This is a genomic window from Marinoscillum sp. 108, assembly GCF_902506655.1.
Lineage (GTDB): Bacteria > Bacteroidota > Bacteroidia > Cytophagales > Cyclobacteriaceae > Marinoscillum > Marinoscillum luteum.
In genome coordinates this window covers 1,557,129-1,787,814 of sequence record NZ_LR734808.1, presented here as the reverse complement: position 1 = coordinate 1,787,814, position 230,686 = coordinate 1,557,129, and the positions used below count along the sequence as shown (strand labels likewise).

180 protein-coding genes and 4 tRNA genes (2 of these 184 only partly in view) are annotated in these 230,686 nt (G+C 45.5%); 98 read left to right on the top strand and 86 right to left on the bottom strand.

Going from position 1 to position 230,686, the window contains the following annotated elements; genetic code table 11:
• The 3 genes from dnaE to GV030_RS07375 form a co-directional block, all read right to left on the bottom strand.
• Positions 1 to 2,809: the 5' portion of a DNA polymerase III subunit alpha gene (dnaE, locus tag GV030_RS07385; protein ID WP_159581327.1), read on the bottom strand. The gene continues 1,421 nt to the left of window position 1, outside the view; only the first 2,809 of its 4,230 coding nucleotides appear in the window; its start codon is at positions 2,807 to 2,809; its stop codon lies off the left edge, out of view.
• Positions 2,810 to 3,005: 196 nt separating this feature from the next.
• Positions 3,006 to 3,698 (bottom strand): hypothetical protein, encoded by a 693-nt coding sequence (locus GV030_RS07380; RefSeq protein ID WP_159581325.1) that lies wholly within the window; start codon positions 3,696 to 3,698, stop codon positions 3,006 to 3,008.
• A complete protein-coding gene (locus GV030_RS07375) occupies positions 3,699 to 4,928 on the bottom strand; it encodes a M28 family peptidase (protein ID WP_255465204.1) in 1,230 nt (409 codons plus the stop codon).
• 46 nt (positions 4,929 to 4,974) lie between these two features.
• On the opposite strand from GV030_RS07375, the gene GV030_RS07370 reads away from it, so the two are divergent.
• Positions 4,975 to 6,063: a PD40 domain-containing protein gene (locus GV030_RS07370; RefSeq protein ID WP_159581321.1), complete on the top strand. Its 1,089-nt coding sequence runs from the start codon at positions 4,975 to 4,977 to the stop codon at positions 6,061 to 6,063.
• Between the two features lie 101 nt (positions 6,064 to 6,164).
• Here GV030_RS07370 and GV030_RS07365 read toward each other — a convergent pair whose 3' ends face one another.
• Together GV030_RS07365 and GV030_RS07360 are read right to left on the bottom strand one after the other, a co-directional pair.
• On the bottom strand, positions 6,165 to 6,953 hold the full coding sequence (locus tag GV030_RS07365) for a hypothetical protein (RefSeq protein WP_159581319.1): 789 nt from the start codon (positions 6,951 to 6,953) through the stop codon (positions 6,165 to 6,167).
• Positions 6,954 to 7,017: 64 nt separating this feature from the next.
• Complete coding sequence (locus GV030_RS07360; RefSeq protein WP_159581317.1) at positions 7,018 to 8,085, bottom strand: AI-2E family transporter; 1,068 nt, start codon at positions 8,083 to 8,085, stop codon at positions 7,018 to 7,020.
• 304 nt (positions 8,086 to 8,389) lie between these two features.
• Between GV030_RS07360 and GV030_RS07355 the strand changes: the two genes are divergently transcribed.
• From GV030_RS07355 to GV030_RS07345, 3 genes are read left to right on the top strand one after another with little or no spacing between them, the layout of a single operon-like run.
• Positions 8,390 to 9,064 (top strand): hypothetical protein, encoded by a 675-nt coding sequence (locus GV030_RS07355; protein WP_159581315.1) that lies wholly within the window; start codon positions 8,390 to 8,392, stop codon positions 9,062 to 9,064.
• Between the two features lie 17 nt (positions 9,065 to 9,081).
• Positions 9,082 to 16,914 carry a T9SS type A sorting domain-containing protein gene (locus tag GV030_RS07350; RefSeq protein ID WP_159581313.1) on the top strand — a complete coding sequence of 2,611 codons (7,833 nt, stop codon included), beginning with the start codon at positions 9,082 to 9,084 and terminating at the stop codon, positions 16,912 to 16,914.
• Positions 16,915 to 16,919: 5 nt separating this feature from the next.
• A complete protein-coding gene (locus GV030_RS07345) occupies positions 16,920 to 17,330 on the top strand; it encodes a hypothetical protein (protein WP_159581311.1) in 411 nt (136 codons plus the stop codon).
• A 131-nt stretch (positions 17,331 to 17,461) separates the two neighbouring features.
• Here GV030_RS07345 and acnA read toward each other — a convergent pair whose 3' ends face one another.
• Positions 17,462 to 20,197, bottom strand: coding sequence for an aconitate hydratase AcnA (gene acnA, locus GV030_RS07340; protein WP_159581309.1), 2,736 nt, complete (start codon positions 20,195 to 20,197; stop codon positions 17,462 to 17,464).
• A gap of 216 nt (positions 20,198 to 20,413) precedes the next feature.
• Between acnA and GV030_RS07335 the strand changes: the two genes are divergently transcribed.
• Together GV030_RS07335 and GV030_RS07330 are read left to right on the top strand one after the other, a co-directional pair.
• Entirely contained in the window at positions 20,414 to 22,681 is a 2,268-nt protein-coding gene (locus GV030_RS07335) for an aconitate hydratase (RefSeq protein ID WP_159581307.1), read from the top strand.
• A gap of 112 nt (positions 22,682 to 22,793) precedes the next feature.
• Positions 22,794 to 23,615 (top strand): pseudouridylate synthase, encoded by an 822-nt coding sequence (locus GV030_RS07330; protein WP_255465203.1) that lies wholly within the window; start codon positions 22,794 to 22,796, stop codon positions 23,613 to 23,615.
• On the opposite strand, the gene GV030_RS07325 is transcribed toward GV030_RS07330, so the two are convergent.
• Complete coding sequence (locus GV030_RS07325; RefSeq protein WP_159581305.1) at positions 23,612 to 24,025, bottom strand: putative toxin-antitoxin system toxin component, PIN family; 414 nt, start codon at positions 24,023 to 24,025, stop codon at positions 23,612 to 23,614. The two genes, GV030_RS07330 and GV030_RS07325, sit on opposite strands and share 4 nt — an antisense overlap.
• Before the next feature lie 255 nt (positions 24,026 to 24,280).
• A complete protein-coding gene (locus GV030_RS07320; protein WP_159581303.1) occupies positions 24,281 to 25,279 on the bottom strand; it encodes an acyl-CoA reductase in 999 nt (332 codons plus the stop codon).
• Between the two features lie 82 nt (positions 25,280 to 25,361).
• Here GV030_RS07320 and GV030_RS07315 point away from each other — a divergent pair, with 82 nt between their 5' ends.
• Both GV030_RS07315 and GV030_RS07310 read left to right on the top strand, forming a co-directional pair.
• The gene (locus GV030_RS07315) at positions 25,362 to 25,706 is read left to right on the top strand and encodes a 4Fe-4S dicluster domain-containing protein (protein WP_159581301.1); all 345 of its coding nucleotides are present in this window, start codon (positions 25,362 to 25,364) and stop codon (positions 25,704 to 25,706) included.
• Between the two features lie 165 nt (positions 25,707 to 25,871).
• The gene (locus GV030_RS07310) at positions 25,872 to 27,446 is read left to right on the top strand and encodes a DUF6377 domain-containing protein (protein ID WP_159581299.1); all 1,575 of its coding nucleotides are present in this window, start codon (positions 25,872 to 25,874) and stop codon (positions 27,444 to 27,446) included.
• Positions 27,447 to 27,449: 3 nt separating this feature from the next.
• On the opposite strand, the gene GV030_RS07305 is transcribed toward GV030_RS07310, so the two are convergent.
• Positions 27,450 to 28,394, bottom strand: a complete 945-nt coding sequence (locus GV030_RS07305; protein ID WP_159581297.1) for a LysR family transcriptional regulator — start codon at positions 28,392 to 28,394, stop codon at positions 27,450 to 27,452.
• 108 nt (positions 28,395 to 28,502) lie between these two features.
• Between GV030_RS07305 and GV030_RS07300 the strand changes: the two genes are divergently transcribed.
• From GV030_RS07300 to GV030_RS07275, 6 genes are all read left to right on the top strand, one after another.
• Positions 28,503 to 29,132: an HPP family protein gene (locus GV030_RS07300; protein WP_370519058.1), complete on the top strand. Its 630-nt coding sequence runs from the start codon at positions 28,503 to 28,505 to the stop codon at positions 29,130 to 29,132.
• A gap of 288 nt (positions 29,133 to 29,420) precedes the next feature.
• The gene (locus GV030_RS07295; protein WP_159581295.1) at positions 29,421 to 31,400 is read left to right on the top strand and encodes a glycoside hydrolase family 97 protein; all 1,980 of its coding nucleotides are present in this window, start codon (positions 29,421 to 29,423) and stop codon (positions 31,398 to 31,400) included.
• Between the two features lie 59 nt (positions 31,401 to 31,459).
• The gene (locus GV030_RS07290; RefSeq protein WP_221413298.1) at positions 31,460 to 34,429 is read left to right on the top strand and encodes a TonB-dependent receptor; all 2,970 of its coding nucleotides are present in this window, start codon (positions 31,460 to 31,462) and stop codon (positions 34,427 to 34,429) included.
• 11 nt (positions 34,430 to 34,440) lie between these two features.
• Positions 34,441 to 36,042 carry a RagB/SusD family nutrient uptake outer membrane protein gene (locus tag GV030_RS07285; protein ID WP_159581291.1) on the top strand — a complete coding sequence of 534 codons (1,602 nt, stop codon included), beginning with the start codon at positions 34,441 to 34,443 and terminating at the stop codon, positions 36,040 to 36,042.
• 38 nt (positions 36,043 to 36,080) lie between these two features.
• Positions 36,081 to 37,166, top strand: coding sequence for a SusE domain-containing protein (locus tag GV030_RS07280; protein ID WP_159581289.1), 1,086 nt, complete (start codon positions 36,081 to 36,083; stop codon positions 37,164 to 37,166).
• Positions 37,167 to 37,252: 86 nt separating this feature from the next.
• On the top strand, positions 37,253 to 38,617 hold the full coding sequence (locus tag GV030_RS07275) for an alpha-amylase family glycosyl hydrolase (protein ID WP_159581287.1): 1,365 nt from the start codon (positions 37,253 to 37,255) through the stop codon (positions 38,615 to 38,617).
• 29 nt (positions 38,618 to 38,646) lie between these two features.
• Here the strand turns inward: GV030_RS07275 and GV030_RS07270 are convergent, their stop codons facing one another.
• Entirely contained in the window at positions 38,647 to 39,549 is a 903-nt protein-coding gene (locus GV030_RS07270) for a DUF58 domain-containing protein (RefSeq protein WP_159581285.1), read from the bottom strand.
• Positions 39,550 to 39,721: 172 nt separating this feature from the next.
• Here GV030_RS07270 and GV030_RS07265 point away from each other — a divergent pair, with 172 nt between their 5' ends.
• The 4 genes from GV030_RS07265 to cas6 all read left to right on the top strand — a co-directional run bounded on the left by GV030_RS07265 (position 39,722) and on the right by cas6 (position 43,217).
• The gene (locus tag GV030_RS07265) at positions 39,722 to 40,075 is read left to right on the top strand and encodes a DUF3276 family protein (protein ID WP_159581283.1); all 354 of its coding nucleotides are present in this window, start codon (positions 39,722 to 39,724) and stop codon (positions 40,073 to 40,075) included.
• Between the two features lie 61 nt (positions 40,076 to 40,136).
• Positions 40,137 to 41,228 carry an AI-2E family transporter gene (locus GV030_RS07260; protein ID WP_159581281.1) on the top strand — a complete coding sequence of 364 codons (1,092 nt, stop codon included), beginning with the start codon at positions 40,137 to 40,139 and terminating at the stop codon, positions 41,226 to 41,228.
• A 3-nt stretch (positions 41,229 to 41,231) separates the two neighbouring features.
• Positions 41,232 to 42,329 (top strand): redox-regulated ATPase YchF, encoded by a 1,098-nt coding sequence (gene ychF / locus GV030_RS07255; protein WP_159581279.1) that lies wholly within the window; start codon positions 41,232 to 41,234, stop codon positions 42,327 to 42,329.
• Between the two features lie 81 nt (positions 42,330 to 42,410).
• On the top strand, positions 42,411 to 43,217 hold the full coding sequence (cas6, locus tag GV030_RS07250) for a CRISPR-associated endoribonuclease Cas6 (RefSeq protein WP_159581277.1): 807 nt from the start codon (positions 42,411 to 42,413) through the stop codon (positions 43,215 to 43,217).
• Here the strand turns inward: cas6 and GV030_RS07245 are convergent.
• Positions 43,203 to 44,483 carry a DUF5103 domain-containing protein gene (locus tag GV030_RS07245; RefSeq protein WP_159581275.1) on the bottom strand — a complete coding sequence of 427 codons (1,281 nt, stop codon included), beginning with the start codon at positions 44,481 to 44,483 and terminating at the stop codon, positions 43,203 to 43,205. The genes cas6 and GV030_RS07245 overlap by 15 nt on opposite strands.
• 66 nt (positions 44,484 to 44,549) lie before the next feature.
• Between GV030_RS07245 and GV030_RS07240 the strand changes: the two genes are divergently transcribed.
• The 3 genes from GV030_RS07240 to GV030_RS07230 all read left to right on the top strand — a co-directional run bounded on the left by GV030_RS07240 (position 44,550) and on the right by GV030_RS07230 (position 49,381).
• On the top strand, positions 44,550 to 45,110 hold the full coding sequence (locus GV030_RS07240; protein WP_159581273.1) for an RNA polymerase sigma factor: 561 nt from the start codon (positions 44,550 to 44,552) through the stop codon (positions 45,108 to 45,110).
• A complete protein-coding gene (locus GV030_RS07235) occupies positions 45,088 to 46,434 on the top strand; it encodes an outer membrane beta-barrel protein (protein WP_159581271.1) in 1,347 nt (448 codons plus the stop codon). Before GV030_RS07240 ends, GV030_RS07235 begins: the two co-directional genes overlap by 23 nt.
• A gap of 325 nt (positions 46,435 to 46,759) precedes the next feature.
• Positions 46,760 to 49,381: a DUF5916 domain-containing protein gene (locus tag GV030_RS07230; RefSeq protein WP_159581269.1), complete on the top strand. Its 2,622-nt coding sequence runs from the start codon at positions 46,760 to 46,762 to the stop codon at positions 49,379 to 49,381.
• 1 nt (position 49,382) lies between these two features.
• On the opposite strand, the gene GV030_RS07225 is transcribed toward GV030_RS07230, so the two are convergent.
• The gene (locus GV030_RS07225) at positions 49,383 to 50,531 is read right to left on the bottom strand and encodes a glycoside hydrolase family 88 protein (protein WP_159581267.1); all 1,149 of its coding nucleotides are present in this window, start codon (positions 50,529 to 50,531) and stop codon (positions 49,383 to 49,385) included.
• Positions 50,532 to 50,836: 305 nt separating this feature from the next.
• Between GV030_RS07225 and GV030_RS07220 the strand changes: the two genes are divergently transcribed.
• Positions 50,837 to 53,002, top strand: coding sequence for a glycoside hydrolase family 3 C-terminal domain-containing protein (locus GV030_RS07220; RefSeq protein ID WP_159581265.1), 2,166 nt, complete (start codon positions 50,837 to 50,839; stop codon positions 53,000 to 53,002).
• 61 nt (positions 53,003 to 53,063) lie between these two features.
• On the opposite strand, the gene GV030_RS07215 is transcribed toward GV030_RS07220, so the two are convergent.
• On the bottom strand, positions 53,064 to 54,548 hold the full coding sequence (locus tag GV030_RS07215; RefSeq protein ID WP_159581263.1) for an alpha-L-fucosidase: 1,485 nt from the start codon (positions 54,546 to 54,548) through the stop codon (positions 53,064 to 53,066).
• A gap of 181 nt (positions 54,549 to 54,729) precedes the next feature.
• On the opposite strand from GV030_RS07215, the gene GV030_RS07210 reads away from it, so the two are divergent.
• The 8 genes from GV030_RS07210 (at position 54,730) to GV030_RS07175 (ending at position 73,362) form a co-directional block, all read left to right on the top strand.
• Positions 54,730 to 58,800, top strand: a complete 4,071-nt coding sequence (locus GV030_RS07210; RefSeq protein WP_159581261.1) for a hybrid sensor histidine kinase/response regulator transcription factor — start codon at positions 54,730 to 54,732, stop codon at positions 58,798 to 58,800.
• A gap of 237 nt (positions 58,801 to 59,037) precedes the next feature.
• Positions 59,038 to 62,178 (top strand): TonB-dependent receptor, encoded by a 3,141-nt coding sequence (locus tag GV030_RS07205; RefSeq protein ID WP_221413297.1) that lies wholly within the window; start codon positions 59,038 to 59,040, stop codon positions 62,176 to 62,178.
• A 13-nt stretch (positions 62,179 to 62,191) separates the two neighbouring features.
• Positions 62,192 to 63,778, top strand: coding sequence for a RagB/SusD family nutrient uptake outer membrane protein (locus GV030_RS07200; protein WP_159581259.1), 1,587 nt, complete (start codon positions 62,192 to 62,194; stop codon positions 63,776 to 63,778).
• A gap of 25 nt (positions 63,779 to 63,803) precedes the next feature.
• A complete protein-coding gene (locus GV030_RS07195) occupies positions 63,804 to 65,771 on the top strand; it encodes a hypothetical protein (RefSeq protein ID WP_159581257.1) in 1,968 nt (655 codons plus the stop codon).
• 87 nt (positions 65,772 to 65,858) lie between these two features.
• Entirely contained in the window at positions 65,859 to 67,370 is a 1,512-nt protein-coding gene (locus GV030_RS07190; RefSeq protein ID WP_159581255.1) for a cellulase family glycosylhydrolase, read from the top strand.
• Positions 67,371 to 67,381: 11 nt separating this feature from the next.
• Positions 67,382 to 69,802 (top strand): beta-galactosidase GalB, encoded by a 2,421-nt coding sequence (gene galB, locus GV030_RS07185; RefSeq protein ID WP_159581253.1) that lies wholly within the window; start codon positions 67,382 to 67,384, stop codon positions 69,800 to 69,802.
• Between the two features lie 58 nt (positions 69,803 to 69,860).
• Positions 69,861 to 72,233, top strand: a complete 2,373-nt coding sequence (locus tag GV030_RS07180; RefSeq protein WP_159581251.1) for a TIM-barrel domain-containing protein — start codon at positions 69,861 to 69,863, stop codon at positions 72,231 to 72,233.
• A 154-nt stretch (positions 72,234 to 72,387) separates the two neighbouring features.
• On the top strand, positions 72,388 to 73,362 hold the full coding sequence (locus tag GV030_RS07175; protein ID WP_159581249.1) for a deoxyhypusine synthase family protein: 975 nt from the start codon (positions 72,388 to 72,390) through the stop codon (positions 73,360 to 73,362).
• On the opposite strand, the gene GV030_RS07170 is transcribed toward GV030_RS07175, so the two are convergent.
• Positions 73,363 to 73,941, bottom strand: a complete 579-nt coding sequence (locus tag GV030_RS07170) for a hypothetical protein (protein WP_159581247.1) — start codon at positions 73,939 to 73,941, stop codon at positions 73,363 to 73,365. It lies immediately after the preceding gene.
• A gap of 134 nt (positions 73,942 to 74,075) precedes the next feature.
• Between GV030_RS07170 and hppD the strand changes: the two genes are divergently transcribed.
• From hppD to GV030_RS07150, 4 genes are read left to right on the top strand one after another with little or no spacing between them, the layout of a single operon-like run.
• Positions 74,076 to 75,206, top strand: a complete 1,131-nt coding sequence (hppD, locus tag GV030_RS07165; RefSeq protein WP_159581245.1) for a 4-hydroxyphenylpyruvate dioxygenase — start codon at positions 74,076 to 74,078, stop codon at positions 75,204 to 75,206.
• Between the two features lie 49 nt (positions 75,207 to 75,255).
• Positions 75,256 to 75,624: a hypothetical protein gene (locus GV030_RS07160; protein WP_159581243.1), complete on the top strand. Its 369-nt coding sequence runs from the start codon at positions 75,256 to 75,258 to the stop codon at positions 75,622 to 75,624.
• Positions 75,625 to 75,637: 13 nt separating this feature from the next.
• Positions 75,638 to 76,288 carry a deoxyribose-phosphate aldolase gene (deoC, locus tag GV030_RS07155; protein WP_159581241.1) on the top strand — a complete coding sequence of 217 codons (651 nt, stop codon included), beginning with the start codon at positions 75,638 to 75,640 and terminating at the stop codon, positions 76,286 to 76,288.
• 3 nt (positions 76,289 to 76,291) lie between these two features.
• Positions 76,292 to 76,561 carry an acylphosphatase gene (locus tag GV030_RS07150; protein ID WP_159581239.1) on the top strand — a complete coding sequence of 90 codons (270 nt, stop codon included), beginning with the start codon at positions 76,292 to 76,294 and terminating at the stop codon, positions 76,559 to 76,561.
• Positions 76,562 to 76,563: 2 nt separating this feature from the next.
• On the opposite strand, the gene GV030_RS07145 is transcribed toward GV030_RS07150, so the two are convergent.
• The 7 genes from GV030_RS07145 to GV030_RS07115 form a co-directional block, all read right to left on the bottom strand.
• On the bottom strand, positions 76,564 to 77,061 hold the full coding sequence (locus tag GV030_RS07145) for a hypothetical protein (protein ID WP_159581237.1): 498 nt from the start codon (positions 77,059 to 77,061) through the stop codon (positions 76,564 to 76,566).
• Between the two features lie 54 nt (positions 77,062 to 77,115).
• Positions 77,116 to 77,487 carry a hypothetical protein gene (locus GV030_RS07140; RefSeq protein WP_159581235.1) on the bottom strand — a complete coding sequence of 124 codons (372 nt, stop codon included), beginning with the start codon at positions 77,485 to 77,487 and terminating at the stop codon, positions 77,116 to 77,118.
• Positions 77,488 to 77,750: 263 nt separating this feature from the next.
• Positions 77,751 to 78,350, bottom strand: a complete 600-nt coding sequence (locus GV030_RS07135; RefSeq protein WP_159581233.1) for an ABC transporter ATP-binding protein — start codon at positions 78,348 to 78,350, stop codon at positions 77,751 to 77,753.
• 3 nt (positions 78,351 to 78,353) lie between these two features.
• Positions 78,354 to 79,136, bottom strand: a complete 783-nt coding sequence (lpxA, locus tag GV030_RS07130) for an acyl-ACP--UDP-N-acetylglucosamine O-acyltransferase (protein ID WP_159581231.1) — start codon at positions 79,134 to 79,136, stop codon at positions 78,354 to 78,356.
• A complete protein-coding gene (locus GV030_RS07125; RefSeq protein ID WP_159581229.1) occupies positions 79,133 to 80,527 on the bottom strand; it encodes a bifunctional UDP-3-O-[3-hydroxymyristoyl] N-acetylglucosamine deacetylase/3-hydroxyacyl-ACP dehydratase in 1,395 nt (464 codons plus the stop codon). The genes lpxA and GV030_RS07125 overlap by 4 nt, the downstream gene beginning before the upstream one ends.
• Positions 80,524 to 81,570, bottom strand: a complete 1,047-nt coding sequence (lpxD, locus tag GV030_RS07120) for a UDP-3-O-(3-hydroxymyristoyl)glucosamine N-acyltransferase (protein ID WP_159581227.1) — start codon at positions 81,568 to 81,570, stop codon at positions 80,524 to 80,526. The genes GV030_RS07125 and lpxD overlap by 4 nt, the downstream gene beginning before the upstream one ends.
• A 23-nt stretch (positions 81,571 to 81,593) precedes the next feature.
• Positions 81,594 to 82,826, bottom strand: coding sequence for an HD domain-containing protein (locus GV030_RS07115; RefSeq protein WP_159581225.1), 1,233 nt, complete (start codon positions 82,824 to 82,826; stop codon positions 81,594 to 81,596).
• 48 nt (positions 82,827 to 82,874) lie between these two features.
• Between GV030_RS07115 and GV030_RS07110 the strand changes: the two genes are divergently transcribed.
• Genes GV030_RS07110 through GV030_RS07100 form a run of 3 tightly spaced genes read left to right on the top strand, consistent with a single transcriptional unit; the run spans position 82,875 to position 86,069 of the window.
• Complete coding sequence (locus GV030_RS07110; protein WP_159581223.1) at positions 82,875 to 84,428, top strand: bifunctional response regulator/alkaline phosphatase family protein; 1,554 nt, start codon at positions 82,875 to 82,877, stop codon at positions 84,426 to 84,428.
• Positions 84,425 to 84,853, top strand: coding sequence for a tRNA (adenosine(37)-N6)-threonylcarbamoyltransferase complex ATPase subunit type 1 TsaE (gene tsaE, locus GV030_RS07105; protein WP_159581221.1), 429 nt, complete (start codon positions 84,425 to 84,427; stop codon positions 84,851 to 84,853). The genes GV030_RS07110 and tsaE overlap by 4 nt, the downstream gene beginning before the upstream one ends.
• Positions 84,843 to 86,069: an alanine dehydrogenase gene (locus tag GV030_RS07100; RefSeq protein ID WP_255465194.1), complete on the top strand. Its 1,227-nt coding sequence runs from the start codon at positions 84,843 to 84,845 to the stop codon at positions 86,067 to 86,069. Before tsaE ends, GV030_RS07100 begins: the two co-directional genes overlap by 11 nt.
• Before the next feature lies 1 nt (position 86,070).
• Here GV030_RS07100 and GV030_RS07095 read toward each other — a convergent pair whose 3' ends face one another.
• The 3 genes from GV030_RS07095 to GV030_RS07085 form a co-directional block, all read right to left on the bottom strand.
• Positions 86,071 to 91,056: a T9SS type A sorting domain-containing protein gene (locus GV030_RS07095; protein ID WP_159581219.1), complete on the bottom strand. Its 4,986-nt coding sequence runs from the start codon at positions 91,054 to 91,056 to the stop codon at positions 86,071 to 86,073.
• Positions 91,057 to 91,171: 115 nt separating this feature from the next.
• Positions 91,172 to 93,334, bottom strand: a complete 2,163-nt coding sequence (locus GV030_RS07090; protein ID WP_159581217.1) for an ATP-binding protein — start codon at positions 93,332 to 93,334, stop codon at positions 91,172 to 91,174.
• Between the two features lie 137 nt (positions 93,335 to 93,471).
• A complete protein-coding gene (locus tag GV030_RS07085; RefSeq protein WP_159581215.1) occupies positions 93,472 to 96,153 on the bottom strand; it encodes a valine--tRNA ligase in 2,682 nt (893 codons plus the stop codon).
• A 200-nt stretch (positions 96,154 to 96,353) separates the two neighbouring features.
• On the opposite strand from GV030_RS07085, the gene GV030_RS07080 reads away from it, so the two are divergent.
• The 9 genes from GV030_RS07080 (at position 96,354) to GV030_RS07045 (ending at position 109,582) form a co-directional block, all read left to right on the top strand.
• Entirely contained in the window at positions 96,354 to 97,490 is a 1,137-nt protein-coding gene (locus tag GV030_RS07080; RefSeq protein WP_159581213.1) for a hypothetical protein, read from the top strand.
• A 71-nt stretch (positions 97,491 to 97,561) separates the two neighbouring features.
• Complete coding sequence (gene fahA, locus GV030_RS07075; protein WP_159581211.1) at positions 97,562 to 98,833, top strand: fumarylacetoacetase; 1,272 nt, start codon at positions 97,562 to 97,564, stop codon at positions 98,831 to 98,833.
• A gap of 4 nt (positions 98,834 to 98,837) precedes the next feature.
• The gene (locus GV030_RS07070) at positions 98,838 to 99,728 is read left to right on the top strand and encodes a flavin reductase family protein (protein ID WP_159581209.1); all 891 of its coding nucleotides are present in this window, start codon (positions 98,838 to 98,840) and stop codon (positions 99,726 to 99,728) included.
• A 237-nt stretch (positions 99,729 to 99,965) separates the two neighbouring features.
• Complete coding sequence (locus tag GV030_RS07065; RefSeq protein ID WP_159581207.1) at positions 99,966 to 100,976, top strand: PorP/SprF family type IX secretion system membrane protein; 1,011 nt, start codon at positions 99,966 to 99,968, stop codon at positions 100,974 to 100,976.
• A 14-nt stretch (positions 100,977 to 100,990) separates the two neighbouring features.
• The gene (locus tag GV030_RS07060) at positions 100,991 to 106,990 is read left to right on the top strand and encodes a gliding motility-associated C-terminal domain-containing protein (protein WP_159581205.1); all 6,000 of its coding nucleotides are present in this window, start codon (positions 100,991 to 100,993) and stop codon (positions 106,988 to 106,990) included.
• Between the two features lie 129 nt (positions 106,991 to 107,119).
• The gene (locus GV030_RS07055) at positions 107,120 to 107,317 is read left to right on the top strand and encodes a hypothetical protein (protein WP_159581203.1); all 198 of its coding nucleotides are present in this window, start codon (positions 107,120 to 107,122) and stop codon (positions 107,315 to 107,317) included.
• 6 nt (positions 107,318 to 107,323) lie between these two features.
• A complete protein-coding gene (locus GV030_RS21685; RefSeq protein WP_370519057.1) occupies positions 107,324 to 107,575 on the top strand; it encodes a type II toxin-antitoxin system RelE/ParE family toxin in 252 nt (83 codons plus the stop codon).
• A 495-nt stretch (positions 107,576 to 108,070) separates the two neighbouring features.
• Positions 108,071 to 108,445 carry a type II toxin-antitoxin system VapC family toxin gene (locus tag GV030_RS07050; protein ID WP_159581201.1) on the top strand — a complete coding sequence of 125 codons (375 nt, stop codon included), beginning with the start codon at positions 108,071 to 108,073 and terminating at the stop codon, positions 108,443 to 108,445.
• A gap of 216 nt (positions 108,446 to 108,661) precedes the next feature.
• Positions 108,662 to 109,582: a glutaminase gene (locus tag GV030_RS07045; RefSeq protein WP_159581199.1), complete on the top strand. Its 921-nt coding sequence runs from the start codon at positions 108,662 to 108,664 to the stop codon at positions 109,580 to 109,582.
• 201 nt (positions 109,583 to 109,783) lie between these two features.
• Here the strand turns inward: GV030_RS07045 and GV030_RS07040 are convergent, their stop codons facing one another.
• The 4 genes from GV030_RS07040 to GV030_RS07025 all read right to left on the bottom strand — a co-directional run bounded on the left by GV030_RS07040 (position 109,784) and on the right by GV030_RS07025 (position 113,132).
• Positions 109,784 to 110,251: a hypothetical protein gene (locus GV030_RS07040; protein ID WP_159581197.1), complete on the bottom strand. Its 468-nt coding sequence runs from the start codon at positions 110,249 to 110,251 to the stop codon at positions 109,784 to 109,786.
• A 463-nt stretch (positions 110,252 to 110,714) separates the two neighbouring features.
• On the bottom strand, positions 110,715 to 111,239 hold the full coding sequence (locus tag GV030_RS07035; protein WP_221413296.1) for a hypothetical protein: 525 nt from the start codon (positions 111,237 to 111,239) through the stop codon (positions 110,715 to 110,717).
• A 361-nt stretch (positions 111,240 to 111,600) separates the two neighbouring features.
• Positions 111,601 to 112,530: a hypothetical protein gene (locus GV030_RS07030; protein WP_159581194.1), complete on the bottom strand. Its 930-nt coding sequence runs from the start codon at positions 112,528 to 112,530 to the stop codon at positions 111,601 to 111,603.
• 215 nt (positions 112,531 to 112,745) lie between these two features.
• Complete coding sequence (locus tag GV030_RS07025) at positions 112,746 to 113,132, bottom strand: HU family DNA-binding protein (protein WP_159581192.1); 387 nt, start codon at positions 113,130 to 113,132, stop codon at positions 112,746 to 112,748.
• Positions 113,133 to 113,648: 516 nt separating this feature from the next.
• On the opposite strand from GV030_RS07025, the gene GV030_RS07020 reads away from it, so the two are divergent.
• From GV030_RS07020 to katG, 5 genes are all read left to right on the top strand, one after another.
• Positions 113,649 to 114,053 (top strand): hypothetical protein, encoded by a 405-nt coding sequence (locus GV030_RS07020; protein WP_159581190.1) that lies wholly within the window; start codon positions 113,649 to 113,651, stop codon positions 114,051 to 114,053.
• A 152-nt stretch (positions 114,054 to 114,205) separates the two neighbouring features.
• Entirely contained in the window at positions 114,206 to 115,288 is a 1,083-nt protein-coding gene (locus GV030_RS07015) for an efflux RND transporter periplasmic adaptor subunit (protein WP_159581188.1), read from the top strand.
• A gap of 24 nt (positions 115,289 to 115,312) precedes the next feature.
• On the top strand, positions 115,313 to 118,498 hold the full coding sequence (locus GV030_RS07010; protein ID WP_159581186.1) for an efflux RND transporter permease subunit: 3,186 nt from the start codon (positions 115,313 to 115,315) through the stop codon (positions 118,496 to 118,498).
• Positions 118,482 to 119,927, top strand: a complete 1,446-nt coding sequence (locus GV030_RS07005; protein WP_159581183.1) for a TolC family protein — start codon at positions 118,482 to 118,484, stop codon at positions 119,925 to 119,927. Before GV030_RS07010 ends, GV030_RS07005 begins: the two co-directional genes overlap by 17 nt.
• Positions 119,928 to 120,205: 278 nt before the next feature.
• Positions 120,206 to 122,440 (top strand): catalase/peroxidase HPI, encoded by a 2,235-nt coding sequence (katG, locus tag GV030_RS07000; protein ID WP_159581180.1) that lies wholly within the window; start codon positions 120,206 to 120,208, stop codon positions 122,438 to 122,440.
• A gap of 149 nt (positions 122,441 to 122,589) precedes the next feature.
• Here katG and GV030_RS06995 read toward each other — a convergent pair whose 3' ends face one another.
• The 3 genes from GV030_RS06995 to GV030_RS06985 form a co-directional block, all read right to left on the bottom strand.
• A complete protein-coding gene (locus GV030_RS06995) occupies positions 122,590 to 123,489 on the bottom strand; it encodes a cation diffusion facilitator family transporter (protein ID WP_255465190.1) in 900 nt (299 codons plus the stop codon).
• Between the two features lie 152 nt (positions 123,490 to 123,641).
• Positions 123,642 to 126,170: an ABC transporter permease gene (locus GV030_RS06990; RefSeq protein WP_159581177.1), complete on the bottom strand. Its 2,529-nt coding sequence runs from the start codon at positions 126,168 to 126,170 to the stop codon at positions 123,642 to 123,644.
• 808 nt (positions 126,171 to 126,978) lie between these two features.
• Positions 126,979 to 127,869, bottom strand: a complete 891-nt coding sequence (locus GV030_RS06985) for an ATP/GTP-binding protein (protein WP_159581174.1) — start codon at positions 127,867 to 127,869, stop codon at positions 126,979 to 126,981.
• A 169-nt stretch (positions 127,870 to 128,038) separates the two neighbouring features.
• Between GV030_RS06985 and GV030_RS06980 the strand changes: the two genes are divergently transcribed.
• On the top strand, positions 128,039 to 129,667 hold the full coding sequence (locus GV030_RS06980; RefSeq protein ID WP_159581172.1) for a M28 family metallopeptidase: 1,629 nt from the start codon (positions 128,039 to 128,041) through the stop codon (positions 129,665 to 129,667).
• A 4-nt stretch (positions 129,668 to 129,671) separates the two neighbouring features.
• On the opposite strand, the gene GV030_RS06975 is transcribed toward GV030_RS06980, so the two are convergent.
• Both GV030_RS06975 and GV030_RS06970 read right to left on the bottom strand, forming a co-directional pair.
• Complete coding sequence (locus GV030_RS06975) at positions 129,672 to 130,175, bottom strand: metallophosphoesterase (RefSeq protein WP_159581169.1); 504 nt, start codon at positions 130,173 to 130,175, stop codon at positions 129,672 to 129,674.
• Positions 130,176 to 130,289: 114 nt separating this feature from the next.
• Positions 130,290 to 130,916 carry a hypothetical protein gene (locus tag GV030_RS06970; protein WP_159581166.1) on the bottom strand — a complete coding sequence of 209 codons (627 nt, stop codon included), beginning with the start codon at positions 130,914 to 130,916 and terminating at the stop codon, positions 130,290 to 130,292.
• Between the two features lie 267 nt (positions 130,917 to 131,183).
• On the opposite strand from GV030_RS06970, the gene GV030_RS06965 reads away from it, so the two are divergent.
• From GV030_RS06965 to GV030_RS06950, 4 genes are read left to right on the top strand one after another with little or no spacing between them, the layout of a single operon-like run.
• A complete protein-coding gene (locus GV030_RS06965; protein WP_159581163.1) occupies positions 131,184 to 132,107 on the top strand; it encodes an ATP-binding cassette domain-containing protein in 924 nt (307 codons plus the stop codon).
• Between the two features lie 2 nt (positions 132,108 to 132,109).
• Positions 132,110 to 132,835, top strand: a complete 726-nt coding sequence (locus tag GV030_RS06960) for an ABC transporter permease (protein ID WP_159581160.1) — start codon at positions 132,110 to 132,112, stop codon at positions 132,833 to 132,835.
• Positions 132,836 to 132,847: 12 nt separating this feature from the next.
• Positions 132,848 to 134,353 carry a Gldg family protein gene (locus GV030_RS06955; RefSeq protein WP_159581157.1) on the top strand — a complete coding sequence of 502 codons (1,506 nt, stop codon included), beginning with the start codon at positions 132,848 to 132,850 and terminating at the stop codon, positions 134,351 to 134,353.
• Positions 134,354 to 134,389: 36 nt separating this feature from the next.
• Entirely contained in the window at positions 134,390 to 135,271 is an 882-nt protein-coding gene (locus GV030_RS06950; RefSeq protein WP_159581154.1) for a DUF4340 domain-containing protein, read from the top strand.
• A gap of 80 nt (positions 135,272 to 135,351) precedes the next feature.
• On the opposite strand, the gene GV030_RS06945 is transcribed toward GV030_RS06950, so the two are convergent.
• The 3 genes from GV030_RS06945 to GV030_RS06935 all read right to left on the bottom strand — a co-directional run bounded on the left by GV030_RS06945 (position 135,352) and on the right by GV030_RS06935 (position 140,344).
• Positions 135,352 to 136,395 (bottom strand): DUF4249 domain-containing protein, encoded by a 1,044-nt coding sequence (locus GV030_RS06945; protein ID WP_159581151.1) that lies wholly within the window; start codon positions 136,393 to 136,395, stop codon positions 135,352 to 135,354.
• A 14-nt stretch (positions 136,396 to 136,409) separates the two neighbouring features.
• The gene (locus GV030_RS06940; RefSeq protein WP_159581148.1) at positions 136,410 to 138,806 is read right to left on the bottom strand and encodes a TonB-dependent receptor domain-containing protein; all 2,397 of its coding nucleotides are present in this window, start codon (positions 138,804 to 138,806) and stop codon (positions 136,410 to 136,412) included.
• Positions 138,807 to 138,880: 74 nt separating this feature from the next.
• Positions 138,881 to 140,344 (bottom strand): IPT/TIG domain-containing protein, encoded by a 1,464-nt coding sequence (locus GV030_RS06935; RefSeq protein WP_159581145.1) that lies wholly within the window; start codon positions 140,342 to 140,344, stop codon positions 138,881 to 138,883.
• 359 nt (positions 140,345 to 140,703) lie between these two features.
• Between GV030_RS06935 and GV030_RS06930 the strand changes: the two genes are divergently transcribed.
• The 3 genes from GV030_RS06930 to GV030_RS06920 all read left to right on the top strand — a co-directional run bounded on the left by GV030_RS06930 (position 140,704) and on the right by GV030_RS06920 (position 143,085).
• Entirely contained in the window at positions 140,704 to 141,219 is a 516-nt protein-coding gene (locus GV030_RS06930; RefSeq protein WP_159583667.1) for a DUF255 domain-containing protein, read from the top strand.
• A gap of 51 nt (positions 141,220 to 141,270) precedes the next feature.
• Positions 141,271 to 142,002, top strand: coding sequence for a head GIN domain-containing protein (locus tag GV030_RS06925; protein ID WP_159581142.1), 732 nt, complete (start codon positions 141,271 to 141,273; stop codon positions 142,000 to 142,002).
• Positions 142,003 to 142,092: 90 nt separating this feature from the next.
• Complete coding sequence (locus GV030_RS06920) at positions 142,093 to 143,085, top strand: tetratricopeptide repeat protein (RefSeq protein WP_159581140.1); 993 nt, start codon at positions 142,093 to 142,095, stop codon at positions 143,083 to 143,085.
• 2 nt (positions 143,086 to 143,087) lie between these two features.
• Here the strand turns inward: GV030_RS06920 and GV030_RS06915 are convergent, their stop codons facing one another.
• The gene (locus tag GV030_RS06915) at positions 143,088 to 143,801 is read right to left on the bottom strand and encodes a hypothetical protein (RefSeq protein ID WP_159581139.1); all 714 of its coding nucleotides are present in this window, start codon (positions 143,799 to 143,801) and stop codon (positions 143,088 to 143,090) included.
• A 189-nt stretch (positions 143,802 to 143,990) separates the two neighbouring features.
• Between GV030_RS06915 and GV030_RS06910 the strand changes: the two genes are divergently transcribed.
• The 5 genes from GV030_RS06910 to GV030_RS06890 all read left to right on the top strand — a co-directional run bounded on the left by GV030_RS06910 (position 143,991) and on the right by GV030_RS06890 (position 148,585).
• Positions 143,991 to 144,617: a CoA pyrophosphatase gene (locus GV030_RS06910; RefSeq protein ID WP_159581137.1), complete on the top strand. Its 627-nt coding sequence runs from the start codon at positions 143,991 to 143,993 to the stop codon at positions 144,615 to 144,617.
• Entirely contained in the window at positions 144,614 to 145,858 is a 1,245-nt protein-coding gene (locus GV030_RS06905) for a DUF819 domain-containing protein (RefSeq protein WP_159581135.1), read from the top strand. The genes GV030_RS06910 and GV030_RS06905 overlap by 4 nt, the downstream gene beginning before the upstream one ends.
• Complete coding sequence (locus GV030_RS06900) at positions 145,855 to 146,493, top strand: alpha/beta hydrolase (RefSeq protein WP_159581134.1); 639 nt, start codon at positions 145,855 to 145,857, stop codon at positions 146,491 to 146,493. The genes GV030_RS06905 and GV030_RS06900 overlap by 4 nt, the downstream gene beginning before the upstream one ends.
• 133 nt (positions 146,494 to 146,626) lie before the next feature.
• Positions 146,627 to 147,289 (top strand): ABC transporter ATP-binding protein, encoded by a 663-nt coding sequence (locus tag GV030_RS06895; RefSeq protein ID WP_159581132.1) that lies wholly within the window; start codon positions 146,627 to 146,629, stop codon positions 147,287 to 147,289.
• A 57-nt stretch (positions 147,290 to 147,346) separates the two neighbouring features.
• Positions 147,347 to 148,585: a carbohydrate porin gene (locus tag GV030_RS06890; protein ID WP_159581129.1), complete on the top strand. Its 1,239-nt coding sequence runs from the start codon at positions 147,347 to 147,349 to the stop codon at positions 148,583 to 148,585.
• Between the two features lies 1 nt (position 148,586).
• On the opposite strand, the gene GV030_RS06885 is transcribed toward GV030_RS06890, so the two are convergent.
• From GV030_RS06885 to GV030_RS06835, 11 genes are all read right to left on the bottom strand, one after another.
• Positions 148,587 to 149,759 (bottom strand): GNAT family N-acetyltransferase, encoded by a 1,173-nt coding sequence (locus GV030_RS06885; RefSeq protein ID WP_159581126.1) that lies wholly within the window; start codon positions 149,757 to 149,759, stop codon positions 148,587 to 148,589.
• A 12-nt stretch (positions 149,760 to 149,771) separates the two neighbouring features.
• Complete coding sequence (locus GV030_RS06880; protein WP_159581123.1) at positions 149,772 to 150,860, bottom strand: acyl-CoA desaturase; 1,089 nt, start codon at positions 150,858 to 150,860, stop codon at positions 149,772 to 149,774.
• A gap of 185 nt (positions 150,861 to 151,045) precedes the next feature.
• Positions 151,046 to 152,038, bottom strand: a complete 993-nt coding sequence (locus tag GV030_RS06875) for a helix-turn-helix domain-containing protein (protein WP_159581121.1) — start codon at positions 152,036 to 152,038, stop codon at positions 151,046 to 151,048.
• Between the two features lie 44 nt (positions 152,039 to 152,082).
• The gene (locus GV030_RS06870) at positions 152,083 to 152,877 is read right to left on the bottom strand and encodes a queuosine precursor transporter (RefSeq protein WP_255465175.1); all 795 of its coding nucleotides are present in this window, start codon (positions 152,875 to 152,877) and stop codon (positions 152,083 to 152,085) included.
• A 3-nt stretch (positions 152,878 to 152,880) separates the two neighbouring features.
• The gene (locus GV030_RS06865) at positions 152,881 to 153,798 is read right to left on the bottom strand and encodes a ribonuclease Z (protein ID WP_159581118.1); all 918 of its coding nucleotides are present in this window, start codon (positions 153,796 to 153,798) and stop codon (positions 152,881 to 152,883) included.
• 6 nt (positions 153,799 to 153,804) lie between these two features.
• Positions 153,805 to 154,182 (bottom strand): STAS domain-containing protein, encoded by a 378-nt coding sequence (locus GV030_RS06860; protein ID WP_159581115.1) that lies wholly within the window; start codon positions 154,180 to 154,182, stop codon positions 153,805 to 153,807.
• Positions 154,179 to 155,123 (bottom strand): phosphoribosylaminoimidazolesuccinocarboxamide synthase, encoded by a 945-nt coding sequence (locus GV030_RS06855; protein WP_159581112.1) that lies wholly within the window; start codon positions 155,121 to 155,123, stop codon positions 154,179 to 154,181. Before GV030_RS06855 ends, GV030_RS06860 begins: the two co-directional genes overlap by 4 nt.
• 88 nt (positions 155,124 to 155,211) lie before the next feature.
• A complete protein-coding gene (locus tag GV030_RS06850) occupies positions 155,212 to 156,525 on the bottom strand; it encodes a toxin-antitoxin system YwqK family antitoxin (protein WP_159581109.1) in 1,314 nt (437 codons plus the stop codon).
• A gap of 58 nt (positions 156,526 to 156,583) precedes the next feature.
• Positions 156,584 to 157,762, bottom strand: coding sequence for an acetyl-CoA C-acyltransferase (locus tag GV030_RS06845; RefSeq protein ID WP_159581107.1), 1,179 nt, complete (start codon positions 157,760 to 157,762; stop codon positions 156,584 to 156,586).
• Between the two features lie 73 nt (positions 157,763 to 157,835).
• Positions 157,836 to 158,669 (bottom strand): hypothetical protein, encoded by an 834-nt coding sequence (locus tag GV030_RS06840; RefSeq protein WP_159581104.1) that lies wholly within the window; start codon positions 158,667 to 158,669, stop codon positions 157,836 to 157,838.
• Positions 158,666 to 159,634, bottom strand: a complete 969-nt coding sequence (locus tag GV030_RS06835) for a VWA domain-containing protein (RefSeq protein ID WP_159581101.1) — start codon at positions 159,632 to 159,634, stop codon at positions 158,666 to 158,668. The genes GV030_RS06840 and GV030_RS06835 overlap by 4 nt, the downstream gene beginning before the upstream one ends.
• A 168-nt stretch (positions 159,635 to 159,802) precedes the next feature.
• On the opposite strand from GV030_RS06835, the gene GV030_RS06830 reads away from it, so the two are divergent.
• From GV030_RS06830 to GV030_RS06795, 8 genes are all read left to right on the top strand, one after another.
• Positions 159,803 to 159,889, top strand: a tRNA-Ser gene (locus GV030_RS06830).
• Positions 159,890 to 159,942: 53 nt separating this feature from the next.
• A tRNA-Arg gene (locus GV030_RS06825) sits at positions 159,943 to 160,016 on the top strand.
• 897 nt (positions 160,017 to 160,913) lie between these two features.
• Positions 160,914 to 161,885, top strand: coding sequence for a hypothetical protein (locus GV030_RS06820; protein WP_159581098.1), 972 nt, complete (start codon positions 160,914 to 160,916; stop codon positions 161,883 to 161,885).
• Positions 161,886 to 161,979: 94 nt separating this feature from the next.
• The gene (locus tag GV030_RS06815; RefSeq protein ID WP_159581095.1) at positions 161,980 to 162,717 is read left to right on the top strand and encodes a DUF4145 domain-containing protein; all 738 of its coding nucleotides are present in this window, start codon (positions 161,980 to 161,982) and stop codon (positions 162,715 to 162,717) included.
• A gap of 267 nt (positions 162,718 to 162,984) precedes the next feature.
• Positions 162,985 to 163,749, top strand: coding sequence for a type I methionyl aminopeptidase (gene map / locus GV030_RS06810; protein ID WP_159583663.1), 765 nt, complete (start codon positions 162,985 to 162,987; stop codon positions 163,747 to 163,749).
• 217 nt (positions 163,750 to 163,966) lie between these two features.
• A complete protein-coding gene (locus GV030_RS06805) occupies positions 163,967 to 164,392 on the top strand; it encodes a hypothetical protein (protein WP_159581092.1) in 426 nt (141 codons plus the stop codon).
• An 874-nt stretch (positions 164,393 to 165,266) separates the two neighbouring features.
• Positions 165,267 to 166,151, top strand: a complete 885-nt coding sequence (locus GV030_RS06800) for a hypothetical protein (RefSeq protein ID WP_159581089.1) — start codon at positions 165,267 to 165,269, stop codon at positions 166,149 to 166,151.
• 233 nt (positions 166,152 to 166,384) lie between these two features.
• Positions 166,385 to 167,068 (top strand): SH3 domain-containing protein, encoded by a 684-nt coding sequence (locus tag GV030_RS06795; protein WP_159581086.1) that lies wholly within the window; start codon positions 166,385 to 166,387, stop codon positions 167,066 to 167,068.
• A gap of 115 nt (positions 167,069 to 167,183) precedes the next feature.
• On the opposite strand, the gene GV030_RS06790 is transcribed toward GV030_RS06795, so the two are convergent.
• From GV030_RS06790 to GV030_RS06780, 3 genes are all read right to left on the bottom strand, one after another.
• Positions 167,184 to 167,624, bottom strand: coding sequence for a hypothetical protein (locus tag GV030_RS06790; protein ID WP_159581083.1), 441 nt, complete (start codon positions 167,622 to 167,624; stop codon positions 167,184 to 167,186).
• A 237-nt stretch (positions 167,625 to 167,861) separates the two neighbouring features.
• Entirely contained in the window at positions 167,862 to 168,800 is a 939-nt protein-coding gene (locus tag GV030_RS06785) for an alpha/beta fold hydrolase (protein ID WP_159581080.1), read from the bottom strand.
• 35 nt (positions 168,801 to 168,835) lie between these two features.
• On the bottom strand, positions 168,836 to 169,426 hold the full coding sequence (locus GV030_RS06780) for a TetR/AcrR family transcriptional regulator (protein ID WP_159581077.1): 591 nt from the start codon (positions 169,424 to 169,426) through the stop codon (positions 168,836 to 168,838).
• Positions 169,427 to 169,564: 138 nt separating this feature from the next.
• Between GV030_RS06780 and GV030_RS06775 the strand changes: the two genes are divergently transcribed.
• The gene (locus GV030_RS06775; protein WP_159581074.1) at positions 169,565 to 170,299 is read left to right on the top strand and encodes an AAA family ATPase; all 735 of its coding nucleotides are present in this window, start codon (positions 169,565 to 169,567) and stop codon (positions 170,297 to 170,299) included.
• Here GV030_RS06775 and dinB read toward each other — a convergent pair.
• On the bottom strand, positions 170,278 to 171,321 hold the full coding sequence (gene dinB / locus GV030_RS06770) for a DNA polymerase IV (RefSeq protein WP_370519071.1): 1,044 nt from the start codon (positions 171,319 to 171,321) through the stop codon (positions 170,278 to 170,280). The genes GV030_RS06775 and dinB overlap by 22 nt on opposite strands.
• Before the next feature lie 191 nt (positions 171,322 to 171,512).
• Between dinB and tpx the strand changes: the two genes are divergently transcribed.
• On the top strand, positions 171,513 to 172,010 hold the full coding sequence (tpx, locus tag GV030_RS06765; RefSeq protein WP_159581071.1) for a thiol peroxidase: 498 nt from the start codon (positions 171,513 to 171,515) through the stop codon (positions 172,008 to 172,010).
• A gap of 60 nt (positions 172,011 to 172,070) precedes the next feature.
• Here the strand turns inward: tpx and GV030_RS06760 are convergent, their stop codons facing one another.
• The 5 genes from GV030_RS06760 to GV030_RS06740 all read right to left on the bottom strand — a co-directional run bounded on the left by GV030_RS06760 (position 172,071) and on the right by GV030_RS06740 (position 176,620).
• The gene (locus GV030_RS06760; protein ID WP_159581068.1) at positions 172,071 to 172,643 is read right to left on the bottom strand and encodes a c-type cytochrome; all 573 of its coding nucleotides are present in this window, start codon (positions 172,641 to 172,643) and stop codon (positions 172,071 to 172,073) included.
• An 89-nt stretch (positions 172,644 to 172,732) separates the two neighbouring features.
• Positions 172,733 to 173,584 carry an HAD-IIA family hydrolase gene (locus GV030_RS06755; protein WP_159581065.1) on the bottom strand — a complete coding sequence of 284 codons (852 nt, stop codon included), beginning with the start codon at positions 173,582 to 173,584 and terminating at the stop codon, positions 172,733 to 172,735.
• Between the two features lie 3 nt (positions 173,585 to 173,587).
• On the bottom strand, positions 173,588 to 174,634 hold the full coding sequence (locus GV030_RS06750) for a hypothetical protein (RefSeq protein ID WP_159581062.1): 1,047 nt from the start codon (positions 174,632 to 174,634) through the stop codon (positions 173,588 to 173,590).
• A gap of 3 nt (positions 174,635 to 174,637) precedes the next feature.
• A complete protein-coding gene (locus tag GV030_RS06745; protein WP_159581059.1) occupies positions 174,638 to 175,981 on the bottom strand; it encodes a glutamine synthetase family protein in 1,344 nt (447 codons plus the stop codon).
• 21 nt (positions 175,982 to 176,002) lie between these two features.
• Complete coding sequence (locus GV030_RS06740) at positions 176,003 to 176,620, bottom strand: hypothetical protein (protein WP_159581056.1); 618 nt, start codon at positions 176,618 to 176,620, stop codon at positions 176,003 to 176,005.
• 104 nt (positions 176,621 to 176,724) lie between these two features.
• On the opposite strand from GV030_RS06740, the gene GV030_RS06735 reads away from it, so the two are divergent.
• Complete coding sequence (locus GV030_RS06735) at positions 176,725 to 177,309, top strand: methyltransferase domain-containing protein (protein ID WP_159581053.1); 585 nt, start codon at positions 176,725 to 176,727, stop codon at positions 177,307 to 177,309.
• Positions 177,309 to 177,746 carry a DUF2214 family protein gene (locus GV030_RS06730; protein WP_159581050.1) on the top strand — a complete coding sequence of 146 codons (438 nt, stop codon included), beginning with the start codon at positions 177,309 to 177,311 and terminating at the stop codon, positions 177,744 to 177,746. The genes GV030_RS06735 and GV030_RS06730 overlap by 1 nt, the downstream gene beginning before the upstream one ends.
• Here the strand turns inward: GV030_RS06730 and GV030_RS06725 are convergent.
• The 8 genes from GV030_RS06725 to GV030_RS06690 form a co-directional block, all read right to left on the bottom strand.
• Entirely contained in the window at positions 177,740 to 178,261 is a 522-nt protein-coding gene (locus GV030_RS06725) for a 4'-phosphopantetheinyl transferase superfamily protein (protein ID WP_159581048.1), read from the bottom strand. The two genes, GV030_RS06730 and GV030_RS06725, sit on opposite strands and share 7 nt — an antisense overlap.
• Positions 178,261 to 178,722, bottom strand: a complete 462-nt coding sequence (locus GV030_RS06720; protein ID WP_159581045.1) for a hypothetical protein — start codon at positions 178,720 to 178,722, stop codon at positions 178,261 to 178,263. The genes GV030_RS06725 and GV030_RS06720 overlap by 1 nt, the downstream gene beginning before the upstream one ends.
• An 84-nt stretch (positions 178,723 to 178,806) precedes the next feature.
• Complete coding sequence (locus tag GV030_RS06715; RefSeq protein WP_159581042.1) at positions 178,807 to 179,058, bottom strand: acyl carrier protein; 252 nt, start codon at positions 179,056 to 179,058, stop codon at positions 178,807 to 178,809.
• A 5-nt stretch (positions 179,059 to 179,063) separates the two neighbouring features.
• Positions 179,064 to 180,338: a beta-ketoacyl synthase gene (locus GV030_RS06710; protein ID WP_159581039.1), complete on the bottom strand. Its 1,275-nt coding sequence runs from the start codon at positions 180,336 to 180,338 to the stop codon at positions 179,064 to 179,066.
• 113 nt (positions 180,339 to 180,451) lie between these two features.
• On the bottom strand, positions 180,452 to 181,576 hold the full coding sequence (locus GV030_RS06705; protein ID WP_159581036.1) for an N-acetyltransferase: 1,125 nt from the start codon (positions 181,574 to 181,576) through the stop codon (positions 180,452 to 180,454).
• Between the two features lie 4 nt (positions 181,577 to 181,580).
• Entirely contained in the window at positions 181,581 to 182,537 is a 957-nt protein-coding gene (locus GV030_RS06700; protein ID WP_159581033.1) for an NAD(P)-dependent oxidoreductase, read from the bottom strand.
• 6 nt (positions 182,538 to 182,543) lie between these two features.
• Positions 182,544 to 183,740, bottom strand: coding sequence for a pyridoxal phosphate-dependent aminotransferase family protein (locus GV030_RS06695; protein ID WP_159581030.1), 1,197 nt, complete (start codon positions 183,738 to 183,740; stop codon positions 182,544 to 182,546).
• Between the two features lie 229 nt (positions 183,741 to 183,969).
• The gene (locus GV030_RS06690; RefSeq protein ID WP_159581027.1) at positions 183,970 to 185,103 is read right to left on the bottom strand and encodes a glycosyltransferase family 4 protein; all 1,134 of its coding nucleotides are present in this window, start codon (positions 185,101 to 185,103) and stop codon (positions 183,970 to 183,972) included.
• Positions 185,104 to 185,233: 130 nt separating this feature from the next.
• On the opposite strand from GV030_RS06690, the gene GV030_RS06685 reads away from it, so the two are divergent.
• Entirely contained in the window at positions 185,234 to 186,391 is a 1,158-nt protein-coding gene (locus tag GV030_RS06685) for a glycosyltransferase family 1 protein (RefSeq protein WP_159581024.1), read from the top strand.
• Here GV030_RS06685 and GV030_RS06680 read toward each other — a convergent pair.
• Positions 186,374 to 187,108: a putative nucleotide-diphospho-sugar transferase gene (locus GV030_RS06680; protein ID WP_159581021.1), complete on the bottom strand. Its 735-nt coding sequence runs from the start codon at positions 187,106 to 187,108 to the stop codon at positions 186,374 to 186,376. The genes GV030_RS06685 and GV030_RS06680 overlap by 18 nt on opposite strands.
• 220 nt (positions 187,109 to 187,328) lie before the next feature.
• Between GV030_RS06680 and GV030_RS06675 the strand changes: the two genes are divergently transcribed.
• The gene (locus tag GV030_RS06675; protein ID WP_221413294.1) at positions 187,329 to 188,414 is read left to right on the top strand and encodes a glycosyltransferase; all 1,086 of its coding nucleotides are present in this window, start codon (positions 187,329 to 187,331) and stop codon (positions 188,412 to 188,414) included.
• Here GV030_RS06675 and GV030_RS06670 read toward each other — a convergent pair.
• Both GV030_RS06670 and GV030_RS06665 read right to left on the bottom strand, forming a co-directional pair.
• A complete protein-coding gene (locus GV030_RS06670) occupies positions 188,411 to 189,262 on the bottom strand; it encodes a hypothetical protein (RefSeq protein ID WP_159581017.1) in 852 nt (283 codons plus the stop codon). The two genes, GV030_RS06675 and GV030_RS06670, sit on opposite strands and share 4 nt — an antisense overlap.
• On the bottom strand, positions 189,262 to 190,173 hold the full coding sequence (locus GV030_RS06665) for an exostosin family protein (protein WP_159581015.1): 912 nt from the start codon (positions 190,171 to 190,173) through the stop codon (positions 189,262 to 189,264). The genes GV030_RS06670 and GV030_RS06665 overlap by 1 nt, the downstream gene beginning before the upstream one ends.
• Before the next feature lie 75 nt (positions 190,174 to 190,248).
• On the opposite strand from GV030_RS06665, the gene GV030_RS06660 reads away from it, so the two are divergent.
• The 3 genes from GV030_RS06660 to GV030_RS06650 are packed head-to-tail and all read left to right on the top strand — an operon-like array spanning position 190,249 to position 193,613.
• The gene (locus GV030_RS06660) at positions 190,249 to 191,319 is read left to right on the top strand and encodes a glycosyltransferase domain-containing protein (RefSeq protein WP_159581013.1); all 1,071 of its coding nucleotides are present in this window, start codon (positions 190,249 to 190,251) and stop codon (positions 191,317 to 191,319) included.
• A 12-nt stretch (positions 191,320 to 191,331) separates the two neighbouring features.
• The gene (locus GV030_RS06655) at positions 191,332 to 192,921 is read left to right on the top strand and encodes a capsule assembly Wzi family protein (RefSeq protein ID WP_159581011.1); all 1,590 of its coding nucleotides are present in this window, start codon (positions 191,332 to 191,334) and stop codon (positions 192,919 to 192,921) included.
• A 44-nt stretch (positions 192,922 to 192,965) separates the two neighbouring features.
• Complete coding sequence (locus GV030_RS06650; RefSeq protein WP_159581009.1) at positions 192,966 to 193,613, top strand: hypothetical protein; 648 nt, start codon at positions 192,966 to 192,968, stop codon at positions 193,611 to 193,613.
• A gap of 6 nt (positions 193,614 to 193,619) precedes the next feature.
• On the opposite strand, the gene GV030_RS06645 is transcribed toward GV030_RS06650, so the two are convergent.
• The gene (locus GV030_RS06645) at positions 193,620 to 195,278 is read right to left on the bottom strand and encodes a cyclic peptide export ABC transporter (protein WP_159581007.1); all 1,659 of its coding nucleotides are present in this window, start codon (positions 195,276 to 195,278) and stop codon (positions 193,620 to 193,622) included.
• A 147-nt stretch (positions 195,279 to 195,425) separates the two neighbouring features.
• On the opposite strand from GV030_RS06645, the gene GV030_RS06640 reads away from it, so the two are divergent.
• Positions 195,426 to 197,075, top strand: a complete 1,650-nt coding sequence (locus tag GV030_RS06640) for a hypothetical protein (RefSeq protein ID WP_159581005.1) — start codon at positions 195,426 to 195,428, stop codon at positions 197,073 to 197,075.
• Here GV030_RS06640 and GV030_RS06635 read toward each other — a convergent pair.
• The gene (locus tag GV030_RS06635) at positions 197,072 to 197,692 is read right to left on the bottom strand and encodes a hypothetical protein (protein ID WP_159581003.1); all 621 of its coding nucleotides are present in this window, start codon (positions 197,690 to 197,692) and stop codon (positions 197,072 to 197,074) included. The genes GV030_RS06640 and GV030_RS06635 overlap by 4 nt on opposite strands.
• Before the next feature lie 198 nt (positions 197,693 to 197,890).
• Here GV030_RS06635 and GV030_RS06630 point away from each other — a divergent pair, with 198 nt between their 5' ends.
• Together GV030_RS06630 and GV030_RS06625 are read left to right on the top strand one after the other, a co-directional pair.
• Complete coding sequence (locus tag GV030_RS06630) at positions 197,891 to 199,075, top strand: acyloxyacyl hydrolase (protein ID WP_159581001.1); 1,185 nt, start codon at positions 197,891 to 197,893, stop codon at positions 199,073 to 199,075.
• Between the two features lie 19 nt (positions 199,076 to 199,094).
• Complete coding sequence (locus GV030_RS06625) at positions 199,095 to 199,781, top strand: hypothetical protein (protein WP_159580999.1); 687 nt, start codon at positions 199,095 to 199,097, stop codon at positions 199,779 to 199,781.
• A gap of 69 nt (positions 199,782 to 199,850) precedes the next feature.
• On the opposite strand, the gene GV030_RS06620 is transcribed toward GV030_RS06625, so the two are convergent.
• Positions 199,851 to 199,924, bottom strand: a tRNA-Pro gene (locus GV030_RS06620).
• A 462-nt stretch (positions 199,925 to 200,386) separates the two neighbouring features.
• Here GV030_RS06620 and GV030_RS06615 point away from each other — a divergent pair.
• The 3 genes from GV030_RS06615 to GV030_RS06605 all read left to right on the top strand — a co-directional run bounded on the left by GV030_RS06615 (position 200,387) and on the right by GV030_RS06605 (position 203,859).
• Positions 200,387 to 200,803: a Fur family transcriptional regulator gene (locus tag GV030_RS06615; RefSeq protein WP_159580997.1), complete on the top strand. Its 417-nt coding sequence runs from the start codon at positions 200,387 to 200,389 to the stop codon at positions 200,801 to 200,803.
• Entirely contained in the window at positions 200,793 to 203,198 is a 2,406-nt protein-coding gene (locus GV030_RS06610) for a TonB-dependent receptor (protein WP_159580995.1), read from the top strand. Before GV030_RS06615 ends, GV030_RS06610 begins: the two co-directional genes overlap by 11 nt.
• Positions 203,199 to 203,268: 70 nt before the next feature.
• Entirely contained in the window at positions 203,269 to 203,859 is a 591-nt protein-coding gene (locus tag GV030_RS06605; protein WP_255465172.1) for a hypothetical protein, read from the top strand.
• Here the strand turns inward: GV030_RS06605 and GV030_RS06600 are convergent.
• Complete coding sequence (locus GV030_RS06600; RefSeq protein ID WP_159580993.1) at positions 203,850 to 204,728, bottom strand: diacylglycerol kinase family protein; 879 nt, start codon at positions 204,726 to 204,728, stop codon at positions 203,850 to 203,852. The two genes, GV030_RS06605 and GV030_RS06600, sit on opposite strands and share 10 nt — an antisense overlap.
• A 26-nt stretch (positions 204,729 to 204,754) precedes the next feature.
• Here GV030_RS06600 and GV030_RS06595 point away from each other — a divergent pair, with 26 nt between their 5' ends.
• The 5 genes from GV030_RS06595 to GV030_RS06575 are packed head-to-tail and all read left to right on the top strand — an operon-like array spanning position 204,755 to position 207,335.
• Positions 204,755 to 205,660 (top strand): phosphatase domain-containing protein, encoded by a 906-nt coding sequence (locus GV030_RS06595; protein WP_159580991.1) that lies wholly within the window; start codon positions 204,755 to 204,757, stop codon positions 205,658 to 205,660.
• 14 nt (positions 205,661 to 205,674) lie between these two features.
• Complete coding sequence (locus GV030_RS06590) at positions 205,675 to 206,310, top strand: pyridoxamine 5'-phosphate oxidase family protein (RefSeq protein ID WP_159580989.1); 636 nt, start codon at positions 205,675 to 205,677, stop codon at positions 206,308 to 206,310.
• Positions 206,311 to 206,312: 2 nt separating this feature from the next.
• Positions 206,313 to 206,591, top strand: a complete 279-nt coding sequence (locus GV030_RS06585) for a GNAT family N-acetyltransferase (protein WP_159580987.1) — start codon at positions 206,313 to 206,315, stop codon at positions 206,589 to 206,591.
• Positions 206,581 to 206,892 carry a GNAT family N-acetyltransferase gene (locus GV030_RS06580; RefSeq protein WP_159580985.1) on the top strand — a complete coding sequence of 104 codons (312 nt, stop codon included), beginning with the start codon at positions 206,581 to 206,583 and terminating at the stop codon, positions 206,890 to 206,892. Before GV030_RS06585 ends, GV030_RS06580 begins: the two co-directional genes overlap by 11 nt.
• 17 nt (positions 206,893 to 206,909) lie before the next feature.
• Positions 206,910 to 207,335, top strand: coding sequence for a (4Fe-4S)-binding protein (locus tag GV030_RS06575; protein ID WP_159580983.1), 426 nt, complete (start codon positions 206,910 to 206,912; stop codon positions 207,333 to 207,335).
• A gap of 3 nt (positions 207,336 to 207,338) precedes the next feature.
• Here GV030_RS06575 and GV030_RS06570 read toward each other — a convergent pair whose 3' ends face one another.
• Positions 207,339 to 211,400, bottom strand: a complete 4,062-nt coding sequence (locus GV030_RS06570; protein WP_159580981.1) for a hypothetical protein — start codon at positions 211,398 to 211,400, stop codon at positions 207,339 to 207,341.
• Positions 211,401 to 211,758: 358 nt separating this feature from the next.
• On the opposite strand from GV030_RS06570, the gene GV030_RS06565 reads away from it, so the two are divergent.
• Positions 211,759 to 212,214: a hypothetical protein gene (locus GV030_RS06565; protein ID WP_159580979.1), complete on the top strand. Its 456-nt coding sequence runs from the start codon at positions 211,759 to 211,761 to the stop codon at positions 212,212 to 212,214.
• On the opposite strand, the gene GV030_RS06560 is transcribed toward GV030_RS06565, so the two are convergent.
• Together GV030_RS06560 and GV030_RS06555 are read right to left on the bottom strand one after the other, a co-directional pair.
• Entirely contained in the window at positions 212,203 to 213,432 is a 1,230-nt protein-coding gene (locus tag GV030_RS06560) for a tetratricopeptide repeat protein (protein ID WP_159580977.1), read from the bottom strand. The two genes, GV030_RS06565 and GV030_RS06560, sit on opposite strands and share 12 nt — an antisense overlap.
• Positions 213,433 to 213,554: 122 nt before the next feature.
• Positions 213,555 to 213,731, bottom strand: coding sequence for a hypothetical protein (locus tag GV030_RS06555; protein WP_159580975.1), 177 nt, complete (start codon positions 213,729 to 213,731; stop codon positions 213,555 to 213,557).
• 111 nt (positions 213,732 to 213,842) lie between these two features.
• On the opposite strand from GV030_RS06555, the gene GV030_RS06550 reads away from it, so the two are divergent.
• Positions 213,843 to 214,346 carry a DUF4920 domain-containing protein gene (locus GV030_RS06550; protein WP_255465171.1) on the top strand — a complete coding sequence of 168 codons (504 nt, stop codon included), beginning with the start codon at positions 213,843 to 213,845 and terminating at the stop codon, positions 214,344 to 214,346.
• Here the strand turns inward: GV030_RS06550 and GV030_RS06545 are convergent.
• Complete coding sequence (locus GV030_RS06545; RefSeq protein WP_159580973.1) at positions 214,337 to 214,708, bottom strand: hypothetical protein; 372 nt, start codon at positions 214,706 to 214,708, stop codon at positions 214,337 to 214,339. The genes GV030_RS06550 and GV030_RS06545 overlap by 10 nt on opposite strands.
• Position 214,709: 1 nt before the next feature.
• Positions 214,710 to 217,127, bottom strand: a complete 2,418-nt coding sequence (locus GV030_RS06540; protein WP_159580971.1) for a penicillin acylase family protein — start codon at positions 217,125 to 217,127, stop codon at positions 214,710 to 214,712.
• Between the two features lie 186 nt (positions 217,128 to 217,313).
• Between GV030_RS06540 and GV030_RS06535 the strand changes: the two genes are divergently transcribed.
• Positions 217,314 to 217,898, top strand: coding sequence for a sugar transferase (locus GV030_RS06535; protein WP_159583655.1), 585 nt, complete (start codon positions 217,314 to 217,316; stop codon positions 217,896 to 217,898).
• Positions 217,895 to 219,070 carry a DegT/DnrJ/EryC1/StrS aminotransferase family protein gene (locus GV030_RS06530; RefSeq protein WP_159580969.1) on the top strand — a complete coding sequence of 392 codons (1,176 nt, stop codon included), beginning with the start codon at positions 217,895 to 217,897 and terminating at the stop codon, positions 219,068 to 219,070. Before GV030_RS06535 ends, GV030_RS06530 begins: the two co-directional genes overlap by 4 nt.
• Here the strand turns inward: GV030_RS06530 and GV030_RS06525 are convergent.
• The 9 genes from GV030_RS06525 to rpsA all read right to left on the bottom strand — a co-directional run bounded on the left by GV030_RS06525 (position 219,007) and on the right by rpsA (position 228,214).
• Positions 219,007 to 219,834, bottom strand: coding sequence for an outer membrane beta-barrel protein (locus GV030_RS06525; RefSeq protein ID WP_159580967.1), 828 nt, complete (start codon positions 219,832 to 219,834; stop codon positions 219,007 to 219,009). The two genes, GV030_RS06530 and GV030_RS06525, sit on opposite strands and share 64 nt — an antisense overlap.
• A gap of 154 nt (positions 219,835 to 219,988) precedes the next feature.
• Complete coding sequence (locus tag GV030_RS06520; RefSeq protein ID WP_159580965.1) at positions 219,989 to 221,506, bottom strand: amidohydrolase family protein; 1,518 nt, start codon at positions 221,504 to 221,506, stop codon at positions 219,989 to 219,991.
• A gap of 295 nt (positions 221,507 to 221,801) precedes the next feature.
• Complete coding sequence (locus GV030_RS06515) at positions 221,802 to 222,368, bottom strand: suppressor of fused domain protein (RefSeq protein ID WP_185155807.1); 567 nt, start codon at positions 222,366 to 222,368, stop codon at positions 221,802 to 221,804.
• A gap of 272 nt (positions 222,369 to 222,640) precedes the next feature.
• Complete coding sequence (locus GV030_RS06510) at positions 222,641 to 223,384, bottom strand: hypothetical protein (RefSeq protein WP_221413293.1); 744 nt, start codon at positions 223,382 to 223,384, stop codon at positions 222,641 to 222,643.
• 279 nt (positions 223,385 to 223,663) lie between these two features.
• Positions 223,664 to 224,035 (bottom strand): hypothetical protein, encoded by a 372-nt coding sequence (locus GV030_RS06505; RefSeq protein ID WP_159580961.1) that lies wholly within the window; start codon positions 224,033 to 224,035, stop codon positions 223,664 to 223,666.
• 9 nt (positions 224,036 to 224,044) lie between these two features.
• Complete coding sequence (locus GV030_RS06500) at positions 224,045 to 224,395, bottom strand: hypothetical protein (RefSeq protein WP_159580959.1); 351 nt, start codon at positions 224,393 to 224,395, stop codon at positions 224,045 to 224,047.
• Between the two features lie 254 nt (positions 224,396 to 224,649).
• Positions 224,650 to 225,267, bottom strand: a complete 618-nt coding sequence (locus tag GV030_RS06495) for a tetratricopeptide repeat protein (protein WP_221413292.1) — start codon at positions 225,265 to 225,267, stop codon at positions 224,650 to 224,652.
• A 701-nt stretch (positions 225,268 to 225,968) separates the two neighbouring features.
• Positions 225,969 to 226,039 (bottom strand) — tRNA-Cys (locus GV030_RS06490).
• Positions 226,040 to 226,108: 69 nt separating this feature from the next.
• Positions 226,109 to 228,214 carry a 30S ribosomal protein S1 gene (gene rpsA / locus GV030_RS06485; protein ID WP_159580955.1) on the bottom strand — a complete coding sequence of 702 codons (2,106 nt, stop codon included), beginning with the start codon at positions 228,212 to 228,214 and terminating at the stop codon, positions 226,109 to 226,111.
• Positions 228,215 to 228,400: 186 nt separating this feature from the next.
• Here rpsA and GV030_RS06480 point away from each other — a divergent pair, with 186 nt between their 5' ends.
• Both GV030_RS06480 and murB read left to right on the top strand, forming a co-directional pair.
• Positions 228,401 to 230,098, top strand: coding sequence for an amidohydrolase (locus GV030_RS06480; protein WP_159580953.1), 1,698 nt, complete (start codon positions 228,401 to 228,403; stop codon positions 230,096 to 230,098).
• 94 nt (positions 230,099 to 230,192) lie between these two features.
• Positions 230,193 to 230,686, top strand: partial view of a UDP-N-acetylmuramate dehydrogenase gene (gene murB, locus GV030_RS06475; protein WP_159580951.1) — the 5' end (the start) only. Its footprint extends 523 nt past the window's final position; the window shows 494 of its 1,017 coding nt (coding positions 1-494); its start codon is at positions 230,193 to 230,195; the stop codon falls past the right edge of the window.

Below are 230,686 nucleotides of genomic sequence, written 5' to 3'. Positions count from 1 at the left end.
CCAGCTTTTGCGAGAGCAGCATTACTTGCTCCTGATAAACTGTGATTCCGTAGGTTTCAGCCAGGTATTCCTCCATGTCTGGCACATCATACTGAATCTTGGAGCGGCCATGTTTTCGGTCGATGAACTCCGGGATGTATTCCATAGGTCCCGGACGATATAGGGCGTTCATGGCAATAAGGTCTTCCAGTTTATCGGGTTTTAGCGCCCGCAGGTGCTTCTGCATGCCCGGAGATTCAAACTGGAATGTTCCGTTGGTTTCACCTTTTTGATAGAGTTCGTAGGTTTTAGGATCATCGAGTGGAATTTCATCTATATCGATGACTATGCCGTGCCGTTTTTTTACATTCTCTATTGCTGTTTTAATAATAGAAAGTGTTTTCAGACCCAAAAAGTCCATTTTCAGCATTCCGGCAGATTCTACCACGCTGTTGTCAAACTGTGTGACAAGAAGGCTAGAGTCCTTGGATTTGGCGAGCGGTACGAAATTGGTCATATCATCTGGTGTGATGATAATCCCGCAGGCATGTACCCCGGTGTTTCTGAGTGAACCTTCCAGAATTACCGCCTGGTTCAGCACCTGAGAGGGGAGGTCTTTGCCTCTCCGCATTCGCTCGAGCTCGGGTACCTCGCCCCAGATTTTGGAGAATTTGGCCCCTGGTTTTTCGGGTACCAGCTTGGCGATGGAGTCTGTTTCCGGCAGTGGTAGCTCCATGACTCGCCCTGCATCCCTTATGGCTGACTTTGGCGCCATGGTACCGTAGGTGATGATCTGAGCCACCTGGGTGAACCCGTATTTTTTCACCACATAGTCTATAACCTTTTCCCGTCCTTCATTGTCAAAGTCAATATCAATATCGGGAAGTGATACCCTGTCTGGATTCAGGAAACGCTCAAACAGGAGATCGTACGCAATGGGGTCTACATTGGTGATTCCTATACAGTAGGCCACCGCAGATCCTGCGGCAGAGCCTCTTCCGGGACCTACCGCCACGCCCATTTCGCGGGCCTTGCTGGTGAAATCCTGCACAATCAGGAAGTACCCGGGATAGCCCGTGTTTTCGATGGTGGCCAGCTCAAAATCCAGCCTTTCCTTGATCTCTTCGGTGATTTCTTTGTAGCGTTTTTTTGCGCCAATATAGGTGAGGTGCCTGAGGTAAGCATTTTCTCCACGTTTACCTCCATCAACCTCATCTTCAGGGTTTTTAAATTCCTCCGGGATATCAAAAGCTGGAAGGAGCACATCACGTTCCAGCTTGAACTCCTCTACTTTGCCGATGAGCTCCGCAATGTTCTCAATGGCCTCAGGCAGGTCAGTAAATGCAGCCTTCATTTCCTCCTGGCCCTTGAAGTAATACTTTGAGTTTTTTAGCCCGGGACGGAAACCCCTTCCACGGCCGATGGGCGTACTCTGCTTCTCATTTTCTTTGATACAAATAAGTACATCGTGGGCCTTAGAGTCCTCTTCATCAAGGTAGAAGAGTTCATTAGCCGCGATCATCTTTACATTGTACTTTCTGGCAAAACCGATGAGCACATCATTGAGGTGATTTTCCTCATCCAGTCCGTGTCGGTTGATTTCCAGATAGAAATCATCTCCGAACAGGTCCAGCCACCACTGTAAGGCTTCTTCTGCCTGGTGCTCACCTACGTTCAGGATCAGGTGGGGGATCTCGCCGTAGAGCCCGCCACTGGTAGCGATCACCCCTTCGCGGTATTTTTTGATCAGTTCTTTGTCCACCCTGGGGTAGAGTCCATAGAGCCCTTCTATGTAGGCATAGGAGCTTAGCTTAACCAGGTTTTCGTAGCCTTTTTTATTTTTGGCCATCAGCACCTGCTGAAAACGCCGATCGGGATTGTCTTTGGTGAACTGAAGCTTTAATCGCTCTTCGGCCACAAAAAACTCACACCCCACAATGGGTTTAACGCCCGCATTGAGTGCCGCTCTCACAAATTTGAAAGCTCCGAACATGTTGCCCAGGTCAGTAATGGCCACCGCCGGCATGTCAAAAGCTTTGGCTTTAGCCACGATAGACTCCACATTGGGGGTGGCCTGAAGCACAGAAAACTGAGAGTGAACATGCAGATGGCAAAAAGGGCCTTTAATGTCTTCTACAGCTACTTCTTCATTGCTGGCCCGTCCGGTACGTTTTTCGCGAGCCCAGGAAAAATTGGCTGCTTCCAGATCGGGAGCTTCATAAGTGATTTTGGAAGGGTCAGTATCATCAAATGTTTTGATGATTTTTCTTCGAAGGCATTCAAAAAATGCCCTGGCTGTGGCGTCCACATCGTAGGCCGCATCGTGTGCATCATCGAATGGTTTTCCGAATAATTTCGTATAAAGCTCTATCAGCTTCGGCTGCTTGAGCCTGCCGCCAATACCTCCCTGTAGCTGACAGAACTCCACTGTGTCAGTGGAAGTATCGATGTTGGGGTAGGCTTCCAGGAGGTTTTCCTGGTCTGTGCGCAAGTATTCTGCCCCAATGATTTTATTGTCAAACTCAATGTTATGTCCAACCAAAACCTTAGCGCGCTGAACGTCCGCAGAGAATTTGTCCAGTACACCCTTCAGGTCTTCTCCCACCTCAAGTGCGCGCTCGGTGGAGATACCGTGTACTTTTTGGGCATTGAAGGGAATGGTGAACCCTTCAGGTTTTACGACATGATTACCTTGAGAAACTAGATTTCCCTCTGCGTCGTGTAGCTGCCAGGCCAGTTGTACCAGTCTGGGCCAGTTGTCAAAATCGGTAAGAGGTGCCGTTTTGTTCCTGGGAAGACCAGTGGTTTCCGTATCAAAGATTAAGTACATGAAGTGTGGTGGTTTGCTTATTGCAACAAAAAACAAAATAAGAAAATCCCACGGCCAATTGGGTCATGTAGGTCGGGTATTTCTATGCTGTGGAAAACTTGTGGATATGTTCATTAGTTTTCAGTAGCGCGTGGAGCTTCCCTGAATGGGAATGGCCGTGGAGGCACATTAAGTAGGAAACTCAGAGGGGCGCGCTTCAGGGTTGCCCGAATGTCATTTTTACGATTGATTGAGTGGAAAAATCTACAGACTCGTAATCAAAGGTATAGGTTTCGGACCCCTGGAGAATGGTAAGTTGCTCGAAGATCACGGGGCTGTTTTTCTTGTTCCACTTTTCGAAATGTACCTGAATGATCTCTCCTTTTTTGTAGGGATTGACCTGCGAGATCCCCGCCATGAGACGTGACTTTTGATCAAAATATAAGCGAACCGGAAGCCCCAGATGGTCACTTGCGATTAATTGGTGGCACTTTTGGTCAAAAAAAGTAGTATCCTCAAGCAGTCGCATGTTAAAGTATCGACTCTCCGGCTGAAGCATTACCTCGTGAAACTCATGGGCCTTCAAAACAGCAATAATGGGTTTGGAAAGTGGGCCCTGTATGACCATGTTTTCATCCAGGCCATAGCCCTCATCTTTCGTCAAAATAAGGGCATAGAAGGGGTTTGGCTTATAGGTGTAATCCTGCTGGAAAAGGACATAATCGTCTGTGAAAGAGGAGGCGGTATAGGTGGTGTATTGACCCTCCGGCCCCATGCAGTTGGATAGAGTGGTCAGAGACCTGATATTGGAAGTTTCGCCCACAGTTTCCCTGTGACTATCAAGAATCTTTTGAGCCGGTTCGGAAGTCTGACAAGACCACAGAAGAAGCAAGGGGATAAATTTTCTCATTTAAAACTGAATGTCATACGCCAGTTTTTCGCCATTTCTATTCACAATTACTTCTGTGGCGTCTCCAGCTTTGAATGAGGACAAGGCTCGCATGTAGCTCATCATATCGATCACGGTGCTATCACCCAGCTGGATGACCACATCACCTTTCTCCAGGCCAGCTTTTTGAGCTGGTTTGTCCTCACTGATACCATCAATGCGCATCCCTTTTCCATCATATAAATAATCCGGCACCACCCCTAGCGATACAGTGAAACGCGGACCCTGGCTGGATTCATCTTTGGTTTTCTGGAAAGTGAGTTTAGGTTGGGTATCGAGATAAGTGATGATATTGGTGATGTGAGTAGCGATGCGGACTATCCCTTCATAGTTGATGAGCTCGGCATCATCTGTGGGTTTATGATAATCTTCATGCTGACCAGTGAAGAAATGGAGTACAGGTATATCCTGAAGATAAAACGAAGTGTGATCTGAGGGGCCTATACCAGATGCCTTTTTGATCACCTTCAAATTAACTGTATTGGTGGTGTCAATGACTTGTGACCACTGAGGAGCTGTGCCTGTGCCGTGTATAGCCATTCCCTTGGCTGAATCAAGTCTGCCCACCATATCCATATTGATCATAAAATCAACTGTGCTAAGGTCAATCGTTGGGTTTTTTACAAAAAAGTTTGAGCCCCATAGTCCTTTTTCTTCTCCTGAAAAAGCAATGAAAAGGACATCAGTTTGGATGTTTTTGCTTTGTAACATTTCCGCAATGAGAAACATGGCGGTGATCCCACTTGCATTATCGTCAGCACCATTATGTATGGCTGAGTCTCCCCGGTGAAGAGACGAAAAGCCACCATAACCCAGGTGATCAAAGTGAGCTCCTATGATGACTACCTCATCTCCAGGGTTATCCATCAGTCCGATGACATTTTTTCCTGAAGTTCCTGCGGTGGAGTCCTCAGCCGAAAGCAAGGGTTTTTCATGAGGATTTTGTGATTCTTTCACAAAAAAGGGTTGATTCCATCCCGCAGTACCGGCAGGCTGAAGCCCCAGTTCCTCAAATCGTTTGGAAATGTATGCTGCGGCTAATGCTTCGCCTTCAGTACCCACTTCACGTCCGGTCAGAGAGTCACTGGCAAGAATGGACAGATCACGACGGGCCTGACTGAGATAGTCTGGAGATGACTGAGTACAGCTGTATAGTACAAGGGAAACGAAAATGAAAAGAGGTGTCCGCATGATCATGAAGATATGTATTAGTTTCGCGTGGACTAAGATAAACCCGATGAAACACTTAATTTATATACTTGGAATTGTTTTCGTAGCATCATGCCAAACCACCCCTAATGATACTACTTCTGAAGGTATGGAATCAGATACTTTGAAATATGAGCAAGAGATTCATCTAAAAAATGTGAAGCAGCTCACCTGGGGAGGAAATAATGCCGAAGCCTACTGGTCTTTCGGTGGTGATCAACTGATTTTTCAATCTGATTTTGAAGCGTGGGGTGTGGCCTGCGATCAGATCTTCAAATTGGATATATCCAAAGCGGAGGCAGGGTATCGACCCCCTATGATTAGTACGGGTCTGGGAAGGACTACCTGCGCCTATTTTCTTCCGGGAGACACCACCATCGTGTATGGTTCCACCCATTTAGGAGATTCACTTTGCCCTGAAAGTCCGATGCGGTCGGCCAGTGGTAAATATGTGTGGCCAATCTATGCCGACTATGATATTTTCACGGCAGATTTGAATGGAAATATTCTGAAACAGCTGACTCATACAGCTGGATACGACGCTGAGGCCACGGTTTCTCCGAAAGGAGATAGAATAGTCTTTACCTCTATGCGCTCTGGAGATTTGGAGCTCTATACCATGGATATGAGCGGTGAAAATGTGATTCAGATCACAGATGAGCTGGGCTATGATGGAGGCGCCTTTTTCTCACCTGATGGAGAAAAGTTGATTTTCAGAGCCTCCAGGCCAAAAACTGAGGAGGAAATAGCCACATACAAGGGACTTTTGGCAGAAGGACTAGTGCAGCCTACTGAAATGGAGCTTTTTGTATGCAATGCAGATGGAAGTGACCTAAAGCAAATCACCAAGCTGGGAAATGCCAACTGGGCACCATTTTTTCACCCCTTCGGCGAGAAGGTGATTTTTTCTTCTAACCACGAAGCAGAACGTGGGTTTCCATTCAACTTGTACATGATCAATCTGGATGGTACAGGGTTGGAGCGAGTTACTTTTGATTCGGTTTTTGATTCATTCGCCATGTTTAGCCCTGATGGGAAGTATCTGGTGTGGGCTTCCAATCGATTCAATGGGGGAAACAGAGATACCAACCTCTTTATGGCCGAGTGGGTGGACTGACAATGTACTAAATAACTCTGATTGTGTGGAGTTTTTAAAATAATGCAATAAAAAATCCCAATGGAATGCCCATTGGGATTTTTATTAGGCCTGGGTTGAACTTACTCCAAAGTGACCGTTCTTTCTACACTATTGAAGGGGCCGGGTATGAGGTTTCCGTCTTTGTCCAGGAGTTCCAGTTTTACATTGACTTTTCCTTTGCCCAATCCCTCTATATAATAAGGAGCCCATTCGGTAATGTAATTTTCTTCTCCGTTGATCGTGGCTCTCACCTTGTTGCCCTCAGGAGAGATCTCCGTATTGAACAGGAAGAAATCCAGCATCAACTTTTCTGTATCAGCTCCGCTATAGGTTCCCTTGGGACGGCTATAGAAAAGGTGCTGTGCCGTCTCATCAAAAGCTCCCATGGTTTCGGGTGTGCCCACGGTAATCTCTTTGAGCACATAAGCCATTCCATTTTTCACAGACTCGTGATATGATCTCGAAAGGAATGCAAGCACAACATGATTCCCTTCAGGGATATTTTTAGTGAAAGCCGACTCGTAGTGGGCAGAGTAGGGGTCATTATTCAGGATGAAATGAATATGTTGCCCTTTTCCTGAGTTCGCAATTCCTCGAGTCTCAGCATCAGGGGTTTGAACGGCCAGCTCGTAGTTGGTGACCTCAAATTCGAAAGCCACATCTCCGGTGTCCAGATTGTCGGTGGAGGAAACCAAAGCGAGCCCGGCATCCGGGTAGTCAAATGAAGCAGGAGCCTTAGTAAGTGTATATTTCTTTACCGGAGCAGATACCGTACCTTCAGAGGTTTCTGATTTTTTAGAAGGTCCGCAAGAATAAAATACAATTACGGATAGAAAAATGGTGAACGTTTGTAAACTCAATCTTTTCATAGTTGATTTCTTTTTATTATTGGTAACATCAAAGGTATCGATAAGTTCGCGGAAACCTCGATGATTAGTCTTCCTCCAGTGCATTGAGCTCACCCTTTTCAGAGAGCATTACCGCTATAAACCTGAGACTCGGGATTTCCTCGAAGACCACTATCATCATTACTGTAATGGGGACACTCAGGATCATACCCATTACACCCCAAATAGCACCCCAGATGGTGAGTGATAGAATGACAACCAGTGAACTGATATTCAACGAATTACCCATGACTTTTGGTTCTATCACATTACCCACTATAACCTGTATCGCTCCAACAGACAGCAGGATGTAAACAAATGGAGCCAGTTCGCCGAATTGTAGAATGGCGAAGCAAGCCGGGAACAGTGTAGCGATCAGTGAACCAATGGTGGGAATATAATTGAGTACAAAAATCAGCAGAGCCCAGAAAATCGGGGCATCTATGCCAAAAGCAATGAGTGCGAAATAACTAAGGAGTCCGGTAAGCAAACTCACCAGAGTCTTGAGTGTGAGGTATCGACTGATGTTATGATCCATTTTATTAAATAACCTGACGGTCTTGCGCTGTTGCTTCTCCGAAGGATACAGTCGTTTGAGTTTTTCCGGAAATATGCTTTCCTCTATCAATAAGAAAAGTACATAAAGTAAGATGAGGAATGCATCCCCCAGTAAAACAGTGATATAATCAGCGAGGCTGGAGGCCAGCTCTGTCAGATCCAGTTTTTCCAGGTAATTATATAGATGAGAGGTCACATCCATGCCGGCGAGGGCATTTACTTCCATCAGGCTCTTGTCCAGGTTGGATTCATACAGCTCCAAAGAGCTCATCAGGTTGGACATACTATACATCAGGAGCTCAATAATGATAAGAATGACGACATTGATCACCATAAAAGCAATCGCACTTTGGAGCCACATCGGACAATTTCTTTTCATCCAGGGTATTTGCTGGATGTTCTCCCGAAGTTCGTGAATAATAAACCACACAATGAGTGCGATGATGAAAGGAACAATGTAATCCTCCGAGTAAATGAGGATGATCACAGTGCTAACAAGGATTAATAAAAAGTAGGCTGTTTTGGAGAGATCGAAGGATTTGTGGTCAGCGGTCATGGATTTAATCGTTAGGTAAGGTTGATTTAGGGGGCAAAGATAAGGGTTGATCGAAAATATGGATTTAACAAAAAGATAACATAGATCAAGCAAAATATATTGAAAATAAGGGGGTTTGACGTTTATTCAGTAGAGCATACATAAATTAATTGTAATAAAGAGGTCACTTTTTTTAATTTTTATTAATCGAAAAATCAGCAATTACCCGAAAGTAGGTATAGACAAGTCGTTTTATTTTTCTTAAGTTTACTCTGGTTTAACTAAAATAACCGCTGAAATTTTTATTCACCTAACCAATATGTTTATGAAAAAACTACTAATGGTTTTAACGGCAATTCTCATTTCCGGGAGTTTCCTCTATGCTCAGGATGATCCAGATGAATCATCGGCAGGGGGCACTTTCGATCCTGGGGATTTGCTCATCGAAATCACGGGAACACCTTTTTCGGGTAGCTCTCTTCTTGATTTTGGATCTTTCCGGGCACGATATGCAGTGACAGATGTCATTGTTCCCCGGTTGGGATTCGGAATGACCGTGAACACAACTCAATCAACCCCCGACGTGGTGACTAACCTCAATGAGTTTGAGGTAAGGCCAGGTTGTGAGTATCATTTGAGAGTGGATGGTTCATTCAGATCCTATGCAGCACTGGATGTGATTCTTGGAGGTCGTGTGGCCAGCCGTGAGTCTACTACCGGTTCATCTGTGAGTGGAAGTACTCAGATTCCTTCAGGCACCAATTATGGCTTTAGTGATACTTATAGAGGTCATTTCAGGTATGGTGTGGCTGTAGGAGCAGGTGCTGAGTATCATTTGTCTTCTAAATTCTATATCGGTGCTGAAATTGGCTTCCAATTTTACAACGATAAGAAAAACGAAGTTTCAGTGGATGGCGAGGTATATCAGGGAACTGTTACCAATAGCCATGCGAGTGTGAATACACAAAACACGATCAGAATAGGATTTAAATTATTCTAATTAAAATCACCGTAAACATGAAAAAAACATTAACGAAATTATTTAGGCAGAATCTAAAGGCATTGATGCTGGTCATGATGACGAGCTTTTTTGCATTTAGTGCCACGGGGCAATACATTCAAGATGCCCCTGACCCAGGTGTAACACACTATGTGGGTCAAGATACGACTGTCAACGTGGACGCTTCTGGATATAATGGCGGCGATACCACTCTATGGTTGGTGTACGACTGGGATGGTACCTTGGAGGAAAATTATGTTCTGGGTAGCGTGGTGACCGGATCTACAAAGTCTGACATTGACATTGACTTTGCGTGGCCGGAGACTGGCAACGTGGAGTTAACCGTTGTTATAACTGTAGGTTCAACCTTCGAAGATGACTTGGAAACACTCTATGCTTCAAATTACACCTATACAGGAGGAGCCGTAGATGGAGGTCTTTCATTTTATCGTGCGGGAGCCAGGTCTTATACCAGCACTGCTGTGGATCTGGATACTGATGAGCCAGTGTACATGTCAGTTTATCTGGATGTGTCAGGTGTAAGTGAAGACAATTATGTTAGAGTGAGGTATTCTACTAACGGTGGAGCTGCTTATTCTACATTATTAGATGATAATGATTCGTCCAACTTCTACGGAGGTAGCGGATGGGTTGATTTCACACTCCCTGAAGCAGCTAAAGCTGCTGCTACAATCATTAAAATAAGCCAGGTAGGATCTGATACCCTGGGTACCAACGAACAGAGTTGGGAAATGTATTTTGATGATGGAAACGTTGCCGAATTTAACATTGGTGACGCCTATAATGATATAGACGGAGAGACAGGGAGCATATATTTTATCAGCCCGTATTCTCTGGAGATAGATGATTTGTTGGATGAGGATGATGTTAGCGTCTTAAATGGCGATGTATATCCTGGAGATGAGTTGGTGCTTTCAGCTACACTCTACGGCGGAACAGTGTCTGATTATAATTATGCATTGGTTATTGAGGGTGTGGTGATAAGTGAAACACCTTCTGATACAGATGATGGTCTTGGATTGGTGGAATTCACCTTCGATGCTCCTGTAGATATGGAATATGATGAAAATCTATGGTTTGAGATTATTCCGTATGCTTTAGCAGATGCTTCTTACAATGCAGGTTTTGAATTTGATGCGGATTTCGTATCAGAGTTGGATGAAGAAGACCCAGACAATGAGGAGACTCTTATTGTAGGAGGTGAAGATGATGGTAGTGATGCCTCTTTTTATGAGGCTGGTGAACGATCAGCAACTACGCAAGCCTTAAATCTTTCTGGTCTTCTTGATCCTGAAATGAGTTTCGAACTGGCCAGGTTAAATGACGAGCCAAGCCCCGCTGGAACCGATATCATATTTGAATACAGTACAGATGATGGAGCTACCTATACTGAGCTTGCCGCTTTTGTTCTGAACGATCTTCCTTATGAAGATGATGATACTGAGTCTTTCTATTTTTATGGCACAGATGATGAAGAGGCTGATTTTGATTTCCCTTCAGCAGTCTTGGTAGATGGAGTAATCTTCAGGTTCAGACAGGAATCTAATATTGGAGCTGATGAAGATACCTGGTACCTATCTAATTTTGATATTGATGCAGGTGACAACAGGGCCGATGATGTTGAATATGATGAAGCCTACTTCAGCTTGTATGCTCCTGAAATTAGCCTCAGTCCGTTGAATATTTCTGAAACGGTTCCTTATCCAATGACCGAGCTTACATTGGATTGGACAATTGATGCGGGTGAATTCCCAGCTAATACAGGAGCGAAACTATACCTGGATGGAGACGCTGCTGGTGGCTATGACATCTTGGTAGGAGAAGTAGCTGATGTGACACTTGGCACCATGGATTTCACTGTACCACCTCTTGAAGCGGGTGACTATGAAATGTACCTAATGGTGAACGGTGTGGATTACGGAACGGTTTACCTACCTATCTACGACCTTGGAATTTCTATCACAGGTATTAGCTACGATCCTTCAGTATCTATCGGAGGAGAGGAGTATGCCGTCATTGGCTCTGCTATTACGGTTGAGTACGATATATCTGGCGAGCCAGGCGAAGATGCCGAATTGACCATTGCGGTTTGGGATTACGATGAGGAAGAGTATGTTACCATTGGGATGTCATCTGACTTCACAGGATCCATTACAGCAACTCTGCCAACTGATATTAATTTGGATGATGACGGTGAGAGTAATCCTTATGTACAGATCGGTGTGACGGCAGGTATTTTCAGCCTGGGTTTTGACGAGACAGTATATGATGTGTACACTCAGGGTAGTTACCTGAGTAACATATATGACAATGATGGGAACAACGTTTTTGATAGTTGGAGTGGAACGTTAAATTGGTACAATGCTGATGATTTTGTTGGCAGTGGTGAGAGATATGCGGTTTCTTCAATACTAGACACTTATCGAGGTGGGGAGTCTGGACTTCAAGGTGGAGAAATTACTGTTACGCTACGATCATTGCCATCATACAATGGGTCATTCACGGTCAGTCTGGAAGTTTCTACGGATGGTGAAGAATGGGAATGGGTAGATGATGTCACTTTTAGTGGAGGCAACCAAAATATGGACTTAGAATACCTGATAGAGGAGGAGTACTTCTCTGAGACATTTCAGTATCGGGTGATTTACGATTATTGTTGTTACGGCTCATATTCATATGGTTCGAAAATATACAATGTAGAATTTGTTCGTCCTGAGTATATGGAAGTAATTGGTGATGAGTCTGAGTTTAATTTCAGACGACCATTACTGACGGTTGCAGATTTGGAAGACAAGTATATCCAAATAGGAGAAGAAGTGACGATCAATTACAACGCACAATTCTTCCCTGAGGATGTGGAGTTTGCATTGAAGTTCCAGGCACAAGGTAATTACATTGTACTTGCTACAAGTGATACGCATGGTGCTGGTAGCTTTACAGTGAATATCCCATACGACCTTGAAGAGACATTAGATCCTCCACATGTGGAGTGGGACAATTATTCCTTCAAGGTAGACGCGTTCATACCGGAAACTCCCGGTGGTGCCTATTCTGACGGAAGCTATATTGAGTTAGAAGATGAGGAAGACTTTATCGCTGTAGAAGGTACAAGCGATACTGATCCATACTTCGAATTTGATGAAAGCGGTGAGCGTTATGTGACCACAAGAGCCATTGACCTGACTGTTGCTTCAAATCCTACCCTGGAATTCTATTGGAATAATTCGTTCTCAACGAGCTCTACTAAGAGCCTCGTACCTAGACTGGAGGCTTCTACAGATGGTGGAGCAACATTCGTGGCTGTGCGTGTCAACGAAGTAGCTGAAGACGAAGAGGAAATGTTAGACTCTAGCCTTCTTTACTACAGTGGATCATACTATATCGAAATACCAGAGGCTTTGATCACTGACGCTACACATTTCCGATGGAGACAGCCTTTGAATTTGGGTGCTGATGAGAATGTTTGGGAATTCGGAGATATCGAAGTGACTTTTGATGATGAGAACAAGTACACTGGTTATGATAAGGACAATAAAATCGAGGACATAGAAATCTATTTCCCTGACCTGGATGGTTACTCATTTGATCAGGCAGATCCCGATGTAGCGATCTTCAATGGTTCTACATTCGAATTCGCCTTTGGTCCTTACCTGGATAAAACTGAGGAGGAAATTGAGGAAGAAGAACTGACATGGGACGAATTCCCTGAAGGTACTCAGTTTAACTTCTACATTGACGTATTTGATCCCACGACTGATGACGATCTGATGATCGCATCATTTACCGCAGGCACCACATCAGGTGAAGTTGAAATCCCATACTATGTTACTAATGGTAATTACGATGTGTACGTGGATGTATACTATGAGGTAGGTAACGAAGCAGAGACTATACTTTGGTTTGAAGAGAATACCTGGATAGGAGATTTTGATGTCTTCAACAGAGCTATTCAGCTTCAATCTGATGCAGATCAGGGAACCATTCTGTATGCTGGTAGCACAGTTACTTTCTCTATAGAGGTAGAGAACGAGACTTCTGCTTTGGATGCGACCGATCTTTACGCCAATCTAATTTGGGACGGTTGGTTACTTACTTCACAGCAGGGATTTGACGATATCACCATGGATCTTCCTTCCTTTATTAGTGGAAATCAGGAATTTGAAATTTTGGTTTCAGAGGGTGGTCCACTTGGTGAAAACCTCACTGAGCTTGAGGAAAATGAGCTCGGAAGTTTGAATGAAGATGTGAGTAACTTCATCAATGTGGCCTATGCCATAGTGGATGATGGAGAGTTCTACAGTGATTACGAAGATGAGTATGACGTGATCGAATTGATAGATGCTCCAAATCGTAAGCTTACCACAAGGGATTTTGAAGCTGGCGAGTTGGAGAATACTTCCTTACTAATCATCGATACTTATTTTGACGTGGATGGGGATGATCTTTTCGAAAGTCAGTACATGATCTTTGAATACTCTATAGATGGCGGCGCTACTTACACGTCACTGGACACTTTGAAGGATTATGTGGAGGATGACCTCAAGTACACAGTGACTGATGAGATGAAGTCTAACGATGTGAGATTCAGATGGAGACAAACTGAAAACGAAGGAATGTTCATTATCTATGACATTAGCTTCACTTATGCAGAATCTCTTCCTTTTGATTATACGGGCGTTTACCTGAATGTCAAAAAGCAAGCAGTTATTATCACATCAATTGATCAGGAAGCATCGGGATCATGTTTTGCTTCAGATATCACGATCAATTATGAAATCCGAGGAAGATTCGGAGCTGATAACCTGTTGAAAGTTTATTACGACAATGGTGATGACGATGATGATCTGGAGGGTTATGAGTTTCCTGCAACCGAAGGTTCTGGAAGCGTTACTGTTCAGGTTGCTGCTGGTTTGATCGATGATGATCAATTTGATGGAGATGCTGAAGACAATACGGATTTCAAATTCAAATTGTATGCAGATGATGATACTTACGAAGACATTGATGAGGACTTTGAAGTTTGGAGTGTTTACTCTGATGTCGTGGAAGTTGTAGCACCTATAGAGAAGGGAACTTCCGCTGGAATGTATAGCGGTGGTGATGTTTCTGAGTGTGATCCTGAGGCATTTGTTTATCTGTACGACCCTCAAATGTATTTCTTATATGAAGTGTTGAATGCAGACACCGTATTTGCTTCATTGGAGTATGACGATGAGTCAAGTTCTACGATTGAACTGGGTGATTTGACAGAGGCTGTTGATTTGACACTGAGAGTAACTTCCAGATCTTCTGCTGGTATTGTTTGTAATGTTCATACGTTCAACAGTTCAATAGAAATTGAGATTACTCCTAATGATGTCTTATTGAGAGATCGCTACACCACATCGGGAACGATTGAAGTTACCGAAGGTGAGTCCAAAACCATTTGTTCTGGAGATGATGAAACCGTGGTTTTAAGCCTGGCTAACTACGACGCTGATGATAGTGAAGTAGAATGGTTCAGAGATAACTTTGACAATCCCGTAGAGGCTGATGGTGACGATTTCGACAACTTTGAAGTATCCGGCGCTTATTTTGCCAGAATCACGGAAGGTGAATGTTCTTATGTAACTGTAGCTATGAATGTGACTGTGCTTGAAAAAGCTGAGACACCTGAGATCACAGTAGTAAGCAACGATATCAGTTGTGGTGACGGTACAGCCGTACTTTCAGCACCTGAAGGCTTTGCACACTATCTATGGAGCAACGGTGAGATCACGCAGTCCATTACGGTAGATGAAGCGGATTCTTACAGTGTAAGAGTATCCAATTATCCTATCGTGTCTACTTCTGATGCTTATGGATGTGCTAGTTCCTCTTCAGAAAGTGTTGTGATTGAGAACAACAATTTCGAGCAGGTTTATTTGAGTACTTTCTATTATAATGAGTACTCGAGTAGTTCCTATGCTGATAATTATATTGAGGACGGTGAAACTCTGACGAATTGTGGAGATGATGTGATCTACGTCTTTGTTGAAGATGATAATAATTATTATGGAGGTCAGATATCTGGAATATTGACCCTTTACAAAGATGGCGCAGTATATGACGTCAAAAATGGAGATGTTGCGGGTACCAATGGTTATACTAACAACAATTTCGAGATTACTGAGAGCGGTGAGTATTATGTGGAGTGGAGTGGAGTTGAAGTAGAGAATGCTTGTACTTCAGTGTCTGAGACCTTCACTATGACGATCAACGAAGCAGTAGAAGAAAGACCGGTAATTACTGCGTCTGGAGACATCAGCTTCTGCGAAGGTGGATCTGTTACATTATCAGCACCTGCTGGTTATCCTTTCTACAGATGGTACAATAGTGGTACTGTAGTAGGTAATGGTGAAACGCTGGAAGTTGCCGATGATGGTTCGTACCGTGTAAGAGTATCCAATGTAGCATTCGGTAACGGATGTGGCAGCGATTACTCTGAGTACACCTATGTGACTGTTTACGAAGAGCAGGATCTGATGATCGGATATGCCAATACAACTAGCTCTAGTTATCAGTACGAAGAGGGTGATGTAGTTGAAGTTTGTTCTTCTGATAACTTTACCCTGTGGGTGAATAATGAGGTGACTTCAGGAGCTACTTACACCTGGTACAGAGATGGGGTTGCCATTCCAAATGCCAACTCTACTTCGAGAAAGGTGACTGCTTCGGGTACTTTCTATGCTGAAGTGACTTATGGGGTGGATGACATTGATCTCGCTGCTCCTTGTGTGTACACTACACCTTCGGTAGTAGTGAACTTCAATCAGAAGCCTGCTGCGGTGAGAATAGCAGAGCCTACGAATGTTGACTTCTGCGCAGGTGAGATTAACCTTACCCTTACAGCAGATGCTGGTGCAGCTTTCTACAACTGGTATCACAACGGATCTCAGATGTTTGATGAGCCTAGTACTTCTAATACATTGTTGATCAATGATGGTGGTACTTACTCTGTAACAGTTGAAACTGGTGATATTGGATGTGAAAGTGCTCGTTCGAACATCATCACGATAGATGAGCGTGCCAAGGCCAATCCAAACATCTATGTTTACACTGATGGATCTGATTGTGCGACTGGAGATGTTACTGTTTATCTGACCAATACTAGTTCATCTACTGTTTATCAACTGATCAACAGAGAGACTGGTGCAGAGATCGGATCTCCTGTTGTAGGTAGCTCCGGCACTAGTGTATACACCACGCTTTCAGGATTGACTGAACCTGTAGCTTTGCTGGTTGAGGCGAGTTACACAGATGGTTCCGGTTGTTCGGATATATCTTCTTCTGTTAGAGGAACAGCCACTCCTAATGCGGTGATTCTTGAACTTGATGGAACGGAGATTACTGCTGAGGTGTCTAGCACAGGTGGTTACGAAGTGTCTTGGTATCGCAATGGTACTTTGATGAGGAATGCTACTGGCAACACCATTAACGTAGTGGATGCGGCCACATATTCTGTGGAAGTGACATTTGACGATGGTTGTACGATTACTTCCAGTACGGTTGATGTTGGCGCAGGTGCACCTGCTGCAGGACGTTCTGCCAGCAATGGTCGAATTGTAGCGAATACCTTCCCTAATCCTTCTGCTGACTTTGTGAATGTGGAAGTACCAGGCGAGCATTTTGGAGTATATCAGGTTCAGATTATGACCCTTTCTGGTCAGGTAGTGATCTCAGGTGAGTTCACTAAGGATCAGGAGAGTTATGTTGAGCGAATCGATATCTCTGATCTTGAGAATGGTATTTACAACATGATGGTTGTGAAGGGAAAACAAGTTGAAAACATTCGAATCGTTAAAAAATAAGAATCATGAATAGACTATTAAATTATATAATCATAGCAGCAATGGCCCTGGTGGCCGTTGCTTGCGCTGACCCTGAGGATCCTAGTCCGACTAAGATGGCTTATGGAGATTGGTATGTACTGGAAGTCTACGTTAATGATCAGGTTAATCCTTCGGATGTTATCCAGAGGTTTACCCTGGAAAGAGACGGTAGCTACATACTGGTAGACGAAAACGAATTTGCAACTGTGGGAACGTGGGTAGCTACTGATGCGGCGCTTACGTTATCAGGTGCAGATGGCTCTGTGATGGATTTCACAATTGAATTTCAGTCTTATCAGAAAATGCGTTTGTTGCAAACCATTGAAAGTCCTTCGGCAGGTACCATTGAGATCCGGTACTTGATGAATAAGGACAGCGATGGATCAACCTACTAAGTAGAATTATTATGTTTTTTTCAAAAAAGGCCGATGGAGAGATCCATTGGCCTTTTTTATTTTTAATAGAGCAGGTGAGAGTGTATCAGATAATCCAAATCGGTAATATAATTAGTGCTCAGCCCTTAGGATTACCCTTTCAGGAAATGACGAAGTACGTAGTTAAGAATGCCGCCGTGTTTATAATACTCGACATCCACACCAGAGTCCAGCCGTAGTTTGGCTTGGAATTTTACCACATCACCTTGCGGGTTTGATGCAGTGATGTCAACAATCTTTCCGGGAGTGAGGTCCGTGGAGATCCCATGGATATCGAAGGTCTCATCTCCCTTCAGGCCCAGCGTGTCCTGTGTTTCACCCTCCATAAACTGAAGCGGCAGTACCCCCATTCCCACCAGGTTCGATCGGTGGATGCGTTCATAACTTTCAGTGATGACTGCCTTTACCCCGAGAAGGGTTGTTCCTTTAGCGGCCCAGTCTCTGGATGATCCCGAACCATATTCTTTACCTCCTATCACAATCAGGGGAGTGTCCGTTTTTTGATATTTCATGGCCGCATCGAATACCGTCATTTCCTCTCCCGTGGGATGGTAGATGGTCCAGCCACCTTCTTTCGTGGCAAGTTTATTTCTAATTCGCACATTGGCAAAGGTGCCTCGCATCATCACTTCGTGATTTCCTCTTCTCGACCCATATGAATTGAAATCTTTTGGGGAGACCCCATGTTGCGTCAGGTAGAGGCCGGCGGGATGCTCGGGTAAGAACTTACCTGCCGGAGAAATGTGATCTGTGGTGACCATGTCTCCCAGTTGGAGTAACACCCGTGCCCCTGAAATATCCTGTGGTGTAGGGACCTCTTCAGAGATGTTTTTGAAAAATGGTGCTTCCTGAATGTAGGTTGATTGTTCGTCCCATTCATAGATATTGCCTACCGGAGCCTTTAGTTTCGTCCAGGCTTCATCTCCATCGAAGATGGTTTCATAAGTTCGCTTGTAATCCTCAGGAGTTACCACCACATCCATGATTTCATTGATCTCCTGCTGAGATGGCCAGATGTCCCGCAGATAGACCTCTTGTCCATTGGGGTCTGTACCTAAGGGTTCATTGTTCATGTCGAAATCCATCCTGCCGGCAATGGCATAAGCTACGACAAGCATTGGGGAGGCCAAAAAATTCATTTTGACGTTGGGATGAATGCGCGCTTCGAAATTTCTATTTCCTGAGAGTGCAGAACACACCACCAGATCGTTTTCTATGACAGCTTTCTGAACTTCCGGGATCATATCCCCTGAGTTACCTATACAGGTGGTACAGCCATAGCCTACAGTATGAAACTTGAGCCCCTCCAGGTAGGGTAGAAGTTGTGCCTTGGTGAGGTAGTCAGTGACTACTCTTGAGCCAGGTGCCAAAGATGTTTTTACCCATGGTTTCACATTCAGGCCACGTTCAATAGCTTTCTTGGCCACCAAGCCAGCACCGATCATCACACTTGGATTTGATGTGTTGGTACAAGAAGTGATGGCAGCAATTACTACCGCTCCATCTGATAGGTTATAACTGATGTCATCCTTTTTCAAAGGGACACTGCGTATGCCCGATGACACAGTGACCGGCTCGGCGGTAGTGCCCCCTTCATTGGCCCAGTTGCCGGAGCGTTCCATCACAGGGATATAGGTACGACTGTGAGATTCCTTCAGCAGGTCTATGATCTGTGATTTGGCATTCTTTAGTAATATCTTGTCCTGTGGTCTTTTTGGGCCAGATATGGTAGGCTCCACAGTGCCAAGATCGAGCTCAATCTGGTCGGTGTATTGAATGTCATCCTGTGGATTTCTCCAAAGCATGTTTTCTTGTGCGTAGGCTTTCACCATTTCCACATGCGCTTCGGATCGATTGGTTTTCAGCATATAGGCCAGGGTCTGATCGTCGATTGGCCAATGGGTATCGGTGCAGCCAAACTCCGGCGACATATTGCTGATGGTAGCCCGGTCAGGTACGGTCAGGTGCTCCAGGCCAGGCCCGAAGATTTCTACTATTTTTCCAACTACTCCGTAATCTCTCAGCAACCGGGTGACGGTGAGTACCAGATCTGTGGAAGTCGCTCCTTCACGCATCTTGCCGGTGAGTTTCAGTCCGATGACTTCTGGTAAAATCATGTAAATAGGCTGACCCAACATGGCAGCTTCAGCTTCGATACCACCAACACCCCAGCCAAGTACACCAATGCCATTGACCATCGGGGTATGTGAGTCAGTTCCTACCAGGGTGTCAGGAAACAGGTACCCATCTCGCTCGATCACTCCCTTTGCCAGGTATTCCAGATTTACCTGATGACATATACCCATGCCCGGAGGGACCACACCAAAATTCGTGAAGGCTTTTTGCGCCCATTTCAGAAGCTTATATCGCTCATCGTTACGTTGGTATTCCAGATCCACATTTTTCCGGTAGGAGCTCTGAGTGCCAAAATACTCCACCATCACAGAGTGATCGATGACCATATCAGCCGGGACCACAGGGTTGGTCTTCTCAGTGTCTTTACCCTTTCTTGCTACCTCAGAGCGTATGGATGCTATATCTACTACTGCCGGGACTCCTGTGAAATCCTGCATCAATACCCTCGCAGGGGAATAAGGGATATCATCTTTACCCGCAGTTTTTTGCCATCCGAGTAGGGACTCCAGGTGTGCTTCGGTCACAGAAAAGTTATCATAGTTTCGAATGGCATTTTCCAGTAAGATCCGAATGGCATATGGAAGTGATTTTACCTCACTTCTTTTCTCCGAAAGGGCCTTTAGAGAAAAGTACTTGTGCTTGCCAAGTGGGGTGGAAAGCTCTCTTTGGATTCCAAAAATATCTTGAGTCATGGTTGTTGAATTTTAAGTTGGTTCAAGTATGATCTTTCAGAAAGTTACAGAACGTGGAAGCTCCTGCATGATATTAACACTGTTCAAATCAATCTGTTACATTAAATGCAAATTATGTATGTAATGGAAGAAATAGATTAAACGAATTGAGCCAAACATTTTAAAAGTTAAATAACTTTGGATGAATAAAAATTAAAGCATTAAAATCATCATCCTATGGCATTTGATATAGAAATGATCAAAAAGGTCTATGCGAGTATAGGCGAACGTGTAAATAAGGCAAAAGAAGTAACCGGAAAGCCACTCACACTGGCTGAGAAGATTTTGTACAGTCACCTGTACGAAGGCAACCCTTCTGAATCTTTTAAGCGAGGAGAATCTTATGTCGATTTTGCACCAGATCGAATCGCTTGCCAGGATGCGACCGCCCAAATGGCACTGCTGCAGTTTATGCAGGCCGGAAAAAGCAAAGTAGCTGTGCCTACTACAGTACATTGCGATCACCTGATACAGGCGAAGATTGGAGCGGCTTCTGATTTGCAAAGTGCACTCAATAGCAGTAACGAGGTATTCAACTTTTTGGAATCTGTATCAAACAAATACGGGATTGGTTTCTGGAAGCCAGGTGCTGGTATCATTCACCAGGTGGTATTGGAAAATTATGCATTCCCTGGGGGAATGATGATTGGTACCGACTCACACACCGTGAATGCAGGCGGCCTGGGTATGGTGGCTGTAGGGGTCGGTGGAGCCGATGCTGTGGATGTGATGGCTGGAATGGCCTGGGAGCTGAAATTCCCAAAACTCATCGGTGTGAAACTGACAGGAAAGCTGAACGGATGGGCTTCACCGAAAGATGTGATTTTGAAAGTGGCAGGTATTCTAACTGTAAAAGGAGGTACTGGTGCCATTGTTGAATATTTTGGCGACGGAGCTAAGAGCATGTCATGTACAGGAAAAGGCACCATCTGTAATATGGGTGCAGAGATTGGAGCTACCACTTCCACTTTTGGATATGACGAGTCTATGGAGCGCTACCTCAGAGCCACAGGCAGAAGCGAGGTAGCTGACCTAGCCAATGGGGTGAAGGAGCATTTGACTGGTGATGATGAGGTTTATGCTAATCCAGAGCAATATTTCGATCAGGTGATTGAAATCAACCTATCAGAGTTGGAGCCGCATGTCAATGGTCCATTTACGCCTGACTTGGCAACTCCTATTTCAGAGATGGCGGCTAAGGCTGCTAAAAACGACTGGCCAACAAAAGTAGAGTGGGGCTTGATCGGATCATGTACCAATTCTTCTTATGAGGACATCTCCAGGGCCGCATCTATTGCAGAGCAGGCTTTGGCCAAAGGGCTCAAACCAGCAGCGGAGTTTGGTATCAATCCGGGTTCTGAGCAGGTAAGATTTACCGTGGAGCGAGACGGATTCCTTAATACTTTTGAGAAACTAGGTACCAAGATATTTACCAATGCCTGTGGGCCTTGTATAGGTCAGTGGGACCGTGCAGGTGCTGACAAAAAGGAGAAAAACACGATTGTTCATTCGTTCAATAGGAATTTTTCTAAGAGGGCAGATGGTAATCCTAATACCCATGCTTTTGTGACTTCACCTGAGATGGTGGCTGCGATCGCCATTTCGGGTAATCTTGGCTTTAACCCAATCACCGATACTTTAACGAACGACAAAGGAGAGCAGGTAAAGCTTGATCCTCCTACTGGCTGGGAACTGCCAGAAAAAGGATTCGATGTGGAAGATCCTGGCTACCTGGCACCTGCCGAAGATGGATCTGGTGTTCAAATCAAGGTAAATCCTGATTCAAAAAGACTTCAACTTCTGGAGCCATTTGCGCCGTGGGATGGGAAGAACATCACCGGAGCGAAGCTTTTGATTAAGGCCAAAGGGAAATGTACTACTGATCACATCTCTATGGCAGGTCCATGGTTGAGGTTCAGAGGTCATTTGGATAATATCGCCAACAATACTCTGACGGGTGCGGTGAACGCATTCAACGACGAAACAGATAAGGTGAAGAGCCAGCTGGATGGTACTTACGCGGGTGTGCCCGACACACAGAGAGCCTATAAGGCGGCAGGTGTACCAACGATTGTTGTGGGGGATCATAACTATGGAGAAGGTTCATCCAGAGAGCATGCGGCTATGCAGCCAAGACATTTGGGGGTGAAAGCTGTATTGGTGAAGTCTTTTGCACGTATTCATGAGACTAACCTTAAAAAGCAAGGGATGCTGGCTTTGACCTTTGCGAATGAGGCAGACTATGACAGAATTCAGGAAGCGGATACTTTTGATTTTGTGGATCTGACTGAGTTTGCACCAGGAAAACAGTTGACCATAGTAGCAAAGCATGAGGATGGTTCTTCGGATACCATTAAGGTGAATCATACTTATAATGCAGGGCAAATCGGCTGGTTCAAGGCTGGATCGGCACTAAACCTGATCAAATTACAAAACAACTCCTGAGGTTAATTCAGGATCAAATATAAGGAAGGGCTGTTTCGAGTAGAGACAGCCTTTTTTGCTTCAATGAGGCTCAGGTCGCTTAAATCACCTGAGAGGTTCATGGGTTTGGTTGGTGATTGCTCTACTTTTGCCTTACAGAGAAACACACTTTCATCACGTGATCGGATCCAGTCCAACTAAAGACCACTTCTTTATTACCTTCCCCCGACCCATCAGCGAAGATGAATTACCGGAGCACTTCTCAGATCCTTTTTCCGATGAACCACACCCACTTTGCATATTGGCCGCTGAAAAACTTCAGAAGTATCTGCGTCAGCAGGATTGGGAGCACAATTTTGGTTTGGAAAGTGAGCGGACAGAAAATGTGATAGGGAAGATGTTTGGCGTACTGGTGGTCCGCACCGCGGAAGGTGAAATCGGATATCTTTCAGCTTTTTCGGGAAAAATGGGTGGTAAAAATCATTACCCAGGATTTGTTCCGCCGGTTTATGATGGTCTAAAAGAGGGTAGTTTTTTGAACCTTGGGATGCAGGAGCTCACCCGGATCAATCGGGAGATCGAGCAATTGATGGAGTCTCAACCTAACGATCATATGGAAAAGATTGACGCGCTGAAAGATCTGCGGCGAAGTAACTCCATGGCCTTGCAGGACAAAGTATTTGATCATTACCATTTCCTCAACAAGGATGGCAAAGAGAAGAGTCTGAGGGATCTTTTCCCGAATAATCCTCCGGGAGGAGCGGGAGAATGTGCCGGGCCAAAGTTACTCCAGCATGCCTTTATTCATCATATGCAGCCATTGGCCATGGCAGAATTTTGGTGGGGACAATCACCTAAGTCAGGATTTTGGAAGCATCGCCAATTTTATCCGGCTTGTCGTCAGAAGTGCGAGCCCATTTTGGCACACATGCTTTGGGGCACGAAGATCGTTTAGTGAAGACTCATTTCTTCCATGAAATCACCATATGATACGATTTTGGTGTTATTTATTACTCCGATGGAGAGAAGATCGTGATCGCCTGTAAGCAGGTAGTTGGCATTACCATCGATGCATAGATTTATGAGGAAATCATCATTTTCATCACGACAAAGGTGTACATCTGACTGAATCTCAATGAGCTCAGAAAATTCTTTCATGAATTGAAGGATTCTATCCAAATCGGATTCATTAAAATATGATTTGAATTTAGGTCTTTTGGCTACCTCAATAAATTCTGTTAGCAACTCAGAGGAAAAGAGCAATTTTATCTTATTGCTATTGATAAGGGTTTCGAGAAAGGAGTATTTCCGAGTAATTAGGAAAGAAATCCAGAGGTTTGTATCGACTACAACCCTATTTATCATTTCTTGATTTCCGAACACGTTTCACTTCCAGGGATATCTCTTCCAAAGAAAGCTCAGAGTCAGACTTTGATCGGATCCTCTCTAAAAAAGTTGAAAAGTTGGATTCTTCATTACTTTGAAAGGCAATTAAGTTCAAGTCGGCCAAATCCTGAAGGAGCTTTTTGGCTTTAGGATTTAATATGTCAATTCGGATAGATTCCATAGAATAAAGATAGTAATTTCCGGATCAAGCTAACTCTTGACATCCTAGAGTTATTAAAGATCCTTTAAAAACGCAACCGTATCCACACCGTCTGCATAATCCCAAACCTCAGGGGTTTGTGCTTGCCCAAAAGGCGTATGTCCCTTCCCTACGATGCATTGTAGCTTGTCTGCATTGGCTGCTAGTTTGGTGTTCAGCGTTTCAAGGTTCTCATATTCCTCTGCATATAGAATGGAAATAGGGGAGACGAGCTCCTCGGAGGGTTGCCACAACAAAAAACCATTGTCCAGGTGCTTCACTCCATTCACCAGCAAGATGGACTTGTGATAGTCGTAATTGTTGCGGTATTTATTGTGATCTCCCAGGTAGTTTAGCGCTTCGTTGGCTTCAAAAAAGCCTCGTGGATCGTAATTTGTTGGTACAAAAACCTTTGAGACATTTCTACAGCCAAGTCCGAAATACCAGAAGATGTCTTTCCCCAGTGCCTTTAACTCTGTTTCTGTTTCGCTGCCATCCAGTATGGCTACAGAGGTTCGGTTTTTACGAATTACCCGGGGGTGATTGCGAAAATAGTACTCAAAATAGCGTGCGGTATTGTCACTGCCAGTGGCGATCAGCGCATCAATAGCCGTCAGACGTTCTCGTATTTCTAGGTTCTTTTTAAATCTGGGCTCTATTTCCAGGAGCCAGTCAATCAGTAGCTTTACCAGATAGGTATCCTGACTACTCGTTTTGATGGTCGCGAAATGGCCAGTGACGAGCACAGAAAGCAGGTCGTGAAAACCTACCATAGGAATATTTCCGGCCATGATGATTCCGGTGATTTTTGGCACCTCTGGAGAAAGTGGTTCATAAGGCTCCAGCCATTGCTGGAGTTTCTCTTTTTTCAGCATAAAAGCAATGCCTTCGAAGGCCCTCGAAACATTTTCTTTGGTGAACCATTGGTTGTGCAACTGAGCTCTTCGGGCATATTCCTCCAGAGAATCGTTGGAAATAGCCCGAATTTTGTCCCCTAATATTGAAAATGCTTCAATTCTTTCTGATAACGTCATTTAATTGTCAGTTACTTTTGTGCGCAAACTTATTGTAGATAATTTTGTTCACTGTTGTTGTACAACATAAATAGTAGATAGAATGGCAATTATGATCACAGACGAATGCATCAATTGTGGTGCATGCGAACCAGAATGCCCTAACACGGCCATCTATGAAGGTGGTGTTGAATGGAAATGGTCTGACGGTACTGATCTGAAAGAGGTAGAAATGGAGGATGGATCTGTCATTGACGGATCTGAAACCCAGGAACCTGTTTCAGACGAGTTTTATTACATCGTTTCAGGAAAGTGTACAGAGTGTACGGGCTTTCATGAAGAACCGCAGTGTGCCGCTGTCTGTCCTGTGGATTGTTGTGTTCCCGATCCTGATTACGAAGAAACTGAAGAAGAGCTGACCGCCAAGAAAGAGTGGTTACACGTTTAGATACATTACAAAAGCGGCTCTGATTGAGCCGCTTTTTTTTTGGATATTCTGGAAGCTGAAGAGGTTGATAAAAAGGTAAACCTGAAATTTGGTTAGCTTTAGCACCAAATGAGATCAAGTGAGACCCCAAGCTTATGGTTAAGAGGTTTGTTGTGCATTTTGTGCATGCTAGCTGTCTTTACCTTGGTGGCTCAGCGGCAGCCTACCCAGCTGCAATTGCTGGATGAAGCGCTAAGTCATAAGGAACAGTTTGTCAAAGAGAAGCAGGATGTGATCTTGAGGCTCAAAAAGAGATTGAGGGCCAATCCCAATGCCAGTCTGGAAGTGAAATTTGAGATCAATGATGCACTTTATAATCAATACCGCAGCTTTATCTATGATTCCGCTTTTGGCTACGCCAAGCGGCTGATTAACCTCGGTTATCAAATGAATGACCCGGATCGAATTGGTTATGCCAAGACACAGATGGGTTTCATTACACTCTCTGCTGGTATGTTTAAGGAAACCTTTGATACCCTCAATACCGTCAGGATCAGTGATTTGACCGAGCCAAATAAATTGGAATACTATGCGTTGATGGCTCGTGCGCTTTATGATAATTGTGACTATAACAAAGACGCCAATTACTGCGAGATTTATATAAGAATGGCGGATAAGTACATTGACTTTGCTACCAATCTGTCCGATCCGGAATCATATAATTTTCTTTACCTAAAAGGCCTTCATAACCTTCGTGAGCAGAGATCTGATGAGGCGATTAAGTATTTGAATAAGCTGCTGGATGGTGGCCTCAAACTTACGACTCATCAATTTGCTATTACAGCTTCCACTTTGAGTTATCTCCACCTGAAACTGGGGGATACCACTCAGGCTATTAACCTACTGGTGGATGCCTGTATCTCTGACATCCAGTCGGCTACCAAAGAAACCCTGGCAATGACCCGGTTGGCCGAGCTTTTATATATGTATGGTCAGGTGGAGGAAGCCTATAAGTACATCAACCAAAGTATGGATGACGCTATTTTTTATGGTGCTAAGCAGCGTAAAAGTGAAGTAGGGGCTATCTTGCCTGTTATTGCTGCATCCCGGCTCAATTATATCGACAATCAGCGCAAAACCCTTTTGGGGTATTCCATAGGTCTGACCATCCTCTCTGTTCTTACCATCATTTTTGCATTGAGTACGCTTTTTCAATTCCGAAAACTGAGGAGGCAGGATCTGGTAATACGACAGACCAATGAAAACCTGACTGCTGCAAATGGCATGCTTTCAGAGGCTAATAAGATCAAAGAGGAATACTTGGGTTATTACTTCAATATCAACTCAGAATACATCGAAAAAATCGAAAAATTTAAACGCTCAGTGGATCAAAAGTTAATTTCTAAAAAGTATGAAGAGATCAGGTTTGTGATGAGCAGAATTGATCTTAAAAAGGAGCGGGAGGAGTTATATTATAGTTTTGATAAGGTGTTTCTTAAGCTTTTCCCGGACTTTGTAGCCACTTTTAACTCCTACTTCAGTGAAGTAGATCAGGTCAAATTGGAAAATGACCAGCTTCTAAACACTGAGCTGCGCATTTTTGCTTTGATCAGGATGGGCATATCTGACAGTGATAAACTGGCCAAAATTTTAGGGTACTCTGTTAATACGATTTACGCTTACAAAAATCGCGTGAAGAGTAAGGCACTGATCCCCAATGATGAGTTTGAGCAGAGGATCATGGAGATAGAAGCTACCTAGCGATTATTGATTGAAACTCATTTCCCGCACCGGTTTGTCCGTCACCCTGTTTTCTGGAAATTCTTGTGCAATAGACTCCTCAAAATTGCAAATAAAGTCAGTGAAGTGCTTTTTAGAAAGATCTTCATTTCTCATGACCAGAAATAGTGAGCGTTTTAATCCATTTCTACTAATGGGTTTGAATACGAGTTCTTTTTGGTAAATGACGTGTTTGAGGGTCCATTTGGGAATGCAGGTAATCCCCATGTTGGCATTGATCATTTCCAGACTGACTTCTGTTAGTGGGATGGCACTGATCTTCTTTGGCAGCACATCATTGGGCTTGAGATAGGTTTCATATACAGAAACAGTCTCCAGAGGAAAGGAATGGATGAGTAAATGCTGATCAGTGAAGTCCCTGGCTTCAAGATATTCCCTTTGGCTCAAAGGATTTTCCTTGTGCATGACAGCAAATAGCTCGTCCTGCAATACTTCCACACTGGACAAAGACTCCAAACCAGGTTGGCGGGTGACCATCGCTATGTCCACCTCATACGAAAGAAGCTTTGATAAGGGTTGGTGGGTGGCGTCAAAGTTGAGATCAATGGAGATCTGAGGATACAAAGCGGACATTCTTTGGAGAAAGGATGGAAAGAGTAAATAGAACGAGTAGCATTCGCTGCCCGCTTTAATGTTTCCTCCGGTACTTTGGCTGAAATGTTTAATCTGCATGAGTTTTTTATCGACTGAATTCAATACTGAAGTGGCCAAATGATAGAGCTCCTGACCTTCTTCAGTGAGTTCCCATTCTTTTCGGTTTCTGATGAAGATTTTAACACCAAGATTCTCTTCAACCGAACGGAGTTGATGACTTAAGGCTGATTGGGTGAGAAAAAGTCTTTCCGCCGAATTGGCAATGTTACCCTCGTCAGCGATGGCTTTGATGAGTCTGAAGTGCTTGAGTTCCATACTTCAAAAATATGAAATTCGGGGATGTGTTATGATGATTAAATTTCAGGGTCGGGTCAAATATTGTTCAGTTTTAGAGAAACCGCTTTGCTGTAAACTCGGATACTTTTGCAGGCTCAAAGACACGGGATGGTGAGCAAACGGATAAAAAGAAACTTCAGAGTGGTGAAGTATGTGATTTATAAAGAAACCCTTGTAGACTGGCATGAGCATATGTGGTCTTTTGTGGGCTCATTTGTCGGCATAGGTCTGATTGCCTGGGCCCAGGGTGTTCATTTTGCAGGAGAGGATGGTGTTTTTTTGATTGGTTCGTTTGGAGCATCAGGTGTACTGATCTATGGGGCTATCCAAAGTCCGCTGGCTCAGCCAAGAAATCTCATTGGTGGCCATGTGTTGTCGGCTTGTATTGGAGTGGCTATCAGTCAGGTTTTTGGTAGCAATATTTCGCTTGGAGCTCCTTTAGCGGTGGCACTATCGATTATTTGCATGCAAATCACAAAAACGATGCACCCTCCGGGTGGAGCCACAGCCCTTATTGCGGTCATTGGTTCTGAGCGTATTTTGGATCTGGGATGGCTCTATGTGGTATTTCCCGTTTTCAGCGGAACGATGATTCTCTTCGTGGTTGCACTTGTGTTTAATAATGTCACCCCAAAAAGGAGCTACCCGACAAACTCACGTTTCACCAGGGTATTCAAGAAAACGATTTTGATGCAGTTCAAATCCAATTCCCTCTAACAAATCCCATCGAGATACTTATCTCAAGCCTCGTCACTTATAATGGATCGATGATGCACCACGGTTAAGGCTATATGGTATTTATATTTTCAGAATTAGTCTAAGCTGTTATCTGTCTGTTTTTCAGGTTTTTAAAAGATTTAAACCTCGTTTATTTTCTATATCCAACACTTCTTTTTTGAGAATCTCTTGTAAGTAAAACTCTTTTGTCAAGTGTATCACCGGCAGTCAAATCACCCTGGTTCCGGAGCCAGATACATTTTTTGATTAACCCAAAACTGACAAAGAGTGAAGATCATTATTACAGGAATTTGTTTACTATTTCTTTTAGGTGGATGTTCGTCTGACATCATCATCTCTTCTCCAAGCGGCAGACTACAGGTTATTTTCAGAATTAATAATGATGTTCCATTTTATGAAGTAAAGCGTGATGGAGAAGCAGTGGTACTTGAATCTCCCTTGGGGTTTGAGTTGCAGGATGAACCATCTCTGACGGGTAATTTCAAAATAGTCAAGATCAACGAATTCACGCTTGACGAAACCTGGTCTCAGCCTTGGGGCGAGGTGAAGAACATTCGAAACCATTACAATGGGATAACCATTACCCTTCAGGAAAAATCAGATCTTCAGCGCTTATTGAAGATCACCTTTAAGGTGTATGATGATGGACTTGGCTTTAGGTATGAGTTTCCAGAGCAACCCCATCTGACGGACTTTGTGATCACTGACGAGCTTACTGGCTTTATCATGGCCAAGAACATGAGCGCATGGTGGATTCCTGCCTATGGAGATGAGATCGATTCTGAATTTTTGTTTTCCAATGACCCTTTGAGCGAGCTCAGTGAAAAGGTTCATACTCCGCTCACAATGGAATATGAGGATGACCTGTTTGTAAGTATTCATGAAGCAGCTCTGGTGAATTATCCGGCCATGACTCTGGAGCCATCCAGACAGCTGCTCAGTTGTGATCTGGTGCCCTGGGCTTCCGGTATCAAAGCTGAAGTAAGTGCCCCGTTCAATACACCCTGGAGAACGATTCAGATTGCAGAAAAGGTCGGTGATCTTATTACTTCCTATCTGATTCTAAATCTAAATGAGCCTAACCGGCTGGAGGACTTGTCCTATATAACCCCAGGTAAATACAATGGGATATGGTGGGCGATGCACCTGAATAAGTACACATGGAGTCAGGGGCCAAATCATGGAGCTGCAACAGCCAATGTGAAAAAATATATCGATTTCGCTGCTGAAAATGATCTTTCAGGGGTACTCGTAGAGGGTTGGAATGAAGGCTGGGACTATGACTGGAGTGAGGGTCGATTTGAGTTTATGCGTCCTTATCCTGACTTTGACATTGAAGAGCTTACGGAGTATGCGCGTGAGCGGGGTGTTGGGCTTATTGGTCATCATGAGACTGGTGGTAACATCATCAATTATGAGCGCCAGCTTCCGGATGCATTTGCCTATTATCAAAAATATGGAGTTCATAGCCTCAAAACAGGCTACGTAACAAGAAGGCCGAATGGCGAGCACCACCAGGGCCAATTCATGGTACGCCATTATCAACGAGTGCTGGAGATGGCTGCTGCCCACCAGATTGCTTTGGATATCCATGAACCCGTGAAGGCTACCGGGCTGAGAAGAACTTATCCGAACCTGATGACCCGGGAGGGTGCCCGTGGTGCGGAGTATGAAGCGTGGAGCGCGGGAAACCCGCCGGAACATACGGTGATATTGCCTTTCACCAGGTGTCTGGCGGGTCCTATGGACTATACACCCGGAATATTTGATATCCTGATTCCCTCCAATCCGGGACATAGAGTACACACGACATTGGCCAAACAACTGGCCCTTTATGTAACCATCTATAGTCCATGGCAGATGGCTGCAGATTTACCCGAAAACTACATCGGACATCCTGCACTGCAGTTTATCCGCGATGTGCCTACTGACTGGGAAGAAACCCGGGTGTTGAATGCCAAAATAGGAGACTTCATCACTGTGGTAAGGAAAGATCGGCACAGTGACGACTGGTACCTGGGGAGCACAACCGATGAAAACCCAAAGTCATTGCCCGTAAAGCTGGATTTTTTACTGCCCGGTCGCAGGTACATAGCAGAAATGTATGCAGATGGTCCATCCGCCAGTATGGAAGATAACCCACTGGAGATTTCCATTGACCGAAAGGAAGTGACTTCTACCCAAAGCATCGACCTCAATCTGGCTCCGGGTGGAGGGCAGGCCATTCGGTTCCACCTGTTGGAATAAAGAAAATAAGACCAGCATTCATGGAAACATGAATTTATACCAACTCAAACGCTAACAAAATGAAACAAAACTTGAAGATGATGAAACATTTACTAATGGTGGTGTTTTTGCTGACGTGCACCCTTGCGAGAGGTCAGGATGAACACATAGTCACTGGGAGGGTGACAGATGCCGATACCGGACAAGGACTGCCGGGAGCCACAGTGGTGGTCAAAGGAACCTCCGTGGGTACCATCACTAATATTGATGGGCAATACAAGCTTGAATTACCCACGGGCTGGGAGAGCATTACCGTGTCATTTGTGGGTTTTGTATCTCAGGAGATATCTGTACTAGGGAAGTCTATTATAGATGTGTCGATGCCCACAGACATAGCTGCTTTGGAGGAAGTGGTGGTAGTGGGCTATGGTACTGTGAAAAAATCCGATGCTACAGGATCTGTCGCTGTGGTTTCTTCTGAAGACTTCAACAAAGGTGCTGTGAACTCGGTGCAGGAACTTATGATAGGGAAAACCGCCGGAGTATCCATTACACCCATTAGTGGTGCACCGGGCAATACCTCCACCATCAGGATTAGAGGTGGGTCCTCCATGTCTGCGAGCAATGATCCCTTAATAGTGATAGATGGTGTACCATTGGATAATACCCCTATAGGTGGTTCACCCAATATATTGTCCACCCTTAATCCCAATGATATTGAGAGTTTCACGATTCTCAAGGATGCGTCAGCCACCGCCATTTATGGTTCACGTGCGGCAAATGGCGTCATTATTATTACCACTAAGCGGGGTGATAGGGACTTAAAACTGACCTACAATGTCACCACATCTCTCTATACCACACCCAAAAAGGTGGAGGTATATTCTGGGGATGAATTCAGGACACTGATCAATGAAGTGTATGCCGAAAATACCGCCGTGACTTCTTTATTGGGTGATGCGGATACCGACTGGCAGGGAGAGATCTACAAAAATGCTATCGGACAGGATCACAACCTGAGCTTGTCAGGTACCTTGAAGTCTACGCCTTATCGCATTTCCCTGGGATACAACAACACAGACGGAGTGTTGAAAACCTACAACTTTGAGCGGACTACACTCTCATTGGGTCTGGATCCAACTTTCCTTAATGATCAGTTGAAAGTGAAGATCAACCTGAAAGGAATGGATAATAACAACAACTTTTCAGACCAGAGTGCGATCAGAAATGCGGTAGTTTATGATCCTACAAAGGAAGTGTTTAATGGCAATACCCGATGGAGGGGCTATACCACCTGGACGACGGGCGGAATAGATGGTAGCCCCATTAACCTGGCACCAGCCAACCCAGTGGCTCAGCTAGCCCTGACAGACAACACCTCCAATGCCAAAAGAAGTATTGGAAACATACAGTTTGATTATCAGTTGCCTTTTCTGGATGGTTTGAAAGCCAATCTAAATCTTGGTTATGACATTTCTCAAACCAAAGGCCACAACAACGTAAAGGACAGTACGCAGTGGGTGTATATTCCTACAGTAGCTGGTGGCAGGACGAGTCCGTATTTCAATGAGCGCCAGAATCAATTACTTGATTTTTACCTGAATTACCATAAAGTCATCGGAGACAACAGCCTGGATGTGCTAGCAGGTTACTCATGGTCTCACTTCTGGCGTGCCAGTGAAGATTCTACGTCCAATGCTTCGGGTACAGCATCCACCCAGCGTAATGATTTTCAATCGGAGTACTATCTGCTTTCATTTTTTGGTAGAGTTAACTATTCTATCGCTCAGAAGTATCTGTTCACACTCACGCTGAGGAACGATGCTACTTCCCGCTTTTCGCCGGAAACCCGATGGGGACTTTTTCCAGCGGCTGCCTTTGCCTGGAACGTGGGGCACGAATCCTTCTTGCGTCAAAGCCATATTGTTTCTGATCTGAAGCTAAGATTGGGCTATGGGATCACTGGTCAGCAGGATTTGAACAATGGCAATGACTATCCCTATGTAGCGAAGTATACAATCAGTGATGATGCTGCACGGTACGCATTTGGCAACCAGTACTATAACACCCTTCGGCCGGATGGCTATGATGCAGATATACGCTGGGAGACCACCACTACAGCCAATGTAGGGGTTGACTTTGGTTTCGCAGGCAATCGAATCACGGGCTCGCTGGATTTTTATCTCAAAGAGACTAAGGATCTCCTGAGTATCGTAGATGTACCCGTCGGTACCAACTTCTCAGCCACTGTACTCACCAACGTGGGCAGTATGGAAAACCGTGGAGTGGAGATGAACCTGAACGCCAAAGTAATCACCACCGATAAGGTGAATTGGGAGGTGGGTTACAATGTTTACTATAATAAGAATGAAATCACCAAACTCAACCTGAATGATGATCCTGACTATACCGTGCCTACAGGAAGTGTAGGTGGTACGACTTCTGGTACCATTCAGGCGCAGAGGGTTGGGTATCCGGTCAACTCATTTTATACCTATCAGCAACTTTACGATCAGGATTTAAATCCCGTTGAAGACGCTTTTGTAGATAGAAATGATGATGGAATTATCAATAGCAGTGACTTGTACATCTACCAAAATCCTGCAGCGGATGTTCTCATGGGGATCAACTCATGGCTAAATGTGGGCAACTGGGACTTCACCTTTGTTGGGCGTCTGAGTCTGGGCAACTATGTCTATAATAATGTGGCTTCCAATAGTACCTATCAGTCGCTGTATTCCTCTATGCAATACCTCAGCAATGCCTCCATGCTTGCCGATAAAACCCAATTTATGAATGCTCTGAATACCCGTTTCTCAGATTATTACGTAGAAAATGCCTCCTTTTTCCGGATGGATAACATCAATCTGGCTTATAATCTGAGAGACCTCTTTGGCAATAAGCTAAATATGAAGATCAGTGGTGGGGTTCAGAATGCCTTTGTGATCACTAAATACTCCGGACTCGACCCGGAAATCAGTGGTGGTCTGGATAATAATTTCTTTCCACGTACCCGGGTATTCCTGCTGGGTTTGAACTGTGAATTCTAAAAAGAGCTATCATGAAAAACTATAGAATATTCCAAATAATGAGTTTGATTCTGATGGGCTCAGTGTTGAACGCCTGCTTCGGCGATCTGGATACTGAACCACTGGACAATGAAAGCATCACCTCTGCGTCCATTTTTGATGATGAGGCAGCTTATAAGCAGTTTCTGGCCAAACTCTATGGTGGCCTGACGCTTACGGGTCAGCGTGGTGAGTATGGACAGCCGGAAATCTCAGCGACAGACGAAGGCACTACCTCTTTTATGCGAACCTATTGGAGTGCACAGGAGGTGACTACTGATGAGGCTATCAATGCCTGGGGAGATCCCGGATTAGTGGAGTTTCATTCTCAGACCTGGTCAGATAACAACCTCTACATCAAACTGATGTATCAACGAATTTTCATCAACATCGCGTACTGCAATGAGTATATCAGGGAAGTAGGTCAGCGTGTGGATGGTCTTTCGAACCCTTTGAGAGCTGAAGTGACCACCTATCTGGCTGAAGCCCGCTACCTGCGAGCCTTGTATTACTATTTTGCCATGGATCTATGGGGAAATGTACCTTTCGTGACAGAAAACGATGATACCGGGGCCTACCTGCCTAAGCAAATCGCTCGTGGAGATCTTTTTCTCTATATAGAGTCTGAGCTGGAGGCCATTCTTCCTGCTTTGGTGGATGCCAGACAGAACGAGTATGCCCGTGCTGATAAGGCCGCGGCGTGGATGCTACTAGCCAAAATGTACCTCAATGCAGAGGTGTATTTGGGTGAGGGAAATGACCGGTTTTCCGATTGTATTGTTCAGTGTAATAATATTATCTCTTCTGGAGCTTACACACTTCATAGCCAGTATTCACATTTATTCCTGGCAGATAATGACAGACTTAGAAACGAAATCATATTTCCAATAGCCGAGGATGGTGATAACACAAGAAACTATGGTGGTGTCACCTATATTATTCACGCTGCTGTGGGAGGTACTCAGGATCCGGACAAGGACTTTGGGATAGGCTCTGGAGGATGGTTTGGAAACAGGCCCACCACCACTTTTGTGGAAACATTTGAAGACCCCACAGGAGACACTGATCACAGGGCAATGTTCTACACCGACGGACAGACGTTGGAAATAGAGAATCCTACGGTGTTCACGGAAGGTTATCTGTGTGAGAAGTTTAAAAACATCACCTCAGCAGGCATAAAGGGTAAGAATGACATTTTCGTTGATACCGATTTTCCACTCTTCAGACTGGCTGAGGTGTACCTGATGTACGCTGAGGCAGTCAAAAGAGGAGGCGCAGGCGGCAATGAAGCTACTGCGCTGGATTACATCAATGCCTTGAGAACACGGGCCTATGGCAATACCTCTGGCAATATTTCAATGGCCGATTTCACCCTGGACTTTATCCTTGATGAGCGTGGTAGAGAACTCTACTGGGAAGGACACAGACGTACTGATCTGATTCGCTTCGGTCGGTACTCTGATGGAGATTATATGTGGGATTGGAAGGGAAATGTAAAAGACGGAAAGACGATGCCCTCGCATCTGGACATTTTCCCTATCCCCTCTGCTGATCTGGGGTTGAATACCAACCTGAAACAGAACAAAGACTACTAGTCACCTGAAATATTCTATCACAACTAAAACAAGAAAAGATGAAAAAGTTACTAATGTGCGGTGCCATGATTGGCGGATTGGCTCTTTTTTCCTGTGAGGAAGAAGGAGAAAAAGTCATTATTGAAGAGAAAGATCCGATCGCTGCGGAGATATCCACCCCCACGGCTGGTTTTGCGGACGTTGCAACTGCTAATAATCTGGAAGAAGTGTTGACTTTTACGTGGAGCGAAGCTCAGTTTAATTTCCCAAGTGAGATTAGCTATAAAGTACAGATTGATCTGGCTGCTGGTGATTTTTCACTACCAGCTACCTTAGGTACTACGTCAGAGACTACTTTTTCTATCACTTATGGAGATTTGAATAGTATTATTCTCAGTACACTGGAAAGCCCGGCCAATGAGCCCATAGCACTCCAGACACGAGTTATTGCGAGCGCTGCCAGTAAAGAAGACCTGGTTTCGGCGGTAGTGTCTTTTACATTTACGGCTTATGAGGAGGAAGAGCAACCACAGGAGTATGCCAAACTTTGGATTGCTGGTGACTTTCAGGGCTGGAACATTGACGCTGCAGCCACCATTGCTTCAGTCAAGGACGATGGGGTTTATGAGGGTTATATTTTCATTCCTGCAGGGGGTACGAATGAGTTCAAACTGTATGCACAGCCAGGATGGGAGCCACAGTCGTATGGTACTCTAAATGATGGGGTGATTTTTGAGGCTAACTATGCGGGGGACAACTTCATAGCCCCTTCCGATGGGTATTACTTCTTTTCGGTAGATTTAAACAATCTTACTTACCTGCTCATCAAAACTGATTGGGGAATCATAGGTGCCGCCACTCCCGGTGGGTGGGACTTTGATACCGAACTCACCTTTGATATGGACACTGAAGTGTGGTCTGTGACTGCAGATATGATTGCCGAAGGCTCATTCAAGTTTCGAGCAAACAAAGAGTGGGTGCTTGATTTTGGTATAGATACTGATGGAAACCTGGCCTACGCCAACCACCCTTGGTTAGACTATGTGGAGCAGCCCCAGCTTACTGTGCCTGAGGATGGGAATTATACCATTACTCTTGATCTCCACGAGGCAGGCAATTACACCTTTGATATTCAAAAAAACTAGCCCGATAAGGGATAGATGAATTTGTAAATTACAACCAAAGTGACCGTTGGTCGCTTTGGTTATTTTGAATAAAAAACAACCTTAAGATGCTTAGAATACTGTTTTTGTTGATCACTATTTCGTGTTTCCCGGCTTGCAAGGATGATGGTCTGGACAAACCTCCCACTACCAATCCAGAGGATACAGTTGAGCTTTCTGATACCTTGATCATTCCACCACTTCAAGAGATGGTGGTTTATGAGGTCAATATGCGGGCTTTTAGCGATGCGGGTACGTTTAGCGGTATTCAGAGTCGTCTGGATAATATACAAGATATGGGAGCCAACGTGATCTGGTTGATGCCCATTTATCCGATAGGAGAGGTGAAGACAGTTAATTCACCCTATTGCATTAGGGATTATCGGGCCGTCAACGCTGAATATGGCTCATTGAATACCCTCAAGGCCTTAGTAAGTGCCGCTCATGATCGCGGTATGGCCGTAATTATAGATTGGGTGGCTAATCATACTGCATGGGATCATCCATGGATCTCGGCACATAAGGATTGGTACAGCCAGGATGGCAATGGTGACATTATTGAGCCACCAGGAACCGGCTGGACTGATGTAGCCGAGTTGAACTATGAGAGTGGCTCCATGAGACAGGAGATGATTGAATCCATGCTTTTCTGGATTGATGAGGCGGGTATTGATGGTTTTCGTTGTGATGCAATTGATTTCGTACCGGATAGCTTTTGGAACGAGGCACTGGCTTCATTGAAAGCTCATACGGACAAGGACCTGATTTTGCTGGGAGAAGGGGGAGTACTGGCTAATTTTGAAGTTGGCTTTGAGATGAATTATGCCTGGGATTTTAAGACCGCCATAGCCAGGGTCTTCAGCGAAGGCATGTCTGCCGAGACCATTATCAGTACCCACAAATCTGAATATACTAAAGTACTGGCTGGTGGAGAGAAACTGCGATATATTACCAATCATGATTTGTATGCATGGGAGACCACTCCCATTGAGGATTTTGGGCTCAAAGGTTCCGTATCGGCTTTTGTGATCACCTCTTATCTTGGTGGGATCCCTTTGATCTATGACGGTCAGGAAATAGGTCACCCCACTAATATTAGTTTTTTTGATAAAAATCCGATCAACTGGTCTCTGAATCCCGATGTTTATGATGCCTACAAGGATATTATGACGGCCCGGGCTGAGTTATCAGCGGTGCATTATGGGGAGATGAAATCCTATACAAGTAAGGATGTGGTGGCTTTCAAGCGATTCACAGCTAAACAGGAGGTATTGGTGATTGTAAATGTTAGAAATAGTCTGAAAGTATTTGATGTACCTGATGAACTCGCCAATACTCAATGGAAAGATGTATTGGCTGATACAGACAAAACTATATCTTCGTCAGTGTCATTGGAAGGTCTTCAATACCTGATTTTGGTGAGAGATTTATGAGGATAGGAGCTGATCAGATGGGAAACGGATCATCGCATTCGTTTTCTTTTGATCAGGTAAGCGCCTAGTATCTTTTCGAAGGGTTCGGAGATATCCGCCTCTACCAGGTCTATTTTGTAGCTACCACATCTGATTTTCAGGTCCTGATAGAGCTGACTCATGTGCTGCTTATAATGATCCTTAATTTCCCGTGGGTTGAGTTTAATCGTTTCGTTGGTTTCCAGGTCAATAAACCGGTGTGGACGGTCCTCAAATTCAAATTCCAACTCAGTCTTATGATCTGAAACATGGAAGATCAACACTTCGTGTTTATTGTGTTTGAGGTGTTGGAGGGCTCCGAAAATTTCGTCCAGATCATTCGATTTCTGGAACATGTCACTGAAGAGAATCACCAGAGATCTCTTGTGGATTTTATCAGCAATTTGATGGAGCACGTTAGCGACATTGGTAGCTGCTTTTCCTGGAGTGCTTAGGAGGTCACTTAGCTGGGTTAATAGCTGATTCAGGTGGGTTTTGGTGGATTTGAGGGCTGACTGATAAAGGATTTCATCTGAGAACGTGGTGAGGCCTACAGCATCACGCTGCGAGGTGAGCAGATGTGCCAGCGATGCAGCACAAAGTACTGAGAACCTGATTTTATCCAACCCTGGTTTGGGATAGTACATGGAATTAGATACATCCAGCAGAATCTGAGCTCGCAGGTTGGTTTCCTCTTCAAATTGTTTAGTGTACAACCTGTCCGTACGTGCGTAGACTTTCCAATCTACATGGCGAGTGCTTTCTCCAAAGTTGTAGAGTTTGTGCTCGGCGAATTCCACAGAGAACCCATGATAAGGTGATTTATGCAGTCCGGTGATAAATCCTTCTACAAGTTGCCGGGCCAGAAGGTCCAGGCTTTCGAACTGTTTGATGTCTGCCAGGCGTATACTCATTAATTGATTATTAACGGACTTTGATTGTTTTTCTCGCATCAAAGAAAGCTTCTTTTTTATTCAAAGAGTAAAATATGCCGTTTGCATTTGTCATTTTTTAAATGCTATATTTAAATGCTATTTCGAGATACTTTGTAGCTAGAACTTAAAAAAACAACAAACTTTAAGAATTGTGGAAGAGAATAAGGAAAAAGGGAGAGACGAAATTTATTCTGAGAGAGTAAGAGCAGGTAAGAGGACTTACTTTTTTGACGTAAAGTCTACTCGATCAAATGACTACTACCTGACCATCACAGAGAGCAAAAGGAGGTTTAAGGACGATGGTTTTTTTTATGAAAAGCACAAAATTTTCCTGTATAAGGAGGATTTCAACAAATTCGTGGCTGCACTGAACGAAACTGTAGATCATGTGAAAAATGAGCTGCTTCCGGACGTGGATTTCAGCGAGTTTGACAAAGTACATGAAGAAGACGAGGAGACTATAGATGTGTCTTCTGAGGATGATTCTGAACTGAAGTGGGACTGATCCCTTAAGATCTTAATGATATAAGCTCTCACTCTATGGGGGCTTTTTTTATGCTTTTGCGATGAAACGTACATTAGTTGCTATTGGTGTATTTGTGGTGTTACTGGGTGTGGCCATCTGGTATTTTTCCAATATTTTCATTTATCTCACCATCTCTCTGGTGCTGGCTACCGTCTTGCGGCCTATGACCAGCCAGATCATCCGGTTTGAGGTATTTGGCGGTAAGGTGCCCCGTTACATTGCTATTTTCGGCTCCTATGCTGTGGTGATAGGAGTGCTTGCTTTGTTCCTGGTGTTGTTTATCCCACTTATTTCCAATCAGCTGGAGGTGCTGGCTTCATTGGATTTCAGTACAGTATTTGACTCACTGGTGCAGCCTGTCCGCTGGGTGGAGACTTTCCTGATCAATAACAGACTTTCTGATGGCCCATCGGGGTTCATGGTAGACTCGGTACGCAAAGGAGTTGTCGATTTTATACACACCATGGATTTTACAGAGATTTTGAATCAGCTCATTTCCTTTACCGGAAACTTTTTCATTGGCGTATTGGCGGTGGGGTTTATTACTTTTTTTCTCCTTTATGAAAATGGCATTCTTCGTCGGCAGGTCATTGCGGTGATTCCTAATAAATATTTTGAAGTTTTTATCTCCGCTCTCTATAAGATAGAGCGTCTGCTTTCCAACTTCCTGTTGGGTATTCTGTTTCAGATGATTTCCATCTTCTCTATTGCTGCTGTAGGCCTTTCCATCGTGGGGGTCAATTATGCCCTCACCATTGCCGTTTTTGCGGCTATCGCCAATCTGATTCCCTATTTGGGCCCTTTACTTGGTGGTATCTTCGGAATTGCGGTGGCAGTGAGTACCTCCGGTGATTTTACATTCAACAATGATACACTCATCCTCGTCGCCAAGGTTTTTTCAGTATTTGCGGTGGTCCAGGCTACGGATAACTTACTCCTGCAGCCACTTATTTTCTCTAAAAGTGTAAAAGCGCACCCATTAGAAATTTTTGTCATTATTTTTGTGGGCGCAACCATCGCAGGGATTCCGGGCATGATTGGGGCGATACCGGTTTATACCGTTTTAAGGGTCTCATCTACAGAGATTTACGCCGGTTTTAATCAATATAGAGTATTTAAAATCAAGAGTTAGATTATGGGGTTAAGGTGTGGAATTGTTGGGCTTCCGAATGTTGGAAAATCCACTTTATTTAATGCGCTCTCGAATGCAAAGGCTGAAGCAGCCAATTTCCCTTTTTGTACCATTGAGCCCAATGTGGGGGTGATCACCGTGCCCGATGAGCGATTGGAGATACTGAAAGGACTAGTGAGCCCCGAACGTGTGGTGCCTACAGTCATTGAGTTTGTAGATATAGCGGGGCTGGTGAAAGGAGCCAGCAAGGGTGAAGGATTAGGAAACCAGTTCCTGGCCAACATCCGCGAAGTGGACGCCATCATTCATGTGGTGCGCTGCTTTGAAAATGACAACATCATTCACGTGGAGGGCCGTGTGGACCCTGTGGATGACAAAGAAGTGATAGATACAGAACTGCAGCTCCGGGACCTGGACTCTGTGGATAAGCGTATCGCCAGAGTGGAGAAGATTGCCAAAGGAGGTGATGCTAAGGCGAAGAAGGAATATGAAGTGCTGATTCAGTTCAAAAAGCACCTGGAATCTGGTCGTAACGCTCGCTCTCTGGAGATGGAGAAGGAAGACCGAGTACTGGTGAAAGAACTTCAGCTGCTGACTGATAAGCCCATTATCTATGTGGCTAATGTGGAGGAAGAAAACGTGAATTCCGGGAATCAGTATAGCCAAAAACTGGAGGAAAACGTGGCCAGTGAAAATGCGGAGGTGGTAAGGGTGTCGGCGGCATTGGAAGCCCAGATCGCTGAGTTTGAGGATGAGGACGACAAGCTGATGTTTTTGGAGGAATACGGTCTAAAGGAATCTGGGCTCAATCGGCTGATCAAGGCTGCTTATTCACTTTTGGACCTGATTACTTACTTTACCGCTGGTGTACAGGAGGTGAGAGCCTGGACAATCAAGAGAGGGTGGAAGGCTCCTCAGGCTGCCGGGGTAATTCACACCGATTTTGAGCGTGGGTTTATCAAAGCTGAAGTGATCAAGCTGGAGAATTATCAGCAATATGGTTCTGAACAAGCTTGTAAGGAAGCGGGCAAACTTTCGATTGAAGGTAAAGAATATGTAGTGCTGGACGGGGATGTGATGCACTTCCGTTTCAATGTTTGATTTTTTTACATCACTTCTAAACAAAAACTACTTTAAGCCTGTTTTCTGATCAGTTAATCTAATTTTTTTAATTGCGATCAGATGCGGGTCAGAGTTACGTTCAGGGTCAACAACCGTGGAGGGTTGGTGCCTTTTCACCACCAATATTTAATATCAGAGGTTTTTAGGGATATTCTACAGCGAGAATCTAAAGATGATTTGAAGGACTATCCCTTCTTTAGTTTTTCGGGAATCAAAGGTCAGACCCGACTGAGCAAGGCTGGTCTTCATTATAATTCAAGGAGGGTGACTATTGTCATTTCTTCACTCAGTGCTGATTTTGTGGAGCACCTCGTAGGAGCGATTTTCAGGAATAAAGAAATTCAACTTGGGGCACTCAACCTCACGCCGGAAATGGCCGAAGAGGAGCTTCCTGTAACTCTCCACCGGGAAACGAAGTTTATATGCATTTCACCTATTGTGACCTCTGATGATTTTCATAGTCCGGAGCACAAGTTGTTTATTGAGCCCTCCTCCAATGACTTTTCGGATCAGCTTTATGACGCTACCATCACGCGGATGACGGAGTTTGGGATAGATACAGACGCCATACCTGAAGTCCATAAGTTTCAGTTGATACCAGACGAAGACTACCTGGATAAGCTTCGGGCTTCCAATAAAAAATTCTCAAGAATCTATCCGGTGTATTATCAGGGCGAGCAGCTGGAAGCCAGGGGATATACCTTTCCTTTCACACTTTTCGCTGCTCCTGAAATTCAGGATTTCATCTTCACCTGTGGGTTGGGAACCTGCTGCTCCATGGGATTTGGTATGTTGGATTTGGTGAATTCTGATCCAACTGAGCGTACCGTTCCTTACAAATCTGCCGAATCATTAGTTTCCACTTGATACCCTGCGGTATCCAATGAGTTCGTCATAGTTGTTAAAAGGATCCCTGTAGTAAAACAGAATTTCATAGTCGTTGGATGTCTGGTAATGGCTCCCTTCCAGTTCATAAAAGGGCATTTTGTCTGATTTCAGCCAGTAGAAGTAATCATAATAGCCCTGCTTTAACCATATCCATCCTCTGTAGCTCCCGGTGCTCTCATCGTAGCTCATCATGTTTTCAGGTGTAAGGTTCCAATTGTTGAATCCTCCTGCTATGTATACTTCGCCCTCCAGTTTTTCAGATTGTAATTCAAAGTAGACCTGGGCATATTCACTTTGCAATGGCCCATCATTGGGGTCTTTGTTTTCCAGGAAGAAACCACCATTGAGGTCGTTGATGAGCTGTGAATAAGCCAGCCCATGTCTGCTTTTATCCAATCCCAGAAAGGCTTGTATCTGATCGGTTTCTTTCCTCACATTCACCACATTCATTCCTCGGTAATCGATCGATCGGAGGTCAAAGTATCTGAATTCATTCAGCGCAGGAAAGTTGTTTTCACCATTGAAATGCCTGTATTCAAGGTAATTTTGATCAGGCCGCATCAGTGTGGGCTGTAGACCTGTGATGGGAGTGTGCCAATTATGATTTTGTAATAGTACTACCTTGAATTCCCGTAGTGGATTGGGATTTTCAATCTGCTGATACCTTATCCCGAATGATAATTGGTGGTTGGTGTTCCTCTGGGAGACCGTGGCGCTGGGAGTAAATTCCACATCAATCTGCGCTCGTTGGTCAAAAACAAGAAACCTTCTCGTAAATAGCACGTTTTTCCGATCATTCTCACGGTATACCACCAGAAGGTAATTCCCCGATTTGTCAGGAGCTGGTAAATCAGCCTGGTAATTGACATACGGTATTCTGGTGTTGGAGGAGTAGTTGTATTGGTTGATAGGAAACTCATTGTAGGTGCTCAGAAATTGTAGGTCCGTCAGTCGAGACGGTGTCCAGTCAGCATTGCAATGAACATATCTGGCATTGAGGTAGGACGTATTCTGTTCCAGAAGGTCAAACACCAAACTGAGTCCGGCAGAGTTGAGGGCTATCACGGGATAATCCAGGCTCGCTTGCTGGTCAGCAGAGAGGGGATAGAGCTGTACTACGCCTATGTTGTCTTCATATTCGGCATTGTCATAGAGAATGGTTTTCTGGCTTGCCGTATCTGTGTAAGAAACTGGCACACAATTGGCTAGCAGGAGACTAATCGCAAGTAGTGGTAGATATTTCATAAATTTGTTAACTGCGGTTACAACGTTTTGTAAGTTATCAGAGTCTATAATCAAAAGTTAACCTGAATGGCATTCAGTGATGAAGAGTTAATTAAGGCCTGTTGCAAAGGAGAACGGACTGCTCAGCAGAATCTGTATAAAAAGTACAGCGGACAGATGTATGCTGTCGCTTTGCGCTATTCCAAAATGCAGCAAGAAGCGGAAGATATTCTTCAGGAGGCTTTTCTGAAAGTTTTTCAGAATATAAATAACTTCAGACAAGACTCTTCACTGGTATATTGGATTAAGCGAATAGTGGTGAATACGGCACTCAATCATCAGCGGAGCAAACTGTATCTCTATCCCATGGTGGATGTTGGCGATCTCAAGAATCGTTTTACCGAAAATCTTACCATTACCGGAATCAATCACAAGGAACTATTAGAAATGATCAGAAAATTACCCTCTGGGTGTCAGGTGATATTTAACCTGTATGCGATTGAGGGGTATAAGCATCATGAGATTGCAGACCTCCTGGGGATCAGCGAGGGGACCAGCAAGTCTCAGTATGCAAGAGCCAAGAGCTTATTGAAGGAGTGGATATTGAAGAGTGACGTGATATATTATGATAGGGCAGGAGAACTCTGACAGTCAATTTGAGAATGAATGGAAGGAGGTTTTTGGTGATGCAAGCCAGACACCCCCTGATGCAGTGTGGAATGAAATCGACCGGAAACTGGCCTATGCGGAACTTTCGGTGTATAAAACAAAAGCCACCTATTACAGGTGGGCAGTGGCTGCTATTCTGCTGCTGGCAGCCTCACTTGGTACTCTGCAATACTGGTACTTTCAGCAAGGGACGGATTACCGGCTGGCCATTAATGTAGACAAGCCCGCTCCAATGGAGGAGGTTGTTTCCATACGCATTCCTGACTCAGCCGATGAAAGGATGACTGCTTTGGCTTTTGGTGATCAGGGAAGGGATAAACAGGTCTCCCGGGCTGCCATGTTTGTGGCCAGCGAGCAAGAACAAGAGGAAGAAGTCAATGATCAGAGTCATTCCCGCGAGATTTTTGAAGAATTAACTTTGACGAAATTGAAGCCGGAAGTGTCTATTGCGGCTAATTATACGGGGAGGCGACTGTATTTACTACCCGTATACCATTTCGAGCAAAGACGAAAAGCGGGTGTGGATAATAAGTACTGGGCGGGACTTAGCCTGGGTTCTGGTGGTTTTGATCCTAACTTTCAGTCGACAGGGGGAAGTCTGCTGGCCAGTAATCTGGATATGTCCAGCGCAGGATTTAGTCTTTCAAGCGAGGAGGCCATCGATAGTCAATCACCATCCGTTCGTGAGGGTATGTTGCCAGGAGAAACCGTTTCACTTGGTGTGAATTTTGGATTGAAATTGAGCAGCAGATGGACACTGGAGAGCGGGGTGCAGTATGCCCGGGCAGATGCTACTACTCAGACCAATGTGGTGATTCAAACCTCTACTTTTCAGGAGGTGATTCCGGCCACTAGTCAGGTGAGAAGTGTTCAGCAATTTGAGCAAGCCATCGACCGCCAGGAAGTGGTAGAATATGATTACAGAGATGTTAATTTGAAGAATGAATTTCAGTTTACCTCAGTACCAGTGAAAGCCGGATATCTGATTGTGAATAGTAAATTCAGGATGGAATTGAATGCGGGTGTGATAACTAATTTTTATATGGGCAATAAGCTCTCGGGTTCAGATGCGGAAATCGCAGGGTTAACCATTGGTCCGGGTTCCGAATCCCCTTATCGTGAGGTGAGTTTTAGCGGATTGGCAGGTGTTGAGTTTGGATATCAACTGTTGAAGAATTTTGATCTGGTGATAGAACCGAATTATAGAAGATCGATCAACTCGCTGACCAAAGAGAACACCTCGTTTACCACCAATCCTTCGGGATTTGGGCTTCTCACAGGAGTTCGATACAATTTTAACTAAGTATAATACAACCTTTTGTATATTTGCAGTGTCCTAAAAGTCAAAACGTCTTAGTCCGTCATGAAAACTACACAAGTTCAAACTCCAAAAGGAGAGGAAACAGCAAAACAAGATTTGTTTAAACTCTCCACACTTACGCTTATCATCATGATCATTTTGTCCCTGCTCTACATGGGCTGATCATTGCGAATTTCATCGGCATATCCAGATGGATGTGCCGTAAATCCCTGAAATTAACCGAATACTCATTTTAATGTAACCTCAGGGTTTGGGATAAGTATTTCATAGAGTCATCGTTCTTAATGAAGACCCAACTCAACCCAAGATGAAATCAGTCGGCCTGGTCTGTATTCTGGCATTGCTATGCTTTGAGTCGTATGCTCAACCTAAAACTTACGAAACCACCATGGTTCAGGCTCCGCCTGTGATTGATGGAAAGTTGGATGACCCAGCGTGGGATTTGGTGGATTGGGGTGGTGACTTTATACAGCGACAGCCCGAAGATGGAGCGGCGCCCTCCCAAGATACCAAGTTTAAGATTTTGTACGATGCAAAATACCTGTATATCGGAATTCGGGCATTTGATTTGGAGCCAGACAAAGTAGCTCGGCGAATGTCACGAAGAGACGGTTTTGAAGGAGATTTGGTGGAGGTCAACATAGACAGCTACAATGACAAGCGGACAGCCTTTAGCTTTACAGCCTCAGCCTCAGGTGTTAAGGGTGAAGAATATGTTTCTAACAATGGCGATGACTGGGATTCTACCTGGGATCCCATCTGGTACCTAAAGACCAGTCTGGATGATCAGGGCTGGATCGCCGAATTTAAAATTCCCCTGTCTCAATTACGTTTTGCAGATAAGGAAGAGCACGTATGGGGGATACAGGTCATGAGGATGGTCTTTAGGAAGCAAGAAAGATCTTATTGGCAGCCCATTGCTCAGGATTCTCCCGGTTGGGTTCATCTTTTTGGTGAACTGCGTGGTATTACAGGCATTAGGCCTCAAAAACAACTCGAAATACAGCCGTATATCCTCGGTAAGACAGAGAAATCACCATCCGTAGAGGGCAACCCTTACGCCACAGGTTCTGAGTCTGATCTGGATGTGGGTGTAGATGCCAAAATAGGCCTCACCAGTGATATTACACTAGACCTTACTATCAATCCGGATTTTGGTCAGGTAGAGGCCGATCCATCTCGGGTGAATCTTTCTGCATTCCAGTTATTTTTCCAGGAACGAAGGCCATTTTTCCTGGAGGGGAAGAACACGCTAAACTTTGGCCTCACTGAATCTGTAGCGGGTGGTCAGTTCAATAATGACAACCTTTTCTATTCCAGAAGGATCGGAGGATCTCCTTCATACTTTCCATCGGATGATGACATTCAATACGTGGATCGGATGAAGAAAACCAGAATATTAGGTGCAGCCAAGGTCACAGGTAAGAACAAAAATGGCTTTTCGTGGGGACTGCTGGAATCGGTCACCAATAAAGAAATGGTGGAGGTGCAGGACACCCTGGGAGGCAGAAGAAAGGTAGCTGTAGAGCCCATGACCAACTATGTAGTGGGCCGTGTGCAGCAGGACATCAATCAGGGGAATGCCCTGATCGGCGCCATGTTTACCGCCACCAATAGGAGGTTGGATGAAGATCATTTCAATTACCTGCATAAAAGTGCATACACAGGTGGGGTAGACTTTACCCAGAACTTTAACGAACGAAACTATTACCTCTCTTTGAATGCTGTGGTGAGCAATGTGAATGGTGATGAAGAAGCCATTTACAATACACAAACTTCCTCTGAGCGCTACTTTCAGCGGCCGGACAATAGGAGAAAAGGAGTTGACTCCACGCGAACCTCACTTTCTGGTACGTCCGGGACTGCTGCCTTTGGCAAGCGGAACGGAAATCTGATTTTCCAGACAGGAGCTACTATGCGCTCACCTGGTGTGGAACTTAACGATGTGGGTTTTTTGATGCAGTCAGATTATATATCCCAATGGACCTGGGCGCAGTACCGTATACTTAAGCCTTTCAGTATCTTCAGGTGGGTCAGGTTCAATGCCAACCAGTACCTCACCTGGGATTTTGGCGGAATAAACCTTCTAAAAGCAATGAATTTCAACACCCATGCACAGTTTAAAAATATGTGGTACGTGGGCGGTGGCACTACTTTATCGGGTGAGAGCAGGTCAAATGCCGATTTGAGGGGCGGACCTGCGTTGCGTTATCCGGGTACCACGGAATATTGGGTTTACATGGGAACCAACGACCAGAAGAAGCTTTACTTCGAGATGAATCCGTGGATATCTTCTGGACAAGAAAACTACTATAGAGGAGGAGGTATTTTCACAAGCCTTAGGTATCAGCCGACTGATGCGCTGAGACTGTCGGTTTCTCCGTCAGTGGACTGGAATGACAATGCCCTTCAATATGTAAGCAGCTACGAGACCAATACTGAAAACTACATTCTGGCAAGAATCCAGCAAGTAACCTATAGCGCCTCCGTGCGGGCCAACTACATCATCACACCCAATCTGTCTGTGGAATACTGGGGGCAGCCGTTTATTTCCAGAGGAGAGTACAGTGATTTCAAAAAGGTACTTAGCCCCAACTCTGACCACTTTGAGGAACGACATGTTTCTCTTGGCCCTGATCAGATCAATTATGCTGATGAGTCGGGGAGTTATTTTATTGATGAAAATAGGGATGGAATTACTGAAGCAGAGTTGGATGACCCCAACTTTAACTTCATGCAGTTCCGATCCAATTTTGTGATAAGATGGGAGTATATACCCGGCTCCACTCTTTTTGTGGTATGGACATCCAGTTCTTCTGATTCGCACAATTCACGAGAAAATAGATTTAGCTATTTGGCCACCGACCTGAAACAGGCCGATGGTACCAATATTTTCCTCATTAAGTACACCTATCGATTTGTCTTATAGGCTAAAGACCGTATTCTAGCCGCATAAGGGCCTCCATGAAATAATAATCGGCATAGGTAAGCGGCACATCTACCTCACTGTTTGCCGGTAAATGCCCCACGCAGTGAGTGATAATGAACTGACCATTGGTGCCAGGCTCTGCTGTATAGTCGGAAGTGAGGTTGGTCAGGATTTCCTCTGCCACTTTAAGATACCCTTTATCGGGTGCATAGGTATCCAATTCAATCAAAGCGGAGGCCATAATGGCTGCGGCCGATGCGTCCCTTAGAGCATCTTTCTCTGCATCGAAATCCCAAAGCGGAATTTTGTCTTCTGGCAGGTTTGGATGTGATAATATGAAGCCTGCTATTTTCACAGCTTGCTCAAGGTACTTTTCATCTTTGGTTTCCCTGTAGGTGGCTGTATATCCATATAGCCCCCAGGCCTGACCTCTGGCCCATGCAGACTCATCGTGGAGCCCTTGGGCGGTTTTCTTTTGTTTCACCGCTCCAGTCGAGTCATAATTGAGCACGTGATACGAACTATTGTCTGACCTAAAGTGATTTTCAAGTGTGGTGTTGGCATGGGTGACAGCAATGTTATAGAAGGAGCTATCGCCCGTTGCCTTAGTGGCCCAGAAGAGCAGTTCCAGATTCATCATGTTGTCAATGATGACGATGAAATCCTCAGGTTTGGAATCCCACGAACGAATGCATCCGGTCACTGGAGAAAATCGGGTCGCTAAAGACCTGGCACTGTTGATTAGTATGTTGGTATAAGCAGCCTGAGGATTCAGTCTATTGGCATTTCCAAAGCTACAGTACATCATAAATCCCAGATCATGTGTGCTGGTATTATACTGCTCCTTTTCCAGCAATGTGAGCATTCGATTAGCTTCTTGCAGCAGTGAGGAGTCCTCTGTCTCTTCATAAAGATAAAGGAGTGTGCCAGGATAGAAGCCACTACACCACCATTCGGAGCTGCTGGTGGTGAAGCTGCCATTCTCATAAGATCTGGGGAATTCACCTTCCCCAAGTTGCTTTTGCATTCCTTTATATTGAGTCACTGCCAACTCACTATTTTGATCCAAAAGAGAACCTTCTTGTGGGGTAGGCGAGCTGCATTGAGTGGCCAGAGAAGCCAGAAGTATTAAAGTCAATAAGTGTTTCATTAGCTGGATGTGTAGTTTAAAATGGTTGGGTACTGATTACTGAGAGGTGAGTGCAAATTAGTGAACTCTCCACCCAATAGGATTTCCGAAATGAAAAGATGAGCGATTTCATTCATATTCCCAAAGGGTTGGGTGTCAGAATGGTGATTTCCTCACCACATTTCTATGGAAGATTGTTTGATTAGAGGGTATTGAATGTATGTGCTATACAATATAAAGACATTTAGTGCCGTCATAGGTACATTTTGTATCCCTTCGCCTATGGGGTAACGATCTATTTTTGTTTGAAATAATAGATCGTTGAAATGAGAAATTTTTTACTGGCCTCACTAATGGGACTAATGCTTTCATGTACATCAGCACAGACCGATGAAAATTCGGACAAGTCGAACATAGATGAATTAATCAGTCAAATGACTCTGGAGGAAAAGGTTCATATGCTCCATGGTAAAGGTAAGTTTACTTCAGCGGGAGTAGCGCGGTTGGGTATACCTGATTTGAAATCTGCCGACGGGCCGCTGGGGGTACGCGAGGAGATTCAGAATGATAGCTGGGCTCCCGCGGGGTGGGATAATGACTTTGCTACTTTTTTCCCCGCAGGAGGAGGCCTGTCATCTACCTGGAATCTGGATCTCGTCAGGCGCTACAGCATTGCCATGGGAGAAGAAGCCCGGGCCAGAGAGAAGCATGTACTTTTGGCACCCGCGGTTAACCTTATTCGTTCACCTTTAGGTGGAAGAAACTTTGAATACTTCACAGAAGATCCATTTCTCAATAAAAAATTGGTAGTGCCATTTGTGCAGGGACTTCAGGCCAACGATGTGGCTTCATGTGTGAAGCACTATGCCATTAACAATCAGGAGACCCTGAGAGGCAGTATCGATGTGCAGGCTGATGAGCGGACGATCAGGGAGATGTATTTGCCTGTATTCGAGGCGGCAGTGAAAGAGGGCAATGCCTACTCCGTGATGAGTGCCTACAATCGATTTAGAGGGGCCTATTTATCTGAGAATGATTATATGCTGAACACCATTCTTCGAGACGAATGGGGCTTCAAAGGGTTTGTAATGTCTGACTGGGGTGCTGTCCATTCTACCAAAGAATCTGCGTTGTATGGATTGGATATAGAGATGGGTACAGAGATTGATAACTATGATGATTGGTTTTTCTCAGAAGCCCTGATTGCCGCCGTTCGTAATGGCGAAGTGTCAGAATCTGTGATCGATCAAAAGGTAAAAAACATCCTTTATGTGATGGAGAAAATTCATGCGATTGGCTCGGAACCTCAGGCAAAGGGTACCCTGAATACCCCTGAGCATCTTCAGGTAGCCTATGACGTGGCAGCAGAGTCGGTGGTGCTGTTGAAGAATGATAACAATGCCCTGCCATTGAAGTCGTCAGAGATCAGGAGTATCGCTGTGATTGGTGATAATGCGAAAAGAAAACATGCCAATCAGGGCTTTGGAGCTGGCGTAAAAACCAGGACAGAAGTGACCCCATACGATGCTTTGGTGGCTCATTATCCTGATATGAAAGTCAATTATGCCCTCGGTTACAAAGAGCAATACCTAAAGAATAATCTGAATCGCTCATGGGGGCTCCCTGTGGACTATGTTCCCAATGAGCAGTTGGTCGCCGAGGCTGTAGCTGCGGCTAAAGCTTCGGATGTGGCTGTTGTTTTTGCGGGTTCCAACCGTCTGGTAGAGACGGAGGCAGAGGATAGAAAAGGGCTGAGGTTGCCCTTTGGTCAGGAAGCTTTGATCAAAGCGGTGAAGGCGGCCAATCCAAACACCATCGTCGTGATCATAGCGGGTTCTCCGCATGACTTGTCGGAGATTGATGCTACAGTGGATGGATTGCTATGGTCATGGTTTAATGGATCCAGGGCTGGAGATGCCATTGTAGATGTGCTTTTTGGAGAAGTTAATCCAAGTGGAAAACTGCCTGTGACTTTTCCTAAAAAACTGGAGGACTCTCCGGCACATGCTACCAATAGTTTCCCCGGAGGACCGGACGTAGTGATTTACGAAGAGGGTATTTTGGTAGGCTATCGCTGGTTTGACACCCAAAATATTGAGCCTTTTTACCCATTCGGGTACGGGTTGTCCTATACCAGCTATGAATATTCGGATTTGAGCACTGATAAATCCTCTTACAATGCTGGTGATATCATTAAGGTGTCTCTGAAAGTGAAAAATGCAGGTGCGGTGGATGGAAAGGAAATCATTCAGCTATATACCAGTAAGCCAGGGTCCGACATCCAGCGTGCCACGAGGGAGCTCAAGGGCTTTGGGAAAGTGGCACTGAAAGCAGGTGAAGAAAAGTTGGTCACCCTCGAAATTCCTGTCAAGGAGCTGGCTTACTATGATGTAGAGGCTAAAGGTTGGTCAGTAGAGCCTGGTACCTATGACCTATCGTCAGGAGCCTCGTCAAGAGACTTGAGAGGGAAAGTATCTTTCTCCGTAAAGTAAATTTTTGGTTTAGTAGTTTTTAGGTTGGAATAAATCCGGGGTGGTTCCCGGATTTTTCATTTCATTTCAGTGTTAATTTCAACACCACAGCAGGGTCGTTCATGGATTGTGAGGGAGTAGTAAACAGGAAACCTTTTTCCGTCAACTCCCAGAGCACCTTCTCGTTACTTCCTAGTAAAACCACCTCCTGAATAGTCTTACCTTTTAGATTTTTCCTGTTGATGGAGCTGATTTTTACTTGCTCATCTTCACCTGGCCAGCCCATCAAGATGGCATAAAGTTGATTTTCTTTGGTGGTGAAACGGACGTCTTCAGCAGTGTAGGTTTTCCACTCCAGGAAATGTCCTGAGGTCCCCAGAACAGTAGGTCCTTCCCCGTAGACCGTCCATGTACGGGTGTCATAGATGGCTTCTCCATACTTTTTCAGCCATTCCCCAATATCCCTCAGTACCATCTGCTGGTCTGCGGGAATCACTCCATTGGCCTTGGGAGAAATATTGAGCATGAGCACACCATTTTTACTTACTATGTCTATAAGAACATGGATGATCTCTGCGGCAGGTTTTACCTCAAGTGTTTCTGTATAGCTCCAACTCCCATGAGCAATGGTCTCATCTGTAAGCCAGAAATGGTCCGTTTTATCATCCATTCGGCCTTTTTCCAAATCCATCAGACTCACTTCTGACGGTAGTTCACCATTTTTGTGAGTGATTACTACTCCTTTGTCTTTCATACTCGCATGGTTCAGGTAGTAGGTAACAAACTTGAGTTTGACTGAATCGGGTATTTTGGACAACTCGCCATCGAAATAGATGAGATCGGGGCTATATTGATCAATGACCTCCTGAAGTTTCCCGAGCCAATTTTCATAAAACTGATCCTTGGGTATATTACCATACATCATTCGTATGACAGAGTCTGTGGAGGAGGTGTACAAATTTGGGTGATAAGGGAAATAGGATCTATCATTCAGCCAGTTGGCGGTATCCTGCTGATAGATTTGGAGGTTTCTGGCCATGTGAAAAGTAGTCACAAATTTCAGGCCTTTGCCATGAATGGCACGCTCCAACTCTCCAACCAAGTCTCGTTTTGGCCCCATTTTCTTTGCATTCCAGGGGTTAATGCGACTATCCCAGTTGGACCACCCGTCATGATGTTCCGCCACAACTCCTGAAAACCGGGCTCCTGATTCTACGAAGAGGTCGGCCCAGTTTTCTGCATCGAAGCTATCCGCGCGAAACATTGGCACGAAATCATGATAGCCAAATACCGAAGGGTGACCGTATGTGGCCACATGCTGTGCATAGTCATCCGTACCTTCTACGTGAAGATTCCTTGGGTGCCAGTCGTTGGCATAAGCCGGTACTGAGAGGAGGCCCCAATGATAGTAGATTCCAAACTTGGCATTTCTGAACCATTCCGGAGCTTCTTCATAGCTGGCTAATGAATCCCAGTTTTCTGCATATTTCTTCATAGTCGCCTGCTCGGGGTGTGAGCAGGCGGTAAAGAACAATGCGAGCAAAAGAGTGTGACAGATTGGTTTCATAAGTGTTTGAGATAGTTTTATGAATGCAAGATATTGAGGTGTTTGTTTTTCCAGGTGGAACATTGAAATGTCCTGGGGTAAAGAATGTCATTTTTAAAAACCTTTCATATGAAATCAATCAGATGTTGTTTAATATGTAAATTATAATGGATCTGTATCGCAATTGATAATGAATAGGTTGATGACAAAGTGGGTTGTTTTGATGACTTGCCTGGCTGTTTCTGGTTATGTAGCCAGTCAGCCGTCTGCGGATATTAAATTTGAGCGAATTACTACCACCAATGGCCTCTCGAATAACCAGATTAACGATGTTTTTCAAGACAAACAGGGCTATATATGGGTAGGTACTTTATCGGGCCTCAATCGATACGATGGCTACAATGTCAAGTCATTTTATCATGAAGAGGGTAAATCTGGAACACTCCAAAACAATACAATCCTTTGGATGGCGCGAGGCCCTGAGGGGGAGATGTGGGTCAGGAATAGTCTCGGGATTTCGGTATACAATTCGAGTAAAGAAACATTTGAGGTACCCGTAGCATACCTCACATTGTTACAGACCGAACCAGTTTTCATTGCTCAGATGGAGGACGATCCATATGGTAATTTTTGGTTTGTAGTGGAAAATAGAGGCCTTGTCAAAATATCCAAAGACGGATCCACTCAGCAGTTTAACAGCAATCAGGATGGAATCAAAATTGCTTCAAACACCATCACCGACATTGTGACTGATCACCTGGGCAATATCTGGGTGGTCCATTCTATTGGAGCCATAGAGATGATTGATCCTCGGGAGAATAAGGTGATTCGCCGATACGGTATTCCTGAGATTTCCTCGAAAAAGGAAAACTACTGGCGTTTGTTTGTGGACATGGATCAGGATGTTTGGCTTTTTTCTACAGACGACCCTTTTGGGCTTTTTTACCTCAATACCCGTACGGGTGAAACAAGACTTCTGGACGAAAAAATATTGACAAGTGAGTTGATCAGGGATGTCATTCAGTATGAAGATAATCAGATGTGGATAGGCACAGATCATGGAGGGATTTCAGTACTTGTTAAGGATACATGGAGTGTCAGGTCAGTTCTGAATGACCCGGATGCACCTAAAAGTCTCAATAATAATAATGTCAATACTTTGTTTAGAGACAGGGATGGAGGAGTGTGGGTAGGTACCACAAAAAGTGGAATCAACTATCATCACAGAGGAGCAAACAATTTCGCACATTATAAAGTCCACAAGAAAGATCCCGCTTATAATGACATGAGTAGTATGGTGGAGGATCGAAGCGGAAACCTATGGATTGGGACTAATGGTAAAGGATTACTTTATTTCAATCGGGCAAATCATACCTTCCAAAGTGTGCTCGATGATATGAGCATACCTGGCCCCACTCCTGCAGTGGTGGTGAGTTTACTTTATGCCAAAAATGAAACTTTGTGGGTAGGTTCTTATCTGGAGGGGCTATTTCTGTATGATGGCAAAAGATTCTCCAGATTTAATTTTGGAAATGATGATCCTGAATCGGGTAGTAGTGTATGGGAGCTTTATGAAGATTCTCAGGGCAATATATGGATTGGCACCCTTAATAGAGGAGCTTACCGGCTTAACCCTAAGACCAATGAACTGACCAACTTTAGTATACAAAATGAGCTAAAGGCCAATTATGTAACCTGTATTACAGAGGATCCACAGGGTCGGATCTGGTTGGGAACCGGTCGTGGGTTGTCTGTATTTGATCCGCGTGATGAGAGCGTAAGAAGTTTTCTTAGCGAGGACACCATTCAGTATCCAATCAGTAACAATAGTATCATTTCACTGCATTCAGATAGGGATGGTCAGCTTTGGGTAGGCACGCTTGATGGACTCAATAGGTATGATGAGGATAAAAATGGGTTTAAAGTCTTTCGTGATAGTGATGGGCTTTCTTCCAATATTGTCATGTCCATTGAAGAAAGCAACAATGGCGACTTATGGATGAGCACCTCCAGAGGGATTACCAGAATGAGTACGGGTTTGAAGCCTTACGATTTTCAAACTTTCGACCTGTCTGACGGTCTTCAGGGTGATAGTTTTACAGAAGATGCTTCACTCAAGACCAGAGATGGTGATCTTATTTTCTCAGGACAGAATGGTTTCAATGTTTTCAGGCCATCAGAAATTGAGGTCAGCGACAAAGCTGCGAAAACGCTCTTTACTAAGTTTTTTATTTCCAGCACTGAAATCACCACTGGAGCAGCGTTTCACGATCGAGTGATCCTCACTAACCCGCTGGATGATACCCGTGATATCTACCTCAATCATGATGAAAATACCATATCTATAGAGTTTGTGGCTCTTTCATTCTTTCAGTCTAGCAAGCTCCGGTATCAATACAAACTGGAAGGATTTGATGATGATTGGCTAAATGCTCCTCCTGAAGTGAGGAGTGCGAAATACACCAATTTGGATTTTGGTAATTACACTTTCAGGGTGAGATCGTCAAATAACCCCAATACATGGGCTGGTGAGGATATTTTTATCAATATTCACATTAGACCACCATTTTGGCAGACGCCATGGGCGTTTGGACTCTATTTCAGCATGATCATCCTGGCACTGTACCTCACTCGTACCTATATTGTTCATCGGGAGCGACAAAAGGCCCAGGTGGAAAATGAGCGCAAAGAGATAGAACGACAGCATCAGCTGGACATGATGAAAATCAAGTTTTTCACGAATATCAGTCATGAGTTTCGCACCCCCCTTTCGCTTGTTCTGACTCCCATTGATAGGATGATCAAGAATCCGGAGAAGATTAAAGTAGGCGATCTGACCATTGTTCAGCGGAATGCCAAGCGATTGATGACCCTGGTTAATCAGCTACTGGATTTCAGAAAAATGGAGGCCAATCAGCATGTTCTGAGTCAGTCCAGTGGTAATATTGTTGCATTTTTACAGGATGTAATCGACTCATTCTCAGATCTATCTCGTGAAAAGGAAATAACCCTCAATTTTGAGTCTGAGGTTAGAAGTTTCTACACCTTTTTTGATAAGGATAAAATGGAAAAGGTAATGTTCAACCTTTTGTCCAATGCCTTCAAATTCACCCTGCCAGGTGGGGTGATTACGCTTGATTTTGAACTCCAGAAAAAGGCGGAAGGATCAAGCAATGCGGTGATCATGGTGTCAGATACCGGTATAGGGATACCTGAGGATAAGCAGCAACTGATTTTTAATCGGTTCTTTCAAAATGAAATCACCGGTGATATTATCAACAATGGTACAGGTATAGGGTTGTCCATCACCAAGGAGTTTGTGGAGCTCCATGGAGGAAGGGTCTATGTGGAGAGTAAACTGAACATGGGCAGCACTTTTGTGGTGGAGATGCCTTTAAGGGAGCTCAGTACCGACGAAGATATAGCGGATGAACTGGTGAGAGAGTTGGCCGGGTCGGTGCATAAAAGGGAGGAAACAATAGAACCAGGGAATGAACTGAAACCTTCCGTGCTCTTGGTGGAGGATAATTTTGATTTTCGGTTTTATCTCAAGGACAACCTCAAGCAACATTATAACATCACCGTAGCGAGCAATGGTAAGGAAGCATGGAAAATGATGATGCATCAGCTGCCCGATATTGTGATAAGCGATGTGATGATGCCGGTGATGGATGGTCATCAATTGTGTGAAAAAATAAAATCTGATCCCAGAACCTTACAAATTCCGGTCATCCTTTTGACGGCCCAGTCGTCTGACCAGCATCGCATCCAGGGGCTTGATGCCGGGGCCATTGAGTATATATCCAAACCTTTCAACTTTGAAATACTCGTGAGTAGTATCAATAGTGCGCTTAAGTTTCAGCGTAGGGTACAGGAATCCGGCTCCAGGATAAAAGCCACTCCTGCTGAGGTAGATATTGTCTCGATGGACGAAAAGCTGATAGCCAAGGCTGTCAATCTGGTGGAAGAGAATATGTCAAACTCCGATTTTTCTGTGGAGGATTTGAGTCACGAGCTAGGATATAGCAGAGGACATTTTTATCAGAAGATCCTCAAAATCACAGGCCAGACACCCATTGATTTTATCCGGAATATCCGAATGAAAAGAGCTGCTGATCTTCTGGGAAGAAGTCAGTTGAATGTGTCTGAAGTAGCTTATAAGGTGGGTTACAATAATCCTAAGCTCTTTAGTCGATATTTTAAATCCCAATATAAGATTTACCCATCTGAGTATCGTTCCAAAGCAGTGGATCCAGAGTCCCCCGTTGGTTAGTTCGGCGGTTCGAGGATTAATTCTTGATTCATTGACATAAAAAACCCCTTCAGTAAGGCCTGAAGGGGTTTTTTTATGCGCATGACATTTTTGTACCCTTTTCTGGCGAAACCTTGACCGCCTTCAGGATTTATTCGATTTAAAATTGGGAATAGTTTAATCAACGCGCTCTGGGGGATGGTCAAATTAAAGACTCTTCAACAGAATCCACCTAATTATAAAATTAACGCAATAAGTATGAAGAACAATTACATGAAGCGTGAGAAATGGAGAGACGGTCTTTCAGTAATGATTTTCCAGTCTCTGCTATGTCTAAGCCTTGTGCTTTTTGGTAGCTCAGCCATAGCACAGGATCGCACAGTGAGCGGTGTAGTTAGAGACACAGAAACGGGTGAAGCATTGCCTGGTGCCACGGTGTTAGAAAAAGGGACCAGTAATGGTACAGTCACCGATGTTGAGGGTAGGTATAATCTCAATGTCGGTAAAGATGCTGTTTTGGTAATTTCATTTGTGGGGTATCAAAACCTGGAATTTACAGTGGGTGCCCAAGCTGTAATAGATGCCAATTTAACACTAGATGTGTCGAGTTTGCAGGAAGTTGTGGTAGTAGGGTATGGTACTCAGAAAAAGGCTCTAAATACTGGAGCGAATCTGAGGGTGGATGGAGAGAACATTCAAAAGCTAAGTACTACCAACGCACTTCAGGGTCTTCAGGGACAGGCACCAGGTGTTCAACTGTCATCTTCATCTGGTCAGCCAGGTTCCGGGATGAGAGTGGTTATCAGAGGGGCTGGATCACTTAGTGGAACTGGCCCTTTATACGTGGTAGATGGGGTTTTGACCGGGGATATATCATACCTGAATCCGGCGGATATTGCCTCGGTGGATATATTGAAGGATGCTGCATCAGCTGCTATCTATGGTTCACAAGCTTCAAACGGTGTGGTACTGATCACCACCAAGAAGGGCAAAGCCGGACAGTCCAGAGTCACATTTGACTCATACTATGGAGTACAGAATGTGGCTAGAAAAGCAGATATGCTGAATGCAAGAGAGTATGCCACTATCATGAACGAAGCAGCTATCAACTCAGGTAAACTACCTTATTTCAACGGAGGAGAAATTGATTCATTGGCAGCTAATGCCAATAGTGATTGGATGGATGAGATGTTTGTGAACAATGCCCTTACTCAAAATTATGTGCTTGGTTTTAGTGGGGGTACTGATGTATCCAACTTTTCATCTTCGGTTTCTTACACAAGTCAGGAAGGCATAGTAGGGGGAGGAGAGGTTTCCAATTATGAACGCTACGGATTCAGGATCAATTCAGAAAGAAGACTTTTTGACGGAATCCTCACGATAGGTGAAAACATGTCTATGGCTTATACCAATACCAGAGGTATTGGGGTTGGCAACCAATACAACAACACCTTGCGATCAGCATTTAATACGAGTCCATTTGTGCCCATGTATGATTCACTTGGAAACTACTGGGACAATAGCAATGCTACCTGGTACAATGGGGAGGCCAATCCTTACGCCAATATGATGATTAACAATCAAAGTGAAGGAAATGGACAAAAGCTCCTGGGGAATATCTATGCTGAATTGAAGCCTATCAAAGGGCTGAGTTTTAAAACCCGATTTAGTTTGGATTACTACGCTAATGAGGGTCATTCGTATGCACCGGAGTATCAGTTGTCTATATACGCTTTCAGAAACTATACAGAGGTAGGGCAGAGCCTTTCCAAAGGAAGGTCAATCCTTTGGGACAACTGGGCGAGTTATGATCTGAATTTGGCCGATCATGGAATTTCCTTCATGGTAGGGTCATCTGTTTACCAGTTTCAGGGTTCGAGTATGTACACCTCCAATAGAGATGCTGTTTTTGTAGGGCTAAAGAATGCCTATATCAACAATACCACAAATACCGATGGGGCCAATATCAACATCAATGGTGGCGGAAACGACCCGGATCACAGGTTGTCATACTTCGGTCGTCTGAATTACAACTTCCGTGAGAAATACCTCCTAAATGCGACCTTCCGTGCTGACGGCTCTTCACGTTTTGCCGATGGCAATCAGTGGGGATATTTTCCCTCAGTAAGTGCCGGGTGGATACTCAGTGAGGAGGGATTCCTTAGCTCTAGCAGCCTGGTTCGCTATTTGAAACTCAGAGGTAGCTGGGGGCAGGTGGGAAACCAAAACGCCGGAGCCTATCAATACCTGGCTCCCATAAGTACCCAAAATGTTAACTATATCTTCGGAAATACGGAAGGCACACTCACCTCAGGAGCATATCCGAGTAGACTGGCCAACCCTGCTTTGCAGTGGGAAACTGCCGAACAAATCAATATTGGTTTCGATTCCCGATTGATCAATGGAGGGTTAAGCCTGAGTGTGGACTGGTATAAGAAGACCAACAAAGACTGGCTGATTGTAGCCCCTGTGCTGGCCACGGCCGGTGCGGATGCCCCTTACATTAATGGTGGCGATGTGATCAACACAGGTATAGAGGTGGCGCTTACCTACAACTCCAGCTTTGGCGACTTGAATTATACGGTTGGTGTCAATGGATCCTATAATCAAAACAAGGTGGGAGAAATCCCCACCAGCGATGGTATCGTGCACGGGGCAACTAATCAATTATTTGCCAATTCTCTGGAGTTTTACAGAGCACAAAGTGGCTATCCTATTGGATTCTTTTGGGGGCTAGAAACTGACGGGATATTCCAAAATGAAGCTGAGGTAAAGGCGCATAAAAGCCAGGAGGGAAAGCTGGTGCAGCCTGCAGCAAAGCCCGGTGATGTACGATATGTCGATCAGAATGGAGATGGCGTAATCGATGATGGGGATCGAAAGGAAATAGGTAATCCAAACCCTGATTTTATTTTTGGGCTCAATGTGGCACTGGAGTATCATGGGTTTGATTTGTCAGTGCTTGGATCTGGAGTAGCCGGCAGCCAAATTGCTCAGTCATACCGTGATCATTCAAATCCATACGCCAACTATACATCCGACATTCTTAACAGATGGCATGGTGAAGGAACGTCCAACAGCGTACCTCGCGTAACGGAAAACGCTTCTAACTGGGTTGAATTCTCAGATCTGTATGTGAAAAATGGAGACTACCTGAGAATTAATAACATAACCATCGGCTATGACTTTGGGAAACTGATACCCAGTGAGAGCTTTGGTAAGCTGAGGTTATATGCTTCAGTTCTGAACCTCTACACATTCACTAGTTACAATGGTATGGATCCTGAGGTAGGCTTTGGGCTGGATAATGGATCAACAGACCGGTTTTCATCAGGTGTAGATCTGGGATACTACCCAAGACCCAGAACATACATGGTAGGTCTAAATGTGTCATTCTAAAAGGAATTCGAAAATGAAAACGATAAAACTAATAATCATTTCAATCGTCACTTTGGGGATGGTCAGTTGTGAGGACTTCTTGTCTACAGAACCACTCACCACTGTGACAGATGCAAACTATTATAAAACACCATCAGATGCTTACACAGCATTGGTAGGTTGCTATGACGGCCTCCAGACCGTTTGGGCTGGAGGAGTGGCACTTCCACTTGCAGCAGAGGTCATGTCAGATAATTGCTTTGGCGGCACTGGGGCGAGTGACGCCTACAACTTCCAGGCAATTGATCACTTTGATGTTTCATTAGCACCTTCTTATCAAAACCTGTACGGAGATAACTGGACAGCCTATTACAGAGCTGTTTACAGATGCAACGTGCTGTTGTCCAAAATGGACCAAATCGAATGGGGCACTGAGGAAAACCTTCAGGCGATTTACGAAGCTGAAGCGCGTTTCATCAGAGCGTACCTCTATTTTGACATGGTCAGAATGTGGGGTAACATTCCTTTGATTACAGAACCTACTACAGAAAACCTGCCCCAGGCTGATCCGGCAGATGTATACGCAATGATAGCCGGGGATTTGATTTTTGCTATTGAGAACCTAAGCAGTCTGCCATACACCTCCCAGGATCCAGCGACATATGGAAGAGTAACCAAGTGGGCTGCCGAGGCACTTTTGGGTAGAGTATATCTTTTCTATACGGGATATTATGATGAGACTGATCTGGTTGGGGTTGTAAACCAGTCTCAGGCACTTTCTTATGTGGAAGATGTGATCACGAATGGAGGTTTCGGTTTGGTCGAAGACTTTGCCAACCTATGGCCTGCAGCTTCTGTGGAAAACTATGCTGGTGAGGATAATAAGGAAACAGTTTTTGCAATTAAGTACACATTCACCAGCGATTACAATGGAAATACGGATGGCAATCATTGGCTCGTGATGTACGGTTTAAGAGAGCAGTCTTTCTACCCTTACGGCAATGGCTGGGGAGGAGGTACCGTAAACCCGAAGCTATGGAATGCTTACGCTGATACCGATACTCGAAAGATAGCTTCCATCATTTCTGTAGAAGATGAGGGACTCGACTTTGATTTGGATCGTCAAAGGGAATACACAGGGTACACCAATAAGAAGTACACCCCAATGTCTGATATGGATGGAAATAGTGTTGCCGTGGAAATGGGAGGCACCAACTTCATGATTGGACAGTTTCAGGACTATGTATCCATTCGCTATGCCGATGTACTGCTGATGGCTGCCGAGCTTGGAAGTGGCAATGCTCAGACCTACTTGGATATGGTGCGTCAACGGGCTTATGGAGACAATTTCACACCATTGGCCGTAACTCCAGTTAGTATCATGAAGGAGAGATACCTGGAGTTTGCCCTGGAAGGGATCAGGTATTACGATTTGCTACGGCAAGGATTAGATACAGCTGCCGAGGCCATAGAAGAATCAACCACGGTTACTAATGCCGGGGTAGTGGAGCCCAAAACAATCACTACAGCCAAATTTAGGGAAACCAAAGGACTGATGCAGATACCAAACTCTCAGATTACGCTTTCGAGCGGAGTGCTGAAGCAAAATACGGGATGGTAATTAAGGAATCTAAATGATAATCGACATGAAAAATTTAACCAACATATTTTCATTAGCATTGGCTGTCATGCTCTCTATAGTGGGATGTCAGATGGATGAGCCTGAATTGGACTCTTTGATTTCATCTTCATCGCTCAAATATGAAGTGACACAAAATCCTGATGATCCTAATATGGTGATTTTGGAAAGTTTAACTCCCGGAGCCATCCCAATGTGGGTGACTCCTATGGGAAGATCTACCAAAGTAAAGGATACGGTGAGGCTGCCTTTCTCTGGTTCTTATCAATTCATCTATAACATTTCTGCATCTGGAGGCTTTGTGGCTGGTGACACCACCACCCTCGAGATCACCACTATGAACCTTTCCTATGTGGATGACCCACTTTGGAACACACTGACTGGTGGGGTGGGAGAGTCAAAAACCTGGGTTCTGGACCTAAATGAAGATGGTCTTTCTAAGTACTTCCTCGGCCCTATGTACTTCTATGGAACAGACAATGGATGGCAAGGGGAATGCCTCGTGGAAGGTGGCGACTGTTGGAACTGGAATCCTGATTGGCCCGGAAACCAATGGGTAGCTGATGTGGGGAACTATGGTGAGATGACTTTTAGTCTCGACGGAGGAGCATTCCTTACGGCCAATCATCCAATGATTCCAGCCAGGGGTAACGAAAGTGGTACGTTTTTTCTGGATGTCAACAATTACACGCTGAACTCCACGGATGCAACTGCTCTACATACCCCCAACAATGAGGCTTGTGTGGAAGATTGGGGCAAAGCCCGGGTCTTTTCGCTGACTGACGACTACATGCAACTAGGGTTCTTAAGAAAAACCTCTTGTGATGGAGCAGCCATGCTGGTGTTTAACTATTTATCTAAAGAGTACAGTGATAACTGGGTGCCTGTAGAAGAGGGTGATCCAGAGCCTCCATACGATGGTGATGCCAATGGAGACTTGACAACTAACACATCGACCTCTAAAACATGGATCATCGATCTGGCTTACCCATACAACTGGCATGACCTTGGTGGAGCCGCGTTGAACGAAGTAGCTACATTAGGTACTGATCCAGAGGGATTTGCCTTTACCACCTGGTCTCCACCATATGATGCGGACATATTCTCAGGAGTTTCCATGCAGCTGACTAAAACAGCTGATGCTGAAGGCGAATATATAATTGAAACCGGAGCAGGATCTTTCGAAGGTAATTATACCGTGAATGAGAAGAATGAGATTGATTTTGGTCAGGCTATTACCTTTTTCTCTGGTGTAGGGGGGTGGCTCACATTTGGCACCACGGCCGATAATAAATTGAGAATCCTGATGGCTGAATCTACTGCGGGCGCTGTGAACGGGATATGGTTGGGTCAAAAAGCTGCTGACAAGGATGAGTATCTCTCTATCCATTTGAAAGCCTCAGGAGGGGGAGGAGCCACTGACCCTGAAGATGCCATCAAAAGCATTTTGACTAGTACTTCTTGGAAAATAGACAGTGACAGAACCTATGATGTAACCACCACCTGGGGTGCAGAACAAGGGCCAATTATCTTTTCTGATTTTGCCACCTGGTCATGGAACCCGCTACCTGGTGAACATTACGCTGCTGGTGAAGCAGATGTGGATTACGGGCAGATGACTTTCATGGAAAATGGTACGGTAGAGATCCTTCAGCGGAGGCGTATTTACACGTATGAGGAAGATGGAGAAACGATGGTCCGAAATGGGATGCCACAGGATGGTGATATGCTCTCTACAGACGAACAAGTGACTCTGATGGGTATATGGGTTCTTGATCTGGAAGCGAATAAGTTACGGATTTCTGTACCGGTACTCCACCCATGGACTGGAGATTATGCTGTGGCAAAATGGGGTGATTTAACTATCCAGAGAGTGGAGGAAAATGTAATGATTCTCAAGGTGTTGCGTGATGCTGAACTGTCCGGAGAAGATGAATTTTTGATGGCGTACGTGTACGTACCTGATAACGGATAATTGATGATCGGTTATCATCAACAGAGTCGGGATTATACCCCGACTCTGTTCTTATGTTTTAGAGAGATGAGTTAGAGAAACGAGTATATGATAGATTTTTTTAGGTACTTATTATTAACTGTAAAGGTGCTGCTGCTGCTGCAGTTCTCCGCATGTGCCGAAAAAGGTGATCCAAAACCTGACGAAGGAGAGGTGCACCTTAGTGTGGATAAATCCAGTCTGGCTTTTGGGTCGGATGGAGGAGTAGAGGAAATCAACATTTCGAGTAATGCCATTTGGAAGCTTGAGTATCCTTCAGGCACCTGGGTGCGGGCTTCATTACAATCGACCAAAGGTGATGCCACAGTGAAAATAACAGTCGATAAAAATGAGACTACAGAACAGCGTCAGTTGGATTTCAAACTGTCGGCACAGGAGGCAGAATCTATTAACATCTCCGTCACACAAGAGGCAAGTGAAGAAACCACAACCTCTGAAGAACCAGAACTAGCGGACTTTGTTGATCCTGACAACAGCGGTATGAGAAATATGACTTCTCTTGAGCTTTCTCAAGAAATGGGGCTCGGATGGAACCTCGGGAACTCGATGGAGGCGATTTCAGCGAACAACGGAGAACTATCCGGTGGAGAAACGTCCTGGGGCAACCCAGTGGTGACCAAAGCACTGATTGATGCTGTGAAAGCAGCTGGATTCAATACCATCAGGATACCTGTCTCCTGGTCCCACAAAATGGAAGATGCGGAGACATATCACATAAGCTATGAGTGGAAGTTGAGAGTGGAAGAAGTGGTCAACTACGCTTTGGATAATGAGATGTATGTGCTCATCAATATTCATTGGGATGGTGGTTGGATGGATTCGCCTATTTATGATGATCAGGATTACATTAATGACCGCATCGCGATAATGTGGAAGCAGATAGCCAAGTTTTTCAGAAATTATGATGATCACCTGCTATTTGCCGGTACCAACGAAGTTCATATGTCTGGAGAATATGGAGAACCGTCGGCCGAGTATGCTGAAGTTCAAAACTCCTTCAATCAGACATTTGTGAACGCCGTGAGAGCGACTGGTGGGCGTAATTCGTATCGCCACCTGGTAGTTCAGACATACAATACCAACATCGGTTACGGGGTACGGCATTTTTCATTTCCGGCAGATGAGATTGGTGATCGACTGATGGTAGAGGTGCATTTCTATGATCCTTACCAGTTTGCCTTGGAGGAGAATGGGAGTACTTACCTATGGGGTGCTGAAAATGCAGGCAACGCCGCTCATAGTGGTTGGGGGGATCAGGACTGGATTGATGAAGCCTTCGGAGATGTAAAAACCTACTTTGTTGATATGGGTTACCCTGTGATACTTGGTGAGTACGGAGCGATTTTGCGCACTGAGCTCCCGAACTCAGCATATGAGCTACATATAGAATCCCGAAATGCTTATCTCACCTACGTTACTCGCGCTGCAGTGTCCAACGGGATGATTCCAGTCTACTGGGACAATGGGTATACGGGGAATAATGGATTCGGACTTTTCAATAGAAATAGTGGAGAAGTGGTTTATGAAGATGCCTTGCAGGCAATAATATCAGCGAATTGATAATTGAGCGAATGAAGAGTATAAAAATAATATGCGGGCTGGCATTACTGGTCACGCTGGTTATGTCATGCCATACGGAAAAAGGAGGTCGCAAGGTCGAAGATTTTAATCATGACTGGCAATTTCTCCTTTCTGAAACAGATTCTTCCTCTAACCAGCCGTGGAGGAATCTCGACTTACCACACGACTGGTGTATTGAGGGGAGTTTTGACCCTAGCCATCCTGCAGGTGTAGGAGGAGGAGCCCTTCCTGGTGGTATTGGTTGGTATAAGAAGTCTTTCGAAATAGGTGAAGAATCTCGTGACAAAAAAGTGTTTATTCAGTTTGATGGTGTCTATCAGATGAGTCAGGTATGGCTCAACGGTAAGTTGTTGGGCTTTCGCCCCAATGGGTACATCTCCTTTGAGTATGACCTCACCCCATACCTGCGATTTGATAAGGAAAATGAAATTCTCGTGAAGGTTGATAATGGTCAGCAGCCTAATTCCAGATGGTATTCGGGCTCTGGGATTTACAGAAATGTACGGCTGGTGACTACCAACCCAGTACATGTGCCGCAGTATGGTACCTATGTGGTCACTCCCGAGGTAAGTGCTCATCAAGCCAAAGTAGTGGTAACCACAAGCATAGTCAACCAGTCTGCAGTAGATCAAGATTTTCAGCTCAGTACCTCGTTGGTTGATGATAATGGTTACGAAGTAGGATCTTCCAAAAGGATTTTGAGGTTGCCGAGGGATGCATCGACCGAGGAAAATCAAGAAATGGTCATAGAGAACCCTCAGTTGTGGTCTTTGGAGTCACCGGAATTGTATAGAGCTATTACCACCATCATCTCGGATGGTAAGGTATTGGATGTTTACGAGACATCCTTTGGGATCAGATTTTTTGATTTTGATTCTCAAAAGGGCTTTTCGCTTAATGGAGTACCCACTAAAATCAAAGGTGTCTGTCTACATCATGACTTGGGAGCACTCGGCGCGGCATTTAATAAGCGGGCCATGGAGCGTCAGTTGGAAATCATGCAGGGAATGGGAGTCAACGCTATCAGAACGTCGCACAATCCCCCTGCACCGGAGGTTCTACAACTTTGTGATGAGATGGGACTACTCGTGATGGATGAGATGTTTGATATGTGGTCAATCAAGAAAACTGAATACGACTATAGCCAGTACTGGGCAGACTGGCACGAGCGTGACTTGCGCGATTTCATCCGCAGGGATCGCAATCATCCGAGTGTCATCGCCTGGAGTATTGGCAATGAGATCATGGAGCAATATGATCACTCTGATAGCACCGGGGGGGTGATTGCCCGGGAGTTGGCTGCTATCGTCCGCTCCCTTGATTCCAGACCCATTACCACAGCAAATAATGACACCAGCCCGAATAATCCGTTGATCAGGTTTGGAGGCCTGGATATGGTGGGTTTTAATTACCACCATGAGCAGTACGAGGATTTTCCTGAGAATTTCCCCGATCAGGTTTTCATTGCTACAGAAACCAACTCATCACTCGCCACAAGGGGGTATTACGACATGCCTTCTGATAGTGTGCGCATTTGGCCGTTGGCCTGGGATCAGAAATTCGAATCAGGAAATCCTGGCAATACAGTTTCGGCCTACGACCATGTGCGTACACCCTGGGGCTCCACACAGGAGGACACCTGGCGGATTATTAAAAAGAATGACTTCATGTCTGGGATGTTTATCTGGACAGGTTTTGACTACCTGGGTGAGCCCACACCTTACGAGTGGCCCTCCAGAAGTTCCTACTTCGGATTAGTGGATTTGGCGGGGTTTCCCAAAGACAGTTATTATATGTATCAAAGCGAATGGACAGATGAGCCCATGCTGCATGTATTTCCGGCCTGGACCATCCCTGCGAGTGAGAGTGATCGGGTGGTAGATGTTTGGGCTTACTACAATCAAGCTGATGAGGTGGAGCTTTTCCTGAACGGTAAGTCGCTGGGAGCGAAAACCAAAAAGAACGAGGAGTTTCATGTGATGTGGCGAGTACCCTTTGAACCGGGAGAACTGAGGGCTGTCTCCAGAAAAGACGGTCGTGAAGTATTGACTGTAATTAATCAAACTGCGGATGAACCTTATCAGATAGCCTTGAAAGTAGATCGAAATGAGATTGCTGCGGATTGTCAGGACTTATCTTTTGTGACGGTAATTGTCAGCGATAAGCAGGGCCAATTGGTGCCATATGCCGATAACTTGATTTCTTTTGACCTGAAAGGTCCCGGTAAGATCATAGGGGTGGACAATGGAAACCCCGTGAGTCATGAATCATTTAAGGCGAGCTATCGCAAAGCGTTTCACGGGCTTTGCCTGGCAATAGTTCAAAGTACTGAATCTCCAGGTGAGATAGTACTGCAGGCCTCGGGAGAAGGACTGAAAGGGGCAACTATCAAAATCCTCACCGCCAAATGAAGGATGTGCCATCCCTGAGGGCATACTCAAGAATTTAAACATTAATAAAGCTTAAAGAATGAACACACTAAAGTATCTACTCCTGTTTTTGACCTTTTCAGGATATGCTCAACTCCAGAATACAGGTATTTTGAACGAGCCACCAGATATCAGCAAGGACTTTTCCGACCTGAGAAACACTTATTTTCTAGCTGAAGACCTCACTTCTTTCGATCCGGCTACCGGCAAAGGAACCGTGAGGTATATTCGGAATAATTTCGCCACAAGGCAGGCGTTTGATAATATGCTAATGCGCCTGGTACCCGTATCAGCCAATGAATTCCCCACCACCGAGTATGCAGTAGCTCCGGAGCATCCTTTTTCCATTGAATTTACTTCAGCTCGTACAGTGCGAATCAGGATGACGTCCGGACCTCAGTATAGAAAGCCTGAAGAGTCTCTGATGCTGGTAGAGGGTGTTGCTCCTGTCGACACGAAATCATGGAAGTATAGCAAAACGACTTCTGGCCACGAGTATAAAAGTGAGTTTGGGCGCATTCTGATTACAGAAAAACCCTGGCATGTTTATATCTATGATGAAAAGGGGAAGCTTCTTACTCAGACCATCCATACGGATGATTTGAAGAATACCTACACACCTGTCACCCCATTTTCGTATGTGCGACGAGCCTCAGACTACTCCAGAAGTATGGATGCGGTGTTTGGGCTGTCACCGGGAGAGAAAATTTTTGGATGTGGAGAGTCGTTCCAGGAATTCAATAAGCGCGGGCAGAAGGTGATTCTATGGACCGATGATGCCAATGGTGTGCAGAATGAAACCATGTATAAACCTGTACCTTTTTACATGAGCAGTAGGGGATATGGAGTATTCATGCATCATTCCACACCGATCACCTGTGATTTTGGAAAGTATTTTAGTTCTGTCAATAGTATGATGATTGGCGATGACGAATTGGATTTGTTTGTCTTTATCGGTGAGCCGAAGGACATTCTGGATGAATATACGGATCTCACAGGGAAAGCGCCCATGCCTCCGCTTTGGTCGTTTGGTTTTTGGATGAGCCGGATCACTTATTTCTCAGAAGCGGATGGTAAAAAAGTAGCTTCCAGTCTCAGGAAAAATAAAATCCCGGCAGACGTTATTCATTTTGACACAGGCTGGTTTGGTGTAGATTGGCGCTGTGATTATCAGTTCCCCACTGATCGCTTTCCTGATGCACCTCGGATGATCACCGATTTTAAGAAACAGGGGTTTGAGATTTGCCTTTGGCAGTTGCCCTATTTCACTCCTCAAAACACCCTCTTTGATGAACTGGTGAGCAAAGGTTTGGCGGTGAAGGATGGCAAGGGCAACATTCCTTATGAAGATGCAGTCATGGACCTATCTAATCCCCAGACTGTGAGTTGGTACCAGGATAAAATAGCAAGTCTCCTCCGCGAGGGAGTAGGAGCCATCAAAGTGGATTTTGGTGAAGCCGCTCCGGCAAATGGAATTTATCATTCTGGTAGAACAGGCTTCTATGAACACAATCTTTATCCACTTAGGTACAACAAAGCTGTGGCAGACATCACCAAAGAGGTCACAGGTTATCCATTCATATGGGCGCGTAGTGCTTGGGCCGGGAGTCAGAGATACCCAGTGCATTGGGGTGGAGATGCAGCCACTTCCAATGGAGCCATGGCAGCCACTTTGCGTGGTGGTTTGTCTTTTGGGTTGTCAGGATTTTCATTTTGGTCACACGACATTGGCGGATTTGTTACTACTACACCAGAAGACCTTTATCGTCGATGGACGCCTTTTGGTATGCTCACCTCACATGTGAGAAGTCATGGCGAGCCACCTACGGAGCCTTGGGAATATGGGGAGGATTTTATGAATGCCTTCAGACTTGCTGATAACATGAGATACGAGTTGATGCCTTATATCTATACTCAGGCAAAGTATTCTAGTGAAAACGGACTGCCAATGGTGCGGGCCCTTTTCGTGGAGTATCCAGATGATCCGGGCTCATGGCTTGTAGACGACCAGTATTTGTTTGGGTCAGATATTTTGGTGGCCCCATTGCTGGAGAATGGCACCTCTCGTGAGGTGTACCTTCCTCCCGGTTTGTGGATCGACTATCAGACGGAAAAGGAATACCCTGGTGGGTGGCATACTATGGAAGTGGGAGAGATTCCCATAGTGATGTTGGTTCGAGATGGCACCATCCTTCCTCATGCCAAGCTGGCTCAAACGACCAAAGAGATTGACTGGAAAACTTTAGAGTTGCGCGTATTTTCGACCAATGGTAAAGCGGCAGGGCTCCTGTATACGCCAGAGGCTGATGCTATCGGAGAGATCGTCCTGACCAAGGTTGGTGAAGATTATAAGCTTACTACCGATCCTTTTAAGGATAAAATTAAGTACATCATCAAAAAGTCTGCGTTGTAGTTTTTTGGTTCAATGGGATAGTAGTTTTCTCTGGGAGTCGGTTGGTTGCTGACTCCCTTTTTTTATTTTGATCCTACGAGGCAAAAATCGAGATAAAATTTATCGTTTGGACTGCCCGCACTATTTTTGCACCGAATCAAAAAAGAACCCAAGTATGTCTGATAAACCAATTACCTCATTTATTGAAAAGCACTTTCTTCATTTTAATTCGGCGGCTCTCCATGATGCAGCCAAAGGCTATAAGCACCACCTGGAAAGTGGAAAGAAAATGCTGATCTCACTGGCAGGGGCAATGAGTACTGGTGAACTGGGGATTTCCCTTTCGGAAATGATCAGGCAGGACAAGGTCCAAATCATCTCGTGTACTGGTGCCAACCTGGAGGAGGATGTGATGAACCTTGTAGCTCACAGTCATTACAAAAGAATTCCTCATTATCGTGACCTTACCCCCGAGCAGGAGCGAGAGCTTCTGGATCAGGGCCTCAATAGGGTGACAGATACCTGTATTCCCGAGGAAGAGGCATTCAGACGAATCCAGGAGCACATTGTGAAGATTTGGAAAGATGCAGAAGCCAAAGGGGAAAGATACTTTCCGCATGAGTTTATGTATAAGTTGCTGGACTCGGGCATGCTGGATGAGTACCACGAGATTGACCCTAAGAATAGCTGGATGATCGCTGCCAAGGATAAAAACCTGCCTATGGTAGTTCCAGGCTGGGAAGACTCTACGATGGGGAATATTTTCGCATCGTACTGTGTCAAAGGGGAGTTGAACCCACGTACCATGAAGTCGGGGATTGAATATATGACCTATCTCGCGGATTGGTACCTGGAGAACGCCGGTACAGAAGGTATTGGGTTCTTTCAGATTGGTGGTGGTATTGCCGGAGATTTTCCCATCTGCGTAGTGCCTATGCTCTATCAGGATCTGGAGAAAACTGATGTGCCTTTCTGGAGCTATTTCTGCCAGATTTCAGATTCCACTACCAGTTACGGTTCGTATAGCGGAGCTGTTCCTAATGAGAAAATTACCTGGGGAAAACTGGATATTGATACCCCAAAGTTCATTGTGGAATCAGATGCTACCATTGTGGCTCCACTGATTTTTGGCTATGTACTAGGTTGGTAATTAATTACTATCCTTTGGTTCCAGCTGACCCTTCATGAAAAGATTATACTCCTCGCAGGTGAGATATGGCTCACCTGCCGAGTAGGGGCAGGTTTTATAGATCAGGTCAAAAGGCCCCTGCTTGATTACCACACCCTGACCTCTGCAAACCGGACAGATCATCTTTTCCAGCCCTCCACAGTCATAGTCTTCGCCACTTAGGTCTGATTTTAGATCGGCCGTATTTTGCTGGGCTATTTTCAGATATTCTTCTTCTGAATACTGGAGGTATTTCACAGCTTCATCATAAAACCGACCCTGTGTGCCTTTTAGCTGTATATATTTATTCAGCCAGTTGATGCTTTGCTTGTATTTATCCAGGTGGTAGCTGTTTTTCCCAAAATAAAAAGCCAGATCAGACGGCAGAGCAGTCATATGCTTCAGCACATATAAATAAACTTCATTGGCTTCTTCATATTTCCCTTGCTCCATCAATTCGGCGGCCTGATCCATCTTGGCGTACATCTGGCTCTCTACAGGAGATTGAGCGAGCAAAGGTGCGGAAATGGCTAGTAAAATGAGAATTAAGAATAGCTTCATCGGTAGTCTTTCTGAAACGTAAATATGCCCAATTTAATTGCCCTTTTGAAGTTTTGATGTCACAAAACCTAATCTCTATTCACTTGAATTAGCGCCGTAATCCGGCTAACTTCGTAACAAAAAGACGCAATGTGATGGAAAGAACATTAACCCAAAACAAAATGACCCCAAACGAAACAGATTTTTTACCAATCAACGGCACAGACTACCTGGAAATCTATGTCGGTAATTGCAAGCAGGCGTCACATTACTATAAGACGGCCTTCGGCTTTCAGGACCTGGCGTATGCAGGCCTGCAAACTGGTCTCAAGGATCGGGAATCTTATGTGCTTGTACAGGATAAAATCCGATTGGTGCTTACCTCACCCCTGAAATCAGGCACTGATATCGGCAGGCATATTGATCAGCATGGTGATGGTGTGAAAATAGTAGCACTATGGGTAGATGATGCCCGCAAATCTTATGAAGAGACGACTGCCAGAGGTGCCAAATCTTATATGGAGCCCGTGGTGGAAAAGGATGAACACGGTGAAGTGGTAAAAGCAGGAATATACACCTATGGCGAAACGGTGCATATGTTTGTGGAGCGAAAAAATTACCACGGGGTGTTTCTTCCCGGGTATGTAGAGTGGAAAACGGACTATCAGCCTGCTCCTATAGGTCTGAAATACGTAGATCATATGGTGGGCAATGTAGGCTGGGGAGAGATGAACACCTGGGTAAAATTTTACGCAGAGGTAATGGGATTTTCTCAGCTGGTATCGTTTGACGATAAGGACATTTCCACAGAGTATACGGCCCTCATGAGTAAAGTGATGAGCAATGGAAATGGCCGGATTAAGTTTCCAATCAACGAACCTGCTGAGGGTAAGAAGAAGTCCCAAATTGAGGAATACCTGGATTTTTACGAAGGATCGGGTATTCAGCACATCGCAGTGGCTACGGACAATATCATCGAGACGGTCACGGCCCTGAGAGACCGTGGGGTTGAGTTCTTGAGAGTTCCGGCAGTGTATTATGAAGATTTGCTGGACAGAGTAGGAGAAATAGATGAGGAGTTGAGCCCTTTGCGTGACCTGGGAATATTGGTGGATCGTGATGATGAGGGTTACCTGCTTCAGATTTTTACCAAGCCGATAGAGCCAAGGCCGACCATGTTTTTTGAAATCATTCAGAGAAAAGGGGCTAAGTCTTTTGGTAAGGGCAACTTCAAGGCGCTTTTCGAGGCGATAGAGAGAGAGCAGGAAATTAGAGGAACATTATAATAATATAGTGGGGTTTTTTCGTTTTGAGCGGAAAGACCCCAATTGGTGTATGATTTATAAGGTAGTCATTTTTTCGTTTTTCATTTTTGGATTGGTGGTATGCGGCTTTAGCCAGTCTACCCGGGATGTGAATGCTCCCAAGCCTCCATCTGCCAGGTACCAGTCGTCCAAGAAGGCTAAAAAGCAGTTTTTTCTTTTTAGGGTTTTTAAAAAGAAAGATCGTCAGTTGACAGGAGCGGAGGAGGTGGCCGAATTCAGAAAGCGGATCGCCAACACTACCCGAAAGAAGGCGAAGATGGAGAAGAAGGCGGCCAAGCCGCAATACTCTGATCCGCTCTATTTTGGACACAAAAAGCCTCCGAAAAAGCGCCCAAATGGCAAGAAGAAATTCTGTAAAGAGTGCGGATTGACGCACTAAGCTAACCTACGAAATGAACCAACTGGCCCGATTCATAGAATCCACCAATCTCAATCCACAGATAACTGGCAAGGAAGTGGATTTTTTGGTAAGCGAAGCTAAGGACTTGCAGGTTTTGGGCGTGTGTGTTCCTCCTTTCTGGGTGAAGCGGGCTTCCCGCGAAATTGCAAGCGCAGATCTGCAGCTGGTGACCGTTATAGGATTTCCTCTGGGTTATCAGATGACCGAAACTAAAATAGAAGAGGCTCGTTTGGCTCTGCGAGATGGTGCCAATGAACTTGATCTGGTCATGAATGTTTCGGCGTTCAAAGATGGGATGCCCTGGCCGAAAGTGGAGTTTGCGAAGATGTCCAAACTGGCGCATGAACATGAGGCCTTACTCAAGGTGATTATAGAAGTAGCCTACTTGAGCGATGAAGAAATCTGTAGAGCAGCAAGACTTTGTGCGGATGCTGGGGTGGATTTCGTGAAGACCTCCACTGGGTTTGCCAAAGGCGGAGAGGCTACAGTAGAGCACATTACGCTTTTGAGGGGTACGCTTCCCTCCAGTGTGGGGATTAAGGCCTCTGCGGGCATCAAAACAAGGACTCAGGTGGAGAAACTTTTGGCTGCCGGAGCAGACAGGATTGGTACTTCGAGTGCCAGAGATATTTTAATGAACTAACCTATGGCTTTAGAAATCAGGTGTTTTGGAAAGGTACAAGGAGTCTTTTTCAGGGCTTCTACCAAGAATCTGGCTGATGATCTGAAACTAAAAGGCTGGGTTCAGAATGAGGTGGAAGGCTCTGTGCTAATACATGCCGAAGGGGATTACAAAAAGCTGGCGGAATTACTGGAATGGAGCAAAGAGGGCCCCCAATTTGCGGTGGTCAATCGGGTGGAGTCATGGGAAGCTCCCGATGAGGATTATCCTACATTCGAGATCAGACAACGCTAAACTCAGGCAGTTTTTAGGGTCTTATTTCTGGTAATGCGCAGGTTGAAGTGCCCCAGAATGGTTTTACGCATTCCGTAATAGAGAAACTTGGTGTTGGTGCCTTGCTGCAGAATACAGGCTTTCAGAATGGCTCGATAGATTTCCGGCTGTGTACAGAAATACTGAACCCATTTTTCAAAGCTTTCGGACCAGTTTTCGGCGTACACTTCGTAGTGGCTACGACCGTCCCATATGATTTCCAGCTGATTATTCCCTTTTTCGTATCGATAAATGGCAGCCAGAATTTCATAAAGCTCTTCGAGCAGGGAGGTATCGTATTTTTCTATGCTTTTGAGTCGAAGAATGAAATCATCTACCAGACCCATTGGATTTTCCAGCGCCATATAACTATCAAAAGCAATTTCAACCCAACGCTGCAAGAGCTGCGGTTCCACGAACCCCTGGGCCGCCCTGAGTATCGAATTCTTGTCCTGATCGAAGTATTTGTCCTGGTAAAGCATAAAAAAAGGGAATGGTCAAAAACCACTCCCCAAAGATATTGAATATGTTTTTAATTAGTTTGCCGCTAGGGTAAAGATCCACGCACCGTTAAAGCCTGCCGCTCTTGCGCTGGCGTCAGTAATGGTGAATGAGAGCGTTAACGTAGTAGGCGCGTCCGGATTGTCAAGAGTAGCTTGCACTGTAACTCCATCACTTCTCAGGATAGTTCCAGTGTCAGCAGACTCGTCTTCTCCATCAAATGTCCAACTCAAACCAGAACCCCAAACATCGCTGGCACCTTCGTTAGAAGGAACTCCGCTTACAGAGTAGCCGCCAATGTCAGTTTCTGAATTGTAGGTGAATCCAATGGTGAAACCATCCCACTCGGTGCGATTTTCGGTATCCTTGGTCACAGAAGTAGGCGACCATGTTTTAGATAATGCCATTCCCACAGCATCTCTTGGATCGTCCTTTTCAGACTTCTTCTTCTTTTTGCAAGAAACGAAAACAATTAAAGAACAAAATACTAAGGCAGTTAGTAGTTGAGTGATTCTTTTCATAGAGTGATTTTTGTCAAATTTAGTTAAGACAGTTGCAAATTATTGAAAAATAAGAATTTTATATCACTTTACCCAGAAGAATATTGGAGAATTATCTTACCCGGTAGGTTGGATACTGAGAGTCAAACGCCTCAGGGTATCCTTTATTGTCATTGCTTGAAATTTTCTATGGAAATGATTTGATTGGCGCCAGCATATTCCTGTGGTTGATTGGAAGCGATGATCATGGTTTGTTCATCGGAAACTTTCTGAAGCATGGAGAGGTACCAGTCCGTACCATCCTGATCGAGGTTGGAAGTGGGCTCGTCCAGGAGCAGAAGGGAGGATTCGTAAAAAAAGGCCAGCACCAGTCTCAAGCGTTGCTTCATGCCTGAGGAGAAATCTTTGACCAACTTGTCCTCAGCACCGGTGAGGTTGCTCAGTGAGAGCATCTCTTCATGTGGACACAGGGCTTTTTTGAATTTACTATGAAAAGCCAGGTGCTCCTTCAGTGTGAATTCTTCCAGAAGGTTGAGGTAGGGAGCAGCAAAACTAAATTGTGTCTGAATATGCTCCCTGTTGTCTCCGTAGGTCACCTTGCCTTGAGAAGGCGTAAGATAGCCACCCAATACTTTCAGTAGCGTGGATTTTCCAGATCCATTGTGTCCTGTGATGGCGATAGTATCTCCGGGATTGATCTCAAAGTTGAGGTGCCGGAAAACCCATTCGCGGTTATATTTTTTACCAAGGTCAGTGAGCGTGATCTTCATCTGCTAATCTTTATTTCCCCGCATCATACCACGGTTGGAGTCTTCAATGAATTTGATGATGTCATCCCGCTCCACGGAAGGATTCAACTCCATTTTGATTTTGTCAAGTGCCTCAGTATTGTTGAGGCCGCTAAGGTAAAAGATTCGATAGATATCCTGTATTTCTCTGATTTTATCGTTGGAGAAAGCCCGCCTTCTGAGCCCAGTGGAATTCACTCCGGCATATGAGAGGGGATCGCGGGCGGCAGTTACATAGGGTGGTACATCTTTTCTCACCAGCGAGCCACCGGATATCATGGTATGGGCACCGATTTTCACAAACTGGTGGATGGCTGTGGTGCCCCCAACAAAAGCATACTCACCGATGTGTACATGCCCGGCCATTTGCACGGCATTGGCTAGAATAACGTGATCTCTAATGATACAGTCATGGGCCACATGTGTGTAGGCCATCAGCACGCAGTTTCTGCCAATTTTGGTGTCATTTCTATCAAGCCTGGTTCCCTTATTGATGGTCACGCACTCTCTGATGATGGTATCGTCACCAATGGTGGCAGTTGATCGCTCACCTTTATACTTAAGGTCCTGGGGTTCGGCGGAGATCACGGCACCGGGAAATATGCGACAGTTTTTCCCAATTCGGGCGCCATCCATGATGGTAGAGTTGGGACCAATCCAGGTACCTTCTCCAATCACCACATCTGCAGCGATAGAGCAAAAGGCTTCAATGGTTACATTTTCAGCTATTTGAGCCTGAGGATGAATGTATGAAAGCGTACTCGTCATACATCTTTTCTTACAATGCTGGCAGTCATGATTCCTTCACACACCAGGTTGTTACCCACATATGCCACACCTTTCATTTTCGCAAATCCCCTTCTGATGGGCTGCATGAGCTCGAGCTTCATCACCAGTGTATCTCCAGGCACCACCATTTTCCTGAATTTGAAGTTTTCGATCCCCAAAAAGTAGGTCCAATAGTTTTCAGGGTCTGGTACCGTATTGAGTACCAGGATACCACCAATCTGGGCCATGGCCTCCACCTGGAGTACACCTGGCATTACCGGGTTTCCCGGAAAGTGACCTGCAAAGAAAGGCTCGTTCATGGTCACATTTTTGATGCCAGCCACCTGCTCATCGTCCAGGTGAAAAATCTTATCTATCAACAGGAAAGGATATCGGTGGGGCAGTATTTTGGAGATCTTATTGATGTCCAGAACAGCCGGTACCTTAGGATCGTACTGGGGAATGTGAATGTGGCTGGCCTCACTCATGATTTTTTTGAGCTTTCTGGCAAAGGCCACGTTGGTAGTGTGACCTGGTCTGGCTGCCAGTATCTGCGCTTTGATGGGCCTGCCCACCAGTGCCAGATCTCCCAGTACATCCAGTAGTTTGTGCCTGGCTGGTTCGTTGGGGTAGAGGAGTTTCTCGTCATTGAGAATGCCCTCGCCATAAAAATCAATCTTTGGTTTGTTCAGTAGTTTGCTGAGCTTAGCGACTTCTTCTGGTCTCACCTTTCTATCCACTACCACCACAGCATTACTGAGGTCGCCCCCTTTGATCAGGTCGTTTTTGTAGAGTTCTTCTATTTCGTGAAGAAAGCAGAACGTGCGGCTCCTGGCAATGTCATTTTGAAAATCTTCGAGCTTATTGAGGGAAGCATGCTGGCTCCCCAGTACTTTGGAGCTGTAGTCTACCATCACAGTCACGCGGTAATCATCCAGCGGAAGTGCGGCAATCTCCACTCCCAGACTTTTGTCCTGATAAAAGATGCTTTCCGGGATTTCATAAAAGTTACGCTGGGCGTTTTGCTCTTCGATCCCCACTTTGAGGAAGGCGTCCACGAAAGGACCGGCACTTCCATCCATGATCGGTGTCTCCTGACTGTCCAACTGGATCAGGATATTGTCTATTTCCATTCCCACCAATGCCGCAAGTACATGCTCTATGGTTTGAACCCTTGCTCCATCTTTTTCCAGCGTTGTTCCTCGGTTCACATCAATCACATAGTCCACATCCGCTTCTATGATGGGTTGGTCTTTGAGGTCCGTACGTTGAAACTTGATGCCATGGTTGGGTCGGGCAGGTTTGAACGTAATGTTTGCCGCCATACCTGTATGTAGTCCCACTCCTGAGAGGGTTATTGGCTTCCTGATGGTCTGTTGGTAAACTTTCATTTTGGGCTGTTGGGGGTCAAATTTAGGATTTTTTGCTCAAGTTCCTGAATGCACGCCATCAGCTCTGGAAGCTTTTTGTAAATGGCGTATGATTTCAGGTACCCATGACGATCCATGGCTGGCACACCAAACAGAATTTGATCAGATTTGGTGCTTTTGGTAACCCCCGATCGGGCGCCGACTTTGGTATGATCGGCTATGTGAATGTGCCCCACCGTACCTACCTGCCCACCGATCATCACGTGCTTGCCCACCTTGGCAGAACCTGAAATGCCTGTTTGGGCAGCAATCACCGTATGCTTTCCTATTTCCACATTGTGGGCAATCTGTACAAGGTTGTCGATTTTCACCCCATCCCCAATGCGGGTGGTGCCGAGGGTAGCACAGTCAATGGTGGTATTGGCCCCGATATCTACATGGTTGCCCAGCTCCGCATTTCCAGTTTGCGGGATGTTTTGATAGGAGCCATCCGGCTTGGGGGCAAATCCAAACCCGTGTGAACCAATGACCGCCCCTGCCTGAATGTTGCAATAAGCTCCGATGATGGTTCTTTCGTAGATCTTAGCTCCGGGATAGATGATCGTGTGATCACCTATGGTGCAATGGTCCCCAATGTATACCTGAGGGTGTATTTTCACATTCTTCCCGATGGTGACATGGTCGCCTATGTAGGCAAATGCACCGAGATAAAGCCCATCAGAATGTGAGAAGTCTGTTCCCAAATGTACAGGAGCCTCTATTCCGGTCTTCTTCAGGATAGTGAGTCGTTGGTACTCTGCCTGCAGCGCAGTGAAACTCAGATAGGGATCATTCACCCTGATGAGGACTGTTTTAGTCGATTGCTTGGGTACAAAATCCACGCCTACAATCACCGCGGCAGCATGTGTATTATATAAATGCTGTTCATATTTGGGGTTGGCCAAAAAAGAAACAGAATCGCACTGAGCGTCCTCCAGACTAGAAATGCCCAGAATAAGGATATTCGGATCGCCGGCTACTTCTCCATTCAATATCTCCGCAATTTGACCTACCGTTAAATTCATAAGTGTGGTTTTACACCTGGCGTTCAGACGGGTAAAGATAGGTTTTTGGGGAAGCAGAGATAGTATTTCTTCACGATTTTGCTCATGGCTTTGATGTTGGGTAGATCGGTAGCCTGAGCCACGTCCACTACCTCTCCACTCTTCATCAGGATATTGATGCTGCCGCCTTTGGCAATATAGGCTGCATTACTGATGGAGCCCTTTTGGATAAAATACTTAGCCTCCTGGGCAGAGTAGCCCTGTGCGAGTAATTGCTGCAGGACCTGATCGATTTGCTCTGAGCTGAATTTGTCATTGGACAGCCGAATGCCGAAAAGCCTGCGGTTGAGCAGATCATTGCTTAGTTTGCTCAACACCACGTCATCATGAGACTGCCACATTTTGATGGAGCCCCACACATCCATGTCGTCCAGCATGGCAAATACATCCAGGAGGTCTTTATCGTCGAAGAACTCCTGCTGGGTGATGTTGCGCTCCAGAAAAATCCTGAAGGCAGGCGTTGCGGGAATATCTTTCCCACTTTGAGTGAGTTTCTTAGCACGCTTAATCAGCGAGATGAGCATGGCCTCTGCCGAAACAGCCGTTTTGTGAAGGTACACCTGCCAATACATCAGGCGACGGGCACTGAGGAAGTTTTCGATGCTGTAAATCCCTTTTTCTTCTACTACCAACTGATCGTTTTCGACGTTCAGCATTTTGATGATCCGCTCCGCACCTATGGTGCCCTCGTACACCCCGGTAAAGAAACTATCGCGCTTCAGGTAGTCCAGCCGGTCCACGTCCAGCTGGCTGGAGACCAGCTGATGAAGAAATTTCCGATGATATTTTCCCGTAAAAATCTGCTTGGCCAACTCCAGTCGGCCGCCAAATTCTTTATTGAGTTTATCAAAAATCCAAAGCGAAATCTGCTCATGCTGCACGTCTTTAAATAAACTGAACTCCAGGGTGTGAGAGAACGGCCCGTGCCCAACATCATGCAAAAGGATGGCCACCAGCGCAGCTTCATACTCTGCATCAAAGATCATGACCCCTTTGCTACGTAGGGTGTCAAGGGTTTTTTGCATGAGGTAGGTAGCCCCTATGGCATGGTGAAACCTGGTATGCAAAGCACCCGGATAAACAAAGTCTGTGAGACCGAGTTGTTTGATCCTACGCAATCTTTGAAAATATGTGTGTTCAATAATATCAAAGACCAGTTCGTTGGGTATATTGATAAACCCGTACACGGGATCGTTTAAAATTTTCTTTTTGTTCAAATTGAAAAAGCGGTTTGATATTTGTTCACTTACGTCAAAAATAGATGAATGCAGAAATATAGAATTTTATGGGCTGATGATGAAATAGATCTCCTCAAGCCACACATCCTTTTTTTAAGTAACAAAGGATTTGAGATCACTCCGGTCAATAGCGGATCGGATGCACTGGAGGAAATAGATCATCACACCTTCGATTTGGTTTTTTTAGATGAAAATATGCCAGGGATGTCCGGTCTGGAAACCCTCAATTACATTAAATCCACGCACCCGAACCTGCCAGTGGTCATGATCACCAAAAGTGAAGAAGAACACATCATGGAGGAGGCCATCGGTGCGAAAATAGCCGATTACCTGATCAAACCACTGAACCCGAATCAAATACTCCTCTCGGTCAAGAAAATTCTGGACAATAAGCGCATCGTATCTGAGCATACCAACCAAAGCTATCAGCAGGAATTTCAGAAGTTGAGCATGACAGTGCAGGATCTGGATGATTTTGAGGGGTGGGCAGATCTCTACAGAAAGCTGGTGTACTGGGATCTGGAGATTGATAGTACAGATGATAAAAGTATGTTGGAGGTGCTGAATACTCAGCGCTCGGAGGCCAATCAGCGGTTTTCTGACTTCATCGTGGACAACTATCGCGATTGGATCACCGATCCTGATGTGGACAGGCCTTTGCTTTCTCATCAGGTACTCAAGAAGAAGGTATTCCCTTTACTGAAAAGTGAAAAGCCGGTTTTCCTCATCGTCATAGATAATCTCAGATTTGATCAATGGGAAATATTGGAACCCGAAATATCGGAGTTATTCAATATTGTGAACAAAGACTACTACTATTCTATATTGCCAACTACTACGGCTTACGCCAGAAATGCCCTTTTTGCAGGACAGATGCCTCTGGATATTGCCAAAAATCATCCCGACCTGTGGGTGGGTGAAGATGATGAGGATGGAAAGAACCTCTATGAGGAGCAGTTGTTAATGAAAAATCTGGAGAAAGAGCGTCTTCAGGTAAAAGCCAGCTATCACAAGATCATCAAGGCCAGTGATGGTAAGAACCTCACGGACAATGTCAAAAACCTGATGAAAAATGACTTCAACGCTATTGTATTCAATTTTGTAGACATGCTGTCGCATGCCCGTACAGATATGCAGATGATCCGAGAGCTGGCTCCAGATGAATCAGCGTATCGGTCTATCACCAAGTCGTGGTTCTCACATTCATCGCTTTATGACCTTTTGCGCTACTTATCCGGTAAAGATGTGAAGGTGGTGATCACCACGGATCATGGGACCATCAGGGTGAAAAAGCCCTATAAAATAGTGGGTGACAGAAACACCAATACCAACCTGCGGTATAAAGCCGGGCGAAATCTTGCCTTTGAAGAGAAGGGAGTACTATTCACCAGAGACCCCGATGAATTCAGGTTGCCAAAAGTAAACGTGAGCACAGCCTTTGCATTTGCGCGCGAAGATTTTTTCTTTGCCTATCCAAATAATTACAATTACTACGTCAACTTCTATAAAGACACCTTCCAGCATGGTGGGGTGAGCATGGAGGAGATGATCATACCTTTGGTAGAGCTGGCACCTAAATGAAAACAATTTTAATTAGTGAAGAAGGGGAGTTGAATGCTGTGGCGGATGCATTGCTGCCACTACTCACAGCGCAACGCATCGTCTGTTTCAATGGAGAGATGGGAGCTGGTAAGACCACCCTCATCAAGGTGATCTGTGAGCGTCTTGGTGTACAGGATCCCATGAGTTCACCTACTTTTTCCATTGTGAATGAATACCGGGACATGGAGGATGACCCCATTTATCATTTTGATTTTTATCGGATAGAAAAGCTGCAGGAAGCGCTCGATATCGGAGTGGATGAATATTTTTATTCAGGAGATATTTGTCTGATAGAGTGGCCGGAGATGATAAAAGAATTGATACCTGAAAATCACCTTGAAATAAGTATTAAATTAGTGGGAGACAATGGACGTGAAATAACCATAGCTTCACATGGCGGATAAAATGAAATCGGGTTTTGCGGAATTAGCCCGTGAGCGGAGCATGTACCCACAAGAGGCACCTGCAAAGATTAAGAGAGGATCAAAATCATTGTTTATAGGGGTACCTAAGGAGATTTCGCTACAGGAGAGCAGAGTGACCCTCAAACCAGAGTCAGTGGAGGTGCTGGCTGCCAACGGACACGAAATCTGGGTAGAAGCAGGAGCGGGGAAGTCCGCGCATTATTCAGACAGAGAGTATAGTGAAGCTGGTGCTAAAATTGTAAACTCCGCCAAGGAGGTTTTTAAAGCCAATATCATTTTGAAAGTGGAGCCGCCCACACTGGAGGAAATAGAATACCTCAATGATGGAGCTACCATCATTTCCGCATTTCAGTCGGGTCGCCAATCAGTAGAATATATTCATGCACTCAATGCAAAGAAGATCACTGCCATTGCCTACGAGTTCATCGAAGACAAAGTAGGGGGGCTTCCGCTTGTGCGGGCCATGAGCGAGATAGCCGGTAGTGCGGTGATGCTTATCGCGGCAGAATTGCTCAGCAATACCAATGGTGGGCAAGGGGTGATCCTGGGTGGGATCACAGGTGTGCCGCCAACTCAGGTGGTCATCCTGGGTGCAGGTACCGTGGCAGAATATGCCGCCAGAGCTTCCATAGGGCTCGGTGTGGATATCCAGATTTTTGACAATCATATTTATAAACTGAGGCGAATCAAGCATGCTCTTGGGCAACAGATTCATACGTCTACGATTGACAATGCTACACTGGAGGGCGCCATTAGCAAAGCGGATGTGGTAATAGGCGCCATACGTGCCGAAAAGGGTAGAAATAAGTGTGTCATCACGGAAGAGATTGTGGCTAAGATGAAATCCGGTTCGGTCATAATAGACGTGAGCATTGATCAGGGAGGCTGTATCGAAACCAGCGAGATGACCAGCCACAAAAAACCGACCTTCAAGAAACACGACGTGATCCACTACTGCGTGCCCAACATTGCTTCCAGGGTATCACGTACAGCTTCCATAGCCATTTCAAATATTTTCACACCTATTCTGTTGCACGTGGCAGACGCAGGAGGGGTGGATGAAATGATCTTCAACCACCCCTGGTTTATGCGAGGGGTTTATACCTATCGTGGTAGCATTTGCAATATTCACCTGGCTCGCAAGTTCAATTTGGGCTATAAAGACCTGAACTTGCTGATGGCCGCCAGGTTCTGATTTAGCGCTTGATGAATTTGATAAGTTGAGCACCTCTGCCTTGAATAGAGATGAAATATATTCCCGGGTTCAACGCTGAAATGTCAAGCTCCATCAGTTCCTGACTGATAGGGAAATTGGCTATTGTCTTTCCTGATACATCTGACAGCCTCAGCGTATGAGAGATATAGTCTTTCCTGAGCGATACCCTCAGAAGCTGATCAGCCGGATTAGGCCAAATACTCATTTCCAATTCACCAACCATATGTAGGGGATCACAGTTTCCTACTACTATGATATTCACTACTTCAGAGGTCTCATTCCCCGATAAATCAGTCAGGGTTACCGTGATCTCCTGGGTGCCAATGTCATCACACCCAAAAGTTTCTTTAGAGAGTTTTATCTGATCCAAACCGCAATTGTCCGAACTTCCATTATCCACCGCTTCGGGGGTGAGGATGGCTGTGCCCAGGGGATCTAGCTGGATAGTAAGACCTTGAAGAATGGCTGTGGGGGCAGTGCGATCCAGAATGGTAACAATGGTGCTACCTACAGTAGTATTACCATCTTTGTCCGTGAGGGTGATTACCACTTCATTATTTCCTAAATCCTCACAGGTGAAAGTGTTCTTACTGAGGATAAAGCTTTCAATGCCGCAATTATCGGTGCTGCCATCATCAATGTCCTCGCTTGAGATACTTACGGTTCCCAGATCATTTAGGTCTAGGGTGAGTTCTTTCAGGTGAGCTACGGGGGCCGCTGGGTCAGTCACGGTCACCAGTGTGGTGGCTGTGGTCACATTCCCGCTGGCATCTTCCAGCGTCACGGTGATTTCATTTTCGCCAAGATCCTCACAGGTGAAAGTGTCCTTACTGAGGACAAAACTTTCAATGCCGCAATTATCGATGCTGCCATCGTCAATGTCCTCGCTTGAGATAGTTACGGTTCCCAGATCATTTAGGTCTAGGGTGAGTTCTTTCAGGTGAGCTGCAGGAGCCATTTGATCGGTCACATTCACCAGTGTGGTGGCTGTGGTTACATTCCCGCTGGCATCCTCCAGCGTTATGGTGATTTGATTTTTACCGAGATCCTCACAGGTGAAAGTGTTCTTACTGAGGATAAAGCTTTCAATGCCGCAATTATCGGTGCTGCCATCATCAATGTCCTCGCTTGAGATACTTACGGTTCCCAGATCATTTAGGTCTAGGGTGAGTTCTTTCAGGTGAGCTACGGGGGCCGCTGGGTCAGTCACGGTCACCAGTGTGGTGGCTGTGGTCACATTCCCGCTGGCATCTTCCAGCGTCACGGTGATTTCATTTTCGCCAAGATCCTCACAGGTGAAAGTGTCCTTACTAAGGATAAAGCTTTCAATACCGCAATTATCGGTGCTGCCATCATCAATGTCCTCGCTTGAGATAGTTACGGTTCCAAGATCATTTAGGTCTAGAGTGAGCTCTTGCAAGTGAGCTACAGGGGCCGCTGGGTCAGTCACGGTCACCAGTGTGGTGGCTGTGGTTACATTCCCGCTGGCATCCTCCAGCGTTATGGTGATTTGATTTTCACCGAGATCCTCACAGGTGAAAGTGTCCTTACTCAGGATTGAGCTTTCAATACCGCAATTGTCCAGGCTTCCGTTGTCCAGGTCTGCAAATGTCATTGTGGTCAGTCCATCGGCTTTCAGCTCCACTGTGGCTGTTTTCAGCGAAGCAATAGGGGCCAGGGTATCAAGTAGGGTTACCTGTATAGGTGCCTGTGTGGAGTTACCACTGTGGTCTTCAGTGGTAACGGTAATTTCCTGAGTACCCAGGTTTTCACAGCTGAATTCGGATTGGCTGACACTGGTGCTCATAATACCACAGTTGTCAGAAACAAGGGCCATAGACTGATCCGAAGTGATGATGGCGGCACCAGCAGCATTCAGATATAAAGTGAGCGCACCATCCTGCACTTTTGGACTTAAGGTATCGGCAATGCTGATAGTAACCTGCTCACTGGTGGTGTTACCATGGGCGTCAGTGGCCGAAATGCTGACTTCCTGCGGGCCCACGTCTTCACAGTAAAAGTTTCCCCGTTCCATGCTCATGGTTATGGTTCCTGAATAGGGGTCATAGCTTTCTCCTGCTATGTTATTGGCTGTGAGCGTAACTGCCCCTGTTTGATCCAGGTAGAACAGGGTGTCCGAAGGAATAAGAATTGGGGGAACATCGTCTATTACCGCCACTACTAAGGTATTTTCGAATGTTCCCCCGCCGCTATCACTAACCTGAATGCGGATAAAATATTCACCAGCCGCCAGATGAGCATTCAGGATGATTAGGGCATTTTCTTGAATTTTGAACAGTGAGTTATGCGTACTGCCTTCACCCTCTATCAGGGTGTAAGTGTGCAGGTTATCTGCGTCAGCATCTTCTGTGCTTAGAAGACCCACTTGAGTATTTTCTCCCGATGACTGCAATACGATTGTATCTGACAGCCTGAGGGCACTGGGGCTACGGTTAGGGTTGATGGTATTGAGCCAGTATTGGGTGAGTGCAAAGTCCGAGCTGATTTCATTTAGCCCGGTGACTAGCACGTCCAGGTCACTGTCGCCATCCACATCGGCCCATTTGGCAACACCGAAGGTCACTTGGGGTAGATAGGCTTGGGTATCAGTGAAGCCATCACCGTCATTTCTTAGTACAGTGGAGATGTACTCGGAGTTGCCAGTATCACCTACCAGGAGGATATCAAGGTCACCATCATGGTCATAATCTCCCCATTCGGCATGTCCAAAGCTCACGCCCGGAAGGATTGCCTCTGTGTCCACGAAAGTGTTATTCTGGTTTTGATAGATGATGGTTCGGGGGGTTAGATCAATGTTTCTGCCAGCAGCGAGCAGGTCCAGGTCGCCATCGTTATCATAGTCGCCCCAGTTCAAGGCAGACTCAGAGAGGCCCTCCAGGCTTATTGTTTCAGAAAAGGTGTTGTCAGTATTGAGGTAAATGATGGTGTAAAGAATAAACCGCCCGTCACCAGATAGTGCCAGGTCCAGATCACCGTCATTATCATAATCGCCCCAGGCCAGGTCTCCATAGGATACTCCGGTGAGGGGACTATCAGTGTCCACGAAGATGCCGTCATCGTTACGGTATATTTTACTTATTTTATCGCTAGACGCTGTGATGCCCGATAGCGCCAGGTCCAGATCCCCATCTCCGTCGTAATCGCCCCAGGCCATAGCCCCGGATGAAACTTCAACTATGTTGGCTTCTATGTCTACAAAGGTGCCTTCATCATTTCGATATATTTTACTCGAGCCGCCCACTGCCAGATCAAGGTCTCCATCTCCATCAAAATCACCCCATCTGACGGGGCCATCTTCCGCCATTTCCAGTCCGGCTTCTATATTGGTGAATACACCCTCATCATTCCGGTATATGCTGGTAGTGGCTGGCGTTCCGGTGATTACCAGATCCATGTCTCCATCCCCATCATAGTCACCCCAATCTGCTTCGCTGAAGAAGAGGTTGGGAAGCATAGCGGAGTTGGCACTATCCAGAACAAACTCATCAATGGGTATTATGTCGTCAACCACCTGAATGTTGAAGGTATCTGTAAGTGTAAGCTCCCCATCACTCACACCTATGATGATCGGGAAGGTACCGGCCCACATATTGCGTGTATTGTTTACATACAGTTGATTTTCGGAAATGTGAAATGCGCCATTGTAGACTCCGGACGCTTGCGCATCGTACACAAGGCTAAAGGTGAGTACGTCGGAGGCGTTGAGGTCGTGGCTTGATAAATCACCTATGAGGGTGTTTTCTCCTGCAGATAGATTGACTTTAAGGTTGCTGAGGTGAAGGGAATCCGGACCAAAGTTAGGGTCGGTGCTGTTCACCCAAAACTCGGAAAAGGGGGCTGAAAATTCCTCACTCAGGCCGGTGATGAGTACGTCCAGGTCAAAATCATTGTCATAATCTGCCCATTTTACTTCACCGTAGTAGGTGAGGGGAAATTCTTCGCTCAACGCATAAAAAGTGCCGTTAATGTTTTCGTAAATTCTGGCGATGGAGGTTCCCTGACCGGTGGTGTCGCCGGCGATCAGGATGTCCAGGTCATCATCTGCATCAAAATCACCCCACTGGACGGAGCCAAATAAGGTGCCTGTAATGGTTGCTTCTATATTGATAAAGTTGCTGATGTCATTTCTGTAAATGAAGCAAACCACATCCAAATCCACTGTTTGCCCGGAAATGAGGAGGTCAGGATCTCCATCCCCATCATAGTCTGCCCAATCCTGATAGGCATTTGTAAGGCCAGTGAAAGCAAACTCTGTGTCTGTGAATGTGCCATTGTTATATTGATACAATCGAGCCTCTATGTTAAAATACCCATCGCCGCTGATGAACAAATCAAGATCACCATCCAGGTCATAGTCAATCCAATGGACCGTGCCAGCGATTTGTTCCAGGTTGGTCTCTGTATCCACAAATACACCATTGTCATTTCTATAGATATAGGCGTCATTCTCAAAGTCGATATTGCTACCGCTCATCGCTATGTCCAAATCACCATCTGCGTCATAGTCACCCCATCGGGCATCACTGTATCCGGTTTGTCCAATCGGAATGAGGTTGGCTTCAATGTCCTGAAAAACACCGTTAGTGTTCTGATAGATGATAGACAAAGGCCCATTGTCACTCATTCCGGTAATCAGGAGGTCAAGGTCACCGTCTCCGTCAAAATCGCCCCAGTCCATAGATCCTCTATAGAATGGGGCGATTTCTGCTTCGATATTCAGCAGTGTTCCGCCCTCGTTTCGGTATATTTCGCAGGTATTTCCTGCATTAGAAATTCCATTGATCACCAGGTCTTCGTCTCCATCCTGGTCGTAGTCCCCCCAGGCGATGTTGCTGAATCCGATATCCGTGAGTGCGGAAGAGAGGCTTTCTGATTTTGTGAAGGTTTGTGCTGTGGAAAAATTGAGAGCGATCAATACGCTAACAACAAGTACTGAGTATTTCATAATCTGGCTATTTGGTTTGGTAAGACAAACCTCTGAAGATCATGGTGGGGTGGGTGTCAGTTTTGTTGCAAAGACTTCCGTTTTTGTAGCAAAAGGGGTATTTATCAGAATTTGCCTAAGAATTGATCGTTTTTTTGCCCACCTCTCCAGGGGTGATTCCGAACTCCTCCCGGAAGGAAGATGCGAAATATCCCGGACTGGAGAAACCGGTCATATAGGCGATTTCGGACACATTTCCAGCTTGCTTTTTCAGCAGGTCGAGCGCCCTTTGCAGTCGCATGGTTTTGATCATTTTCTTTGGAGACTGCCCAATGATGGCTGTGAGCTTGCGGTGGAGCTGGCTCCTGCTCATGCCAATGAGCTCACCGAGTTTTTCTACTGTAAAGGTGTCATCAGCCAGATGCTCTTCCATGAGGCCGAGCACTTTATTGAGAAACTGTTTGTCAAGTGATGGTACGTCCAGGTCGTCAGCTTTTGTGATGAACGTATTGGAAAATTTATTTCGGATCTTTCTGCGGTTGATCAGCAGCGTGGAAATCCTGGCCATCAGTTCTTTTCTGTCAAAAGGTTTCACCACGTAATCATCTGCAGTAGATTCCAATCCCTTCACCTTGCTGGATGAGTCCCCCTTTGCGGTAAGCAGTACGATAGGGATATGACTGGTAAGTTCATGGGTCTTTAGGATCCTGGTGACTTCTATTCCATCTTTTTCGGGCATCATCACATCACAAAGGATCAGGTCGGGAAGTTGCTGCAAAGCCACGTCTATACCCTGTTTACCCGTTTCGGCAGTGAAAATATGGTAGGTGCCCTTCAGGAGATCCGTCAGATAAGCACGGATCTCCTCGTTATCATCGATGATAAGTAATCGGTCGGCCTCAGCGGGTTGGTGCAAGACAGGGCTGCTTGCATCATCAGTGCCAAGCGCCACGGGGGATGTCTGGTGGTTAACTTCGGTTTGTTCTTGGATACTTGCTTCAGGGAAGTCATGCTTTCCAGCAGGCAAGGTGATCTTGAAGGTTGAACCGGAACCTGATGTGCTTTTCACTTCGACGGAGCCATTCAGACGATCCACCAGAGCCTTTACAATACTCAGCCCAATGCCAGAGCTCCCTTGCAGGTCGCTCTCGGTATGATAAAACCGCTCAAAAATGTGCGCGAGCTGATCTTCAGAAATGCCACGTCCTGTGTCCGCCACGGTTAGAACGGCCTGTTCGTGACTGTTGGTTTCCAGTCGCACTATGATGCGTCCTCCATCAGAAGAAAATTTGAAGGCATTCCCAATGAGGTTGATCAAGATTTTCTCAATGCTGTCCTTGTCAAACCACACCTGGGTAGGCTCCTCGGGTGTTTCCACAATCAGGTCTATTTTCTTGACCTCACTCAGGGCTTCAAATGAGCTGGCTATTCCTCTAACAAAAGCGCTCAAGTCTGCCTGAGCCATGTGGAGGGGCAAGACTCCTGCTTCCAGTTTAGAGATGTCCAGGATTTGTTCCACCAGATTCATCAGGCGTTTCCCATTTTGATCAGCAAGCCTTAGTTGTTTAAGCTGTTCGTCGGTGAGGTTGTTGCCAAAGTCTATCAACTGGCGCACAGGTCCGGAAATGAGGGTAAGCGGGGTTCGGATTTCGTGAGAGATGTTGGTGAAAAAACGCGTCTGCAGAGCATTTACTTCCTTAATCTGCTCAGATTGTCTGGTGATCAGTTCTTTGTCGTGCTCCAGTTGCTGATTCTTCCTATTGATCACGCTCAGGTAATATTGGTTGGTGGCATAAAAAACCTGAAAAATGAGCAATAGCATTAGAAAAAGAAAAACAGGGTTGTAGTTAAATTCTGCATCTACCTGCTGGTTGATCAGTTTTGGGAGATGAAAAGAAACAAGGCCTGCTACGAAGAAGAAATAAATTTTCAGTTTGCTGGTGAATAGCATGACGGCTGAAACTGACCAGATCAAAAAGTAATATTCGTAGGAAAAGAGGGGATTGATAAAAGTGGCCAGCACAAAAATGATGCTCCAGGTGATCAGGTGGAAATTGAACCTGCAAAGTCTGAAACTCCATTTGAGGAGAAAGAGGTTTCCAATCATCAGGGAAATCAGTCCTAAATCAATAAAAAAGGGTTGCCGGTCAAATGGACTGATGTTTACAATCATTCCCAACACACCGGTGAGCACGGTGACCATGTGGCCATAAATGAGGTACTTGGCTTTGCTGGATACCACCCAATCGGACGTGTCGAGTCTGTCGGGTAGAAAGTATTTCAATAGTTGGTTGACCATGGATGCATGTGGGTTTCAGGCGAAAACAGTATATGCAAGGTCAAATATCATGATTAATCCTCAAATGGATTGATAAAACAAAGAGGGGCCACACTTCAGTGTGGCTCCTCTTTCTCTACGGATGATTAACATTTGTCCTATCTACCCAGAGACGCTATGCTAGCCTCTAATGACGCAATTTTGGCTTCAGCATCTGCCAGCTTTTTCTTTTCCATGGCTACCACCTGCTCAGGTGCTCCGCTCACGAAACGTTCATTGCTGAGTTTTTTCTCTACCGAATTTTTGAACCCTATCGTATACCCCAGCTCTTCTGTTAGCTTCTTGCGTTCAGCTTCCACATCGATTTGCTCAGTCACCGGCACAAATAACTCATGCGACTGTACTACAAAGCTGAAGCAGTTGTCCGGTTTTTCTTCCGTGAAGTCCAGGGATGACACATTAGCCATTTTCTGAACCGAAGCAGAAATCTGTTCGAAAAGTGCATGGTCGGAGGTATTGACCATCAGGGCAAGTTCTTCTTTCGGAGAGAGCCCTTTGCTATTGCGCAGGTTCCTGATGTTGGTGGTGATTTCAAATAACAAATCACCTGAAGTCAACACACTTTTGTCAAAAGGCTTACTTTCAGGCCATGCCGCTTTGATCAGACAATCGTTTTCGTCACGCTCCTGTATGGTGTGCCAGATTTCTTCGGTGATGAAAGGCATAAACGGGTGCAGCGTCTTCACCACCAGCTCAAAAAAGGCGATGGTCTGATCATAGGTCTTCTGATCTATGGGCTGCTCAAATCCCGGCTTGATCCATTCGAGGTACCAGCTGCAGAAGTCATTCCACACCAGCTTGTAGGCTGTCATGAGGGCGTCAGAAAGGCGATACTTGGAGAAGTGATCCTCCAGCTCCTCTTTGGCGGCATAGAAACGACTCTCAAACCATTTCGCCGCCAGGGCGTTTTCCTCACTTTGAGGCTGATCCACTGTATTCCACCCTTTCACCAGGCGGAAGGCATTCCAAAGTTTGTTAGAGAAATTTCGACCTTGCTCCACCAGCTTTTCGTCAAAAAGCAGATCATTTCCGGCAGGAGAGGAGAAGAGCATCCCGGTGCGAACACCATCTGCTCCATATTGCTTGATGAGATCCAATGGATCTGGGGAATTACCCAGCGACTTGGACATTTTCCTTCGCTGTTTGTCACGTACTATACCGGTTAAATATACATTTTTGAAGGGTTTGTCACCCTTGTACTCATAGCCGGCAATGATCATTCTGGCTACCCAGAAAAATAGAATCTCGGGGGCGGTCACCAGCGTGTCGGTAGGGTAGAAGTAGTCCAGCTCAGCGTTTTTGCCGTTGATCACCTTACCAGTTTCTTTATCAAAGCAGTTCTCATTGAAACCATCAAACACCGCCAGAGGAAACAACCACGAGGAGGCCCAGGTATCCAATACATCTTCATCTTGCTTTAGGTCTGATGCAGTCAGTTGCTTTCCGGACTTTTCGCAGGCCAGGATCACCGCTTCTTCCAGCGACTCAGCCACTACATAGTCCTCTTCCCCTTCGTCATAGTAATAAGCGGGGATTCTCTGTCCCCACCATAGCTGTCGGGAGATACACCAGTCACGTACATTCTCCATCCAGTGGTTGTAGGTGTTCTTAAACTTTGGTGGATAGAGAAGTATTTCGTCTTCCATCACCACCTTGTGGGCGGTGCGGGAGATTTCTTTCATTTTGATGAACCACTGCAGGGAAAGCTTGGGCTCCACCACGGTGTTGGTACGCTCGGAGCGACCTATTCTGGTGACGAAATCCTCTTCCTTGAGCAGAAACTCAGCGGCTTTCAGGTCTTTTACGATTTGCTTTCTCACCACAAACCGATCCACGCCCACAAACTTGTCGATGCCACAGTTTTCATTGAGGGTGCCATCCAGGTTGATGGTGTCTATCACCTCCAGTCCATGGCGCTGACCTATTTCATAGTCATTGGGGTCGTGGGCCGGAGTTACCTTCAGGCAGCCTGTACCAAAGTCCAGCTCCACATAGTCGTCCCCGATGATCGGAATCTCACGGTTGACAAACGGCACAATGGCCTTTTGGCCAATGAGATGAGCATGACGCTCATCCTTGGGGTTGACAGCAATGGCTGCATCACCCAGGATGGTTTCAGGGCGCACCGTGGCGATCGTCACGAAATCATCAGAACCAGCAATTTTGTATTTCACATAATAGAGTGTGGCATGTTCGCCGCCCTCTTTGTAGATCACTTCTTCATTGGAAAGGGCAGTCTTGGCCTCACAGTCCCAGTTGATCATTCTAAGGCCCCGGTAAATAAATCCTTTCTTATAGAGGTCATTAAATACCGAGATCACGGCTTTGTAGTAGCCTTCATCCATGGTGAAAGAGGTGCGGTCCCAGTCGCAGGAAGCTCCCAGTTTTTTGAGTTGCTCCAGGATGATGCCTCCATATTTTTCTTTCCATTCCCAGGCATATTTGAGAAATTCATCGCGAGACAAGTCACTCTTTTTAATGCCTTTTTCACGAAGCATGGCCACTACTTTAGCTTCTGTAGCGATGGAGGCATGGTCTGTACCAGGTACCCAGCAGGCTTCTTTACCTTCCATTCGTGCCTTTCTGATGAGGACATCCTGGATGGTGTTGTTGAGCATATGACCCATGTGGAGCACACCTGTGACGTTGGGAGGGGGAATCACAATGGAGTAAGGTTCTTTTTCAGGATTTACCTTGGCTTTGAAAAAACCTTTTTCCATCCAATGGCTATACCATTTGTCTTCTGTTTGTGCCGGGTCGTATTTAGTAGAAATCTCCATCGAGAAGTGTCGAATATTTTGATATATGATTTAAAGAGCGCAAAGTTAATTCTTTAATTGGAAGGAGAAACCGGGTTCTACGCCATGAAAATATTTTTGAACAAACTAAATCCGATAATTCTTTATGTTACGTACGTTAGGCAGATTCTGCAAATGGAATCTTTTAAAAAACTGAATCAATCAACCTATTTTAAAAAGATATGATCACTAACCCTGCGATTACCCACCGTTCAAATTCACAGGCCAGACAAGAGGAAACAAAAGATGTGATGTGGAAACAGCTACTGAGCCTCACATTGCTTTATGCCTCAGTCATTATTGGCTGGATTGCATATTACAACTACCAGCCCAAGCTTCTCGAAGCATACAATTTCACTGACCTTACTTTATTCTTATTTGTGGTGCAGGGGATCATTATGGTCATTACACCGATGATTGCCGGACGTCTGGGAGACAGATTTCGTGGTAAGGCGGGTAAACGTCTTCCGATCATTTCAGCGGGTGTGAGTTTTGCTGCCATGATTTTCATGGCTACAGCTTTTACCTTATATACTGAACCAGGGCCTGTTTTCAAATGGATCCTGCCGGGACTGATTACCCTTTGGTTGTTTTCCATGGCGCTTTTTACCAGTCCCGCTATTTCTACTATCGAGCTCTTCGTTCCCGTGAAGAAACTACCAACGGCCATGGCGATGCTAACCATTGTCTACGGGTTGTTGTACTCTATAGAGCCCATTATTGTAGATATTATCGATTTCCTGGGCGCTCCTCTGACCTTTGTAGCCGGTGGTGTAGCCGTGTTTTTTAGTGGGCTTTTGATGAAGAAAAACACCAAAATAATGGTGGATGTCCCCAAGAAGACGGAGCTGGCCAAATCTGACTATACCTATGCATTCGTGTTGGGGATTGCTTTGGGCCTTGCTACTACTTTGCTATTCAATATGTTTCCTGATTGGTTTGAGGCGAAGAACTTCCATTTCTTTGGGATATCGGGTAATGGCGCCGTATCGGTAATCCTGGCAATGGTGGCCATCTTGTCCCTTCCGCTGAGTAAGTTTACAGAGAGCCGGTCTATTTATTTCACCATCTTGCTGAGTATTCTGGCCTCCTTTGCAGTGGTGGCAGGTATTTATTTCACAGACAATTACGCACTGCTGGTGATCCTTATTATTCTCTTCGCCCTGTTTTATAGCATGATGTCCGTGAGTTTTCTTCCCTTAGCGCTCACTGTCATTCGTGACCAGCACAAAGTCTTTGGAGTGGGTGTGTTCTTTGCAGGATTTGAACTTCCCAACGGTATTTTGGAAGCCATTTTAGTTGCACAGGGTAATTTCTAAACGGCTTTTTTGATAAGGCATTGTAACCTTATATCATTGCATCTGTTAATTCAAACAAACAACAGGATAGCATGATAAAAGCTAACAACCCCCAATTGAAATCATGGATACCCACCAAGGCAGATTCTGACTTCCCCATTCAGAATCTGCCTTTTGGTATTTTCAAAAACGGAGATGATCACACCGGTGCGGCCTCTGCCATTGGTGATTTTGTCATCGACCTGAAAACCCTTTACGATTTGGGATACTTCGATGGACTTTCGCTGCCCAAAGAGGTGTTTTCTAAAAATACACTCAATGAATTCATAGGGCTGGGAAAAGAAACCACCCGTAAGGTAAGAGAGAGGCTTTCTGACTTACTGGAAGTCTCTAATACTGAGCTTCAGCATAATGAAGCCGTTCGGTCTTCCGTCTTTATTCCCATGGATCAGGTGCAAATGCTGTTGCCGGTACATATTGGAGACTACACCGATTTCTACTCCAGCGAACAGCATGCTTACAACGTAGGTTGCATGTTTCGTAACCCGGATAACGCCCTCATGCCCAACTGGAAGCACATTCCCGTAGGCTATCATGGCCGGGCTAGCAGCATTGCCGTTTCGGGTACCGACTTTCATCGGCCCAAAGGACAGACCATTGCTCCTGATGCCCAGGCTCCGGCTTTTGGTCCCACCAAAAGACTCGATTTTGAATTGGAGATGGGTTTTATCACCGGAAAGGCCAACCCATTGGGTGCCTCTATTCCAGTGGCTGAAGCCGATGAGTATATTTTTGGTTTTGTACTCTTCAATGACTGGTCGGCCAGGGATGTGCAGAAGTGGGAGTATGTTCCGCTGGGCCCCTTTTTAGCCAAGAATTTCTTCTCATCAGTCTCACCATGGATAGTTACCATGGATGCTTTGGAGCCATTTCAGGTGCCTGGTCCGGTGCAGGACCCGCAGGTACTTCCTTACCTGGAGCTGGCAGACAGAAAGAATTTTGATGTAAACCTCAAGGTGTTTATTCAGCCGGAAGGATCAGAAGAAAAGCAGGTGTCGCATTCCAATTTTAAGCACATGTACTGGAACGTGAATCAGCAGCTGGCACACCACACTGCGAACGGTTGTAACATCAACGTTGGAGATTTATATGCAAGCGGAACCATCAGTGGACCTACCCCGGAAGCTTACGGAAGCATGCTGGAACTGGCCTGGATGGGAACCAAGCCCATTGCAATGCCGGACGGTACAGAGCGTAAATTTATCCACGATGGTGACACGGTGATCATGCGCGGATATGCTGAAAAGGATGGTGTGCGCATAGGCTTCGGTGAAGTAAGAAACAAAGTTTTACCTACACTTTAGGACCATGGCAAAGATCAAACCTTCTGACGTCTCCGTTCCTGAGTTTCATCAACTCCTGTTGGGGACTATAGCCCCCAGGCCCATCGCTTTTGCCAGTACGGTGGACAAAGAGGGGCACGTCAACCTGAGTCCTTTTTCTTTTTTCAATGTGTTCAGCGCCAACCCTCCGATATTGGTCTTTTCACCTGCCAGGAGGGCTCGGGACAATTCCACCAAGCACACCCTGGAGAATGTATTGGAGGTGCCTGAGGTGACCATCAGTATTGTAAACTACAGCATGGTGGAGCAGATGTCGCTGGCCAGCTCAGAGTATGACCGTGGAGTGGATGAATTTATAAAATCAGGCCTGACCGCCATGGCTTCAGACACTGTACGCCCGCCACGGGTGGGGGAGGCTCCTGCCGCATATGAGTGTAAGGTGATCGAGGTGAAACCTTTGGGTGAAAATGGTGGTGCCGGCAATCTGGTGATCTGTGAGGTGCAACTTGCGCACATTTCAGACGATATTTTCTTGAATAGTAAAATTGATCCTTTTAAATTGGATGCTGTCTCCCGTATGGGGGGTGATTGGTACTGCAGGGCTCAGGGAGACGCACTTTTCGAAGTAGTAAAACCAATTAAAACCAAAGGAATGGGAGTTGATAACATACCGAAGAGCATTAGAAACAGCAAAGTACTCACAGGTAATCACCTGGGTAAGCTTGGAAATGTCGAAAGCATACCCTCCGAGCAGGAGGTGAATGATTTTGCCAATGAACCCGAAGTGAGTGCGATTCTCCAGTATGTAGACCATGAGCCCGATCGCATTCAGGAGGAGCTTCATAAGCTTGCAGCCCAGCATCTGGATGCAGGTGATCCACTGGCTGCATGGAAGGTCCTTTTGCAGGAATACTAAGCCAGAGTGGGCTTTTTGAAAGTTTTTGCCCCTCACCATGTGATTAACACATTGATCTTGGTGGATTTACCCCTTATTAGGTAGTGCGATTAACAAGGGAATTGCGGAAGTTTACCGATGTATCTTCCGGAGTCCCTGAAACAAGCTATTAACCGGTTGTTTTTTAGCAACTGTGGCATTTCGGGTTTAATTTTAGGAAGATGTTTCTTAGCGAAACTTGGAGGTAAAATTGGCGAAATGAAAAAACTTTTACTTACTGCACTACTGGGCGGTGCAATGACCTGCCTGCAGGCACAGGATGTCAGGTTTACACAGTTCTATCAGGCACCGGTCTATCTCAATCCCGCTTTTACGGGAGCCTCTGGGGCTGCCAGGGCCGGGATCAACTACCGCAAGCAGGGTAACTCAGAGGAGGCGGCTTATACTACCTTTTCTGCCTATGCTGATTATTACTTCAAGGATTTTTATGCCAGTGCGGGACTCCTTTTTATCTCTGACGAAGATGCGTACAGTGGTTATATTTCTCAGACTGTGGCCGTTCCATTGAGTTATGATTTTTCTATCAATAAAAAAGTGACCGTGAAGCCTGCACTTCAGGCTTCCTATACCCGTCAGGGGATCGATTTTAGTAAATTTCTTTTCTCAGATCAGATAGATTCTGATGGCAATGTGAGTGGAGGCGGCACCTCTGAGCCCTTAGCTGTCAATGACCGCATCAGCTTTTTTGACGTCTCTGCCGGAGTGCTTACCTATGGCGCCAACTGGTGGTTTGGCTACTCCATGCACAATATGCTGGAAAACAATATCTCTTTTGTGGAGGGTGGAAACGCCACCCTGCCCATCAGATACTCCGTACATGGAGGTGTGAGCGTGAGCCTGGCCGAAAAGGGCCGAAAGTCCAGGTCAAAGCTGAGAAGATTCGTGATGCCCACCTTCAACTACGTGGCCCAGGGGGGCTTCAGTCAGCTGGATGCGGGAGCCATTCTGCAGTATGAACCAATCCTCTTTGGAGCACTTTACCGGGGGATACCCAATCCATTTAGCGAGGGTGAATACTCCGCAGTTTCCTGGATCATCGGTGTGACCAAATTTGATTTCTCTGTGGGCTACAGCTATGATATGCCGCTCAATAACAGAATTAATCCGGGAGGGGTGCATGAAATATCAATTTCGCTCCTGTTTGATCCCTCTGATCCTAATGCTACCCCACGCTCCGCCAAGCGTCTGAAGTGTCCGATCCCATATTAATACCAAACCAGATCATGAAGAATTTATTGACTGCAACCATCGTTTTTCTACTCTTCAGCTCCTCTGCTGTGGCTCAAAACTGGAATATTGGACTTACAGCGGTGAACGAAACTTGTTTTGGAGCCAATGATGGAGAGATTGAACTTGTACTGACCGGGAGTGGGGTTTCCGGATACTCTTTTACCTGGGAAGTGTTTGAATCAGCTGACCTGGTCACTCCCTATGCCTCCGGTACGGTGGATAATCCTTTTGGGACCAATGTTATTGATGGTTTGTTTCAGGACGACTGGACAGTGACAGTGACCAGAAGTACTGCTAATACGCCCAAAACCAGGACTTCTTCCATCACCGTAGGTGGTTCCGCATCCCTTCTTTCAGTCACCAAGACGGTGCTTGATCAAAACTTGTGTAATGGAGATGCCTCAGGGTCAGTGCAGATATCAGCTACCGGAGGGACTGCTCCCTATGAATATGGTCTTGGTATAGGGGCTGGTGCCACTTCACCCTCTTATTCTGGGGGTTACACCGACAATGGAGGCCTGTTTGAGAGCCTTGCGGCAGCTACTTATGTGGCTTTCGTGCGGGATGCGAATGGATGTGTTAAGGCGAATACTTCAGGAGACTTTCAGATTACCCAGCCGACGGCTATTTCCATCGACTTTGATACGGTCAATGCCGATTGTAACAATCAAAATGGTCAAATTATCATCAATTCTATTTCAGGGGGTACTCCTTATTCAGCAGGGGCCGGTTTTCCACTGAATTTTGAAATTGAATGGCAAAATGCGGACGACGCTTCAGTGATTGCTACCAATGTGTCAGCCATTACCGCCCTGGACTCAGGCTCCTATCAGGTGATCGTCACAGATAAGAATGGCTGTACAGGAAGTACGCAAATGGATATCTACAAGGGATTCAATTTTGTGGTCAATGATCAGCAGGATGTGACGTGTACCAGTGACAATGATGGCTCCATACAGGTGAGGTTGGATACTGACTCGGAGGATGATGAGACTCCTTTCGAACTAAGAATCTATGATGGAGACATGACAGAAATTACCCTGATGCGCCAGACAGGGGTGGGTGTAGGAACGGCTGACTTTACAGGGCTGGGGCCTGATACTTATACGATCAGAGCTTTCGGTCAGACAGGATGTACTTTGGATGTAGAAGCTACATTGGCAGAGCCTGAAGCTCCACAGCTAGTGAGCGCCACACAAACACCGGTGATTTGTAAAACCGATGCCACCGGCGCCATTACATTCGTGGTAACCGGCGGATCAGGATCTTACTCTTACTCGGTAGATGGTGGTGCGAACTACTTTACTACCCCCACCATTGGCAACCTGACGGCCGGAGTGTACGATCTCTGGATCAGGGATTCCAACGGATGTCCGGTGGATGTGGCTGATAAAGAAGTGACAGAGCCTATCAAACAATGGGGGATGTCCTTTGTGAGTACCAGCAATATTACCTGCGCAGGGGCTGGTGATGGAGAATACACCTGGGAGTTTGATGCAGGCTTGGATACAGATCCGATAGTGGAGCCGGAGAATATTGTATGGGTAGACGTGAATTCGACGGATACCGTGGCTACGGGTGTGTTTTCCAAAACGGATTTGGAAGAAGGGGAGTATCGCATTGATGTCACTGCCAATTCGGGATGTTATCGTTCATTGACCTTTGATATTAGCGAACCGGCAGTGTTGGCTATTAGTGGTGTATCGCCTGAATTTTTGTGTCCTGCGGACCTAAGCCCTGATCCTACGGAAATCAACGTAACCGTGACCGGTGGTACCACACCCTACACTTTTGAGTGGAAAAGAGATGGTGGCGCTTTGGGGGGAGAGTCTGTGACCGACCTGGCTACCAGCTCCAAAATAGAAGATGTCACCAATGATCACGTGTATTCTTTTCATGTGACCGATGCGGAAGGTTGTACCACTTCCAAGTCATTTGATGTGACCATTCCTGATCCCATTAGCATTCAGCTCGTATCTGAGACAGATATTGCTTGTAAAAACGAGACCACTGGCGCTATCGACATCACCGTGACCGGTGGGACGCAGACCAGTGGTGGATCTTATTTTTTCAACTGGGCAAAGAACGGCTCGGCCGGATATGCCAATACGGAAGACATCAGCAACCTGGGACCTGGAACTTACCAGGTGACCATCATCGATGACAATGGGTGCGAGAAAATCGACCCCAATACCTACACCATCACCGAGCCAGCCACTACCTATTCACTATCCGGCACCATCACTGATGTGGTGTGCAATGGAGCCAATGATGGGAAGATAGTGGCGCTTTATACGCCAGAATCCGGTCACCCTAATGTGGCCAGCGTTTCCTGGACGAAGGACGGAGCGGCTTACCCGGCTGGCGATGGCATGACGACCATTACGGGATTGGCCCCGGGTACCTATGTCATGACCACTGTAGATAATACATATGCCTGTTCCAAGTCCATATCATTTGATGTATTGGAATATCCTGTGCTGAGCGTAAATCCTACGGTCACCCAAAACGAATGCTTTGGTGATGCAAATGGAGTCATAGACATTAGCCCGAGTGGTGGGTTGGAACTAGGTACTTTCATGGTCAGATGGACTCGTAATGGGGTGGCTCAAGCCGCATACAACGATCTGCTGTCTGTTTCCAACCTGGATGACGCGACCTATAAAGTCACAGTGACTGATGATCTGGGCTGTGCCAAGTCATCCACCATCGTGATGGCCTCACCTGACGAACTGATTGCAACTGCTGAGATTGTCAATGTGGCCTGTAAAGGCGAGTCTACTGGGTCTATCGATGTGACCATTACCGGCGGAGTAGCCGCGGGAGGCACTTATGACCTGGTCTGGACCAAAGACGGGAGTTCTTTTGCACCCATCACGGAAGACCTGTCCAACCTGGCAGCGGGGGTTTATCAGCTGACCATCACCGATGACAATGGTTGTGTCTCCGATCCTTTTGATTTTACAGTCACTCAGCCTTCCACAACCTATAGTATCTCAGGGGTATCTACTCCGGTTACCTGCAATGGCGCCAATGATGGTACCATTGACATTACCGTTAATCTGGGCTCACCTACGCACCCAAACCCCACAGACATCACCTGGACCAAAGACGGGGTGTTCTTTGTGTCCAACACGCTCGATTTGAAGCAGGGCAACCTGGAGCCGGGCACCTATGAGTTGACCACCGTAGATACTTACGGATGTTCCCGTTCGCTATCGTTTGACATAGTGGAGTATCCGGAGCTGGTGATGAATCCTACCATCACGCAAAATGAGTGCTTTGGAGATGCCACGGGTTCCATAGAGATTGACCCCTCTGGTGGCTATCTCGGCAGCAACGTCAGCTATTCCATCCGATGGTATAAGGATGGCACTGCTGTACCTTCCAAAAACAACCAGACCAGCTATACGGACTTAGCTGATGGGGTATACCGCGTGGTACTGAGCGATTACGCCGGGTGTTCCCTGGATTCTACCATCACTCTGGAAGCTCCGGAGCCAGTTTCAGCCACCGCCAATATTCAGGAAATTAAGTGCCGTGGGGACGAAACAGGCTACATCGCCCTGGACATTACGGGGGGCACTTCTCCTTATGTCATCACCTGGAAAGAAAATGATGCCAGTGGCGCATCATTCAGCAGTGCCGATTCCATTTTTGATTTGGCACCGGGCAGTTACTTTGTCGCCATCGAGGATCAGAACGATTGTGATCCATTCACGGCCACTTATGTGATCACGCAGCCAGCCACGGATTTTAATATTTCACTCGATCCTACACAGATCAAATGTACAGGGGAGAAAAATGCGGCAATATCACTGGTGATCGACGCTGGTGCCGGGCACCCCGATTCGTATAGCCTCACATGGTATAAAAACGGAGATGTGCTGAGTAGCCAGACGGGTGTGGGTGAGTCAGGCATTGTGCCTATACAAAATCTTGGACCGGCCACCTATTCGGTACTCGTGACAGATGCCAACGGTTGTGAACGGTCAGATGAATACACCATCACGAACCCTACTAAAATCTATTTCCGCCCTGAGATCTCCAATGTCACCTGCAATGGCTACAGCGATGGATCCATTACACTTGACCCTACAGGAGGCTATGGAAATTACACTGTTTCCTGGAAGAGTGAAGCAGCCGGTACGCTATCTGATACTGATTTTGACTTAGGAGATATCCCTGCGGGTAAATACACCGCCACCCTGACGGATAGCGAAGGGTGTAAGCTGGATACGATCATCTTCATGGATGATCCACTGCCTATCGTAGTGGCGTCTACCATTAAAAATACCTCATGTGTGGGTGGGGCTGATGGTGCGGTGACCATCACGCCGAGCAATGGCACACCACCTTACAGCTATCAGTGGTTGCTGGACGGGAAGCTGATTAGCACTGAGCAAAACCTGACCAACCTTGAAGCCGCTACTTACCAGTTGATCATTACTGATCAGTTTCAGTGTCAGTACAATTCGTCTGATTTTACAGTAGCCGATCCACCTTCCGAGTTTTTTATAGAAGGTACCATTACCCGGGTTACCTGTCATGATGATTTCAATGGGGAGATCGATGTAGAAGTGGAGATCACAGGTGAGCCTGATCTGGATTACTCGGTGTATTGGGAAAAGAACGGTGTACTTTTCTCTCAGAACACAGAGGATCTGAATGGAATAGGAGCCGGGACTTATGAGATCTTCATTGAGGATGAGTACGGCTGTATCAAAAGCAAAACGTTCAGTCTGGAGAATCCTGATGAGCTGGCGTTTGTCTTCGACATTGTAGATGTCTCCTGCTTTGGGGGCAATGACGGCAGTGTGTCGGCTCAGGTGAGCGGGGGCTATGGTACGTATCAGTTTAGCTGGCAAAAAGATGGTCTTCCGTTTAGCTCCACCAGTTCATTTGCCACCAACCTGGAAGCGGCCTTCTACAAAGTGACCGTTACAGATCTGGAAGGTTGTGCGCTCACGCGCACGGTGGAGGTGGCTCAGCCTGATCCATTCAGGATAGCAGTCACTTCTGTGAGTAACACCTGTGCCACCCCTTATGATTCTGAAATTGATGCCACCGTGACCGGGGGAATCATGCCATACAGTTTGCAGTGGCTGAAGGATGGACTTCCTTATTCTAAAGTGGAGGACCTGACGGGCATTCCTGCTGGGGTTTACCAGCTCCTGGCTGTAGATAGCAACTTCTGTGAGACGTCCTCCGTGGAGGTGACCATCACTTCACCGGAGCGACTGGGTGTGGATGTGATCACTCAGAAGAACAACCTCTGCCCGAATACGGAAAACGGAGCTATTACCTTTCAGGGAACCGGCGGTTCATTCCCCTATACCTATTCGTTTGATAGTGGTGCGTATGCTTCCAAAAACAACTTTGTGAACCTGGCTGGACGTAAGTATCTCGTGAGTGTGCTGGATGATGTGGGCTGTACGTTTGATACCCTCCTGACCATCGATACAGACTATGAACTAGAGGCGGAGTTTAGCCTGGAAACTGAAGAATTTGCCATCGATTTTCCGATTACCCTTACGGATGAATCTCTGGGCCAGGGCATCGAGAAGTGGTTTTGGGATTTTGGAGATACCCGAGCTGATGAGAACCAAAACACCACCGTGACCTACACCACACCGGGCGTCTATGTGCTGAAGCTTACCGTGGAGAATGAAGTGGGCTGTACCCTGTCCAAAACGGATACGCTTGACATTGTGCGGGGATACAATTTTGCAGTGCCTACGGCCTTTACGCCCAATGGTGATGGTAGTAATGAGAACTTCCGTCCGGGCTTCCAAAACGTAAAGGCCATGAGCATGCGGGTGCAGGACAGAAATGGTCTCCTCGTCTTTGAAAGTGATGAGCTCTCAGCTTCGTGGGATGGCAAATTCAATGGCCATCCGGTACCACAGGGTCCATACTATTACGAGATCAACTATACTGCCAAGTCTGGTGTGACCAGAAAGCACACCGGGAAGATCTTCGTGTTGAGGTAAGTGGAGGGACCCTTGAGGGCCTTCAGAGTCACCCTTCAGGCTGTGTCTGGATCACTTACAAAGTACAGAAGTACATGCCTTGATTCATTTTTGTTGGTTTCCGGCTTTCCTATTGTTTATCTTTGGATTATGAGTTCAATAGTCATCAATCCAAAGAGTTCGGAGGAGTTAAAGTTCATATCGGAGCTTCTGAATAAGTTAGGAGTGAAGTCAAAGGTTCTTTCTGATGAAGATACTGAGGACTTAGGCTTGTCCTTACTAATGAAAGATGTTGATCGTACGGATATTGCGTCCGATGATGAAGTTATGGCCAAACTCAAAGGCTAATGGAGGTTGTTTTCCTTCAGTAAGGATCTCGACAAAATCAAGAAACCAAAGGACCTTAAATCTGTAGCCGAGATCATAGAGTTAGTTAAGTCAGCTAAGTCTTTTGAAGAGGTTATTGGTGTTAAGAAATTAACAGGATTTGAAGACGCATTTCGTATTCGTTCTGGAGATTATCGAATTGGTGTTTTCGTCAATGGAAATACTGTTGAATTTGCGAGAGTAGCGCACCGAAAAGACATCTATCAAATTTTTCCTTAATTCTTCCTGGGTCAAAGGACGGATGGAAACCAACCCATCCAGCAATCTCTGGAATGATCTGGTTTGTAAGAGACAACTCGAACAAGAGCGGAGGTTACCGTCATTCCGGTTTTTGAGGAGCGGAGCGAATCAAAATACCGGAATCTCAAACGCGAAAGAGATTCCAGCCCTCCGCTGCGCTGCAGCCGGATGACGCCACAGACTCATCATGATTGTGTGAAGGTTAATTCAGGTTTTAGCATCAGGTATGTTACACTTGTGTGTCATCGAAGCTGAGATACCTTCTTCCATCTCTGTCTGGCCAGAACTTAGAAAGTAGTAATTCGTATATTTGCAACATGGTAACTGTTATAAAAAAGGGCTCACCAATACAGGAACAACTTAAGAAGCTCAACGAAGTGGTATCAAAGGAGCACAAGGGTATTTCTACCTCTAAATACAGTGGTATCCTTAAAGGTAAAATTGACCCTGTTAAGTACCAATCTGATCTAAGGGATGATTGGAAATAAGCTGTTTGTTGATACCAATATCCTGATTTATCTTTTGAATGGAGATAAGGAAATTACACAAATTCTTGAAGGGAAACAGCTGGTAATATCTATAATAACAGAACTCGAGTTACTGGCTATTCCGAATTTGTCAGACAGTGAGCAGACGGTAATCGAAGAACTCATTGGTGAGTGTCAAATAATTAATATCAGCTCAGGTATTAAGAAGGGAGCAGTTGAATTTCGTAAGACCAGAAAACTTAAATTACCAGACGCCATTATAGCAGCTTCTGCTTTCTATAGCAAATTGCCTCTGTTAACAGCCGATAAGGCATTTGACAGAATTCAGGAATTAGATGTAATTATATATTCGGCAGAATAAAAGGAGTTGGCGGGGCATCACTCCTTCGAATGCGGGGGTGCCATCGCTATCGATCCCGCTGGCCATACTGGAGATTCCAGCACTCCACTGCCACCGGAATGATGCCACGGGTTGTAAACTCCCAGTAAGTGATGCCTGTTTCTAATCAACTACAGATTTATCCAATGTAACTTTACGGTGTTTAAGCAGCAAAGTACCCACTCAAATCATCGTGCAATGACACCCGATTACGATCAGATCATCAATGAAATTTACAATGAGCTGAAAGATGCTCCGGATGAAGGGACGGTCGCCGACTATATTCCCGATTTGGCGCACATTGACAGAACCAAGTTTGGTATTTGTCTGACTACTTTGGATGGCAAACAAAACAAAGTAGGGGATGCCGATGAAAAATTTTCCCTTCAGAGCGTGACAAAGGTGCTGTCACTGTCCCTGGTGTTCAGTCAATTGGGAAATAAGGTTTGGGATAGGGTAGATGTGGAGCCCTCCGGGAATGGGTTTAATTCGATCATTCAATTGGAGTATGAAAATGGTTTCCCCCGAAATCCATTTATCAATGCCGGAGCGATTGTTATCGCCGACATGTTGGTCAGCTTGCACAAAGATCCCAAGGCTGTCTTTCTGAACTATATTCGGGGGTTATGTGGCAATACGGACATCCAATACAATGAAAAGGTGGCTTTGTCTGAAAAAAGTGTCGGCTATGGAAACTATTCTCTGGCTTATATGATCAAATCCAAGGGGAACCTGGTGAACGATGTGGATGAGGTGCTGGACTTTTATTTCTGGCAGTGCTCCGTAGAGATGACCTGTGCAGAACTGGCACAGACCTTCCTGAACTTTGGAGAAACAAACGTTCCATTTGGCCATGGGAACTACATGCTCACAGCAAGTCAGTCCAGAAGAATGAATGCGCTCATGCTTACCTGCGGGTTCTACGACGAATCGGGTGAGTTCGCGTTTGAGGTGGGACTACCAGGCAAAAGTGGGGTAGGTGGCGCTATTGTGGCACTCAATCCTTTGAGGTATTGTGTAAGTGTATGGAGTCCTCCTTTGAATGTAAAAGGGAATTCGTATAAAGGAATGAAAGCGTTGGAAATGCTAACGACCAAATTAGGCAGATCCATTTTTTAGTGGATTTGGTCTCGTTTCCTTCTTCTGGTGGTAAGGTCTTTGTGGGGCTCACGTCTTATTTACCGTCATCCGGTTTTTGAGGAGCGCAGCGATTCAAAATACCGGAATCCCTGTGGCGAGATTGCACCCTGGTATTTTACCCTCACTTGCCTGGCAGAAGCAAGCTGATTTGTGTGGGTGGTAAAGGTTGAAAATCACGCGCTATTTCACGCGTAAGTATTGTTCTATATTCAGCTGATTGATGCCAAGATCGTCTATTTTCTCTATTCCTATAGTGGTCAGTGTATCCCCAGTAATCTTATATTCAAACTCGAATGTGTTATTTTCCCACTCTCTGTAATTACAAAAATCTAAGTGTTCAGTATAATTTTTGCTATCTATTTTGCATCTGCCACCTCCTGATACGAAAATCGCCGTGCTGTCTTCTCCAAGATCATGTCTCAGGAAAGCGAAATGTGTTTCGTTGATAATTTTTATCAATTCCTGATTGATGGTGTAGTTGGTGATTGTCGTGTCTTTTCCCTGGATTATTGTGCCTGTGAGTAATTTCCAGGTGCCTGTAAGTGGAGGAGAAGAAAGGGCTTTTTGTTGGCTCACTTTCTGGCAAGACGTTGCCAGGAGAAAGGTAATAAGGGAGATGACGATAATTCGAGCGTGACAATATTTCATGAATTCTACTTTATTAATCGGGAAGCACTAAAGTAACCAAACCCACTGCGTCTGGCAATATGGGCTGCATAAAGACAGGGGAGGTACGTCCAGCCGCTCTCAATTGAGTATGAACGTCATATCTACCGTCATTCCATTTTTGAGGAGCGCAGCGATTCAAAATACCGGAATCTCAACCAACGAAAGAGATTCCGGCCTTCCGCTGCGCTTCAGCCGGAATGACGTGTCTGGCTCGTTGGTGTGATTGTGCGGTCATTTGGGGTTTGGGTTATCAGGTACTCAGTTCACACTTCATTTTAGTGTTTGTTGTGTGTCGTTGCTCTTTTCTGTCCTGTACTTTTTTTTGGTTTACGCTTATACTCGGCAATAAACTTGCTAATTTCCTCTCTGTCCTTTTCGGTTAGGGGTTCACTCTCAATGATGAAATCCACACCCTTTGGTTCCTTTATAAAGCTCATATCTTCTACGTTTTAAAATATTTCTCTACCAGTTTCTTTGAAGCATCTGTGGGTATAATCATTTTATGTCCTCCAAAATGATACGCACCTAAAGTTGTTTCATAATGTTTGATCAACTTGGTCTTAGCGGTGAATGCCACAAAACCTTCATGACCATGTCGAAATGAGAGTTTACAGGCATATGCAACCATGTTGCCAGGGACTCCTTCGTATAGCTTGTCTTCTCCTATGTTGAACGGCGCACTTTCAAGCAAGTTCATGTAAATATGATCACTTTCAATAGTTACACTCATTAAACCTTGGATCACCGATGGGTTATTAACAATCGTCAGTTTGAAAACTTCTCGTGAGTTATCCATCAATTCTGTATGCCAACTGAAGTTCCATCCTGCCTTCTTAGTTATAATTTTTAGATCATTTTTCGTCAATCTGGAAACTTCTGTTTGAAAGCTGTCTCCTGAAATTCTATTGCGAATAGAATCGGTCAAGTCATCAATCCAAAAATCAAGTTTTTCCTGTCCCATTGCCATTGAGTAAATTTAACAATTCTGAAGGGAGAAATATACTTATTTGGTTGGAACCAAACTTGCATAAAAAACTTACTCCTTACTATCAGAATGAACATAAGGGTTTGGGAAGAGTTCGTCCCAGTTAGCCACAATTCGGGCCAACTAACAGCCTTCCGTTTTATCCGGATCGTTGGAGACAACTCTAAGGCGGAGTATGAACGTCATATCTACCGTCATTCCATTTTTGAGGAGCGGAGCGAATCAAAATACCGGAATCTCAACCAACGAAAGAGATTCCGGCCTTCCGCTGCGCTTCAGACGGAGTGACCTACCTGGCTGGAGACAACTCTGATAAGGGCGGAGTGCCTGCTGTGATCTTTTTTTATTCGTTTTCAAGCCGAGATATTTTCTCCTCTAGCCGTTCGATTCTAGCTTGTTGAGCCTGATTTTGATTATTCTGTTCAATCAGATAAAGTGTTAGTTCCTCTATCTTCATTAACAGTTTGGCGTTCATCTCTCCTAGATTGATTCCGTTTTCAGTTACCTCAGCTTCACTTGGAATTTCTGGAAGATGGCCATTTTCGTTTATATGTTGTTCGACTTCTTCGAGAGTTCGAAGTTGGTAATTATCAGAAAAAACAAAATCTGACCAATTGGCCTCAACTTTCACTTCTTTGGATCGGATTGAACCATTAACAGCTAACCTGTAGCCCTCTAAATTAGTAGTTCCTATTCCAACACTACCGTCATTTTCAACTGTAAATCGTACATTTTGGTTGGCAGTAGCAGTGCCACTTGATAGTCTTAGTATTGGAAGACTGGCATTGCTTTCGACTTGGTTAATGTAAAGAGCAGCTCCTGTGCCGTTTCTTATGAAGTGATTGTAAGTTGTGTTGCTTGCAGAGGACATAAAGTTGTTAGATAGAATTGTTCCATTTACTTCAAATTCTTTAGAAGGGGTTAAAGTACCTATCCCAACATGTCCTGAATTGTCAATTACAAAATTCTTGCTCTGAGACCAATCAAGACCTCTTCCTATTATAAATTTATCTCCATCAGAGTTATCAATTCCTGCCACCCATCTTTGCACTCCGGTTAAAAGAAATTGTAGTTTTGAATCTCCTGTCCCATCTTGTTCGATGGTGAGACCAACGTTAGCTGAAACTTCTGAGTCATCGTGATAGAGATGCAGTTTGCTAAGTGGAGTCGATATGCCAATTCCAACATTTCCAGATGGAGTTGGAAAAGTGTTTTGGGCTAAAGCTGTCGACCAGCAAATAAGAAGCAAAATGGTAATCTTAATAGTTTTCATTTTAAATAATTGTAATCTGGAAGAAATTGATAATAACAACAAACCACCCGTTGTTACCCGGTGTATACTGTTTATTTATCTGATTGGGGCTACCAGCAGCAGTAAGCGGTTACCATCGGGGCAGGCCTTTCAGTTTGGTACAACAAACTAGCATTTCTTCACGTCATTTGCAATAGCTCTCCTGGTATAGGGTAGGGCTTATGGTACTGCTAGCCCTATTTTACTTTCTGAAAATCGATGGTCTTCAGCATGGATTTTACATCCTTATCCGGCAGGAAGCTGATCTTGAGACTGTCTATGTCTCTGGAAGTCACCGCCTCTGGGGTGTCCTGGCCTTTGCTCCGGGCATGGATGCTAAATGTCCCCACACCATCCAGTCGCACATTCATGCCACTGCCCAGCAGCTCGGGGATGATGGCTCTGAGGCTTTCGAAGACCGCCACTACATCGGCGCCACTCAGGGTGGAGTTCTTGCTGATCCTGTCTATAATCTTCCGGGTGTTGGCCACCTTCCGTTTGGTGAGCACAGGGTAATATTTGGTCGGTTTATCTCCGGCTATACCGGCGGGTCTTTTGCTGACTACTTTATAGTTGATGGCCATGATAGGTAGAAGTTGTTTGGTTTTACACCATGTTTTATCCAATGGTAAGCTATTGCTTTCTAAAAAGATACGTATCTAAAGTAAAAAAGATACCTATCTCATTTAAAAAAGATACCTATCTTAATAATAAAAGATACGTATCTTTTTACTCTTTTTCAGCCTTCTGTAGAGTGATTTATAGGCAGCTTTAGGGTAAAAACACGGTTTCATTGGGATAAAAGGGGGGTGTGGATGAAGTAACACCGGACTGAGGAACTCCAGGGACTACCATGCGGCTTTCGGGCGGCCTACTCAGAAGTGATCAATCCTTGTGCCAATCGGCCAGTGGTATCCGCTTATGGGCCATACTCCGGAGTGGTGTAGCAGGACAGGGCAGGCATTGAAAATAGGTCAACTAATTATCACTTTTGGTGCAACCAAAACCGACCTTTGCCAGTTTGATAACAATATTTTAATTTGCAAAGGCATTCTGAATAGTTATCTTGGTGTACTTTTGCCGCTTCGATGATAAAGACATTGATCAAATATCTTCTATCTCTGTGTATCCTTCTGCTGATTGGCCATGGTCAGCTGCATACACCTATCGATGACAATACCTTCAACGAAAGTTTCAGTGAGTTTGACAGCCAAATACTTGGCGTCCCTCACCACGAGCAGGGTTTAGTTTTTTCTCCTGCGACATCTGCTACCAAAAAAGAGGTGGCTATTATGGATGCTGCGGAGTATGAGGAAAAGGAGGATGAAAAGACGTCTTCCCGAAAACACCTCGGACCCAACAGTCATTATGCGAGCCATTTTTACACCCAGCTACCCGGGGACTATTTTCGATATCTCAAGAAAAGTCTGGCGCTTCGCAACTATTTCAACTTCTTCTCATCCTATGAGTCGCTCAATATCCTGCTCTGCGTGATCAGGATATAATACTTGTTTGGGTTTTCTAATACCCAAAATCCCTTCGGTTACTTCTTACAATGCTTTGCCTTCTTTGGATTCATCCAAATGAAATGTTTGCTTGTATCTGTTACACCGTCCAAAGAATCAATAATACCTTCTTAAAAAAGTTAAAAACTAACATGAATCGAATTTTCATTCTCATGAGCTTCTGTACAGTACTGCTCTACACAAGCTGTGAATCGCACAAAGAACATCACCACGAGGAAACTAAATTTTTGGTCACCAGTCCTATCCGAATGGACACCTCTATCACCAAGGATTACGTATGTCAGATCCGATCTATCCAGCACATAGAGCTGCGGGCTTTGGAAAAAGGTTATCTGCAAAACATCTATGTAGATGAGGGGCAGTTTGTGAAAAAAGGCCAGCTGATGTTTCAGATCATGCCCAGACTATATGAGGCTGAGCTGAGAAAGGCACAGGCTGAAGCCAGTTTTATCGAAATAGAATACCAAAACACCAAGAGGCTGGCAGAGAGCAATGTAGTGGCTCCCAATGAGCTGGCCCTGGCCGCAGCTAAACTCGAGAAGGCGAAAGCTGAAGTGGCTTTGGCGGAAGTTCACCTCAGTTTCACCCAAATCAGAGCCCCGTTTGATGGCATCATGGACCGGTTTCATGTGCGGCTGGGTAGTCTGGTGGATGAGGGAGAGCTGCTCACGGAGATTTCCGACAACAGTGCGATGTGGGTATATTTCAATGTGCCAGAGGCTGAATACCTCGATTTTGAATCCAATGTGAAGGCTACCGAAAAGACTGTGGTTAAGCTCCTGATGGCCAATAACAAATTGTTTGCGCACGAAGGGGTGGTAGAAACCATTGAAGCGGAGTTCAATAATGAAACAGGAAACATTGCCTTCAGAGCTACCTTCCCAAACCCCAAAAGGCTGCTGCGACATGGCGAAACGGGCAACGTGCTCATGACCACCCCGCTCAAAGGGGCGTTGCTGATCCCTCAGAAATCTACTTTCGAGATTCTGGATAAACGATACGTTTTTGTGGTGGATGAAGAAAATAAGATCCGCTCGAGAGCAATCAGTATTGTGGCTGAGATGCCGCACATCTATGTGATCCAGGATGGTCTGGATGAAAACGACAAGATACTTCTGGAAGGTCTGCGTCTGGTAAGGGAGAACGACGAGATCAGCTATGATTTCATGGAGCCCCTGTCCGTGATATCAAATTTGGAGCTGTATTCTGAATAATTGGAGACCTAAAAAACAGAGAAAATGTTTAGTCAAATCATACATAGGCCGGTTTTTGCCATTGTCATTTCGGTCATTATCGTTTTTGTAGGTTCACTGGCCATCAAGCAGTTACCTATTTCGCAATTTCCCCAAATTGCCCCGACTACCGTAAGTATTTTCATTGCTTACCCCGGATCCAGTGCCGATGTGCTGGTGAAGTCTACACTGATCACCCTGGAAAACTCCATCAACGGTGTGCAGGGTATGAGGTATATGGCCACTGATGCTACCAGTGCAGGAGAGGCCACCATTAGTGTTATTTTCGAGCCGGGTACGGATCCCAATCAGGCCGTCATCAGGGTGAAGACCAGGGTGGATCAGGTGATGCCGCTGCTGCCGGAGCTGGTGCAGCGAGAGGGCGTTATTATCACCCCTATCCAGCCCAGTATGCTCATGTATGTCAACCTCTACAGTGAGGGCGAGGACATGGATGAGAAGTTTCTGTACAACTACGCCAACGTGAAAATGATCCCCGAAATCAACAGGATCAGCGGGGTGGCCAGGACACAGATATTGGGTAGCCGTACCTATGCCATGCGTATCTGGCTCAATCCGGATCGCATGCGGGCCTACAATATTTCCATCGATGAAGTAATGGAAGCTCTGGGTGAGCAGAGTATCATTGGCCGCCCGGGAAGGATCGGTCAGAGCTCCGGTATTGCTGCTCAGTCGCTGGAGTATGTGCTTACTTACAAGGGCCGATTCAATAAGCCTGAGGAGTACGAAGGGATCATTATTCGTGCCAATGCAGAGGGCGAAAGCATACACCTGAAGGACATAGGCTGGGCTGAGCTGGGTAGTGAATTTTTCGATATCTACTCCAATCTGGATGGTCATCCTTCGGCCGCCATTGTATTGAAACAAAACTACGGGAGTAATGCCAGTGAGGTGATTGAAGATGTGAAAGCAAAGCTGGAAGAGATGAGGGCTGATTTTCCTCCCGGAATGGATTACAAGATCAGCTATGACGTCTCTAAATTCCTGGATGCTTCTATCGAGCAGGTGACGCATACGCTGCGTGATGCATTTGTGCTGGTAGCCCTGGTGGTATTTCTATTCCTCGGCGATTGGCGATCTACCCTCATCCCGATTCTGGCCGTTCCGGTATCGTTGATCGGAGCCTTCTTTGTGATACAGATGTTTGGGCTTTCCATCAACCTGGTCACGCTCTTTGCACTGGTACTGGCCATTGGTATAGTGGTGGATGATGCCATTGTGGTGGTGGAGGCCGTCCATGCCAAAATGGAAGAAGAGAACCTGTCGCCGTACAATGCGGTGAGGAAAGTGATGGGAGAGATCAGCGGAGCCATCATCGCCATTACCATGGTGATGGTATCAGTGTTCTTGCCTATTTCCTTCATGACAGGTCCAGTGGGTACCTTTTACCGACAATTCTCCATCACCATGGCGAGTTCCATCGTGATTTCGGCCTTGGTAGCACTCACGCTCACACCGGTGCTCTGCGCTATACTGCTGAAAAACAACCACGGACAACCGCGTAAGAAAAACCTGCTGAACAAAGTGCTGGATAAGTTTAACAGCGGGTTTGACAGGCTGACCGGAAAGTATACAGGTCTGCTGCGCGTGATCGTGAATAAAAGGGCGCTCACTTTCGTGATCCTGTTCGTCTTTGGTCTGGGAATTCTCTTTGAAAATCATATCCTGCCAGCTGGTTTTATTCCGAGTGAGGACCAGGGCACTATCTATGCCATTATCCAAACTCCTCCCGGGGCTACATTGGAAAGAACCAATCAGGTGTCTCAGAAACTCCAGAAAATCTGTGAGGAAATAGAGGGAGTGGAGTCCGTGTCTTCTTTGGCGGGCTATGAGATCATGACCGAAGGGCGGGGCTCCAATGCAGGTACCTGTCTCATTAACCTGAAGACCTGGTCTGAACGTGAGCATTCTGTAACGGAAATCATGGAAGAGCTGGAGGAGAAATCGAAAGGCCTCGGGGCCATTGTGGAGTTCTTCGAGCCGCCGGCCATCCCTGGTTTTGGATCTTCCGGTGGATTCTCCATGCGATTGTTGGACAAAACCACCGATACGGACTATCAGGAGTTTGATAAAATCAATAAGCAGTTCATGGATGACCTGAGCAAGCGGCCTGAGCTTACCGGTCTGTTTACCTTCTTCGCTGCGAACTACCCTCAGTATGAGTTGGTGATAGACAATGAGCTGGCCATGCAAAAAGGGGTTTCGATCGGGAGTGCCATGGAAAATCTGAACATCCTGATAGGCAGTACCTATGAGCAGGGGTTTATTCGTTTTGGACGTTTCTTCAAAGTGTATGTCCAGTCTGCTCCCGAATTCAGAAGACTTCCTTCTGATATCCTGAAGCTCTTTGTCAAGAATGATCATGGGGAGATGGTGCCTTATTCTTCATTTATGAAAATAGAGAAGAAGCAGGGCCCCAATGAAGTGACCCGATACAATATGTACAATTCGGCAGCTATCCGTGGATTGCCCGCAAAGGGGTATACCACCGCTGAGGGGATTCAGGCCATTCGCGAAGTGGCCAGCGAAACCCTGCCAAAGGGCTACGACATAGCCTGGGAGGGGCTTTCATACGATGAAGCCAGAAGGGGGAATGAGTCCCTTTACATCTTCATTATCGTTTTGGCCTTTGTTTATCTGGTGCTGGCAGCGCAATATGAAAGTTTCATTTTGCCCCTCGCTGTGATCTTTTCACTTCCGGTTGGGGTGTTTGGTTCCTTTTTCATGCTGAAGCTGATGGGACTGGACAATGATATATATGCCCAGATCGGATTGATCATGCTGGTAGGTTTGCTGGGAAAAAATGCCGTATTGATCGTGGAGTTTGCCGTGCAGAAGCATCGGCATGGAGCCACCATTTTTGAGGCGGCCATTGAAGGTGCGAAGGTCCGTTTCAGACCGATTTTGATGACCTCATTTGCCTTTATTGCGGGATTGATTCCATTGGTAATAGCTACGGGAGCCGGAGCCATTGGCAACCGCACCATTGGATCCTCTGCCCTTGGCGGAATGTTACTGGGAACCATTTTCGGGGTAATCATTATCCCGGGCCTTTATTACATTTTCGGAAGTCTGGCGGATGGTCGTCAAATGATCCGTGATGAATACGACAGGCCTTTGTCGGAAGTACCTCAACACAAAAAATCAAATGAAAATGACCACAGCGCTTAGTAAAACGATTTATAAATATTTAGGAATAGCCTCTTTTGTGGTAAGTGTTACGGCTTGTACTCCTGACCTGGCGATGAAAAAAACCGCCAATACGGCACTTCCTGAGGCTTACAAAAGTTCTCAGGACACCACCAATGCGACTACCAGGATCAATTGGCGGGAGTATTTCACCGATCCAAATCTCATCGCACTGATTGATACAGCTCTGAATAACAATCAGGAGCTGAACATCACCTTGCAGGAGATCGAGATTGCCAGAAATGAGGTCATGGCAAGGAAGGGAGAGTACCTGCCCTTTGTGGGGCTGGGAGCCGGCGCTGGCGCTGACAAGGTAGGTCGATATACCAGAAACGGGGCATTGGAAGCCAACAATGATATCAAACCCGGCAAGGAGTTTCCTGAGCCGCTTGGCGATTTCATGGTAGGGGCCTATGCCACCTGGGAGCTGGACGTCTGGCGAAAGCTGCGCAATGCTAAAAAATCTGCTTATACGCACTACCTCTCCACTGTGGACGGCAAAAACTTCATGGTTACCAACCTCATTGCCGAGATTGCGAATTCTTATTATGAGCTCCTGGCACTTGACAATCAGCTGAGGATCGTGCAGCAAAACATAGAGATTCAGAGCAATGCCCTGGAAATCGTGAAGCTGCAGAAGGAAGCGACCCGGGTGACAGAGCTGGCCGTGCGACGGTTCGAAGCGCAGGTGCTGGACACCAGAAGTCTTCAGTACGGCATTCAGCAGCAGATCATAGAAACTGAAAACCGGATCAACTTTCTGGTGGGTAGATATCCCCAGCCTGTACTCCGAGATTCGGAGGTTTTCATCGGGCTGATGCCTGATAGTATTCAGTTGGGCATTCCGGCGCAGCTACTGGAAAACCGCCCCGATGTGCGGCAGGCAGAGCTGGAGCTGGAAGCAGCGAAGTTGGATGTGAAGGTGGCCAAGGCCAGGTTTTACCCGGTTGTTGGGATCACGGCGGGTATCGGCTACCAGGCGTTTAACCCTACCTACCTGGTGAAAACACCCGAGTCACTGATCTATTCGCTGGCGGGAGATCTGGCAGCCCCGCTGATCAACAGGAATGCCATTAAGGCCACTTATTACAATGCCAATGCGAAGCAGATTCAGGCCGTTTACAATTATGAGCGAACCATTTTGAATGCTTACATAGAAGTGGCCAATCAGCTCTCCAATATCAATAACCTGAGGAGTAGCTACGAACTGAAAGAACGTCAGGTGCAGGCACTCACCGAGTCGATTGAGATCTCCAGCACACTCTTCAGGTCTGCACGGGCAGACTATATGGAGGTGTTGCTGACACAGCGCGACGCGCTGGAGTCCAGATTTGATCTGATAGAGACCAAAATGCAGCAGATGCACGCCTGGATCGATATCTACCAGGCACTTGGTGGCGGCTGGCGCTAATCAGGTAGCTATTGGTTAAGGTTTAAGGTAGAAAGCCATTTTGCAGTGATGCAAAGTGGCTTTTTGTTTTCATGCTAATGGGTATATCCTTCTCAATAGCAAACTATTTGTTCCTTGAGACAATGGGGTTGTGTACAGATGACTTTGTGAAACGGTTTGGAATCCGGTAACTTGTTAGAGCAGGCGCAAGTCATAAGCTCAGCTAATGAGTGTATAATATTTATAAATATATGTAATCGCATATTTGTCTATAAGTAATAAATCTTAATCTCTCAAAAATGGAAAACAGTAAACATTCAGGTGCATCGGTAGGCGACATGAACGATGCAAGCAAATGCCCCTTTCATGGCGGATCATTGAAACAGGGAGCCGGTGGTGGTACTTCCAACCGCGACTGGTGGCCCAACCTATTGAAGTTGAACATACTGCGTCAGCACTCTTCTCTGTCCAATCCTATGGGTGAGGATTTTAACTATGCTGAGGAGTTCAAAAAGCTGGATCTTAAAGCTGTGAAGAAAGATCTGTTTGAGTTGATGACCAAGTCCCAGGACTGGTGGCCGGCAGATTATGGTCACTATGGTCCGTTCTTTATCAGGATGGCATGGCACAGTGCGGGTACCTACCGCATTTCGGATGGCCGTGGCGGTGCCGGATCCGGCACTCAGCGATTTGCCCCACTCAACAGCTGGCCGGATAATGCCAATCTGGACAAGGCGCGCCTATTGCTTTGGCCCATCAAACAGAAGTATGGTAAAAAGATTTCATGGGCAGACCTGATGATTCTGGCGGGTAATTGTGCGCTAGAATCCATGGACTTTAAAACATACGGTTTTGCAGGAGGCCGTGAGGATGTATGGGAGCCCGAGGAAGATGTGTACTGGGGATCTGAGTCCGAGTGGTTGGGAGACAAGAGGTACACCGGTGACCGGGAGTTGGAAAATCCCCTGGGAGCGGTGCAGATGGGACTGATCTATGTGAACCCCGAGGGGCCTAATGGAAAACCTGACCCGGTAGCAGCCGCACGCGACATCAGAGAGACTTTTGGTCGCATGGCCATGAATGATGAAGAGACCGTGGCACTTATCGCTGGCGGACACACATTTGGCAAGACACACGGAGCTGCCGACCCAGGCAAGTATGTGGGTCCGGAGCCTGCTGCAGCGAGCATAGAAGAGCAGGGGCTTGGCTGGAAAAATACATTGGGTAGTGGGAGTGGAGTCAACACCATTACCAGTGGTCTGGAAGGCGCATGGACCACCACACCTACGAAGTGGAGTAACAACTTTTTTGAGAACCTCTTTGGGTTTGAGTGGGAGCTGACCAAGAGTCCGGCCGGAGCACACCAGTGGAAGCCCAAAGGTGGAGCTGGAGCGGGTACTGTGCCAGATGCACATGACCCATCGAAAAGCCACGCCCCATTTATGCTGACTACTGACCTGGCCTTGAGAATGGATCCTATTTATGAACCCATCTCCCGACGGTTTTATGAGAACCCCGACCAGTTTGCAGATGCTTTCGCAAAAGCCTGGTATAAGCTAACGCACCGTGATATGGGACCTCTGGCGCGCTACTTGGGGCCTGAGGTGCCTTCAGAGGAGCTAAGCTGGCAAGATCCTTTGCCCGCCGTGAAGCATAAACTGGTGGATGATAAAGATATCGCTGCGCTAAAAGGTGAAATTCTGGATTCCGGCCTCACTGTGTCGCAGCTGGTGGCTACGGCATGGGCTTCGGCTTCCACTTTCCGGGGCTCGGATAAGCGTGGTGGAGCCAATGGCGCACGCATTCGTTTGGCACCGCAAAAGGATTGGGCGGTGAATAACCCTAAACAATTGGCGGCAGTGCTCCAGAAGTTGGAAGGAATCCAAAAGGAATTTAACAGCTCCCAGTCAGGGAAGCAGGTGTCTCTGGCCGATCTGATCGTGCTGGGTGGTAGTGCCGGCATAGAGCAGGCGGCCAAGAATGCCGGTCACTCGGTTACGGTACCATTCACTCCCGGGCGTGCTGATGCCACCCAGGAACAAACAGATGTAGAGTCGTTTGCCGTGCTGGAGCCAGGCGCAGATGGCTTCCGAAATTATTTTGAACCGAAGCATCAAGCCTCTGCAGAGGAAATGTTGGTAGATCGTGCACAGCTATTGACGCTGACTGCTCCTGAAATGACTGCTTTGGTAGGAGGGATGCGTGTGTTGAATACGAACTTTGATCAGTCTAAGCATGGGGTATTCACCAAACGACCTGAGACCCTTACCAACGACTTCTTTGCCAACCTGCTGGATCTGAGTACCACATGGAAGGCCACATCAGCTTCAGAAGCTGTTTTTGAGGGACGTGATCGTGCCACAGGGGCTGTGAAGTGGACTGGCACCCGGGTAGACCTGATCTTTGGTTCTAATTCTGAACTGAGGGCCATCGCTGAGGTGTACGGATGTGCCGATTCTGAGGAGAAGTTTGTACAGGACTTTGTAAAAGCCTGGACCAAGGTGATGAACCTGGATCGTTTCGATCTGGCGTAGATTTCAGAAGAGATTATCGTACCTATGGAATGCAAAAGGTGACCAGGAAACTGGTCACCTTTTTTGGTGCTATGGGAGATTAAAGCGATCACTGAAGGGGTGTTCGTTAAGTCTTTCTGCTTGGTTTGACAGGTGAATGACGCTTTTGATTACCCTTGGGGCTCTATGTGGATGGAAACGTGGCCCAGCGTGGGGATCTTTTCACACAGGGTGTCTTTCAGCAGGTGAGCAAGATCGTGACCCTCAGTGACGCTAATTTGACCGTCTACACGGGCATGTAGGTCTATGTGATATTGCATCCCGGCTTTTCTGATCAGACACTTTTCTGTGCTCAGGATCCCTGGGACCGTCAGGGAAACTGCTCTGATTTCTTTTTGGAGGTCATCATAGAGGTGTTCATCCATGATTTCACCGAGGGCAGGTCGGAAAATCAGGTAGCTGTTGTACAAGATGAAAGCAGAGGCGACAAGTGCTGCCCAGTCGTCGGCGGTTTCATAGCCCTTGCCGAAGATGATGGCGATGGAGATACCAATAAATGCGGTCACGGAAGTAATGGCGTCACTGCGATGGTGCCAGGCATCGGCGCGAAGCGATGAGCTGTTGGTTAGCTCACTCTTTCGTATGACGATGCGGTAAGAGACCTCCTTCCATGCGATGATGCCGCCCAGTACAATCAATGTCCAGGGTTGGGGCACCTTATGGGGTGTTTGGATGTGAAGAATGCTTTCGTAAGCAATGATGGTGGCAGAGGTGACCAAAAAGGCCACCACCAGAAAGGTGATAAGGGGCTCTATCCGACCATGTCCGTAAGGATGGTTTTCGTCGGCGGGCCTGCGGGCATACTTGAGCCCGAAGAGTACCAGCAAGGAGGAAAAGATGTCAGTGGTAGACTCAATGGCGTCTGCTATGAGCGCATACGAATTGCCAAAAAAACCGGCCAATGCTTTGATGATCGCAAGGCTGGTGTTGCCAATGATGCTGAAATAAGAGGTTTTGATAGCTGTTTGCTCGTTGTCCATGCCGAGTATGGTTCCCACACGGTGCTCCATGCACAGCGCGCCTCGAAGCTAAAGTATTTCAGGTTTTTTAATGAAGCTTTTTCCCGGGTATTGGGTAAAGAGCTGGGCTGTGGCTTTCCAGACCAAAATTTGGAATACCATTAGAGGGTGACCAGTTGAGGCTTTGTTCCCAACAGTGTACCTTATTCATCTCTCAAGGCCTCCACTGGGTTTTTTGTAGCCACTTTGACCGATTGAAGCCCAATGGTAATCCAGGAGATGAGTAGTCCTGCCGCACCGGCCAGAGCGAAGACCCAAAGATTGATGGATGTTCGGTAGGGGAATTTGGACAACCAGGTATCCACGAAATACCAGGCAATCGGGCTGGCAATCAAAAAACCAATCACTATCAATTTGGTAAAGTCTCTGGAAAACAGTGTGACGATTTGCAGGACACTTGCACCCAGCAGTTTTCTCATACCTAATTCTTTTGTTCTTTTCTCTGCGGAGAATATCGCTAAACCATAGAGTCCGATACAAGCGATGATCAAAGCCATAAGGGTGAAGGCATTCATGATTCTTTTTACTCGTTGTTCATTTCTAAAGCTGTTTTCAAACTCCTGGTCCAGAAAGCTGTATTCAAAAGGGAAATACGGGTCCAGATTTTTAACCTCATTGCGTATGGAGGCAACAAGTGCACTCATCTCATTGGTCGAATGGATTGAATTGGGATCGATTCGCAGAGAAAGCACCGATGGGCTTGTGCCACTATCGGGAAGGTATTTGTTGTCAATGTGATAGATGACCAGGGGTTCAACCTGATGTTTAGGACTTTTGTAATAGAAATCTGCGGTCACGCCTATCACTTCCATTTTCTGGCCATTGCTATAAATGTACTTACCCACGGGAGACTCTTTTGAATAGGCTTCCGGAGTTCCCCAGCCTAGCATTTGTACCGCTTCCGCATTCAAAATCACTGAATGATGAAGGTCGGTAACCATCGTTTCATTAAAGTTGCGACCTGTGATGAGCGCTACATCCAGTAAATCAAGATAAGGTGCATCCACTTTCATTCGGCTTATCTCCATTTGATCCTTGTCCGTAAGCCTCGCACTTATGAGGTTTCCACGCATGACGTTTGGGGGTGACTGATGGGCTTCTCCCACCAGTTGGATGCCGGTCTGGCTCATCAATGTGTTTTTTAGTACCTGGCTATCTGCGCTGAATTGTTCAACATTATGCAGTTGAAGTACGTGCTCTTTATCGTACCCTAGATCGAACTGTGTCATGTAATTCAATTGCCTGGCGATAAACACCGATCCAATGATCAGGCCGATGGAAATGGTGAATTGGAATACAATCAATGCATTGCGGATGCCTTTTCCGCTAATTCCCATGCTCAAGATACCCTTCATGCCATTGGCGGGTTGAAAAGAAGAAAGATAAAGGGCAGGGTAGCTCCCGGCCAGGAGTCCCAGAAAACCACAAAAAACGATGATGGAGATCAAAACGACCGGTTGTGATAGCTGCTCGAAAAGGTTGATCGACTTGCCGGAAAAGTGGTTAAAACTGTCCAGAAGTACGCCTGTGAGGGCAATACCCACCAGTGTACTGATGATGACAAGGAAGAAAGCTTCAAATAGAAACTGTGCAATGAGTGTCTTTCGTTGAGCTCCAAGGGCCTTGCGAATGCCCACCTCACGGGCACGGTTGGAAGATTGTGCAGTGGAGAGGTTCATAAAATTGATACTCGATAGTATCAAAATTAATAGCCCTATGGCCGTAAATGAGGCAATGGTGCTCCGCTGACCCAGCGGCCCCAGAATGTTTCCCATCGTGTTGGACCCTAAGTACACATCGCCGATGGGCTGCATGAAAAGGTCCCATGATTTATTGTCCGCATGCAATTCGTCAAATGTGAGCCCGAAGATTCTTAGCAAGGTGCTGGCTGCCCATTTGGGAGGGATGGTTTTGAGTGCGGATTCCAGCTGTGCTGCATCCACGCCTTCTTTGAGCAGGGCATAGTTTGCAAAAGCCGTCCACGTCCATAGTGATTCGTTTTGCGTGATGTCAATAAAACTGGCGGTAGAAGCCACCATATCAAACTGGATATGTGACTGATCGGGAATGTCTTCAATAATGCCGCTTATTGTGAAATTCAGCGGTGTGTTATCCCCTGCTTGCCGGCCTTCCAAAATTGTGCCGCGCAGTTGAAGGGTTTTGCCTAAGGCTGATTCTTTCCCAAAATATTTGATTGCGGCTTTCTCAGTGATGACGATTTGGTTGGGTTTGGAAAGGGCAGAGGATTTGTCACCCTCAACCATAGGGAATGAAAAGATCTTAAAAAAATCAGGATCAGCGATCAGCAGGTCGTCTTCCAGGAAACTGTTTGGTTGACTGGCTTCATTCAGTGATGTTACCACAAATCCTTCGGGGTGCAAGATCCTGGTAATGGCCTCTATTTCCGGTACATCGGCTTTTAGCGCCAGCGCTACATTAGGGCCTGTTGTGGGCATTTGGGAAGCCCAATCCCCCCAAATCATGGATTGGTTGATGCGATAAATTCGATCCGATTTTTTATGGAAGGCATCGAAGGCATACTCGTAGTGCACATACAATCCGACCAGCAGGCAAACCATCATTCCTACGGACAGACCAATTATGTTGAGTAAGGTGAAACTGGTTTTTCTCGTGGCCATTCGCCAGCTCACCTTCAGCATGTTGTAAATCATAGGTGTTTCAATAATTCATGGCTGTTTTTTCAATAATGGTGCCAAGGCAGCGAAACCTCTCTAAGCGTTTATTGAGTGCTTTTTATGCAATCAATATAATGTTTATTGTCCGAAAATGACCAGTCCGACTTTAAAAACGGCCACTTCAGGGACCGGAGAACAATGATGTCTCTTGGGAGCTTTGTCTACCCTTCGACGGATGGAATAACCTATGTGGGCATAAAAGGACTACCGGAGGATTGCTTCACCCGATAGTCATCGGGCCTCGCAATGACTTCACCGATTATCATTTGCACGTGAGGGAAGGGATTGGTGAGCAATGATTTCTCTGGGAGCTTTGTCTTACCCTTCGACGGAGCTCAGGGTGACAAAGCATTGCCAACCTGCGTGCCGATTGTCATCTTGGGTAAGTGGTTAAACCACCGTGTTGAAGGATGGAAAAGCGTATGTGGGCATAAAAGGACTAGCGGAGGATTGCTTCGCCCCGATAGTTATCGGGCCTCGCAATGAACGGGGCGTTGTATTACGTCATTGCGAGAAGCGACCACAGGGAGTGCCGAAGCAATCCTCCTTGAGTTGAAGTGTAAGCTTTCCATCTGGTTTGCTAATTGATTTCTTATCGAGAGCCCATTGAATTATAGAAGTAAGATGTAAACCTTTCAGAGCTTTACGTCGGATTGCTTCAACCGATAGTTATCGGGACACCTGCAGACATCCTCATCAACCAAGCCCACATAAAAAGCCCGCTTCCCTTCCGCCATAGATCGCGGGAGGGAAGCGGGCTGTATCAAGGTCTTTTGCTGAGAGTTTACTTCGTCAGCTTATAGGCCACGACCTGGTTGCCAAAGAAGGTAGGCACCAGCAGGGTATTGGACTTGGCGATAAACTCTATATCTGCTGCGTTGGACCCGTCTTCACTAGTGTCCAACAGCTTGGTGGTTTCACCCGCTGCAGTTATATAAAACACCCGGCCATGCCAGCTGGAGACCAGGTAGTCTTCGCCTGTTTTCTCTATCCCGTCACCACCTTGTAGTGAGTCTGTCACTTGTGTGATGGTGCCGGAGGCATAGTCTATGGTATTGAAGATGCCCTTGCCAAAGGCCACCATCATCATCTGGTCACCATCATCCAGCAGGCCATTGGGCCCGCCAATCTCCGCATCTTCTATCCACAGGGAAAGCTCCCCATCGGCCGACAGTTTGTGGATTCTGTTGGCACCAGAGTCGGTAAAGTACACGTTGCCTTCATCGTCTGTGGTGATGTCATTGAGGAATACCGCATCGGGTACGTTTATTTTCTGCGTGATTTCTCCGGTAGTCACGTCTATGGCCACGATATCATCTATATCCGTCACATACAGGGTACTGCCGATGAGCCCCAGTCCTTTGGGTGCATCCATACCAGTGACCCACTGTAGTTCTATGATGGAGCCATCTGCCGGTGACACTTTGGCGATAAATCCATCTTCATCCCGGGCATCTGGCGGTGCGCCGTTGATGCAGGAGACATAGAGTACGTCGTTGGTTTCGTCATAGATGACTGACTCGGAGGTGGTGAGTAGCGTATCAGTAGCCCAGAGCTTTTCCAGCCCCAAAGTAGGTTCGGCTGTTTCTGAGGAGGCCGTTTCGCCCTCATTTGATTTTGGCTGACTGCAGGCCACCACGAGGAGCGCCAGTGCCAGGTAGATAGTTTGTTTCATGATCATAGGTGTTTTGTAGGTTTTGTGGATGAACAAGCTGTGTATTTGCAATGTTTGGTTTCAATTTACTGATTTTAACCATTCAAAGTAAAATTCAGGAGTTCATGGAAGAGAATTTTAGTCTCTTGAAAAAAATGAGCAAATTCCGGAAGCAAAAATGAAAAGCACTATGAAGAAGTACTATGGTTTATTGGTTTTGGGAGGGTTGATGGCCTGTGAAGGTTATCAGCAGACCACAGAAAAGGTTCTTGTGGATACGGTGGCTATGGCCAACCATGTGCGGATCCTCGCTTCTGATAATTTTCTGGGAAGAAAACCATTCACAGAAGGGGAGACTAAAACCCTTGCCTATTTGGAAAATGAATTTAAAAGTTACGGACTGGAGCCTGGCAATGGTGATAGCTTCTTTCAGGAAGTGCCTATGGTAGAGCTCAATGCAAGCCCTTCACCTACACTGGAGATTAGCGGAGCCAATGGTAGCGTATCACTCAATGTAAGTGATGAGTTTGTGGCCTATACAGAACGTGTGGAGGAGGTCAGTGCCCTGGAGAACTCTGAGTTGGTGTTTGCCGGCTTTGGAGTGGTGGCACCTGAGTATGGCTGGAACGACTATGAGGGACTGGATGTGAAAGGGAAAACAGTGATTGTACTGGTAAACGATCCCGGGTTTGGGAGTGGCGACAGCACTTTTTTCAAAGGACAGACCATGACCTACTATGGCCGCTGGACTTACAAATATGAAGAAGCTGCCCGACAGGGTGCGGCAGGGATATTCATCATCCACGATACGGCGCCAGCGGGATACCCATGGTTGGTGGTGAGAAACTCCTGGTCGGGCGCGAGCTTGTACCTGGATCAGACGGCCGGTCAGTACAAGCCTTTGGTACAAGGATGGCTCACCCGCGAGGCGGCCATCAAAATCTTTGAAGCCTCAGGCAAGGACATGAAAAACTACGTGGAAAAATCGCGTAGTGCAGATTTCACCCCTACAGCGCTGGATATGACAGCCAGTGTTACCATCAAAAATGAAATCAAAAGGGCGTCATCCAAAAACGTGATCGCCATGGTGAAGGGCACGGAGAAGCCCGATGAGTATGTGCTTTACACGGCTCACTGGGATCACCTGGGCGTAGGCCAGCCTATTGATGGAGACAGCATCTATAATGGTGCGCACGACAATGCCTCTGGCACAGCCGCACTTTTGGCCATCGCCAAAGCGTATGCCTCCAACCCTGAGAAGCCCAAGCGTAGCGTGCTGTTCTTGGCAGTAACTGCCGAGGAGCAAGGGCTTTTGGGTTCTAAATATTATGCAGAGACACCGATCTACCCACCTGCGCAGACGGTGGCCAATATCAACATGGATGGATTGACTTACTTCGGTCTCATGAAGGATTTTACCGTAGTGGGCTACGGACAGTCCGAGCTTGATGACCTGGCGGGAGCCATCGCTACCCAGCAGGGGAGGTACATCATGCCTGACCAGGAGCCGGGCAAGGGGTATTTCTTTAGGTCAGATCACTTTCAGTTTGCCAAAGTGGGTATCCCGGCCATGTTTGCCAGTGGTACCTACGAGCACATGACCAAGGGCGTGGAGTATATCGAGGAGATGTCCAATGAATACCTGACCAACCGATATCACCGACCTGCAGACGAGTTTGATGCAGCCGAGTGGCGTTTTGGAGGAATGCTGCAAGATGCCAGCTTGTTTTATGAGTTGGGTTGGCAGTTGGCCAATTCGGATCAGTGGCCCAAGTGGAAAGAAGGTTCCGAGTTTAAAGCCATCCGTGAAGGAAATTAGTGGATCAAGAGATCTGGCCTCTGGGGCCTAGCTCTACCACTTCCAGATTTTGAATTTTACCCTCCTGTATCTCCAGACGCAGGAGGGTTTTTATTTTGTGAAAGCCATGCCTTCCGGCGGCTCCGGGATTGATGAAAAGCAGGTTGTTGGCCTTGTCTGGCTGCACTTTCAATAGGTGTGAATGTCCACATACCAGCACATCGGGCTGATGGGTCTTGATCAGGTCACGCACCCGGGGATTATAACGGGGCAGACTCCCGGCAATGTGCGTCATGAGAATTTTCTTTCCCTCACGCACAAACACCTGGTCTTCGGGGCTGGCGGCTCGCACATCGTGCCCATCTACATTGCCGAATACGGCCATGGTGGGCTTGAAGGCTTCCAGTTGCTGGAGCACATCCAGTGTTCCGATATCTCCGGCATGCCAGATCTCATCGCATTGGCTGAAATACTTAAAGACGGACGGGTCCAGGTAGCTGTGGGTATCTGAAATGATGCCTATACGCATGTTGATAAAAGATTGAACTGCAAGTTAGATAGGAAAAGACAAAGCCGGTAAAAGCTTGCCAATGAGCAAACCTTATTCAGGGAAAATGGTAAGGGATCAGCTCCTTTGGGCAAGCTATTCCTTTATCTGCTTTGCGGGGTCTCTGAACTTCTTCTTGCTGTTTCTGAAATCCATTTTAAGTCCTATCATCAACCAGTTATAGCGATCATTGGCGTCTGGTACCAATCGATTGGCGTAGGTGATTTGAAACCCCAACCCCCGTTTGCCGGGCACCTCCGAGCCGATCCCGATGACTTTAGCCGCCGGGTAGTTGGTGAAGGAGGTGAAGTCCACATTGACTCCCGCCAGTCCATAAAACTTTTGGCTCCCAAAGAGCAAGTCATATTGCAGCCCGAAAGGTCGTAAGGCTCCACCATAAAGTGCCGCATCACCTGAAAAAGTGAAGTTGCCATTTTGATAAAACTGATGCTTCAGATCTATGACGGCTCCAGGCAGGTACACCCCGTAGAGGGTCACACCCAGTTCGTTTCCTTTGTCGAGGCCTGCCCGATAACTGATGATGGGCTGAAAGCCAAATACTTCTCCATCGTCACTGGCCAAAATGGGGTCAACTACCAGTCCGTAGGTCCAGGATTGCTGCTCTTTTGGTAAGGCGACAGGGGAGGTCATCCTGTTGTGCATCACACAGCCCCCAAGAAAGAGAAGGAAGGGAAGAGCCTTTAAGCATGCAGAAGTTCTCATCGCGTAGATCAAGGTTATACAAAATAACGGATTGCTTTGAGATTTCCTATTAATGGGAGTTGGTGAAAAGGTCACTGATGTTAAAAACGAGTGGTGGTTTTGTGACCAATCCGCATCGGTAAAGTGGCGATTCATTCATTTCTTAACACTTTTTAACAGGTTTTTCGGCTTGACATAAACAGGCAGGAATGTTATACTTGCGGGCGATATTATTAAAGTTCTTAGTGATTATTAGTTAGATAATTCTATGATTAATTCAATGAACCTATGTCAATAATAGTAGAGAACCTTACCAAGAAATATGGTGAGCAGAAAGCAGTGAATGACATATCGTTTGAGATCAAAACGGGAGAGGTAGTGGGTTTTTTGGGTCCCAATGGAGCCGGAAAAAGTACCACTATGAAGATCATCACGTGCTTTATGGCACCGTCTTCCGGAGATGTGCGGCTGGATGATGACTCCATCCACACCAATCCAGAAACGATCAAGCGGAAGATTGGCTATCTGCCAGAGAACAATCCCTTGTACCTGGATATGCCTATCATCGACTACCTGCGTTTCACAGCGGAAATTCAAGGGGTGCCGAAGGGTGCCATTGCCGGACGCATCGGAGAGATGATTGAGCGATGTGGCCTGGATCGGGAGAAGCACAAAAACATCAACGAGCTGTCTAAGGGATACCGTCAGCGAGTGGGTCTGGCGCAAGCGATGATCCATGATCCTGAGGTGCTTATTCTGGATGAGCCTACCACTGGTCTTGATCCTAACCAGATCGTGGAAATCAGGAAGCTGATCAAAGACCTGGGCAAGGAGAAAACAGTGATTCTGAGTAGCCACATTCTCTCCGAAGTGGAGGCCACCTGTGATCGCATTCTCATCATCAACAGGGGTAGGATCGTAGCTGATGGTACTTCAGACACACTCAGAAGTCAGTCTCAGGGGCAGGAGTTGTTAAAGATTCATGTGGAGGCTGATCCTGCCAAAGTAGAGACAGCTGTCAGAGGGCTTCCTTCTGTGGAGAAGGTGATGCCGCTGGATGGCAAGGCGGGCTGGTTCAATGTGCAAAGCAAGCCTGACCTGACTTCCAGGAAGGAGATTTTTGATCTGTGTGTACAGAATAAGTGGTATCTCATGGAAATGAGCGGTCTGGAGACCAGACTGGAAGATGTATTTCAAAAACTAACGAAATAACTATGAGCAAAGTCTGGATAATAACAAAACGAGAACTTGCGTCATTTTTTGATTCGCTGATTGCGTATGTCATGATCGTCCTTTTTCTGGGACTGAGTGGCACTTTTACCTGGCTGGTGGGCACCAATGTGTTTTTGATCAATCAGGCCAGTATGCAGGTTTTTTACAGCATCGCTTTTTGGTCTTTGTTTTTCTTTATTCCGGCCATCACCATGCGGATGATCGCTGAAGAAAACAGGGCCGGCACCATAGAATTACTGATTACTAAAGCGGTTTCAGATAGCCAGATCGTCTGGGGAAAGTTCCTGGCCTGTTTCATCCTGGTGATCATTGCACTGGTTTGTACACTGCCTTATTACATCACCATTTCTCAGCTGGGCAACATTGACGATGGAGCTGTGCTGGGTGGGTATTTGGGACTCATCCTTCTTTCTGCCAGCTACATCAGTATTGGACTTTTTGCAAGTAGTATCACTCAAAATCAGATTGTAGCCTTTCTGATGGCCATGTCCATTGGTATTTTCTTTCAGTTGCTGTTTGATGTGATTGGAGGATCCGTGAGGGGCTTCTTCGGTGAGCTTTTCAGTTACCTGAGTATGAGTACACATTTTGAGTCCATGAGCAGGGGAGTGGTGGACAGTCGGGATCTGATTTACTTCTTTTCCATTATTGCATCGGGCGTGATTCTCTCACAAGTGATGCTTTCTAAAAGAAACTGGCAATCATAAACACATTTAGAGATGAACCGAAAAAACATAATTATACAATTGGGTATTGTGTTGGCGATCATCCTGGTGGCCAATCTGATTTCCAATGAGCTTTATTTCAGACTCGATTTCACCGAGGACAATAGATATACCTTCAGCGAAGCGACCAAAGAGGTCATCGATGAGCTGAATGGGGTGATTACGGTCAAAGCCTATTTTTCTGAAGACTTGCCGCCTCAGCTCATGAAGAACAGGCAGGATTTTCAGGATCAGTTGGTGGAGTATGAAAATCGTTCGCAGGGTAACATCGTTTTCGAATTTGTAAACCCCAATGAAAATGAGGAAGCTGAGCGCGACGCCCAACAAAATGGGGTGAGTCCGGTAATGATCAATGTGACCGAGCGGGATCAGGTGCAGCAGATGCGTGCCTACATGGGCGCCGTACTGAAGATGGATGACCGCACAGAGGTAATTCCCCTTGTGCAGCCGGGGGCGGCCATGGAGTATGCCATTACTACTGCTATCAAGAAAGTGTCTATAGCGGATAAGCCAAAACTGGGATTGATCCAGGGCTACGGTGAGCCTACCTTACAGGCCCTCCCACAATTAATGGACCAGCTCTCAGTGCTCTACAAGGTAGAGCCATTTCGGCTGAGAGATACCGCAGCGGTTCCGGGCTATTACCGGGCGCTGATCTGGATTAACCCCAAAGACTCTGTGAGCCCGGGTGACTTTTCCAAGCTCGATCGTTACCTCAACCAGGGCGGAGGGATTTTCATAGCACACAGCAGTGTGGAGGGAGATTTGCAACAGGGCTTACTCTCCAAGACGACCGATGTAGGTTTGAAAGGGTGGCTTGGCCGGAAAGGGCTGGTGCTGGGCGATCAGTTTGTGGTGGATGCGCAGTGCGCTTCTGTAAACGTGCAGCAGCGTCAGGGATTTTTCACCATCAATTCGCAGGTGGAATTTCCTTTTTTTCCTATGGTCAACAATTTTGCTGACCATGCCATTACCAGTGGATTAGAGTCTGTGATGTTCCCTTTTGTGAGTCCGCTTTCTTTTGGCAGTTCTGACACCTCATGGGCACAGGTGCCATTGGTCTACTCTTCGGAGAACTCCGGTCTGATCACACCGCCATCCTACATCGATATTCAAAAGAAGTGGGCACAGCGGGATTTTCCACAGAGCGCTCAAATACTGGTAGCCGGTCTTGATAATGGCAAAGCCAGAGTGGGTGTGGCTGCCAATGGTACTTTCTGTGTGAATGGTGAGGGACAAAGGCCTCAGCAGCAGAATCAGGACAATATTAACCTGGCATCCAACATGATCGACTGGATTGCAGATGATACCGGACTGATTGATCTTCGTACCAAAGGGATCACCTCCAGGCCGCTGGAGAGCGTAGAGGACAGTAGCAAGGCCATGATTAAGTATGGTAATGTTTTTGCCCCAATTTTGCTGATATTGATCTATGCTTTTATCAGAAAGCAAATGAATCAGCGAAAGCGCCAGAAGTGGATGCAGGGCAATTATGAATAGAACTTGAATTCATGAAAAGGAAAAAACAATTGTAGCATGAAAGGAAAGAAAATAGTGAGGTTATTGGTGGTGTTGGTGGTGCTGGTGGGTGTGTTTTTGGTGGTGAAATATACCGGCAATACCGGACGCAGCAAAACCTTCCGATCCAGCCTGGTGGAGATAGATACTGCCAAAGTGAGTAAACTGGAAATCTTGAGTCCTGGTGACACTACAGTGCTTACCAGGGAGTCAGGTGAATGGAAGGTTAACCAGCTCAAAAAAGCTGATAAAAACACTGTCAAGGCATTGATGAACAACTTGAAGCAGATCAAGCCCAGCAGGCTGGCATCACGCACAGAGGACTCCTGGAAGGATTTTCAGGTGGATGACGCGGGTACCAGGGTGATCGCCTATGAAGGATCAGACAAAGTGCTGGATATCATCCTGGGTCGCTTCAATGTGGAGGGGCAGCGGTCGTTCTATTCATACGTCAGGCTCAATGAGGAGGCAGATGTGTATGTGGCGAAGGATTTTATGAAGATGAGCGTTGGCACAGGTTCTGCTGACTACCGCAATGATGACGTGGTGAGGTTAGTGAAAGATTCTGTTTCCAGCATTGCTTTCAATTACTCGGACAGCGCTTTTACATTAGACAAAGTTGATGGAAAGTGGCAGCTTGGTGAAATGGCGGCGGATTCAGCCTCCGTTGTAAAGTATCTGCAGTCCTTGACATTTGTTAATAGCAAGAACTTTGCTGAGCGCAGTGGAGCACCGGTGCTTTACGACCTGGTGATTGGCTTGAATGGTGGGAACGATATTCAGGTGACGGCTTACGGTAATGATCAGTTTAGCTCTTCGTACAATGAAGATGAATACTGGCAGGACTCTGCCGTGACCGACAAGATTTTCAAGGGAAAATCTTATTTTCTGGGAGAGTAGCGCACAATCATTCAACAAAAAAAAAGGCCCGGATCAGCTTTGCTGATCCGGGCCTTTTTTAATCCCCTCCATTGAAGAGATCAGTAGAAGCTTGGCTTTACCGTGGTGGTGTTAGGGAGCACTCTGCAGTCATCAGGATATATAGGCAATACTGCGATCCTGTCCAGCATGGAGCTCTCGATGGTTAGTGTATCCAACGCTACATCCGAGGCATAGAAATAACCCACTACCAGCTCGTCAATATCATTAATGTTGATAATGTTTCCAGTAATAGAGGCTGGTGGTGGATCGAAGATGTCACCATCAATACTCAATTGGTTTTGTATCAATTCATAGAACTTATAGGCTCCAAGTGACAAAGAATATCGTTTAAGCGTCATCACATACTTATCTATAAACCGATACCCATTATCCGAGAGAAAAAACAGTTTAGCATCGGTTTCATTATTTCCCAGAGGGAATGATGAAATGATAATGCTGGTATTTTCCTCATATTTATAGCAATCTGCACAGCAGTCTTTGGGTGCTGGTACAGGACCTCTTCGTGTTGGGCGCTCATAGAGTTCAGGAAAGGTCTTGATGTAGTGAGTACCATCATAATCCCATAAGTAAAAGTTGGATGTGTTTTCCTGCTTTTCATAATTCGCGTAAACGTCCACTCCAATTTTGTAATTGAGTATGTCATTTTCATTGAGATATGGATACTCATTGTACACAGTGTAGAGCGTGTCCAGTACATTCACAGACTCCACAGTCTCCGGTGTGGAATTATAGATCTTGTCACCAATTTCAATGTTAAGAACATAGCTTTTGCCGATTACCGCCTGAAAATCAGCTGGGGTAGCGTACAATCCGTTTCCCTGAAAGGTCAAAACGGTAGTGTTTCCTTCATTGTCTCTAATGGCTACATCTGCGCGATCCACCGGGGTGATTACGCCTTCAAAAATACTTCCGTATTTGGCGCTTTTGGTGATGTAGATCAGATGAGGCCCTAGCTCTGTGGTGATTCTTCCTTCTACCACCAGGACTTCCTCAAAAGAGTCAGTCTTGACGTCCAGGGGATCAACACAGGCATTCAATCCGATGATGGTGACTAGTGTTAATATATATGTTAAGTTTTTCATCTTCTATTCAAGACTTAAAGGTAAAAGGTAAATGAAATCGACGGGAACGGAACCCCGAGTACTGCCAGCTGGTAGGCCTGAGGAGGACTCCCTACAACATCCTGTGTAAATACTGAGAATGGATTTTTTCTTCCATAAAGATTATAAACGGAGAAGTTGAATTCTGCATTCTTGTTTTCAAAGACATAAAACTTCTTCGTGAAGGAGATGTCCAATCTGTGGTACAATGGAGCTCTTTCTGTGTTTCTGTCAGTGTACAAGGACAGAACACTGCTTCCGTATTCAAACTTACCCGCCGGGTAGGTGATAGGCTGTCCTGTCTTAAAAGTGAAGGTGGATGAGAATTCCCATTTCTTAGGCAGTTGATAGATAAGCACGTTCGTGAAATTGTGTTTTCTGTCGTAGTTGGCAGCATACCAGTCACCGCCGTTGATGGTTTCAGTTTTATAAGGTCCTTCGATCTTTCTTAAACTTCGGGAGTAAGTATAACTGATCCAGCCTTTGAGCCTCCCACCAGAATTCTTTTTAAGGTACAGCTCTAGTCCGTATGATCTGCCCTGACCTGAGTTGAGCTCTGTTTCTATATGGTCGTTAAGGAACAGCGCTGCACCATCTTTGTAATCTACCACATTGTCAATCTCCTTGTAGAAGCCTTCTATCGAGGTTTCAAATTTGTTTTTGTTAAAATTCTGGAAGTATCCAAGAGAGAGTTGTTCGGAAATCTGCGGTTTCAGGTAGTTGTCACTGAGTTTCCAGATATCATTTGGAGCAATGGTCGTAGTGTTTGAGATCAGCTGAATGTACTGGTACATCCTGTTGTAGCCCAACTTGATCGAAGACATGTCGGAGAGCGTGTAACGCGCCGTGAAGCGTGGTTCCCAACCAGAGTAGGTCTGTATGGATTCATTGTCACCGAAGTGTAGCGAGTCCACGATGGTTTCTTCTATTCTTTCACGATAAGGTTCGTAATAGTAGATCGTGTGCCCTCCAAGATAATTGTAGGTATTGTACCGAATTCCTCCGGTTACTGACAGCCTGGGTGTGATCTCGTAAGAAGCATCCAGGTAGTAAGCAATTTCATTGGCCTTTTCCTCCTGAACTTTTTCTGCGTTAATTGTGCTCGTTTCAGGGTCGTTGGGTTTTAGTTCTCCGGGCTGAAGCATCGTCCGGTTGAAATTTACACCCGCATTAAGGGAAGCCTGATCATTGAAAATATACTCCAGGTCCAGGTTGAGAATCTGATTGTTGATCTCAGTATTGAGCTTGTAAGGGTTGACCAAACTTCTGTTTTCAATGGTATTGGAGTAGGTGCTCAGGGCTCCTGTAGCCTTCAAACTGAATTTATCACTGAAGCTGTGATACCAGTTGGCCGCCTGATAGAAGTTGACCCATTGGTAGACTGTATCACCAGCCAGATTGAAGTTATCAGAACTTTTGTAAATGGAATAAGTGAGCTTATTTCGGTTGTTCAGTTTGAGGTTGGCGATTACGTTGAAATCATAGAAACCTGCAGAACTTTCCCGAATATCCGGATCGTCAAATGCTTTAAGTGTGTAGTTGAGATAAGATCTTCTCACACTACCCAAAACCGAAAGCTTTTGTTTGATGATGGGCCCTTCAATGGCCAGTTTAGAGCTTACCACACCAATGGATAGGTTACTCTTCCACTTGTCGTAATCTCCATCCCGATACTTCACGTGAAGTACTGATGAGGCACGACCACCATATCGGGCCGGTACGCCACCTTTGTAGAGAGAAACATCGTCTACCACATCTGCATTGAATGCAGTATAAAAGCCGAATAAGTGAGCGGGATTGTAAATAGGTACATCACCAAGAAGTACCAAATTTTGATCTGATCCACCTCCACGTACGTTGAAACCCGTGGAAAGCTCAGAATTGGTACTAACTCCGGGAAGCAGGGTGAGTGATTTAATCACATCTACTTCACCCATGACCATGGGAAGTTCCTTAATAGACTCTATAGAGAGCGAGTTTTTGCCGATATCTGTACTCTTCACATTGGCATCTCCTTTACTGCCGGATATCACCACTTCGCTCAGTTGTGTCATGGCCGGCTTAAGGTACAGTCGGAAGTTACCAGAGCCCAGCACCCGGGCTCTGAAGGTACTCACTTCAAAACCTACCGAAGTAGCCTCAAGGATGATTTCGCCCTTTGGAGACCTGAGTCTGAACTCACCGTTAATATCTGTGACGGTAGCTTCCTTTTCTGCAGGAATGGAAACGATCGCCCCTATGATGTCCTCACCGGTTTCCTTGTCCATGAGTTTACCGTAGATATATCCCTTGTTGCCGGAGAATTCCTTTCCATTGATGGTGATGATATCCTGACCCACTGCCGTCATGGACAGACTGATAAATAAGGTCAATGCTAAATATTTTATTTTCATTTTCTAGTCTAGTAAGTCAGCGAAACAAGAGCCATAGGATGGGTTTTTTCGATTACCATATTCAATTGAAATAACTATTGCTTAAAAGTAAACGGTTGGTACTTCCAGAATTCGGTACTTTCAGTACTGGAAGCACCTCTGATAACGTACAGGTCTCCACCTTCCGTAAATTGAATGTCGGTGGATAGTGATGCCATTCCTTCAAAATTGTTCTTTATCAATACCTCGCCCGTTTCCAGATTCAACTGGTACATGGCTGATTGGAATGGGAAAAGGCCGAATATCAGGAATTTACCGCTGAGGAAGTAGGAGGCACCGGATTGAACATTCATGCTCAAATCAGTGAACTTAGTGAACTCCAGCGTAGAAAGATCATACATCCAGACCGTGTTGTCCTCAGTGTTGAAGAGGTAGATTGAGCCATTGTAATAGGTATTTGGTACTGTGGTGTTGACTGCAAAAGGTAGCTGGCCCAGGTAGGACCATTCGCTATCAGCATATCGCCAGATGGCCTCTCCACTGTTAAGTCCACCCAACACGATCAAATCCTGATCGACGTAAAAGGCCAGAGGTTTTACACCCGAAACTGGTGTAGACCCAAGATCCGTAATGGTGCCATCGCTTTCCAATTTACCAAACCGATCAGTGAGGGTATATATAAACCCTGAAAACCCTTCAATGATGCGTGTAGCACCAGCGCCAAAAAAGCCATTGGGCGTGTAGAATGCCCCTTCTACAAAGTATTCTTCGTCGGCAAGTGCAGTAGGCGCTCCCCAACTATTGGCTGTAAAATCATAGTTGTAGATGTCGCCATTTTTCTCGCTCGGAGAAAATGCACCCAAATAAACAGAAGCCGAGTTGCCATTGTACCTTACGGCTGCATTGGTCATTCTGCCAAAGGGAAGTGCACTCAACTTGGTCCATTTGCCAGTTTTATACTCAAATGTATCGACCAGTACCTTTCTTCCATCAAAGTTGGCGTAAACTGGCACGCGATAGTCTGTTTGATGGCCCGGAACTTCTATTTTTAACTTATAACCACCAAGTCTTGACTTAACAACGGCTGTAGTTTCACCAAAAAGAATACTCATCTCAGTCGTGAAGTTGGTGCCGATGATTTCAATCTGATCACCTGATTCTCCATAAAGTGACGATACAGTATTGACGGAACCTTCAAAGGTGCTAATGCTTCTGATGTCACTGTAGAACTTATTGTTGCCGGAGATGACAAAGGCACGGTAGTAATAGGCTGTTTTTTCTTCCAGCAGGTTGAACTCCGAGAAGAATAAACCAACCGTCTTTTTCTCTCCCAAAGAAACTACCTCGGGAGCAGAGAATGTCTCATCTTTCGAAAATTCGAATCCATGATCGCTTGCGGTACCTTCCAGAGAATAGAGTCGTCCAAGCAGCCGAATGTCATTGCTTGATACATAAATCACATCCTCTAAAAGCACCACTGTTTCTGAGTCGGTGATTTCATTGAAAAAGCAGCCACTGAGTGAACCGGCTATAAGAAGTGCGTAAATTATTTTCTGCATATATTTTATTTGGAAAATGGAGAAAAACCAGAACTAAATAAGGTAAAATCGTAACTTTCTAGAACAATCACCTTTGTAAAAACCACTACTTATTTGTGAAAATATTTCAACGAAATTGGTGTTTTTTTATTTCTGTTCTTTCTTTTCCGTTAAAAAACGGCAAGGTAACTAATTGCACTCTTCAATTCAACCGAACATGAACTCATCAGGTTGGAATTATTTAAGTGGTAATTTTTTGGGATGAATGCATTCAACGGGATGTACTTTAGGAGAAATGGACCGTTAGAAGTACTTTGAAAGAACTATAGAATCCGGATTTTGGTTTAATTTGATACATTTGAGTTGTTATGAAAAAGTTGATGAAGAATCTGTTCGTTTATCTGATCCTTATCCTTTCGGGGAGCATTGTTCATGCCCAGGAGATTGAGTGGCTAAGTTTTGAGGAGGCTGTGGCCAAATCCAAAGAAGAACCTCGCAAATTGCTGATAGATATCTATACAGATTGGTGTGGATGGTGTAAGAAAATGGACCGGGATGCCTATGCAAATACTCACGTGGCAGAATACATCAGTAAGAACTTCTATGCCGTAAAGTTCAATGCTGAACAAACCGAATCCATCGAATTTGATGGCCATACTTTTAAGTTTATTCCTCAGGGCAAACGTGGAGTCCACGAACTGGCTGCGGCGTTGACCAACAACAAACTCAGCTATCCCACTACGGTTTTTATGGATGAGAATCTCAGAATCATCCAGCCAATCCCGGGGTATATGAATGCTAAATCACTGGATCCTATTTTGAAATACATCGGTGGCGACAAGTTCAAAAACACCAAATGGGAAGATTTTCAGAAGAATTATCAATCTTCTTTGTAGAAGATGCAACCCCTGGGATTCTGGTGAGTCCTTAAAAGAAAAACAACTCATATGAAAAGAATAGCCTTAACCTTGTTGGCGGCCCTGACCCTTTTTTTCGGGATGGCCCAATCCACCAGAAACCTTTCTTCTTTTTCGGAAGTAACTGCCCAGGAAGGTATTGATGTGTTTCTCACAAAAGGAAGCAGTGAATCCGCACGCATAGAAGCAGATGGTATCTCTGTGGATAAGGTGCTTACTGATGTATCCGGTGGCACCCTGAAAATTCACCTGGAAGGTGATAACCATAGAAATGTAGATGTGAAGGTATATGTCACCTTTGTAGACCTCAGCGCATTGAAAGCCTCTTCGGCAGCCTCTATCAGGGTAGAAGGGATGGTGCAGGCCAAAGGTGATTTCGAGATATCATGCAGTAGCGCTGGTGACATCAAAGTGGCTGTAAAGGCAGATCAGGTGGAGGTGGATGCCTCCAGCAGCGGAGATGTGGACCTGGAGGTATATGCAGATGATATCGACATTGAGGTGTCGAGTGCAGGAGAAGTGAACATATCAGGAGAGGTGAGAAACCTCGATGGTAGTGCGAGTAGCTCTGGAGATATTGATGGTTATGACCTTGTGTGCCAGGATGCAGACTTGAGAGCCAGCAGCGGTGCGTCCATCAAGGTGACGGTGAATGGTGAGCTAACGGCTCGTGCCAGCAGTGGTGCCAGCATCCGATATCAGGGGTCTCCCAAAAACACCAATAGCGATAGCAGCAGTGGAGGCTCGGTAAAAAGATCTTAAAAGTTAAAATAGATTGATTTCTATTGATTCATAGCCCGCTTTATCAGCGGGCTATTTTTATTTGTACCTATGAATAAATTAATACTAGTCTTGGGATTATTCCTTTTGGGCTGCGCCAGTGAGGAAGTGAAGCGCGACCGATTTTTTTTGCAGGGAAACATTGCATTGAAAGCACGCGAATACGATAAGGCTGTAGGGTTTTATACTCAGGCCCTGGCCGTTGATAAGGATTTTGCCCGTGCTTACAACAACAGGGGGGTGGCCCGCATAGAGGATGATCACGCCTATGAAGCCATTCAGGATTACAACATGGCCATTTTGCTGGACTCATCTTATTATGATGCCATATTCAATAGGGCTTATGCCTATGAGCGGGTGGGCAGAACTGAGGATGCCCTCTCAGATCTGATGATTGTGAAGAAAGCATTTCCAGACTCTGCTTATGTGTATTTCTATGAGGGATTGCTTCACTCCAGGCTCAGGGCGTATTCGGCTTCCATGGGCAGCTTCCAAAAGGCTATGCAGCTAGATCCGGCCAATCAGGAGACCCTGATCAATATGGCCACGCTTTACTATTTTCAGGAGCAAATGGACAGTGCCAAAGCCCTCCTGAATGAGGTGCTGCTGAAATATCCCAATGAGGCCAGCGCGCTGAACACGCTCAGTCAGGTTTATTTAAAGGAGGAGAATTATCAAAATGCCCTGACTACCGTGAACCAGGCCCTGAATATTCAGCCCTCAGAACCCTATTTCCTGAATAACCGCGGACAGATATACCTGGAGATGAACGAGCTGGACCTGGCCGCTAAGGACATCAATAGGAGCATTCTGATCGATCCTTCCAATGCCTGGGCCTACCGGAATAAAGGAATCTACTTTTTGAAATCAGGAGATCCGGAGCAGGCCATTCGCTTGTTTCAGGAAGTGATCAACCGGCCTGAATTTGTGGATGAGGTGTATTCTTTTCTTGGAAAAGCTTACCTGGAACAAGATCAGCTAGCGCAGGCATGTGAGTCCTGGAAGCAAGGCATCGATAATCATGAGGCATCCTCTCAGAGGCTTTGGGAACTCAACTGTCGCTAGGTTTAATCCTCTTCCGGCTCCTTTAAGAAGATGAGCTGATAGAGTGAAACCAAGTGACTGAATAATACGGCAGGTACCACAAAAAGAGGCAACAATACATAAGGGAAATAGAAGACGGCAATATTGGGTTGCTCGTACACCGCAGGGTCGTAAAAATAGGGGGTAGCCAATATGGCCCGTGCCACAATGTTCACCAGCAGCCCTAGAGCCAGCAGGTTCCAGATGATGGCAGCTATGTTGCTTTTGCTTTTGAGGCCCACCAGAAAAAGCCCGGCAAACGGCGCTGAGATGCCAGAAAGGATGTCAAAGTTGACCCCCTCGAAAGTCATGGACTCTGCTACCACTCCATTGATGAAAAGCCACCAAAGTACAATCTCCACAGGTACCCGAATAATGTGAATATAAGTGAGGGTGGTGATGGGCATTTGATTCAGGAAATTTCTTGTGGCCGGAATCAGAAACAGACTGATGATAAAGATGACCAGGATCAGCACCATCATGATCAACCGGGGGGGCATGGCTTCATAGTCCTGAAAAAAACCATTGATGGTCATCAGCGAAGTGACAAATATCCAAACGGCCATAAAAGTGATCGCAAAAAGGGGAATATTGCTCTTGGGACCAGCGGCTGTCAGTATTGCGTAGTAGATAAAACCAAAGGAGGCGAGGACACAAGCGAAAAAAGTAAGGCTGATGTAGATAGGTAGGTCGTTCATTAGTCAGGTAGTGTGTACAGCAATATAAAAATTCTTTAAGGAAAAGAAAATGACTATTTCGCCTTAGTGGTCAATGTTAGGATTATAAGAGGTGATTTAATGGGATTGTTTGAGGGCCAAGAAGTTACCTCATTTCCCAGCACTGGCTGTGAAATTTTAGTTTTCAATAAATAAAATACTTTTGCCAGGATGCAGGCGCTTATCAACAAACTAAGGATCAAACTCAATCAACCACTGCCCGGTGCGCAGGCACATAACCTGATGAGCCCAAAACTCTCTACCGGGAATCGGGTAAATTTCAAATTTGATAGGGCGCCCAGAAAGGGCGCGGTGTTGATCCTTTTGTATGAAAAAGAAGGTGAGATATGGTTTCCAATGATTCAGCGGCCGCTTTATGATGGGGTACACAGTGGTCAAATGGCCTTGCCTGGTGGCCGGTATGAGGAGACCGATGGTGACCTGAAAGTTACGGCGATGAGGGAGACCCAGGAGGAGATAGGAGTGGAGCCTGGACAGGTTGGCGTAATAGGACATTTGAGTGAATTTATGGTTTCGGCAAGCAATCATTTGATTGTACCTTATGTCGGTTTTTCGAAGGAGATTCCCCGATTTATACCAGACGAGGTGGAAGTGGACGAAATCATTGAAGCCCCTTTGTCGCAGCTCCTGGACAAAAGCAGGCTCAAGGAAAAGGAAATCGTAACTGCCCACGGGTACCGCCTTCATTCCCCATATTTTGATATTCAGGATAAGGTGGTATGGGGAGCCACAGCCATGATGCTAAGTGAATTTGCAGCAATAATAGAAGACCTATGAATGAACCCCTATTGACCAATGATGCGGTTATTTTTGGCATCATCATGCTCATCCTCGGTTTTGTCTTTACGACATCCTCGAGTGAAAGCACCTTTTGGAAGAAGTTTTATGCCGTGGTGCCCGCCCTGCTCATGTGCTATTTTTTACCCTCACTTCTGGGGACTTTCGGGATCATAGATCCGGGCACCTCGCGACTTTATTTTGTAGCGTCACGGTATCTGTTGCCGGCCTCTCTGGTCTTACTCACCATCAGTGTCGACCTGAAGGAAATTGTAAAGCTTGGCCCGAAAGCGCTGATCATGTTTTTTACGGCCACTGTGGGTATTGTGCTGGGTGGCCCTTTTGCCATCCTGCTTTTCTCCTACATAGCACCAGAGCTGGTCTCGGCTCCTCCACCCAATGAAGTATGGCGCGGCATGACCACCATTGCTGGTTCGTGGATCGGAGGTGGGGCCAATCAGGCGGCGATGAAAGAAGTATTTGAGGTAAATGGTGAGCTGTTTTCCAAAATGGTGGCAGTAGACATCATTGTTGGTAACACCTGGTTGGGTGTACTGCTGGCCGGTATCGGGTATTCTAAATACATCGATAGAAAATTGAAGGCAGACGCTTCTGCCATAGAGGCCATGAAGCAAAAAATGGAGGCTTTTCAGTTGAAAAATGCCAGAATACCTACGCTCACCGACTTGATGAAAATATTGATGATCGGGTTTATTTGTACGGGAATAGCCCATTACTTGAGTGATTGGATTGCTCCGACCATCAGTGAGCATTTTCCATTCCTTGATAAGTACAGTCTTACCTCAGGGTTCTTTTGGATCGTCGTTATCGCCACCACATTAGGGGTGTTTCTTTCCTTTACCAGGGCCAAGGAATTGGAGGGTGCCGGTGCGTCAAAAATAGGAAGCGTGTTCATTTATATTTTGGTGGCCACCATAGGCATGCACATGGACATCATGGCGGTCTTTGATGATCCGGGGTTGTTCCTGGTGGGGCTTACCTGGATGCTCTTTCATGTAATTCTGCTGACCATTGTGGCTAAGCTGATCAAGGCGCCATACTTTTTTGTGGCGGTGGGGAGTACTGCCAACGTAGGCGGTGCTGCGTCTGCTCCGGTCATAGCGGCTGCCTTTCATCCGGCATTGGCGCCAGTAGGTGTTTTGCTGGCAGTGTTGGGCTACGTGCTGGGGACTTACGGAGCATATTTGTGTGGCCTTCTGATGGGGGCAGTATCACCATGATGGAGCAACGTCACATCACGTTTCAGCATACCACGCCATATGGAGTGCTCAATGAGCTCACCGAAAACACCCGGCGCATATGGTTGGTATTTCACGGCTATGGACAACTTTCCAGGTATTTCCTGCGCAAGTTTGAAGGCTTGAATCCGGAAGAGAACTACGTCATTGCGCCACAGGGTATTTCCAAGACCTATCTGGAGGGGTTTAGTGGCCGGGTGGGGGCCAGCTGGATGACTAGTGAGGACCGACTCACTGAGATTGCCAATCAGAAAGCATACATCGATGCAGTGCTCCGTGCCCACCATATTGACTGGACAGATAAACGGCTGGTTTACTTTGGGTTTTCGCAAGGGGTGGCTACCATGTGCAGGTACGCAGCACATGCCAAACTGCCCTTCGAGCAGATGATTCTCTGGGCAGGCACATTTCCTCCGGAGCTCGAGCGTGCTGATTTTGATTTTTGCGACCAGAACGTTTCGGTGAAATATTTCACGGGTTCCAATGATCCTTTTTATCAGGCAGGGATGAAAGAGGATCAGGTCAGTAAAGTTCGGGCTGCGCTCGGGGTGGAGGCAGAGGTAAGGGGGTTTGAGGGCGTGCATGAGGTGAAGGCCGACTTAATAAATGCGCTGTGAGTGTGCGAAAAAGAACACATGGTGTCCTATTTTAGTGCAAGTGTTGGTTTGCTTGTTTTTTAAAGAGTACATTTTCAGTTAGTTAACTTTTTGGTATCACGTTTGATGCCTGTAGGAAAATCACGGAGATCATATGATTAAGCTTAATGAAGTAGATAAATACATTGAGTCCAAATACCAGCGGGTATTCATTCTGAAAGGGATCAACCTGGAGATCCAGGCAGGAGAGTTTGTGAGCATCATGGGGCCGAGTGGCTCGGGAAAATCTACCCTCATGAACATCATCGGTATGCTGGATAAGCCGTCGCAGGGGGAGTATTACTTTCTGGATGAGCCTGTTCATCTTTTCAGTGAGCGTAAGACTTCCAGAATACACAAGGAGCATATTGGTTTCATTTTTCAGGCTTATCACCTCATAGATGAACTCACTGTGTATGAAAACATAGAGACCCCGCTGCTTTACCGTGGGGTGAAGCGCAAGGAGCGGGCTAGTATGGTGGCCGAGATGCTGGATCGGTTCAACATGGTGGCTAAAAAGGATTTGTTTCCGGAGCAGCTGTCCGGAGGCCAGCAGCAGCTGGTAGGTGTGGCCCGGGCCATCGTGGGCAAGCCCAAATTACTTTTGGCAGATGAACCCACTGGTAACCTACACTCATCTCAGGGTGAGGAGGTTATGGACATGCTCAAGCAATTCAATAAGGAAGGGATGACCATCATTCAGGTAACCCACAATGAGAAATTCGCTGAATATGGAAGTCGTGTAATCGAGCTGGAGGACGGTGCACTGAAGCGTTAAAACCAACAAAATTTTTTTAGTGATTTTTACAAAAAATTGCGGTTCTTTAGGAGACCAATGACTAACCTAAAAAACCTCCTGCTGGTATTTTGTAGCCTTACCAGCCACCTGGTAGTTGCTCAGAACAGTTCTTCAGATCTTCTGGAATATGAAATTGTTTATTCTGCCTTGCCCTGGGCTAATCTCAGCGGAGGATTGGATCAGGGATTTGTCTATATGGACAATGCGGATGTAACAGCCAAACTCAATATCAATGAGTTGTTTGATTGGGAGGAGAGCCTGTCTATCTTCTTTTACGGACTGGGAAATCATGGCGGTCAGGCGACCGATTATATGGGTGATTTTCAGGTTGCCAGCAATATCCAGGCTGCACCCTCCTGGAGGTTGTTTGAAGTCTGGATTCAGGAAAATTTTCTGAATGATCGGCTGTCTGCACTTTTTGGTCTATATGATCTCAACTCGGAGTTTGATGTTTTACGGCCCGGCACCATATTTATCAATAGTTCATTTGGGATAGGAGCGGAGTACGCGCAGAGTGGCCTCAATGGGCCCTCCATCTTCCCTATATCCTCTTTAGGCCTGAGGTTAAGTTCTTCCATTACCGACCAGTGGCGGGTCAGATTGGCGATTCTTGACGGAGTGTCTGGCAACCCCGCTGACCTTAAATCGAACAGAATTGCGCTCTCTAAAGAGGATGGAGCACTGATTGCCATGGAACATTCGGTTTACCTGTCATCAGCTGTTCCAGACAGGATTAATCGAAACTATACCACCAGAAGGAAAAAAGTGGGACGCGACCGGGATATCCCAACAAATGATAAAATAAATGTAGGTGGCTGGATGTATACAGCAGAATTTCCGGAGCTTGGGGATAGTACCTTTTATAGGCCCAATTGGGGAGCCTATATCGGCGCACAGAAGTATTGGTTTTACTCCAAATACGACGACAGGTACCTTTCTATGTTTGTTCGGTATGGTGTGGCTAATGATCGTATAAACCGAATTGGGTCGGCCATTTCAGGGGGGATAGTTTTTGCAGGATCATTGAGTGAGAAAACGGATTATGTTGGCCTGGCATTCTCTACAGCCATCAATGGCAAAGCACGACTTGAGCATTCACCTGAAGATGAGCGTGCAGAAACGGCATTGGAATTAACCTACTCGTTTCCATTAAGGACGTGGCTTACCATTCAGCCGGATGTGCAATACATTATCAACCCCAATACCGATGCCTCGATCAAAAACTCCCTTGCTATTGGCTTATTGATCCAGGCATCGTTAGGCGGCGCCTGGTAGGCTATGGTATGATCGGAGCTCTTTCAAATGGCATTGATGGGTCAAAAAGGTACCTGTAGGTTCTGGAAGTTTGCACTTTTTTGAATCCGAGTTTTTGATAAAGGTTAACCACTCTCGGGTTAAAGTCTCCGGCCCAACCGATTTTCAATGTTTCATATTTACCTTCAGGCACAAGCTTTTGGTGGATGTGGTAGAAAAGTAACGCTTCCAAACCTTTGTGTTGAAACTCCGGGATAAACCCAATAACGGATCCGTAAGCCACTTTGCACATTTTCATGGTAAGCCCTATTTTGAGCTGCAACTTTTGAATGATTCCGAATCTGCCTCGTCTAAAGTTTCTCAGAAGCGTGTTGAGTTCGGGAATCATGATAATGAACCCAATAGGTCGATCATTGTGATACAAAAACCATATCAGGTCTTTATCGATCACTGGTTTCATGGTTTTGAAAAGTGAAAGTGCTCGTTTGGCTTTCATTTCCTTAAAGTTGTCATGGGTTTTCCAGCCCTGATTGTAGACTTCCCTGAAATCATCGGCGTATTTCTCGATGTTGTTCAGGTCTACATTTTCGCAGTGATATTCCTCCCGCTGCGCCAGTCTCCGGCCAAATTCATAGTATCTGGGGGAGAGCCCTTTTTTGAAGTCATAATTGTAATAATACTGCTCAAAATAGGTCTGAAAGCCATACCGCTCAAAGAAGTCCCGATAGTAGCTTGGGTTATAATTATTACGATACAGGGGAGGTTCATATCCTTCCACCACCAGACCCCACCATGCATTGTTTTCCCCAAAATTGATTGGCCCATCCATGGCACCAATGCCAAACTCCTTTAGCCAATCTCTACAGGTGTCAAAGAGTGAGAATGCAATGTCCTGTGAGTGAATGCATTCGAAAAAACCCATGCCTCCGGTTGGTTGCTTAAAGCTGTTGGCCGTTCGGAAGTTGACAAAAGCCGCAACTCTGCCAACACAAGTGTCTCCACACATTGCGATCCACCGGGTGATGATGCCGTGGCTATGAAAACTGTTTTTATTTGGATCAAATACCTGCTCAATGTCTTTGTCCAAAGGCCTGATCCAATTCTTGTCTCCCTGGTATACCTTCTCGGGAAGCTGTAAGAACCTTTCAACATGTTTAGGTTCTGATACTTCAATAATCTTAATCTTGTTGTTCATAGCTATAGTCGTTTAGAATTCGGGCATTGCAACGGTCAGATTGTTTTTGCTTCTGGATTTCAATAGTTGGAGGTGTGCATTGATGGCATCAATGAGGGTTTTGTTTTCATTGTAGCCTATGCCATATTCCTTACAGGTGTTTTTCAGGATTTTCGTGAGTGGTGGATAATGAATATGACAGATGTTTGGGAAAAGGTGGTGAATCACATGATGGTTAAATCCTCCATATAAATGGGTCAGCAGCTTGCTGTCAGTGGCAAAATCTGTAGTGGTGATGAGCTGGTGCATGAGGAAAGAGTAGGGTAACTGACCAGTTCTATCAGGTTCTGGAAATTCGGCATGCTCACCTACGTGCGCAGAAGCCAGCGCAATGGCTACTGTATAGCTTGCAGACATTTGCATGACCATAAATCCGAGAATGACCTGATAGAACTCAAGGGCAAGAAGCTGGTAGGGGACCAGAATCATCATGGTGAAGTAAATCAGCTTGCCCAGGATTAACCTGATCAGTTCCACCTTGCGGTGGTAGGTTAGGTGGTTATTAGGCGGAGTATTGATAAAGTCTTTGAAGTCTCTGAATAGGAGCCAGTGAAGGGAGTAAAACCCATACAACACCGGCATATAGAGATGCTGGTAGCTGTGAAGTCCACTGAGAGGGGAGTTGGGGAAGATGCGTACCAGAGCCGATTGCTTGATGTCAGCGTCATGGTCGGGAACATTGGTGAAAGCGTGATGTGAGTGGACATGACGAAGTTTCCACATGTAACCATTGGCGCCCAGTGCATCAAACGTGAAGAGCATCAGATCATTGAGCTTCCTGTTTCGGAAAAATGCCCTATGAGCTGCATCATGGGCGATATTGAGAGCAATAAAGATCTTCAGCATACCCAAGACCACACAAAGGATGAGGTATAGGTCAAAAGCACTGGTATGGAGTAAAGTGTAGTAGGTCAGTGCATAGGCGCCGATGAGCACAATGGCTTTGGCGTATGCCACATCTTCTGCATAAATGGACAGCTCATTGCTTTTGAAATAATGCTGGATGCGTACTCTGAGTACTGCAAAGAATTCTGCGTTTTCTATTTGATTGTATCGAACCATAGTGATAGACGTTGATCACGATTCGAACTTCCGCAACTTTCAGATGTGGTCAAAATTGAAGTTTGAAACAACAAACGGGTCGAGTTGCAAATTTTGCAACTGCGGTAGAGCGGACTCAAGAAATGCGGTGAGAATCATGAATGCCGTGGCTATTGAGCCGATATTTTGCATTCGCCGATTTTATGTCATCTCACCTTTTGTTCGAAAAGGTCGACTTTCTGATTCATCTTATGAAAAAACTTGAGGCGTTCTTTTTCAGAGGAGTTACTTATAGGCACAGACTTCTGCAGGATGTTTTTGATGTACTGCTCTATGTTTTCACAAAACGCATGATCGGTGGTGTTGAGGAGGTTGAGCATGTTATACGTCTTCATGACCATGCGCCGGTTACCCAGAGAGAAAAAGACCGTGTTGTCACCAATTTCTATTTCATTGTAGTAGAGATCAAACTTACCATTGATCAGGCGTTGGGAATTATCCGGATGCATTTTATGACCCTCTTCAGCTTCTTTGTTGATGACTGTGAGCAGGCTCCTGATGTCATCGACAAGTGTCCTAAACTGATCTGAGGTGATCATGTTCGTTTCATAGCTATATTCAATCTGACGCAGGGTAATGTTGATCGTTTCGTCACTCCATATTTCCAGTGAAGGGATTTGCTGATAAGCGTTCCAGATTTCGGCACATATGTCAAGCATTTCCTTACTGATGACATTGGGGCCATACACCTGATTCATCAGGGAAGGTTCTTTCAGGATGGTGCGCCGCCAGAAGAATGACTTGAACCGTGACAGCTCAGGAAATCTGAAGTAGTGAAAAGGAGGAATGTCTTTTGCCACATAAGTCATGTGATAGGATTCGTCTTCCTGGATCATTTTCACAGAAGCCAGCACAGATTTCAGAAAGTCCAGATACCCATAGTTGACATTGAGCATGCGCTTATGGAACAGCACCGTATCCTTAGAGAGGTTGAAAAAAGTGTCCAGAGAAGCACCAAAATGCTGGCTTATTTTTCTGATCTCATTGAATGTGAGTAAAGTATCTCCGCGCATCCTGCGGTAGGCACTGTCCTTACTGATGTCCAGTAAAGTTTCCAGCTCCTCTACAAACTTTCCCTCTGGTTTCTGGGTTTTTACCCACTCCAAAAAACTGATTTGTATGTCGCGATCGCTATTCATAGGTGGTCATGAGACTACAAATTACGACAAAATAGGATATTGGATTAGAAAAAACCCTTACTTCCGGCGGCAGCTTCTGCCTGCATTTCTTCAGAGAGCTCCTTCCCCAGGTACCGATCAATGAAATGATGCGCTGCGTAGATGAGTGGAGTAAGTGCAACCGCAACCACAAATTTGTAAATGTAGTTGATGGTGCCGACGGAAAGAAGCTGTGGGATGCTCCACCGGCCGTTCTCAGGAGCCAGCACATAAAAGGCGATTCCGAGCACTACAAAACTATCAATGAACTGTGAAATAAGGGTGGAGCCGGTGGCCCGGAGCCAGATCATTTTTGATCCCGTGTATTTTCTCAATTTTTGAAAGATGTATACATCCAGCAGCTGCCCGATGAGAAAAGCCACCAGCGAACCTGCGATAATGCCGAGGCCTTGCGTGAAAATGGTTTTGAAGGCGTAGTTGATGTTGAAATAATTACCCTCAGCGTCCGTGCTATTGATCTCCTGCCAAAAGGCGGCCGGGGGTAGGAGGGTAATGATGTAAATGACCAGAAATGCATAGGCGATACATCCCGCAGCGATATAGCTGAGTTTTTTCACTCCTTTTTTACCGAAATACTCATTCACCACATCTGTGGTAATGAAGACAATAGGCCAGATGATCACTCCGGCGGTCAGGTTAAAGTCCAGCACTGATCCGCCAAAGAGCGGAATGCTGGCCGGAGGCAGGCCAAAAGTACCTTCCGCTGAGAATATTTTCACGCCGATCATCTCAGCCAGAATGGCGTTGGTGAGAAAGATACTCGCCAAGATGATGAACAGGTGCTGTTTTTTACTTTTCACTGCTTAGTGATTTACTACAAATCGTTTCCCTTCTTCAGCCAGATAAGACTCCCTGAAAACCGATCTGGCTTCTGAAAGTAACGGATTCAGGTCACGATATCGGGTAGAGAAGTGCCCCAGTAGCAACTGCCCCACATGGGCCTCTGAGGCCAGCTGAGCCGCTTGCCTGGCAGTGGTATGGTAGGTGTTTTCAGCCCGATCTTTCATATCATCCATAAAGGTAGCTTCATGATAGATCAAATCCACATCACGGATCACATCCACCAGCTGGGGGATGAGTTTGGTGTCTGAGCAGTAGGCGTAGCTGTATGGTTTTTTGGGAGGGAGCGTAGCCAGACTGTTTTTATAAAGCAGGCTGCCGTCTTCGTTATAAATGTCTTCGCCGTTGCGCAGTGCATTAGCCTGGTTCGGGGCGAGCTTTTTATCCACCACCAGTTTATTGATGCCCCGCTTCTTGGGCTTTTCTTTGAAGAGATATCCTGAGCAGTGTATCCGGTGATTAAGCGGAATGGTGGTGATCGTTAGTTTGTCATCTTCATAGATCACACTGCTGGTTTCGGGTACCCACTCATGAAACTTAATGTCATAGGACAGTCGGGTGGCCGAATACTTCAACTGCAAGGTGATAATGTCGGCCAGGCCAGGTGGCCCATAGATGTGCAGGTCTGCCGTGCGGCCATACAGGTGCAGGGTAGAGACCAGCCCCATGAGACCATAATAGTGATCTCCGTGAAGGTGGGAGATCAGGATGTGGTTGATTCTGGAAAGTTTAATTTTGTAGCGCTTGACCTGCAGTTGGGTGCCTTCCCCACAATCGATCATAAAGTATTTATCCTGTACCCGCAGTAGCTGGGAGGTATGATGTCGGTTGTGGGCAAAGGCGGCTGAATTTGACCCTAATATTTGAAGTTCTAACGCCAAGGGTCGTTATTCTTCTCCGGCCTCTCTCAGGCCTCTTTCAATGTCATTAAACATCACAGCGTCTATCGCCTCTTCCACTGTAGGCAGGATGTCTATCACTTTGTCCAGCTGACTGATGCTGATAAGCTTCATGACATGCTCATTGAGTTTGCACATCACAAAAGACCCTGTGTCCTTGAAGAGTCTGTTGCCCACCAAAAGGGCACTTAACCCTGATGAATCAGAGTATTTAACCACTTCCATGTTGAGGACGATGTTCTTCACACCTTCTGCCTGTAGGGTCACAAATTCTGACTTGACCTCAGGAGCGATGGTGGAATCCAGTTTTTCTTCGTCTATTTTAAGAATGGTATATTGATCCTGTCTGTCTATCGAAAATTTCATAATGATTTTAGGGTATTGTTAACGTTTGTGTCTATTCTCTTGATGATGTTCTCCACGGTGTCCTTCACAAAGTAGCGCCCGGTGATTTGCTCAAAAAGTTCGATGTATCTTTGAGAGACGGAATCTACAAATTCTTTTGTCATTTCCGGGATTTCTTGACCTTCCTTTCCCTGAAAGCCATGACTGATCAGCCACTGCCGCACAAACTCTTTGGACAGTTGCTTCTGCTCTTCACCCTTGCTCTGTCTGGCTCCGTAGCCTTTCAGGTAAAAGTACCTTGAAGAGTCCGGTGTATGTACCTCATCTATGAGTATGATTTCTCCATTGTATTTACCAAATTCATACTTGGTGTCTACCAAAATGAGCCCCTGCTCAGAGGCCAGTTCTGTGCCTCGTGCAAAGAGCTTGTAGGTGTACGCTTCCAGTTGGGCGTAGTCCGCCTCTGAAATGAGACCCTGTTTGATGATTTCTTCTCGGGAGATGTCTTCATCATGGCCCTCATGAGCCTTGGTAGTAGGCGTGATAATGGGCTCCGGAAGCCTGTCGTGCTCTTTTAGGCCCTCAGGTAAAGGCACCCCGCAAAGGGACCTTTTTCCATCCCGGTATTCTCTCCAGGCATGACCTGTCAGGTATCCTCTGATGACCATTTCCACAGGGAAGGGGTCACATTTCCGACCGATGGTAACGTTGGGATCTGGCACCGAGATAACCCAGTTGGGCACTATATCTTTGGTCTTTTCCAACATGATTCCTGCAATCTGATTGAGCACCTGCCCCTTGAAGGGAATGGGCTGCGGAAGTACCACATCAAATGCGGAAATTCTATCAGATGCCACCATTACCAGTTTGTCCTGAACGGTGTAGACATCCCGCACCTTACCGACGTATTTGTCTGTTTGTCCGGGAAAATTGAATTGAGTGTATTTGATACCTTGAGACATGGGCGACAAATATAGCGATCAATATTGAAAATAGAGTGTGATCGGACACGTCAAATATGAGAACCTGAGCTCGTTAAATGGCTGAATTTCAAAGGGGGTTGGAACTGATCAGCTGTCCATGCTGATAGACCTCCTGGCTGGCAGGTTCACCCTTTCGATCATAGTAGCGCCATATTCCGTTGCGTTTGTTTCTTACATATTCTCCTTCGTATTCTTTTTGTCCATTCTTCTGATAGCGCACAAAGGAGCCCTCCAGTCGGTTGAGCTTCCAGTGTTCGATGGTTTGAATGTCTCCATTTGGAAAGTAGGTTCTGGCTTCTCCCTGTTTGTTTCCAAAGCCATAGGAGGTTTCGCTGATGATTTTACCTTTTTCATAGACCACCCTCTCCCCATGGAGCTTTCCATTCTGATAATTTTCCAAAAGGAGTGGCCGACCCTTCTCGTCATAGCTGATCCACTTGCCGTTTGGCAGGTCATTAAGCAGCTCTTTTTCTTCAAGTAAATCACCCTTGTCGTTATATTCTCTGATCTTCGCGTTTAGGCCTTTGTTGGTGAAAATCCCCTCATATTTGATGGATCCGTTTTCGTGATATTCCAGGTTTTTGCCTACCCGGTAGCCGTCGTTGTATTTCAGGTGTTTTTGAAGACTTCCGTCTTCATAGTAAGATTTGAAATCTCCGGTCAGGGTTCCGTTTTCGTATTTCCCAAGTGATTTGAGCTGACCATTTTCATGATAGTATTTAATAAATCCGGATCGTTTTCCTCGTTCATTGAGAGCTTCCATTTCCAGTTTTCCGGATGGATAGTAAGTCTTGTAAAAGCCATCCAGCAGGCCGCCGACATACTGAGCCTCGAGTTCCAGGTTTCCGTTTTCATAGTAGTGTCTGGTGGTGCCGTTGGGCTTGCCATTGGCGTAGTTGACCTCTTCTTTGATGCCGCCGGAGGCATAGTACTCAGCCACCAGGCCTTCAGGTTTACCGTTTTTGAAGTGGGAGGTTCCTTTGAGCTTGCCTTCCGTATCATAGAGCCTCAGCTCGCCTACCAGGGTATCATTCAGAAAGGTCGCTTCCTGGATGATGACTCCATTGGGGTCAAATATTTTGGTCACCCCCTGGCGGAGGTTGTCGGTGTAGGTGGTTTCGCGTTGCACGCTGCCATCTTCATAAAAGTTGTAAAATGTGCCTTCTTTGCTACCATCCACAAATGTGCCCGTGACGATGACTTTTCCGGAAGGGCTGTACTGCTTGTAGTCGCCATGGATCCGGGAGGAGTCTCCCTCCAGAATGTAGTAGATTTCTTTGGCTTTGGAAGGATCATTGGGGTAGGGGACGATCACCTTGGTCTGTCCAAAGGATGGCATGCAGATCAGAAAAAATCCAAAGAAAATAAAGAGTCTTGCCATGATAAAAAAAGCCTTACGCTTTCACAAACGTAAGGCTTTCGGGATTATTTATTTTGAATTAAACTTTCTCTATGACGATGGCCGACGCTCCACCACCACCATTGCAGATACCAGCCACGCCTATTCGGCCGTTGTTTTGTGCCAGTACAGAATGAAGGGTAGTAATGATTCGTGCACCAGAGGTACCAAGTGGATGGCCCAACGCCACAGCACCACCGTTTACATTTACTTTTTCAGCATCCAGTCCAAGTTTTTGGTTATTGGCCAGGGCCACTACCGCGAAGGCTTCGTTGATTTCGTAGAAATCCACATCGCTGGCCGTGAGTCCTGCATGTTTGATCGCTCGGGGGATGGCCTCCGAAGGAGCAGTAGTGAACCAAAGGGGCTCCTGTGCTGCATCCGCAAAACCAATAATTTTGGCCAATGGCTTCACACCCAGTTCATCGAGTTTCTTTTTGCTCACAAGTACCAAGGCAGACGAACCATCATTGATGGTGGAGGCATTGGCTGCTGTGACCGTTCCGTCTTTGTTGAATACCGGACGGAGCACAGGAATCTTATCAAAACTCACATTTTTATACTCTTCATCTTCGCTCATGATGATGGGGTCTCCTTTGCGCTGAGGGATCTCCACTGGGATGATTTCATCCTTAAATTTGCCGGCTTCCGTGGCGGCAGCTGCCCGTTTGTAGGAGTTGATGGCATATTCGTCCTGAGCTTCTCTGGAGATGTTCATCTCTTTGGCCGTATTGTCAGCACAGCTACCCATAGGGAAACCATGATAAGCTTCCCAAAGGCCATCATGCATCAATCCATCCAGCATTTGGCCATGACCGTATTTGTATCCAAATCGAGCTTTGGGAATGTAATAGGGGACATTGGACATGCTCTCCATACCACCTGCTACTACCACATCATTGATGCCGAGCATGATGCTTTGGGCACCAAACATGACCGACTTCATGCCAGAGGCACATACTTTGTTCACGGTAGTACAGGGTACATTGTAGCCAAGACCTGCACCTATGGCCGCCTGCCGCGCCGGGGCCTGCCCTAAGCCAGAGGAGATGACATTGCCCATAAACACTTCATTGACCTGGTCGGGGCTAACTCCTGCTTTATCCAGTGCACCTTTGATGGCCTTGCTGCCAAGCTCCACGGCTGTGAAACCAGACAGGCTTCCGCCAAAACTGCCGATGGGGGTACGGACGGCTGATATGATGTAAACTTCTTCCATTTTCTTAATTTGAGTTTTTGGGTTGTTTATTTATGTTAGGGTATTTTATTCATTGATCAGCTTGGCCCTGTACTTACCAGTCGGGTTTGCCACTGTCCGGCTGCTCGGTGGCCTTTCTTTTTTGCTGCTGTATATACTGAATTTCGTTGTTCTTCATGGCTTCCAGTATCATTCGGGCCTTTTCCTCACTGATGTTCATATCCTCCAGTTTTTGCTTGGTACTGGGGTTCTGATTTTGCTGATCTTTTTCTTCTTCTTTCTGCTCGCCTTCCTGCTCCTGTTCTTTCTCTTCGTCTCCTTTTTGATCGTCCTTCTGCTCAGAGTCTTTCTGCTCCTGGTCTTTTTGCTGCTGCTCCTGATCTTTTTGATCCTGATTTTCCTGGTCTTCGTTTTGATCTTCGTTCTTCTCCTGGTCTTGCTTGTCCTGATCTTTGTTTTCGTCCTTGTTCTGTTGATCCTGATCTTGTTGTTGCTCTTTTTGTTGGTCCAGGAGCTTTTTCACTACCTCGTAGTTGTATCGGGCTTCTTCGTTTGCAGGGTCTGCTTTCAGGGCAGCCTTGAGGTACTGTAGTGACTCACTCAGGGTGGCAGGGGTTTTGGCCATCACGCCCAGTTGCTGATAGGCGATAGATTTTAGCTTTTTATCACTGCTGGAGGCTACCGACTGGTATTTGAGTTTGGCATTGGCCGTGTCTCCCAGGGCATAGTAGCTGTGGGCCAGATTGAGTCCCACAGTGGGATCATCTACACCTATGGAGTCGTACAGAAGCCTGTAATTGGTCGCTGCCACATCATATTGGCCATGCCCGAAAGCTACCTCAGCCTTATTCTTTAGCCTATTGATCCGTGCAATCTCCGTCGGATCGGCATTGATAAAGAGTAGTAAGAGTATCAAAAACGCTTTCATATCCTGATCACTTTTACACTTATGAGGGCATCAAATAGCATGAGCAAGAGCGCTGCCATCAGGAAATAGAAATATTTATTGGATTTGGTATCCACCTGCTTGCTGTCTCTCAACTCGCCTTCTATGTCGTTGATGGAATTGATCAAACGGTCCACATCGTTTTTGCTGTCATTGATCTCGAAGTACTTACCTCCAGTATCCGAAGCAATTTTCTTCAGCGATTTGGTATTGATCCTACTCACCACTTCTTCTCCCTGGTTGTTTTTCTTATACCCTCTTCTGGTCATTATTTTACTTCCTCTTTCGGTACCAACACCCAAAGTGAACAATTTGATTCCAGAACTTTCAATTTCTTCCGTGATCTGATCCGTTTCTTCCCCAAAGTCTTCTCCATCACTGATGAGTACGATGATCTTTGACTTCTGACGAGCTACGGTGTTTTCTTCGTCTGTGAGTTTTTTCAAGGCCATTTTGAGAGGTGGGCCAAAATCCGTACCACTATTGGGTACCAGGTCGGTGGTCAGTGCCTGGATGAAGAGGTTGAGCGCATTGTTGTCATAAGTGAGCGGACATTGCATATAGGCTTCGTTGGAAAACATGATCAGCCCTATGCGATCCGAACTAAAGGCCTCTACAATATTCTTGAGCTCAAATTTCACCTTTTCCAGGCGTGTAGGCTGTATGTCAAAGGCATTCATGGACTGACTAAGGTCCACGCAGATGAACATGTCCTTGCCGATGGATTTGATCTCACGGGTGGAGTCTCCAAATGAAGGGCCCAAAAGGGCGACCATCATCAGCGCGAAATAGACAGACCTGAGCGTGAATTTGATGAGCCATTTGCTAATGGGAGTGCGCATAGAAGCTCTGATCCTGAGCAGTCTGATGACATAAAGCAGGTAAAGAAGTGCGAAGATCGCAATAAGTACAATTTCAAATGTGTCGATTGAATAAGCCCAAGTCATATGCGGCCCCAAAAATACATAAGCAGTTGGTATTGCCCAATGTGAGGGTATTTCATTTAACGATTTTTAAGGATAAGTGGTATGTGGATATTTTTAATTGATCATGATTAGAATTTTTATTCTGAAATACTATATTTGCAGTCCTTTTCAGGGGGCTCACGGAAATCAGGAGAGATGGGTGAGTGGCTGAAACCACATGTTTGCTAAACATGCGTGCGGGAAACCGTACCGGGGGTTCGAATCCCCCTCTCTCCGCACTTTTGAAGTGAGTCTTTCTGAAGGGAACTTAATGCTAGAAATAGTAGGAGGGTTCGCTAGCTCAACTGGATAGAGCGCCTGCCTTCTAAGCAGGGGGTTCCAGGTTCGAGCCCTGGGCGAATCACAGTGAAGAATTGAGCACCTATGACGTTGTTGTAGGTGCTTTTTTTGTGCCCTTTGGTCTGAGTTCTAATGATGCAGTGCTCGGATCAAGCAATATTTGTGTGGGGTGACACTATATAATTATATTTTGTAAAATCGAAATAATCCACTTGAAAGTAGAAAGCAAGGGCGTAAAGGAGGGCGGGCCATCCAAGGCAAGTGTGAATCATTTTGACTCCAAAAAGGATCCTAAAAAAGTGCAACCCAGATGAGTCAAAATGATTTTTTGCGTTGGTGCCTTTTCTTTTGCTTCGTTTTCTTTGGGCAAGCAAAGAAAATGAAGGGTATGTTGCAAATCAATTAGATTGAGGGATGTAAGGTATCAGGTAACTACATCACCATCCATCTTTAATGCAATCTCCCCCAGGAATTCCGCTTGATCCCAAGACAGCCATGCAGTGCTTCAAGACGACCATGCAGTGCTCAAAGGTAAGCGTGCAGCGCTCCAAGATGGCCGTGCAGTGCTTCAAGACAACCGTGCAGGGTTCCGAGATAACCGTGCAGTAATTCAAGAAGGCCGTGCAGTGCTTGAAGATAACCGTGCAGTGCTTGAAGATAAGCGTGCAGCGCTCCAAGATGGCTGTGCAGGGGGGAGGACCGTTCAGGATGCTCGCATAGCTAACAATGGTTTGTTTGAGATTGGAAATCTGCTACATTTGATAGCGTTACAGGCGAGTAATAGCCATTGGTGGTTGTTGGTCGGTTGTTGTGTTTAATTAGAATGAACGAAAAAAATCACATACCAATAGTAATCGGAAACTGTTTACCGTTCAGAATCATTGAAAGGGATACTGATAATTGGAAACCGACACTTGAGGAGATTAATAGTCGAAAATACGACTATGTCAAACTCAATAGGATGTCAACTTTTATTGATATTGGTATTGCACCATTTTCTTTAGGAATAGGATATGACGGAAGTCTCGTCCTTCCAGCCACTGAAGATTTCAGGACTAAAGAAAATTCACTGGATAAGTTCAATCAAACATTGGGGATTCTTCTATTAGGTGGAGTTTATTCGGAATCTGTTCAACCTGATAACATTTCTTATGGCTCACTTTTTTTTGATGGATATATTAAAATTCACGGAGGAAGTGAGGGCTTGGTTGCGGGGTTTCATAAATCAATCAGGTCAAAAATGGTTGGAACCCTTGACTCAATCAAATTACTTAATCCGAAATCAATAAGTACAAAAGAAATTGAAGAAGCATATAAAGAAGGAAAAGATATAATCGAAAATCTCCCGAACTTATCACCTAATATGCTGCTAGATGGAACTTCGCATTATGTGAGAAACCAATGGTCTGAGAGTTTAATATTCTTGTGGACATCTATAGAGCAGCTAATAAACCAAATTTGGGAAAAAGAGGTAATTAACACCAAAATAGATGGAGTAATTGAGGGGCGAACAAAATTTCTTAAAGACTTCAGAACTTGGACAACTTCAGCAAGAGTCGAGGCTCTTTTTCAACAAGATTTTATTCCAATTGGAGTCTATAAGCTTTTGAACTTAGCTAGAAAAACAAGAAATGATTTCATTCATAATGGAAAACCTTTGAACAAGGAAAAGGTTGAAAATGCTCTAGAAGGTTTATTCCAGATCATTTCTTTGATAATTAGCAACTACGAATCAACGGAGAAACTCAATGGGACATTGGAAGTAATTAAGCAAAATCAAAGAGGAAACTTATTTCCTAAAAAGACAAAATTGGAAGATGGTGAAGTTACCCATTGGCTGGAAGTTCCACCAATTCCTGGAGATAGTCATTGGGGAGATAAAGAATATGAAATCATAGAAGAATTAGTTCTTCAACCATTAAGAAAAGAATAAAAACTACACCCAACAAGGTTGTAGTGCATAGACCTTCGGGATGCTACGACACCATACATAGAACATTATATGTAATCACCGCAATTGGCCAATCATGAAAAAATTTGACCTGAATAAATCCCTCGATAATAATTACTCTGTTCTATGCCAAACCTGCAAGGTTACAACTAAACATAAGGTCTTAACCTCTGTCAACGAATATGGCAAGGAACCAATGGACGACTATGGTGACTTCTATCAGTGGAATAACGATTACGAAATCATACAGTGCCTAGGATGTGAGACTGTATCATTCAGATCTGATCATGCCAATTCGGAAGATTATGATCCAGTAGATGGTGATTATTATTCGAACGAACTCCTCTATCCAAAACGAACAAAGGAATCCTTAACTGCCCAAAGCTTCTTCAATGTTCCACCTAACCTAAGGAGGATTTACAAAGAGACGATTGAGAGCTACAACTCGGATAGTCTAACTCTTTGTGGCGCAGGTGTAAGAGCATTGGTTGAAGGTCTCTGTATGGAAAACGGGATAACCGATGGTGAAGTGGAACAAAAACAGAAGGACGGAACAATAAAGAAAGTCCGTAAAACTAACCTACAGGCTAAAATCAATGGACTCCATCAAAAAGGCAAAATAACGGAGGCAAATGCCGACATATTGCACGAACATCGTTTTCTGGGTAACACTGCCGTGCATGAACTTTCAACACCTAACAAGGATGATTTACGTTTAGCCATTGAGATAATCGAGAACGTTTTTGATAATCTCTACGAATTACCTGAAAAAGCTTCCCAACTACGATTTCAAAGGTTAAGAAAGAGTAAATGACTACATCTAACAGACGCTGGCACGAATTCACCAACTGCCACTTTTCATAGGTAGTTGCAAACATCACCATGAATCAGCCGCTGGGAAATGGTACTGCTTTCTATTTGGCGCATCTCGCAGGATTTTTCTCTTTCTGAACGCGGTGCGATTCTGATACTTTGTGAGCACCCCCTTGCCGGGCGCGGCAAATTCATTAGTTTTATCGGAACTTGCCGAGAGCAGGGCGCATTCCTGCGAGCTGGTTGCAGCCAATTAAAGCAAAATGAAATGTCCATAACAAAAGAATCCGAATTAATAGGAATGCTGAAAATTAGTGAGGTGGTTGGAACTACACTAAAACTGATGAGGGAATACGCTAAAGTCGGCATGTCAACTAAAGAGCTTGATGAATATGGAGGAGAAATTTTAAAGAGTTATGGCGCCAAATCTGCACCATACGAAACTTATGGATTCCCTGGTTACTCTTGTATAAGTGTAAATGAGGAAGCGGCTCACGGAATACCATCCGAGAAAAAAATACTGCAAGAAGGAGATTTAATTAATATTGATGTTTCGGCAGAGCTCAATGGTTTTTGGTCTGACAATGGAGGTTCATTTATACTTGGAAAAGACATTCATCATCACCAACCTCTTGTAGATGCTTCTAGAAACATTTTACGCAAGGCAATAGGCCATATAAAGGGCGGAGTAAAAATCTCTGAAATTGGATATTTGATAGAAACAGAAGCTAAAAAGTCAGGCTTTAAAGTAATTAAAAATCTAGCTGGTCATGGGGTTGGTAGAAGTTTGCACGAAGAGCCGGAAAATATTTTAAACTATAGAGTGAGAACCAATCGAGAAAGGTTTAGAAAAAACACTACTGTCGCGATAGAAACCTTTATTTCAACAAAATCTACTGTTGCTGTAGAATTAAATGATGGCTGGACTTTAGTGGGGAACAAAGGTGGGTATGTAACCCAACACGAACAAACAATACTTGTAACTGATAACCATCCAGTCATTTTAACAGAATCCAATGAAATATGGGATTAAATAACTGACTGACACAGTTATTGAGCATGTCCTTTGGTTCCTTACTTATTGAGTGCGGTGGGGCAGTCCGTCTGCCTGATCCCTGATAGGTGCCTACCTGTATAGCTAACAATGGTTTGTTTGAGATGGGAAATCTGCTACATTTGGTAGCGTTACAGGCGAGTAATAGCCATTGGTGGTTGTTGGTCGGTTGTTGTGATCCATTGAGCCAACTGAATTGACAGGAAAACAAAAACTTAACTACTGGGAACTCAACCGCCAACTTGTTGTCTTTGGTGTAATTGCCGCAACTCTTATTTTTCCTTTGGCTTGGGCCTACAAGTTCTATTTTCCTGAACCTTTAGAACCTAAAACTGAGAAATTTTGCTACTGTCTAAATAATGATGGAACGACTATTCAAGCTAGATTGGAATATTATCCAGAGGATGCTCGAAGAACTGCGAACCGTATATTGAACAACCAAAATGTTGAATATCGCACGGCAAGAGGAATTCCGATCAACACGAAAGTTTTCGTAATAAAACATCACGACGATGTAACAAATATCATTTGGCGAACACCGAACTTCAAAGGAGAGTTAATCTCAACTTCTGGCTGGGTATCTTCTAACTGCCTGCATGAACAACCAAGCTACAAAAACTAAAGTTAACGGATCACAACAGGCGCTAGCACGAATGCGCCAAACTGCTTCTTTGCTGGCTCCAGTCCAAACATCACCATGAATCTGCCACTGATAAAGACCGGTGCTTTCTTCTCGGTTTGGTTCGCAGGAGTTTTTGACTTTCTGAACGCAGTGGTTATCTGATACTTTGTGAACACCGGCAGATTCATTAGTTTTATCGGAACTTGCTAAGCTTGGGGCGCACTCCTGCTAGCTTGACGTTATGTGTCACTTCTTACCCAATTTTTGAACTTTTTATTTATATGCTTGAAGGTTTCACGGTTCTCGTTGCATTGCTTTCATTTGGCTTTGTAGCGAAATCTCAGACTGAATCAGAAACAATTCAATTGATATCTTGGGTTCATTCTCGGAACATTGGTGTCCCTAATACCATATCGCGGATTAACCTACAAACAGAAATACATCAGATCCTCCTTGATGACGATAATTGTAATTGATTCCATATTTCTTGTCAACACTATATTGCGCAGCATACCTTTCTAACGATGTACTTTTTTGACTACCTAGGAGCTTTCTATTTTTGGGTTTGGCTGAACATCTGGAACTCAGTTAATGAAACGAAAAGACCAACTTTCAAAGAGGTTTTGGAAGGCAAGAACAGGTATCAAAAAGGAGATATTGTCGACCAGAGCGCATATGGGTTAAAACTGAAATTCATTGGAGTTGTGATAACCATGATAATCGTCTCAATTCTGACGAAATTTTAACATCTCGCTAACTGACAACGCAGTGCCATTTGGAACCGTTGTGAGCCTCGGCAGATTTCACTAGATTCGTGTTATTCACTAGCTGCGGACATACGCCCGATAGCTGGTCGTTAGATTTCATTCTCAAGATGTTTGCAAAGCACATTGACTTTTACCGTGGATTCCAAAGTAAGTTTTTCTTAAATAAGCAGAAACTTAATGAGAACAATTTTAACAGCGTAAGCAGCCAAACCGATTCGGAAGAACCGAAAGAATTACTTAATACGATTAGAATTGATTCACGTATTACCTATCTAACCTCAATCGAAACATTGTTTCAGTTAATAATTGCTCTAAAACCTTCGGATAAGTATAATGCGGATGAAAGAGTATTGATAAATCTTTCTAAGAAATCTTTCTATTATAAGGATATTCGAGACTTTTCTAGTGAAAAGGAAAGCTTGTTCGACTTTTTACTTGAAACATACAAAGCGAGAAATGGACAATTATATCTCAAAGCAAAACACATTTTTTATTTCAACCTAGCACCTGAATCTTATGACGAATTAAGCTTTATTGACAAAAGTTTGAATTCTATTATTGACATATTAAGAACACTTGCTGCGGATTTATCTGATAGAAGAGAATACAATGCTTATAAACATGGAATGAGAATATTCCCTGTTTGGACTAAATTCGGAATTGCTACCAAGGACATGAAGAATAAGGTCGAATTTGACCTAAACGATTCTTTCACATTGATGGAATACGACTTTGAAACAAACAAAACAACTAGTATAACCATCAAATCAGATTTAAAGAGAGACTTCTTGATGACTGAGCTTGTAACAGCTCTTATTGATTCAATTATTGGAACTCGAAAAAAGTATTTCTCCAAAGACAATAGTGGAATATACCTAAATGATTTTGGACAAATTGACATTTCAGAATACTCTAAACCTAATGTTACTTCACATTTCATGGAGTTTTCCATGCAACCTGAACATAGCAAAACGAAATCTAATAAGCGCTGAAAGTGCATATGTCTGTCTGCTTCTAGCGACCTTCATTGCAACTTAGCCACAAAGCCGCACCTTCTGAAATTTTAGCGTTCTTCAGCGCTTTTGGAGCTTCTGGATTTAGTCTTTCTCAACGCAGTATTTCATAGAAACAGTTGTGCGGGTGGCGCAGCTTAGCTAGTTTAGTTTTCCATCAGCAAAGTGATGACATACGCACTTTAGCTGATCGTTGGCAGTAATATTGGATCATGAATAAAACACTCCTTTTTATACTCATAGTTTTTGCTTCCAACTTATGTTTCGGTCAACAATGGTACGGAGTGATTAACGATCCAGATGGGTACACTAATGTTCGAAAAGGGCCTGGAACGAACTACGAAATTGTTGCTAAGGCTCAGGACAATGAGATTTTTTATATTGAAGATTCAGATAGCGATTGGTTCTTAATCTACCTGATTGAGAACAACTACCTAGAAGGATATATCCATTCAAGTAGAGTGAGACGAATATCTGAACTTCAACCAATTGGTGAACGGGAATACAAGTCTGGCCTATTAACTATCAAAGACAAAAAATACGAGTTTACAATTGCACGCTCCGACTTTAAGAAGTCTGAACATGAATATGAACTGCAGGATGATAAGTGGGTAATTAAGATTGACGGAACAAGTCCGTATGGCGTTGACGGCAACTACCCATCAACTCAAATTTCAACATTCAAATTCAAAATAGACAGCACAACTGTGAACACTCCCAAAAGTGCCTACTCAGATCTTTATGAAAACAACCTTGGAGCAACAAGTATCTTCAAAAACACCGATGGAACAATCTACATAACGATGGCTGAAAATAGTGACGGTGCTGGAGCTTACGATGCTGTATGGCTATTCAAAGACGGGCAATATCTGAAACGAGTAATTATTGTACCGTGAAAAGCTGATAACAATCGTAGCTGTTGCCCAACCCTCAAAATATCAAACAGATCTGATTTTAGAGAAGCTTCCCGGGCGTAGATCACGCCCGGCTCGTTATTCAATTGAGATTTTCTTAAAATCTATTCCACGGGATGCCACCTAGCATCAGGAGGAGCGCAGCTCCAAAGAAAATGGCCTGAAGCTTGAATTTTTTAGCAGCATCCGTGGCTTTTTTTGATTTGCTTCTGCCAATCTGTGCCACCACCACTGCCAGCACCATCATGCTTGCGTGCTCAACAGCCCAAAACCTCAACTCCGCATTCTTCATAGCTCCACCAAAGTTGCTCAGAGCACTCTCCGTAATAGGGCTCAGGAAAAAATAGAGAACCAGGCCCAATAGAAGTTGAAGGTGCATGGTGCCCACAAAGGACGCTGCAAAAATATTGTCGGTCTTTCCAAATGCACTTTTTCCACCAAGTCCCATTAAAGATTTCACAGTCACAAAGATGGCCAGTGCCAATGCGATCCATCTAACGGCTGAGTGAATATGAAGAAAGGCTGTATAGGTATTCATTGAGAGATATATTAAATAGTTGAAAGTATGTGAATGCCAAAGATAGGTTGACTTTTTGAGTGCCTTAAAGTTCTGATTAAAAGTTTTAATACGCACCGAGACCTTCTTCGTCTGCCGGAAGTATGATTTGGTCTAATGAAATTTTTATTTCTATCAGAGATCACTTACTTTCAATTTATGGTTTCTGCCACCAGGCAGAAATGCTCCCCTTCATCGCCTGAATAGCGAGTCCTTTTTTTAAAGGCTCGCTTTTTTTTGTTCGCGCTGCGCATCCAGCTGTCCCCGGATGTAGCTGATCACTTCAGGAAAGGCAATGATCTTGTAATGTCCCAATCCTTTGGTTTGCACAAAATGAGCGTTGGGGAAGGCCTCCCTGAGCTCTTCACCGCGCTGGTAGGGGACAATATGGTCCTGGTGGTCGTAGATGAGGTGAACGTTGATGTTTTGCAGTTTCTCAGCTTTGTCCCGCAGGTCAAAATACTCCACGGGCTGTGCGTAGTTTTTTTCCACCAGCTTACACATCTCCTCATACACACTATCCTTATACCCCAGCTCCCTGATGGTATCGTGAAAGAAGTACCTCACAAACGGCGGAGAGGAAAGCACGAAAAGTTGTTTGGGCTGCAGCGCAGGGGAAATCTCTGAAGATAGAATGCCAGCTGCCAACCCACCCAGGGAATGACCGATGAGCGCCTCATAAGGTCCATTGGCCAGGTAGTGATCTTTGAGGATATCGCGAAATTCAGGCAGGGCCGTGTGCGTACCCTCTGATTGACCATGGGCCGTCATGTCGATGCCTTCTACCACATAGCCTGCCTGTACCAGGGATTCTATCATTCGCCTGAAATCGGCTGCCTTGGAGCGCCATCCATGGCACAGCAGTACTTTCGGACCCGTGTCGCCCCACTGATAAGTGACGACCTTATGCTTTCCGTAATTGACCTTTCTGGCGGTGGTATTCTCTACCAGCTCCTGCTGAGCACTGGTGAATTTCACCTTGCCTGGTTTGGAAAAGTAATGCCAGATGATTTCGGAGGTCTTTTCAGGGGCTATGTGCTGAAGGGTAAAGAGTCCTTTCTTTACTACTTCCATTTTCCAGTTGGTCTTTGGGGGGCGTTCTGCAGGTCTGCTGGTGTCCTGGATACCAGCGTCTATGTATGTGGTCTGTGTTTTCATTTTAAATATACCGATTGGTATTTATATGTTAAAGTCTATTTGCTGATGGCGTTGATTTGCATTTCCAGTCCCTGGCGAATGAGTTCGAAGGACTGCTTGTTGCCCTCCACCCGGGAGATAAGGATGGCTCCGGAAATGGTGGAGTAAAACATACTCGCATAAAGATGAGCGTCCACTCCCTCACGGATCTGATCCTCCTGAAGGCCACGGGTGATGATTTGCTGAAGCGACCCCTTGATCATCGCAATGGTGCCAACGGCCCGGGTTCTGAGCATTGGGTGGTCATCATCGGCTTCCACAGAAGTGTTGATAACAGGGCATCCGCCTGCTATAGGCGGATTTTCGATGTATTTGGAATAATAATTCAGGATGGCTTTTAGCTTCTCCGGAGCAGTGGGTGCGGCTTTGATGTGCATCCTTAGATCGTCGAGTACCCGCCCGATGGCATATTCAAAGGAAGCTACCGCCACGGCATCCTTGTTTTCAAAATTGCCATAGATAGCACCTTTGGTCATCCCGGTGGCTTTGGTGATGTCTGAGAGTGATGTGGCTCTGTATCCTTTTTGATTAAAGATGGATATGGCCTTGCTCACAATCAGATTTTTGGTGGTTTCCGGATTTCTCATGATGCAAATATACCGATCGGTATATTAAATTCAAAATATTGTGAAAAGTCTTCATCTGAGATGACCTGAGTCATATTTTTTATGTGATATGGGAACTAGCTTGACCCCTAATTCATTTTCAGTATAACCCCCACTGCTATGAAAATAGATTTGCGCAAGTACCTGGAAGAGCGAGATCACATGCACCGATCTTTACTTAGAGATGGGCCAGTGCTCACAGTGTCAAGGGCCTATGGTTGTGAAGCCAATAGACTGGTGATGCTATTGATTCATCGCATCAATAAGCTTGGGCCCGGTGCCCTCAAGAAACACCCATGGAAGTATATCAGTAAGGAGGTAATAGATGAGTGTGCCTTTGATCTGGGGATTAACCCCCATGATGTTGATCAGCGAATACTGGCGCACTCCACAGATGGTATCAATGGCTTGCTGGCAGGGTTTGCACATCACTATGAAGTATCTGATCGCGAGATCATGTCGAAGGTTAAGGAGGTGATTATCAACTACGCCAAGCGGGGAAATGTGATATTGGTAGGGCGGGGAGGAAGCATGGTCACTGAGGGAATGGATAATGTGTTGCGTATTCGGTTAGAAGCACCCCTCAAATGGAGAGCCCGGGTGATTGCCGGCAAGCTGGGTATAGGCGATGAAGCGGCCTATGACCTGGTGCAGCATATGGATGAGAACCGGGTGCGTTGGATGGAGCATTTGACCGGGCGTACTTATAATGAACACATGTTCGATCTTGTGATCAACGTTGAGAAAATGTCTGATAAGGAAACCCTTGATGTTATTTTGCAGGTAATGAAGCACCGGGGGATGATCCCATCCCAGCCATTGGAAGGCAAGAGTCAAAAATTCAAAGTGAGCTGAATAGGAGAGTCTTCCTCTGTCATTTTCTGGAAGTTGCTGATGCCTACACCCAGGAGCCGGATGCCTTCTTCTCTGATCAGACTCTGATCTGTCAGCTGATGCACCGCCCGTGAGAGTTGCTCTAAGTCAGTGACGTTTTCTTCGAGCGATATACTTCTTGTGATTTGCTTAAAGTCGCCGTACTTCACTTTGATGGTGACCGTGCGGCCATGGGTGCCGTGTTTAGAATACCGTTCGAAGGTCACTGCGGCTATTTGGTCCAATTCAGTTTTGACCTCTGCTATCCGCATCAGGTTGTGCTCAAAGGTATGTTCTGCACTGACAGATTTTCGTTCCCGGTCAGGTTTGACGGGGCGCTGATCAATTCCCCTTGAGATGTTGTAATAGTAGGATCCCGATTTTCCATACCGGAGGGTTAGGTCAGCAAAGGTCTTTTTGCGAAGGTCGCCACCTGTGAATATGCCGGCGGTTTTCATTTTTTCTGCGGTGGCTTTTCCGATCCCAAAGAATCGGTGAATGGGCATTTTTTTGAGGTACTCGTCTGCTTCTTCAGGAAGGATGACGAACAGACCATCCGGCTTATTGACATCAGAGGCAGTCTTGGCTAAAAACTTGCAATAGGAAATCCCAGCTGAGGCGGTAAGTCCGGTTCGCTCTTTGATTTTGGCTTTGATTTCTCTGGCAATAACCGTCGCTGAAGTAAGTCCGGGCTTGTTTTCAGTCACGTCCAGGTAGGCTTCGTCCAGACTGAGGGGTTCGATGAGGTCAGTGTATTCCTGAAAGACATTTCGAATCTGAAGAGAGATCTCCTGATACCTTTCGAACCTTGGTTTTACAAAAATGAGGTGCGGGCATTGACGGGCGGCAATGGCCGAGGGCATCGCTGATTTAACCCCGTATTTTCTGGCTTCATAACTGGCAGCTGCCACTACCCCACGTTCTTTGTTGCCTCCCACGGCGATTGGTTTGCCCTTCAGCTCGGGATGATCATGCTGCTCCACGGAAGCAAAGAAGGCATCCATGTCTATGTGTATAATTTTTCTGATCGGGTGATTCTCCAAAGCAATTAGGGTGTGATAGCCTTTACGGTATACGATGTATTGTGATTCGTTTTTGACCAATATAACTCATTGTATTTTTTCACATAAAAAATGAAAGATCGAAAACAGTCTTTTGGGTCAATGGTTATCTTAGCTAAAACAATCACTCAATTATGTCTCAAGTAACATTAAAAGGCAATCCTGTCAATACCGTGGGAACACTTCCCGCTCAAGGAGTAGAAGCTCCGAATTTCACTTTGGTAAAGTCCGACTTATCCGAAGTTTCACTTTCAGATTATAAGGGAACCAGGGTCATTTTGAACATATTCCCAAGCATCGATACGGGTACTTGTGCCACGTCTGTTCGTCAGTTTAATCAAAAGGCATCGGATCTCGATAATACAGTGGTGCTTTGTATCTCAAAAGATTTACCATTTGCTCACAATAGGTTTTGTGGAGCTGAAGGAATCAAGAATGTAGTGAGTCTGTCTGCATTTAGGGATAGTAGCTTTGAGAAGGCTTATGGTGTGGGTATGGTAGATGGCCCACTGAAGGGGCTGGTAGCACGCTCTGTGGTGGTAGTGGATGAAGAGGGTAAGGTGGCTTACACGCAGTTGGTTGGTGAGATTGTAGACGAACCGGATTACGAGTCTGCTTTGAAAGCACTTTAAAAAATTGATTTAAGCAAAAAGGGAGGCCATCATTTTGATGGCCTCCCTTTTTTTATCACATCAGAGTAGTTCGCTGGCAGGTATGGGCTCAGGAACATAGTTGTCTATGGGTTTGAGTGACTGCAGGTAGGTGAAAATAGCTGTGAGATCCTGATCTGAGAGCTCTTTTTGGTTTTCCCAGGGCATGGGAGGCATAATGGGACGACCTTTTTCGATACCCATGTGCTGACCTGTTCTCATGGCTTTGATGAACACTTCCTTGCTCCAACCTTTGATGCCTGTCTCGTGGGGGGTGAGGTTTCGGGCAAAAGTCATACCCCATGGCCCGACAGCAGCTGTCAGGTCACCACTGAAAAGTACCCAGTAGCCGGGACTAAGGGCACGCTTGTCAATTTCGGGAAGAGAGGAGCCCTCTGGGTGCCCGGAGAATGCTCTGGATTCATCAAAGTGCATTCCGGTTTCATTGAAAATTTTAGGGGAATGGCAATCTCTACATCCTCCAACTGTGACGAGGGTCTTGCCTCGTTCCAATAATTCGGCAGTGGTGGGTTCCGCAGGTACCGGTGTGGTTTCCTGTGGAGTGGAGCACCCAATCACCGTGATGAGTGCTACTAAAAAAATAGTCTTCTTCATTTGTCAAATGTTATTATCAAAAAAAACATTGACCCATGATGACTGAAAAGGGTTGCAAGCCAAATGGTGGATTTAAGCAACCACGATCCTTATTCGATTACCGCAGATTCACAAACATAGGTGGGAATGATCCCCCGAGAGTTGATTCTCATTTCTGCATGTTTGGCCAGGGTGTTTCCGGTGAGCACCAGCACCGTATCCAGGCCAAATTTGTTTCCACCGATGATGTCTGTGGAGAGGGTGTCTCCCACCATCAGGATTTTGTCCTTGTCGGCTATTCCCCCCTCAGCAATGGAATGCTCATAGGCGAATATAAACATCTGGGCATCTGGTTTTCCAAATCGGATGAAGCGCTTACCCACGATATCTTCCACCATATTGGCCAGTCCGCCGATGGCAATGGCCACTTCAGACCTGGAAACAGGATAAGATTTATCCGTATTACAAACAATCGTAGGAATATTGACTGCACGCAAAAGATTGATCGTCTTATTGATGTCATTGGCCCAATCAAATCCTTCATCATCCAAGAAAACAAGGGCGCTAATGTCTTCGGCATTCTCCAGGTTGAGGTCCGCAATGGATATGGTTTGGAGGCCCAGTGTTTCTATGTAATGGGCAGATCTGGCGGTACCCAGATAGGCCACGGTTCCTGATTTCACTTTGTACTGCAGGTACTCCCGTGCCAGCATGCCGGAGGATACTATTTTGTTTTTGGTGATGGATTTGAGCCCGCGCTCCTGATAGTCCTGAGCTAACTCCCGCGGACCTCTGGAGGCGTCGTTGGTGATGATGAAATAGTCGATTCCGTTTTCTTCCAGAAAGCGAAAGGTGTTTTCAATACCCGGTATAAGTCCGCGGTGATTTTTAAGTACTCCGAAAGCGTCGAAAAATATGGTTTTGTAGTTACCAGCTATTGATTTGAAAGGTGTGATGTCCATCTTTTACAGGTCTAGGGCTTTGAGTAGTTTTTCTTCGTTGAATGATTTATCCAGGGTAGGGAAGTATGTCTCGTGGGCTTCAAACTGAAGTCGGCTGGCATAGAGTTCATGAAAGAAGTACCGACCATCTTTGATGACGTAGTTGAGGATAAAGAACCGGTACGTTTCCTTAATGATTTTAATTTCCTGTGCGGTCAGTGGATACACCTTGTGGTAGGCCTTCAGAAAAGTAATGAATCGGTCTTCCATTAATGGATCCACCAGATAGCTGAAAATGGTGCGGTCGCCGATGGTGGAGCAGACCCTACTGAAAAAGTAAAAGTCCATTACCCGCGTACTCATCCTAAACCAGTCGTAATCCCAGCGGCTGAAGAACCGATAGTCTTTATTGATGGAAAAATTACCAATGTTCCAGTCTACAAAGACCGGAATGGAAGGCATTTCCGAAACGCCTATTTTGTCACAGTTTTCCAGAAACAGTGCACACTGTTTTTTGATAGAGTCTACATGCCCGCGATGTTCAAACTTGCCATGATCTGTTTCCAGTATTTCCAGCAAATGATCAATGTCGTTTTCTGTTTGTTTGAAGGTAGGGGGCAGCGTGTTTTTTACCTTGTTGCAGGCTTTGTGAAACTTCGCCAGTTCCTCCCCCAGGATGATGATTTGGCTATCAGATTGCTTTCTTTCCGGCTTTTGATCGATTTGGATGGGATTGTAAAAGACCACCCAGGCATCCAGCAAGCTGTCCTTGTGACGGTAGACATAGAGCTGTCCGTATTTGGTAAGTGACTTGGCCAGGAAGTTTTCGAAGGGCGCGTGCAGGTTGTTGGCCAATGCATTGATGATGGTGTGGTCTTCCACAAAATGATCAAACCGTCCGAAATAGGAAAGCTTCGCAATGATGATGTCCTCATCCTCGAAACGCACCCGATAGACATGATTGGTAGACACCTTAGCACTGATGTCTTCTATGGTTTTTATTTTTCGGGAGCTGTCGTATTCATACCAGGCATCCTCGATGATTTTGATAAAGTCAATGTTTTGATACATGTGTCAGATGATTTCGAAATATCTTTTTAATTCCCAGTCGGTCACCTTTGCGGCAAACTGACGGCATTCCCACTCCCTGGTTTTCGTAAAGTGGTCGACAAAAGGAGCTCCGAACAGTTCTATTGCAAGGTCGGAGGATTTCATGGCCTGGATAGCTTCCTTCAGGTCTGCTGGGAGCCGGCCGTTGGATAGATCCTGATAGCCATTTCCCGTTGTGGGTGGAGTGGTAAGTTTGAGTTTGTTTTTAATGCCATACAATCCGGACGCCAGGGCAGCGGCCATGGCCAGGTAGGGGTTGGCATCTGCGCCGGGGACCCTGAGTTCTACTCTGGTGGCCTTTTCCGAAGGGTTGATCACCCTGAGGGCAGTGGTACGGTTGTCCAGCCCCCATGTGAGTGTAGTGGGTGCCCAGGCGCCTTCCACCAGTCGCTTGTAGCTATTGATGGTGGGTGCGTACATGGGCAGGATGTATGGCAGGGCCAGGAGCTGACCTGCCATGTAGCTTTCCATGGTGGAGGAGATTTGATGCGCTCCTTTGGCATCATGAAAAATATTCTTCCCGTTTTTCCAAAGGCTTTGGTGAATATGCCCACTGCAGCCCGGGAGGTCATGGTTCCATTTGGCCATAAAACTGGCCATGATATGGTGTCGGGCAGCAATTTCTTTAACGCCGGACTTGAAAAGTACCGCCCGGTCTGCGGCCTCCAATGCACCCGAGTATTCAATGGCCGCTTCGTATACTCCAGGTCCGGTCTCTGTATGGAGACCTTCCAGGGGTATTTTGAAATCATCTAATAGTGTGAACAGGTCATTGAAATATGGACTCTGCTGTGAAGCCCGTAGGATTGAGTAACCAAACATGCCCGAGGTAAGTGGGGTAGGTGATTGCCCATTTTTAGCGGCCAGCGTATCGGAGGTTTCCTGAAAGTTGAACCACTCAAACTCCTGTGAAAACCCGGTACTATAGCCATCTTTTTCCGCTTTTTGAATGACTTTTCTAAGCAATGACCTTGGGCAGGCCGGATGATTGGTGACGCTGAAATCGCCCAGAAAAAATGGGATGTGCTCATCCCAGGGAATGTTTCTGAACGTTTCCGGGTCCAGATGGAAAGTAGCGTCGGGATAGCCTGTATGCCACCCGGTGACCTCAGCATTGTCGTAGGCAGCATCCATCATGTCCCAGCCGAAAACCACATCACAGAATCCCGCACCTTGCTCCAGAGTACTCAGGAGTTTTTCTTTTCTGATGATTTTGCCTCTGAGCACTCCATCTATGTCTGTAATGGCAATTTTGACCCTATTGTCTTCACTTTGATGAATGCGTTCGAGTATTTCCTTTTGGTTCATAGGAATGCGTTAACAGGTGTGTCAGTCAAGCTGTAAGCCTAAGTTATCCAAATCTTCAATCATGCGTTCCAGCTTCTGAATAATTTCTTTATCGCTCAATTCGTCACTTTCAATGAGCGAATCCATTTCGGTGTAGATGCTGATTTCGTATTCTTTTTTAGCCCCTTCAGCAAATACCAGGGCATGCTTCACATGGAGCATTCCATATTTGAGGGCCAGCTTAGCTTTGCCCAGCTCATGAGACTCTACAAAGTGCTCCGAAATTTTCAACTCCGCATACGTGAGGGCATTCAAGGCTTTTACAGAGGCTTCATTAAGTTTTTTAATATCAAAAATCTCCCCACTCATGTCTTGCAGGATCTGTTCGAGTTGAACAACGGCCCGATCCACTTTTTCCTTGCTTTCGGGCTCCAGGTCCTGCTCTATTTTTTTGATGGCCTCTATGGCATTATAAAGATGCATAACACTCCGGCCGTGGGCATCTTCCTCAAAATAGGTTCTGGAATTGGACAGCAAAATGTCGGGTTCAAGGGCTTCATCCGTTAGCCCGGCAGGCTGGGTGTGCTCAATCAGCATGCCCACGCCAAATAAAACGCCAAATGTACCAATCAGAAAAAGGATGTGTCCGGGTGCTTTCAAATTGTTATTATTTTGATGTAATGTCACAAACGCTGTAACAGATTGTAACATACTTCAAACTTACAAGGGATGAAATCGTTTTAGACTGTTAATTGGTGAAAAATATGCAACAACTTGATCAGCAATACTGGGAAACCCGCTATCAGAATGGGCTTACGGGCTGGGATGCGGGTGCCATTACCACTCCACTTCGGGAATATTTTGATCAGCTAAACGACAAGTCTGTGAGCGTGTTGATTCCGGGTGCGGGAAATGCTCATGAAGCTGCTTATTTGTTTGAGCTGGGCTTTAGCGATGTACACGTGCTGGATATCTCCGAGTCTGCATTGCGTCAATTTCAGCTTAGAAATCCTCTCTTTCCAAAGAGCCACATTCATCAGGGGGATTTTTGGGCACATGAGGGCGAGTACGATCTGATCATCGAGCAGACCTTTTTTTGTGCAATTGATCCTGTGCTGCGGGCTGCATATGTGAAGAAAACAAGTGACTTACTGAGATCAGGAGGGAAGCTCGTAGGGGTTCTGTGGAATCATCCTATGGGCGAAAATGAACCTCCTTTTGGAGGATCGGAGGCAGAGTACATCGAACTTTTTTCTGAGCGTTTTGAAATCAATGTATTGGAAACTGCTTATAATTCTATCCAGCCCAGGGCGGGCCGTGAGGTTTTTATTAAAATGACTAAAAAGTAATGGATTACATACTGATAAAATATGTTCACTTCCTCGGGGTTTTTGCCGTGGTGGGCAGCCTGTTTGCTGAGGCTATTTTGGTGAAGCCCAGGATGACCAGGGCGGAGTTGTTTTTTCTGTCAAAGGTGGACGCTGTTTATGGCATAGGGGCACTGGTGGCTGTAGCGGCTGGACTGTTGCTGTGGTTTGGAGTGGGCAAGCCAGCCGGCTTCTATACACAAAACTGGATTTTCCTGACTAAGGTTGGCTTATTCAGCACCGTAGGGCTGCTGTCAATATGGCCCACAGTGTTCTTTTTGAAGATGAGGAAAGGAGATCCGGAGGAGGTAGTGAGTATCCCCGGACTCATTCGCCTGATGGTTCGTGTGGAGGTGGCTCTGCTGGTGGTAATTCCTGCGTTGGCCGTGCTTATGGCAAATGGAATTGGGGTTTATTGAGGCTTTGGCAGGATAAAACCCAGGTAGTCATGATGGTGCGTAAAGCTGATGGGTAGCTGCTGATGACTGAGTACAGGAAGATTTTTTTCGTCAGTACGAACAGCCACTTGTATCTGGTGGTGTAGTTTGATGAACTGAATGACCATCGCCCGCACTTCCTCAGAGGGCGATTGAGTATTTCTTTTTAAGATTTGATGGTGGCAGGGCTGGTTTTCGCTGTGCACAATGGCGTAAATAATTGATTGATCCTGAAAAATATTTCCCCTCAGGATTTCTGATTGAAAGGAGAGCGTATTATCACTCTGTGAAATAGAAACCGCTATTTTTTTAGGATCAAAAGGGATGATCTGCCTTTGTGCTTTGAATACTGCTTCTTTGGCGGTCCACAGCAGCCAGAAGCTGTGTGGGTGATCGGGAACGTGATCATCAGGGTGGGAGATGAGGCGCAATGCTCGGTGGTCCCGTGGCTTGAGCAGTGGATCCGAAAGGTCTACCAGGTCGATACCGACCATCATTATTCTACCAGTATGTCGTGTTCCATTGACCACACCATACCCGTTTTGCCATCATCCGCTTGCTCATGGATATAGTCTATGGGGACGTCTTCCTTGAAGAGTTCGTAGAAAATTTCCCAATGCTTGTCAAAGCCCATAAAGCCTTCGTAGGGTGGGTCATTATAGAGTTCGATTCGGAGCTTATTCTTGCCTTTTCTTAGTTCATCAGTAAAGCCAAAGGAGATGTCTTCGTCCTTTTTCTCAGCGCCTACACCACTGTCAAAAACTAACTGGTTGTTCAAAAAAACTTTAACCTGATTGTCAATCTTGTAAAACTTAACCCAGTTTCCCTCGATTTCACTGGCATCGATGGTGCGTTTTTCTTCCTCCGCAGTGGGAAACTCCCCGCTGCTTTTCGAGAAACAACCTGAGAGCATGATTGGGATAAGAATAAAAAGAAGTGATTTGATTACAGTGTGCATAATATGGGTTCTTCATCAAAATAAATGCCAACATGACCAATCGGTTGGTCATGTGGCCTTTGATGTTGATTCAATGAGGGTCGGCTAGCCGGCGATCTTTTCAGAAATGATATCGAGGGCATCACCCACAGTATCCATCTTTCCGATGAAGTCATCCTCGATCATGATGTCGAATTTTTCTTCAATATCCAGAACGATATCCACCAGATGGGCCGAGTTGATCATGAGGTCGTTAATCAGGTCTGAGCTTTCCGAGATTTCGGTAGTCAGTTCCTTTTCGTCTATGTAAGGGTCTATTATCGCTAATAGATCCTTCTTGATTGCTTCTCTATCCATATAAATTAGTTATTCATTTTTCGTAGTACCAAAACGCAATTAAGATCTCCAAAACCGAAGTTTGCCTTGATAACGGTTTTTATGTCCTTTTTGATCAGCTTTGAAGGTATTTTTTCCAGAGGAACGAGTTTTTCGATCTCCGGGTGAATTTCTGCAACATTCAGGTTGGGATGAATGAATCCTTCTGCCAGTTGTAGTGCGCTGGCTACCAGTTCGATGGAGCCTGCCCCGGCTACACAATGCCCAATCATAGACTTGGGTGTATTGATGTAAGGGAAATCGTCTTTTGGTAAATTCAGGGCTGTGCTCCAGTTAATCACCTCATAGGGGTCTCCCTTGGTAGAGGTGAGGTGTCCTGCGATCAGGTCGATTTCTTCAGGAGCCACGCCAGAGCGTTCCAGTGCTGTAGTGATACAATCTACCACCGCTTGCGGGTTTTGAGCGGTCATAGAACCACCATCGGTCTGCCCGCCGGAGTTAACTTCTCCACCCAGAATTTCGGCATAGATTTTCGCTCCCCGCGCTTGTGCCGCTTCCAACGTCTCGAGTACAAGCGCTCCGGAACCGCCACTGGGTATAAAGCCTGAACTGGTGGCACTCATAGGCCGAGAGCCTTTTTCCGGTGCTTCGTTGGAGTCACTACAAAGCACCCGCATAGCATCAAATCCGCCCCAGATGTACCGGCCGTCTCCTTCGGAGCTGGCACAAAGCATGCGTTCCATTTTGCCAGACTGGATCATTTCGAAGCCTTGCAGCACTGCTTCACTCCCGGTGATACAGGCCGAGCTGTTGGAGAAAATTCGTCCCCTTAGTCCTAATATGCTGTTGAGGTATGCTCCGGCACCACTACTCATGGACTCCGGTACCGATCTTGATCCTAACTTACGGTGATTTCCCTGGTCTATCGGATAGATCTTGTGTTCGATGAAACTATCCAGGCCAAGCGCTCCAGAGCCTACCAGCATACCTGTTTTGCGGTCATATCCGCCAGGTTTGATCTCCAGGCCTGCGTCGTTCCAGGCCTCCAGTCCGGAAAGACAGGCATAAATGACCGCATTGTTTTTTACTTTTTGAGCTACGAAATGGGGGAGGTGTTCATCTTTATACTCCTGAGTCACTGGAGGTTTCCCTCCCAATTGACACTTGAAGTTGATTTCACCCAGGTTTTCGTATCGCTTAATACCGGATTTTCCCTCTTGCAGGGCCTTTCTAAACTCGTCTACGTTCAGGGCATTTGGTGCTACTACGCCCATCCCTGTTATCACTACTCTATTCTTCAAAATAAAAACCTGTGTTTAAGATATAAGGCAAGAAAGAACCCGTACCCCACTAAAATAAAGGTGCAAATTTATAACAGTTTGTGCAGAGTGAAAGGGGTGTTTGCTCAAACCCTTTAAACGATGGCTTTGGTGAAACATCTCCGCCGGATTTCTTCGTCTTTGGCAGATTCATATTTGGTCAGGAGATTGTTCACATTTTTGTTGTCTTCAAGCATCTGCCCACTAAAAACATATTTGATTTTGTGCTTCACAAAGGCCGCGTAAAGTGAACTCCATAGCAAGGCGTGAAGGCCTTTGTTTTGATACTCCTTTTTGGCAGCTACAAGGAAAAAATCAACCGTATCGTTGAAATAGAAGGCTTTGAGGACATGCAGGAATCCAAAAGGGTAAAGGGAGCCCTTGGCTTTTTTGAAGGCTTTGGAGAGTGATGGAAAGGTAACGGCAAAGCCGATCACCCGGTCTTCTTTATCAGTGACCAAGGCCACCATGTCTTTCACTACAAACCCGAAGTACTGATCTATAAAATACTTGATTTGCTTTTCTGATAGGGGATAATATCCATACAGGTGACTGTAGGACTCATTCAGGAGTTCGAAAACCTGATCAGCATATTTGAGTATTTCTTTTCCTGATTTGAATTTCTTGATTTGCATCCCATACCTGCGTCCAATGAGGTCTGCAGCTCTGTTGATGTCTCCCCCTATGCCCGGAGGTACTTTGATCCGGGTTTCTGTCCAGTCTACCGCTTTTTCGAAACCCATGTTTTCGAAGTGGTCCTGATAATAGGGATAGTTATATAATGTGGCCTGTGTTGCCATTTGGTTGAAACCGCTGATGAGCGTGCCTTCAAAATCCAGGTCGGTGAATCCCAGCGGGCCATGAATGACCTCTAAATCCTCACTTTTTCCCCATTCCTGAACGGTGTCTATCAGCGCTTTGGAAACATCATAGTCATCTATGAAATCAATCCACCCAAACCTGATTTTCTTTTCTTTTTCGGCTTCTGCTCCATGGATGATCCCGGCCACACGACCAACGGCTTCCCCATCTTTGTAAGCCAACCAAAAACGCCCCTCAGAATGCTCGAATGCAGGGTTTTTTTCCTTGGATAAGGCACTAAGTTCAAAATCCATCACCGGGGGCACGTATGGCGCCACTCCTTTGTAAAGTTTCCACTGAAATCTCACAAAGTCTTTGAGTCCTTTTTTACTGGTGATTTCCTGTATCTCTATGGGCATGGCGTTAAATTAAATCTTTTTCCAGGTAATAATCAATGGCGCTTTTGAATCCATCCTCCAGTGAATACTGGATGGTCAACGGGATTTCATTGCGCTCTTTTGAAAAGTCGTAATCCCAGTCTTGTGAAATTTCGGAATAATGCTCCCTTGATAGTGTAGGCGTGCGGTTCAGGTTTCGATCTATTACGTCCGATATGGCCAGTAGTGCCTTCACTACCGGGCGTCCCACTCGCAGGTTGATGCTCCTTTTATGCAATAGTTTTTCGAGCGCCTGTTTCAGGTCTTCGTGCTGATAAACATGTCCGTCTTCCAGATGTACTGTTTGATTTTCATATTTCAATGAGCATTCCAGTACGTTTTCGGCCACATCACTTGCATTGATGAGGGTCATTTTATGGGCTTTAGGCGTCATGGACGGATAGAGCCCCAGTTTCACCGCTTTGATGAGTGGAACAAACTGAACATCCCGGGCTCCATAGATCCCGGTGGGCCTGTAGATCATGTATTTTATCCCGGAATTCTTAACCACTTCCTCGGCCATGAGCTTACTGCGACCATAGTTGGATGCAGGTCCTCCATTACCAACAGGCCCTTTGGCGGCTAGGGAGGAGATATAGGCCAATCTGCCTGAGGGTGTCAAAATATCACATTGCCGGATGGCGTCTATCAATCTTCTGGTAAGGTCCACGTTCACTTTTACATACCTATCGAGGGTATATGATTGGATGAGACCGGCATTGTGAATGATCAGATCCTGAGCTGGAAGGTCTTTGAAAGCGGCTGCAATGCTGTCGACTGAATCATAACTAACCTCTACAACATGGTATCCATGTAAGTGCTCCAGGTTGCTCAGGTTTGCGCCCGGGCGAATGAGAATACTCGTTTCGAAACCCTTTTTCAAAGCCTTCTCTACCAGATGGCTTCCGAGAAAACCATTAGCACCGGTAATGAGAACTTTCATTCTTGATTAAGCTGTTTGGAATAGATCCACCTCTTTGGCAGCCTGAAACAAAATCTCAGCAGCACGATCTATTTGCTCATGTGTATGAGTGGACATGATAGAGAACCTAATCAGTGAATCTTCAGGAGATACTCCCGGAGATACTACAGGATTGACGAAAACACCTCTATCAAAAAGCATTCGAGTGAGTTTGTAAGCTTTCAGGTCATCCCTTACGAAAATGGGTACAATAGGAGTCTCTGAAGCTCCGGTATCAAAGCCCAGCTCTTTCATGACCTTCAGGGTGTAGTGGGTATTGTCCCAAAGCTTTAATCGGTGAGAGTCATCAGTCTCCATGATGTCCAGAGCGGCTAATGCCGAGGCAATGGATGGAGGGGTGATGCTAGCTGCAAAAATCATCGACTTGGAGTGATGCTTCAGGTAGTTGATGGTGTCTGCATCGGAGGCGCAGAATCCACCCAATGCGGCAAAAGACTTACTCAGTGTACCACCAATAATGTCTACATCGTCTGTCAGACCAAAGTGGTTGGAAGTGCCGGCACCATTTTCACCGATCACGCCAATGGCATGTGCACAGTCAGTCATCACTGCAGCGTTATATTTTTTGGCCAGTTTCACGATTTCAGGAAGCTTCACGATGTTGCCCTCCATGCTGAAGATACCGTCTACTACGATAAACTTGAAAGCGTCTATTGGTACTTTGCTCAGCTTCTGCTCCAAAGACTCCATGTTGTTGTGCCTAAAAATCACCGATTGAGCCGGAGAGAGCTTAGCACCCTCGAAAATGGATGCATGATTAAGTCTGTCCAGAAACAAGTAGTCGTTTTTGCCGGCAATGGTTGGTAGTACCCCGATGTTCACCTGAAATCCCGTGCTATAAAGTGCTACCGCTTCTTTGTTGAGAAACTTGGCCAGGCGACCTTCCAGCTCGGTGTGCATATCGCTGGTACCATTCATATATCTGGAGCCTGAAAGGCTGGACCCGTATTTTTTGATGGCGGCAATCGCTGCCTCCTTGATCTTTGGGTGAGTGGTAAGTCCCAAATAGCTGTTAGAGCCAAACATCAGGACTTTTTTGCCTTCCACCATCACTTCAGCATCCTGTCCCGACTGAATGTTTCTGAAAAAAGGATAGAGGTTTAGGGCTTTTACTTTCTGTGGTTCCTGATAGGACTGATATCTGTTTTTTAGGATGCTACTCATTAAAATCTATCTTCAGAAATTCTGGGTTTGTAACTAATCGGTAAAAGTACCCAGAAATGATTGAAAATGTTCAACGGCCAAATGGTTAATTGTGTTCACAAATTGAGAGTATTTGCATTTAATACTTCAGTGATTTTCAATGAATACGATTGTTTGTTGGGAAATTGAGCGGATTAGGTGGCAATGATTACTCTTTTGGAAATGATTGAAGCAGATGAAAAGTATCCGATCAATTGGGCTCTGGCGTTTCAGAAAAGACTTCTGCATACCGCCGTGCCATGGTGTCCCAGCTTCTTCCTTTTGTCATTGTATTTGTTTTAAACTCTTGAGCGCTCGCCTTTAATTCCTCAGGATGATCCATGAAATAACGGATTTTTAGTGACCACTCTGAGGCATTTCCGCCCTCTATCAGGTATCCATTGATCCCATTTTTTACAGCTGAAGGTATCCCGTCCACGTTGGCGGCCAGGGTAAGGGTGCCTTGAGAAGCGGCTTCCAAAGCGACCAGGCCAAAACCTTCATAATCACCGGGGACTTCAATGTTAGGCATCACGAAAAGATCACAATGTTTGATGATTTCGAAGATTTTAGCTCGCGAGTGTGTAAACTGAGAAAGGTAAAACACCCGGCCCTCAAGTTTCATTTCTCTGATGCTGTCATTGACGGCAGTATCGTCTATTTCCGCGCCTACCAGCAGCCGGATTTTTTCAAATAATCTGCCGGGGGTGAGCCGTTGGATCCACCTAAATAATTTCTCCTGAGGGAATTTCCTGGCGATCACCAGATAGACAGCATTCTCTGGAAGGCTGGGATAGACATTTCGTGTGAACCAATTAAACCCCTTGCGTGGGATGGCTCTGCCCAGAGAGCAGATGAGGAATTTACCCTCCAGGTTTGCCCCAATTTCATGACCAAACTCGCTCCTGAAGTTTGGGTTTTCGGGCTCCTCCTGAAAATTGATGTCTACTGCGTTTTCTATCAAAGTCAGTTTTTCAGGCTTTACACCCTTCTTGAGACACAAGTCAGTAGTGGGGCCGGAGACGGTTATTATTTTGTGATACTGGTTGAGGTATTTCCGAATCCATCCTTGATAAAATTTGGATGGGAAGGTAACGTCCAGTCCATGAATGGTTACATACATGGGCACGCTGGTAAGAAAAAGCAGCGGGGTGCAGATGAGGGCCATGAGCCCATCATTGACATAGATACACTTGATCTGAGGATTCCTTTTGAGTCTGATCAAAACCCTAAATATCACCGTTAGGAAAAAGAGGCCTCGTGGGTAGTTACTTTTCCAGATGACTGGATGGATGGTATGGTTTTTTTCAAGCTCCTGAATAAGTTTGAAGCAATGAGTTTGCATGCCACCAATCGATGGGGGATACTTGTGTGAAATAACTAGAATCTCCATTTCAGATACAAAAAAAGCTTTTTTATTTTACAAATTGAGGCGAGTGAAGAAGTGCTACTTTTGCCCCGTAAATTAATACCTGATGTCAAAAATAAGGATAGCTTTTTTTCTGGATGTAATGAAGGAGGATTTTGATGGGGTGAGTATCACTATGCATCAGGTGATCAACCGTATTCCGAAAGAGACTTTCGAGCCCATATTTATTACCCCACAGCCTCCGGAGAGAGACTTTAAGTATCCTGTCTACCAATGCCCATATCTCAATATCCCATTTAGCAACAAAGACTACAGGCTTGCCTTGCCCGGGAGAATGAAGGAACTCACGGATATTCTTGATGACTTTGGGCCGGACATTTTGCATTTCAGTTCGCCGAGTGGCTTAGGTGGATTTGCAGTAAAATATGCCCGGCGAAAACAAATCCCCGTGACCACTATTTATCATACACACTTCCCCAGTTTTGCCAACTATTACCTCAGATACATTCCTTTTGTTGAAAAGATCACCGAACCGATCGTGCATAGACTCTTTTGGCTCTATAGGGGAAGCACCAGGGTCTTTGCCCCTACGAAAAGCATGGAGGAATACCTGCTGGGAAAAGGAGTAAAGTCCGATCAGTTGAAAATCTGGGGGCGAGGTGTGAATACTGAACGCTTTAGCCCTGAGCATAGAGATGACCTGCTCTGGCCTCAGCTTCCAGAAGGGTGCAAAAAGGTGCTATTCGTAAGCCGGCTGGTCAAAGAAAAGGAGCCTAAAACATTGATACGCCTGTATAATCTTTTTCAGGAGCGAAGACCTGAAATAAAAATGGTGATCACAGGTGAGGGGCCCACCAGGGCTAAGCTGGAAAAAAATATGCCCGAAGCGCTTTTCACGGGTAAGCTCACCGGGCTGGACTTGTCCCGGGCGTATGCCTCAGCGGATATCTTCGTGTTTCCTTCTACTACTGAGACTTTTGGAAATGTGGTGCTTGAGGCGTTGGCCTCTGGTTTGCCGGTGGTAGCCGCTGCTGAAGGCGGCCCCAAAGACATTATCCAGGACGGAGAAACCGGAGTGCTCGTAGAGCCTCAACAAGAGGAGGCCTTTTTCGCCGAAATCGTGAAGCTGGTGGATGATGCCGCTTATTACGAGGGTGTCAGAAATGCTGCATTGGCCTATGCCAGGTCTCAAAACTGGGAGAGTTTGTGCCAGGAGCTTTTCAGTACTTACACGGCCCTTGTTCAATCAGCAGAGGGAAAGTAAGCCTTCTTTTCCACCATCCAGCAGCGCTTTGGTTTCTTCCAGATTCTTACGGTTGCCACATGCTTCCTCATAAAACCCTTGCATCTGAGCAGTTCGGGAATCTACATTGGAGGAGGTTATGTGATAAAGAAATCGGTTTTTCTTCATCGGTTTCGGTACCCACCAAAGTGGTTTGTGAAAGTACCTTTTTGGTAAAACTACCTGTTGCTCCTGATACTCTGGCTCCACACAGTTCCAGTATACCAGCTGATTTCTTGGATGAATATCGTTGAATTGCTTACCATCGTTGTAGGCAGCATCAATCCATCTAGCTATAATTTTGCGCCCGGTTTCATCATTTCTGACAATCACAAAACCAGCATTCGGCTTCTTTTTTCTACTTAAGGAGAAAGGTGTATCTGCGGCCATATAAATGGACGTGTTGGGTCTTCCGTATTTACCAACAAAATAATCGATGGTGCGGTCTGGTCGCATGATGACCGTATCCGCATCCAGAAGGATTACATAGGAATCCGGTCCCTGAGGACTATTAGCCAACACCGTTTTGAGGATATCAATCTTGGTCCAGTTGATGTGCAGGTCGGTGATGGTTTTGGATCGTTGGATCTGGAGGTGATACCCGTGGGCCAGGGCATAGCTGCGGGCAGATGCCGCACTGAAGAGAGCGTATCTGTCGATGTTTGGTGTGGCCAATTGGATGATTGTAATGTCAGGCATTTGAGGGTTTTATAGCAGAAGTACCATGCTGGAAAGCGATAGCTGTTCTGATGAGTCTGCAAAAATGCATTTATTTTACTGAAATGCCAGAGCCAGTCCCGGGGTTATTCTGTGCTATGTTTGCTGAAAGCTGATGAACAAACCTATGTTTTCAATTGTCGATTGCAATAATTTTTGGAGTCCGTCCGGTGGGGGGGTGAGGCGGTACCATTTGGAGAAGATGGCGTTTTATAAAGATCGACAGGATGTAAAGTATTCGTTCGTAATGCATGACAGTGAAACATGGACTGAGCAGATCGGGGAGAATGCTTTTATAGAACACCTGAAGGTGCCCAAAGTGTATGGCAACTGGGAGTATCGGTACCTGACCAGAAGTGCACCCCTGGAACCCATACTCAGGAGGATTAACCCTGATGTGATTGAAGTGGGGTCGCCTTATTTTATGCCGGGAATTGTGCGGAAGATTGTCCGAAAGCATAGATTGAGGGCCCGGACCTACGGGTTTTGGCATGCCGATTTTCCAGTGACATATGTAAAACGATTCATGGAGCCAATGGGCCAGGGCATGGCCAAAATGGGCGAGCGAATGGCCTGGAAGTACGCCCGCAAAAACTACAACCAGATGGATGGAGTGGTGGTGTCTAGCAGGCTGATTATGGATAGGATGGAAAGGAATGGTTTAAAGAATGTTCATTTTTTGCCACTGGGGGTGAATGAACAACTTTTTAATCCAGGCAGAAGGGATGTGGGGCTGATTGCCGAATTGAAGAAGGGGAACGAAGATCGGTTACTGCTGTTTTTTCCGCATCGGTTTAGCAAAGAAAAAGGGCTGGATGTCATACTGAAGGCTTACCACATGATGTGTGAAGGACTGGATCATGAACCAGTGTTGATCATAGCTGGCGCCGGCCCCTATGAACATTTAGCCAGAGAAGCCGGTGAAAAGTATGAGTTTGTTGAACTCAGGGGATTTATAGAAGGAAAGGAAGAAATGGCTCGGTATTATGCCAGTGCAGATCTTGGGTTTGCACTGAGTAAATGGGAAACTTTCGGGCTTTCGCTGTTGGAATCTCTTAGTTCTGGCTTACCGCTGATAGCGGCTAATGAAGGAGCGGCCTATGAGCATATCGATACATCTGGGGCGGGTACCATAATTAAAGAGGTAACCCCCGAAGCAGTGGCCAGAGCGGTAATAGAGTTCTCATTAATGGACGCTAAGAAAATGCGTGAAAAGGCCAGAGCATACGCTGAGCCATTGACTTGGGAAAGCTGTTTTGAGAATCAGTTGGCCATCTACAGGGGTTAGTCAAACAGTTTCCAATCCCCTTCAAAATACCGATAGAGGGCGTCATTGTTCGAATTGTCCGCATTGGCAGTGTCTCTAAGGCCCTTGGTTTTTAGGTGCTTGTAGGATTCCATTCGGCAGTAGGCGAAATTTCCCATCACCAAAGTCCTCGGGATTTTCTTTTTGGCCAGGTGGCCACTCAGCCAGATGTCATCAGCAAAAAAGGCTCCCTTTGGCGCATGTACATAGTCGAATACTTCGTTGGTGAAAAACGACTTTCTGATTGCATAAGAGGAGGCTCCCTGTATGATTTCCACGGATGTGTTACCCGATATATTGGGTTTGGGCTTTACTATTTTCAAACCCGCTCCACGCAGGATTTTTTTGTCCGAATGTTCAAGTGATTTGGGTATCCTCCATCCGCACAGCGTCAGCGCATGATTAGGAAGTGTCCTAGCATGGTGCAGGTAATTTTCTATCAGCTTTTTGGGGTATACCTGGTCATCATCCAACACAATGATCAGTGCATCAGAGGGGATTGATGGAATTTTAAGGGTGGGCAATGATTTGGATGCCGGCCCTAGGTCCTCTTCTATGAAGTTGATATGAACCAATTTCATATGGTTGATAAAATCAGGGATTTCATACCTAATCCCGCCCTTCGATATTTTGGGGATATTAATAATGATTTCCTCCGGTAAAACAGACTGATCTGAAAGAGAAATGAGGGTGTCCCTGAGCTTACTTATCCGGGAGGGGGTAGTGGTCAGGGAGACGTACACCCCGGATTTTTCCTTTCGCTTTAATTTTGGCTGAGGGTGGAAGAAAGAAATCTTAACGTATCGTAATAGCTCCGGGATTACAGCCATTATTTGACGAAGCTAAGGATTTTCTTATACCAGTGACCTGCCCACAACTGCGGCAGGTTGTTGAATTGAGGAGATAGCTCAAGCCACTTCTTTTCAAGTGCTTCCTCGGTCACTTCTTCCCAATCTTCCACGATCCACACCGGGAACTCCCGGTACATGGGGTCCAAAGGAGTGGAGGTAACCACAGGGATAGCTCCCAGGTAAAGGGCTTCCCAAAGCCGGAAGGTATCCAGCGCCTCTCCCGGAGGAGCAATCACGAACCTGGATCGGTGCATCTCCTGGGCATACTGCAGCCATGATCGCTCACCCACACAGGTGGCAAAGGACTGGGCTTTGAAGTAATTGACCGTTTGAAGCCGGTTTTCGTAACGCGCCTGTTTTTTGTGTCCGATGCCCACGTTTACATAACATGTGATGTCCTTTTCTGGCGGGGTGGCGCGCATCTGATTCCAGAATTCCTGAGAACCACCACGCTCATGAGGATCACGCTGATTGGTTATCCCTAGAGGAATGGTGTGGGATTTTGGATGATCATAAACCAAGTTTTTGCCAAACCAGGCAAGCATCCGGTCGTCATCCAGGTGCTTTTCATATTTAGACCAGTCTGGGGTCATGCCATTGTGAGTGATCAGGACAAATTCCTGATCAATCTTGTGGATGATTTTATCGAAAAAGATATTGACAAAGTCGCCGGGTCTGGTCTGAATGGCATAGACGATCAGTGGACTGTCCTTTTTCGGAATGGTGGGGTTATGAGAGCTTTTATCTATGATCACCTCTCCGATGGCCCTGAACGTATCTCCTGAGAGGTAAGGAAAGAGTGTTTTGTATCGGTAGTCAAAAATGTCAAGTTTCCTATTGATCGGGGCTTTCCAGAATTTCCTGACTCTTCTTGATTTTAAATTTCCCATGCTTGGTTGTCGTATTGAAAAAGGACGTAAATATCTTAAAGATCGTTTACTTTGCCCACAAAACAGGTCATAAAGATGGGTTTAAAGTTGGTGACATTGGTGGATAAGATTGACGAGCGAATGTCGCCCCTGCAGCGGTCTTGTGAGGAGCATGGTCTGAAGTTGGAAGTGGTGGGTGTGGGTACTACGTGGAAACGAAATGCCTTTAAGTTTAGGGTGCTGGAGAAGTACCTTCAGTCAGAGGGTGTTGATGATGATGATGTGCTCTTGCTGGTAGACGCCTTTGATGTGGTGATGAATGCAGGAGAGAGTGATCTCATGGAGAGATACCTGGCACAGAATGCAGATGTGGTGTTTTCTGCAGAGGCTAATTACTACTTCCGTGAGGCTGATCTCAGCCTGAAGTATTGGAGGATTTATCCTCGGCAAGAGGGTTCTGTTTATCACTTTTTGAACTCAGGTACCTTCATGGCCCGGGCTTCCGCCCTGAAAGCTTTGTTGTCTGAAATTTCCGTTACCTATGGTGTGGATTATCAGGATGATGATCAGCTATATCAGGTAAGATCGGATCAGTACTTATATAGCCGTTATTATGTAGATGCTACGCTGGGCCTGGTTCATCCAAAGTTCACCATCAAACTGGATTCAGAGCAGAAGCTTTTTGGCTGCTCGGGCGGACGAATGTGTGTAGCCTCCTGGGGACGGGTATCAGAAATACAGGATTACCTGTTTTTCAAATACGAGCGGAGGATGCTAAAAACCTTTTGGATAAAAGAAACTCAGGAAAATTGTCGCGACCTCAGTTTTTCGGGAGGACAATTTCACAATACCTTCACTGGAAGTTCCCCGGCAATCATCCACCTTCCCGGGACTTACACCCGCTTTGAAACCGTTTTGAATAAGATCAAGGGAAAGCCTACGTTTAACCGATGGACATGGGCGCGACCTCTGGCTTTGGTATTGAGTTTCATAGCTTTTCTCAGGTCAGTGGTCAACTTTTGGTATATATCGCGAGTGAATCAAGGGGTGACTGAGATTAAGGCCATTTTTCCTTTACAAAAGGGTGCTGACCTGACTAGGTTTGCGGAAGGAGGTTATTTTAGGTCTGGGAAGTGCTACCCCAAAGACAATCCTTTTACGATTTGAGTGAGTGGTATTATGATTAGAAAAACATTAGGTGTCCTTTTATTGCTTTCGGCCATGGCCGGAAAAACCCAGGTTTTGTACCCAGATTCTTATCTGGTGGACTACAATAAGTTGCTGGAATTGCAAAATGATTCGCTGCGGAAACGGATCATGGTGAATACTGCAAATGTTTCCCCTAATGAGTATGACCGAACTCCTGAATGGAATGCCTGGGGAGATCATTATCAGATTTACCGAGGTGGTGAAAATCGTTTCAGCGTCCTTCCAGTGATTTCTTCTTTTGGCTTCAACTCAAAGTACCCCAGAAGCTATAATGACGGGCCCGTATGGCGTGGTAAGGGGATGAATGCAGATATTAATTTTGGTTTTAGAGGACATTTTGGGATGCTTCATTACACCTTCGCTCCAGTGGTTTACTATGCCCAGAATAAGGATTACCCTCGGCCTAATGGTGCTGCTAGCGAATTTAGTTACCCCTATTCCTCGAGGATAGACTGGGTGCAGCGGTATGGAGCTGAGGCTGTGACCAAGTTTCATATGGGGCAGTCGGATTTACGCCTGATTTATAAAAAAATGACACTTGGGGTTTCCACACAGAACGTAGTACTGGGTCCATCGCAGGTCAATCCCATCATTATGAGTAACAATGCCGCGATGTTTCCGCATATAGATTTCGGTACAGATACGCCTATTGAAACAGTGATCGGAGATTTTGAATTTCGATCCTACTGGGGCATTATGAACGAGTCTGATTACTACGACGATAATGATAGAAACAATCAACGGTACTTTCAGGGTGGAGGAGCCTATTACAGGCCATCCTTTCTTCCTGGTCTTTCCGTAGGTGCCACCAGGATTCACTATCGGGACTGGAAGATTCAAAAGTTCGCTTTGAGTGATGTTTTTCTTTCTTTTGCTGATTTTTCGAGCAATAAGGATAGCCTGAGTTCGGGTAGTGTGGTCAATGATGTTTATGACCAGATGGTGGCCATCAATTTAAAATGGACTTTTGAAGAGGTGGGTTTTGAAACTTACCTGGAGTTTGCTAAAAACGACTTCAGTAATATCCGTGCGCTGGCCACTGAGCCTGAGCATAGCAGGGCCTATACCATTGGTTTTATCAAGGTGTTTGATCTTGGTGACAACAAAGCGGTGAAAGCTACCTATGAGCACACCACTTTGGGGCAAACCCGATTGATCAAATTGCGATTTTCGCCTCCTTATTATTTGCATCACCTGGCGCCTCAGGGCTATACCCAAGGTGGACAACTGCTTGGTGCGGGCATTGGGCCGGGTTCTAATGGTGATATACTTATGGTTAATTATTATTTCCCTCAAGGGATGTATGGGATGAGTTTGCAACGAATCAGGTTTAACGACGACTATGCATTTGGCACCTTTGACCCCAATGGTGACAGGCCCTTTGATATGGAGTACACGGCTACCTTAAAGGCTCTGCGCTTTGTAAGCGACTTTTCAGTGGGCGCAGAGCTCTCCCTTAGCAACCGGCTCAACTGGCAGTATATCAAAGGTAACGATGTGAAGAATCTCTACTTTAGGTTTGTATTGGGGTACCAGCTGGCTAATTTGGCGAAACAATAAATAAAGTATACTTTTCCAAATTACACTTACTAAACAATGGTAATTTGACGCTAAAAGAGCTTGGGCAAAATCTCATCATAGGAATCAATCGCTATTCTCCAAAACCCCTTCTCCATCCATTTAGAATGACCGGGCCGGAGAAAAAACTCTTCGACGCTACTGTTGGTCTGTCCGACTACTACCTTGAATTTGGAATGGGAGGCAGTACTTTTCGTTCTTTGGGGAAGTCTGAAGCCGATATATGTTCGGTAGATTCTTGCAAGGAATGGGTGAATATGATGAAACAGTATCTTTTCATTCGCCGAATGGAGAAGACAAGGTTGAATCTCGTTCACGTGGACATAGGGCCAACAGGAGAATGGGGAAGACCGCTTGGTGATGAATCCAGAGAGCTCTTTCCTTCCTACTCAGCGGAGGTATTTGAGCAGATAGATAGCGAAAAAATAGATACAGTGTTAGTCGATGGACGTTTTCGGGTTTCGTGCGTGCTCAAAACCATCATGGAGTGCCACACCAATAAGCGATTGAATATCCTCTTCCATGACTTCCACAGGGAACAATATCAGGTGGTCCTGAAATACCTCGAGGAAGTGTCGATGGTAGATACTCTGGTACTCCTGAAACTCAAAAAAGAGATTGACTTTGATGCCTTAGAGCAGGATTACGATCGATACAAATACGATTCTGATTGAGGCCGATTAATTAAAAAACTCCTGCAGTTGATCGTGCAGCAGGTGGGTTTCCAATAGCTGACCTTCTTTGAGCATGATCACCTCATCTGCACAGTCGAAATAGGATTCATCATGGGTGATGGCAAAAACAGTTTTACCACGAGCCTTCAAATCCGGAATCAATTTCTTGTAGAATATTTTCTTATAGTACGGATCCAGCCCCGCTGCCCACTCATCAAACAAGTAGATGGGTTTGTCTTCCAGATAGGATATCAGCAGTGCCAATCTTTTTCTCTGCCCGGTGGAAAGGTTGGTGGTGGTGAGCTTTCTATTCACGATTTCCACTTTTTTGTCCAGCTCCAGCAGTTTCAAATATTCCTGAGCTTTTTCATCGATGACGGACTGTGGGATATGAATGATTTCATCAAAAAGGTAGAAGTCTGCAAAGATGACATTAAACTGGTCTCGGAAATTTTCAACATTCTCAGGGAGCACCTTTTTTCCGAAGTGGGTCACTTCACCTTCCTGAGGAGGATAAAGGCCGCAGAGTACTTTGGCCAGGGTGCTTTTACCGCTACCATTCCCGCCTATGAGGAAGGTCACCTGACCTTTTTTTACATCCAGATTGATCGGGCCAAGTTTGAAAAATTTCTCCTCTTCGGTGTGGTAGTAGCTATAGGCGACATTTTTCAGTGAAATGACAGGCTCAGATTCCACTACAGGGAAAATCTTGGTGTTGTCCTCTTCCAAAGCCGGGGCGGTTTCTTTTTCCAGATCCAAACCGGCTGAGTCAATTTGCTCCAAAGCGATATTGATTCGCTGAAAATCAGGGAGTACCCGGGTGATTTTAGAAAGAGGTGCAATGGTGAAAACCGTTACCGTGAGGAATTGAACCATTACGTCATAGGTAGTTATGCCAGTTTCTTTGATGATCAAAAGGATACCACCAATCCCCAGAAACAGGATAACCTCACCCCATCGGGAGAATATCTCCACGGTCGTTTTGCCAATTACCTGATGTTTTTTTTGCTCTTCGGTGAGTGGTTCAATGATTTCCTTGGTGTAGAGACTCCTGAATTTCTTATTGATTGTGAGTTCTTTGAGCCCATAAATAAGTCCTTCAAAATAGCCGAAAAGCACATTCTGATGATTTCTGGTTTTCCTCAGGCGCTCACCATAAGAGTTGAGCGGGAGCCTGTACAGGATAAAGGCCATCAGAAATACAATCATGAATAAACAAAAGAGCTTCCAGGAGATGAAGATCATGTAAGCGAAGCAGGCCATTACCGTGGTGACCGCTGTGAAAATGGCGGGTAGCTTGATAATGATGGAGGAAATAGTGTTGATGTCATCCGTGAGGATGGTGAAAAGCCTTTTGGTCTGATATTCGAGCTTGTGAAAGGAGGCTTTCAGAATTTTATTGCTGATGGTGAGGCGCATGTCCTGGATCACCACCTGGCTGAGGAGTGTGATCAGGTAAGCACCAAAAATGCTGGTGGTGACATAGATGAGCAGGATGCCCAGAAATTGCCAGATGATCGTGTCGGAATTGGCCATTTCGGTTTTGATGGCCTCATTGATCATGTAGATCACCGCAGTGAGGGCAGTTCCGGAGATGAAGCTGGCAATGGCTGCTACGGTAAACTTCCATGCCGAAGACTTGAAAAGAAGGGCAATTACTTTCATAGATATTAATGTCGCCTGTACAAAATTCAGGAATTCGCAAAGTTAAGTGATCTGTGCGAAGTACATACTTCAATTTGAGGATACATGTTCAAGGTGAAGTCTGAGCTTTTAACCTACATTGGTTTGGTTTAGTTTTGCTCATTCCAGATGATGAATAACCCTCCCGTAAAGATTTTCAGTTTTGAACAAAGTAGCAAACCGCCCCGCGCTGAGCGTGATAGCTTGCTGAAGGCCGGGGTGGAGTGGTGTTCTGTGGTGACAACTCAGGAGCAGTGGCTCCAGGCGCTTATCGATGCGCTTGATAAAGAAAATGATCAGACAGTGGTTTTGGTTATTTCAGACCCGGAGCGGGTTTCCCTGAGTGGTGAGGTGGCCATACTGGCAGACAGATTTGCTCTACTGGGTACTGATGTGGTTTTTGCCGCTTCTTCAACCTATTTGTTGGAAGACCAAAGACTGCACTATTTTTACTGGAAACACTACTCAAGACCTCATGAGCGGTACAATTACCTGGATTCTACAGCCTTCATGGGAACGGCCGGTGACTTGAAGGCCCTACTTCGTCAGGCCATGGAGCGTTATGGGGAGCAGTGTTCTTATCACGATGCACTGAGCAGATATTATGCTGATTCGGCCAGCGGATGTTTTCAGCCTGAAGTCAATTTCATTATTGATCATGATCAGGTGTTGATAGCGAGCACCAGGTTATCTGCAAAACCACAAGCTCAAAAGGGATGGATGTACGAGATGCTTTACGCCCGAAACGAACGGGATATTTACAGTCAGAACCACCTCATTTCCGCTTTAACCAAGTCTTTGAATGTTTCCCGGGAGGGAGATACTTTCCGGCATCTAACCGGGACCAACCCACTGGTGGTCGTGCAGGATGCACCATCACCGGTAACCCCCGGCAAAGCATCTTTTCTGCTCAATATGAGGGCGCATTTGCAGACTGTTCGTCAATTGTTCTTGATCGGTAAGGCCAATAAATGGCATTTTCAGAAGGAACGAATATTCAGGCACCTGCCAAATAAGAGTGCAGTGATTCACAAAGCCACGGAGCTGCTGGTGGGTCGACTAGAGGCCAAAAAGCCTGTAAGTTTTGCCCATTATAATGACGGGGAGCTTACGTTCATTCAGGATTTCTTAAAAGGCGAGCAGCATGAAAAGTGGTTCGGTAGGAAACAGCAACAATACAATCCGGTACTCGCAGAGCGGCTTTATGAGGCAATGCGCTTTCAAAAAGAAGGCTATCTGGTGGGAGTTCCGTGTTCTCTGGATCATCCCAAATTGAGAAAACAGGCTGACGAAATAGTGGGTGACTATGTGCATAAAGTTCAGGCCATGGCCATCCATCATAACCTGGCTTTCATGCCCCGCCTGTTGGAGGCACTAAAGGGTCGGGAAGTATACTTTTTCACCAATGAGTATCAGGACCTTTCATTTTTTGAGGCCTTTGGAATAGAAATGGTTTCAGAGCGAATCTTTCAGGTGCCTTTTAGAAACTCATACCTGGAATATGACCGATTTAAGGATATGAGGTTTCCTGATGAGGCGGTAGTGGTGCTGACCTGCGGAATGCTGGCCAAAATATTGACCAAAGTGTGGTACGAAAATCACGATTCTTTATCTGTACTTGCCCTTGGATCAAGCCTGGATGATCACATCCAAAAGAAAAATATATCCTTTGAACTATATCCGTCAGACCTGCCGCTGACACGGAACCTGCACCACTCCAGGTCATTCCTTTTTGGCTATAAGCCTACCTGCAAGGAGTGCTTTGATTTTGATGATTAATCATTCACCAGGGTGTCCATCTCAGAAATGAAATAATCAATTTTCTCAGCGATCAGCACTGGGGCCATGGCTTCTGAAAGAATCAAAGAATCTATTTCATAGTAGATATGTCGTTCCAGGTTCATGTTGGGCAAGTCCGAATATTGAGAGGCACTTTTGAGGTGCATCTGAGCGTACTTCAGTGCCACCATGGCCTGAACAGGATTGTTACTTTCAGCATAGCGTTCTGAAATGCGCAGCTCCGCAAGTGTGAGCGCATTCAGGGCGAATTCGAAGGCTTTGTTAAGATCCTCAGAAACGAGGGAATCTCTGACGATCTCTTCATAAATCATTTCCAGATGAACAATTGCCTCATCCACTTTTTGCTTGCTGTTGACGTCTATGTCCGTTTCGATTTTCTTAATCGATTCAATGGCCTTGTCGAGGTGATGAAGACTTCTTTCAGCTAGCTGTTCTTTGGCATAATGCCGCACATTGCTGAGGTAGAGGTCTGGTTCGGCGGATGTTTCGTTCAGTGAAGGGTGGTCTGGGTTGGTTTGCGTGAATAGTCCTGCCACAAACAGGATGCTTATCAGAAATACCAGCGTCCCGGCGTATTGAAAAATCTTACTTGACATGGCGAAAAGGGGTTTGATTGGCTATCATTAAGTTAACGAAAAGGAATCGAAGATGGACAGCTTTTTTGATGTAATTACCATGCTTTTGACCTCCTATCATTCGGTGCTTTCGTTTTTAGGTTTTCTTTCTGGCCTAATCGTAAACAAATTTCCACTGGTTGAATACATTTGTTTGTTTGAAGTTTACCCAACTGATAGATGAATCATAGGAAAGTACGCTTATGTCTGGCGGTTTCAATGCTGTGTTTAGCAGGGAGTGTATACAGTCAATCAAGTCCGAGTTTTTTTCTGACATTTAGCAGACATCAGAGTGCCATATTTCAATCACAAAATAGTTTTCTGAATGGTGACAATGGCTCCGAACAGAGGATCTCTCAATGTGCCGGGTACAAAGGTGAGCTTGGCTGGCAGACAAGAAATGCCAGTGCTGAGAATCAGTTGTTGCACTATCCGGCTTTCGGTTTTGGATATACCTCCTTTCGCTTTCCTCAAACCAATGAGTTGGGCAGCCCATTCGCTTTGTATTCATTCTTAGATGCGCCATTTATCCGGACCGAGAGATTTGCCCTTAAATACATGTTTCGCTTAGGACTTTCCCTCAATTGGAAAGCCGAACACCCCGTGCTCAATCCGAATAACAGTGTTATCGGATCAGCAAGAAACTTGTATATCAACTCTGGTATTTTGCTGGAATACAACGTATTCCGCAATACCACATTGAATTTGGACCTGGGGTCTTCGCATTTTTCCAATGGCCACAGGTCTTCACCAAACAGAGGTGTCAACCTGTTGACCGGTTCTGTGGGTGTGCGGTATCATTTTCAGGACTACCAAAGTTTGGCCGCCCGTTCCATAGGCGAAATTCTTGAATTTGATGACCGCAATGAGCTGTATTTTACTTTTGGAACAGGTGTTAGAGAGCAGACTTTCGGCTACTTCGAGCTGGATAAGAAGGTGGCCTTTGTTAATAAGAACTATCGCTTTTACAACCTGTCAGTGGCTTTGCAGCGTCAAACTGGCTATTTACTCAAATGGGGTGGGGGGATAGACCTGATGAGCAATGGAGCAGCCAACGCCAAATTGGAACAACTTCAAAACGGGGCCTGGAAGAAATTAGAAGTTCCGCTGGGAGAAAAGTTACAACTGGGCTTGTTCGGGTCTTTGGAGTGGGTTATGAAGGATTTTTCCATATTGATCCAGCCTGGCTATCGGGTTATTGATCAGGAGAAGATCCGAAAGGTGACCCGATTTTACCAGCATTTAGGAATCAAATATCATGTCCAGGATTTCATTATTGGTATGGGAATCCGATCGGTTAATTTTTCCGAATCTGAATACGTAGAGTTGAACCTTGGTTATAGATTGTTTTGGTATGGTAAATAAGGGGTTACTGGTTTTTTTAATGGCGTCCGTACTATCAGGGGCCCAGGCTCAGAATTCTGACTTTTTCGTCGAGATTTTGGGTGGTGCTGGTGTAGGCTGGTCAGAGATGGAGGAGACTTTTATCAATGGAGAGGACGACAAGACTTATGTCTTAACCGAGGGAACAGGTGTTGGATCCAAAAGTCTGGGCGTATTGGTAGGGAAAGCTCTGGGACAGAGTGTTTTTACCATTCTGGCAGGGGTAGAAGTGCAGCAAACCGGCGGCAAGTACATTTTTTCAAGTGGTCATTTTTACTGGAATACGGACAAAGCCGAGTGGGATATAGCGTCCGGTGAAATCAGGAAGCTGCAGCAGGATTTGGTAAGGCTGCAATTTCCGGTCATTATCCGGGCAGATGTGGGTTCAGGTTTTCAGCTTTCATTTTCAGTTTTTCCTTCTTTCAACATCAAACACAGGGATAAGGCATGGGAGAGTGCCATGGAGTTATCACCCGATTTTCGCTTTGAGGAGGATTTTGACGCTAGCGGAAGATTCAGTCTGGGGGTGATCAAAGCGCTCGATTCCAATTTTGCTTTGTCAGTATCCTGGACCGGGGATTTTCAGGGACGTGAATTCCTGGAGGTTGATCAGAATGTAGTGACTGTGTCTCCAGCTTATCAAAACGTGCAGTTACACCTGCACATCAATTGCTCCGCCTTTTGGTGATCAGGTGGAATGAGAAATCTTAACAAAAAACAAAAAGCCCGCTGACTTTACGTCAGCGGGCTTTGTTCGTCGGGGCGGCAGGATTCGAACCTGCGACCCCCTGGTCCCAAACCAGGTACACTACCGGACTGTGCTACGCCCCGAACAGTTTTGCTCCGATTATGCGCCGGAACTGCTTCCCTGCTCAAAATCAGGATGCAAATATAGAATTTTTTGCCTCCATAAAAAGGGATGCCAGAAAAAAATATCCATTAATTCAGTAAAGCGTGTGAGCTACACCTTTTCCCACTCACGAGGTTACTTTTAATCAGTTCGTGGTATTAAAAAAGGTATAAAAAATCTTTATATAATTATAAATAAACCAGCTATGTCTTTTTTTACACGTATTCTTATTGCCATCATTTGCTTGACTATTTTGGCCTCACTTAGTTCCTGCACCGCCACGAATGCCAAGAATTATTCATGGACTGACCTCCAGCACTCCAGAGATTTAGACAAGAAAAAGGGGAAGCAGTCAAAAAAGTACCAACGTAGTTTTGCGAAGACGCATCACTATTGATTAAAAGTTTGCAACACTATTGCATAAGACTTACTTTTGCAATGGAATGAAATATAGCGAACTCAAGCAAATTTTAAAGAATCATAAACTCCGGGTCACAGACTCACGGATGGACGTGTTGGAGCACTTTCTTACCCATAAGAAAGCACTCTCCTTTAAGGACCTGGAGGAAAAGTTTTCAACTTACGATCGGGTAACACTTTATCGCACACTGAATTCGTTCACCGAAAACGGAGTTTTGCACAAGATTCCTGATGACAGTGGTTTCGCCACCTTCGGGGTGTGCTATGATACCTGTAGCTCCGATCACCATCATCACAATCACATGCACTTCAAATGCAATGAGTGTGGGAAGATCGAGTGTGTGGATGAGCATCTGCCTGTGATAGAACTCCCAGGTTACCAGATACAGGAGGCAAATCTCATTTTGAACGGCATATGCAAGTCCTGCGGTGAGGCTTAAGTTATTTATTGTTCTCGTTTTTGGGGTTAATCTGTCTGCCTGGGCTCAGGATTTGTGTGTCAATCAAATCCAGGGGCAGGTGCTGGATCTCGATACCAGGCAACCCATTCCGTACGTGACGGTGATCGTAAAGGAAGAGCCCGGGAAAGGTGCTATTACGGATGCGCAGGGCATTTTTGAGATTAAGGGCTTGTGCGAGAAGGAATTTACCCTGGTGGTATCACATGTGGGATACAAGGAAGCAAGTCATCATCATGATAGTTATCATGATCACCCTACCATTTTATTAGCTTCGGACGATCACTTGCTCGAAAGTGTGGTTGTAGAGGGTATCTATAACCAGACGAGCCTACAGACCATTAGCATCGATCGGCTTTCCAGTGAAGATTTCACTGCGGCCCAATCCGAATCACTCGGTGAGCTAGCGGGCCGCATCACGGGAATCAGCACCATTAGTACAGGGCAAAATGTTGTGAAACCTATTATCCATGGATTGCACAGCAATCGGGTGTTGATTGTTAATAATGGGGTTCGGCATGAGTTTCAGAACTGGGGGATAGAACATGCCCCTGAGATAGATCCTTCACTGGCCGGTTCGGTGGAGGTGGTGAAGGGTGCCGCAACGGTACGGTATGGGCCAGATGCCCTTGGGGGTGTGATTCTGGTCAATCCACCAAAACTGGAGCTGGGAGCTGGTTTTGAAGGCACAGCTGGAGTAGTGGCCAAGAGTAATGGCAGATCAGGGGAAGGCGATTTACAATTGAGTTACGGAAGTGATAACCTGGTGGTAGCGGTGAGTGGCGCCATGGTCGGGCAGGGTGACCTCCATACTCCGGATTATGTATTGACCAACACAGGAAAGCAGGAATATAGCTACGCATCGTCGTTGCGGTACCATAAACATAGCTTTGATTTGGAAGGCTACTATAGCCACTTCTATCAGAGTTTGGGAATCTTGCGGGGATCTGTCAATGGAAGCCTGGAAGATCTGGCCAATGCCATGGAGAGTGAAGTTCCTCCTGGCACCAGTCCGTTTTCATATGACCTCAATAATCCCAGGCAGCAGGTTACTCACGACTTGATGAAGCTTAAAGGGGGCTATGTCTGGGACAACCAGGATATATCTTTTCAATATGCTTATCAGCTGAATCATCGTCAGGAATACGATGTGCGCAAGGGTACCAATAACGAGATACCTTCAGTAGATCTGAAATTAGCTACACAAACCTTTGAGGTAGATTGGAATCACCCTGATCTTGGCCATGTCAACGGAAACATGGGATTGCAATGGTTCTATCAGGATAACAACAATGTGCCGGGCACCAATACGGTTCCTTTTGTGCCTAATTACAATGTTATGCGGGCCGGACTTTTTGCCGTGGAGCGACTGGAAGCGGGTAGTACCACTTATGAGCTGGGGCTTAGATATGATTTTCAATACAATTCAGTGCGGGGGAGGGCTCCGAGTAACGAAATTTACAGCAACGAGCTGACTTACTCACAGCTGACTGGTTCCGCAGGTTTGAAACAAAACCTTAAAAATCACCTGAATTTCAGGTCAAACGTGGGTTTAGCCTGGAGGCCACCGAACGTTTCGGAACTATACATTTTCGGAAAACATCAGGCTTCCATAGAGTATGGCTTATGGCGATACGCCTATGATAATGAGGGAAAAATTTCGGTCAGCGAGGTGTTGTCCGAGGAGGATAAACCAGTGAAACCCGAAGTAGGCATCAAGTGGATCAATACCCTGGAAGGTGAGCAGGATGGTAATCATTGGGAACTCACGGCTTATACGAATGTGATTCGAAACTATATATACACTCGTCCGGCAGGGATCACCAATACGGTTCGGGGGGCTTTTCCTTATTTTATCTATGATCAGGGAGATGCGTTGTTTTGGGGGTTGGACGCGGCTTACCGGCTGGAGTTGACTCAGTTTTGGAAGATAGAAGCTAAATCCAGTTATGTATGGGCGATGAATTTGAAAGAGCGGGAAACGTTTACCAACATTCCTCCTGCCAGAGTAGATGTTGGGTTGGACTATGAAAGAAAACCCGACTTTCTTTCCAGCTCCAGAGTGGCGCTGGGATTGTCCTACGTTTTCAGGTATTTTCAGGAACCCAGAGTAATTACCGTGAGGGAAATATTGGAAGCAGAAGCGGAGGGTCAGGACCTTTTTGTGGAGAATAACGAGATGTTTGATTTTATGGCTGCTCCCGATGGCTATTTCCTGGCCAATTTGTCCTGGAGTGCCGCAGTAGGGAAGTGGGAGTGGAGTGCACGGATTTCCAATTTATTGAACAAGAGGTACAGGGTGTATACCGACAGGCTGCGGTACTTCGCAGACCAAACAGGCAGAAACGTCCAGTTGTCTCTCAGGTATCGAATTTAATTAATGCAATAGAATTGCATTTATGGTTAATATGCAATATTATTGCTTAAGTAAATTAAATCGAAAAACTATGCTTAGAAACAATTGGTTCAGCGCATTTGCCTTGCTCATTCTGACTACCTGGACAACAGGTTGTTCAGATAAGGATGTACCGGATGCAGAGAACGAAGAAGAAATCATTACCAAAGTACAACTCATTTTTTCTCCTACGGAGGGAGCCCCTGTGGTGGTCACGGCATTGGATCCTGATGGTGACGGACCGGAAGATATCGCTCCTTCAGGGCCTATCGTGCTGGCTCCTGCCACAGAGTATGAGTTGTTTATCAAGCTGGAGAACACCATCAGTGATGAAGACATTACCGAAGAGGTGGAGGCTGAGGGGGACGAACATTTGTTCTTCTTTGGTTTTTCAGAAGGAATTTTTGAGAGCCCTACCGGAGATGGTAATGTGGATCAGCGTGCCGATGTGGTTAATTACCTGGATAAGGATGTCGATAATCTCCCCATTGGCTTAATTACCGCTTGGATTACCGGAGAGTCAGGATCGGGGACTTTTCGGGTGATGCTCAAGCACCAACCCGGAATAAAGTCAGCGACTTCTGAGTCTACCGATGGTGAATCCGATGTGGACATCACCTGGACGTTGAATATTCAGGACTGATCAGGGACGACGATCCTGAGCTGGTCTGGTAGCACCCTGATGTGAAGGTCTGTAAGTTCTCCAATGTATTCCCCATCAGACTGGAAGTCAATCGGGGTACTTGACTGGATCTGCACTTCCTGGTAAGAATAGATGTCAAAAAGCTCAGAGTCCCTGTCAGGTTGGTTTTGTAGGAACAGGTTGTTGATCATAAGTTCGGCTGAAAGCGGTTTCATCATGCAGAGTTCTACCTGCTGATCATCAAACTTGCCCACCGGATTTACTTCATAGCCTGTTCCGTACATCCTGGTATTGGCGATCACAAGAAAGTTGGTTTCAAATGCGGTTTTACTGTTACCTGAGGTAATGGTCACCCTGAAATGCCGCTGGAGCATAGGAAGCTCCTGAATAGCACTGATAGCATAACCCATAAAGCCGCTTCTGTTTTCTTCCTCATAGCGCCTGACCAGAGAAGCATTGAGCCCCAGGTCTGCCATATGCAGCATATAGTGTCGGTCATTGATGAGTGTTACATCCAGGTGACTGGTGCGTTCACTCAATATATTTTGAAGAGCATTGTCCATGGAGATGCCAAACTCCCCGGCCAGTCCGTTGGCGGATCCTGAGGGGATAATCCCCAGTGGTATCCCCGTGGAGATAAGTAATGGAGCTACCATGTTGATGGAGCCATCACCCCCAGCTACCCCCACTACATCCGGACAGTAAGTATTTAGTGCATGTTGGATAGCAGCAGCGTCATTACTTCCGGTGGTCTGCAATATTTTGAATTCAGTATGGGAGGTTGAAAAGTGACGGTCTATATCATGAAGAAGTTCATGTGTATTGGCTGATCCGGATACTGGGTTGATAACAAAAAGGTGCTTTTTCATCTTTTATGTTTGAATAATAGATTCTCATGCGCAATTCAGTACCCTTTCTAAAAGTTTACCAAAGTTTCGCAAGTGACCATCTCACGATTGTAATGGGGCATGTTTTGAAAAGTCCGTCTCATCAGCGAGATCGACCAACGAGAAATCCGTTTAAAAATGCCCTGGAGATGTATCGCAGGTATCACGTAAAACCATCTGCGGGTGAGAAAGTTTTTTTGACCCTTGCCGGAAAGGTCATGGAAGTGACCGCAGACAGGAAGGGCTTTTTCCAATTTGAGCTATCTACGCCAAGAGATGTGGATACCCTGGAGGTGACAGTGGCGCTCGCAGATTTCCCAACAGAATACGAACACCTGAAGCTGGAAGTGCACAGACCTGCCGAGGTGATAGTTTCAGATATTGATGATACCATTTTGGTGTCTCACTCCACCAGCCTCATCCGTAAACTCTATCTTCTGCTGACCAAAAATCATCAAAGTCGACAGGCGTTTGATGGGGTAAAGGATTTTTATGATTCACTAAAGGAGGGTAGGACAGAACCTCTGTTTTTTTACGTGAGTAGCAGTGAATGGAATCTCTATGACTTTCTGGAAAGTTTTGTGGCTGATAAACAATTGCCAGCCGGAGTGTTTTTACTTCAGGATATCAAGAGTGGTATTCTGGATCTTTTTCGCAGTGGTGGTGGTTCTCATTCTCATAAGAAATCAAAAATAGAGACCCTGATAAAGGTGTATCCTGAGGCTAAATTTACGCTGATTGGCGATAGTGGTCAGAAGGATCCCGACATCTATCAGGCCGTTGCTTTGACATATCCTGAACATATTGCTAAGATTTATATCCGGGATGTGAGAAAATCCCGTAGAAGCAAAGTGAAGCAGATGGCCAGTGCTCTGAAAAATTCAGGCGTGGACATGGTATTTTTTAGCGAATAATTGAAATTAACCCTATGAAAGAATCTTTACGGACTTCCAGATATCCCAATCGCACCTCGGAAGACAAAGAACTGATTTACAATATTTTGGATGAAGCGCTGTTTTGTACGGTGGCTTATGCAGATAGCCAGGTGGCTCACCAAATTCCCACAGGATTTTGCAGGCTGGGTGATGAAGTATTCATTCACGGTTCGGTGAAGAGCCATTTTATTACCAAACTTCTGGAGTCAGATGAGGTGTCGCTCTCAGTGATGCTTTTTGATGCCCTGGTTCTGGCCCCTATAGCTTTCAATCATTCAGTCAATTATCGTTCAGCAGTACTTTACTCCAAAGCAAGGAAAGTACACGACGAAGCGCAGAAAGCACGGGTGCTGAGTGCCTACACTGATAAGTACATTCCCGGAAGGATGAGTGATTTGCCTCAACCCACCTCGGAGGAACTTGGCGTTACCACAGTGCTGGCACTATCTATAGATAAGTCGCTGGCCAAAATGAGAAGCGGGGGCGTAGGAGTGGATACCTCAAAGAGTAACGTCTGGTCCGGGATTGTACCATTTCAGACAGGGTACGGAGCTCCCGAAGTGGATCATGGGAATAGCCAGGTGGAAACGCCCCACTATCTCAATCAACTAATCACCCGAAATACATAATAATGGAAGTAAAACAAGAAGAAACAGGCCATAAGGGGAGCTTTTATGTAGAGCAGGAGGGCCTCCGACTAGCAGAAATGACCTACTCATGGGCCGGTAATGACCGCATTATCATTGATCATACAGAAGTATCAGATAAGTTGCGAGGGATGGGTGTTGGCTTGCAACTGGTAGAGCAGGCCGTTGCATTTGCCAGGGAGAAAGGGATTTCCATTATTCCACTATGTCCATTCGCCAGGTCTGTTTTCAATAAAAAACCCGACTTGAAAGATGTCCTTTGAACCGATGCATCAGAATGTGGAAAAGAGCCAGTTTGAGCTCAATCACAAGGGACACACTGCTTTGTTACTTTATAAGCAAAACAAGGGTTCTAAAAGGATTTACCTGGTTCACACGGAGGTGCCGGAAGCCATACAGAATGAGGGTGTTGGACAGCAATTAGTGAAAGAGGCATTGGATTTTGTAGTACAAAACGAACTGAAAGTAGTTCCGCTATGTCCGCTGGTAATAGCTTATCTGAAAAGGCATCCTGCATATCATGGGGTGATTGATGAGTCGAGTAAGAAAGACTTTGTGAGATAGTTGTTATATTCACTGACATGGCAACTAAAGAATATACAAACGGAGAAGTAACAGTAGTTTGGAAGTCGGATTTATGCATTCATTCCGAAAGATGTTTTCACGGCCTTTCGGAAGTTTTTAATCCCAAAAACCGACCCTGGATCAATGCTCAGGGAGCTCCCACTGACAAAATAGTGGAGCAAGTGAGTAAGTGTCCATCTGGTGCTTTGTCTTACTATCTCAATGCAGACGGTAAGCCCGTGGCTCGTGAGGTGATCAATGAAGAGCAGATCGTAGAAGTAATCCCCAATGGCCCACTGATGGTTTATGGAAACCTGAAAGTGAAGTTGACCGATGGGACTGAAGCTACTAAAAACAAGGTGACTGCTTTTTGTCGATGTGGAGGATCTTCCAACAAACCATTCTGTGATGGTACGCATAAGAAGAATGGTTTCGTTGGCTAGCGACTAGTTTGTACTCTTTTCCAGTTTTTCGCGGATCTCTTCATTCTTCTGCCTGATTTCCTTCTTGTTGTTGGTGGCGCCTATGCTGCTGACTACCCCGCTGAGCATGGCTTTGCCCCAGTAATTAAAGATCGACTTGGATTGGTCTCTTTCGTGAAAAATATCTCCTTCCCGCACAAAGAGAAAGTGCGGATTTCTGGTATTGACCACAAAAGTATTGGCAAAAAATGACTTCATCGAAACACCCAGTCCCTTCGTCTGAAGAGTCTCGTGGTTCAATACAGACAACTTGAGGTTGTCATAGTAGAAGCGCATTTCACCCACGGCATAGTCCTCATTCCCTTCAAAGGAAAACGTCAACGATTTACTCATTCCATCCCTGATTTGAACGAATGCGGTGTTTTCAAGAAACCGGTTCATTTCTGTCAGATCCATGTTTCCTACCCGACCACTGGCGGTGTACAGGTCAAGTTCACTGGCCAGATCGAACTTCACCTGAAAGAGGAAGTCACCACTGTTCATAAGTGTGCCTTTGGTTTTGAAGATCATAAATTTACGATTGCTAATTCTGGCCGGATCGTTGGTGAAGTTGGTCAGAGAGCCACTGATGTCTCTGAAAAAAATGATTCCCGGAAGCTCGCCATTCTCTGAGAACTCAGAATGTGATACGTACGATGAGGCGATGTTGATGGTATCTATCGCGACACTCATGGGTATGGATCGCATTGAGGTTTGTGGCAGCGCTTTATAGAGGCCTTCTTCTCTTGGTAACCTTTTGTCCCTGTGGGTGTCCAGGTCCAGACCAGCCACGTTGATCACGCGGACCTGAAGTTTGTCTTTGAAAAGAAGCGAGTCCATTTCGAAACCCAACAACTCCATGCGGGTCAGCGTGCCGTTGAACCAATCCTGCTGATAGTCAATTTTGTTTTGAAACTCGCCCCTGTTAAAGATGGGCTCATACCTTAAGTTTCTGAGGTCAATTTTTTTCAGGTCGTGATCGTAGCTGTAATTCTTAATTTTCACCCTGAAAAGGCTGTCAGGAAGGGTGTATTCGAAGGATTCGCCTGAAAAAGCGATGGATTCAAAAAGATCACTAGACAAGTTGATTGCTCTGCTGGGAGCATAATCAAGGCGATCAACCGTAACAGAAAAATGACGGAGGTACAGGCTGTCCTGGTGGCTTATTTTGGGGTGCTGCAAGGCGAATGAACCGTCACTGATGCTTGTGAATCTGACGCGGGTGTCGGGTAGTTTTGGATCATTTTCGTTGGCCATTTTGCCCAAAGTGAGGGTGGGGGAGCTCATGGAGAAAGTATCAATGTTGATGGTCTTTTTCTGAATGAACTCATTGATGTCGAAGCCCGTCAGTTTCAGATCAGGGATGAATGCCGTAAATGAATGGGGTTGACTCAGGTGAAGGTCTGAGGATCTGAAATAACCGGTTTCAGTTTGGAAGGAAACAGCGTTCATTCGGATGTTGTCTTCCAGTTGTGGAATGCTCACTATGGCATTTCGTGAGGTAAAGGTATAATTCCTTGCAAAAAGGGGTTGGTTTTCTGCGTTGAGGCTCAAATCTTCAATCAAAAGATCGAACTGTGGAGCGGATAAGGTCAACTGGCCATCAGGAAGGGTCAATTGGAGTTTTCCATTCGTGAAGAGGAATGATTCAAATTTTAGAAGGTCGTTGGAAAGGGCTTGTTCAGAGTGGGATAACGCGCTGATTTTAAGGTTCAGGTCACTGTCCTTAAGCGTTCCTTTTGAGAAATGTAATTGCTTTTCATTGATGAGTTTCTGAAAGTCAATTCCCTCCAAATGTAGCTGGTGCCCTTCCATCCTGTGCTGGCTGGTTTCTTGTGTCGACCCAATCGGATTGAGTTTGAGAAAATCTGCATCCAGGATGGTACCAGATTGAGAAAGTTTGAGTTTGGTCCCCTGGAGACGATGGTTCCAGCTGGCAAAGAGATGATCTGCTGAGTCAATTGAGAGGCCAATTCCAAAAGAATAATCGTCTGTAAGTGAATCGAATTTGTACTTACTCAGGTTGCCCGTCACTCCATGGGCGTGTGAAATTTCGTTCGGTCCGTTGTGTACTTTTAGCGTACCATCAGTCACAGAAAAGCGGCGGAATGCTAATCGCTGTAGTAGTGAAAAATCACTATTCTTTTGGGTTGCGGCCACATCAAGTTCTATCTGAGGCCTTGTGAGGTTCAGCGTTTTGAAAATAATTTCTTTTTTTTCGGTGAAGGCAAACAGGTCAAACCCGGTGAGTGCTGCGGCGGAAACCTTCAGCGGATAGGCGCTGGTGGTTGGCTTGAAATAAACCCCAGACAGGTTGATGTTTTTACGGTTTTCATTGATTTCTGATTTTGCCACGGAGAGCACAAAGTCCTCATGGGAGAACAGTAAGCGGCCAGACTGCAGACCGTCGATTCTTAGGTAGTCCAGTAAGTGCAAGTCTCTGACGGATTCAGGAATGATGTCGATGCCTGATAGGTTGATGCTGAGGTTATCCACGCCCAATTTTTGATCGCCTCTGGTGAGGTTTAATGAGGCTTGTGGGATTTCAAGAGATGTTGCGATCAAGCGCTTGATAAAGGTGCCGAGCTGTGATTTTTGATCTTTTTGAATTGCCGGGTTGATGTTGAGGCTAATTTCCGGACTTTCTATTTTGGCAGACCGAAGCATTAGAACTCCCTGGGTAGAAATTCGGTTAAAATCGAGTCCATTGAGATCGATGGTCGGGATGTCGGCATCCAACCAGTACGGAAGGTCCTTTTGGTCCTTCAAAGGCGTGATAGAAATACCGTCTACGCGCAATGTGGAGTCGCGGGTGGAAACAAACAGGTCTTTGAAACTGATGAAGTGGCTGCTGTCTGGCATTAAGAAAGAGTGATCCCGGGAGAGCATCTCCAGAGAGGAGAAGAAAGCATGGTTTTGTCCAAAAACATTGGTGGAGTCAAGAATGAATTCATCTATGACCAGGGTACTATTGCCGGATCTGATGGCATGATTGCTATTGTCAATATCCATAGTGATACTGGTGACAGCATCATCAATGTATAGCTTCCCGATCTTGATCTTATTGAAGATGGAATAGACCAAGTTGGTGATGTCATTTCCTGAGGCGGAGAAACCGGTTTTACGGATCGAAATGGTGGGTTTGACAATTCGTACGGAGTCCAGGAAAAGTTCGTTGTCCTGATAAGCTTTGGGGAAGTTGAGCCCACGAAAGTTGAGCTCGGGAAACTCAATGTTATAGTGGTTGAGGCCGCGGATTTCAGCATCCGGTCTATCTGCCCGTTCCTTGAGTCTGAGATTCTTAAAGAGAATGTCCTGTGACCTGGTAGAGAGTGAAAATTCATCAAATGCGATGTAATGAAGACTGTCTGCCAAATTGAAATGCTGATTGGTTAAAATCAGGTTGATGTTTTCAGTGAAGAGGAAGTTTTTGCTTCTGGTGGAATCAATCATCAGGCTCTGAACCTGAAAATCAATGTCTTTGAGCAGGATCCCAAATTGGTCCTTCATAAGGGGTTGATAGTGAACTGACGCACTTTTCACCCCCAGGCTGTCAATGGAAAACTTCAAAAGGTAACTATTGATGAGCTGATAGAGATCACCCGTTTCCATCGAAAACGTCTCTCGTTTTTTGCCCGGGTTTATCCTAATCATTTTGATGGCCGGGTTGGTGATGGCTATATTTTTGAATAAGAGCTCTTTGCGGGTGTAAATGCCCAGAATAGAGGTTAGTGTGATGGATAAATGCGGAACCCGTACTTCGTAGAGGTGACTTAGGCTATCAGGTGTCTTCTCGGTGTTTGGAAGCAGGGTCAGGTTGGTGATGTCCAGTCGCTTGTTGACCAGTGAGATGTCCACCTCGTCATAGCCCAGCTCGTAAGTGTCCTGACTCTGCTCGAGTACTAACTTTTTTAGAATCTCTCCTGAGATGGCTGAACCGTAGGTAAAAAGGAAATAATGAAGGAGGAGAAAAACAGAGAGCAACCCCAATACCAGAAAGATTCTTCTTCTGAAGACGATGTTCTTTTTCACATTGTTGCGGCTCATGAGGCACAAAGTAATTAATAAAAAGTATCATTTGTTTCACCTGGGAGCTCAGTTTCAAAATAATAATTAACGTTGGGGTCTTTGAAAATTTGCGAAAATCCGTTACTTTGAATTCGATTCTCATTAAGGAATCAGCGGTGGAAAATAAGGCTGCACGTCATGTGTGGCCTTTTTTTATCAATTGATATAAATTTCGATAAAAAAAGATCGATTTTCTTTTGGAGTACTATCAAATGATAGTAAATTAGCATCATAGATAGTGAGTATCTATTTTCCATAGCTGGTTCTTAATGAGGGAGGGTTACGAAAAGTAACCCTTCTTTTTTTCAAAAGAACTTCTTTATTTTTGGTGTATCATATGGCAATTAATGATCGCATATCAGATTTAATTGGAGAGCTGCATACGAATCCCAATTCTTTTGCGGACAATATCGGTGTGAAGAGCCCTGTGATCTACAACATCATCAAAGGAAGAAGAAGCAAACCCAGTTTCGACGTACTACAGAAAATTTTAATGGCATATGAAGCAATCAATGCCAATTGGTTGCTGAAAGGTGAAGGAGAAATCTGGAAGGAAAAGGAGAATAACTTTGCCCTTGATACTGGATATGCCAGCATTGAAGACCGCATTGTGTCTCTGGTGAGTGCACTGAGAGAAGAGATCGGTCTAAGTCCATCCCTTGAGGAATTGTCGGAGTTGATCGGCACCTTATTGACTGAAAACATGAAGCAGAAAGAAAAGATTGCGGCACTGTATGTGAAGCAGGACAAGATTCTGGAAGTGTTGAGAAACAAGCTGAATTTAGACTTCTGATAACAACTCAATTGATTTGAGTTGATTTTCAATTTCCCTCTTTACTCTGTGGTTGCGGTACAGTACGATGAGCAATAGTCCCAGGAAGAAAACACTGCTGCCTGCTATGCCGAATTTGGCCATCCGTTCGGTTTCCCTTTTCTCTGTGTTTGCGGCCAGTAAATCAAAGTATCTGTCGGTGAGGAGTTGTATGTTATACTTTTTGTCCAGTTCCTCAATTTCCTTTTGCTGAGCGATGAATTGTTCCAAATGTTCACTGTATTGTCGACCATACTCCAAAGCAGTTTCGTACTCACCCAGGATGCTGTACACTTTACTAACCTCTCTGAAGATCTCATAGGAGGTAGGGGTTTGATTACCTTGTTCTATGAGCTCGATTGCTTTTTGATAATAGTTCAGGGCTTGACCGTAATCACTCAGCTCAAAATAGGTTTGACCTATTTTTCCTAGCGTTCGCAGTGCTTTTTGATTGTATTGTTTATCAGAATCAAAATCGTAAGTCGCCAACAAATACTCAAGTGCTTTGGAGTACTCTTTTTGTTCAAGGTATATTCCGCCGGTGTTTTCCATACACAGAGCATAAGTCTCGGGTGATACTTCTGGGCCTCTATCTATTACGTATTTATAATTTTCCAACGCAGCCTTGTGATTTCCCAATTCTCCATACGCAGCCCCGAGCTTATTTTTCATTACAAGAAATCTTTTTTCGGAGACATGAAAATTGGCTAGTAAAGAGTCAATTTGCTTTAAGCCTTCATTTAATCGTTTTTCAGATAAAAGTTCATGAATCCTATTGTTCAGCAAAATGATGATTTGTTGTTCATCCTTCAATTCCGAAGCGACTCGGAGGCCCTCGTTAATAAATTTATGAGATAACGAATAATGGCCGTAGTCCCCTAATATTAATGCAAGGTTCTTATATATAGCTATTAGACTAGGCTTGAGATCATCCCTTTCACTGATTTCGGCATGTCTGGCACCTTCGAGGTAATAGATGATGGCATTACCGAAATCATCGGTATGAGTGCATAGATAACCTAAGAGATAGTACGTTTTTGTCATGTAGTAAGTATCATTCTGCTCCTTGGCGATACTTAGGAAATCAACGGCAATTTCCTTTGTAACGGAATGATCACCTTGACTGTACACACTCATAACGTTTTCATAAGCCTCAGATAGGCCTTCCGAAAACGCTGTAAACGCGCTGAAAACAAACAATAGAATGATGGTTACCCTCAAAAGTTATTACTTTGGTTAATAACGGAATTAAAGGTAAAAAAAAAGTCGCGAAACTTGTCACGACTTTTAGATGAATTTGGTTTATTTCTCGGTTAAAGTAATCAACCGCCTGTTGTTGGAGGTTCTTCTTCACCATCTGTTTCATTTCCTGTAGGAGAAGGACTATTGATTTCTGTGTTGTCAATCAGTTCGTCCATGGTATCGTCTTGTGAGCAAGCGCCAAAGGTCATACCCATTGCTAATAATACTAATGCGAGAAAGTTTCTTGAATTGTTCATAACTTGGTTTTTTTTGGTTAATAAAGTATAAATTTACTCATTTATAATTTGCTTAACGGTTCGAGTATTGAACAATCGATCCACAGCTAAATCGCTTAAAATCAGTTGCTTGTGAACATTAAAAAGGACATATCAAGACTCTTATCCACGAATTGGGTGGTATTGATCATTTCAGGGACATTTTTAGTTGTAGGTGGCTCTTCTTGTGAAAACAAGAAGGCGAGTTGGGATTCTTTTGGAGATCCAATAGCTCCTGAGGCTGCCATCACTACCGATGCCATGTTGACGGGGGTTGCCTCCGCAGATAGCCTGGCTGTCAAATTTGAAGCTGAGATCACAGAGGTATGCCAGATGAAGGGCTGTTGGATGACCTTGAAATCTGCCGATGGGAGCCCTGTACGGGTTACGTTTAAAGATTATGGCTTTTTCGTACCGAAGGATGCTGCCGGGAAAAAGGTCATCATAGAAGGTGTAGCATTATCAGAAGTGCTGGATGAGGCCACAGCCAGACACTATGCCGAAGACTCGGGCAAACCATTTGATGAAAACGCCGATTTACGGCAAGTATCAGTAATTGCCAGTGGTGTGCTGATAGCGAAAGAGGATCAGCTGTAAAAGCTTTTTGTTTTTCGCTTCACAAACATTAGTCGGAAGCTATTTCCGGTTAGTGCTCCCAATCCGGCGCATAGGCCACCCACCACTCCTGCACCAATGATGAGGAATATATTGTCGTTGAAAGGGAAGAGTTCTACGATTTTCTCAGAAAGAATAGCGCTGGTCTTAATGTCGAGATACCAGGCGTAGCTCAGCCAAAGCAGACCTCCACCCAAAAAACCGGAGATAAATACGTTGAACCCATTGCCATATAGTGCAAAGCCCACCAGAAAGGAGATGGCAATGATGATCCACCACTGTAGGACAAATGACAACAAATAGGTGAAAAGGATTATCAGAATAATTCTTGCTATTAACTTCATCTTATTGAGGTTGGATGGTTTGAGTGAAAATCACCTGATCGGAATTTTTAATCTCCGGACCAAAGAGTAGTGGATAATATTCCCCTGAGGCCCATCGGGAAATCATATGACCGTACAGTGGACTGCCCGGATTGCCTGTTTGGCTACCCGGATACACTCCCCACGCTTTAGTACCCGCCGGATCCATCTCTACCACCATGCGCCAGGACGGGCCGTGACCCTTGCTGGCAGCATTGACGATGCTGGCATATCCGCCTACACGCACCTGATCCACTGAGAATGGATCCAGTCTGAGCAGGTGGCGAACGGTGGTGTTTTTGAAAGTGAACCAGCTCAAGTCTTCATTATTCTGAGACATGCGTACATCCAGTGAGTCAATGGCTTTCTGGTAGGTCAGGTTGATGAGGTCCCGGGTGGTTTCTCTGGCGTTGGTGGCCAGAATGTCAGCAAACACCAATGATGAATCCCGTTTCAACAGGTCTATGGTCACGTATTTGTTGGGTCGGTCTATCGCTATGGAAACGGTATCTATTTCATCCCAAATTTGCTGGTAAAGGATATCCCACCAAAGCTGGTATACCGAAGGTGCCTTCAAAGAAGGTTCATTGAAATAGTCCCATTCGCTAAGTGTTTTGTGGTAGTTCCAGGCCTGGGTATCGAAGCTCCCGGTATCCAGATAGTTCAGCATCATAGGCAGACTCTCAGAAGCCATGTAATTAAAGTTGTCGTTTTGAAGCTTCATCATGTCTTTAGGGATCATGTCTTTGAGAATTCTCAATCGATCATTGATCCGGCGCCCACGATAGTATTCATAATTGTGATCGTAGGTATAATAAGGGTAGAGCGTATCCACAGGGTGCTGATTGGCTGAGCTCAGAAATCCCCGCTCGGGATTTTTGGCGAAGAGACTGTGCTCAAATGGAATATATGCCTTCCATTCATACGAAGGATTCGATCCATCCATGAGGTATTTTCCTTGTTCGCGCCACTTTACAGGAAATTTCCCGGGCAACCACACTGCAATGTCTCCTTTGGTAGAGCCAAACATGAAGTTCTGAGGGGGCCCCTGAAATTTCACCATGGCTTTGGTGAAGTCTTCATAATTTTTGGCCTTATTGATTTCGTACATGGCATTGATGGTGGTGCTCGGGAAGTGAGCGATCCATTTCATGGCATAGTTGGTCTTGCCATTTTCAGGAAAGAAATTGCGGTCATAGACCACCGGACCATGGTGCACATAGATGATGGTATCCGTATAGGTAGCACCTCCTGCAATCTTGAATACCTCGATCTGCTTTTCTGCTTTGAACCACTGATTGTTGTAGAGGTACTCACTGCGATTTTCATCCCTGAATTGGATCGAATACCAATCTACCTGATCCCGGGGCGAATTGGTCACTCCCCAGGAGATGCTGTCATTGAAGCCAATGAGTATGACCGGAGTGCCAGGTACCGTCACACCCATTACATTCTTATCATCGGTGTGAAGATGATACGCATACCATATAGAAGGCAGGGTCAGTTCCAGGTCGGGCTCGTTGGCCAGCATGACATGGCCACTTTTTGATTTGCTCCCTGATACCGCAAAGTTGTTGCTGCCATTGAGCGGATGAGGCTTCTCTATCGTTTTTTTAGTGGTAGTGAGCGGGTATGGAATGTTTGGTTTGATGACTTTGAGCGGATCAAAACTCCACTTTTTCTCTTTGGGAATTACCGGGTCCAGATTACCCAGTTGGTCTGGATACAGCAAATTGAACATGTCCTTACCAAACAGGGCAAGGGCATTGGTGTTTTCCAAATCGGATTCACCTCGCGAAAGGGTGTTGCTCAGCATGGCATAGGCCAGGCATGACTTCAATGGGGACCATGCCTCGGGCTCATAATTGAGCAACTTGAATTCCAGCGGATACTGGGCGTAGGTGAGTTGGTCTATATAAGCATTCACGCCATCGCTGTAGGCATTGAGTACTGGCAGCAGATCAGGATCGGACTGTATGGTCTCCAGCAGGTCTTCGGTCATTTTCTTCAAACCAATTCTTCTGTTGAACCGATCGAAGTTAAGCGTGCGTTCTCCCAATACTTCTGAAAGTCTTCCGAAAACGAGCCTCGAAAAGAAGTCCATTTGCCAAAGCCTGTCTCTGGCTGTGAGATAGCCCTGCACCCTATGAAGGTCTGTTTCGTTTTCCGCATAGATATGTGGAATGCGCATCTCGTCGTAGTAGACCGTCACCGGAGCGGTCAGTCCTTCCATGTCCAGTGTTTCTTCGTAGTTGATTCCTGCTTCTTCAGCATTTTGCCAGAAACCATGGAACGGGCTGAGAAATTTACCCAAAGGAGGTACTCCGGCTATTCGCGTGTTCAGCGAAACCCCTAAGGCAATGGTAATGGTGAGAAAAAAAATAAAACGAAATGTCTTCATCGTGTTTGGATCATTTGATTCATCAAAACCTGCGGAAGAGGATATTTCAGTGCGGCGGGGCTCTTCTCAGCTCTTTAATGAATATGTGTGAAGGCGGAGTATTCCGGCATAACCGAATGTCGCCTTTATTTCAGATCGGAAAAATATTAAGAAAAGAGGAGATTGCATACATTTGAAGCCATCAGTATGTCCAGGCACTCAAAATACTTTAGATATATAAAACCGTCATTTGATTTTTTGATGGCCGGTTGGCTGTGTATTGTGCTTTTGCCCCTGATGTGCGCCATTGCTTTATGGCTTTTGCTGTCAGGTCAGCCGGTTTTCTTTGTGCAGGAGCGGCCCGGTCTGGGAGGGCGGTTATTTAAGATGCTGAAATTTACCACAATGACCAACGTCCCGGGAGACCCCATCTTCCCCATGGGTAAATTTTTGAGAAAGACCTCATTGGATGAATTACCACAGCTGTTCAATATTCTGAAAGGGGAGATGAGCTTCATTGGCCCCAGGCCACTGTTGGTGGCGTACCTGCAGAAATATACACCGAAAGAACACCGCAGGCATGAGGTGAAGCCGGGCATTACGGGCTGGGCGCAGGTGAATGGTCGCAATGCCCTGGATTTCAAAGAGAAAATGAAATTGGATTTGTACTACGTTGCGCATTGCTCCCTGTGGCTGGACCTGAGGATATTTTTAAAAACCTTTGTCCAGTTGATCAAATGGTGGGAATCTGATTATCACGCCGTGCAAGTCAAAACCTCCGAATCGCATTGAGTCCGGATCGCATTTATTTCTCGCCACCTTATATATCAGAGACTGAGATCGCTGCAGTGACTGAGACTTTGAGGCAAGGGTGGATTGCCCCGGTGGGCCCGCAGCTGGATTTGCTGGAGCAGTCGCTTGCTCAAAAGTTTCATTTTCCTCATGTGCTGGCCCTCAACTCCGGTACTGCAGCATTGCATCTGGCCGTGCGGCTTGCGGGAGTGCGGGCAGGCGATCGGGTGATCGTGGGGTCATTTACCTTTGTGGCAGCCGCCAATGCTGTCCGATATGAGCAGGGAGTACCGGTATTTATGGACAGCGAGCCAGATACCTGGAACCTGGATCCCCGCCTTTTGAAAAGCCATTTATCTGAGCAGGCGGGCAAGCCGACATTCCCCAAAGCAGTAATCGTAACGCACATTTTTGGCCAGCCCGCCAAAATCAAGGAGATCGCCGACATCTGTGCGGAGTACGGGGTGAAACTGATAGAGGATGCGGCCGAAGCCCTGGGCGCGACCAGCATCACCGGGCAGTTTGTTGGAGGGGAGGGCGATTTTGGAGTACTCTCATTCAATGGCAATAAGATTATCACCACCGGCGGTGGGGGAGCACTGATTTGCAAACATGCGGAAGACCATGAGCATGCGAAGCATCTGGCCTCACAGGCTAAGGTGCCGGCCAATCATTACCTGCATGAGGAAGTAGGGTATAATTACCGCCTGAGTAACGTGCTGGCGGGGCTCGGCCTGGCTCAGCTTTCCCGGTTTGATGCGATTATGGAACGGAAGAAAGCGGTTTTCGATGACTACCACCAGGCGCTCGAAAGCCTGAATTGGCTGACTCCAAAGGTGGTTCAGGGAGCTAACTGCTGGGTGTACCCCTGTGTGATGGATCATGAAATAGGAGTGGATGAGTTAATCCGGCGATTCGAAGAGGCCAATATTGAGGCCAGGCGGTTTTGGCGGCCGTTGCATTTACAGCCCCTGTTTTCGGATGCCGGGTATGTGGGCGGTTCGGTGGCCGAGGACTTATTCAGAAAGGGAATATGCCTGCCAAGTGGTGCTGGGCTCACTTCGGAGGAGATGGAGAGAGTAGTAGAGGTGTTGGAAAGGTTTAGGCTTTATTTTCCTTTGAAAAGCCCTGGCGGAAGAAAAAATTCAAATTTCAGGTTTAAAAACAGGTAGGCATCTTTGTCCTGCTGATCTCCCCTGGGCGCACCAGCAACCAGTTGATCGTACGCTTCCTGGTTGATCACACCCACTTCGTCCTTGCGGTTGGAGAGCAGGTCAGCACCCTGTCCCGGGTTTTGAGGATAGTTCCCTGAGACATCATCCAGGTAATCAGAAAGGGTAAAGCGATAGGTAATTTCTGTAGTGAAGTTGAGGAATGGGTTGATTTTCCATTTGAGGCCGGCTCCCACCGGAAAGATCATCGTAAACCTGCTGTACTCAGTGTCTTCTGTTTGGAGGTCGTAGAGATTATACTGCTGCCCGGCCAGCTCAGCCGTGGGGCTGATAAAGGTGGCGCCCACACCCGCCAGGAGGTAGGGGTCTACTTTGTGTCTTTTGTAATAAGCTCCCGCATACTTTTTCATATAGAAAATGCCCTGCACGCTGATTTCATAATTGGTGGAGCTGAATGAGAGGTTTCGCTGCTGCGCATAGGAGCTGTCAGGGGCATGCCTGTCATGACCTCTGATGCTGTAACGGCCTATTTCTATCCTAGCTCCCACCTTGGGGAGAAGGCGAGCCTCCACACCCAGGCTGATGTTGGAGATTTCGTTTTGGATGCTGCCATTGTGTTTGAGCTCACCCCGATAGGAGGCAAAGCCAAAGCCTGCCTGAGCGGTAAAGTAGCGGTCGTTCATCTGCCATGAGAGGAAGTCCTGAGCCATGACGAATGACCCCAGAAGGAAAAGGAAAAAGTAAATGACGGCCTGTTTTTTCATCCAATGTCAAAATAAGGGAAAATTATTGAATGGTGAATTGAAAACCGCAATAATGGTGGATCGATGGCTGGGTGTGGTTACGGTATACGGGGTCTCCCGATCCTATATAGATTGCGGAGGGGTTGTGCAACAGCTACGCTTGTTATGTGCTTTTTTAATGTCTATTGTCTTTCATGAGCCTAAAAAACATTTTTACAGAAATAGATAATCCATTTAGGCCAGAAGCATTGTTTTCAACATATAATTTCATGTTATCAATATCTTCTTTTTCATATAGGTTACCATTAAAAAAAAGGCTTTCTATAGAAGTGGTATTCTTTATATCCTCCAGAGGATTTTTATCCAAAATAAGTAAATCGGCTATTTTATTTTCTGCTATAGTTCCGTACATCTCTGAAACATTAAAATATTCAGCAGGGATTATAGTCGCACTTTTTAGTGCTTCTGCTGGAGATAGCCCTGCTTTTACCAGTTCTTCAAGCTCACTATGTAAGCTGATTCCGGGAAATGAATACGGGTCGTATGAATCAGTTCCTGCTAATATGTTCACTCCCTTTTCATGTGCCAAACCAGTTAACTCTAATCCTTTTAGATAAAAGTCTTCAAGATACTGTTGATTGCCTTCCACCTCTACATACTCCTTCATTTGTGAAATATCATCTTTCCATATTAATGATACTAAATGAGGTATATACTTCAGGTTTGCATCATCTAAAAATACTTTATCGTTCGCAAAGGCTTCATATTTTCGGGTAATATGAGTTGGGCAGAAGTAGGTGTTGTTTTTTACCATGGTATCTACCAGTTCAGAGAATTTTTGGTAATCAAAACTGGCCAACATGTCGATTGATGAAGGCCTATCATCTTCGTCAACCTCTTCATCTGAATACAAAGCCTGATAATATTGACGATTTTTTTTAGCTAGTGGGTTGGCATGTTTTAAAAATAAATGAGCATGTTCAAAGCTCCGTTGCCCGGCATTTGAGGCATCTATAGGATTAATTGCATTCGGATAATGTCCAGCAAAAACAACGCCCTGCTTTTTGGCCTCTTCTGCTAAGGGAAAATATCTATCAGGTAATATCCCAGAATAAATCTTAATAAAAGTCTGGCTATCTTTTGCTGTTCTATTTACTAGTTCAAAAACATTTTGCTCATCATAATTCGCACCAACTATTTCATCAGCAAAACCAATTAATCTTGGTCCTAATAGTTCTTCTGAGTCTATTTCCTTTCTCCATTGGATCCTCTCTTTGTTAATGTTGACAATGCCTTGCATGTCCCTGATATATGTAACTCCATTTGCAATATGCAGGGGCATAATCACTTGTGGTGCAATCTGGAATGCTAAGTGTGAATGCATGTCCCATAAACCAGCCAAAGCATACTTTCCTTTACCATCAATGATCTTAATGTGGTCGTTTTTTAAAAGAGAATCTTTTGAAGTGACTTTTACTATCCTGTCATTTTTAATATAAACAGATTGGTTTGTTATGATTGAATCGTTTGCTACATCTATAATGTTGATGTTTGATATAATATAGTCGTTAGTATCTGTTTTTTGACTTAATGGGTCTGCAATAGGATATACATACAGTAATAGAATAATACTTAGAATCAAGCCAATTACTATAAGTCCGTATTTAAGTATTTTGAGAATTATTTTCTTCACTAGATTTCCTGTTGTTGGGTCTATTTGCACTTAACGCCATGTGTGAGACATATGCGCTCACATTATGGAAGCGCTAAACTAGTGAAATCTGCCGTGCTCGGCAAAGGGGGAGCTCACAACGGTTCCAAATGGCACGGCGTTTCGGAAGTCTAAAAATCCTGCGAGTTGAGCTCGGTAGAAAATAGAGCAGTTTCTTCAGCGGCTGATTCATGGCAATGTTCGCACTAAAGTCTGCAAAGAGACTCCCGATAGCCATCGGGAGGCGCATTCGTGTTAGTGATTGTTATCAGCTTTCTTATCCAGTTATTCGTTTTCTGTTGACGTTATAGTTGTTAAAATCTGGGTGATGCCAGAATTTATCAAGTCCCCACTCGTTCACCAGTTTCATCTCACTCGAATAGATTGGATAAAGACCTGCAATGTTGATCTTGTAATCCAATCCAATGTCAATATTTAAGTAAAACTTTTTGTCGAGGATAGACGGTGCAAATATTAGAAAAGCATCCATCTCTGATTCATCGGAAACAGGCTCGCCAAAGTTGATCGTATTGCTGTAAGAAAATGGGCAATTTCCACGGAGTTGTTCAGCAATAAACCCTGCAGCCTGTGCCCATGACTTGTCAGTTGATTCAACCGAAATAAGAAGTTCAGGTCGTCCCAGTTTCCAGTCAGGATGTTCAACTAGGGATAGTCCATAAGTTATGCCAGTTACCATGCCGGATTCAGGTAGTTCAGAGTAAACAATACTAGTTACACCTGCCAGTCCGTCTCTCTTCTCACCTCCAAAGAATTCAGGCTCGGTTTGGAAAATGCTATCCAAATGAGACAGGTAATTTTCGATTGGTGTTTTTGGCTTGTTCATGAGTTATTAAGATCGAGGGAGAATTGCTGGTAATGCCCGTGTATGGCGCTGTGGCCTCCGAGCTTAATTAATTACGATAAAAGTAGCTTATCTGTCGTGCCTGACCAAGGGGTGCATTCAAAGTATCAAACGGACACTGCGTTATACAGATCAAAAAACACCCACGAGCAGCACTTAGTAGAATGCACAACAGATTCTTGGCGGCAGATCAAGCGGATATTTTGCGGGCACTTAGCAGATGGCTAAGTAAGGCCATTTGCTATAGCCGGTTATCAGTCTGGTTTTTCGATTAGGTTGAGTTCAGTTGCCAGGTTGAGCATTCTCAAACATACTTTAGAGAAATCGTTATCGTTCGGGTGATCAGAATAGCTGTCAGACATAACAATGTAGAACCCCTTACCGGGTTGCAGTACCTCCAAAGACCAGCTCCAGCCATCAGCTACAACATGGTTAAAATCGATTTGATCATGTCCATAAAAATTGGACTTGTTTAGCTGTTCTATGAGTTCTGCCGCTGTATACTCAGATAGCTGTGCTGTGGTACTGCTGTATCGATATTTGACGGAATCTGCGATGATTGATTGAGAGATTATTGCCTCAATCTCAGGGTTGAAGTCACCGTATGCCAAATGCTTTTTAAGAAGCCGAATTTCTTTGTTCGTCAGTTCGGTAATATTGAAGTGTTCAATTCTTCGGGTGTTATTTCCTTCCGTTTTAACAACCAGTTCAAAATTGTTCTCAGATCCGTAGATGTTAATCAAAACGTCTTTTTCCCAACTTCTTTCCCAGATCAATCTGATAAAAGTAGAGTCCGTAGAGGTTAGTCCAAAGAAATCCTGTTCATCAAAGTTATCCAGTACTTTCCCCAATCCTCTGATGGCCAGTTCATCAAATCTATCGTTGGAAATATCCACCTTCATAGCATCAACTGCTTTATTCAGAAATTCCGTATTAGGTTGGCTAATGGAGTTAAAGGCTAAGAGGGATAAAAACGATATGGAAATGAGGATTTTCAAGTTGAGGTGATTGGTAGCGCTCAGATATGGCGCTGTGGCCTCCAAGCTTAATTAATAATGATAAAAGTAGCTTATCTGTCGTGCCTGACCAAGGGGTGCATTCAAAGTATCAGAATGGCACTGCGTCCAGAAAGTGAATAAATCCTGCGAGTTGAGCTGGGTAGAAAATAGAGCAGTTTCTTCAGCGGCTGATTCATGGCAATGTTCGCACTAAAGTCTGTAAAGTGGCTCCCGATAGCCATCGGGAGGCGCATTCGTGCTAGCGCTTGTTACCACCAGTTATTTACGTTTCTCCATTGTTGGATAGTCAGCCGAATAATGGTTCCCAAATGGTTGTAGTTCGGAAGGATCTGCGTCATAGTTCACCAAGTTCCCCAGATCTGAAGTTATCACGATAGAAAAACGTTCGAGTTCAAACATGTCAATTGCAGCAATTCCACGAGGAGAAGCATCTTCAACAGTTAGCCCTTTTGGAAGTTCAAACAAGACGTTCGGGTTAGAGAAAAGTCCGACCTTTATGTTTTCGGTTAGAATTCCTCGTTTGTGTGTTGGTTCGTTCATGGCACGAATCCCAAGGATTCCGGTCAAGACGATGTTCAGAAGTATCGAAATAACTAAAAGAATGTTCTTAACGGTGAAATATTTCTTCATAAGTTGAGCTTATTGTTCAGGTGAGTAGACATTAAAAGTTCTTCCTTCCCAAGTGAAAAAAATTGCTCGTTCTGCCTCAAATTCCTTGAATTCAGAATGAATCTGCTTAATTCGATTAATAAACAAATTTGTTAGGCCGTTACTCTCTGCTTGCTGTAAAAGTTCTTCGTTCTTGAACATTACTACAAAGCTTGGAAAACCATATGAGTATCCAGTTTTCAAGGTTGGTAGGTTGGTTTCAGAGTTCTTAAATGTCTCAACAAAAGCACCTTGGTATTGCCGTTGTTTCCGCTTGAGATAAATAGTTCGGTAAATTAACCATCCAACTATTAGGGCTATAAAAATGTATAATGCTATCATGCAGTCCTATTGGTGGTAACGCTCAGATATGGCGCTGTGGCCTCCGAGCTTTTTTAATTATGATAAAAGTAGCTTATCTGCCGGTGCATTCAAAGTATCAAGTGCGCACTGCGCCAACACAGATAAAAATCTCCCACGAGCAGCACTTATTAGAAAGCACAATAGATTTTTGGCGGAAGATAAGCGGGATGTTTAGCAGGCACCTAGCAGAATGCTAAGTTAGGCCATGCGCCATCATCGTCCGTTAGCACTTGTTAGTTTCCACATTCTCGGATCAAAATTCTTGAGAAGATCAGAATCATTGGGTTGGATCCTAGTTGATATGCAGTTTCGAATTCCTTTGCTGCTGAGCAATATTTTTTATTGTTACGATGAATGATCCCCTTATAAATATGCGGTGTTGGTTGATCTGGTTTCAATTCAATTGCCTTGTCCAAGTCGGAAATGGCTTTTTTAGTTTTACTCTTTTTGTAGTACGCAATAGCACGATCGCAGTAATTGTCGAATAAATTAATCCCTAGTTCAATGTGGTTTGTTAACGAATCAATTTCTCCTTCTCCATATATCGGAACTGTGTTTGGATCTATAACTTTAGGAATCATCTTTTTGAATATTTCATAGAATTCGTCGCAGTTATCAATCATGTTAGTGAATACTCTGACTCCAACAATCTTCCCCAATTCGTAACCTCTTTTATATTCAGGCACCTCTGCTATTTCAGTATCGGTCGTATCAAACTCAAGAGCATTTATGTCATCCTTAAATTGCTCAATTATTCTTGACCAGCAAGTTGTATTGAATTTTTCCCAAGTTTGTTCTGAGTCTCCATCCGCATTGATGGTATTTAGACATTTACATGATTCTAATCCCATCTTGTCTATAAGCGATTGACAATATGTAGATAAACTTATTATTAGGCCTATAATTACAAGAATTGGTCTCACAAATTTCGTTTGGTTGAATAAGTGCTAACAACCGCCTAACAACCACCAGTGGTGCTATGCACTTGTAATACTACCAAATCTAGCAGATTTTCTATCCTGATCAAACCATTATTGGCTATAGGGGTGTGCTGCACGGTCTCGTCCTAAAACCGATGTGGGGTTGTACCAGTACCCGGTAGTCCGAAAGGCCGTTTTGGTTTTTAAGTCCTGCAAGACGTTTACGGATCAAGCGGAATTCCTGTGGGGAGATTGCATTAAAGATGGATGGTGACGTAGTTACCTGATACCTTACATCCCTCAATCCAATTGATTTGCTACATACCCTTCATTTTCTTTGCTTGCCCAAAGAAAACGAAGCAAAAGAAAAGGCACCAACGCAAAAAATCATTTTGACTCATCTGGGTTGCACTTTTTTAGGATTTTTTGAGAGTCAAAATGATTCACACTTGCCTTGGATGGCCCGCCCTCCTTTACGCCCTTGCTTTCTACTTTAAAGTGGATTAGTTCGATTTTACAAAATATAATTATAGAGTGTCACCCCGCACAAATATTGCTTGATCCACCCTTACAGCCCCTGGGTGGGGTACCAACAAAAACACCCCATCAAAATGATGAGGTGTTTGTAGAAGAGGTCGAGAGCGGATTCGAACCGCTGTACGAGCTTTTGCAGAGCTCTGCCTAGCCACTCGGCCACTCGACCCTTTTTGCAGGTGCAAATTAAACAAGAATAAAATTAAACCGGAAGGGAAATCCCTTCCGGCTCATTCATTTATTCAGAATCTTTTGATTCTTCTTCCGATCCTTCGGCTTCTGGCGCTTTTTCTTCTGCCTTAGGCGCTGCTTTTTTGGCAGGCTTGGCGGCAGCAGGCTTAGCAGCTGATTCCATCTTGTCTTTCAAAGCGGAAAGTGCTTCCAGATCACCTAAGGTAGACTTCTCAGTTTCCTGATTGATCTTGTTGAGTGTATTGCCTTTCGATGATTTACCTTTCTTAGGGGCCGGTGCAGCTGCAGGAGCAGGCTGCTCAGCACCTTCTTTCCAGGTAGATGTATGTGAAAGTACAATTCTTTTCTCATCCTTAGAGAATTCCATCACTTTAAAATCAAGTGTCTCACCTTCATTGGCTTGTGAGCCATCTTCTTTCTGAAGGTTTTTAGTCGTCACCTGACCTTCAAGGCCGTATGGAAGCTCTAGCAAACCGCCTCTGTCATTTTTAGAAATGACGGTACACTTGTGTACAGAACCTCTGGTGAATACGGTTTCGAACGTATCCCAAGGATTCTCTTCCAGGTGCTTGTGGCTTAGGGCCAGTCTTCTGTTATCTACATCCAGCTCCATCACTACCACTTCCAGTTCGTCGCCTACTTTCACGAATTCAGATGGATGCTTGATCTTCTTAGTCCAGCTAAGATCAGAAACGTGTACCAGACCGTCGATACCTTCTTCCAGCTCGATGAACAAGCCAAAGTTGGTAAGGTTTCTTACGATACCTGTGTGCTTAGTGCCCACAGCGTAGTTAGTCAGTACATCCTGCTTAGTCCATGGATCTTCAGTCAATTGCTTGATACCAAGAGACATCTTACGATCATCTCTGTCGATGGTCAGTACCACTGCTTCCAGTTGGTCACCTACGCTGATGAAATCCTGTGGATTTCTGAGGTGCTGAGACCATGACATTTCAGATACGTGGATCAGTCCTTCTACTCCAGGGATGATTTCGAGGAATGCACCGTAATCGGCTACATTCACAATCTTACCTTTCACTTTAGAACCTACCGTCATGTCTTTGTCAAGTGAATCCCAAGGATGAGCAGTCAATTGCTTCATACCCAAAGAAATTCGCTTCTTGTCATCATCAAAATCAAGAACAACAACGTTCACTTTAGCATCCAAAGAAAGTACTTCTTCCGGATGGTTGATACGTCCCCATGAGATGTCTGTAATGTGAAGCAGACCGTCTACACCACCAAGGTCGATGAATACACCGAAGTTGGTCATGTTTTTGATCACACCTTCCAGTACCTGACCTTTCTCCAGGTTTTCGAGGATCACAGCTTTCTGCTTCTCGATATCCTTCTCGATCAATACTTTGTGAGAAACCACCACGTTATCGTTAGCGTAGTTGATTTTCACTACTTTCACTTCCATTTTCTTACCTACAAAGACATCAAAGTCTCTGATAGGCTTCACATCGATCTGTGAACCTGGAAGGAAAGCCTCTACTCCAAAAATATCTACAATCAGACCACCTTTGGTTCTTCTCTTCACCATTCCGTTGATGACCATGTCTTCATCCAAACCTTTCTGGATGTTTTCCCATGCTTTCACGATTTTGGCTTTTCTACGAGAAAGAACAAGCTGGCCATTGGCGTTTTCCTGCTCTTCTACATATACCTCTACTGCATCACCCGGCTTCAGGTCTTCCACATCTCTGAATTCAGAAAGGGCTACCAGTCCGTCAGATTTGAAGCCAATGTTGATGATCACGTCCCTGTCAGTGATACCCACTACAGTTCCTGCCATCACTTCTTTCTCTGTGATTTGGTTGAGGGTAGCCTCATAAAGGGCTTCCATTTTTTTGCGGTCTTTGTCAGAGTACTCCTCTCCAAAACCGTCATCCACTGCAGTATCCCAAATGTCTACTTCAGCTTCTGCAATCGGCGCCTGTACCTCAGGAGCTTTCACTTCTTTGGCTACGGGAGCTTTTACTTCTTCTTTCGCTGGCTCAGCTTTCACTTCCTCAGCTACTTCTTTTTTGGCTTCTTCAGCTGGAGTCTCCTCTGCTGCTTCTACTGCTTTTGTCTCCTCTGGAGTCTCAGCTGCCTGAGCTTCTGTGTTTTCCACGTCCTGAAGCTCGTCTTTTTTATCTTCTGCCATAATTAAAAAATGACTCTATTTATACACGTTCATTCCTAGAGTCAGGGGAATGAAGGATTTAGTTAACAATACATCCCGACGAATCGAAATGCCCATTCACCTGAATGGAGGCGCAAAGCTAAAGGAATTAAACAAAAAAAGGTAATTTCGATTCTATTATCTGATTGAAACCTATCACTACTTCACATGAGAAAATTATCTGTTATCACGCTTCTAATGGCCTTTATAATAGGGGGTTGCCAAAAGCCCCAAACCAAGGCCGATCTGGTTTTGCTGAATAGCAAAGTGTATACACTGAATCCCGACGCAGGGGAGGCAGAGGCCATTGCCGTGAAAGATGGCGTGATCCTTTTTGTGGGGAGCAATGACCAGGTTCGGGATTTGGTGGGTGATAGCACAGAGGTGTTGGATATGAGCGAAAGCTATATTTATCCGGGTTTTATAGAGGGGCACGCCCACATCATGGGCATTGGAGCCAATATCATCAATGTGGACCTGATGCAGGCCCGGAGCTATGAGGAGGTGGTGCGTATGGTGCAGGAGCGGGCCGCTGTGACGCCAGCGGGTGAGTGGATCATCGGGCGTGGCTGGCATCAGGATAAGTGGGATGAGGTGCCCGAACTGATGTTTAATGGTTTCCCTACCCACCATTCATTGAGTGAGGCGGTGCCTGATCATCCGGTGCTGCTCAGTCATGCCAGTGGTCATGCCAGTCTGGCCAATGCGGCGGCCATGAACCTGGCGGGGGTAAATAAGTCCACTCCAGACCCGGAGGGTGGCGAAATCTTCCGGGACGTGTCCGGTCAGCCGACAGGGATTTTTAATGAAATGGCAGAAAAACTGATCGTTGAGAAACTACCCCTCAAATCGGCTGAGTACAAGTCTGATTTATTGGAGCGGGCCATTCAGGAGTGCCTGAGCAATGGACTCACAGGTTTCCATCAGGCCGGGTCAGATCAGGCCGATGTGGCCTTGTTTGAGCAGTTTGCATCGGAGAATCGGCTGAAGCTCAGACTGCATGTGATGCTTTCAGGTGCGGACACTGCTTTGTTAAAAACATATTTTGCATCAGGCCCTCGCAGTGGTCTTTATGATCAGCACCTCAACATCCGGTCAGTAAAACTCTATGCGGATGGTGCCCTTGGTTCGAGAGGCGCCTGGTTACTGGAAGAATATAGCGACGCCAGAGGTGTGCATGGCCACAACGTGACCCCAATGGATCAAATTGAAGACGTGGTGATGCGGGCAGCGGCCAGTGGGTTTCAGGTATGTACCCATGCCATAGGTGATCGGGGCAATCGGGAGGTGCTGAATATTTATGAAAAGGCGCTGGAGCGTTATCCTGAGATTGCGCAAGATCACAGGTTTCGCATAGAACACGCGCAGCACATTCACCCGGATGACATCCCTAGGTTTGCCCGGCTTGGGGTGATTCCGGCCATGCAGGCCATTCATATGTCTTCTGACAGGCCCTGGGCTATTGACAGGCTGGGCAGGGAGCGCATAGAGAATGGTGCCTACATGTGGAGTGAGTTGATCGACAATGGATCGGTCATCGTGAATGGTACAGATGCACCAGTAGAGCCCGTCAGTCCGCTGGCCAGTTTCTATGCATCGGTCAGCAGAAAGACACTCAAAGGAACCCCAGAAGGGGGCTATGAGCCTGCTCAAAAAATGACCCGTGAAGAAGCACTGAAATCCTATACCCTCTGGCCGGCTTATGGGGCCTTTATGGAGCAAAGCGTGGGGAGTGTGGAAGTAGGTAAACTGGCTGATTTCACCATATTAGATCGGGACATTATGACGATTCCCGAAGACGAGATCCTCAATACTAAGGTGAAAATGACGATCATCGGTGGGGAAGTATTGTATGCCGACCGTTGATAAATCCCCAAACTTAGGGAGGCGGACGTAATGCCGAAATGGTTAAAATTGCGTTTTAATTGATACGTTTGTTTTTCATTCTAACCCATCTACAGTGCTGATTGAGGAGAACTTTTCATTGAAGGACCATAATACCTTTCGTCTGGATGTCCGGGCCAACTTTAAGGCAGGGATCACACAGCCGGAAGAGCTGCAGGAACTCTACGCTAACCCTAAGTTTAAGACTGTCAAAAAGCTCGTTTTGGGTGGAGGATCGAATGTGTTGTTCACCAGGAATTTTTTAGGATTGGTGCTGAAAATGGAAATTGGAGGCATCGCCGTGGAGCAGGATAGTGCCGACTCTGTGATTGTAAGCTTTGGAGCAGGCGAGAACTGGCATCAGTGTGTGCTCTGGGCAGTGGAGCATGGCTATGCAGGGATCGAAAACCTTTCGTTGATACCGGGCACAGTAGGTGCAGCCCCTATGCAGAATATAGGGGCCTATGGTGTGGAGCTGAAAGAAGTTTTTCACTCTCTGGACGCTTATGATGTGAAAACAGGGAAAATCAGCCGTTTTTATAACGAGGACTGCAAGTTTGGCTACCGCTA

Coding starts and splice junctions, on each gene's coding strand:
- GV030_RS06735 (WP_159581053.1), top strand. CDS start 176,725: ATGCAACAACTTGATCAGCAATACTGGGAAACCCGCTATCAGAATGGG.
- GV030_RS06575 (WP_159580983.1), top strand. CDS start 206,910: ATGGCAACTAAAGAATATACAAACGGAGAAGTAACAGTAGTTTGGAAG.
- GV030_RS07280 (WP_159581289.1), top strand. CDS start 36,081: ATGAAAAAGTTACTAATGTGCGGTGCCATGATTGGCGGATTGGCTCTT.
- fahA (WP_159581211.1), top strand. CDS start 97,562: ATGATAAAAGCTAACAACCCCCAATTGAAATCATGGATACCCACCAAG.
- GV030_RS06915 (WP_159581139.1), bottom strand. CDS start 143,801: ATGAACGACCTACCTATCTACATCAGCCTTACTTTTTTCGCTTGTGTC.
- GV030_RS06525 (WP_159580967.1), bottom strand. CDS start 219,834: ATGAAAAAACAGGCCGTCATTTACTTTTTCCTTTTCCTTCTGGGGTCA.
- GV030_RS06605 (WP_255465172.1), top strand. CDS start 203,269: ATGCTTAGAAACAATTGGTTCAGCGCATTTGCCTTGCTCATTCTGACT.
- GV030_RS07135 (WP_159581233.1), bottom strand. CDS start 78,350: ATGAAGATCACGCTCACTGACCTTGGTAAAAAATATAACCGCGAATGG.
- ychF (WP_159581279.1), top strand. CDS start 41,232: ATGGGGTTAAGGTGTGGAATTGTTGGGCTTCCGAATGTTGGAAAATCC.
- GV030_RS07010 (WP_159581186.1), top strand. CDS start 115,313: ATGTTTAGTCAAATCATACATAGGCCGGTTTTTGCCATTGTCATTTCG.
- GV030_RS07245 (WP_159581275.1), bottom strand. CDS start 44,483: ATGAAATATCTACCACTACTTGCGATTAGTCTCCTGCTAGCCAATTGT.
- GV030_RS06855 (WP_159581112.1), bottom strand. CDS start 155,123: ATGTCTCAAGGTATCAAATACACTCAATTCAATTTTCCCGGACAAACA.
- GV030_RS07110 (WP_159581223.1), top strand. CDS start 82,875: ATGCAGAAATATAGAATTTTATGGGCTGATGATGAAATAGATCTCCTC.
- GV030_RS06645 (WP_159581007.1), bottom strand. CDS start 195,278: ATGAAAGTAATTGCCCTTCTTTTCAAGTCTTCGGCATGGAAGTTTACC.
- GV030_RS07360 (WP_159581317.1), bottom strand. CDS start 8,085: ATGACCGCTGACCACAAATCCTTCGATCTCTCCAAAACAGCCTACTTT.
- GV030_RS07005 (WP_159581183.1), top strand. CDS start 118,482: ATGACCACAGCGCTTAGTAAAACGATTTATAAATATTTAGGAATAGCC.
- GV030_RS07320 (WP_159581303.1), bottom strand. CDS start 25,279: ATGACGTTATCAGAAAGAATTGAAGCATTTTCAATATTAGGGGACAAA.
- GV030_RS07375 (WP_255465204.1), bottom strand. CDS start 4,928: ATGCGGACACCTCTTTTCATTTTCGTTTCCCTTGTACTATACAGCTGT.
- GV030_RS07270 (WP_159581285.1), bottom strand. CDS start 39,549: ATGAGTATACGCCTGGCAGACATCAAACAGTTCGAAAGCCTGGACCTT.
- GV030_RS06910 (WP_159581137.1), top strand. CDS start 143,991: ATGCAGGCGCTTATCAACAAACTAAGGATCAAACTCAATCAACCACTG.
- GV030_RS06580 (WP_159580985.1), top strand. CDS start 206,581: ATGTCCTTTGAACCGATGCATCAGAATGTGGAAAAGAGCCAGTTTGAG.
- GV030_RS07180 (WP_159581251.1), top strand. CDS start 69,861: ATGAACACACTAAAGTATCTACTCCTGTTTTTGACCTTTTCAGGATAT.
- GV030_RS07260 (WP_159581281.1), top strand. CDS start 40,137: ATGAAACGTACATTAGTTGCTATTGGTGTATTTGTGGTGTTACTGGGT.
- GV030_RS07065 (WP_159581207.1), top strand. CDS start 99,966: ATGAAAAAACTTTTACTTACTGCACTACTGGGCGGTGCAATGACCTGC.
- GV030_RS06515 (WP_185155807.1), bottom strand. CDS start 222,368: ATGAACAAGCCAAAAACACCAATCGAAAATTACCTGTCTCATTTGGAT.
- GV030_RS06555 (WP_159580975.1), bottom strand. CDS start 213,731: ATGAACAATTCAAGAAACTTTCTCGCATTAGTATTATTAGCAATGGGT.
- GV030_RS06545 (WP_159580973.1), bottom strand. CDS start 214,708: ATGAAGTTAATAGCAAGAATTATTCTGATAATCCTTTTCACCTATTTG.
- GV030_RS06640 (WP_159581005.1), top strand. CDS start 195,426: ATGATGAATAACCCTCCCGTAAAGATTTTCAGTTTTGAACAAAGTAGC.
- GV030_RS07030 (WP_159581194.1), bottom strand. CDS start 112,530: ATGAAAACTATTAAGATTACCATTTTGCTTCTTATTTGCTGGTCGACA.
- GV030_RS06890 (WP_159581129.1), top strand. CDS start 147,347: ATGACTAACCTAAAAAACCTCCTGCTGGTATTTTGTAGCCTTACCAGC.
- map (WP_159583663.1), top strand. CDS start 162,985: ATGTCCATAACAAAAGAATCCGAATTAATAGGAATGCTGAAAATTAGT.
- GV030_RS07220 (WP_159581265.1), top strand. CDS start 50,837: ATGAGAAATTTTTTACTGGCCTCACTAATGGGACTAATGCTTTCATGT.
- GV030_RS06800 (WP_159581089.1), top strand. CDS start 165,267: ATGTTTGCAAAGCACATTGACTTTTACCGTGGATTCCAAAGTAAGTTT.
- GV030_RS07015 (WP_159581188.1), top strand. CDS start 114,206: ATGAATCGAATTTTCATTCTCATGAGCTTCTGTACAGTACTGCTCTAC.
- GV030_RS06590 (WP_159580989.1), top strand. CDS start 205,675: ATGAAAGAATCTTTACGGACTTCCAGATATCCCAATCGCACCTCGGAA.
- GV030_RS07380 (WP_159581325.1), bottom strand. CDS start 3,698: ATGAGAAAATTTATCCCCTTGCTTCTTCTGTGGTCTTGTCAGACTTCC.
- GV030_RS06750 (WP_159581062.1), bottom strand. CDS start 174,634: ATGTATCAAAACATTGACTTTATCAAAATCATCGAGGATGCCTGGTAT.
- GV030_RS07325 (WP_159581305.1), bottom strand. CDS start 24,025: ATGATAAATAGGGTTGTAGTCGATACAAACCTCTGGATTTCTTTCCTA.
- tpx (WP_159581071.1), top strand. CDS start 171,513: ATGTCTCAAGTAACATTAAAAGGCAATCCTGTCAATACCGTGGGAACA.
- GV030_RS07175 (WP_159581249.1), top strand. CDS start 72,388: ATGTCTGATAAACCAATTACCTCATTTATTGAAAAGCACTTTCTTCAT.
- GV030_RS06935 (WP_159581145.1), bottom strand. CDS start 140,344: ATGCAGAAAATAATTTACGCACTTCTTATAGCCGGTTCACTCAGTGGC.
- GV030_RS06995 (WP_255465190.1), bottom strand. CDS start 123,489: ATGGAGCACCGTGTGGGAACCATACTCGGCATGGACAACGAGCAAACA.
- GV030_RS06930 (WP_159583667.1), top strand. CDS start 140,704: ATGAAGAATCTGTTCGTTTATCTGATCCTTATCCTTTCGGGGAGCATT.
- GV030_RS07365 (WP_159581319.1), bottom strand. CDS start 6,953: ATGAAAAGATTGAGTTTACAAACGTTCACCATTTTTCTATCCGTAATT.
- lpxD (WP_159581227.1), bottom strand. CDS start 81,570: ATGAATTTAACGGTAGGTCAAATTGCGGAGATATTGAATGGAGAAGTA.
- GV030_RS07310 (WP_159581299.1), top strand. CDS start 25,872: ATGCTAGCTGTCTTTACCTTGGTGGCTCAGCGGCAGCCTACCCAGCTG.
- GV030_RS06885 (WP_159581126.1), bottom strand. CDS start 149,759: ATGAACAACAAGATTAAGATTATTGAAGTATCAGAACCTAAACATGTT.
- GV030_RS07195 (WP_159581257.1), top strand. CDS start 63,804: ATGAAAAATTTAACCAACATATTTTCATTAGCATTGGCTGTCATGCTC.
- GV030_RS07230 (WP_159581269.1), top strand. CDS start 46,760: ATGAAATCAGTCGGCCTGGTCTGTATTCTGGCATTGCTATGCTTTGAG.
- GV030_RS06705 (WP_159581036.1), bottom strand. CDS start 181,576: ATGCCCATAGAGATACAGGAAATCACCAGTAAAAAAGGACTCAAAGAC.
- GV030_RS06900 (WP_159581134.1), top strand. CDS start 145,855: ATGATGGAGCAACGTCACATCACGTTTCAGCATACCACGCCATATGGA.
- GV030_RS06895 (WP_159581132.1), top strand. CDS start 146,627: ATGATTAAGCTTAATGAAGTAGATAAATACATTGAGTCCAAATACCAG.
- GV030_RS06625 (WP_159580999.1), top strand. CDS start 199,095: ATGGCGTCCGTACTATCAGGGGCCCAGGCTCAGAATTCTGACTTTTTC.
- GV030_RS06695 (WP_159581030.1), bottom strand. CDS start 183,740: ATGAGTAGCATCCTAAAAAACAGATATCAGTCCTATCAGGAACCACAG.
- GV030_RS06635 (WP_159581003.1), bottom strand. CDS start 197,692: ATGTCAAGTAAGATTTTTCAATACGCCGGGACGCTGGTATTTCTGATA.
- GV030_RS06980 (WP_159581172.1), top strand. CDS start 128,039: ATGAAGAAGTACTATGGTTTATTGGTTTTGGGAGGGTTGATGGCCTGT.
- GV030_RS06600 (WP_159580993.1), bottom strand. CDS start 204,728: ATGAAAAAGCACCTTTTTGTTATCAACCCAGTATCCGGATCAGCCAAT.
- GV030_RS07150 (WP_159581239.1), top strand. CDS start 76,292: ATGGCTTTAGAAATCAGGTGTTTTGGAAAGGTACAAGGAGTCTTTTTC.
- GV030_RS06680 (WP_159581021.1), bottom strand. CDS start 187,108: ATGCCTGACATTACAATCATCCAATTGGCCACACCAAACATCGACAGA.
- GV030_RS06665 (WP_159581015.1), bottom strand. CDS start 190,173: ATGGGAAATTTAAAATCAAGAAGAGTCAGGAAATTCTGGAAAGCCCCG.
- GV030_RS06905 (WP_159581135.1), top strand. CDS start 144,614: ATGAATGAACCCCTATTGACCAATGATGCGGTTATTTTTGGCATCATC.
- GV030_RS07140 (WP_159581235.1), bottom strand. CDS start 77,487: ATGGCATTATCTAAAACATGGTCGCCTACTTCTGTGACCAAGGATACC.
- GV030_RS06595 (WP_159580991.1), top strand. CDS start 204,755: ATGCGCAATTCAGTACCCTTTCTAAAAGTTTACCAAAGTTTCGCAAGT.
- GV030_RS06715 (WP_159581042.1), bottom strand. CDS start 179,058: ATGGATAGAGAAGCAATCAAGAAGGATCTATTAGCGATAATAGACCCT.
- GV030_RS06780 (WP_159581077.1), bottom strand. CDS start 169,426: ATGAGAAATCCGGAAACCACCAAAAATCTGATTGTGAGCAAGGCCATA.
- GV030_RS06835 (WP_159581101.1), bottom strand. CDS start 159,634: ATGACTTGGGCTTATTCAATCGACACATTTGAAATTGTACTTATTGCG.
- GV030_RS06755 (WP_159581065.1), bottom strand. CDS start 173,584: ATGGACATCACACCTTTCAAATCAATAGCTGGTAACTACAAAACCATA.
- GV030_RS06675 (WP_221413294.1), top strand. CDS start 187,329: ATGGCGTTTTATAAAGATCGACAGGATGTAAAGTATTCGTTCGTAATG.
- GV030_RS07040 (WP_159581197.1), bottom strand. CDS start 110,251: ATGAAATATTGTCACGCTCGAATTATCGTCATCTCCCTTATTACCTTT.
- rpsA (WP_159580955.1), bottom strand. CDS start 228,214: ATGGCAGAAGATAAAAAAGACGAGCTTCAGGACGTGGAAAACACAGAA.
- GV030_RS06500 (WP_159580959.1), bottom strand. CDS start 224,395: ATGATAGCATTATACATTTTTATAGCCCTAATAGTTGGATGGTTAATT.
- galB (WP_159581253.1), top strand. CDS start 67,382: ATGAAGAGTATAAAAATAATATGCGGGCTGGCATTACTGGTCACGCTG.
- lpxA (WP_159581231.1), bottom strand. CDS start 79,136: ATGACGAGTACGCTTTCATACATTCATCCTCAGGCTCAAATAGCTGAA.
- GV030_RS07210 (WP_159581261.1), top strand. CDS start 54,730: ATGACAAAGTGGGTTGTTTTGATGACTTGCCTGGCTGTTTCTGGTTAT.
- GV030_RS06480 (WP_159580953.1), top strand. CDS start 228,401: ATGAGAAAATTATCTGTTATCACGCTTCTAATGGCCTTTATAATAGGG.
- GV030_RS06925 (WP_159581142.1), top strand. CDS start 141,271: ATGAAAAGAATAGCCTTAACCTTGTTGGCGGCCCTGACCCTTTTTTTC.
- GV030_RS07095 (WP_159581219.1), bottom strand. CDS start 91,056: ATGAAATACTCAGTACTTGTTGTTAGCGTATTGATCGCTCTCAATTTT.
- GV030_RS06975 (WP_159581169.1), bottom strand. CDS start 130,175: ATGCGTATAGGCATCATTTCAGATACCCACAGCTACCTGGACCCGTCC.
- GV030_RS06945 (WP_159581151.1), bottom strand. CDS start 136,395: ATGAAAAACTTAACATATATATTAACACTAGTCACCATCATCGGATTG.
- GV030_RS07370 (WP_159581321.1), top strand. CDS start 4,975: ATGAAACACTTAATTTATATACTTGGAATTGTTTTCGTAGCATCATGC.
- GV030_RS07235 (WP_159581271.1), top strand. CDS start 45,088: ATGATAGGGCAGGAGAACTCTGACAGTCAATTTGAGAATGAATGGAAG.
- GV030_RS07200 (WP_159581259.1), top strand. CDS start 62,192: ATGAAAACGATAAAACTAATAATCATTTCAATCGTCACTTTGGGGATG.
- GV030_RS06690 (WP_159581027.1), bottom strand. CDS start 185,103: ATGCAAACTCATTGCTTCAAACTTATTCAGGAGCTTGAAAAAAACCAT.
- GV030_RS06990 (WP_159581177.1), bottom strand. CDS start 126,170: ATGATTTACAACATGCTGAAGGTGAGCTGGCGAATGGCCACGAGAAAA.
- GV030_RS07350 (WP_159581313.1), top strand. CDS start 9,082: ATGAAAAAAACATTAACGAAATTATTTAGGCAGAATCTAAAGGCATTG.
- GV030_RS07305 (WP_159581297.1), bottom strand. CDS start 28,394: ATGGAACTCAAGCACTTCAGACTCATCAAAGCCATCGCTGACGAGGGT.
- GV030_RS06730 (WP_159581050.1), top strand. CDS start 177,309: ATGGATTACATACTGATAAAATATGTTCACTTCCTCGGGGTTTTTGCC.
- GV030_RS06845 (WP_159581107.1), bottom strand. CDS start 157,762: ATGGAAGAAGTTTACATCATATCAGCCGTCCGTACCCCCATCGGCAGT.
- GV030_RS06880 (WP_159581123.1), bottom strand. CDS start 150,860: ATGGTTCGATACAATCAAATAGAAAACGCAGAATTCTTTGCAGTACTC.
- GV030_RS06760 (WP_159581068.1), bottom strand. CDS start 172,643: ATGAAGAAGACTATTTTTTTAGTAGCACTCATCACGGTGATTGGGTGC.
- GV030_RS06540 (WP_159580971.1), bottom strand. CDS start 217,127: ATGAAGACATTTCGTTTTATTTTTTTTCTCACCATTACCATTGCCTTA.
- GV030_RS06670 (WP_159581017.1), bottom strand. CDS start 189,262: ATGGCTGTAATCCCGGAGCTATTACGATACGTTAAGATTTCTTTCTTC.
- GV030_RS06785 (WP_159581080.1), bottom strand. CDS start 168,800: ATGAAAACACAGACCACATACATAGACGCTGGTATCCAGGACACCAGC.
- GV030_RS06850 (WP_159581109.1), bottom strand. CDS start 156,525: ATGGCAAGACTCTTTATTTTCTTTGGATTTTTTCTGATCTGCATGCCA.
- acnA (WP_159581309.1), bottom strand. CDS start 20,197: ATGACTCAAGATATTTTTGGAATCCAAAGAGAGCTTTCCACCCCACTT.
- GV030_RS06970 (WP_159581166.1), bottom strand. CDS start 130,916: ATGAGAACTTCTGCATGCTTAAAGGCTCTTCCCTTCCTTCTCTTTCTT.
- deoC (WP_159581241.1), top strand. CDS start 75,638: ATGAACCAACTGGCCCGATTCATAGAATCCACCAATCTCAATCCACAG.
- hppD (WP_159581245.1), top strand. CDS start 74,076: ATGGAAAGAACATTAACCCAAAACAAAATGACCCCAAACGAAACAGAT.
- GV030_RS06630 (WP_159581001.1), top strand. CDS start 197,891: ATGAATCATAGGAAAGTACGCTTATGTCTGGCGGTTTCAATGCTGTGT.
- GV030_RS06505 (WP_159580961.1), bottom strand. CDS start 224,035: ATGAAGAAATATTTCACCGTTAAGAACATTCTTTTAGTTATTTCGATA.
- GV030_RS06950 (WP_159581154.1), top strand. CDS start 134,390: ATGAAAGGAAAGAAAATAGTGAGGTTATTGGTGGTGTTGGTGGTGCTG.
- GV030_RS06985 (WP_159581174.1), bottom strand. CDS start 127,869: ATGAAACAAACTATCTACCTGGCACTGGCGCTCCTCGTGGTGGCCTGC.
- GV030_RS06685 (WP_159581024.1), top strand. CDS start 185,234: ATGTCAAAAATAAGGATAGCTTTTTTTCTGGATGTAATGAAGGAGGAT.
- GV030_RS07345 (WP_159581311.1), top strand. CDS start 16,920: ATGAATAGACTATTAAATTATATAATCATAGCAGCAATGGCCCTGGTG.
- GV030_RS07050 (WP_159581201.1), top strand. CDS start 108,071: ATGATTGGAAATAAGCTGTTTGTTGATACCAATATCCTGATTTATCTT.
- GV030_RS06565 (WP_159580979.1), top strand. CDS start 211,759: ATGGCAATTAATGATCGCATATCAGATTTAATTGGAGAGCTGCATACG.
- GV030_RS07100 (WP_255465194.1), top strand. CDS start 84,843: ATGGCGGATAAAATGAAATCGGGTTTTGCGGAATTAGCCCGTGAGCGG.
- GV030_RS06795 (WP_159581086.1), top strand. CDS start 166,385: ATGAATAAAACACTCCTTTTTATACTCATAGTTTTTGCTTCCAACTTA.
- GV030_RS07275 (WP_159581287.1), top strand. CDS start 37,253: ATGCTTAGAATACTGTTTTTGTTGATCACTATTTCGTGTTTCCCGGCT.
- cas6 (WP_159581277.1), top strand. CDS start 42,411: ATGCGGGTCAGAGTTACGTTCAGGGTCAACAACCGTGGAGGGTTGGTG.
- GV030_RS06965 (WP_159581163.1), top strand. CDS start 131,184: ATGTCAATAATAGTAGAGAACCTTACCAAGAAATATGGTGAGCAGAAA.
- GV030_RS06535 (WP_159583655.1), top strand. CDS start 217,314: ATGTCCAGGCACTCAAAATACTTTAGATATATAAAACCGTCATTTGAT.
- GV030_RS06960 (WP_159581160.1), top strand. CDS start 132,110: ATGAGCAAAGTCTGGATAATAACAAAACGAGAACTTGCGTCATTTTTT.
- GV030_RS06875 (WP_159581121.1), bottom strand. CDS start 152,038: ATGAATAGCGATCGCGACATACAAATCAGTTTTTTGGAGTGGGTAAAA.
- GV030_RS06570 (WP_159580981.1), bottom strand. CDS start 211,400: ATGAGCCGCAACAATGTGAAAAAGAACATCGTCTTCAGAAGAAGAATC.
- GV030_RS07160 (WP_159581243.1), top strand. CDS start 75,256: ATGATTTATAAGGTAGTCATTTTTTCGTTTTTCATTTTTGGATTGGTG.
- GV030_RS07060 (WP_159581205.1), top strand. CDS start 100,991: ATGAAGAATTTATTGACTGCAACCATCGTTTTTCTACTCTTCAGCTCC.
- GV030_RS07090 (WP_159581217.1), bottom strand. CDS start 93,334: ATGGTCAACCAACTATTGAAATACTTTCTACCCGACAGACTCGACACG.
- GV030_RS07170 (WP_159581247.1), bottom strand. CDS start 73,941: ATGAAGCTATTCTTAATTCTCATTTTACTAGCCATTTCCGCACCTTTG.
- GV030_RS06860 (WP_159581115.1), bottom strand. CDS start 154,182: ATGAAATTTTCGATAGACAGACAGGATCAATATACCATTCTTAAAATA.
- GV030_RS06940 (WP_159581148.1), bottom strand. CDS start 138,806: ATGAAAATAAAATATTTAGCATTGACCTTATTTATCAGTCTGTCCATG.
- GV030_RS07315 (WP_159581301.1), top strand. CDS start 25,362: ATGGCAATTATGATCACAGACGAATGCATCAATTGTGGTGCATGCGAA.
- GV030_RS07025 (WP_159581192.1), bottom strand. CDS start 113,132: ATGGCCATCAACTATAAAGTAGTCAGCAAAAGACCCGCCGGTATAGCC.
- GV030_RS07355 (WP_159581315.1), top strand. CDS start 8,390: ATGAAAAAACTACTAATGGTTTTAACGGCAATTCTCATTTCCGGGAGT.
- GV030_RS07215 (WP_159581263.1), bottom strand. CDS start 54,548: ATGAAACCAATCTGTCACACTCTTTTGCTCGCATTGTTCTTTACCGCC.
- GV030_RS07080 (WP_159581213.1), top strand. CDS start 96,354: ATGATCACTAACCCTGCGATTACCCACCGTTCAAATTCACAGGCCAGA.
- GV030_RS07125 (WP_159581229.1), bottom strand. CDS start 80,527: ATGAAAGTTTACCAACAGACCATCAGGAAGCCAATAACCCTCTCAGGA.
- tsaE (WP_159581221.1), top strand. CDS start 84,425: ATGAAAACAATTTTAATTAGTGAAGAAGGGGAGTTGAATGCTGTGGCG.
- GV030_RS07190 (WP_159581255.1), top strand. CDS start 65,859: ATGATAGATTTTTTTAGGTACTTATTATTAACTGTAAAGGTGCTGCTG.
- GV030_RS07285 (WP_159581291.1), top strand. CDS start 34,441: ATGAAAAACTATAGAATATTCCAAATAATGAGTTTGATTCTGATGGGC.
- GV030_RS06840 (WP_159581104.1), bottom strand. CDS start 158,669: ATGAAAGCGTTTTTGATACTCTTACTACTCTTTATCAATGCCGATCCG.
- GV030_RS06955 (WP_159581157.1), top strand. CDS start 132,848: ATGAACCGAAAAAACATAATTATACAATTGGGTATTGTGTTGGCGATC.
- GV030_RS06745 (WP_159581059.1), bottom strand. CDS start 175,981: ATGAACCAAAAGGAAATACTCGAACGCATTCATCAAAGTGAAGACAAT.
- GV030_RS07070 (WP_159581209.1), top strand. CDS start 98,838: ATGGCAAAGATCAAACCTTCTGACGTCTCCGTTCCTGAGTTTCATCAA.
- GV030_RS07055 (WP_159581203.1), top strand. CDS start 107,120: ATGAGTTCAATAGTCATCAATCCAAAGAGTTCGGAGGAGTTAAAGTTC.
- GV030_RS07240 (WP_159581273.1), top strand. CDS start 44,550: ATGGCATTCAGTGATGAAGAGTTAATTAAGGCCTGTTGCAAAGGAGAA.
- GV030_RS06655 (WP_159581011.1), top strand. CDS start 191,332: ATGATTAGAAAAACATTAGGTGTCCTTTTATTGCTTTCGGCCATGGCC.
- GV030_RS06585 (WP_159580987.1), top strand. CDS start 206,313: ATGGAAGTAAAACAAGAAGAAACAGGCCATAAGGGGAGCTTTTATGTA.
- dinB (WP_370519071.1), bottom strand. CDS start 171,321: ATGGATGCCTTCTTTGCTTCCGTGGAGCAGCATGATCATCCCGAGCTG.
- GV030_RS06775 (WP_159581074.1), top strand. CDS start 169,565: ATGAAAATAGATTTGCGCAAGTACCTGGAAGAGCGAGATCACATGCAC.
- GV030_RS06790 (WP_159581083.1), bottom strand. CDS start 167,624: ATGAATACCTATACAGCCTTTCTTCATATTCACTCAGCCGTTAGATGG.
- GV030_RS07085 (WP_159581215.1), bottom strand. CDS start 96,153: ATGGAGATTTCTACTAAATACGACCCGGCACAAACAGAAGACAAATGG.
- GV030_RS07205 (WP_221413297.1), top strand. CDS start 59,038: ATGAAGAACAATTACATGAAGCGTGAGAAATGGAGAGACGGTCTTTCA.
- GV030_RS06815 (WP_159581095.1), top strand. CDS start 161,980: ATGAAAAAATTTGACCTGAATAAATCCCTCGATAATAATTACTCTGTT.
- GV030_RS07035 (WP_221413296.1), bottom strand. CDS start 111,239: ATGGCAATGGGACAGGAAAAACTTGATTTTTGGATTGATGACTTGACC.
- GV030_RS06720 (WP_159581045.1), bottom strand. CDS start 178,722: ATGCACACTGTAATCAAATCACTTCTTTTTATTCTTATCCCAATCATG.
- GV030_RS06660 (WP_159581013.1), top strand. CDS start 190,249: ATGGGTTTAAAGTTGGTGACATTGGTGGATAAGATTGACGAGCGAATG.
- GV030_RS07145 (WP_159581237.1), bottom strand. CDS start 77,061: ATGCTTTACCAGGACAAATACTTCGATCAGGACAAGAATTCGATACTC.
- GV030_RS06700 (WP_159581033.1), bottom strand. CDS start 182,537: ATGAAAGTTCTCATTACCGGTGCTAATGGTTTTCTCGGAAGCCATCTG.
- GV030_RS07045 (WP_159581199.1), top strand. CDS start 108,662: ATGACACCCGATTACGATCAGATCATCAATGAAATTTACAATGAGCTG.
- GV030_RS07225 (WP_159581267.1), bottom strand. CDS start 50,531: ATGAAACACTTATTGACTTTAATACTTCTGGCTTCTCTGGCCACTCAA.
- GV030_RS06615 (WP_159580997.1), top strand. CDS start 200,387: ATGAAATATAGCGAACTCAAGCAAATTTTAAAGAATCATAAACTCCGG.
- GV030_RS07290 (WP_221413298.1), top strand. CDS start 31,460: ATGAAACAAAACTTGAAGATGATGAAACATTTACTAATGGTGGTGTTT.
- katG (WP_159581180.1), top strand. CDS start 120,206: ATGGAAAACAGTAAACATTCAGGTGCATCGGTAGGCGACATGAACGAT.
- GV030_RS06725 (WP_159581048.1), bottom strand. CDS start 178,261: ATGATGGTCGGTATCGACCTGGTAGACCTTTCGGATCCACTGCTCAAG.
- GV030_RS06495 (WP_221413292.1), bottom strand. CDS start 225,267: ATGGGATTAGAATCATGTAAATGTCTAAATACCATCAATGCGGATGGA.
- GV030_RS07335 (WP_159581307.1), top strand. CDS start 20,414: ATGGCATTTGATATAGAAATGATCAAAAAGGTCTATGCGAGTATAGGC.
- GV030_RS06820 (WP_159581098.1), top strand. CDS start 160,914: ATGTCAACTTTTATTGATATTGGTATTGCACCATTTTCTTTAGGAATA.